At 55.6% G+C, this 228,087-nt stretch carries 215 protein-coding genes, 3 tRNA genes, 1 other RNA gene and 1 other annotated feature (1 of these 220 running past the window's edge); of the genes, 111 read left to right on the forward strand and 108 right to left on the reverse strand.

Annotated features, from left to right (window positions below; all coding sequences use genetic code 11):
- Both sirB1 and kdsA read left to right on the forward strand, forming a co-directional pair.
- Positions 1-75 carry the final stretch of an invasion regulator SirB1 gene (gene sirB1 / locus QOT07_RS10235; RefSeq protein ID WP_085116314.1) on the forward strand. Its footprint begins 735 nt before the window's first position, so 75 of the gene's 810 nt are visible here — the last part of the coding sequence; its start codon lies off the left edge, out of view; its stop codon occupies positions 73-75.
- A gap of 33 nt (positions 76-108) precedes the next feature.
- Complete coding sequence (kdsA, locus tag QOT07_RS10240) at positions 109-963, forward strand: 3-deoxy-8-phosphooctulonate synthase (RefSeq protein ID WP_207977810.1); 855 nt, start codon at positions 109-111, stop codon at positions 961-963.
- Positions 964-1,140: 177 nt separating this feature from the next.
- Here kdsA and dauA read toward each other — a convergent pair whose 3' ends face one another.
- On the reverse strand, positions 1,141-2,829 hold the full coding sequence (dauA, locus tag QOT07_RS10245) for a C4-dicarboxylic acid transporter DauA (RefSeq protein WP_283603047.1): 1,689 nt from the start codon (positions 2,827-2,829) through the stop codon (positions 1,141-1,143).
- Positions 2,830-3,059: 230 nt separating this feature from the next.
- Positions 3,060-3,545, reverse strand: a complete 486-nt coding sequence (locus QOT07_RS10250) for a heme-degrading domain-containing protein (RefSeq protein ID WP_099062349.1) — start codon at positions 3,543-3,545, stop codon at positions 3,060-3,062.
- A gap of 199 nt (positions 3,546-3,744) precedes the next feature.
- Between QOT07_RS10250 and QOT07_RS10255 the strand changes: the two genes are divergently transcribed.
- A complete protein-coding gene (locus tag QOT07_RS10255; protein ID WP_283603048.1) occupies positions 3,745-4,845 on the forward strand; it encodes a GGDEF domain-containing protein in 1,101 nt (366 codons plus the stop codon).
- A gap of 33 nt (positions 4,846-4,878) precedes the next feature.
- Here the strand turns inward: QOT07_RS10255 and mfd are convergent, their stop codons facing one another.
- On the reverse strand, positions 4,879-8,358 hold the full coding sequence (mfd, locus tag QOT07_RS10260) for a transcription-repair coupling factor (RefSeq protein WP_283603049.1): 3,480 nt from the start codon (positions 8,356-8,358) through the stop codon (positions 4,879-4,881).
- Positions 8,359-8,509: 151 nt separating this feature from the next.
- A complete protein-coding gene (locus QOT07_RS10265; RefSeq protein WP_099062346.1) occupies positions 8,510-9,493 on the reverse strand; it encodes a threo-3-hydroxy-L-aspartate ammonia-lyase in 984 nt (327 codons plus the stop codon).
- Between the two features lie 86 nt (positions 9,494-9,579).
- Here QOT07_RS10265 and QOT07_RS10270 point away from each other — a divergent pair, with 86 nt between their 5' ends.
- The 7 genes from QOT07_RS10270 to QOT07_RS10300 all read left to right on the forward strand — a co-directional run bounded on the left by QOT07_RS10270 (position 9,580) and on the right by QOT07_RS10300 (position 16,258).
- Positions 9,580-10,221 (forward strand): helix-turn-helix transcriptional regulator, encoded by a 642-nt coding sequence (locus QOT07_RS10270; protein ID WP_085116321.1) that lies wholly within the window; start codon positions 9,580-9,582, stop codon positions 10,219-10,221.
- Positions 10,222-10,338: 117 nt separating this feature from the next.
- Positions 10,339-11,541, forward strand: a complete 1,203-nt coding sequence (gene lolC, locus QOT07_RS10275; protein WP_085116322.1) for a lipoprotein-releasing ABC transporter permease subunit LolC — start codon at positions 10,339-10,341, stop codon at positions 11,539-11,541.
- A complete protein-coding gene (lolD, locus tag QOT07_RS10280) occupies positions 11,534-12,238 on the forward strand; it encodes a lipoprotein-releasing ABC transporter ATP-binding protein LolD (protein ID WP_085116323.1) in 705 nt (234 codons plus the stop codon). Before lolC ends, lolD begins: the two co-directional genes overlap by 8 nt.
- Positions 12,238-13,485 (forward strand): lipoprotein-releasing ABC transporter permease subunit LolE, encoded by a 1,248-nt coding sequence (gene lolE / locus QOT07_RS10285; RefSeq protein ID WP_283603051.1) that lies wholly within the window; start codon positions 12,238-12,240, stop codon positions 13,483-13,485. The genes lolD and lolE overlap by 1 nt, the downstream gene beginning before the upstream one ends.
- A 55-nt stretch (positions 13,486-13,540) precedes the next feature.
- A complete protein-coding gene (gene nagK / locus QOT07_RS10290; protein ID WP_283603052.1) occupies positions 13,541-14,458 on the forward strand; it encodes an N-acetylglucosamine kinase in 918 nt (305 codons plus the stop codon).
- 136 nt (positions 14,459-14,594) lie between these two features.
- Positions 14,595-15,431, forward strand: coding sequence for a Sir2 family NAD+-dependent deacetylase (gene cobB / locus QOT07_RS10295; protein ID WP_085116325.1), 837 nt, complete (start codon positions 14,595-14,597; stop codon positions 15,429-15,431).
- Positions 15,432-15,544: 113 nt separating this feature from the next.
- Positions 15,545-16,258 (forward strand): MurR/RpiR family transcriptional regulator, encoded by a 714-nt coding sequence (locus QOT07_RS10300; protein ID WP_261415878.1) that lies wholly within the window; start codon positions 15,545-15,547, stop codon positions 16,256-16,258.
- A 17-nt stretch (positions 16,259-16,275) separates the two neighbouring features.
- Here QOT07_RS10300 and QOT07_RS10305 read toward each other — a convergent pair whose 3' ends face one another.
- Positions 16,276-17,661, reverse strand: coding sequence for a family 4 glycosyl hydrolase (locus QOT07_RS10305; protein WP_283603053.1), 1,386 nt, complete (start codon positions 17,659-17,661; stop codon positions 16,276-16,278).
- Positions 17,662-17,686: 25 nt separating this feature from the next.
- Positions 17,687-19,246 carry a PTS transporter subunit EIIC gene (locus QOT07_RS10310; protein ID WP_283603054.1) on the reverse strand — a complete coding sequence of 520 codons (1,560 nt, stop codon included), beginning with the start codon at positions 19,244-19,246 and terminating at the stop codon, positions 17,687-17,689.
- Positions 19,247-19,614: 368 nt separating this feature from the next.
- Between QOT07_RS10310 and pepT the strand changes: the two genes are divergently transcribed.
- Both pepT and QOT07_RS10320 read left to right on the forward strand, forming a co-directional pair.
- Positions 19,615-20,844: a peptidase T gene (gene pepT, locus QOT07_RS10315; protein ID WP_219015972.1), complete on the forward strand. Its 1,230-nt coding sequence runs from the start codon at positions 19,615-19,617 to the stop codon at positions 20,842-20,844.
- An 85-nt stretch (positions 20,845-20,929) separates the two neighbouring features.
- Complete coding sequence (locus QOT07_RS10320) at positions 20,930-22,018, forward strand: malate/lactate/ureidoglycolate dehydrogenase (protein ID WP_099062337.1); 1,089 nt, start codon at positions 20,930-20,932, stop codon at positions 22,016-22,018.
- Positions 22,019-22,066: 48 nt separating this feature from the next.
- Here the strand turns inward: QOT07_RS10320 and QOT07_RS10325 are convergent, their stop codons facing one another.
- The 6 genes from QOT07_RS10325 to QOT07_RS10350 all read right to left on the reverse strand — a co-directional run bounded on the left by QOT07_RS10325 (position 22,067) and on the right by QOT07_RS10350 (position 29,523).
- Positions 22,067-23,188 (reverse strand): ribosomal protein uL16 3-hydroxylase, encoded by a 1,122-nt coding sequence (locus QOT07_RS10325; RefSeq protein WP_099064841.1) that lies wholly within the window; start codon positions 23,186-23,188, stop codon positions 22,067-22,069.
- An 84-nt stretch (positions 23,189-23,272) separates the two neighbouring features.
- The gene (gene phoQ, locus QOT07_RS10330; RefSeq protein WP_099064865.1) at positions 23,273-24,730 is read right to left on the reverse strand and encodes a two-component system sensor histidine kinase PhoQ; all 1,458 of its coding nucleotides are present in this window, start codon (positions 24,728-24,730) and stop codon (positions 23,273-23,275) included.
- Between the two features lie 5 nt (positions 24,731-24,735).
- A complete protein-coding gene (phoP, locus tag QOT07_RS10335) occupies positions 24,736-25,407 on the reverse strand; it encodes a two-component system response regulator PhoP (protein WP_020826469.1) in 672 nt (223 codons plus the stop codon).
- A 322-nt stretch (positions 25,408-25,729) separates the two neighbouring features.
- On the reverse strand, positions 25,730-27,010 hold the full coding sequence (locus QOT07_RS10340) for a c-type cytochrome (protein WP_283603055.1): 1,281 nt from the start codon (positions 27,008-27,010) through the stop codon (positions 25,730-25,732).
- Between the two features lie 18 nt (positions 27,011-27,028).
- Positions 27,029-28,807 carry a GMC family oxidoreductase gene (locus tag QOT07_RS10345; RefSeq protein WP_283603056.1) on the reverse strand — a complete coding sequence of 593 codons (1,779 nt, stop codon included), beginning with the start codon at positions 28,805-28,807 and terminating at the stop codon, positions 27,029-27,031.
- Positions 28,807-29,523, reverse strand: a complete 717-nt coding sequence (locus QOT07_RS10350; RefSeq protein ID WP_151415165.1) for a gluconate 2-dehydrogenase subunit 3 family protein — start codon at positions 29,521-29,523, stop codon at positions 28,807-28,809. Before QOT07_RS10350 ends, QOT07_RS10345 begins: the two co-directional genes overlap by 1 nt.
- 292 nt (positions 29,524-29,815) lie before the next feature.
- On the opposite strand from QOT07_RS10350, the gene pdxR reads away from it, so the two are divergent.
- The 3 genes from pdxR (at position 29,816) to QOT07_RS10365 (ending at position 32,643) form a co-directional block, all read left to right on the forward strand.
- Complete coding sequence (gene pdxR, locus QOT07_RS10355) at positions 29,816-31,327, forward strand: MocR-like pyridoxine biosynthesis transcription factor PdxR (protein WP_207977833.1); 1,512 nt, start codon at positions 29,816-29,818, stop codon at positions 31,325-31,327.
- Between the two features lie 141 nt (positions 31,328-31,468).
- Positions 31,469-31,921: a GNAT family N-acetyltransferase gene (locus QOT07_RS10360; RefSeq protein ID WP_085116335.1), complete on the forward strand. Its 453-nt coding sequence runs from the start codon at positions 31,469-31,471 to the stop codon at positions 31,919-31,921.
- Between the two features lie 20 nt (positions 31,922-31,941).
- Positions 31,942-32,643 (forward strand): GNAT family N-acetyltransferase, encoded by a 702-nt coding sequence (locus tag QOT07_RS10365; RefSeq protein ID WP_207977835.1) that lies wholly within the window; start codon positions 31,942-31,944, stop codon positions 32,641-32,643.
- A gap of 51 nt (positions 32,644-32,694) precedes the next feature.
- On the opposite strand, the gene purB is transcribed toward QOT07_RS10365, so the two are convergent.
- The 5 genes from purB to rluE all read right to left on the reverse strand — a co-directional run bounded on the left by purB (position 32,695) and on the right by rluE (position 37,023).
- On the reverse strand, positions 32,695-34,065 hold the full coding sequence (gene purB, locus QOT07_RS10370; RefSeq protein ID WP_207977838.1) for an adenylosuccinate lyase: 1,371 nt from the start codon (positions 34,063-34,065) through the stop codon (positions 32,695-32,697).
- Between the two features lie 22 nt (positions 34,066-34,087).
- On the reverse strand, positions 34,088-34,714 hold the full coding sequence (gene hflD / locus QOT07_RS10375) for a high frequency lysogenization protein HflD (protein ID WP_085116342.1): 627 nt from the start codon (positions 34,712-34,714) through the stop codon (positions 34,088-34,090).
- A gap of 2 nt (positions 34,715-34,716) precedes the next feature.
- Positions 34,717-35,820, reverse strand: a complete 1,104-nt coding sequence (gene mnmA, locus QOT07_RS10380) for a tRNA 2-thiouridine(34) synthase MnmA (protein WP_017892507.1) — start codon at positions 35,818-35,820, stop codon at positions 34,717-34,719.
- A 95-nt stretch (positions 35,821-35,915) separates the two neighbouring features.
- Positions 35,916-36,362, reverse strand: a complete 447-nt coding sequence (locus QOT07_RS10385; RefSeq protein ID WP_099064848.1) for an NUDIX hydrolase — start codon at positions 36,360-36,362, stop codon at positions 35,916-35,918.
- 34 nt (positions 36,363-36,396) lie between these two features.
- The gene (rluE, locus tag QOT07_RS10390) at positions 36,397-37,023 is read right to left on the reverse strand and encodes a 23S rRNA pseudouridine(2457) synthase RluE (protein WP_099064849.1); all 627 of its coding nucleotides are present in this window, start codon (positions 37,021-37,023) and stop codon (positions 36,397-36,399) included.
- 132 nt (positions 37,024-37,155) lie between these two features.
- On the opposite strand from rluE, the gene icd reads away from it, so the two are divergent.
- Positions 37,156-38,409, forward strand: a complete 1,254-nt coding sequence (gene icd, locus QOT07_RS10395) for an NADP-dependent isocitrate dehydrogenase (protein WP_283603058.1) — start codon at positions 37,156-37,158, stop codon at positions 38,407-38,409.
- 91 nt (positions 38,410-38,500) lie between these two features.
- Here icd and QOT07_RS10400 read toward each other — a convergent pair whose 3' ends face one another.
- The 4 genes from QOT07_RS10400 to QOT07_RS10415 all read right to left on the reverse strand — a co-directional run bounded on the left by QOT07_RS10400 (position 38,501) and on the right by QOT07_RS10415 (position 42,209).
- On the reverse strand, positions 38,501-39,622 hold the full coding sequence (locus QOT07_RS10400) for an AI-2E family transporter (protein ID WP_099064852.1): 1,122 nt from the start codon (positions 39,620-39,622) through the stop codon (positions 38,501-38,503).
- A 274-nt stretch (positions 39,623-39,896) separates the two neighbouring features.
- Entirely contained in the window at positions 39,897-40,115 is a 219-nt protein-coding gene (locus QOT07_RS10405; RefSeq protein WP_099064853.1) for a tautomerase family protein, read from the reverse strand.
- A 16-nt stretch (positions 40,116-40,131) separates the two neighbouring features.
- Positions 40,132-40,878: an SDR family NAD(P)-dependent oxidoreductase gene (locus QOT07_RS10410; protein WP_207977840.1), complete on the reverse strand. Its 747-nt coding sequence runs from the start codon at positions 40,876-40,878 to the stop codon at positions 40,132-40,134.
- A 107-nt stretch (positions 40,879-40,985) separates the two neighbouring features.
- Positions 40,986-42,209 (reverse strand): MFS transporter, encoded by a 1,224-nt coding sequence (locus QOT07_RS10415; protein ID WP_283603059.1) that lies wholly within the window; start codon positions 42,207-42,209, stop codon positions 40,986-40,988.
- A gap of 207 nt (positions 42,210-42,416) precedes the next feature.
- Here QOT07_RS10415 and QOT07_RS10420 point away from each other — a divergent pair, with 207 nt between their 5' ends.
- Positions 42,417-42,833, forward strand: coding sequence for a DUF2000 domain-containing protein (locus QOT07_RS10420; protein ID WP_099064856.1), 417 nt, complete (start codon positions 42,417-42,419; stop codon positions 42,831-42,833).
- A gap of 35 nt (positions 42,834-42,868) precedes the next feature.
- Here QOT07_RS10420 and aldA read toward each other — a convergent pair whose 3' ends face one another.
- Positions 42,869-44,308, reverse strand: a complete 1,440-nt coding sequence (gene aldA, locus QOT07_RS10425; protein ID WP_283603060.1) for an aldehyde dehydrogenase — start codon at positions 44,306-44,308, stop codon at positions 42,869-42,871.
- A gap of 303 nt (positions 44,309-44,611) precedes the next feature.
- Between aldA and rhaT the strand changes: the two genes are divergently transcribed.
- The gene (rhaT, locus tag QOT07_RS10430; protein WP_085116351.1) at positions 44,612-45,646 is read left to right on the forward strand and encodes an L-rhamnose/proton symporter RhaT; all 1,035 of its coding nucleotides are present in this window, start codon (positions 44,612-44,614) and stop codon (positions 45,644-45,646) included.
- Here the strand turns inward: rhaT and rhaR are convergent, their stop codons facing one another.
- Positions 45,647-46,516: an HTH-type transcriptional activator RhaR gene (gene rhaR / locus QOT07_RS10435; RefSeq protein ID WP_261415897.1), complete on the reverse strand. Its 870-nt coding sequence runs from the start codon at positions 46,514-46,516 to the stop codon at positions 45,647-45,649.
- A gap of 9 nt (positions 46,517-46,525) precedes the next feature.
- Positions 46,526-47,350, reverse strand: a complete 825-nt coding sequence (rhaS, locus tag QOT07_RS10440; protein WP_219015980.1) for an HTH-type transcriptional activator RhaS — start codon at positions 47,348-47,350, stop codon at positions 46,526-46,528.
- A gap of 288 nt (positions 47,351-47,638) precedes the next feature.
- Here rhaS and rhaB point away from each other — a divergent pair, with 288 nt between their 5' ends.
- The 4 genes from rhaB to rhaM are packed head-to-tail and all read left to right on the forward strand — an operon-like array spanning position 47,639 to position 51,521.
- A complete protein-coding gene (rhaB, locus tag QOT07_RS10445) occupies positions 47,639-49,111 on the forward strand; it encodes a rhamnulokinase (RefSeq protein ID WP_283603061.1) in 1,473 nt (490 codons plus the stop codon).
- Positions 49,108-50,364, forward strand: coding sequence for an L-rhamnose isomerase (locus tag QOT07_RS10450; RefSeq protein ID WP_283603062.1), 1,257 nt, complete (start codon positions 49,108-49,110; stop codon positions 50,362-50,364). The genes rhaB and QOT07_RS10450 overlap by 4 nt, the downstream gene beginning before the upstream one ends.
- 9 nt (positions 50,365-50,373) lie before the next feature.
- Positions 50,374-51,210 carry a rhamnulose-1-phosphate aldolase gene (gene rhaD, locus QOT07_RS10455; RefSeq protein WP_283603063.1) on the forward strand — a complete coding sequence of 279 codons (837 nt, stop codon included), beginning with the start codon at positions 50,374-50,376 and terminating at the stop codon, positions 51,208-51,210.
- Positions 51,207-51,521 carry an L-rhamnose mutarotase gene (gene rhaM, locus QOT07_RS10460; protein WP_261415901.1) on the forward strand — a complete coding sequence of 105 codons (315 nt, stop codon included), beginning with the start codon at positions 51,207-51,209 and terminating at the stop codon, positions 51,519-51,521. Before rhaD ends, rhaM begins: the two co-directional genes overlap by 4 nt.
- Before the next feature lie 35 nt (positions 51,522-51,556).
- Here the strand turns inward: rhaM and QOT07_RS10465 are convergent, their stop codons facing one another.
- Positions 51,557-51,907 (reverse strand): GFA family protein, encoded by a 351-nt coding sequence (locus tag QOT07_RS10465; RefSeq protein ID WP_261426806.1) that lies wholly within the window; start codon positions 51,905-51,907, stop codon positions 51,557-51,559.
- A 174-nt stretch (positions 51,908-52,081) separates the two neighbouring features.
- Between QOT07_RS10465 and QOT07_RS10470 the strand changes: the two genes are divergently transcribed.
- From QOT07_RS10470 to budC, 6 genes are all read left to right on the forward strand, one after another.
- On the forward strand, positions 52,082-52,291 hold the full coding sequence (locus tag QOT07_RS10470) for a hypothetical protein (protein WP_037422351.1): 210 nt from the start codon (positions 52,082-52,084) through the stop codon (positions 52,289-52,291).
- Positions 52,292-52,439: 148 nt separating this feature from the next.
- The gene (locus QOT07_RS10475; RefSeq protein WP_283603064.1) at positions 52,440-53,183 is read left to right on the forward strand and encodes a DUF3658 domain-containing protein; all 744 of its coding nucleotides are present in this window, start codon (positions 52,440-52,442) and stop codon (positions 53,181-53,183) included.
- Between the two features lie 126 nt (positions 53,184-53,309).
- Positions 53,310-53,954, forward strand: coding sequence for a Qnr family pentapeptide repeat protein (locus QOT07_RS10480; RefSeq protein WP_283603065.1), 645 nt, complete (start codon positions 53,310-53,312; stop codon positions 53,952-53,954).
- Between the two features lie 315 nt (positions 53,955-54,269).
- Entirely contained in the window at positions 54,270-54,482 is a 213-nt protein-coding gene (gene cspE, locus QOT07_RS10485) for a transcription antiterminator/RNA stability regulator CspE (RefSeq protein WP_012006483.1), read from the forward strand.
- 533 nt (positions 54,483-55,015) lie between these two features.
- A complete protein-coding gene (locus tag QOT07_RS10490) occupies positions 55,016-55,444 on the forward strand; it encodes a universal stress protein (RefSeq protein ID WP_219015986.1) in 429 nt (142 codons plus the stop codon).
- Positions 55,445-55,770: 326 nt separating this feature from the next.
- The gene (budC, locus tag QOT07_RS10495; RefSeq protein ID WP_207977865.1) at positions 55,771-56,526 is read left to right on the forward strand and encodes a meso-2,3-butanediol dehydrogenase; all 756 of its coding nucleotides are present in this window, start codon (positions 55,771-55,773) and stop codon (positions 56,524-56,526) included.
- A 47-nt stretch (positions 56,527-56,573) separates the two neighbouring features.
- Here budC and QOT07_RS10500 read toward each other — a convergent pair whose 3' ends face one another.
- Genes QOT07_RS10500 through puuD form a run of 4 tightly spaced genes read right to left on the reverse strand, consistent with a single transcriptional unit; the run spans position 56,574 to position 60,693 of the window.
- On the reverse strand, positions 56,574-57,854 hold the full coding sequence (locus tag QOT07_RS10500) for an NAD(P)/FAD-dependent oxidoreductase (protein ID WP_207977867.1): 1,281 nt from the start codon (positions 57,852-57,854) through the stop codon (positions 56,574-56,576).
- Positions 57,855-57,865: 11 nt separating this feature from the next.
- The gene (gene puuC, locus QOT07_RS10505) at positions 57,866-59,362 is read right to left on the reverse strand and encodes an aldehyde dehydrogenase PuuC (RefSeq protein ID WP_099065570.1); all 1,497 of its coding nucleotides are present in this window, start codon (positions 59,360-59,362) and stop codon (positions 57,866-57,868) included.
- A 15-nt stretch (positions 59,363-59,377) separates the two neighbouring features.
- Entirely contained in the window at positions 59,378-59,935 is a 558-nt protein-coding gene (puuR, locus tag QOT07_RS10510; RefSeq protein WP_085116363.1) for an HTH-type transcriptional regulator PuuR, read from the reverse strand.
- Positions 59,932-60,693, reverse strand: a complete 762-nt coding sequence (puuD, locus tag QOT07_RS10515; protein ID WP_085116364.1) for a gamma-glutamyl-gamma-aminobutyrate hydrolase — start codon at positions 60,691-60,693, stop codon at positions 59,932-59,934. Before puuD ends, puuR begins: the two co-directional genes overlap by 4 nt.
- Before the next feature lie 240 nt (positions 60,694-60,933).
- Between puuD and QOT07_RS10520 the strand changes: the two genes are divergently transcribed.
- The 5 genes from QOT07_RS10520 to QOT07_RS10540 all read left to right on the forward strand — a co-directional run bounded on the left by QOT07_RS10520 (position 60,934) and on the right by QOT07_RS10540 (position 66,646).
- Entirely contained in the window at positions 60,934-62,352 is a 1,419-nt protein-coding gene (locus tag QOT07_RS10520) for a glutamine synthetase family protein (protein ID WP_099065571.1), read from the forward strand.
- Positions 62,353-62,669: 317 nt separating this feature from the next.
- Positions 62,670-64,040 carry an APC family permease gene (locus tag QOT07_RS10525; RefSeq protein ID WP_283603069.1) on the forward strand — a complete coding sequence of 457 codons (1,371 nt, stop codon included), beginning with the start codon at positions 62,670-62,672 and terminating at the stop codon, positions 64,038-64,040.
- A gap of 91 nt (positions 64,041-64,131) precedes the next feature.
- Positions 64,132-65,025, forward strand: coding sequence for an aromatic amino acid DMT transporter YddG (gene yddG, locus QOT07_RS10530; protein ID WP_099065574.1), 894 nt, complete (start codon positions 64,132-64,134; stop codon positions 65,023-65,025).
- A gap of 73 nt (positions 65,026-65,098) precedes the next feature.
- Positions 65,099-65,371, forward strand: coding sequence for a hypothetical protein (locus QOT07_RS10535; protein WP_099065575.1), 273 nt, complete (start codon positions 65,099-65,101; stop codon positions 65,369-65,371).
- A gap of 393 nt (positions 65,372-65,764) precedes the next feature.
- The gene (locus QOT07_RS10540) at positions 65,765-66,646 is read left to right on the forward strand and encodes a nucleoside-specific channel-forming protein Tsx (protein WP_283603070.1); all 882 of its coding nucleotides are present in this window, start codon (positions 65,765-65,767) and stop codon (positions 66,644-66,646) included.
- 49 nt (positions 66,647-66,695) lie between these two features.
- Here QOT07_RS10540 and QOT07_RS10545 read toward each other — a convergent pair whose 3' ends face one another.
- Together QOT07_RS10545 and QOT07_RS10550 are read right to left on the reverse strand one after the other, a co-directional pair.
- Positions 66,696-68,033 carry an IS4 family transposase gene (locus QOT07_RS10545; protein ID WP_219017319.1) on the reverse strand — a complete coding sequence of 446 codons (1,338 nt, stop codon included), beginning with the start codon at positions 68,031-68,033 and terminating at the stop codon, positions 66,696-66,698.
- Between the two features lie 109 nt (positions 68,034-68,142).
- On the reverse strand, positions 68,143-68,322 hold the full coding sequence (locus QOT07_RS10550; protein ID WP_017892577.1) for a hypothetical protein: 180 nt from the start codon (positions 68,320-68,322) through the stop codon (positions 68,143-68,145).
- 460 nt (positions 68,323-68,782) lie between these two features.
- On the opposite strand from QOT07_RS10550, the gene QOT07_RS10555 reads away from it, so the two are divergent.
- Positions 68,783-69,244: an anti-virulence regulator CigR family protein gene (locus tag QOT07_RS10555; RefSeq protein WP_283603071.1), complete on the forward strand. Its 462-nt coding sequence runs from the start codon at positions 68,783-68,785 to the stop codon at positions 69,242-69,244.
- Positions 69,245-69,357: 113 nt separating this feature from the next.
- Positions 69,358-69,888 (forward strand): chorismate mutase, encoded by a 531-nt coding sequence (locus QOT07_RS10560; protein ID WP_112348325.1) that lies wholly within the window; start codon positions 69,358-69,360, stop codon positions 69,886-69,888.
- Here QOT07_RS10560 and QOT07_RS10565 read toward each other — a convergent pair whose 3' ends face one another.
- Together QOT07_RS10565 and hutG are read right to left on the reverse strand one after the other, a co-directional pair.
- Complete coding sequence (locus QOT07_RS10565; RefSeq protein WP_283603072.1) at positions 69,889-71,418, reverse strand: serine hydrolase domain-containing protein; 1,530 nt, start codon at positions 71,416-71,418, stop codon at positions 69,889-69,891.
- 266 nt (positions 71,419-71,684) lie between these two features.
- Positions 71,685-72,488: an N-formylglutamate deformylase gene (hutG, locus tag QOT07_RS10570; protein ID WP_283603073.1), complete on the reverse strand. Its 804-nt coding sequence runs from the start codon at positions 72,486-72,488 to the stop codon at positions 71,685-71,687.
- 107 nt (positions 72,489-72,595) lie between these two features.
- On the opposite strand from hutG, the gene QOT07_RS10575 reads away from it, so the two are divergent.
- Positions 72,596-73,726, forward strand: a complete 1,131-nt coding sequence (locus QOT07_RS10575) for an RNA-guided endonuclease InsQ/TnpB family protein (protein WP_283604340.1) — start codon at positions 72,596-72,598, stop codon at positions 73,724-73,726.
- A 48-nt stretch (positions 73,727-73,774) separates the two neighbouring features.
- On the opposite strand, the gene hutI is transcribed toward QOT07_RS10575, so the two are convergent.
- Both hutI and hutC read right to left on the reverse strand, forming a co-directional pair.
- Positions 73,775-74,998, reverse strand: coding sequence for an imidazolonepropionase (gene hutI / locus QOT07_RS10580; protein ID WP_207980073.1), 1,224 nt, complete (start codon positions 74,996-74,998; stop codon positions 73,775-73,777).
- Positions 74,999-75,156: 158 nt separating this feature from the next.
- Positions 75,157-75,912, reverse strand: a complete 756-nt coding sequence (gene hutC / locus QOT07_RS10585) for a histidine utilization transcriptional repressor HutC (protein ID WP_112348329.1) — start codon at positions 75,910-75,912, stop codon at positions 75,157-75,159.
- Between the two features lie 176 nt (positions 75,913-76,088).
- Here hutC and QOT07_RS10590 point away from each other — a divergent pair, with 176 nt between their 5' ends.
- The 3 genes from QOT07_RS10590 (at position 76,089) to QOT07_RS10600 (ending at position 79,091) form a co-directional block, all read left to right on the forward strand.
- On the forward strand, positions 76,089-77,459 hold the full coding sequence (locus tag QOT07_RS10590) for a formimidoylglutamate deiminase (RefSeq protein WP_261426796.1): 1,371 nt from the start codon (positions 76,089-76,091) through the stop codon (positions 77,457-77,459).
- On the forward strand, positions 77,459-78,022 hold the full coding sequence (locus QOT07_RS10595; RefSeq protein WP_283603074.1) for a HutD/Ves family protein: 564 nt from the start codon (positions 77,459-77,461) through the stop codon (positions 78,020-78,022). The genes QOT07_RS10590 and QOT07_RS10595 overlap by 1 nt, the downstream gene beginning before the upstream one ends.
- Positions 78,023-78,089: 67 nt before the next feature.
- Positions 78,090-79,091: a LacI family DNA-binding transcriptional regulator gene (locus QOT07_RS10600; protein ID WP_283603075.1), complete on the forward strand. Its 1,002-nt coding sequence runs from the start codon at positions 78,090-78,092 to the stop codon at positions 79,089-79,091.
- A gap of 130 nt (positions 79,092-79,221) precedes the next feature.
- On the opposite strand, the gene QOT07_RS10605 is transcribed toward QOT07_RS10600, so the two are convergent.
- The 8 genes from QOT07_RS10605 to QOT07_RS10640 form a co-directional block, all read right to left on the reverse strand.
- The gene (locus QOT07_RS10605) at positions 79,222-80,664 is read right to left on the reverse strand and encodes a glycoside hydrolase family 32 protein (protein WP_283603076.1); all 1,443 of its coding nucleotides are present in this window, start codon (positions 80,662-80,664) and stop codon (positions 79,222-79,224) included.
- Positions 80,661-81,920 carry an MFS transporter gene (locus QOT07_RS10610; protein ID WP_207980065.1) on the reverse strand — a complete coding sequence of 420 codons (1,260 nt, stop codon included), beginning with the start codon at positions 81,918-81,920 and terminating at the stop codon, positions 80,661-80,663. Before QOT07_RS10610 ends, QOT07_RS10605 begins: the two co-directional genes overlap by 4 nt.
- A 172-nt stretch (positions 81,921-82,092) precedes the next feature.
- A complete protein-coding gene (locus QOT07_RS10615) occupies positions 82,093-83,403 on the reverse strand; it encodes an MFS transporter (RefSeq protein WP_207980063.1) in 1,311 nt (436 codons plus the stop codon).
- Between the two features lie 170 nt (positions 83,404-83,573).
- Positions 83,574-85,220, reverse strand: a complete 1,647-nt coding sequence (locus QOT07_RS10620) for an HAL/PAL/TAL family ammonia-lyase (protein ID WP_283603077.1) — start codon at positions 85,218-85,220, stop codon at positions 83,574-83,576.
- Positions 85,221-85,271: 51 nt separating this feature from the next.
- The gene (locus QOT07_RS10625; RefSeq protein WP_261415930.1) at positions 85,272-86,612 is read right to left on the reverse strand and encodes an MFS transporter; all 1,341 of its coding nucleotides are present in this window, start codon (positions 86,610-86,612) and stop codon (positions 85,272-85,274) included.
- Between the two features lie 2 nt (positions 86,613-86,614).
- Positions 86,615-88,267: a thiourocanate hydratase gene (gene ertB, locus QOT07_RS10630; RefSeq protein WP_099065592.1), complete on the reverse strand. Its 1,653-nt coding sequence runs from the start codon at positions 88,265-88,267 to the stop codon at positions 86,615-86,617.
- Entirely contained in the window at positions 88,264-89,355 is a 1,092-nt protein-coding gene (gene ertC / locus QOT07_RS10635) for a thiohydantoin desulfurase (RefSeq protein WP_207980056.1), read from the reverse strand. The genes ertB and ertC overlap by 4 nt, the downstream gene beginning before the upstream one ends.
- A 214-nt stretch (positions 89,356-89,569) precedes the next feature.
- Positions 89,570-90,466 carry a LysR family transcriptional regulator gene (locus QOT07_RS10640; protein WP_099065594.1) on the reverse strand — a complete coding sequence of 299 codons (897 nt, stop codon included), beginning with the start codon at positions 90,464-90,466 and terminating at the stop codon, positions 89,570-89,572.
- 176 nt (positions 90,467-90,642) lie between these two features.
- Between QOT07_RS10640 and ertD the strand changes: the two genes are divergently transcribed.
- Positions 90,643-92,022, forward strand: coding sequence for a hydantoin-5-propionate amidohydrolase (ertD, locus tag QOT07_RS10645; protein ID WP_283603079.1), 1,380 nt, complete (start codon positions 90,643-90,645; stop codon positions 92,020-92,022).
- Positions 92,019-93,269, forward strand: a complete 1,251-nt coding sequence (gene ertE, locus QOT07_RS10650; RefSeq protein ID WP_283603080.1) for an N-carbamyl-l-glutamate amidohydrolase ErtE — start codon at positions 92,019-92,021, stop codon at positions 93,267-93,269. The genes ertD and ertE overlap by 4 nt, the downstream gene beginning before the upstream one ends.
- A 248-nt stretch (positions 93,270-93,517) precedes the next feature.
- Here ertE and pckA read toward each other — a convergent pair whose 3' ends face one another.
- Positions 93,518-95,137 (reverse strand): phosphoenolpyruvate carboxykinase (ATP), encoded by a 1,620-nt coding sequence (pckA, locus tag QOT07_RS10655; protein WP_283603081.1) that lies wholly within the window; start codon positions 95,135-95,137, stop codon positions 93,518-93,520.
- 490 nt (positions 95,138-95,627) lie between these two features.
- Between pckA and QOT07_RS10660 the strand changes: the two genes are divergently transcribed.
- Positions 95,628-96,971 carry a 2-hydroxycarboxylate transporter family protein gene (locus QOT07_RS10660; protein WP_099065598.1) on the forward strand — a complete coding sequence of 448 codons (1,344 nt, stop codon included), beginning with the start codon at positions 95,628-95,630 and terminating at the stop codon, positions 96,969-96,971.
- Positions 96,972-97,277: 306 nt separating this feature from the next.
- Positions 97,278-98,708 (forward strand): serralysin family metalloprotease, encoded by a 1,431-nt coding sequence (locus QOT07_RS10665; RefSeq protein ID WP_283603082.1) that lies wholly within the window; start codon positions 97,278-97,280, stop codon positions 98,706-98,708.
- A gap of 150 nt (positions 98,709-98,858) precedes the next feature.
- On the opposite strand, the gene QOT07_RS10670 is transcribed toward QOT07_RS10665, so the two are convergent.
- Positions 98,859-99,068 (reverse strand): hypothetical protein, encoded by a 210-nt coding sequence (locus QOT07_RS10670; protein WP_085116409.1) that lies wholly within the window; start codon positions 99,066-99,068, stop codon positions 98,859-98,861.
- A 168-nt stretch (positions 99,069-99,236) separates the two neighbouring features.
- Here QOT07_RS10670 and QOT07_RS10675 point away from each other — a divergent pair, with 168 nt between their 5' ends.
- Entirely contained in the window at positions 99,237-99,404 is a 168-nt protein-coding gene (locus QOT07_RS10675) for a hypothetical protein (RefSeq protein ID WP_198404512.1), read from the forward strand.
- A gap of 33 nt (positions 99,405-99,437) precedes the next feature.
- On the opposite strand, the gene QOT07_RS10680 is transcribed toward QOT07_RS10675, so the two are convergent.
- Together QOT07_RS10680 and yniD are read right to left on the reverse strand one after the other, a co-directional pair.
- On the reverse strand, positions 99,438-99,575 hold the full coding sequence (locus QOT07_RS10680) for a hypothetical protein (RefSeq protein ID WP_017892602.1): 138 nt from the start codon (positions 99,573-99,575) through the stop codon (positions 99,438-99,440).
- Between the two features lie 18 nt (positions 99,576-99,593).
- Positions 99,594-99,701, reverse strand: coding sequence for a small membrane protein YniD (yniD, locus tag QOT07_RS10685; protein ID WP_012144841.1), 108 nt, complete (start codon positions 99,699-99,701; stop codon positions 99,594-99,596).
- Positions 99,702-100,034: 333 nt separating this feature from the next.
- Here yniD and QOT07_RS10690 point away from each other — a divergent pair, with 333 nt between their 5' ends.
- Complete coding sequence (locus QOT07_RS10690; RefSeq protein WP_085116410.1) at positions 100,035-100,427, forward strand: ASCH domain-containing protein; 393 nt, start codon at positions 100,035-100,037, stop codon at positions 100,425-100,427.
- A gap of 4 nt (positions 100,428-100,431) precedes the next feature.
- Positions 100,432-101,031: a cysteine peptidase family C39 domain-containing protein gene (locus QOT07_RS10695; protein ID WP_198404513.1), complete on the forward strand. Its 600-nt coding sequence runs from the start codon at positions 100,432-100,434 to the stop codon at positions 101,029-101,031.
- 54 nt (positions 101,032-101,085) lie between these two features.
- Here the strand turns inward: QOT07_RS10695 and QOT07_RS10700 are convergent, their stop codons facing one another.
- The 10 genes from QOT07_RS10700 to yebS form a co-directional block, all read right to left on the reverse strand.
- Positions 101,086-101,325 carry a YebV family protein gene (locus QOT07_RS10700; RefSeq protein ID WP_085116412.1) on the reverse strand — a complete coding sequence of 80 codons (240 nt, stop codon included), beginning with the start codon at positions 101,323-101,325 and terminating at the stop codon, positions 101,086-101,088.
- Between the two features lie 136 nt (positions 101,326-101,461).
- Complete coding sequence (locus QOT07_RS10705) at positions 101,462-102,394, reverse strand: Csu type fimbrial protein (RefSeq protein WP_207980047.1); 933 nt, start codon at positions 102,392-102,394, stop codon at positions 101,462-101,464.
- An 18-nt stretch (positions 102,395-102,412) separates the two neighbouring features.
- Positions 102,413-104,887, reverse strand: coding sequence for a fimbria/pilus outer membrane usher protein (locus tag QOT07_RS10710; RefSeq protein ID WP_430523290.1), 2,475 nt, complete (start codon positions 104,885-104,887; stop codon positions 102,413-102,415).
- A 22-nt stretch (positions 104,888-104,909) separates the two neighbouring features.
- Entirely contained in the window at positions 104,910-105,674 is a 765-nt protein-coding gene (locus tag QOT07_RS10715; RefSeq protein WP_099065602.1) for a fimbrial biogenesis chaperone, read from the reverse strand.
- 26 nt (positions 105,675-105,700) lie between these two features.
- Positions 105,701-106,249, reverse strand: a complete 549-nt coding sequence (locus QOT07_RS10720; protein ID WP_261415938.1) for a Csu type fimbrial protein — start codon at positions 106,247-106,249, stop codon at positions 105,701-105,703.
- Between the two features lie 5 nt (positions 106,250-106,254).
- On the reverse strand, positions 106,255-106,758 hold the full coding sequence (locus tag QOT07_RS10725; RefSeq protein WP_099065604.1) for a Csu type fimbrial protein: 504 nt from the start codon (positions 106,756-106,758) through the stop codon (positions 106,255-106,257).
- Between the two features lie 2 nt (positions 106,759-106,760).
- Positions 106,761-107,300 carry a Csu type fimbrial protein gene (locus QOT07_RS10730; protein WP_207980044.1) on the reverse strand — a complete coding sequence of 180 codons (540 nt, stop codon included), beginning with the start codon at positions 107,298-107,300 and terminating at the stop codon, positions 106,761-106,763.
- A gap of 288 nt (positions 107,301-107,588) precedes the next feature.
- On the reverse strand, positions 107,589-109,025 hold the full coding sequence (gene rsmF / locus QOT07_RS10735) for a 16S rRNA (cytosine(1407)-C(5))-methyltransferase RsmF (protein ID WP_283603083.1): 1,437 nt from the start codon (positions 109,023-109,025) through the stop codon (positions 107,589-107,591).
- 102 nt (positions 109,026-109,127) lie between these two features.
- A complete protein-coding gene (locus QOT07_RS10740) occupies positions 109,128-111,758 on the reverse strand; it encodes a PqiB family protein (protein ID WP_283604343.1) in 2,631 nt (876 codons plus the stop codon).
- A complete protein-coding gene (gene yebS, locus QOT07_RS10745; RefSeq protein WP_099065611.1) occupies positions 111,727-112,974 on the reverse strand; it encodes a membrane integrity lipid transport subunit YebS in 1,248 nt (415 codons plus the stop codon). Before yebS ends, QOT07_RS10740 begins: the two co-directional genes overlap by 32 nt.
- Before the next feature lie 246 nt (positions 112,975-113,220).
- Between yebS and QOT07_RS10750 the strand changes: the two genes are divergently transcribed.
- The 4 genes from QOT07_RS10750 (at position 113,221) to htpX (ending at position 117,757) form a co-directional block, all read left to right on the forward strand.
- Positions 113,221-113,718: a GAF domain-containing protein gene (locus tag QOT07_RS10750; RefSeq protein WP_099065608.1), complete on the forward strand. Its 498-nt coding sequence runs from the start codon at positions 113,221-113,223 to the stop codon at positions 113,716-113,718.
- Between the two features lie 95 nt (positions 113,719-113,813).
- Entirely contained in the window at positions 113,814-114,524 is a 711-nt protein-coding gene (gene proQ / locus QOT07_RS10755) for an RNA chaperone ProQ (RefSeq protein ID WP_012144854.1), read from the forward strand.
- 19 nt (positions 114,525-114,543) lie between these two features.
- Positions 114,544-116,580, forward strand: coding sequence for a carboxy terminal-processing peptidase (prc, locus tag QOT07_RS10760; RefSeq protein WP_283603085.1), 2,037 nt, complete (start codon positions 114,544-114,546; stop codon positions 116,578-116,580).
- Between the two features lie 298 nt (positions 116,581-116,878).
- A complete protein-coding gene (gene htpX, locus QOT07_RS10765) occupies positions 116,879-117,757 on the forward strand; it encodes a protease HtpX (RefSeq protein WP_012144856.1) in 879 nt (292 codons plus the stop codon).
- Between the two features lie 40 nt (positions 117,758-117,797).
- On the opposite strand, the gene QOT07_RS10770 is transcribed toward htpX, so the two are convergent.
- The gene (locus tag QOT07_RS10770) at positions 117,798-119,135 is read right to left on the reverse strand and encodes an IS4 family transposase (RefSeq protein WP_219017319.1); all 1,338 of its coding nucleotides are present in this window, start codon (positions 119,133-119,135) and stop codon (positions 117,798-117,800) included.
- Between the two features lie 110 nt (positions 119,136-119,245).
- Positions 119,246-120,640, reverse strand: coding sequence for an MFS transporter (locus QOT07_RS10775; protein ID WP_283603086.1), 1,395 nt, complete (start codon positions 120,638-120,640; stop codon positions 119,246-119,248).
- Positions 120,641-120,870: 230 nt separating this feature from the next.
- On the opposite strand from QOT07_RS10775, the gene kdgR reads away from it, so the two are divergent.
- Positions 120,871-121,662 (forward strand): DNA-binding transcriptional regulator KdgR, encoded by a 792-nt coding sequence (kdgR, locus tag QOT07_RS10780; RefSeq protein WP_283603087.1) that lies wholly within the window; start codon positions 120,871-120,873, stop codon positions 121,660-121,662.
- Positions 121,663-121,732: 70 nt separating this feature from the next.
- On the opposite strand, the gene phnR is transcribed toward kdgR, so the two are convergent.
- Positions 121,733-122,452, reverse strand: coding sequence for a phosphonate utilization transcriptional regulator PhnR (phnR, locus tag QOT07_RS10785; RefSeq protein ID WP_283603088.1), 720 nt, complete (start codon positions 122,450-122,452; stop codon positions 121,733-121,735).
- 99 nt (positions 122,453-122,551) lie between these two features.
- Positions 122,552-123,682 (reverse strand): RNA-guided endonuclease InsQ/TnpB family protein, encoded by a 1,131-nt coding sequence (locus QOT07_RS10790; protein ID WP_283604346.1) that lies wholly within the window; start codon positions 123,680-123,682, stop codon positions 122,552-122,554.
- Between the two features lie 204 nt (positions 123,683-123,886).
- On the opposite strand from QOT07_RS10790, the gene phnW reads away from it, so the two are divergent.
- Complete coding sequence (gene phnW, locus QOT07_RS10795) at positions 123,887-124,990, forward strand: 2-aminoethylphosphonate--pyruvate transaminase (protein WP_283603089.1); 1,104 nt, start codon at positions 123,887-123,889, stop codon at positions 124,988-124,990.
- Between the two features lie 8 nt (positions 124,991-124,998).
- The gene (gene phnX, locus QOT07_RS10800; protein WP_283603090.1) at positions 124,999-125,808 is read left to right on the forward strand and encodes a phosphonoacetaldehyde hydrolase; all 810 of its coding nucleotides are present in this window, start codon (positions 124,999-125,001) and stop codon (positions 125,806-125,808) included.
- A gap of 63 nt (positions 125,809-125,871) precedes the next feature.
- Here phnX and QOT07_RS10805 read toward each other — a convergent pair whose 3' ends face one another.
- The 4 genes from QOT07_RS10805 to QOT07_RS10820 form a co-directional block, all read right to left on the reverse strand.
- A complete protein-coding gene (locus tag QOT07_RS10805; protein WP_198404508.1) occupies positions 125,872-127,263 on the reverse strand; it encodes an L-cystine transporter in 1,392 nt (463 codons plus the stop codon).
- Positions 127,264-127,447: 184 nt separating this feature from the next.
- Complete coding sequence (locus tag QOT07_RS10810) at positions 127,448-127,996, reverse strand: metal-dependent hydrolase (protein WP_283603091.1); 549 nt, start codon at positions 127,994-127,996, stop codon at positions 127,448-127,450.
- A 400-nt stretch (positions 127,997-128,396) separates the two neighbouring features.
- Entirely contained in the window at positions 128,397-129,062 is a 666-nt protein-coding gene (hxpB, locus tag QOT07_RS10815) for a hexitol phosphatase HxpB (RefSeq protein WP_099065518.1), read from the reverse strand.
- A 64-nt stretch (positions 129,063-129,126) separates the two neighbouring features.
- Complete coding sequence (locus tag QOT07_RS10820; RefSeq protein WP_283603092.1) at positions 129,127-130,407, reverse strand: HdeD family acid-resistance protein; 1,281 nt, start codon at positions 130,405-130,407, stop codon at positions 129,127-129,129.
- A 195-nt stretch (positions 130,408-130,602) separates the two neighbouring features.
- Between QOT07_RS10820 and QOT07_RS10825 the strand changes: the two genes are divergently transcribed.
- Positions 130,603-131,163 carry a YniB family protein gene (locus QOT07_RS10825; RefSeq protein WP_099065520.1) on the forward strand — a complete coding sequence of 187 codons (561 nt, stop codon included), beginning with the start codon at positions 130,603-130,605 and terminating at the stop codon, positions 131,161-131,163.
- 48 nt (positions 131,164-131,211) lie between these two features.
- Here the strand turns inward: QOT07_RS10825 and QOT07_RS10830 are convergent, their stop codons facing one another.
- Complete coding sequence (locus tag QOT07_RS10830) at positions 131,212-132,078, reverse strand: fructosamine kinase family protein (RefSeq protein WP_085116433.1); 867 nt, start codon at positions 132,076-132,078, stop codon at positions 131,212-131,214.
- Between the two features lie 264 nt (positions 132,079-132,342).
- Between QOT07_RS10830 and QOT07_RS10835 the strand changes: the two genes are divergently transcribed.
- The gene (locus QOT07_RS10835; protein ID WP_099065522.1) at positions 132,343-132,792 is read left to right on the forward strand and encodes a GNAT family N-acetyltransferase; all 450 of its coding nucleotides are present in this window, start codon (positions 132,343-132,345) and stop codon (positions 132,790-132,792) included.
- A gap of 38 nt (positions 132,793-132,830) precedes the next feature.
- Here the strand turns inward: QOT07_RS10835 and QOT07_RS10840 are convergent, their stop codons facing one another.
- From QOT07_RS10840 to ghoS, 5 genes are all read right to left on the reverse strand, one after another.
- Positions 132,831-133,691, reverse strand: a complete 861-nt coding sequence (locus tag QOT07_RS10840) for a metal ABC transporter permease (RefSeq protein WP_207980148.1) — start codon at positions 133,689-133,691, stop codon at positions 132,831-132,833.
- Positions 133,691-134,551, reverse strand: coding sequence for an iron/manganese ABC transporter permease subunit YfeC (yfeC, locus tag QOT07_RS10845; protein WP_085116436.1), 861 nt, complete (start codon positions 134,549-134,551; stop codon positions 133,691-133,693). The genes QOT07_RS10840 and yfeC overlap by 1 nt, the downstream gene beginning before the upstream one ends.
- A complete protein-coding gene (locus QOT07_RS10850; RefSeq protein WP_129934856.1) occupies positions 134,551-135,441 on the reverse strand; it encodes a manganese/iron ABC transporter ATP-binding protein in 891 nt (296 codons plus the stop codon). The genes yfeC and QOT07_RS10850 overlap by 1 nt, the downstream gene beginning before the upstream one ends.
- Positions 135,438-136,382: a metal ABC transporter substrate-binding protein gene (locus tag QOT07_RS10855; protein WP_261415947.1), complete on the reverse strand. Its 945-nt coding sequence runs from the start codon at positions 136,380-136,382 to the stop codon at positions 135,438-135,440. The genes QOT07_RS10850 and QOT07_RS10855 overlap by 4 nt, the downstream gene beginning before the upstream one ends.
- A 131-nt stretch (positions 136,383-136,513) precedes the next feature.
- Positions 136,514-136,813: a type V toxin-antitoxin system endoribonuclease antitoxin GhoS gene (gene ghoS / locus QOT07_RS10860; RefSeq protein WP_099065526.1), complete on the reverse strand. Its 300-nt coding sequence runs from the start codon at positions 136,811-136,813 to the stop codon at positions 136,514-136,516.
- A gap of 109 nt (positions 136,814-136,922) precedes the next feature.
- On the opposite strand from ghoS, the gene QOT07_RS10865 reads away from it, so the two are divergent.
- From QOT07_RS10865 to QOT07_RS10890, 6 genes are all read left to right on the forward strand, one after another.
- A complete protein-coding gene (locus QOT07_RS10865) occupies positions 136,923-137,588 on the forward strand; it encodes a transglycosylase SLT domain-containing protein (RefSeq protein WP_099065527.1) in 666 nt (221 codons plus the stop codon).
- A 308-nt stretch (positions 137,589-137,896) separates the two neighbouring features.
- Positions 137,897-138,622, forward strand: a complete 726-nt coding sequence (locus tag QOT07_RS10870) for a gluconate 2-dehydrogenase subunit 3 family protein (protein WP_099065528.1) — start codon at positions 137,897-137,899, stop codon at positions 138,620-138,622.
- Positions 138,623-138,624: 2 nt separating this feature from the next.
- Positions 138,625-140,406: a GMC family oxidoreductase gene (locus QOT07_RS10875; RefSeq protein WP_099065529.1), complete on the forward strand. Its 1,782-nt coding sequence runs from the start codon at positions 138,625-138,627 to the stop codon at positions 140,404-140,406.
- A 12-nt stretch (positions 140,407-140,418) separates the two neighbouring features.
- Complete coding sequence (locus QOT07_RS10880; protein ID WP_283603094.1) at positions 140,419-141,738, forward strand: c-type cytochrome; 1,320 nt, start codon at positions 140,419-140,421, stop codon at positions 141,736-141,738.
- A gap of 261 nt (positions 141,739-141,999) precedes the next feature.
- The gene (locus QOT07_RS10885) at positions 142,000-143,283 is read left to right on the forward strand and encodes an SLC5/6 family protein (RefSeq protein WP_283603095.1); all 1,284 of its coding nucleotides are present in this window, start codon (positions 142,000-142,002) and stop codon (positions 143,281-143,283) included.
- A 149-nt stretch (positions 143,284-143,432) separates the two neighbouring features.
- Positions 143,433-144,566, forward strand: a complete 1,134-nt coding sequence (locus QOT07_RS10890; RefSeq protein WP_099065532.1) for an ABC transporter substrate-binding protein — start codon at positions 143,433-143,435, stop codon at positions 144,564-144,566.
- A gap of 47 nt (positions 144,567-144,613) precedes the next feature.
- Here the strand turns inward: QOT07_RS10890 and QOT07_RS10895 are convergent, their stop codons facing one another.
- Entirely contained in the window at positions 144,614-145,303 is a 690-nt protein-coding gene (locus QOT07_RS10895; RefSeq protein WP_099065533.1) for a MarC family NAAT transporter, read from the reverse strand.
- Between the two features lie 116 nt (positions 145,304-145,419).
- On the reverse strand, positions 145,420-145,641 hold the full coding sequence (locus QOT07_RS10900; RefSeq protein WP_207980152.1) for a hypothetical protein: 222 nt from the start codon (positions 145,639-145,641) through the stop codon (positions 145,420-145,422).
- A 288-nt stretch (positions 145,642-145,929) separates the two neighbouring features.
- Between QOT07_RS10900 and QOT07_RS10905 the strand changes: the two genes are divergently transcribed.
- The 25 genes from QOT07_RS10905 (at position 145,930) to QOT07_RS11025 (ending at position 170,082) form a co-directional block, all read left to right on the forward strand.
- Complete coding sequence (locus QOT07_RS10905) at positions 145,930-146,556, forward strand: hypothetical protein (RefSeq protein WP_219016034.1); 627 nt, start codon at positions 145,930-145,932, stop codon at positions 146,554-146,556.
- A gap of 222 nt (positions 146,557-146,778) precedes the next feature.
- Positions 146,779-148,707, forward strand: a complete 1,929-nt coding sequence (gene thrS / locus QOT07_RS10910) for a threonine--tRNA ligase (protein ID WP_112347559.1) — start codon at positions 146,779-146,781, stop codon at positions 148,705-148,707.
- Between the two features lie 3 nt (positions 148,708-148,710).
- Positions 148,711-149,262, forward strand: a complete 552-nt coding sequence (gene infC / locus QOT07_RS10915; RefSeq protein ID WP_013812633.1) for a translation initiation factor IF-3 — start codon at positions 148,711-148,713, stop codon at positions 149,260-149,262.
- A 98-nt stretch (positions 149,263-149,360) separates the two neighbouring features.
- Complete coding sequence (rpmI, locus tag QOT07_RS10920) at positions 149,361-149,558, forward strand: 50S ribosomal protein L35 (protein ID WP_085116448.1); 198 nt, start codon at positions 149,361-149,363, stop codon at positions 149,556-149,558.
- Between the two features lie 43 nt (positions 149,559-149,601).
- Entirely contained in the window at positions 149,602-149,958 is a 357-nt protein-coding gene (gene rplT / locus QOT07_RS10925) for a 50S ribosomal protein L20 (protein ID WP_004943595.1), read from the forward strand.
- Positions 149,959-150,073: 115 nt separating this feature from the next.
- Positions 150,074-150,196, forward strand: a sequence feature (Phe leader region).
- The gene (gene pheM / locus QOT07_RS10930) at positions 150,078-150,122 is read left to right on the forward strand and encodes a pheST operon leader peptide PheM (RefSeq protein WP_106120997.1); all 45 of its coding nucleotides are present in this window, start codon (positions 150,078-150,080) and stop codon (positions 150,120-150,122) included. (Overlaps the previous feature by 45 nt.)
- A gap of 122 nt (positions 150,197-150,318) precedes the next feature.
- Positions 150,319-151,302, forward strand: a complete 984-nt coding sequence (pheS, locus tag QOT07_RS10935; RefSeq protein ID WP_085116449.1) for a phenylalanine--tRNA ligase subunit alpha — start codon at positions 150,319-150,321, stop codon at positions 151,300-151,302.
- Positions 151,303-151,316: 14 nt separating this feature from the next.
- The gene (pheT, locus tag QOT07_RS10940) at positions 151,317-153,704 is read left to right on the forward strand and encodes a phenylalanine--tRNA ligase subunit beta (protein ID WP_207977132.1); all 2,388 of its coding nucleotides are present in this window, start codon (positions 151,317-151,319) and stop codon (positions 153,702-153,704) included.
- A 4-nt stretch (positions 153,705-153,708) separates the two neighbouring features.
- The gene (gene ihfA / locus QOT07_RS10945) at positions 153,709-154,005 is read left to right on the forward strand and encodes an integration host factor subunit alpha (protein ID WP_004943604.1); all 297 of its coding nucleotides are present in this window, start codon (positions 153,709-153,711) and stop codon (positions 154,003-154,005) included.
- 5 nt (positions 154,006-154,010) lie between these two features.
- Positions 154,011-154,139, forward strand: a complete 129-nt coding sequence (locus QOT07_RS10950) for a hypothetical protein (RefSeq protein WP_255409048.1) — start codon at positions 154,011-154,013, stop codon at positions 154,137-154,139.
- Positions 154,140-154,589: 450 nt separating this feature from the next.
- On the forward strand, positions 154,590-155,030 hold the full coding sequence (locus tag QOT07_RS10955) for a DUF2502 domain-containing protein (protein ID WP_207977130.1): 441 nt from the start codon (positions 154,590-154,592) through the stop codon (positions 155,028-155,030).
- A gap of 175 nt (positions 155,031-155,205) precedes the next feature.
- Positions 155,206-156,213 (forward strand): vitamin B12 ABC transporter permease BtuC, encoded by a 1,008-nt coding sequence (gene btuC / locus QOT07_RS10960; protein WP_099065537.1) that lies wholly within the window; start codon positions 155,206-155,208, stop codon positions 156,211-156,213.
- Between the two features lie 41 nt (positions 156,214-156,254).
- The gene (locus tag QOT07_RS10965; protein WP_283603098.1) at positions 156,255-156,806 is read left to right on the forward strand and encodes a glutathione peroxidase; all 552 of its coding nucleotides are present in this window, start codon (positions 156,255-156,257) and stop codon (positions 156,804-156,806) included.
- 23 nt (positions 156,807-156,829) lie between these two features.
- Positions 156,830-157,585, forward strand: a complete 756-nt coding sequence (gene btuD / locus QOT07_RS10970; RefSeq protein WP_099065539.1) for a vitamin B12 ABC transporter ATP-binding protein BtuD — start codon at positions 156,830-156,832, stop codon at positions 157,583-157,585.
- Between the two features lie 400 nt (positions 157,586-157,985).
- Positions 157,986-159,140: a UDP-4-amino-4-deoxy-L-arabinose aminotransferase gene (gene arnB, locus QOT07_RS10975; RefSeq protein WP_099065540.1), complete on the forward strand. Its 1,155-nt coding sequence runs from the start codon at positions 157,986-157,988 to the stop codon at positions 159,138-159,140.
- Positions 159,127-160,107, forward strand: a complete 981-nt coding sequence (gene arnC, locus QOT07_RS10980; protein WP_099065541.1) for an undecaprenyl-phosphate 4-deoxy-4-formamido-L-arabinose transferase — start codon at positions 159,127-159,129, stop codon at positions 160,105-160,107. Before arnB ends, arnC begins: the two co-directional genes overlap by 14 nt.
- Positions 160,107-162,089, forward strand: coding sequence for a bifunctional UDP-4-amino-4-deoxy-L-arabinose formyltransferase/UDP-glucuronic acid oxidase ArnA (arnA, locus tag QOT07_RS10985; protein ID WP_283603099.1), 1,983 nt, complete (start codon positions 160,107-160,109; stop codon positions 162,087-162,089). The genes arnC and arnA overlap by 1 nt, the downstream gene beginning before the upstream one ends.
- A complete protein-coding gene (gene arnD, locus QOT07_RS10990) occupies positions 162,086-162,991 on the forward strand; it encodes a 4-deoxy-4-formamido-L-arabinose-phosphoundecaprenol deformylase (protein WP_283603101.1) in 906 nt (301 codons plus the stop codon). Before arnA ends, arnD begins: the two co-directional genes overlap by 4 nt.
- Entirely contained in the window at positions 162,988-164,655 is a 1,668-nt protein-coding gene (gene arnT, locus QOT07_RS10995; protein WP_283603102.1) for a lipid IV(A) 4-amino-4-deoxy-L-arabinosyltransferase, read from the forward strand. Before arnD ends, arnT begins: the two co-directional genes overlap by 4 nt.
- Entirely contained in the window at positions 164,652-164,999 is a 348-nt protein-coding gene (arnE, locus tag QOT07_RS11000) for a 4-amino-4-deoxy-L-arabinose-phosphoundecaprenol flippase subunit ArnE (protein ID WP_099065545.1), read from the forward strand. The genes arnT and arnE overlap by 4 nt, the downstream gene beginning before the upstream one ends.
- Complete coding sequence (gene arnF / locus QOT07_RS11005; RefSeq protein ID WP_112347550.1) at positions 164,996-165,388, forward strand: 4-amino-4-deoxy-L-arabinose-phosphoundecaprenol flippase subunit ArnF; 393 nt, start codon at positions 164,996-164,998, stop codon at positions 165,386-165,388. Before arnE ends, arnF begins: the two co-directional genes overlap by 4 nt.
- 172 nt (positions 165,389-165,560) lie before the next feature.
- Entirely contained in the window at positions 165,561-166,025 is a 465-nt protein-coding gene (locus tag QOT07_RS11010) for an NlpC/P60 family protein (RefSeq protein WP_099065547.1), read from the forward strand.
- 57 nt (positions 166,026-166,082) lie between these two features.
- Positions 166,083-167,096 (forward strand): lipoate--protein ligase, encoded by a 1,014-nt coding sequence (lplA, locus tag QOT07_RS11015; RefSeq protein WP_219016042.1) that lies wholly within the window; start codon positions 166,083-166,085, stop codon positions 167,094-167,096.
- 553 nt (positions 167,097-167,649) lie between these two features.
- Positions 167,650-168,387 (forward strand): EAL domain-containing protein, encoded by a 738-nt coding sequence (locus tag QOT07_RS11020; RefSeq protein ID WP_099065549.1) that lies wholly within the window; start codon positions 167,650-167,652, stop codon positions 168,385-168,387.
- A gap of 252 nt (positions 168,388-168,639) precedes the next feature.
- A complete protein-coding gene (locus QOT07_RS11025; protein ID WP_099065550.1) occupies positions 168,640-170,082 on the forward strand; it encodes a protein adenylyltransferase SelO in 1,443 nt (480 codons plus the stop codon).
- Between the two features lie 47 nt (positions 170,083-170,129).
- Here the strand turns inward: QOT07_RS11025 and QOT07_RS11030 are convergent, their stop codons facing one another.
- The 9 genes from QOT07_RS11030 to ppsR all read right to left on the reverse strand — a co-directional run bounded on the left by QOT07_RS11030 (position 170,130) and on the right by ppsR (position 179,022).
- Positions 170,130-170,915 (reverse strand): heme ABC transporter ATP-binding protein, encoded by a 786-nt coding sequence (locus tag QOT07_RS11030; RefSeq protein WP_283603103.1) that lies wholly within the window; start codon positions 170,913-170,915, stop codon positions 170,130-170,132.
- On the reverse strand, positions 170,908-171,912 hold the full coding sequence (locus QOT07_RS11035) for a FecCD family ABC transporter permease (protein ID WP_099065552.1): 1,005 nt from the start codon (positions 171,910-171,912) through the stop codon (positions 170,908-170,910). Before QOT07_RS11035 ends, QOT07_RS11030 begins: the two co-directional genes overlap by 8 nt.
- Entirely contained in the window at positions 171,912-172,742 is an 831-nt protein-coding gene (locus QOT07_RS11040; protein WP_283603105.1) for a heme/hemin ABC transporter substrate-binding protein, read from the reverse strand. The genes QOT07_RS11035 and QOT07_RS11040 overlap by 1 nt, the downstream gene beginning before the upstream one ends.
- On the reverse strand, positions 172,739-173,773 hold the full coding sequence (locus tag QOT07_RS11045) for a hemin-degrading factor (RefSeq protein ID WP_283603107.1): 1,035 nt from the start codon (positions 173,771-173,773) through the stop codon (positions 172,739-172,741). Before QOT07_RS11045 ends, QOT07_RS11040 begins: the two co-directional genes overlap by 4 nt.
- Before the next feature lie 63 nt (positions 173,774-173,836).
- Positions 173,837-175,918 carry a TonB-dependent hemoglobin/transferrin/lactoferrin family receptor gene (locus QOT07_RS11050; protein ID WP_283603108.1) on the reverse strand — a complete coding sequence of 694 codons (2,082 nt, stop codon included), beginning with the start codon at positions 175,916-175,918 and terminating at the stop codon, positions 173,837-173,839.
- 94 nt (positions 175,919-176,012) lie between these two features.
- The gene (hemP, locus tag QOT07_RS11055) at positions 176,013-176,204 is read right to left on the reverse strand and encodes a hemin uptake protein HemP (protein ID WP_369804786.1); all 192 of its coding nucleotides are present in this window, start codon (positions 176,202-176,204) and stop codon (positions 176,013-176,015) included.
- Positions 176,205-176,366: 162 nt separating this feature from the next.
- Positions 176,367-176,852 carry a glutathione peroxidase gene (locus QOT07_RS11060; protein WP_099065557.1) on the reverse strand — a complete coding sequence of 162 codons (486 nt, stop codon included), beginning with the start codon at positions 176,850-176,852 and terminating at the stop codon, positions 176,367-176,369.
- Between the two features lie 104 nt (positions 176,853-176,956).
- Positions 176,957-178,003: a 3-deoxy-7-phosphoheptulonate synthase gene (locus QOT07_RS11065; protein WP_135316322.1), complete on the reverse strand. Its 1,047-nt coding sequence runs from the start codon at positions 178,001-178,003 to the stop codon at positions 176,957-176,959.
- Between the two features lie 197 nt (positions 178,004-178,200).
- Positions 178,201-179,022: a posphoenolpyruvate synthetase regulatory kinase/phosphorylase PpsR gene (gene ppsR, locus QOT07_RS11070; RefSeq protein WP_085116558.1), complete on the reverse strand. Its 822-nt coding sequence runs from the start codon at positions 179,020-179,022 to the stop codon at positions 178,201-178,203.
- Between the two features lie 534 nt (positions 179,023-179,556).
- On the opposite strand from ppsR, the gene ppsA reads away from it, so the two are divergent.
- Positions 179,557-181,935: a phosphoenolpyruvate synthase gene (gene ppsA / locus QOT07_RS11075; RefSeq protein WP_099065558.1), complete on the forward strand. Its 2,379-nt coding sequence runs from the start codon at positions 179,557-179,559 to the stop codon at positions 181,933-181,935.
- 176 nt (positions 181,936-182,111) lie between these two features.
- Complete coding sequence (tnpA, locus tag QOT07_RS11080) at positions 182,112-182,549, forward strand: IS200/IS605 family transposase (RefSeq protein WP_283602402.1); 438 nt, start codon at positions 182,112-182,114, stop codon at positions 182,547-182,549.
- Positions 182,550-182,683: 134 nt separating this feature from the next.
- Here tnpA and rprA read toward each other — a convergent pair.
- Positions 182,684-182,794, reverse strand: an RNA gene (rprA, locus tag QOT07_RS11085) — antisense sRNA RprA.
- 248 nt (positions 182,795-183,042) lie between these two features.
- On the reverse strand, positions 183,043-184,143 hold the full coding sequence (gene ydiK / locus QOT07_RS11090; RefSeq protein WP_099065631.1) for an AI-2E family transporter YdiK: 1,101 nt from the start codon (positions 184,141-184,143) through the stop codon (positions 183,043-183,045).
- 252 nt (positions 184,144-184,395) lie between these two features.
- On the opposite strand from ydiK, the gene ydiJ reads away from it, so the two are divergent.
- Positions 184,396-187,452, forward strand: a complete 3,057-nt coding sequence (ydiJ, locus tag QOT07_RS11095) for a D-2-hydroxyglutarate dehydrogenase YdiJ (RefSeq protein ID WP_099065632.1) — start codon at positions 184,396-184,398, stop codon at positions 187,450-187,452.
- Positions 187,449-187,865: a 1,4-dihydroxy-2-naphthoyl-CoA hydrolase gene (menI, locus tag QOT07_RS11100; protein ID WP_085116562.1), complete on the forward strand. Its 417-nt coding sequence runs from the start codon at positions 187,449-187,451 to the stop codon at positions 187,863-187,865. The genes ydiJ and menI overlap by 4 nt, the downstream gene beginning before the upstream one ends.
- Before the next feature lie 54 nt (positions 187,866-187,919).
- Here menI and QOT07_RS11105 read toward each other — a convergent pair whose 3' ends face one another.
- On the reverse strand, positions 187,920-188,324 hold the full coding sequence (locus tag QOT07_RS11105) for a hypothetical protein (RefSeq protein ID WP_085116573.1): 405 nt from the start codon (positions 188,322-188,324) through the stop codon (positions 187,920-187,922).
- Between the two features lie 555 nt (positions 188,325-188,879).
- On the opposite strand from QOT07_RS11105, the gene sufA reads away from it, so the two are divergent.
- The 7 genes from sufA (at position 188,880) to QOT07_RS11140 (ending at position 195,842) form a co-directional block, all read left to right on the forward strand.
- Positions 188,880-189,251, forward strand: a complete 372-nt coding sequence (gene sufA, locus QOT07_RS11110; RefSeq protein ID WP_085116563.1) for a Fe-S cluster assembly scaffold SufA — start codon at positions 188,880-188,882, stop codon at positions 189,249-189,251.
- Between the two features lie 14 nt (positions 189,252-189,265).
- Complete coding sequence (sufB, locus tag QOT07_RS11115) at positions 189,266-190,762, forward strand: Fe-S cluster assembly protein SufB (protein ID WP_085116564.1); 1,497 nt, start codon at positions 189,266-189,268, stop codon at positions 190,760-190,762.
- Between the two features lie 42 nt (positions 190,763-190,804).
- Entirely contained in the window at positions 190,805-191,551 is a 747-nt protein-coding gene (sufC, locus tag QOT07_RS11120) for a Fe-S cluster assembly ATPase SufC (protein WP_099065633.1), read from the forward strand.
- Entirely contained in the window at positions 191,526-192,812 is a 1,287-nt protein-coding gene (gene sufD / locus QOT07_RS11125) for a Fe-S cluster assembly protein SufD (protein WP_283603109.1), read from the forward strand. Before sufC ends, sufD begins: the two co-directional genes overlap by 26 nt.
- Entirely contained in the window at positions 192,809-194,029 is a 1,221-nt protein-coding gene (gene sufS, locus QOT07_RS11130; protein WP_283603110.1) for a cysteine desulfurase SufS, read from the forward strand. The genes sufD and sufS overlap by 4 nt, the downstream gene beginning before the upstream one ends.
- 91 nt (positions 194,030-194,120) lie before the next feature.
- A complete protein-coding gene (sufE, locus tag QOT07_RS11135) occupies positions 194,121-194,534 on the forward strand; it encodes a cysteine desulfuration protein SufE (protein WP_099065636.1) in 414 nt (137 codons plus the stop codon).
- Positions 194,535-194,828: 294 nt separating this feature from the next.
- Entirely contained in the window at positions 194,829-195,842 is a 1,014-nt protein-coding gene (locus QOT07_RS11140) for a L,D-transpeptidase family protein (protein WP_099065637.1), read from the forward strand.
- Positions 195,843-195,985: 143 nt separating this feature from the next.
- On the opposite strand, the gene QOT07_RS11145 is transcribed toward QOT07_RS11140, so the two are convergent.
- The 7 genes from QOT07_RS11145 to QOT07_RS11175 all read right to left on the reverse strand — a co-directional run bounded on the left by QOT07_RS11145 (position 195,986) and on the right by QOT07_RS11175 (position 200,636).
- Positions 195,986-196,222 (reverse strand): major outer membrane lipoprotein, encoded by a 237-nt coding sequence (locus tag QOT07_RS11145; protein WP_005165631.1) that lies wholly within the window; start codon positions 196,220-196,222, stop codon positions 195,986-195,988.
- A gap of 308 nt (positions 196,223-196,530) precedes the next feature.
- Positions 196,531-197,943, reverse strand: coding sequence for a pyruvate kinase PykF (gene pykF, locus QOT07_RS11150; protein ID WP_207977099.1), 1,413 nt, complete (start codon positions 197,941-197,943; stop codon positions 196,531-196,533).
- Positions 197,944-198,346: 403 nt separating this feature from the next.
- Positions 198,347-198,652 carry a cupin domain-containing protein gene (locus tag QOT07_RS11155; protein WP_099065638.1) on the reverse strand — a complete coding sequence of 102 codons (306 nt, stop codon included), beginning with the start codon at positions 198,650-198,652 and terminating at the stop codon, positions 198,347-198,349.
- A gap of 141 nt (positions 198,653-198,793) precedes the next feature.
- Positions 198,794-198,870 (reverse strand) — tRNA-Val (locus QOT07_RS11160).
- A gap of 21 nt (positions 198,871-198,891) precedes the next feature.
- Positions 198,892-198,968: transfer RNA gene (locus QOT07_RS11165), tRNA-Val, on the reverse strand.
- A gap of 21 nt (positions 198,969-198,989) precedes the next feature.
- Positions 198,990-199,066: transfer RNA gene (locus QOT07_RS11170), tRNA-Val, on the reverse strand.
- A gap of 193 nt (positions 199,067-199,259) precedes the next feature.
- Positions 199,260-200,636, reverse strand: coding sequence for an MATE family efflux transporter (locus QOT07_RS11175; RefSeq protein WP_207977097.1), 1,377 nt, complete (start codon positions 200,634-200,636; stop codon positions 199,260-199,262).
- Between the two features lie 242 nt (positions 200,637-200,878).
- Between QOT07_RS11175 and QOT07_RS11180 the strand changes: the two genes are divergently transcribed.
- Positions 200,879-201,529, forward strand: a complete 651-nt coding sequence (locus QOT07_RS11180) for a riboflavin synthase subunit alpha (RefSeq protein ID WP_099065640.1) — start codon at positions 200,879-200,881, stop codon at positions 201,527-201,529.
- 29 nt (positions 201,530-201,558) lie between these two features.
- The gene (locus QOT07_RS11185) at positions 201,559-201,855 is read left to right on the forward strand and encodes an I78 family peptidase inhibitor (RefSeq protein ID WP_283603122.1); all 297 of its coding nucleotides are present in this window, start codon (positions 201,559-201,561) and stop codon (positions 201,853-201,855) included.
- A gap of 77 nt (positions 201,856-201,932) precedes the next feature.
- Here QOT07_RS11185 and cfa read toward each other — a convergent pair whose 3' ends face one another.
- Together cfa and punC are read right to left on the reverse strand one after the other, a co-directional pair.
- Positions 201,933-203,084: a cyclopropane fatty acyl phospholipid synthase gene (gene cfa / locus QOT07_RS11190; protein WP_207977095.1), complete on the reverse strand. Its 1,152-nt coding sequence runs from the start codon at positions 203,082-203,084 to the stop codon at positions 201,933-201,935.
- Positions 203,085-203,424: 340 nt separating this feature from the next.
- Positions 203,425-204,633 carry a purine nucleoside transporter PunC gene (gene punC / locus QOT07_RS11195; RefSeq protein WP_283603123.1) on the reverse strand — a complete coding sequence of 403 codons (1,209 nt, stop codon included), beginning with the start codon at positions 204,631-204,633 and terminating at the stop codon, positions 203,425-203,427.
- Positions 204,634-204,756: 123 nt separating this feature from the next.
- On the opposite strand from punC, the gene punR reads away from it, so the two are divergent.
- Positions 204,757-205,701: a DNA-binding transcriptional activator PunR gene (gene punR / locus QOT07_RS11200; RefSeq protein WP_099065643.1), complete on the forward strand. Its 945-nt coding sequence runs from the start codon at positions 204,757-204,759 to the stop codon at positions 205,699-205,701.
- Here the strand turns inward: punR and purR are convergent.
- Positions 205,698-206,723, reverse strand: coding sequence for an HTH-type transcriptional repressor PurR (gene purR, locus QOT07_RS11205; RefSeq protein ID WP_099065644.1), 1,026 nt, complete (start codon positions 206,721-206,723; stop codon positions 205,698-205,700). The two genes, punR and purR, sit on opposite strands and share 4 nt — an antisense overlap.
- 323 nt (positions 206,724-207,046) lie before the next feature.
- On the opposite strand from purR, the gene cydH reads away from it, so the two are divergent.
- Complete coding sequence (gene cydH, locus QOT07_RS11210; RefSeq protein WP_004943739.1) at positions 207,047-207,136, forward strand: cytochrome bd-I oxidase subunit CydH; 90 nt, start codon at positions 207,047-207,049, stop codon at positions 207,134-207,136.
- 56 nt (positions 207,137-207,192) lie between these two features.
- Here cydH and sodB read toward each other — a convergent pair whose 3' ends face one another.
- Together sodB and QOT07_RS11220 are read right to left on the reverse strand one after the other, a co-directional pair.
- A complete protein-coding gene (gene sodB, locus QOT07_RS11215) occupies positions 207,193-207,771 on the reverse strand; it encodes a superoxide dismutase [Fe] (protein ID WP_085116580.1) in 579 nt (192 codons plus the stop codon).
- A 192-nt stretch (positions 207,772-207,963) separates the two neighbouring features.
- A complete protein-coding gene (locus tag QOT07_RS11220; RefSeq protein ID WP_219016055.1) occupies positions 207,964-208,785 on the reverse strand; it encodes a C40 family peptidase in 822 nt (273 codons plus the stop codon).
- A 415-nt stretch (positions 208,786-209,200) separates the two neighbouring features.
- Here QOT07_RS11220 and QOT07_RS11225 point away from each other — a divergent pair, with 415 nt between their 5' ends.
- Positions 209,201-209,548, forward strand: a complete 348-nt coding sequence (locus tag QOT07_RS11225) for a Grx4 family monothiol glutaredoxin (RefSeq protein ID WP_099065646.1) — start codon at positions 209,201-209,203, stop codon at positions 209,546-209,548.
- Positions 209,549-209,620: 72 nt separating this feature from the next.
- Here the strand turns inward: QOT07_RS11225 and rnt are convergent, their stop codons facing one another.
- Positions 209,621-210,301 (reverse strand): ribonuclease T, encoded by a 681-nt coding sequence (gene rnt, locus QOT07_RS11230; protein ID WP_085116582.1) that lies wholly within the window; start codon positions 210,299-210,301, stop codon positions 209,621-209,623.
- 78 nt (positions 210,302-210,379) lie between these two features.
- On the reverse strand, positions 210,380-210,787 hold the full coding sequence (gloA, locus tag QOT07_RS11235) for a lactoylglutathione lyase (protein ID WP_099065734.1): 408 nt from the start codon (positions 210,785-210,787) through the stop codon (positions 210,380-210,382).
- A gap of 338 nt (positions 210,788-211,125) precedes the next feature.
- Here gloA and idi point away from each other — a divergent pair, with 338 nt between their 5' ends.
- On the forward strand, positions 211,126-211,665 hold the full coding sequence (gene idi / locus QOT07_RS11240; RefSeq protein WP_112347521.1) for an isopentenyl-diphosphate Delta-isomerase: 540 nt from the start codon (positions 211,126-211,128) through the stop codon (positions 211,663-211,665).
- A gap of 67 nt (positions 211,666-211,732) precedes the next feature.
- On the opposite strand, the gene nemA is transcribed toward idi, so the two are convergent.
- The 4 genes from nemA to QOT07_RS11260 form a co-directional block, all read right to left on the reverse strand.
- Positions 211,733-212,830: an alkene reductase gene (gene nemA, locus QOT07_RS11245; protein ID WP_283603126.1), complete on the reverse strand. Its 1,098-nt coding sequence runs from the start codon at positions 212,828-212,830 to the stop codon at positions 211,733-211,735.
- An 86-nt stretch (positions 212,831-212,916) separates the two neighbouring features.
- Positions 212,917-213,537: a TetR/AcrR family transcriptional regulator gene (locus QOT07_RS11250; protein WP_112347520.1), complete on the reverse strand. Its 621-nt coding sequence runs from the start codon at positions 213,535-213,537 to the stop codon at positions 212,917-212,919.
- Between the two features lie 103 nt (positions 213,538-213,640).
- Positions 213,641-215,278 carry a phosphoethanolamine transferase EptA gene (eptA, locus tag QOT07_RS11255; RefSeq protein WP_099065738.1) on the reverse strand — a complete coding sequence of 546 codons (1,638 nt, stop codon included), beginning with the start codon at positions 215,276-215,278 and terminating at the stop codon, positions 213,641-213,643.
- 147 nt (positions 215,279-215,425) lie between these two features.
- Positions 215,426-216,067 (reverse strand): NAD(P)-dependent oxidoreductase, encoded by a 642-nt coding sequence (locus QOT07_RS11260; RefSeq protein WP_112347518.1) that lies wholly within the window; start codon positions 216,065-216,067, stop codon positions 215,426-215,428.
- Between the two features lie 141 nt (positions 216,068-216,208).
- On the opposite strand from QOT07_RS11260, the gene QOT07_RS11265 reads away from it, so the two are divergent.
- The 3 genes from QOT07_RS11265 to QOT07_RS11275 all read left to right on the forward strand — a co-directional run bounded on the left by QOT07_RS11265 (position 216,209) and on the right by QOT07_RS11275 (position 218,395).
- Positions 216,209-217,138 carry a LysR substrate-binding domain-containing protein gene (locus QOT07_RS11265; protein ID WP_198642483.1) on the forward strand — a complete coding sequence of 310 codons (930 nt, stop codon included), beginning with the start codon at positions 216,209-216,211 and terminating at the stop codon, positions 217,136-217,138.
- Positions 217,139-217,159: 21 nt separating this feature from the next.
- On the forward strand, positions 217,160-217,399 hold the full coding sequence (locus QOT07_RS11270; RefSeq protein ID WP_099065741.1) for a DUF1289 domain-containing protein: 240 nt from the start codon (positions 217,160-217,162) through the stop codon (positions 217,397-217,399).
- A 99-nt stretch (positions 217,400-217,498) separates the two neighbouring features.
- On the forward strand, positions 217,499-218,395 hold the full coding sequence (locus QOT07_RS11275) for an aldo/keto reductase (RefSeq protein WP_099065742.1): 897 nt from the start codon (positions 217,499-217,501) through the stop codon (positions 218,393-218,395).
- 40 nt (positions 218,396-218,435) lie between these two features.
- Here QOT07_RS11275 and QOT07_RS11280 read toward each other — a convergent pair whose 3' ends face one another.
- Complete coding sequence (locus QOT07_RS11280) at positions 218,436-220,283, reverse strand: polyurethane esterase (RefSeq protein ID WP_283603128.1); 1,848 nt, start codon at positions 220,281-220,283, stop codon at positions 218,436-218,438.
- A 240-nt stretch (positions 220,284-220,523) separates the two neighbouring features.
- On the opposite strand from QOT07_RS11280, the gene sodC reads away from it, so the two are divergent.
- Positions 220,524-221,045, forward strand: coding sequence for a superoxide dismutase family protein (gene sodC / locus QOT07_RS11285; protein WP_153860629.1), 522 nt, complete (start codon positions 220,524-220,526; stop codon positions 221,043-221,045).
- 9 nt (positions 221,046-221,054) lie between these two features.
- Here sodC and QOT07_RS11290 read toward each other — a convergent pair whose 3' ends face one another.
- The 3 genes from QOT07_RS11290 to QOT07_RS11300 are packed head-to-tail and all read right to left on the reverse strand — an operon-like array spanning position 221,055 to position 224,195.
- Positions 221,055-223,088 (reverse strand): FUSC family protein, encoded by a 2,034-nt coding sequence (locus QOT07_RS11290; RefSeq protein WP_099061824.1) that lies wholly within the window; start codon positions 223,086-223,088, stop codon positions 221,055-221,057.
- Positions 223,089-223,097: 9 nt separating this feature from the next.
- The gene (locus tag QOT07_RS11295; protein ID WP_099061825.1) at positions 223,098-223,955 is read right to left on the reverse strand and encodes an efflux RND transporter periplasmic adaptor subunit; all 858 of its coding nucleotides are present in this window, start codon (positions 223,953-223,955) and stop codon (positions 223,098-223,100) included.
- A 3-nt stretch (positions 223,956-223,958) separates the two neighbouring features.
- Positions 223,959-224,195, reverse strand: a complete 237-nt coding sequence (locus tag QOT07_RS11300; protein ID WP_170925021.1) for a DUF1656 domain-containing protein — start codon at positions 224,193-224,195, stop codon at positions 223,959-223,961.
- A gap of 180 nt (positions 224,196-224,375) precedes the next feature.
- Between QOT07_RS11300 and slyA the strand changes: the two genes are divergently transcribed.
- Positions 224,376-224,810 carry a transcriptional regulator SlyA gene (gene slyA, locus QOT07_RS11305; RefSeq protein ID WP_099061826.1) on the forward strand — a complete coding sequence of 145 codons (435 nt, stop codon included), beginning with the start codon at positions 224,376-224,378 and terminating at the stop codon, positions 224,808-224,810.
- A gap of 87 nt (positions 224,811-224,897) precedes the next feature.
- On the opposite strand, the gene QOT07_RS11310 is transcribed toward slyA, so the two are convergent.
- Positions 224,898-225,362 carry an outer membrane lipoprotein gene (locus QOT07_RS11310; RefSeq protein ID WP_099062075.1) on the reverse strand — a complete coding sequence of 155 codons (465 nt, stop codon included), beginning with the start codon at positions 225,360-225,362 and terminating at the stop codon, positions 224,898-224,900.
- A 367-nt stretch (positions 225,363-225,729) separates the two neighbouring features.
- On the opposite strand from QOT07_RS11310, the gene anmK reads away from it, so the two are divergent.
- The 3 genes from anmK (at position 225,730) to pdxH (ending at position 227,940) form a co-directional block, all read left to right on the forward strand.
- Positions 225,730-226,851, forward strand: a complete 1,122-nt coding sequence (gene anmK, locus QOT07_RS11315) for an anhydro-N-acetylmuramic acid kinase (protein WP_112347510.1) — start codon at positions 225,730-225,732, stop codon at positions 226,849-226,851.
- 45 nt (positions 226,852-226,896) lie between these two features.
- A complete protein-coding gene (locus QOT07_RS11320; RefSeq protein WP_099061828.1) occupies positions 226,897-227,199 on the forward strand; it encodes an MliC family protein in 303 nt (100 codons plus the stop codon).
- A gap of 87 nt (positions 227,200-227,286) precedes the next feature.
- Positions 227,287-227,940 (forward strand): pyridoxamine 5'-phosphate oxidase, encoded by a 654-nt coding sequence (gene pdxH / locus QOT07_RS11325; RefSeq protein WP_099061829.1) that lies wholly within the window; start codon positions 227,287-227,289, stop codon positions 227,938-227,940.
- The last annotated feature ends 147 nt before the right edge of the window (positions 227,941-228,087 follow it).

Genomic DNA, 228,087 nt, shown 5'->3' on the forward strand with positions numbered 1-228,087 from the left:
CCTGAAGATCCGGTCAGCGAAGTGATCAAAGTACAGATCCACTCGATTGAACCGAAACAGGTCACGCTGCATTAATTCATTTGATTTAACATCAACAAAGGCGAAAGCATGAAACAGAAAGTGGTTAGCATTGGTGACATCAACGTAGCGAACGATCTGCCGTTTGTGCTGTTTGGCGGTATGAACGTGCTGGAATCGCGCGATCTGGCGATGCGCATTTGCGAACACTACGTCACCGTGACGCAAAAACTGGGCATCCCTTACGTTTTTAAAGCCTCTTTTGATAAAGCCAACCGTTCTTCTATCCACTCGTACCGCGGGCCGGGCCTGGAAGAGGGGATGAGGATCTTCGAAGAAATTAAAAAAACCTTCGGCGTGAAAACCATCACCGACGTGCATGAAGCCTCACAGGCGCAGCCGGTGTCCGAAGTGGTTGACGTGATCCAGCTGCCAGCGTTCCTGGCTCGCCAGACCGATCTGGTGGAAGCGATGGCGAAAACCGGTGCGGTAATTAACGTCAAGAAACCCCAATTCGTCAGCCCTGGCCAAATGGGCAATATCGTCGACAAGTTCAAGGAAGGCGGAAACGACAAGGTGATCCTGTGCGATCGCGGCAGCAACTTTGGTTACGATAACCTGGTCGTCGACATGCTCGGTATCAACGTGATGAAGAATGCTACTGGTGGCCATCCGGTGATCTTCGATGTGACCCATGCCCTGCAGACCCGTGATCCGTTTGGTGCTGCATCCGGCGGTCGTCGTGCGCAGGTTGCCGAACTGGCGCGTGCCGGTATGGCGGTAGGTCTGGCGGGGCTGTTTATCGAAGCACACCCAGAGCCGAACAGCGCCAAGTGTGATGGCCCGTCCGCATTGCCGCTGGACAAGCTGGAGCCGTTCCTGGTGCAGATGAAAGCCATTGACGATCTGGTGAAGAGCTTCCCAGAGCTGGATACCAGCAACTAAGTGCGATAAGTAAACTCTCAGACGGTTGATAAGGCCTGTTATTAGGGAGAGCGTGCCGATGGGGTCGTAGCAACTTTAGTTGCCGGAGCGCCCCACGGTGCGCTAGGCCCGAGTATCTCGGGCTTAAAGACGATTTGATGAATATATTAAAGCCCGACTTGTCGGGCTTTTGGTTTTTCAGGTGTTTAGCGCTGTCAGTGCCTCGGGGAGCGTTGCGTAAAAATGCAGTTTCCCCTCAATCGGTTGTACCCGTGCCCGCGCCAGCGTTTTCAACGGCTGGAACGGCATATCGGTGATCACCAGTTGCTTGCCTGGGGGCAGGGCTTCGATAAAGCGCTGCAGGGCATCCAGCCCCCCGGCGTCCAGCACCGGTACTGCATCCCACTGCAAAACAATCACGTCATAGCTTTCACTGCGCACCAGTAGCTCATTAAAAATGCGCTCGGCGGCGGCGAAGAATAACGGACCATTCACCCGCAGTACCAGACGGCCGTTTTCGGCGCTCAGCTCACTCAGGCGCGTCATGCGTGCAATGCGGCGCATAAACAGCAACGAAGCCAGCACGATGCCCACGGTAATGGCGATCACCATGTCGAACAGCACCGTCAGCGACAGGCACAGCAGCATCACCAGAATGTCGTCTTTCGGTGCCCGCCGCAGCAGGTAAACCACCTTGTGGGCTTCACTCATATTCCAGGCGACCATCAGCAGCAGCGACGCCATTGCCGCCAGCGGCAGCCAGGACAACCACGGCGCCAGCACCAGCAGCGCCAACAGCACCAGCAACGCATGGATAATGGCGGATACCGGCGAAGTAGCCCCGGCGCGCACGTTAGCCGCAGAACGCGCAATGGCGGCGGTGGCGGTAATGCCACCAAAGAACGGAGCGATGATATTGCCCGCGCCCTGGCCGATAAGCTCGGTATTGGAGTTGTGCTTCTTGCCGGTCATGCCATCCAGCACCACGGCACACAGCAGGGATTCAATCGCACCCAGCATGGCCATGGAGAACGCCGCCGGCAGCAGGGCGGAAATCGTCTGCCAACTCAGAACCATCGGCTTGCCGTCACCGGCCGGCAGGTCCCACGGCAGCATCAACTGCGGCAGAATGGGCGGGATGCCATGGCCCTGAGTGCCGTCGGCCAGCAGGTAACTGAAGCGAGAGCCGATGGTGGCCACCGGGTGGTCAAACATCGCCAGAATGCCCATCACCGCGGTGCCTGCCAGCAATGCGGGTAAATGACCCGGCACCCGCAGGCCAAGCTTCGGCCAGAATATCAGGATCAACAGGGTCACCGCGCCGATCAGCGTATCGCCGATGTCCAACGTAGGCAGCGCCTGCAGCAGGGCGTAGACCTTACCTACATAGTGTTCCGGCACTTCCGCCATTTGCAGACCGAAGAAATCCTTCACCTGCATGGTGGCGATGGTAATGGCAATACCGGAGGTGAAGCCCAGCGTCACCGACAGGGGAATATATTCAATCAACCGGCCGAAGCGAGCCAACCCCATGAGCACCAAAAACAGCCCGGAAAGCAGAGTCGCAATCAGCAGGCCAGACAGGCCAAACTGCTGCGAAACCGGATAGAGGATCACCACAAAGGCGGCGGTGGGTCCGGAAACGCTGTAGCGTGAGCCGCCGCTAATGGCGATGACAATCCCGGCGACTGCCGACGTGTACAAGCCATATTGAGGCGGGACGCCGCTGGCAATCGCCAGTGCCATTGCCAGGGGGATAGCGATAATACCGACGGTGACGCCGGCGATGGCGTCTTTTAGCAGGCGTTGCAGGGAATAAGGATCTCGCCAACAGGCGTCAATCAATGCGCTGAACGGCCGAATGCCGTTAATTTCATGCGTTTTCATCTAAGGTGTAAACCAAGTCTATAAAAGAGAACGGAATGGCGGGCCGGAGGCGGTCCGTCTCGAATAGCTGATAGACACCATACGCCTGTTGCGACGGTGATTCCTAGATATACATCAATGCGCTGCGGAAAATCAGAATCAGGCTCTTTCAAAAAGGCAGTAAATTCCAGGGGGTAGGCTGGCCGCGGCTCTGGCGGCCAGCCCGGATAGAATAGAGGGGCTTTTGCTGCTTAATGTACCGCTGGCAGGGATAAGCCGAGAAAACGGGCGAGGGTGCCAACCAGCAGATTATGGTCTTCCAGCTGTGGCGAGCCGGAAATACTGATGGTGCCGATGCAGCCAAGCCCGGTCAAATTAACCGGGAAGGCACCGCCGTGCGCTGAGTAGTCGCGTATGCTCAGGCCATAGCGTTCTTCCAGCGTCGATTGCCGCTGTTGCAGACGCAGGCCGATAGCATAAGAACTCTTGTGGAAGTGATTCACCACGTTGCGTTTACGTCGCACCCAGTCGGCAATATCGGGCGTGGTACCGGGCATGGCGTAATAAAACAGCGTTTGCCCCGCAAGCTGGATCTCAATGGCGATTGACAGGTGGCGCTGCTCTGCGGCGGATTTCAAGGCCACGCCCAGTTCCCAGGCGGTGTTATGGTCAAAATGACTGAAGGTCAACGCCGTTTCCTGTTTGGACAGCGCGTGCAAATCATCATCGATATTCATGCTTGTTCCTCCTCTCTAGGTGGCTAACAGACTATCCTGAACCGCTGAAGTGGGATAGATACCTTGGAAATAACATAGAACTGCTAATCTATTATTAAACTGGGTAATATATGCCATGCCGAAATGGATGAGACAGGGAGCCGTTCTCAAAATTCGTGACTAACTAGCCTGTCGACTCCCTGGAGCCTGCCAAATATTTATGACTTACGTTGCTTCCATTCCTGCCCTGTATAGCGACGCGTGCATTACCTACGCCACCCTGTCGGTCAGTTATTTTGCCCTCAGCAAAAACTCGCCCTTTTCCTATCAGTCGGAACGCTGGAAACGCCTGCTTTTTGGCCTGATGGCCGGGCTGGCGGTGTTGCTTTTGAACCAGAACCAACTGGAGTTGATCGGCAACGTGCATTACAGCTTTGCCATGATCCCGATGATATTGGTCACCTTCTATGGCGGCGCGATCAGCGGACTGGCGTGTTATCTGATGTTGTTGGCGTTGAGCGGTGGGTTTACCGTCGATAACCTGTTTATCGGTTCGATCATCATTCCCCTGCTGCTGTCGCGGGTCTGGCTGAGAAAGTCGAACCGGGTGTTTTATCTGGCTATCGGCTTGATTGCGCTATACCGCATCACGGTGGTCTGGTACCTGGTTGATATGCGGACGCTGTGGCTGGATGTGTTGCTGTATCAGGCTATCTCGGCCCTGTGCCTGGCCATTTGCTATCATGCGCTCAATTTCAAAGAGCGGCATATCCGCGCCTATTTCTCGATGCGCGATAAAGCCACCATTGACAGCCTGACCCAGATCAGTAACCGCGCCAGCGTTGATAACCGGTTGATGGCGCAATACGCAGAACGGCGTCCCTGCGGGCTAATGATCCTCGATCTGGATAATTTTAAGCGTATCAATGATACCTACGGTCATTTGGCCGGGGATCTGCTGTTGACTCAGGTCGGCCAACTGTTGAAAAACGGCGTGCGCAGCGAAGATTTTGTCGGTCGCTATGGGGGAGAGGAATTCATGGTGATTACCGCCAGCTACGATCCGGCGGTGATTGGTGGGGTGGCGGAACGGATCCGTCACAGCATAGAGGCAAGGGTATTTTCGCTGGATGCGGGCCGCGAGACGCGGATCACCATTTCTATCGGTACGTCACTGTATCTACCCGGTATGGCGATAGATAAAGCGATAGAGGTAACGGACGAAGCGCTGTATGACGCCAAACGTCGGGGGAAAAATCAGGTGGTCTGTAGCCGGTTGATGCAGTACTCACCGCTCGGCGACGGCTTTCGGCATCGATAGCCCCTCCTGACAATCTCAGAAGGGGGTTATGGCTCAGGCGGCCAGTGTATGCTCGCGGAATGCGGTCAACAGCTCCTCGGTAAACTTCAGGCGTTTCTGGCGATCGGTCAGATCCAGCATAAATTTCAGCTTGCTCGGCCCATCCAGGCGATAGACCTGCGGATTGCTTTGCAATAACCCAATCAAATAGCCTGGGTCGACCTTGTTTTTCTCGCCAAACTCAATAAACCCGCCGCGTTCATTGCCTTCGATGCGCTTTATCCCAAGCAGTTGGGCATGCTGACGCAGCGCCGCGCTTTGCAGCAGGTTACGCGCCGGATCCGGCAGCAGGCCGAAGCGGTCAATCAGTTCCACCTTCAGTTCTTCCAACTCACCGTCATTTTTCGCGCTGGCGATGCGCTTATAGAATGACAGCCGGGTGTTAACGTCCGGAATATAATCATCCGGCAGCAGGGCCGGCATACGCAGCTCCACTTCGGTCTGGTTACTGGTGAGATCTTCCAGCGACGGCTCGCGCCCGTGTTTCAACGCATCCACCGCACTTTCCAGCAGTTCCATATACAGTGAGAAGCCGACGGTCGTCATCTGGCCGCTTTGATCTTCACCGAGCAGTTCGCCCGCGCCGCGGATCTCCAGATCGTGAGTGGCCAGGGCAAAGCCGGCCCCCAGGTCTTCCAGTGATGCGATGGCCTCCAGCCGTTTATGGGCGTCGGTGCTCATGGCTTTCGGGTTCGGTGTCAGCAGATAGGCATAGGCCTGATGGTGCGAACGGCCGACGCGGCCACGTAGCTGGTGAAGCTGGGCCAGCCCGAAGCGATCGGCACGCTCAATGATAATGGTATTGGCGCTGGGAATGTCGATGCCGGTTTCGATAATGGTGGTGCAGACCAGCACGTTAAAACGCTGGTGGTGGAAATCGTTCATCACCCGTTCCAGGTCGCGTTCACGCATCTGGCCGTGGCCGATGGCAATACGGGCTTCCGGCACCAGCTCTGCCAGTTTTGCTGCGGCTTTTTCGATATTTTCCACGTCATTGTACAGGTAGTAAACCTGGCCGCCGCGCAGCACTTCACGCAGGATAGCTTCACGTACCACCAGGCTGTCGTACTCGCGCACGAAGGTTTTTACCGCCAGACGACGGGCCGGAGGCGTGGCGATAATCGACAGGTCACGCATGCCACTCATGGCCATATTCAACGTACGTGGGATAGGCGTAGCGGTCAGCGTCAGGATATCGACATCGGCGCGCATTGCCTTGATGCGTTCTTTGTGGCGTACGCCGAATCGGTGTTCTTCATCGACGATCAGCAGCCCCAGATCTTTCCAGCGCAGATCGCTCTGCAGCAGTTTGTGGGTGCCGATGATGATGTCCACTTTGCCTTCAACGGCATCGTCCATCACCTGTTGCTGCTCCTTGGCACTGCGGAAGCGCGACATCATCTCAATGCGGATCGGCCAGGTGGCAAAGCGATCGCGGAAGTTGTCGAAATGCTGCTGTGCCAGCAGGGTGGTGGGCACCAATACCGCAACCTGTTTGCCGTTTTCCACCGCCAGGAAGGCGGCGCGCATCGCCACTTCGGTTTTGCCGAAGCCGACGTCACCGCATACCAGACGGTCCATGGCCAATGGCTGGCACATGTCGCTCAGCACGGCGTTGATCGCCTGCTCCTGGTCCGGGGTGGTTTCAAACGGGAAGGCCTGGCAGAACAGTTGATACTGTTCGCGGTTATGTTTAAAGGCGAAACCGGTTTTGGCAGCGCGCTGGGCGTAGATATCCAGCAATTCTGCCGCCACGTCCCGTACCCGCTCGGCGGCTTTTTGCCGTGCGCGCGACCAGGCGTCACCGCCCAGTTTGTGCAACGGCGCGTTATCATCAGCGCCCCCGGCATAGCGGCTGATCAGATGCAGTGAAGAGACCGGGACGTAAAGTTTGTCTTCACCGGCATAGGACAGGATCAGATATTCGGCCTTGATACCACCGGCTTCCAGCGTGGTCAGGCCGACGTAACGCCCAACGCCGTGTTCCAGATGCACCACCGGCTGGCCTGGGTGCAGCTCAGCCAGGTTGCGGATCAGAACATCGGTATTAATGGTGCGGCGGTTGTCCTGCCGACGACGGCTGACGCGTTCACCGAGCAGATCGCTTTCGCAGATCAAGGCCCGGTTGCGCATGCCGTCGAGGAAACCACGTTCGGAGGCACCGACCATCATGTAGCGGCCCGCCGCCTCGGCCTGATCGAGATGCTGGATCAGCGAAGGGCGGAGCTTGATACGGCCGAGCAGGTCCTGCAGCGTTTCGCGGCGACCTTCACTTTCGACCGAGAAAATAACGCTGCCGTCAAAACTTTCAATAAAGTGGCGCAGGTTGTCCAGTGGCGCTTTCTGCTGGGCTTGCACCGCCAGATCCGGCAGTACGCGATAATCCAGATTGGTGTTACCGGCCTTGGCCGGCAGCTCTTCGGTTTTGAGCGCCATGCGCGGCCAGGCTTTCAGCTCGCCAAACAGCGCATCAACCCGCAGCCACAGGCTGTCCGGTGCCAGCAGTGGACGCATGGGATCGACACGGCGGCTCTCGTAACGCTGGTTAACGTCCTGCCAGAAGCGTTCGGCGGCGCTTTCCAGATTGCCGGTATTGACGATCAGCGTATTGTCCGGCAGGTAGCTGAACAGCGACGGCAGCGGTTGGTTAAAGAACAGCGGTTGCCAGTATTCGATACCGGCCGGCCAGGTGCTTTTGCTGACCTGCTGATAAATATGTTCGGCGTCGCGGCGCACCTCAAACTGCTCGCGCCATTGGCTACGAAACAGTTCGATGGCATTTTTATCCGTCGGGAATTCATGGGCCGGCAACAGGTTGATGGCGTCGACTTCGCTCAGCGTGCGCTGATTGTCGACATCAAAGGTGCGCAGGCTGTCGATCTCGTCGTCGAAGAAATCGATGCGGTAAGGTTCTTCGCTGCCCATCGGGAACAGATCGAGCAGTGCGCCACGGGTGGCGAATTCACCGTGCTCCATTACCTGATCGACGCTGCGGTAGCCGGCCTGCTCCAGTTGGGCGCGTAATTTGTCACGTGACAGGCGCTGGCCTTTTTTCATCACCAGCGCGTGGCCGTGCAGGAACTCGTGCGGGCAAACGCGCTGCATCAGGGTATTGACCGGCAGAATAATGACGCCGCGCACCATGGTCGGCAGGTGGTACAGGCTCGACAGGCGGGCGGAGATGATTTCCTGATGCGGCGAGAAACTGTCGTAGGGCAAAGTTTCCCAGTCGGACAGCGTGGTCACCATTTGATCGGTAAACTGCTGAATTTCGTCGCGCAGCCGCAGGGCATTCTGCATGTCCGGGGCGATCAGCATCACCGGCCCGTTATGACGTTCGACGATCTCGGCGCATTCCACGGCACAGGCCGAACCGGTCAGTTGCCCCAGTTGGCGCAAATCGCCCGCGCGCTCAGGCAGGGAATAACGGGAGGGTGACGATGCGGAACGGTTACGGTTATCGGAGATGCTCATTAAGGTATCTTTAATCAATGTGTTAAATTTCGCCCCGGCACAAATAACACCGCGCCTTTACCCGGTAATTCTAGCCCACTGGGCAGTAAACTGACACAGGTAAAAACGCGAAGCTACAGTCTGTCGGTGGATATTTAACCGTCTGGCGGCACTATTCTTGTGCCGCCATGGCGAGATAGTCGGTGATTTTATCGACGTCGAGGTTGCCGCCGCTGACGATCACCCCGACCTTTTTGCCACGCAGATCGAGCAGCGAGTTCATCGCCGCCGCCGCGGCCAGACAGCCGGTTGGCTCGACCACCATTTTCATTCTTTCCATAAAGAAGCGCATCTGCCGACACAGCTGTGGGTCGCTGACCGTCAAAATATCCTCGACGTACTGTTGAATGATCGGGAAAGTTAACGCACCCACCTGTTGAGTCTGTGCGCCGTCGGCGATGGTCTTGGGGACCGGGATCTGTACCGGCTGGCCGCTGCGGAATGCCTGCTGCACATCATTACCCGCCTGTGGCTCCACGCCGAATACCCGACAGCCCGGTGACCAGTGGTGTGCCGCCACCGCACTGCCGGCCAGCAAGCCACCGCCGCCGGTGCAGACCAGCAACACATCCAACGGCCCAACTTCCTCAATCAACTCTTTGGTGGCGGTCCCCTGGCCGGCAATCACCTGCGGATAATCATAGGGGGGCACCATCGTCAGGCCATGCTCGGCCGCCAGGCGCTGGGTAATGGCCTCCCGGTCTTCGCTGTGACGCTGATAAATCACCACGTTGGCACCGTAACCCCGCGTTGCCGCCAATTTGGTGGCTGGCGCGTCGTGCGGCATCACTATGGTTACGCTGACCCCTAACTCCCGCGCCGCCAGCGCCATGGCCTGTGCGTGGTTGCCGGAGGAGAAGGCAATCACCCCAGCCTTGCGTTGCGCCTCACTCAATTGAGCAATTGAATTGTACGCGCCGCGAAACTTGAAGGCGCCAACGCGCTGGAAATTCTCGCATTTAAAGAACAACTGTGCGCCGGTATGGCGATCGGCCTGCTGCGAGGTCATGACTGGCGTGCGGATGGCATGCCCGTTCAGGATTTCTGCGGCGATAGAGATATCGGCGGCGGTAATACAGTGGGGCGTTGAACTCATGGCGACCTCGCGTAGGTGAAAGGTTGATTGATAACACGAAGATTTTAATTTACTCTTTGTAAAGTTATTGTCAAATGGTTAACTCAATGAGCGATCTCAGGCAGGAAAATGCGCTGTTGCTGCGTGAAGCAGAAAAAATTGTTCAGGCACTGGGCACCATGTTTGCCCCCAGTTGCGAAGTGGTGCTGCACGATCTGACGCAGCCAGACCATGCTATCGTCGCCATCGCCAATAATCTGTCTAACCGCAGTATCGGCGACGCCGCCAGCGAAATGGGGCTGGAGCGTATTGCTTCGCCAGACTTCCCAGATGTGGTGCAAAACTATGCCAATGCCTTCCCGGACGGCCGCCCGGCCAAGAGCACGTCAATTGGCCTGCGCAACAGCCAGGGAGTCTATGTCGCCGCGATCTGCCTGAATCTGGACGTCTCGATCTTCAACAGCGCCACGGCTATCCTGCAACAATTGACCGCCGTAGTGCAGAGCACGCCACAGCCGGTCGCCGAAGGCGCACGTTCGCTGTCGGATATTGCCTCGGTGATCAATAACTTTGCCGCCTCGCATGCCAGCGCGCCACGCGCACTCTCTTCCGACCAGCGTTTTCAGGTGATCCAACTGTTAAAGCAACAGGGGTATCTGCAACTGCGCGGGGCAGCCACCATGGTAGCGGAAGCATTGGGTATTTCACGGGTGTCGGTTTACAACCTGTTAAAGCGTGACGCCGGGTGACGTGCTGCCGTTCGGGGGAGCGGCGGAATAAAAGGCGTCAGGGTGGTTCCCTAAACGGGGTATAGCCTTTATTATCCTTGATCACTTTGCTTAAGCTACGGCAACAAAACGGATTTCATGTATCAACCTGTCGCGTTATTCATTGGCCTGCGCTACATGCGCGGGCGGGCCTCAGACCGCTTCGGGCGGTTTGTTTCCTGGCTTTCCACCATCGGCATTACGCTGGGGGTGATGGCGTTGGTCACCGTATTGTCGGTGATGAACGGTTTCGAAAAGGATCTGGAAAACAATATTCTCGGCCTGATGCCGCAGGCGTTGATCACCAGTCCGCAAGGGTCGATCAACCCTCAGCAGGTCCCGGCATCGGTGGTGCAGGGCTTGCAGGGCGTCAGCCGCGTTGCGCCTTTGACCACCGGTGATGTGGTGCTGCAAAGCGCCCGCAGCGTGGCGGTGGGTGTGATGCTGGGGGTGAACCCCGACGAAGCCGATCCGCTGACGCCGTTCCTGGTGAACGTCAAGCAGCAACAGCTGCAGCCGGGCCAGTACAACATTATCATCGGCGAGCAGTTGGCCGGGCAGCTTGGCGTCAAGCGTGGCGATCCGCTGCGAGTGATGGTGCCGAGCGCCAGCCAGTTTACGCCGATGGGCCGTATTCCCATTCAACGTCTGTTTACCGTGGTTGGTACTTTCCACGCGAACAGTGAGGTTGACGGTACCCAGATGCTGGTCAATCAGCAGGACGCCTCGCGCCTGCTGCGTTACCCGGCTGGCAATATCACCGGGTGGCGTCTGTTCCTGCAGCAGCCGCTGACGGTCGATACCCTCAGCCAACAGAAATTGCCGCAGGGCACCGAATGGAAAGACTGGCGCGAACGTAAGGGCGAGCTGTTCCAGGCGGTGCGCATGGAGAAGAACATGATGGGGCTGTTGCTCAGCCTGATCGTGGCAGTGGCGGCATTTAACATTATTACCTCGCTCGGCCTGCTGGTGATGGAGAAGCAGGGCGAAGTGGCCATTCTGCAGACCCAGGGCCTGACGCGTCGGCAAATTATGTCGGTGTTTATGGTGCAGGGCGCCAGCGCCGGCATTATCGGTTCGTTGCTTGGCACGCTGCTTGGCGTGCTGCTGGCCACCAACCTGAATAACCTGATGCCTATCCTTGGCGCATTGATTGACGGCGCTTCGCTGCCGGTGGCGGTTGATCCGCTGCAGGTGACGATCATCGCCGTGGCGGCGATGGCGGTTTCCCTGTTGTCCACGCTTTACCCTTCATGGCGCGCTGCCGCCGTACAACCCGCTGAGGCTTTACGTTATGAGTAATCATCTTTTGTTGCAGTGTGAAAACCTGTGCAAGACCTATCAGGAAGGCAACCTGCATACCGACGTACTGCGCAATGTCAGCTTTGCCATGCAGCCGGGCGAGATGATGGCGATCCTCGGCAGTTCGGGTTCAGGGAAAAGTACGCTGTTGCACCTGTTGGGCGGGCTGGACTCACCGACGTCCGGCGAGGTGATTTACAAGGGCCAGTCGCTGAACACCCTGTCTTCGGCCGCCAAGGCCGAGCTGCGCAACCGCCAGTTGGGCTTTATCTACCAGTTCCACCACCTGTTACCGGACTTTACCGCGTTGGAAAACGCTGCTATGCCGCTGTTGATCGGCGGGATGAAACCGGCGCAGGCGCAGGAAAAAGCGATGGAAATGTTGACCGCGGTCGGCCTGGCCAAACGTAGCAAGCACCGGCCTTCAGAGTTGTCCGGCGGTGAACGTCAGCGCGTGGCGATTGCCCGTGCGCTGGTGAATAATCCGTCGCTGGTACTGGCGGATGAGCCAACCGGCAACCTGGATAAACGCACTGCCGACAGCATCTTTGATCTGCTCGGTGAACTGAATGTGCGTCAGGGTACCGCGTTCCTGGTGGTGACCCATGACCTGCAACTGGCCAAGCGACTCAGTCGCCAGTTGGAAATGGCCGACGGCCATCTGCAGGCCCAGTTGACCCTGTTGGGGGCTGAGTAATGGCGGGTGCGTCACTTTCCTTTCTGACGGCCCTGCGTTTCAGCCGCGGGCGTAAACGTGGCGGCATGGTGTCGTTGATCTCGGTGATTTCCACCATCGGTATTGCGCTGGGCGTGGCGGTGCTGATTGTCGGCCTGAGCGCCATGAACGGTTTTGAGCGCGAACTGAAGAACCGTATTTTGGCGGTGGTGCCGCACGGTGAAATCGAACCGGTGAAACAGCCGTTCAAAGACTGGTCGTCAATCTTGCAGCGGGTGGAGAAAGTGCCGGGTATCCTGGCCGCCGCCCCTTATATCAACTTTACCGGCCTGATGGAAAATGGCGCGCAGTTGCGTGCGGTCGGCGTCAAGGGGGTTGACCCGCAGCAGGAGAACCAGCTCAGTGCGTTACCGAAATACGTGCAGGGCAATGCCTGGGCCAATTTCAAAAGCGGTGAACAGCAGGTGATCCTCGGTAAGGGCGTTGCGGATGCATTGGGTGTCAAGCAGGGCAGCTATGTGACGGTGATGATCCCCAATAGCGATCCGCAAATGAAGCTGTTGCAGCCGAAGCGCATTCGTCTGCACGTGACCGGTATTCTGCAGCTTAGCGGCCAGCTCGATCACAGCCTGGCGATGGTGCCTTTGGCCGATGCCCAGCAATATCTGGATATGGGCGACAGCGTGACCGGTATCGCTATCAAGGTTAACGACGTGTTTGCCGCCAATAAACTGGTGCGTGACGCCGGTGAAGTCACCAACTCCTACGTCTATATCAAGAGCTGGATTGGCACCTACGGCTATATGTACCGCGATATCCAGATGATCCGCGCCATTATGTATCTGGCGATGGTGCTGGTGATTGGCGTTGCCTGTTTTAACATCGTCTCCACGCTGGTGATGGCGGTGAAGGACAAGAGCGGCGATATCGCCGTGCTGCGGACTTTGGGTGCCAAAGACGGGTTTATCCGCGCTATATTTATCTGGTACGGCCTGCTGGCCGGGCTGGTGGGCAGCGTCAGCGGTGTGGTGGTCGGGGTGATCGCCTCGCTGCAACTGACCAACATCATCAAAGGGTTGGAAAAACTGATGGGGCACTCATTCCTGTCGGGAGATATCTACTTCATCGACTTCCTGCCTTCCGAGCTGCACTGGCTGGACGTGGTGATAGTATTGGTGACCGCACTGGTGCTCAGCCTGTTGGCTAGCTGGTATCCGGCCAGGCGTGCCAGCCGTATCGATCCGGCGCGAGTGTTGAGCGGACAATAATCAAAATCAGGGGAGGCAGAGATGCCGCCCCATTTTTTTAGCCTGAGGGTGGGTTATGTACTACGGTTTCGATATGGGCGGCACCAAGATTGAGCTGGGCGTATTCGACGCAGACCTGCAGCGCATTTGGCAAAAAAGAGTGCCGACGCCGCGTGATGACTACCAGCAATTGCTGACGACGCTGTGCGATCTGACCTTTGAAGCGGATGCGTTCTGCGGCCAGCAGGGCATGGTGGGCATCGGCATTCCGGGGCTGCCTAACGATGATGACGGCACGGTGTTCACCGCCAACGTGCCTGCGGCCATGGGGCAGCGGTTGCCGCATGACCTGGCTGAACTGATTGGCCGCGAAGTGCGCATTGATAATGACGCCAACTGCTTTGCGCTGTCGGAAGCCTGGGACGAGGAGTTCCGTCACTATCCGACGGTGTTGGGCATCATTCTCGGCACCGGGGTTGGCGGCGGGTTAATCGTCGATGGCAAGGTGGTCTCCGGGCGTAACTATATCGCCGGTGAATTTGGTCATTTCCGCCTGCCGGTGGATGCGCTTGAGGTGCTGGGGCGTGATATACCTCGCGTTCCCTGTGGCTGCGGTCATCAGGGTTGCATCGAAAATTACATTTCCGGCCGCGGTTTTGAGTGGATGTACGCCCACTTTTACCAGCAGCACTTGCCTGCGCAGCAGATTATTGCGCATTATCAGTCGGGTGAGCCGCAGGCCGTGGCTCACGTCGAACGTTTTATGGACGTGCTGGCGATTTGCCTGGGTAACCTGCTGACCATCATCGATCCTCATCTGGTGGTGATTGGCGGTGGGTTGTCGAACTTTGAGGCGATCTACCAGGCGTTGCCACAGCGTTTACCGGCGCATCTGTTGCGCGTGGCCAAGTTGCCGCGGATTGAAAAAGCGCGCTACGGAGACGCTGGCGGGGTACGCGGGGCCGCGTTCCTCAATTTGGTACACCCAAAGTAATTGGCGTTGCGGCTAGGCGGCAAGTGCATGAGTCCTCAGGAGCTTACTCAGGTAAGTGACTGGGGTGAATGTACGCGGCCAACAACGTGGCAGCGTCAAGTAAGAAGGGTCAACAGGGAAAAGTAAGGAGAGAGTAATGCACACTCGCCATCGGCTGTGTCAGTTTCGCAAGAGTAAGCATGTGCTGCATCAGCGCTTTCGTTCGCGGATTTTTCATCGCGACACCATGGCGGCCGCCGAGCTGAAAAAGCCGTTTGTCGTGGTGTTGACCGGGGCCGGCATCTCGGCTGAGTCGGGCATCCGTACCTTCCGCGCCGCAGACGGGTTGTGGGAAGAGCACCGGGTGGAAGACGTCGCTACGCCGGAAGGCTACCAGCGTGACCCGCAACTGGTGCAGGCATTTTACAATGAGCGCCGCCGCCAGTTGCAGTCGCCGGACATTGCGCCTAACGCTGCACACCGTGCCTTGGCGGATCTTGAAGCCTGGCTGGGCGATAATTTCCTGCTGGTGACGCAGAATATCGATAACCTGCACGAACGTGCCGGGAGTTCGCGGGTGCTGCATATGCATGGCGAACTGCTGAAAGTGCGTTGCACCAGCTCGGGGCAGGTATTTGACTGGCCGGAGGATCTCAGCGTCGACGATCGCTGTCATTGCTGCCAATTCCCGGCACCGCTACGGCCACATATCGTGTGGTTCGGCGAAATGCCGCTGGGCATGGACGAAATTTATCAGGCGCTGGCCAAGGCCGACTTTTTTGTCGCCATTGGCACCTCGGGTCATGTTTATCCGGCCGCCGGTTTCGTACATGAAGCGCGACTGGGCGGGGCGCATACCATGGAGCTGAATCTGGAGCCCAGCCAGGTCGAGAGCCAGTTCGATGAAAAACACTATGGCCAGGCCAGTGCCGTGGTACCGCGATTTGTGCACAAATTCCTGGTAGGGAAAGTCGCAAGAGCCGATCAGCCATGAGTGCGGCCCCGGGGGACAAGCCTTTGCTCCCTGGGGTTATGCCTGGCGCTCCGCGAACTGCCCATCCAGAAAATACCCGCCTTCTTTCGTCATAATAGCGCCACGGGGTGACGGTGAATTTCAAACAGGTATTCAGCCAGACGGATCTGAGCAAAACGGATCTGGCTATTCTCAACTGCATTCTGGATAACCCTGACGCCTGCATCGACGAAGGCATCCGGGCGGTGTCTGCCCGTTGCTACAGCTCGCCGTCGACGCTGGTGCGGCTGGCCAAGAAGCTGGGCTTTCGCGGCTATCTGGAGCTGGTGTATTTTATCAAATTCAACCTGGCAATGGCGCCTGCCTATCTGGCCGAAAGACCGGCACCCGCAGCGTTCAGCCTGCAGCAACAGGCGCAGTTTCTTGACTTGCTCGACGGCGGCAAAATTCTGATCCACGGCAGCGGTTTCTCGCAACTGGTGGCGCAGTACATGTACAACAAGTTTATGACCCTGGGCATCGACAGTTATCTGTCGCTGTGGCCAGACTTCGATATTCTCGATCGGGAGACGCGTTTTCGTTTCAATATGGTGATCGTGATTTCAAAGTCGGGCAACAGCAGCTCGGCGCTGAGTTGGAGCGAGGCGGTGAAACGCAACAATATTCAGTTGGCGGCATTTTGCGGTGACGGTGACAGCCCGCTGGCCCAGCAGGCTGACATGAGCTTTATTTATGAAGATCGGCAGAAGTATGACCATGATATCTATTATCCCAATCCGTTCTTCGGCCACTGCTTGCTGGGCTTTGAAAACCTGATCAAGGCCTGGTTCGAACGGCGCAGCCGCTGAAGGCCGCGCCGCAGGGATTAATGCCAATGTTCAGCGTATTGCTGATGGGCCTGCAAGTACTCCTCCACCAGCGTTTTTGCCAGCGAGTAAGAGTTCACCAGCGGGTGCACCATCAACGCCTTGATGGCCTTTTTGCGGTTACCTTCCAGAATAGCTTCTACGGCCAGCCGTTCGTACTCTTTCACCCGGGCGATCAGGTTTTTTTGCGTGTCGGGAATATCGCGCATTTTCACCGGGTGAATACCTGCACTGCTTAGCTCGCAGCTGATTTCAATCACGTCTTCAGGATGCAGGAAGTCCAGCGTATCGTTGTTCTGCATTGATACCACCACGCGTTTTTGCTGGCCACTGTTCACCGCCTCCAGAATATCGATCGCCACGCCGGCGTAGCCACCACTGTCAGGTTGTTCGATAAACTGCTGTAGCGTCAGCATTTCTCGCTCTTTCACCTTACCCTGGCTGGACTCGCGCTGCATATACGAGTTTTCACGCGTCAGATAATGACGGAAGTAGAGGCTGAAGGCCTGACCCAGCTGGTTCGGGATGTCCAGCTCGGCCAAGTCTGCCAGCATCTGCCGGTTGATCTGCGCAATTTGCTCGCCGCGGGTTTCACCGGCGCTGACGATAGCGGCGATCGCTTGTTCACGGTAGTAGTAGTAATACAGATACTCGTTGAGCATCAGGTTGTCGGAGAGTTCGACCAGCTCTGGTGAGAAGTACTTCATACAGGTGTCGCGATACAGGCGTGGATCCGCCAGCAGCCGTTCAGTCACCGGTACGCCGTTGACCCGCGCATTGCGGAACCAGGACAGGTGATTCAACCCGAAGCAGTCAATGCTCAATTCGCTCTCGCGGCAACCCAACAGCTCGACCAGTTCGCGGATAAATTCGCTGGGCGCATCACAGATGCCGTACACCTGGCGTTTAAAGCCGGATTTGATGATCGCTTCGGTCACCATGCCGGAAGGATTGGTGAAGTTGAACAACACCGCGTTGGGAGACGACAGTTGTTCGATCAGTCGACAATAGTCGATAATTGCCGGTATTGAGCGCATTGCCATGGCGAAGCCGCCTGCGCCGGTGGTTTCCTGCCCCAGAACCTGATGGTCGAGCGCGATACGTTCATCATAAATGCGACCCTCCTCACCGCCGATGCGCAGGGTGGTGATGATATAGTCCGCGCCGCTCAGCGCCTGCTGTGGATCGCTGGTCAGGCTGAAGGTGATATCACCGCGGATGCGCTGGAATACCCCTTGAGCGATGGCGCCGTAAATAGCCAGTTTATGTTGATCGGTATCCATAAACACCACTTCGGTGACGCCGATGCGGTGGGCGTTATAGGCGATGGATTTGGCCAGGAACGGCGAGCGTACACCGCCGCCACCCAGAACGGTTAATTTCATTCGATATCTCCCAAATTAATAAGTGTCAGAGTGCTGCTAAATATTTTTCGACCTGATTTTTTACCTTGCCAACGGTGACGCCATAAATAACCTGCACCTCGCGTCTGTTTTTCACTACGCCTTTGGCTCCGGTGCTCTTTAATGCCGGTTCATCCACCAGTTGCATATCTTTTAATTCGACCCTGAGTCGGGTGAAGCAATTATCGACGGAAACAATATTGTCTTTGCCACCCAGTGCGCGAATAATAATTCCGCTCAATTCACTCGGTTGATTCTTGCTGTTCTGATACTCCTGCTTGGAATAAAGTTTGACCTCATCGTCATCCTCGCGGCCTGGCGTTTTTAAATTGAGTTTCAGTACCAGCGTTTTGAAGACCAGGTAATAGACTGCAAACTGGACCAGACCAATAACTACGTACAGCGGCCAGCGGGTGAGGGACACCGGTAGCGGCAGGTTATATACCAGGAACTCAATCAGGCCGCTGGCGCCCCAGGGCCGTACCTCGAACAGATTGCAGGCGACCTGTGACAGTGCGGTCAGTACCGCGTGGATCACCCACAGCAGTGGCGAGATAAACAGGAAGGTAAACTCGATGGGTTCGGTGATGCCAACCAGAATCGAGGTGGTGATGGCCGGGATCAGGATCGCCTTGGCCAGCATTTTCTTTTCCGGTTTGGCAGTGTGATAAAACGCCAGAGCCGCCCCGGACAGGCCGAAGATGGTCACCATGCCCTGTTGCGAGAAACGCAGGGCTTCATTCATCAGCGGCGAGATAGTGGGGTCACGCATATAGGCCAGGAAAATGGCCTGCGAGCCGGAGACGGTGTGGCCATCCTGCACGATCGAGCCGCCAATGCTGGTGAGCTGGAACGGGGACCAGATAAAGTGATGCAGCCCGGTGGGGATGAGGAATTTCTCGAAGAAGCCGTAGACGAACACCCCGAGCGAACCGGAGCTTTTCATAAAGCCGGTCAGCGAAATCAGGCCGTGCGAGATGGCCGGCCACAGGTAGCTGAAGGCGATGGCGTACAGCACAATCACCGGTGTCATGGCAATCAGCACCAGTTTGGAGCCGCCATAAACCGATAACACGCCATTCAGTTCGACGTTGCACAGGCGGTTATGCACCCAGGCAATGGTGATGCCGAGGATCAGGCCGAGAAATATGCCCATATCCACCACGGTGAATCCCAGCAGTTCGGTCTGTCCGGTGCCGTAGAATTCGCCGTTAATTTTTTGCGCCACGTGGCCGCTCAGCTGCAAATAAGAGGAGTTGGCACCGAGAAACATAATAAAACACATCACCGCCACCAATGCAGCTTCGCTCTTTTTATCCCTGGCCAGTCCATAGGTAATACCGATGCAGAATATCAGCCCCAGATTGCCAAATAGCGGCCAGAAGGTGTCGCCGATCATTTTACCAACATGAAAAACATTGGAGTTTTCATTAACCAACGTGGCGTTAGTGAGAATAGAACTTAATGCCAGGATCAGGCCAATCACCGGCAGGAAAAATATCGGCCCCATCATGGCTTTGGAAAATAGCTGCAGCTTGCTTAAGATATTATCAATAATACCTTTCATGGCAGTTCCTTTTTTATATTTTAATGGATAACGACGTTTTTGATAAAGCTCCCTGGATAACAAAAGAGAAAAGGCAAACTTTGCCTTGGTTCAGTTATAGGAGGAAAGATCCGGCGATGCAATTAACCGGCGGAATTAGGTACCGGTGGTCAGCGGCTGACAACCGGTACCCGTCGTGAAGCGGGTCACACAAAAGCGCAACCTGCTGCAGTTTGTGGGGCTGACTTCGGGGATGACGGCTTAATCAACTCGAGCAATCATCACGGGGTTTAATGATTTTCGTTAAATCTGGCTAAAAATGACCTGTCGCAATATTTGATCCGGATCGGTTCCGCATAATGAAACGCGATATTCTGAGGGCGGATACCATGGATAAACTACTAGATCGTTTTTTTAACTACGTCTCATTCGACACGCAATCCAAAGCGAACGTCAAACATGTGCCGAGCACCGACGGGCAAATGAAGCTGGCGCGTGCATTGCAGCAAGAAATGATTGAATTGGGGTTTGATCGGGTGTCGCTCAGCGAGCATGGCTGCGTGATGGGGACTTTGCCGGGGAACGTTGCCTGGTCTGTCCCGGCCATTGGGTTTATTGCCCACCTGGATACTTCACCGGATTTTACCGGTAAACACGTTAACCCGCAGATCGTCGAAAACTACCGCGGCGGCGATATTGCTCTGGGTATTGGTGATGAGGTGCTGTCACCCGTGATGTTCCCGATCCTGCACCAGATGCTGGGGCAGACGCTGATCACCACCGACGGCAAAACGTTGCTCGGCGCCGACGACAAAGCGGGTATTGCCGAAATTCTGACCGCGATGGTGCGGCTACAACAGAGCAAGATCCCCCACGGTGATATCCGCGTGGCCTTTACGCCGGATGAGGAAGTGGGCAAGGGCGCACGTTTTTTTGATGTTGCAGAGTTCAACGCCGAGTGGGCCTATACCGTGGACGGTGGCGGTGTCGGCGAACTGGAATGTGAAAACTTCAATGCGGCTTCGGTAACGGTGAAAATTGTCGGCAATAACGTGCACCCCGGCAGCGCCAAAGGCGTGATGGTGAACGCTCTGTCACTGGCGACACGCATTCAACAGGCGTTACCTGCGGATGAAACCCCGGAAACCACGACCGGTTATCAGGGTTTCTATCATCTAAGCAGCCTCAAGGGCAGCGTTGAGCGTGCCGAAATGCACTATATTGTGCGGGATTTCGAGCGTGAGGGGTTTGAAGCGCGTAAACGTCGGATGATTGAAGTCGCTCAGCAGATAGGTAAAGGCCTGCCGAGGGATTGCTATATCGAAGTGACGATCGAAGACAGTTATTACAATATGCGTGAACAGGTGGCGGAACATCCGCATGTGATTGCGCTGGCGCAGCAGGCGATGCGTGAATGTGATATTGAACCGATCATGAAGCCGATTCGCGGCGGTACCGACGGGGCTCAGTTGTCGTTCCGTGGCCTGCCGTGCCCGAATCTGTTTACCGGCGGTTATAACTATCATTGCAAGCATGAGTTTGTGTCGCTGGAAGGGATGGAGCAGGCGGTGGCCGTGATTATGCGCATCGCCGCGCTAACGGCAGAACGTACCCAATAGCCTCGATGGCGATGATCATAATGGCTTGCCGTAACAATGATTTGCTCCTAGTGTGGAAGCTATTTCCAGCACAAGGAGCCGTATCATGAGCACTGAACACCGTATCGATCGCCAATGCCTTGAGCAGTTTGTGCAGGCCATTTGGCGCCATGCCGGCAGTACGGATCGGGAGGCCGAATTAGTGGCCGAACATTTGGTTCAGGCCAATTTGGCCGGACACGATTCGCACGGCGTCGGCATGATCCCCAGCTATATGGCGTCGCTGGCGCAGGGGCATTTGCAACTGAATGTTCATGCCGAGGTGGTGCGCGACGCCGGTGCGGTACTGACGATTGACGGTGGTCAGGGTTTTGGCCAGGTGGTCGCCAGCGAGGCGATGGACAAAGGTATCGAGCGCGCCCGCCAACTGGGCCTGGCGGCGGTGGCGTTGAATAACTCGCACCATATTGGCCGCATTGGTCACTGGGCTGAACAGTGCGCGCGTGCCGGTTTTATCTCCATCCATTTCGTCAACGTGGTGGGGGATCCGATGGTGGCGCCTTTCGGCGGCAGCGATCGTCGTTTTGGCACTAACCCCTTCTGCGTCATTTTCCCCCGTGCAGATAAAAAACCGCTGCTGCTGGATTTCGCCACCAGCGGCATCGCTTTTGGCAAAACCCGCGTGGCCTACAACAAAGGCTTGAAAGTCGCGCCGGGCTATCTGATTGACGAACATGGGCAACCGACCAATGAACCCAAAGTGATGCACCAGTCGCCGTTTGGTTCGCTGCTGCCGTTCGGTGCGCACAAAGGCTACGCGCTGGCCACCCTGTGCGAAATTCTCGGCGGCGCGTTGTCCGGTGGGCGCACTACCCATAGTGCTACCCTGAAGTCCGACAGCGACGCCATTTTCAACTGCATGACCACCATTATCCTCAATCCAGAGGCCTTCGCCGCGCCTGAGATGCAGAACGAGGCAGAGGCGTTTATCGACTGGGTGAAGGCTTCCCCTTCGAGCGATGGCCGGCCGATTGAGGTGCCGGGGGAGTGGGAGGAGGCGAACCGCGAGGCGCGGTTGCAGCAGGGGATCCCGATAGATGCCAATACCTGGCAGCAGATTTGCGCGGCGGCGAAACAGGCAGGCATGCCGGACGATGAGCTGGACGGTTACCAGAGCAGGGCGCTGCGGGCATAAAAAAAGCCACTCGCCTAAGCGGGTGGCCTGATTAGAATCTTGTCAGCTTCAGTCTTTAAAATACCAGTAGCCGTTGTTGATCAGCGCGGTCAACAACGCCAGGAACGAAGGATCGTCCACCGCGTCACCCAATTGGGCGGCATTAACGCTGAAGTTCTGGCACATCGCATCGACAGCCTGCAGATGCTCGGTATCCATCAGTTCGCCGTTCACAAAACACTGGTCACCGACGCGCAATACGCGCAGGCCGCCCAGACGTTGTAAGGGTTCACCCTGTTGCAGCAGTTCGTAGATTTCTCCGGCCTGATAAGGTGGCTCTGGCGGTGCAGCGTCCAGCTCGTGGCGGGTCTGAGAGATAAACTCGCCGAACCACTGTTGGAAGTGTTCCGGTTGCTGAACCAAATCCAGCATCATCTGGCGCAGCGCGTCGACTTCCTGTGGCAGCACTTGCGCCGGATGTTCGCGCAGCTGAATGTCTGGATCGCTATAGCGTTTGCTGCCCAGCTCGCGCGCCAGCACGTGGTCGGCAAAACCACTGATCAGTTCACGACCGTTGGGAGCGCGGAAGCCTACGGAATAATTCAGTGCGTTTTCCAGCGCGTAACCTTCATGCGGGAAGCCCGGCGGAATATACAGAATATCGCCCGGTTCCATTTCTTCATCGATAATGGCGTCGAAAGGTTCAACCTGCAGCAGGTCAGGATGCGGGCAAAGCTGCTTCATCGGCACTTTGTCGCCCACACGCCAGCGACGGCGGCCGGTGCCCTGAATGATAAATACGTCGTACTGATCGAGGTGCGGACCTACGCCGCCGCCCGGGACCGAGAACGAAATCATCAGATCGTCCATCCGCCAGTCCGGCAGTTGGCGGAACGGGCGCATCAGCGCGCTGGAAGGCTCATGCCAGTGATCCACCGCCTGCACCAGCAGCGACCAGTTGTTCTCGCTCAGGTGGTCAAAGCTCTCAAAGGGACCGTGCGCAACCTGCCAGCGGCCGTCCTGGTGGCTGACCAAACGGCTATCCACTTCGTTTTCCATCGCCAGCCCAGCCAGCTCATCCGGGGAGATCGGATCGATAAAGTTTTTGAAGCCGCGCTTCAGAATCACCGGACGTTTTTGCCAATAACGTTGCAAAAAATCGTTCCAGTCCAGATCTAATTGATAATCCATGTTCTATTCCAGGATAGTGGAGTGAGCCTGAGAGCGATTATAACGGAAGTTTGGCCCCGTGGATCGGGGCCTTAACAACAGAATTTACTCGTTATGGTGGGAATCGTGCTGACGAGCGAAAGTGACCTGCATGCGGGCTCCGCCCAGTGGACTGTCGCTGATGGTAATGGAGCCGTCGTACTGCTCAATAATCTCCGCCGCTACCGACAATCCCAGGCCCTGGCCCGGGCGCAATGTGTCTACCCGTTGACCGCGCTGGAAGATCAGCTCGCGCTTGCTTTCCGGAATGCCCGGACCGTCGTCGTCGATAACGATAGTGAGGTATTTATCGGAGTGCAGAGAGGTGATTTCAACGAATTCCAGGCAGTATTTACAGGCGTTTTCCAGCACATTGCCCATCACTTCCATAAAGTCGTTCTTTTCCCCCATAAAGGTCACTTCCGGCGAAATATCCAGGGTGATCACCACGCCTTTACGCTGATAGACCTTGTTCAGTGCCACATTCAGGCTGTCCAGCAGGGCCGGTACCGAATGGATCTCACGTGTCAGCACCGTTTGTCCCGAATTGATGCTGGCGCGGTGCAGGTAGTAGCCGATTTGCTGGGAGATACGGCTGATCTGATCCAGCATGATCGGCTCGACCTCCTCGATGGTGGTTTGCTTGCCGGTACGCAGTGAGCGCAGGGTGGTTTGCAGCACCGCCAATGGCGTCTTCAGGCTGTGGGTCAGATCGGAAAGCGTGGTGCGATATTTGGTGTAGCGCTGGCGCTCGTTGCGCACCAGAATATTCAGATTGCGCACCAGTCCGCGTAGCTCGCTGGGGGGATTTTCGTCGAGCTGTTCTCGTTCACCGTTCTCCAGTTCGCCGACCTGACTCACCAGCGCCTTGATTGGCCGCAAACTCCAGTAGGCCGCCAGCCACAGCAAGGGGACCACCAACAGCAGGTTAGCCAGCAACACATAGCTGAACCATTCCCATACCACGTCAGAACGCTGCAGCTCCTGTGGAATGGTATCGACCACCACGATACTCAACGCGGGTAACCGTGGTGTCGCCGCGTAGGTGTTGACCGCTACCGAGTGGGTCAGCGCATTCTGGTCGTTGTCGTCATAGTCTTTGAGCTGATCCTGCGCCTTGGGGTTGTTACCCAGGACTTCGCTACTGATGCGGGTATCGGTGTCAATTTCGTAGAAACCTGACTCTTCCAGCCACTCTTTATTGATGCGTTTTTCCAGCTCCGGCACCTGGCGCTGGCTCCACAGCAGCTTGCCCTTATCATCGTAAATAAACACCAGGGTAGGGAAGTTGAGATCGATGTCGGGCGGAATAGCGATGGTGAGTTTGTTGTCTTTCCACTGGGCCAGGCTGAAGAACAGATTGCTTTCGCCACGCAGCAGGCGGAAGGCGGTTTTGTCGAAACTGACGATATACCCCACGACCGCGACCAGACCATAGGACAGCGACAGCGCCAGGATCACCCCGGCGGTAGCCATCAAAAAGCGGGCGCGTAGTGAAAACGGCTTTTTATCTTTGTTGAACATCATGTTCACTTCGCATCAAAACGATAGCCCTGGCCACGAACCGTGGTGATCACTTCCTGTGGGTATTCGGCCTGCAGCTTTTTACGCAAACGGCCCATCAGTACGTCAATGGTGTGGCTTTCGCGCAGTTCGGCATCCGGATACAGTTGCAGCATCAGCGAGTCTTTACTGACCACTTTGCCGGCGTTGCGGATTAAGGTTTCGATAATGGTGTATTCAAACGCCGTCAGTTTGATTTGCTGTTCGTTGACGCTCAGCTCGCGACGCGAAAGGTCGATCTGGAACGGCGGCAAGACGATCACCTGGGAAGCCAGGCCACTGTTACGGCGCATCAGCGCCTGCATGCGGGCAATCACTTCTTCCAAATGAAACGGCTTGGTGACGTAGTCGTCGGCACCGGCTTCCAGCACCGCCACCTTGTCCTGCCAGCTTTCGCGTGCGGTCAGCACCAGAATAGGCAATTTCATTTGGTGGGCACGCCAGCGGCGGATCAGGCTCAGGCCGTCTTCACCCGGCAGGCCGAGATCGACAATCGCGATGTCCGGCGCATGTTCCTGCAGGAAATAGTCGGCTTCCTTGGCATCTTCTGCTGCATCAACCTGGTGGCCCATTTCACGCATCTGTACGGAGAGGTGGTGGCGCAATAAACCGTTATCTTCAACAACCAGTACTCGCATGGCAGACTCCTGTAAATCGGCGGGTGAACATCCTGTCACCCACGCTGTAAAGGTAACACGCTCTTGGCGTGTGAGGGATAGCGTGCGACAACCTAGGCCATCTGATCGTTATATTGACGTTATGGTAGGTATAACCGGCTGTTACCGCAAGGGACGCAGAGCCTTGGCAGGAAATAGCGCTATCGATTTTCGGTGCGTGGTCATTATCGGCAACATCAAATAAACGCTGGATAAACAATGCGGAGGCAAAGTTAAACCAAACTTAAACGAGAGAGGCTGCGAGGTGGGGAGAGGGGCCCCCGATTCCGGGCCCCTGAAGTATTTAAGGTTGGGTCGGTTTACTGACGCTGTTTTTGCGGATTTCCTGTACCTGAGCGGCGGTGACCGCCGGTGCATCGTTGCCCCAGCTGCTGCGCACAAAAGTGGCGAGTTGAGCAATCTGCTCGTCGTCCAGACGCCAACCAAAGTCCGGCATGGTCAACCCGGTGGGCGCGCCGACGGTGACTGGCGTGCGGGAGCCGTTGAGGATAATACTGATCAGCGAGGACGGATCATCACTTAACAGCGCCGGGTTGTGCGCCAACTGTGGGAAGGTGTCGCGATAGCCCTGGCCGTCGCTGCGGTGACAGGCGGCGCAGTTATCCAGATAGGTTTGGGCACCCGGGCGGCTGACATCGCCGTTTAACAGCATTTTGGCCGCGCCACCGTCCTGCATCAGCGGCTTTTCCTTATTGCCGGCCGACAAGGATTGCAGATAAACCGCGATGGCACGTAAATCGGCATCGCTCAGGGACTGAGTACTGTCCTGTACCACGTCAACCATTGCACCGAAAGCGGCAAAACGGGGGCTATGGCCGGTTTTCAGGAAGCGGGTGATATCTTCCGTGCTCCATTTGCCCAGGCCAGTTACCGCATCCGCGCGCAGGTTGGTGGCATGCCAGCCTTCCAGTGTGCCACCACTCAGATAGGCGTCGTCACTCTGGTTGAGCGCTTTTTCCTGGAAGCCAATACCGCGCGGCGTATGGCAGGAGCCGCAGTGGCCCAGCCCCTGGACCAAATAGGCACCGCGGTTCCAGTCGAGGCTTTGTGTGGTATCCGGCCGATAGGCGCCGTCTTCGCGAAACGCCAGATTCCACATGGCCAGCGGCCAGCGCATATTCAGCGGCCAGGGAATGTCACTGTCTTTATTGGGCTGAGCCACAGGCTTAACTTGCCGGGTAAAATACAGGTACAGGTCGCGAACGTCCCCATCACTGATTTTGGCGAACGAGGGATAGGGCATCGCCGGGTAGAGCCGGGTCCCGTCGCGAGCGATACCTTTGCGCAAGGCGTCACTGAATTCCTGCAGACTGTATTCGCCGATGCCGGTTTGTTTATCCGGCGTAATGTTGGTGGAGTAGATGGCACCGACCGGAGTGGTCATTTTCAGACCGCCGGCAAAGGGTACGCCGCTGGGGCCGGTATGACAGGCGGCACAGTCACCGGCGCGCGCCAGGTATTCCCCGTGTTGCAGCCGGGCCGCCAATTGTGGGTCGTCAGTTGCCTGTACCGTGGTAGCACCCAGCATCAACAGCGCCAACAGCGAGGGAGTAAGTCCTTTCATGTGAAGCTCCTTATGCTATCAGGCCTGAACCAGAGGACCGGGGTTTTTCAGATACTGAGTGCGGATCGCCTCGGCCGAGTAGTAGGCGAGCGCGCCGACAATGCCGGTGGGGTTATAGGCCAGGTTCTGCGGAAAGGCGCAGGCACCGGTGACAAATACGTTTGGCACGTCCCAGCATTGCAGGTATTTATTCACCACGCTGGTGGCTGGGTTATCGCCGGTAATGGCACCGCCGGTGGTGTGGGTTGACTGATAAGGCCGCACGTCGTAATGATCGCCGGCTTTCATCACCGATACCGACATCTGTTTGGGCTTCATGACGTTGGCGATATCCACCATTTTGCTGGTGATGTGCTGGGTCATTTTGATCTCATTATCTTTCCAGTCAAACGTCATACGCAGCAGCGGCAGGCCGTAGCCGTCCTTGTAGGTAGGATCCAGATCCAGATAGCAATCGCGGTAAGGCATCACCGAGCCTTCGGAGCCGAGGCTCATGCTGTGCAAATAGTTATCCTTGATGCCCTGTTTCCAGCCGCTGCCCCAACCGGGTGTGCCCGGCGGCAGCGTCATTTGCTGCAACGGTCGGCCCCCGGTGCGGGTGGCGGAGATGTAAGCCCCACCGATGAATCCCAAGCCGCTATGATCGAAGTTCTCCCCGTTCATATCGTCGATCACCATACCGGCGGCGCCAGCACCGATAAACGGATTGAAGTGGGTATCCTTATCGTAAAACAGCGAAATACCGCTGTTCATCTGGTAGGCGTAATTCTTGCCGACCACGCCTTCCCCGGTCACCGGGTTATAAGGTTTACCGATGCCGGACAGTAGTAACAGGCGGACGTTATGCAACTGGAAGGCGCTGAGGATCACCAGATCGGCCGGTTGCTCCACCTCTTGTCCCTGGGCGTTGATATAGGTCACGCCGGTGGCTTTCTTGCCGCTGCTGTCCAGATTCACTTTGATCACCTGCGACTGGGTGCGTAGCTCAAAGTTTTTACGTTGGGTCAGCACCGGCAGGATGGTGCTCTGTGGTGACGCTTTGGAATACATAAAGCAGCCGAAGCGTTCGCAGTAGCCGCAGTAGTTGCAGGGACCGAGCTGGACGCCGTAGGGATTGGTGTAGGGGACGGAGCAGTTGGCGGCGGGCACGTTGAAGGGGTGATAACCCAGCGACTCGGCCGCGGTGCCAAACAGCGAACCGGAGTAAAGCGGCTTCAGCGACGGCGTGGGGTATTCGCTGTTACGTGGTCCCTCGAACGGATTGCCGCCCTTGATGATTTGCCCGCGCAGATTACCGGCTTTACCCGCCGTGCCGCAGACTTTTTCGAACTTGTCGAAGTAGGGTTCCAGCTCCTGATAGCTCAACGGGTAGTCCTGCAGCGTCATGCCTTCCGGGATCCACTTGGCACCGTATTTTTCGGTGAGGGTGGTGTGCAGCTTCAGGTCGGACGGCAAAGCGCGCCAATGCATGCCGTTCCAGTGCACACCGGCACCGCCGACGCCGTTGCCCGGCAAAAAGGAACCCAGTTGACGGTAGGGCACGGCAAATTCTGCCGGGGTGTGACGTACCGTGACCGTCTCGTTGGCCATCGGTTGCATCAGTTTCATGCGAATGCCATAGGTCAGTTCATCGGCAATGCGCGGATAGGTGAAGTCCGGATAAGTATCCCGCTGTTCACCGCGCTCCAGTGCCAACACGCTAAGCCCGCTTTCGGTTAACTCCATCCCCATGATGGCGCCGGTCCAGCCAAATCCGACGATGACCACGTCTACCGCTGGCTTCTTGATTGCGCTCATTATGCATTCCTTTTGCTTGAGATACTGACCGGCCCGAGGGGATAAGGCTGATTGGGGCGATTGGCCCAGTCGGTGTAATCCGCACGTGCGCCGGGGAAACCGATCATTTTCCATGACGCCAGCGTCTGGTTACCGCCATGCACCGGATCGGCCAGGTAACCCTCTTTGGTGTTGGTGAGCAACTGGTCGAAAAACGCCTTGCCGGGCAGGTCTTCGGAATCCAGTTGGCCGTGCTCCAGCGCAGCCAGCAGTTGTTCCTGCTCGGCGTGATCGAGATCGGCAAACCCTTTTTGGAACTGTTGCTGGCAGTGCGCATTGACTTCGCGGATGCCGATTCGGTAGGTTTCGCGTGGCGTCAGCTTGGACTGATAGCCCAGTTGCGGCGGGGAAGGAACGAATGGTGGGTGCATATACCATAAGCCGCCGTGGCCGTAGGGGGCTTCCATTTGCCTATCGATAAACACCGGCACGCCCTGATCGACTGCGCCTGGGCCGTTATCGTCAGTGGGGATCAGCCGATCGCAGGCCGCCAGCAGAAAACGCCATTCATCTGCGTTGAAATAGACCGGAACGTAGTGCTCCGATACGCCGGCAGCGGGGGCAGCCTTGGCATCCAGTGCCAGAATGCTGCTGCCGGCGGCGGCCAGCGGGATCAACGCCAGGGTTTTTTTGAGAAAGTTACGCCGGGGCGGCGAAGAGTTGTGCTGTTGTGACATAATTCCACCTTGAACATGCTTCACAATAAATGCCCGCGTTGGCAATACCGGCCAACGCCGCTGCTATCCAGCAGCGGTAAACAGGCGGGGACGGGTAATAAAGTAGACAACCACATTAGTAGCAAGCTACTGGTATGGTTGTATTAGTGTAGGGCTGGCGCTGTAAATCAAACAACGGATGATCTGTTTCAAAACATTTTGTTCACAACTAGATTGATTTAGATCAATTAACCAACATCTCCGTTACCGGTTTATTCTCCGGAGACACGGCGGACCTCTGATCCGGAGCAGCATGAAACACAGCAGTGACAGCCAACAGGGCGTTTCGACAGAGGCGATACAGGCAAGCTTTAATCAGCATTTACGACAGGGGATGACGCGTAAGGCTGCGCTGCACCTGACGATCAAACAGCAGGTGACGGCGGGCGAGCTGTGTTACCTGGCCAAACTGCCGCCCAGCCGGGTTCTGGCGGCTCAACTGGCTATTTCTCGCGATACCGTCGAACTGACCTATGGCCAGTTGGAAGCGGAGGGCTACATTGCCCGTGCCGTTGGGCGCGGCAGCTTCGTCAGTTACCAGCAAGACACCCTGATCGGTCGTGAACTGCTGGCGGTCGACCATACGGGTCATGCCCTGTTGGTGGAGCGGGAGCTGAGTGCACACGGCCGCTCCCTGCTGATTGCTGCCCATGCTCCACATACCCGCCGCAGCGGCTCATTGACCCCCTCAATGCCCGACTTGCGCTTGTTCCCTATCGATAGCTGGCTGCAACTGGAAAGGCAGGCGGTGCGCCAGGGAGCCGAACGCCTGCTGGGCTATGCCGATCCTCAGGGGCTGGTGGAGTTGAGAGAGGAAATTATCGAGTATCTGCGCCGGGAAAGGGGCGTTAAGGCCAGTGCTGAGCAGGTGATCGTGGTGACCAGTTCCCAGCAGGCGCTCTCGCTGTGTACCCAGGTGCTGTTTAATCCCGGTGACCGGGTGTTTGTTGAAGAGCCCGGGTATCAGGGCGCGAAAAAACTGGTTCAGTCGGCGGGCTTAATCGCTCAGCCGATTGGGGTGGATCAATTGGGTATGGATATCGATAAGTTGGTTCAGACCAAAGAGGGCGGGCGGGGCGTTTATATCACCCCTTCTCATCATTACCCTCTGGGATATTCGCTCAGCATTGAAAGAAGACTGAAGTTATTAGCGTGGGCGCAACGTGAAAAGGCCTGGATTATTGAAGATGATTACGATTCCGAGTTCAATTATAACGGGTTGACCACCGCATCATTACAGGGGCTGGATCAGTACCAACGTACGTTATATATCGGTACTTTTAGTAAAAGTCTGTTCCCGGGGTTACGCATTGGCTTTCTTATTGTTCCGCCGCAATTAATTCCACCTATGGTGGCGGCTAAACAATTCCAGGATGGTTATACTTCGGCACTGCCCCAGATGACGTTATTCAAATTTATCAATGACGATTTTTATGCCGAACATTTAAGAAATATGCGCAAGATATATCAGGCCCGACTGGAGATTTTACATGCGGCGGTGCATCAGTATCTTGCCCCCTGGACTCAACCGCGGTTGCCACAGGGGGGGCTGCAACTGGTTTGCCCGCTGGCGGACGCGGCAACCGAACGGCAGTTGATCCAGGCTGCTGCTGCGCAGGGGATGAAGGTCTATGGATTGATTGATTTTTATACCCATCCGCCGGGCGAAGGCGCGTTGGTATTCGGCTTTGCGGCCTATGCTCCGGACGAAATTGTAAAATTTATCAAAAAGTTATCATCGATTTTCAGCACGCTTCCAGAATAGATCTGAACAGAGTGAGTTCGTTGGAATTGGTCTGCCCGCTGTTGTTGATTGGTCTGTATTCAGTGGGCATTGGCCGGTGTATCCTGCTGGTATTCCGTTATTTCTCCTCTGGAAATAACAGCTTAAAACCAGAGAGGCATTATGCTCCCAGTACACAATGAAGTGACAATTCGTAAATTACAAAACGCTGATAAACCCCAGTGGTTAGATCTTTGGCAAGGGTATCTTCATTTTTATCGCGCGGATATTAAGCCGCAGGTCACCGATCACACCTTTGGACGTTTATGTGAGGATCCGCAGGTTTATGGCCTGGTGGCAGAAGATAAAGACGGCAATTTATTGGGATTAATGAACCTGATATTCCATCCTTCCACCTGGAGTTCGGTGGGTTATTGTTATATTGAAGATCTTTATGTTTCGCCAGCGGCGCGTGGCAAGAAGGTGTCCGAAAAGTTATTCGAGCAGGCCTATCAGTTGGCGGACGAAAAAGGCAGCGATCGGGTTTATTGGACGACGCAGGAATATAATGCTCCGGCCCGTTCCTTGTATGACAAAATAGGTCGAAGAACTTCGTTTGTTGTTTACGAACGTTAACGACAGGTAGTGGAGGCTGTATGGTGATCAATCAATTCGGTCAGCCGGTCGGCGAGTCATTAGCCGATTGGCGGGTAGTGAAACGCCCAACCGGCAAGACGCTCGACGGGCGATTTTGCCGCCTGAAACAGCTTGATGCGCAGCGGGATCATGGCGCTTTGTTCAGCGCTTTCCAGCAGGCGCCGGATGGCCGGGACTGGACCTATTTATCGATAGAGCGGCCGGACAGCCCGGCGGCGATGTTGCAGCATCTGACCACCCTGCAGGCGAATGCCACGCTGGTGAACCTGACGGTGTTTGACCGTGCAAGCCAGGCTCCGGTCGGGACGGTGGCCTACATGCGCATCGATGAAACTAACGGCGTGGCGGAGGTGGGTCATGTCAGTTGGTCACCGGCGATGAAGCAGCGCTCCAGCGCCAGCGAAGCGATTTATCTGATGCTGCGACACCTGTTTGAGGATTTGGGTTATCGCCGCTGTGAATGGAAGTGCGACAGCCATAACGCCCCCTCCAAACAGGCAGCGGCGAGATTCGGTTTCAAGTATGAAGGCACTTTCAGATATGCGTTGGTCACCAAGGGCCGCAGCCGGGACACCGACTGGTTTGCTATAACTGCCGACCGTTGGCCGACCATCAGGGCCGGGTTTGAGCAGTGGCTGGATCCCGACAACTTCGACGCACAAGGGCAGCAGAAAAAACGGCTGCAGGCGTTGATGGGGTAGATGTTAAAGAGGCGGCCATTTGGCCGCCTCTTTGTTTTAGCAGTATAGCGATTACTTCAGTTCATCGACCATGGTCGCGGCGCGGCCAATGTAATTAGCCGGGGTCATGGCTTTCAGACGAGTTTTCTCTTCTTCCGGCAATGCCAGTCCATCGATAAACGCCTGCATACCGGCAGCATCCACGCGCTTGCCGCGGGTCAGCTCTTTCAGCTTCTCGTAGGGTTTTTCGATGCCGTAACGGCGCATCACGGTCTGGATCGGCTCGGCCAACACTTCCCAGTTGTGATCCAGTTCGTCCAGCAGGTGTGCCTGGTTCACTTCCAGCTTGCTGATGCCTTTCATGGTCGCCTGGTAGGCGATCAACGCATAACCCAGGCCGACGCCCAGGTTACGCAGCACGGTGGAGTCGGTCAGGTCGCGCTGCCAGCGGGAAACCGGCAGTTTGCTGGCCAGGTGGCCCAGCACCGCGTTAGACAGGCCCAGATTGCCTTCCGAGTTTTCGAAGTCGATCGGGTTAACCTTGTGCGGCATGGTGGAAGAACCTATTTCACCGGCGATGGTCTTCTGCTTGAAATGATTCAGCGCGATGTAACCCCAAACGTCACGGTCGAAGTCGATCAGAATGGTGTTGAAACGCGCTACGCAGTCAAACAGCTCGGCGATATAGTCGTGCGGCTCGATCTGAGTGGTGTACGGGTTCCAGGTGATGCCCAGCGAGGTGACGAACTCTTCGCTGAAGACATGCCAGTCCACTTCTGGGTAAGCGACGATGTGGGCGTTATAGTTGCCGACCGCACCGTTGATTTTACCCATGATTTCTACGCGTTCAAACTGACGGAACTGACGTTCCATCCGGTAGGCCACGTTGGCGAACTCTTTACCGACGGTGGACGGGGTGGCAGGCTGGCCGTGGGTACGGGACAGCAGCGGAATGTCGCGGTATTCCAGCGCCAGACCCTTGATTGAATCGATGATTTTACGCCAGTACGGCAGCACCACATCCTGACGTGCCGTTTGCAGCATCAGCGCGTGCGACAGGTTGTTGATGTCTTCGGAGGTACAGGCAAAGTGGATAAACTCGGACACCGCCTGCAGGGCAGGGACCGCTTCCACTTTTTCCTTCAGGAAATACTCAACCGCTTTCACGTCGTGGTTGGTGGTGCGTTCGATAGTCTTGATACGCTGCGCGTCTTCTTCGCTGAACTCTGCGACGATCTTGTCGAGGAAAGCGTTTGCGTCGGCGTCAAAAGCCGGAACTTCCTTGATTTCTGCGCAGGCGGCCAGTTTTTGCAGCCAACGTACTTCAACCTGCACACGGAATTTCAGCAGACCGTACTCGCTGAAAATGGTGCGCAGTGCGCTGACTTTATCACCGTAGCGTCCATCAACGGGTGAAACGGCGGTCAGTGAGGATAATTCCATCGGTAGCAACTCCTGGGATCTATTAACAATGAGCAACGATATTTTGCGCCTGTTTAAACAGACGATTACGGGAAAACATTAACTGCAGGCGGCTGCCGCCAACCTGTTGCCACAGCACGGCGGCACGAATGCCGGCCAGCAATGTGGCGCGAACTTTGGCCTGCACCTGCGGATTTTGCAGGATTGCCGGTGAACCGGTCACCTGGATGCGCGGCCCGAGCGGGCTGACCACGTCGACATAAATGCCGGCCAGCGCGCTGATAATAGTGTCTGATTCCAGATCAAAATGCGCCAATTGACGCTCAAGCTGGCCGAGACGTTCGCCAAGCTGGTTCATCGCCTGCTTATTGGCATTGAGCTTACGCTCCAGCACCATCAGGCTGATGGTGTAGCGGGTCAGCTCGGCGGCCAGGCCCTTATTGTTGGCATTGAGGACGCCCATCAGCGTCTCAAGACCCATTTTCAGATTGCGTTCTTCACCGCCGAACACCGCCAGCGTGGAAGGGGGATCCATCTGCAGCAGGCTGCTCAGCGAGATATTCATGGCCTCGCGATCGCATTGGCCTTCGTGTGCCAACTGCTGAACCAGACGTGCGGTCTGGCTGATCCCGGCCATCGCCAGCGTAATGTCATAATAATTCTTCGCCACGATTACTCCTGTAAACGCTGTTCAATAATGCCGCCGCCGAGGCAGATTTCATCCTGATAGAACACGGCTGACTGGCCTGGGGTGACGGCGGCAACCGGCTCGTCGAAACGCACTTCGATGCGTTGTTCGTCAAGCGGGGTGACGGTGCAAGGAATATCCTGCTGGCGATAACGGGTTTTCACCGTACAGCGGAACGGCCCGCTCAGCGGCAGGCGATCAACCCAATGCAGTTGTTGCGCGATCAGCCCGACGGACATCAGACGCGGGTGCTCATGCCCCTGCGCGACCACCAGTACGTTGTTGGCGACGTCTTTGTCCACCACGTACCACGGATCTTCGCTGCTGTCTTTCATGCCGCCGATGCCCAGCCCTTTGCGTTGCCCCAGGGTGTGGTACATCAGACCTTGATGTTCACCGACGGTCTGACCGTCGACGCTAACAATTGGGCCCGGCTGTGCAGGCAGGTAACGGCCGAGGAAGTCGCGGAATTTGCGCTCACCGATAAAGCAGATGCCGGTGGAGTCTTTTTTCTTGGCGGTGACCAGTTCCAGCTGTTCGGCGATGCGGCGCACCTCCGGTTTTTCCAATTCACCGACCGGGAACAGGCTTTGTGCGACCTGCTCGTGGCTCAGGGTGTAGAGGAAGTAGCTCTGGTCTTTGTTACCGTCGACACCGCGCAGCAGACGGCTTTTGCCGTCCACGTCCTGACGGCGCACGTAGTGACCGGTGGCGATAAAGTCGGCCCCCAGATCTTCTGCGGCGAATTCCAGGAAGGCTTTGAATTTGATTTCTTTATTACACAGGATGTCCGGGTTCGGCGTGCGGCCGGCCTTGTACTCTTCAAGGAACAGCTCAAACACGTTGTCCCAGTACTCTGCCGCGAAATTCACCGTATGCAGTTCGATGCCGAGTTTGTCGCACACCGCCTGCGCATCGGCCAGATCGGTCGCTGCGGAGCAGTATTCTTCGTCATCGTCTTCTTCCCAGTTCTTCATAAACAGCCCAGCGACCTGATAGCCCTGTTGCTGTAACAGATAGGCAGTAACGGAAGAGTCGACGCCGCCGGACATACCGACGATTACTTTTTTCTGGCTGTTGTCTGACATGGGGATCTCGCGAACTTGAACACTAACCGTGCTGATAAAAAACAAGCGCAGGATTTTACCACGTCGGCCTCGTCGGCGCACGGCACTTATTCATCTCAAAATGGCCAGTTATAGCTGCTGACCAGTGATAGCGGGTAGCGCTCCGGCTGCTGATAACAACGTAGGCTTTCCGCTACCAGCGCGGAACGCAGGTTGGGTGCCTGTAAAATCTCGTCGGCGCTCAACCACAGGCAGCGGTCGATATCGCTGTCGTGCGGCTCGGTCGGCAACGGCTGTTCCAGCTCAATCACAAAGCAAAAACGCAGGAACGGCGTGTTGTCCGGCGCGATCCACTGGTGCAGCTTGAGGAATGACTGCGGCGTGGCGCGGATGCCGGTTTCTTCCCACAGTTCGCGTTCGGCGGCCTGCACCAGGGTTTCGTCGGCCTCAAGATGACCGGCCGGCTGGTTCCAGAGCGCCTTATGGTTGATAGTCTCTTCGACAATCAAGAACTTGCCGGCGGCGTGAACCACGCAGGCAACGGTAACGTGTGGTTTAAACATGGCGACCCCTTACAACGGCGGCTTGGCGGACTGATTACAGCGAATCAAGGGTTTTCCATTCACCGGGTTGCAGTTCTCCCAATGAAAGATTACCCATACTGTAGCGAATCAGCCGCAGGGTAGGAAAGCCGATATGTGCAGTCATGCGACGTACCTGACGGTTTCGCCCTTCGTACAGGGTGATTTTCAGCCAGGCCGTCGGGATTGATTTGCGCTCGCGGATCGGTGGATTGCGCGGCCACAGCCATTGTGGTTCGGCGACCAACTCCACGCCAGCCGGCAGGGTCGGGCCGTCTTTGAGCGTGACGCTGCTGCGCAAGGGAGCCAAATCGCTGTCCTGCGGTGCCCCCTCGACCTGCACGTAATACACCTTACCGGTACGCTTGCCCGGTTGGGTGAGCTGTGCCTGCAGTTTGCCGTCATTGGTTAACACCAATAATCCTTCGCTATCGCGATCCAGGCGTCCTGCGGCATAAACATCGGGAAAAGGAATGAATTCTTTCAGCGTGGTGCGGCCGGCCTCATCGGTAAATTGGGGTAACACATCGAAGGGCTTGTTGAATAACACCACGCGACGCGGCCCTTGTGCTACAGCGGGTTTGGCGGCATCAGGCGGGCTGAATCGTTTAACTTTGTGATTTCTAACAGGGAATTTTTTCATAACAGTTGAGATTACGGATGATAGGCGCATTATAACCGAATCCGTTTCGGATTGGCGCGGACAGAAAATTCCAGTAGTATCTACACGCATCTTACAAAGCATTAACAAAAATTGCGCTTGAAGGAGAGGTTGATGGAAAGCAAAGTAGTTGTTCCGGCAGAAGGTAAAAAGATTACGGTCGATGCCCAGGGTAAACTGGTTGTTCCGAATAACCCGATCATTCCGTTTATCGAAGGCGACGGCATTGGCGTTGACGTTACCCCTGCTATGATTCACGTGGTTGATGCAGCAGTGAAAAAGGCCTACCACGGCGAACGTAAAATCTCCTGGATGGAAATCTACACCGGTGAAAAATCCACTCACGTTTACGGGAAAGACGTGTGGCTGCCGGAAGAAACCCTGGATCTGATCCGTGACTACCGCGTTGCCATCAAAGGCCCGCTGACTACCCCAGTCGGTGGCGGTATTCGCTCCCTGAACGTGGCCCTGCGCCAGCAACTGGACCTGTACGTGTGTCTGCGTCCGGTGCGTTACTACCAGGGCACCCCAAGCCCGGTTAAACACCCAGAGCTGACCGACATGGTGATCTTCCGCGAAAACGCCGAAGACATCTATGCAGGTATCGAATGGAAAGCCGGTTCTGCTGAAGCAGACAAAGTGATCAAGTTCCTGCGCGACGAAATGGGCGTGAAGAAAATCCGCTTCCCAGAGCAATGCGGTATCGGCGTGAAGCCATGCTCTGAAGAAGGGACCAAACGTCTGGTTCGTGCAGCGATCGAATACGCTATCACCAACGACCGCGACTCTGTGACCCTGGTTCACAAAGGCAACATCATGAAGTTCACCGAAGGTGCCTTCAAGGATTGGGGCTACGAACTGGCGCGCGAAGAGTTCGGCGGTGAGCTGATCGACGGCGGTCCATGGCTGAAAATCAAGAACCCGAACACCGGTAAAGAGATCGTGGTTAAAGACGTGATCGCCGATGCCTTCCTGCAGCAAATCCTGCTGCGTCCGGCTGAATACGACGTGATCGCCTGTATGAACCTGAACGGTGACTACATCTCCGACGCCCTGGCCGCACAGGTTGGCGGTATCGGTATCGCACCTGGCGCCAACATCGGTGCCGACTGCGCCCTGTTCGAAGCCACCCACGGCACTGCACCTAAGTATGCCGGTCAGGATAAGGTGAACCCAGGTTCCATCATCCTGTCTGCAGAAATGATGCTGCGCCACATGGGTTGGTTCGAAGCGGCTGACCTGATTGTTAAAGGCACTGAAGGCGCAATCGCTGCCAAGACCGTGACCTATGACTTCGAACGCCTGATGGAAGGCGCTAAGCTGCTGAAATGTTCAGAGTTTGGCGACTCTATCGTTAAACACATGTAATGGTGTTTAAGCGTTGGAAATAAAAAACGGGAGCTTATGGCTCCCGTTTTTTATTTCCAGTTTAAATCCCCTGTTAACAGGGGATTTTTATTCAATCCGCCTTGGTGGCGTCCGGATGATTCTTGCCTTCCTCGATAAAATCTTCATCAATCTCATCGGTGGTTGCTGCGCTGTCGCGGCCGGAAAGAATATTCCAGCAGGCGATGAACAGGGCGGCGATTAGCGGGCCGATGACGAAGCCATTAATGCCGTAAATCTCCATGCCACCCAGGGTTGAAATCAGGATCAGATAATCCGGCATCTTGGTGTCTTTACCCACCAGCAGTGGACGAAGAATGTTGTCGACTAAACCGATGATCACCACGAAGAAGCCCACCAGGAACAGGCCTTTCCACAGCATACCCGTAGCGAAGAAATAGATGGCGGCGGGGACCCAGATAATGGCAGAACCGACGGCAGGGATGATCGACAGGAAGGCCATCAACGCGGCCCACAGCAGGCTGCCTTCAATGCCGGTGAAGTAAAACGCCAGGCCGCCGAGCGCGCCTTGCACTACCGCCACCACGACCGTGCCTTTTACCGTCGCGCGGGAAACGGCTGCGAACTTCACAAACAGATGATGTTTAACGTGTTCGGATAATGGCAGCGCCTGGAGCGTCAGATTAACCAGATAAGCGCCATCTTTCAGCAGGAAGAACAGCAGATAAAGCATCACGCCAAAGCCAACGGCAAAGTTGAACGTGCCTTTGCCGATCAGGAACACGCTACCGGCCAGGTATTGCCCACCCTGCAGAGCCACTTCCGAAAGTTTCTTTTGTATTTCAGCCGCGTTGTCGAGGTTGTGCTCTGTCAGGAAATGACGCGCCCAGTTGGGGAGTAACTGTAGGGTATCGGCCACAATGACCGGGAATTGGGTGTTATTGCCCTGTAATTTGGTGTAGACGACGTTAAGCTCAATCGCCAGTGAAGAAGCGATAATAGCCAAGGGGGTAAATACGATCAGACAGATCACTACCAGCGTCAAAAACGACACCAGGCCATTGCGGTCGCCCAAATACTGCTTAAGTTTTTGTTTCACCGGGTGGAAAATCACCGCCAGGATGATGGCCCACAACACTGACGAGTAATAGGGACCCAATACGTCCAGAAAAGCCGCGGTCACTATAAAAAGGATCAGAATAAAGAATCCCTTTGAAATACCCTTAGACATCATACCCGTCCCTCTGATGATAGATTTTGCCTGCCAATGCCGGTATTCACTGACACTGACACTTCTTGAAGAACAAACCCTATCATTACAAACGCGTAACAGGTAGCGGATTTTATGCGCGAACAATTAATAAAACTTATTAATAATGTTGTATTTTGTAGGGATATTTAAGCCGGGAAGTCGTACAAAATCCCCTGTACCTGACTCATCCAACCCCATTTTCAGGTTCGGGTTGGATGGTCGCGGCGAGGGGATTGAGGGGGAAAAACAGGGAGAGTTATCGCTTAACCTCACTTCTCTCCCTGGTTCGCAGGGCGGTGACGGTTTCGCCGCCGATGCCCCAGTTGTCGGTAGCAACTTCGTCAATCACCACGAAGGTGGCGTGGCGAGGCTTATTCAGCACGCGTTCCAGCAACTCGGTGACCCCTTCGATCAATTGGCGCTTGTGTTCCGCCGTGACCCCTTCGTCGGTGACTTTAATATTTACATAGGGCATTGCAGGTTCTCCTTGATTACCAGACGCCGGCAGTAGTGCCGCCGTCAACGGTGACGATAGTGCCGGTGACAAAGTTGGAATCGGTCAGGTACAGCACCGCATCGACAATATCCTGTGGCTGGCCAATGCGGTGGGTCGGTGCCATTTTTTTCATAAACGTCAGGCTTTCTTCATCCTGATGACTCATGGTCAGTGGGGTGGCGATAATGCCGGGGGCGACGGCGTTAACCATCACATTATGCGGTGCCATTTCCAATGCCAGCCCACGGGTGGCTTGATTTAGCCCGCCCTTGACCATAACCGGCAGCAGTGCAGGGACCTTGCTGATGGGCTGCATGGCGATGGCGGCAGTAATGGTGACAATATGCCCGGAGCCATGCGGCATCATGTGCCGAGCGGCGGCCTGTGAGGGATAAAAGAATCCTTTCAGGTTAGTGGCCAACATCGCGTCGACATCTTCCTCCGTATAGTCTGTCACCGGTTTGGACAGGAAAATCCCCGCGTTGTTGATCAGAATATCGACCTGGCCAAAGTTTTCTTCCGCTTGTTCGAACAGACGAGTTGCGGTTTCCGGCTGGGCAATATCACCGGGAACCAGCAGCAGGTTTTTAGGATTACCGAGCTGGTTTGCCGCCGCCTGCAAACGGTCCAGCGAGCGTGCATTCCCCACCACATTGTAACCGCGTGCCAGGTAAGCCTGTGCAATAGCGAAACCCAACCCGCTGGATGCGCCAGTAACAATAACCGTTTTTACTCTGTCCATTATCTGTTCTCTATAAAGTCATTATTGGTGTGGCTGAAACGATAATGCTTATGCGCGAAGAGAAAAATGGGCTCAGAGTCATTTGATTTTATACATGGTGTAATGAGTCATGCGCCGCCTGGTGGATTTTTGACCCTGGATGTCAGCGTTAACGCCAACAGGCTTCCCAGAACCGCAGCGGCCAACACCATAAAGGAGGGCGCTGTCCACCCGGCATAGGCCACCAGAGTGCTCAAGACAATCGGGCCGATCACCTGACCGAGATAAATGCCCTGCATCACTAACCCCAGACTCAGGGGAATCAACGTGGGCTGGGGTGCAGCCGCCGGTGTGGCAGCCAGAATGGTGGCGGGCAGCATGCCGCCGATACCGCTAAACAGTAAACACAGTGGAACCAGCATGGCATTCGGTGTGGCCGAAAGGAAGACGCTGGCTCCGGCAAGCCCCATCAGCATGCTGGCAATGGCGAGCAGGGTACGGGCTTGCAGGCCACGCGACAGCAATACACCGGCGAAGAGATTGCCGAGAATATTGACCGCAATCACCGCTGCGCTGACACCGCCGGCCGCGGCAAGTGTCAGTCCGATGCGCTGCATCAGGAATATCGGCAGAAAGGCCATCACGGCGAAAAACTGCAGGTTATAGGTGGTGAAGATCAGGGCCAGCAGCAGCGGTTGCCGGGCACGCAGGATGCTGGCCAGCGCCTGACGCAAATTCACCGTCGTGGCAGCAGCGGCGGTTGTCACGATGCGCGGCGTGGTGAACGGTAACAACAGCGCCGCCAGCAGGGTCAGAATGCCACCGGCGACCCAGCTCTGTTGCCAGTCGGCGAAATGCGGACCGAAGAACAGGGAGATCGCCATGCCCGCCGGCATAAAGGTGCTCCAGATGCTGAACACCAGATTACGTTGTTGCGGCGCCACCACCCGAGTGAGCACGGTCGGTGCAGCCACAACCACAATGACAAAGCCGATCCCTTCGATAACCCGGGTGACGATCAAGCCGGTGAAGTCGTGCTGAGTCGCCCCGGCGAAGCTGGCAATGCTGACGATCACCAAGCCCAGGCCCAACAAGCGACGATCGCCCCAGCGGCGCACCAGTTGCCCGGCGGCGATGCCCCCGAACACGCCGATAAATGGAAAGGCCGAAATAATCCAGCTCAGCGATTCCAGCGACCGGCCGAATTGGTGCTGCAGTTCCGGCAGGGCAATAGTCGCTTTACCCACGTGCAGCGCCACGGCAATACCGGCGAACAGCACATTGACGATTGCCGGCCACTGCGTGGCGGGGGCTGGCGCTGAGCCCACGGCGTCGAGCTTGGTCGCAGTCATGATTTTCTCCTGGGAGATAAAAATCAGACTATGCGTTATGCCGAAATTATCGACAGTTCAATTGTGGCTCTATTGGCTGTCAGAACCGCACATTTCGAGCTTTATTGCCGAGCCGCGCTATTACCCTGTAGCTGTGCTTGGCTGATCTACATCATTGAAACTTATTTAAGGGACGGGTAAAACACTTGCTTCACCAAGGAGAAGTGTATGTACAGCGACAACGAGAAGAAGTTTTATATCATCCTGAACCGCAACCATGAACCGGCAACCCTGTTCAATGCGTCCTGCCATTTGACGGCGGGGATTACCGATCTGATCGAACAGCGCGAATTTCATCATTATCCCAGCGCTATCGAAGGCGTAAGCGCCAATATGAGCCATTATCCGATCGTGATCCTGCAGGCAAAAAACAGCAGCCAGCTCAGTAATCTGGTCCTGAAATGCAAGGAAGAGGGCGTCCTGGCCAACTTCTTTACCACCACCATGCTGTCACATTCGGCAGAGCAACAAATCGCCGATACCGCCAACACCGAATATGAAAAGTTGGAGTTCGTGGCGGTAGCACTGTACGGGGATACCGAACAGCTCAAACCACTAACCAAAAAGTTCTCCGTTTACCGCTGAGGCCCCGTGATGGGGCCCCGCAATAGGCGCATTAATTACTGAAACTGCAGATAGGCCACCTGGGTTTGCAGGTATTCCTCCAGTCCGTGGCGGCCATCGGCACCGCCAATGCCGGATTTACGCCAGCCGGCATGGAAGCCTTGCATTGCTTCAAAGCTTTCACGGTTGACGTAGGTTTCGCCGAACTTTAATTGCTTAATCGCCATCATCGCCACGTTGAGGTCACGGGTGAAAATAGATGAGGTGAGACCGTATTCGCTGTCGTTGGCCATAGCCATCGCCTGGTCAAAGCTGTCGAAGCAACTGACCGGCAGCACCGGGCCGAAAATTTCCTGATGCATGATCTCCATCTCTTGTTGCACGTCACTCAGGATCGTCGGCGGGAAAAAGTAGCCGCTGCGGGCTTCGCGCTGGCCGCCCATCACCAGCGTCGCGCCCTGGCTGACCGCTCGCGCCACTTTATCTTCTACTCGCTGTAGCGCCTCGGCGCTGATCAACGGCCCCATATCCAGCCCGGCTTGTTGATTAGGATCGCCAAAGGTGACCTGACGGAAAGCCTCGGTCAACAGGGTCATAAACTGCGGATAAATGTCCCGCTGTACGTAAACGCGTTCGGTGCAGTTGCATACCTGGCCGCTGTTGATGACGCGTGAGCTGACGATGGCTTTGACGGCCAGACTGAGATCGGCGTCGGCCATCACAATCGCCGGGGCTTTGCCACCCAGTTCCAGCGACACCTTGGTGACGTTGTCCGCAGCGGCGTGCAGGGTGGCGACACCGGCACCGACGCTGCCGGTCAGGCTGACCATGCCCACTTTCGGATTGGCCGTCAGCGCCTGGCCCAGTTCCGGCCCGTAGCCGGTCACCAGGTTAAACACACCGGGCGGCAGGCCGATCTCATCTGCGATCTCGGCAAACAGCAACGCATTGCCTGGCGTCAGTTCGCTGGGTTTGATCACTATGGTATTGCCGGTCAGCAGCGCCGGTGCGGCCTTGCGCGCAATCAGGAAGAACGGGAAGTTCCACGGCAGGATGCCGACCACCACGCCGATGGCTTTTTTGAACAGGAAGATGTTTTCATTCGGTCGGTCGCTCTGGATGATCTCACCCTCATAGCGGCGCGCCCACTCGGCCATATAGTCGAGGTAGTCGGCGGTAAACAGCACTTCCACCTTGGCCAACTCGGGCGTTTTCCCGCCTTCGGCGACGATCAACCTCGTCAGTTCCGGCTCTCTGCCTCGCACGCCGGCGGCCAGCCGATGCAGCCATTGGCCGCGCTCAACTGCGGGTAGCGCTTCCCAGCCTGGCTGTGCGGCCTCGGCGGCGTCGATGGCCCGTCTGGCTTCGTCCGCGCCGCCTTGCGGGATTTGCATCATCACTTGTTCGGTGGCCGGGTTGATGACATCAATCCAGCGCCCAGTGTGGTGGGCAACAAATTCACCGTTTATATACATCCGTTTTTGGTTCTGGGTCATGGCAGGGCTCCACAGGATTATTATTAATGCCTTGTTATGGTAATGACCTTCATGTGTTAAAAACCTTTGCCTCACTGCCAGCTTCGCCGCCAGAATGGCATTCTGACCATCCTCTTCAGGTCGTTGCCTTCAACCCATGCAGCCTTGCGATGAAATTGTGATCCCGGTCAGCGTTATCCCTTGGATTTTGCCAGCTTCCGTCAGAACTGGCAGTCAGGCTAAGGTTGCGCGCCGGACAATATTCATAGACTCCTTCACGCCTGTTTTTTGTCCTCATCACAAGCAACGAAGGAATCAATAATAATGAATAACGCTGTCATGTTGGGAATCCTGTGGCATTTGGTGGGCGCTGCCAGCGCCGCCTGTTTTTATGCCCCGTTCAAAAAAGTCCGTCGCTGGTCGTGGGAAACCATGTGGTCGATCGGTGGCCTGATGTCGTGGTTGATCCTGCCCTGGGCGGTGAGCTATGTGCTGCTGCCGGACTTTTGGCGCTATTACAGTGCTTTCAGCTTGTCGACCCTGCTGCCGGTGTTCCTGTTTGGCGCCATGTGGGGCATTGGTAACGTCAATTACGGCCTGACCATGCGCTATCTGGGCATGTCGATGGGGATTGGCATCGCCATTGGCATCACGCTGGTGGTGGGCACCCTGATGACCCCGCTGTTGCAGGGGCGCTTTGTGGCGTTGTTCAGCTCCGCCGGTGGCAAGCTGACGCTGCTGGGCGTCGCCATTGCCCTGATTGGCGTGGTGATTGTTTCGTGGGCCGGGGTGCTGAAAGAGCGAGCGATGGGCATTCGCGCCGAAGAGTTTAATCTGCGCAAAGGGCTACTGTTGGCGGTGATGTGCGGCATTTTCTCCGCCGGTATGTCGTTTGCGATGGATGCCGCCAAACCCATGCACCAGGCTGCCGCGGATCTGGGGATTGATCCGCTGTACGTGGCGTTGCCGAGCTACGTGGTGATCATGGGGGGCGGGGCACTGGTTAACCTGGCCTACTGTTTTATTCGCCTGGCGGTCAAAGCGGATCTATCAGTCAAGGCTGATTTCTCGCAGGCCAAATCGCTGCTGGTGGCCAACGTACTGTTCTCATTGCTCGGCGGTACCATGTGGTACCTGCAATTCTTCTTTTATGCCTGGGGCCATGCCAACATTCCCGCGCAGTACGACTTTATCAGTTGGATGCTGCACATGAGCTTCTATGTGCTGTGTGGCGGTCTGGTGGGATTGTTGCTAAGAGAGTGGAAAAACGCCGGCCGTCGTCCGGTCAGCGTATTGTGCATCGGTTGCTTGACGATCATTCTGGCCGCTAACGTTGTTGGCTTGGGCATGGCGGGGTGATTAACGTTTTACCCCGGCGGCAGGGCGTTCGGCGCGTTTAAAACGCTGACGCCAGGCGCTGGGGGTGACGCCGGTTTCACGGGTAAACACCACCGAGAAATAGTTGCTGTCCTCAAAGCCGCAGCGGGCAGCCACTTCACCGATCAGTTCATCACTGCCGCGCAGCAGGGATTTTGCCCGGCAGAGTTGCAACTGGCGCAGATAGTGGCTGATGGTCATGCCGGTCTGCTGTCGAAAAAGTTGCTTAAGGCTGCGCTCTGCCAGTTGATGATGTCGGCAGAATGCCTCCAGCTCAAAATGTGCACCGCTGTCTCCCTGAACGGCTGCCATCAGCAAATCCAGCTGTTCGCCTTCCGGTAACTGGTCGTCTTGCCCGACGGCATAGCGATGACGACGCAGGATCAGCACCAGTTGCAGAAACAGCGCCTCGGTGAGCTGGATCGACAGCAGGTCGGTTTTACGACTTTCCAGTGCCAACTGCTGGATCACACTGCGTGCCAGTGCCATTCCCCGGGTGGTTAGCCGCCAGTGAGATTGATGCTGAGCCCGGTCCGGTGGCAGCAGTTCCGCCCAGCCAATCGCCAGTTGGAAGCGTTCCGGGCAGTAGAGAATATTGTCCAGTACCAGATCATTGACCGATTCATAGCTGTGGCAGTCGCGGTCGCGAATATAAAACATATCGCCACAGGTCACCCGCCACGGCTGATCGTTCAGTACGTGCATGCCGTTACCGCGCCAGACAATGACGATTTCGCTGAACTCATGCATGTGCGGCGGAAATGACGATTGGGGCGCACGATCGGCAACCGCCACCGGCATCAGTGCCGATGGCAGATAATCCTCTTTGGCCAACAGAAGTGGGCTTTTCACCGTGGCACCTCAGGTTAAGAAATCGTTCTGCCGTAGAGTACGGGGGGAATAGCCGAACTCACGTTTGAAAAGCGTGGAAAAGTGATTGCTGTCACCAAATCCGCATTGGTAGGCAATGTCGGTGATGCGGATTTCATCCTGACGCAGCATTTGCCGTGCCTGCAGCAGTCGCAGTCGGTTGAGGTAACGCTGCGGAGTATTGCCGGTCTGCTTTTTCATCTGGCGGTGCAGGGTGCGCAAGGGCAGGCAAAAACGCTCCGCCAACTCATCCCATTTGATTTCATCACTGTAGTGATCCGCCAGCCAGTCCAATAGCCGCCGCAAACGACCTTCCTGATCGTCAACGGTAGTGGCGATACAGCCCTGACGTAACAGCACCAGCAATTGCATAAACAGCAGCTCCTGCTGTGCCAAATGCTCCAGGTTGAATGCCACAGGGGTCTGCTCCAGCCGCTGAATAATAATTTGCACCTGTGCCAGCAATTTATTGTTGATACGCCAGTGCGGCTGCTGATCCTGTGCCAGCGGCAACAGTTGATCCAGCCCGGCGAGAAAGCGGAAGGCGTTAGGGCCACGGTACAACACGTTAGTCAGATGCAGATTATCGGTTTGCTCGTAGAGATGGCGATCGCAGTCGCGGATAAAACACACGCAGCCGCTGCACAGTGTTTGCGGCCGACCGTTCAGCACGTGGGTTCCTGCGCCCTGTTCCACAATCACAATTTCGTGAAAATCATGATGATGTTCAGGAAAGCTCGACTGGGGTTCCCGCGGTTCAATCGCGACCGGGTAGGGGCTTGAAGCGAAAAAATCACTGCCGTACAGCATCGCCATCTTTCGATCTCCGTTAACCAATTTGTAACAGATACTAAAGGAGGCGTCGGGCGGTCGCCTTTAATTTGCAACGTAAAAAGGCGTCACACTGCGTTCATTTATCAAGAATGGCGCGGAAAAATGCCAAAGTGCGCGCGGCATCACAGGCGGTAAAAAAAACAAAACGTGAGCTGTATCGCGTAAATCTTTGCCGTATTGCCAACCCGCCTGACCGGCTGGCAGTGGTGATAAGGTGTCGTTTGCCTGGGGTTTTAGACTGATGCCATCGATTCATCAGGAAGCCACCCCATGAGCACTCGCAATATTGTCTCCATCGATCTTGGTGCCTCCAGTGGCCGTGTGATGTTGGGCCGCTATCAGTCCGACGACCGGAGCATCAGCCTGCAGGAAGTCACCCGCTTTCGTAATCACCTGGTGTCGATCGACGGCCACGACTGTTGGGATATCGATGGACTGGAGCACGCCATTCGTCAGGGGCTGCAGCAGTTGGATCAGCAAGGCGTCACGCCGGACAGCATAGGGATCGACACCTGGGGTGTGGATTATCTGCTGTTGGATAGCAAAGGGCGGCGAGTCGGGCTGCCGGTTGCCTACCGTGATGGCCGCACCCACGGGCTGATGCAACAGGCACAGCATGAGATGGGCACCCAATGGCTGTATCAACGCACCGGCATCCAGTTTTTACCTTTCAATACCCTCTATCAGTTGCGCGCATTCAGCCAACGTCATCCCGAATTATTGGACCGTGTCGCTCATGCCTTGCTGATCCCGGATTACCTGCATTACCGGCTTACCGGGCAACTGAACTGGGAATATACCAACGCGACCACCAGTCAACTGCTGAATATTCACAGCGGCGACTGGGATCCTGAATTGCTGGCCTGGGCCGGTGCCAAAGCCGCCTGGTTCGGTCACCCGACAGCGCCGGGGAATACCGTCGGGCATTGGCGGATGGCCAGTGGGGCGCAGGTACCGGTGATTGCGGTAGCCACTCATGACACCGCCAGTGCAGTGCTGGCGACGCCGCTGCAGGATCAACACGCCGCCTACCTGAGTTCCGGTACCTGGTCGTTGATGGGCTTTGAGAGTCGGCACCCTTACACCGGTGCGGTAGCACAGGCGGCCAATATCACTAACGAGGGCGGCGTCGAAGGGCGTTACCGGGTGCTGAAGAACATTATGGGGCTGTGGCTGCTGCAGCGGGTGTGTGAGGAGTTGAATATCACGGATCTGTGCCAACTGGTCGAGCAGGCCGCGGCGCAGCCGGGCTGTCGATCGCTGATCAATCCCAACCATCCGCGCTTTATCAACCCGGCGGCGATGGTGGTTGAGATCCAGCAGGCCTGTATCGAGCAGGGCATGCCGATGCCGCATAGCCCGCCGGCGCTGGCGCGCTGTATTTTCGACAGCCTGGCGCTGCTTTACCGACAGGTGCTGGGCGAGTTGCAGGCCCTGCGCGGACAACCCTTCAGCCACTTGCATATCGTCGGCGGCGGTAGCCAGAACCCTTTGCTCAACCAGCTTTGTGCCGACGCCTGCGGGATCCCGCTGTCAACCGGGCCAGTCGAAGCCTCGACGTTGGGTAACATCGGCAGCCAATTGATCGCGCTGGGTGAGGTGGAGGATGTCGCTACCTTCCGGCAGTTGGTGGCCAACAACTTCCCGCAACAGATTTTTTCACCGCAGCCGTTCGGGGCCTTTACGGCCGGCTGGCTGCGGTTTCAGACGCTTAATCCCGCGATCAAGGAGCTTTGCTTATGACCCGACCTATTGAACAGGCGTTTGCGCTCGCCAAACAGCGTTTTGAGGATCTCGGCATCGACGTCGAGCAGGCGCTGACGCAGTTGGACAGCATTCCTATCTCAATGCACTGCTGGCAGGGCGATGACGTGCGCGGCTTTGAAAACCCGCAGGCGGCCCTGACCGGCGGCATTCAGGCCACCGGCAATTATCCGGGCCGGGCAACCAACGCCAAACAGCTGCGCGCCGATCTGGAACGCGCCATGTCGCTGATCCCGGGGCCAAAGCGGGTGAACCTGCATGCGATCTATCTGGAAAGCGAGGTGCCGGTGGAGCGTAACGCTATTGAACCGGCGCATTTTAGCCACTGGGTGGAATGGGCCAGAGCGCATCATCTGGGGCTGGATTTTAACCCGAGCTGTTTTTCACATCCCTTGAGCAGTGACGGCTTCACCCTGGCGCACGCCGATCCGGCGATTCGGCGCTTTTGGATCGAACACTGCCAGGCCAGCCGCCGTATTTCGGCCTATTTCGGCGAGCAGCTCGGCACGCCGTCGGTGATGAATATCTGGGTGCCGGACGGCATGAAAGATCTCACCGTCGATCGGATGGCACCACGGCAACGTCTGCTAAGCGCGCTGGATGAGGTGATCAGCCAACCGCTGGATCCCCGGCACCATATCGACGCGGTGGAAAGCAAACTGTTTGGCATTGGCGCAGAAAGCTACACCGTCGGCTCTAACGAGTTCTATCTGGGCTATGCCACCAGCCGCCAGGTGGCGCTGACGCTGGATGCCGGGCATTTCCATCCAACCGAAGTGATTTCCGACAAGATTTCCACCGCCATGCTGTTCGTGCCGCGCCTGTTGCTGCACGTCAGCCGCCCGGTGCGCTGGGACAGCGACCACGTGGTGTTGCTGGATGACGAAACCCAGGCTATCGCCCATGAAATTGTGCGCCACGGTCTGTTCGACAAGGTGCATATCGGCCTCGACTTCTTTGATGCATCCATTAACCGCATCGCTGCCTGGGTGATCGGTACGCGCAATGCCCGCAAGGCACTGCTACGCGCGTTGCTGGAACCGGTGGAATTGCTGCGCGGTCTGGAAAACGCCGGCGATTACACCGCCCGGCTGGCAATGCTGGAAGAGCAGAAATCGCTGCCGTGGCAGGCGGCCTGGGAAATGTATTGCCTGCGCCATGAGGTGCCTGCCGATGCCGGTTGGCTTGGCGAAGTTCGCCAGTACGAAAAACAAATTCTCAATCAACGTTAAGGGCGCCGTATGCAACAACTTCTTTCTTCATGGTTTGTTCAGGGCATGGTGAAAGCCACCTCGGATATGTGGCTGAAAGGCTGGGATGAACGTAACGGTGGCAACGTCAGCCTGCGGTTGCTGGACGAGGAGGTGCAGCCGTTCGCGGCGGATTTTTATCCGCAGCCGCGCCGCGTCGAACTGAGCCAACCGGCGGTGGAACTGGCCAACTGCTGGTTCCTGGTGACCGGTTCCGGCAAGTTTTTCCGCAATGTGCAGCTCGATCCGGCCGACAGCCTGGTATTGCTGCGGATTAGCGAAGATGGCCACGCCTACAGCATTTATTGGGGGCTGACCAATGGTGGTGTGCCAACGTCGGAGCTGGCATCACATTTCCAGTCACACTGCGTGCGTAAAACCCTGACCGAGGGGCGCGACCGGGTGATTATGCATTGTCATGCCACCAATCTGATTGCCCTGAGTTACGTGCTGGAGCTGGACTCGGCAAGCTTCACCCGTATGCTGTGGGAAGGCAGCACCGAGTGTCTGGTGGTGTTCCCCGACGGCGTGGGTATCGTGCCCTGGATGGTTCCGGGCACCGACGGGATCGGTGAGCACACCTCGCAGCAGATGTATTCACACTCGTTGGTACTGTGGCCGTTCCACGGTATTTTCGCCAGCGGCCCGTCATTGGACGAAGCTTTTGGCCTGATCGACACTGCTGAAAAATCGGCTCAGGTACTGGTGAAGGTGTTGTCGATGCAGGGGATGAAGCAAACCATCAGTAAAACGCAGTTGATCGCACTCGGTGAACGCTTTGAGGTGAAGCCCTGGGCGGCGGCGCTTAATGTGGTGCGTGAGCTATGATCCGCAAGGCCTTTGTGATGCAGGTCAATCCCGACGCGCATCAGGAGTATCAGCGTCGCCATGCGCCGATCTGGCCGGAGCTGGCGCAGACCTTAAAGCAACACGGCGCGCATCACTACAGTATCTTCCTTGATAGCGGCCGCAGCCTGCTGTTTGCCGTGGTTGATATTGAGTCGGAAGCACGCTGGCAGGCCGTCGCGGCGACCGAAGTATGCCAACGCTGGTGGCTGTCAATGCGTGAATTGATGCCCAGTCATGCCGATAACAGCCCTGTGAGTGAGGTGTTAACCGAGGTGTTTTATCTGGAATAGTTGGCAGGCGGGGGGATACCCCGCCTGATTTCCGTTCAGGCACTGGCACCGTCAAACGGATGGATCTTCAACGAATCCAGTGCCAGCTCCGGTACGCAGCGCAGGTTGACGGCGCACATTGCCGCGCCATCCGGGCCTTTACCGTAGGCGAAGGCCTCAGTGCCGCAGGTTTGGCAGAACTGGTGCTGAATGATGTGTTTGTTAAAGGTATAACCGCGCAGTAAGGTTTCACCGCTGTTCAGTACAAAGCTGTCGATCGGGAAGAACGCCAGCAACATGCCTTTACGGCGGCAGATTGAACAGTTGCAACTCAGGGCCTCATGGGGCAGATCGGCGTTTACCGTAAAGGTGACGGCGCCGCAGTGACAGCTTCCTTTAAAGGACATAATGGTTCACCTGCTGGAAAATTCAGATTGAGCAATTATAGTTCACTTATTCACCGGATTGATTTGGCTGGGGCATATATCAGCGTGGAGAATGTGGATTCTGTGGTTCGGCCCATTAGAAATACCTTTAAATTCTGTTAAGTTAGTCACTAGCGTAATCACAAGGAGAGAACGATGTTAGAGCAATACTACCCGGCCACGATGAGCTCCAAACCGATCACGGATGAGCAGCATAAAAGACTGGTGGCGGTGCAAGCGGCGCTGGAACTGATCAAGGCCACGCTGTCCGATACCAACGACGGTAACGGCGTGGATTTTCAGCTGAAAGCCGCTGAAAAACACATTGGCCCGATGGCTGACGCCATCCAGGAAGCGCTGAAATAATTCCCGCTTCCGATAATCAACCGCCCCAGGGCGGTTTTTTTGTGCCATTCAACCGGACAAATTAGGATTTTTTGTCTAGTGACAGCGGAAGAAAGTTGGCAAAATTCACCTCAGGATTATTTTAGGGAACAGGCGGAGGAGAGCGTTAATGAAGGATGTGCATATTGCCCTGTCGGGTGGCTGCGTGCGGTTGGCTTACCCGGGAGAGAACGTACTGGATTTCACCGATAATCTGTCATTTGGGCCGCTGTACGCACTGGATGACGATCGGGGTCTGCAGACCCGCTCCCGCTGGTTTCAAGATTTGCATCACTCTATTCACGCCCCCGAATGGGACTCTTCCTCCCAGCGCCTGACGGCGATGGAAAATCTGAGAATGCAGTTGTCCGCCGTCAGCGGGCAGATGACGCTGTGGATTAGCGACAATCCCGATGAGCAATTGACGTTGCGCGCGTTGTTGCCTTTGCTGGGGGAGCGTTCAGTGTTTATCGTCAACGTCACTGAACTTGCCGGAAGCGAAGCCACTGGCAGTTGTCCGATTGAAACGCTCGAATCCTTGTGGGTTCGTCGGTCCGAGCTGACGGCAGAAGACAAAGTGGCGCTCATTGCCGACTGGCACCGTCTGCTGAAGGAGAACGCCCCGGTGCGGATCTTTACGCAGGGTGAAGTGCAGGGGAAAACGCTGGATTTCCATGACCCACTGTTGCTGCAACATTGCCCGAGCGACTTTACCCAGGGTTCCCGGGTGGTGGGCAACGCGATGGTGAATTCGCCCCATGGAGTAGGCGACACCTTTCTGAATTTTCGTCTGTATGCGCTGATTGAACAGGGCGTATTGCAGGCGCAGACAGGTGGCGTGAACATGAACCGGCTCCAGGTACGACAGGCTTAACCCTGCTCGCCCGGCGTTGTGTTATTTGTGCGGTGACATGGAAAAAATCGGTCAAAGCATTTTTCTCCGGCCTGCAGTTCTGCTTATAATGCATCACTGACTGTACAAATAAACAGGTGTGTCGTGATGACGCTGGTGTTGAATGGTGAAAAGATTGCTCGTAACCGGTTTACCGGCGAGAAAATTGAAAGCGGCAGTTTTATCAACTGCGATTTTTCGGGCACTGACCTGACCGGTACCGAATTTATCGACTGTCAGTTTTACGATCGCGAAAGCCAGCAGGGGGGGAATTTCAGTCGCGCCTTGCTGAAGGATGCCAGTTTCAAAAACTGTGACCTGTCGATGGCGGACTTCAGAAACGCCAGTGCATTAGGTATCGAGATCCGTGAGTGCCGGGCGCAGGGGGCGGATTTTCGCGGCACCAGTTTTATGAATATGATCACGCCGCGCACCTGGTTTTGCAGCGCTTACATCACCAAAAGCAACCTGAGCTATGCCAACTTTTCGAAAGTGGTGCTGGAGAAGTGTGAGCTGTGGGAAAATCGTTGGAACAGCGCGCAGATCCTCGGCGCGACGTTTAGCGGCTCTGATCTGTCCGGTGGCGAGTTTTCCTCGTTTGACTGGCGTGCCGCCAACTTTACCCAATGTGACCTGACCAACTCGGAACTGGGTGAGCTGGACCTGCGCAGTACCGATCTGCAGGGCGTGAAACTGGACAGCTATCAGGTGTTTCAAATGATGGAACGGCTGGGAATTGCGGTTATCGGTTAAGCTTTTTGCACCATGGGGCCGTCAGGCCCTTACAGGGTGCGGCCAAGGGCGTTACGGCGGATAAATAATAAATGGTGTGTATAAATATTATAATAAATATTCCTTGCTTAAATAATTTCCTCGTGTATAAATAACGTCATCGGTTTGTAGTACAGACCTTATGAAAGCAGTTTTAGTAAAGCAGTTCTCAGTATTAGTGATATCCCATAGATACCTCTTCTTCCGCGAATTTCCTTCTCTAGTGCCCAAGTAAGTTTCCAATAAAAACAGACCTCAATCGCCTTATGGCGTCTCAAAAATATAAAGGAAATATCTATGTCTACTAAAATGACTGGTTTGGTAAAATGGTTTGATGCAGGTAAAGGTTTTGGCTTTATCTCTCCGGCAGACGGCAGCAAAGACGTGTTCGTGCACTTCTCTGCTATCCAGAGCAATGATTTCAAAACGCTTGATGAAGGTCAGCGCGTTGAATTCACTATCGAAAACGGTCAGAAGGGTCCTTCTGCCGGCAACGTAGTAGTTTTATAATTTATAGGTAGTGTTTTATTTCTTACGATAGCGAAGAAGGTGTAAACCGGAGCAGATAAGAAATAAAAGAATTACCTGAATAAACTCCGGGATTACCCGGAGTTTATCTAAATAGTTATATTCAGAATATTCCAATAGCAATAGTTATTGGCAACAGCAAAAAAGATTGGCGTCGTAATAATAATAACGGCAGTGATTCAGTCTATTTTTCTGTTGTGAAAAAGTTGTGCTTAGGCTGCGTAAGGTTGGAGTGTTGGACGGACGCTTACGCCATAACATGACAGTCGGGAAAGTGACCGACAAACATTGATGACCCTGGCCTGTGCCGGGGTTTTTTTATGCCCGCAGCCCAACGGACCCGAAACGAAACGGGCCTGTTGATAAGGGGCATCGTGCCATTAGAGGAACGATGGTGTCGATGAGCGATAATTTCACCTCTGAACTAAACTTAAATTGCCTAATAAATAGGCGGTCAGCGTCTGCTGGCAGGGAGCGTCATCCTGTTTACTGGCTCGAGGCGGAGGGCAGTTATCATGACTTATCAACATATCCTGGTCGCAACCGATCTTGGCGAAGATGCCGAGTTCCTGCTGGGCAAAGGCGCCAAACTGGCTGGGGCGCTGAATGCCCGATTATCTCTGATCTATATCGATATTCATCATACTGGCTATTACGCCGAACTGGGCGTGGGTGAATACAACTACACGGATCGCACTTTTTCTGAACGCGTGAAAAATATGCTCAATGCCATCAAAGACCACTCGTCTTATCCGGTTGAAGAGGTGATTATCGGGCGTGGCGATCTGATGGAGGAGCTGAATCGGGCGGCTAAGGACAAGGGTTGCGACCTGATCCTCTTCGGCCACCATCACGATATCTGGAGTCGGTGGGTATCGTCGGCGCGGCAGGCGATCAATCACCTGCAGGTCGATCTGCTGGTGGTTCCGATTGAGAAAAAATAAGCCAGCCCAGGGCCGCTATCATTCAGCGGCCCGATTTTTTAATAATCAATGCTTATCGGTAAGTGGCGGTATAGGGCCGTGACTGAACTTATTGATGGCTGATAGTACGGCCGATAAATAGTCACGCCAGAGGATTTTATCAATCTCATCAAATGGTTGGCCTAATTCCGATATTGATTGTTCTGACGCATTGAATTTACAGTGAATACCTCTTTTTGATTAGTAAACCGCACGTTTTGACTGTCCCTCTCCCCTCATGAGTTTTATCCTCGATTCAATCAGGATTTGTATGACTTATCAGAATACATTCACATGGAGGAGTTCTTATGCGTTTCGACAATAAAGTGGTCATCATCACCGGCGCAGGCAACGGGATGGGGGAAGCGGCAGCGCGCCGGTTTTCCGCTGAAGGCGCTACCGTGGTGCTGGCTGACTGGGCGAAAGAGGCGGTAGACAAAGTGGCGGCCTCACTGCCGAAAGGCAAGGCGCTGGCGGTGCATATCGACGTTTCTGACCACGTCGCGGTTGAGAAAATGATGAATGAAGTGGCGGAAAAATTGGGCCGCATCGACGTGCTGCTGAACAATGCCGGCGTGCACGTGGCGGGCAGCGTGCTGGAAACCAGCGTGGCTGACTGGCGTCGCATCGCCGGGGTAGACATCGACGGCGTGATCTTCTGTTCCAAATTCGCTATGCCCTATCTGCTGAAAACCAAAGGCTGCATCGTTAACACCGCTTCGGTCTCTGGCCTGGGAGGCGACTGGGGCGCAGCCTATTACTGTGCGGCGAAAGGGGCAGTGGTAAACCTGACACGTGCCATGGCGCTCGATCACGGCGGTGACGGCGTGCGGGTGAACTCGGTGTGCCCAAGCCTGGTGAAAACCAATATGACCAACGGCTGGCCGCAGGAAATTCGCGACAAGTTCAATGAGCGTATTGCGCTGGGGCGTGCGGCAGAGCCGGAAGAAGTGGCGGCGGTGATGGCGTTCCTGGCCAGTGACGACGCCAGCTTTATCAACGGTGCCAACATCCCGGTGGATGGTGGGGCGACCGCCTCAGACGGTCAGCCGAAGATTGTTTAAGCATTAATCCTCAGGCCCGGTGAAGTTAAACGCCGGGCCTGAGAGCTTTACACCCCAATCCGATCGCGCAGTTGGTAGTAGGCCGCGCCAATTGCGGTAAACGGAATTTGCAGGTTGCGACCGCCGAAGAACGGCAGGTGCGGTAGTTTGGCAAAGGCATCGAATCTTTCCGCATCGCCTCGCATTAATTCCGCAATCAGCTTGCCTGCCAGATGAGTACAGGTCACGCCGTGGCCGCTATAGCCCTGCATGTAATAGACGTTATTCTCCAGGCGGCCGAACTGTGGCATGCGCGACAGCGTCAGCAGGAAATTGCCGGTCCAGCGGTAGTCGATATTCACCCCTTTCAACTGCGGGAAGGTTTTCAGCAGTTTGGGGCGGATCAGGTTGTCGATATCGTCCGGGTCGCGCGCACCATACACCACGCCCCCACCGTACAGCAGGCGGTTATCACCGGTGATACGGTAATAATCCAGCAAATAGTTACAGTCTTCGACGCAGTAATTCTGCGGGATCAGCGACTGCGCCACTTCCGGTGCCAGCGGTTCGGTGGCCACCACCTGAGTGCCGCACGGCATGCTGCGCTTGGCCAGTCTTGGTTCCAGCTTATCACCCAGATAGGCGTTGCCGGCCACGATCACATAGCGTGCCTTCACCTGACCGCTGGCGGTGCTGACGATGGTCGGTTCGCCGTGACGGATATTAGTGACGGCCGACTGTTCGAAGATGCGCCCGCCCTGCAGGCGGATGGCTTCGGCTTCACCGAGGGCCAGATTCAAAGGATGAATATGCCCACCGCTGTGATCCAGCAGCGCACCGACATAGCGCTCACTGTTGACCTCCTGACGGATGCGCTCAGCATCCAGCAGTTCAAGCTGGGTATTGCCATAACGCTCCCAGTGCTGTTTTTGTTCGATCAGCGCGTGATATTGCCGGTTGTTCAGGGCGGCGAAGATGCCGCCGGGGCGATAGTCACATTCGATGGCGTACCTTTGGATACGGCTGCGAATGATCTCTGCACCCTCAAACATCATGCCACCGAGTATACGGGCGCTTTCCGCACCGTAGCGCTGTTCAATCACGTCGATGTCGCGGCTGTAGGAGTTCACCAGTTGGCCACCGTTGCGGCCACTGGCGCCAAAGCCGATGCGTGCGGACTCCAGCACCACTACGTTGTAACCGGCTTCCACCAGGAACAGCGCCGAAGACAGGCCGGTGTAGCCGCCGCCGACGATGCAGACGTCGCATTCGATGGAGTCATTCAACTGCGGGTAGGGCGCGTGGCTGTTGGCCGAGGCCGCATAATAGCTTTTTACGTGTTCAGTCATGATATCTGCCCTTATTCCAGCGAAATCCAGGTGGTTTTCAGTTCGGTGAATTTTTCCAGCGCGTGCAGCGATTTGTCGCGGCCGTTGCCGCTTTGCTTGTAACCGCCGAACGGGACCGTCATATCCCCGTCGTTGTAGTTATTGACGAACACCGTGCCGGCTTTTAACTGACGAGCTAACCGGTGAGCACGCGACAGGTCGCGAGTCCAGATGGCGGCGCCCAATCCGTAGTCGCTGTCGTTAGCCAACTGCATGGCCTGTTGTTCGCCGCTAAAACTGGTGACTGCCAGCACCGGGCCAAAAATTTCATCACGCGCCACGCTCATGGCATTATCTACCTGGGTCAGAATGGTCGGGCCCAGGTAGCCGACATGGCCGTTCTGTGGGTGCTCGCGGCCGTCCAGGAACAGCGCGGCACCCTGGCTCAGGCCCTGCTCGATATAGTCGGCCACTTTCTCGCAGTGGCCCTGGTCGATCAGCGTGCCCATCACCGTCGTCGGATCGAGCGGATCGCCCGGCGTGAAGGCTGCCGCATGCCGCTTCAGCGCCAGTAAGAATTCCTGCTGAATGCTCTCTTCCACCAACAGCCGGGTACCGGCGATGCACACCTGTCCCTGGTTATAGAAAATGCCGGCGGCGGCGCTCTGTGCGGCCTTGTCCAGATCCGGGCAGTCGGCAAAGATAATATTGGCGCTCTTGCCGCCGGCCTCCAGCCACACCCGTTTCATATTGGACTGGCCGGCGTAGATCATCAGTTGTTTGGCGACCTGGGTGGATCCGGTAAAGGTCAGGGCGTCGACGTCGTTGTGCAGCGCCAGCGCCTTACCGGCATCGTGACCGTAGCCGGGGACAATATTCAATACGCCGTCCGGCAGCCCGGCCAGTTGCGCCAGCTTGCCCAGATAGATTGCGGTTAACGGGGATTTTTCAGAAGGTTTCAGGATCACGCTGTTACCGGTGGCCAGCGCCGGGCCGAGCTTCCAGCAGGCCAATAACAGCGGGAAGTTCCAGGGTACGATGGCACCGACCACACCAATAGGTTCGCGTTCGATCAACGCCAGTGCATCGCCACCGGTGGGGGCAATTTCACCGTAAACCTTATCGACCGCTTCGGCATACCAGCGCAGGCAACGGATAGCGCCGGGCACGTCGTCGCGCAGGCTGTGGCGGATCGGTTTGCCGGTATCCAGCGTTTCCAGCAGCGCCAGCTCTTCATGGTGTTGTTCCATCAATTCTGCCAACTTCAGCAAAGTGGCCTTGCGCTGCGCCGGAGCCGCTCTGGACCAGTCGCCGCGCTCAAACACTTCACGCGCCGCACTGACCGCCAAATCGATGTCGACGCTGCTGCCCCGGGCCACCTGGGTCAACTCACGTTGCCCGGCGGGATCCTCCACGGCAAAGGTTTGGCCTTCTACGGCCTGCTGATAGCGGCCATTGATAAACAGTTGGTTCTCAATTTTCAGGGCTTGCGCCCGGTGTTGCCAATACTGCAGATGGTGGAAGTCCATACCTTGCTCCGTTGATCAGAATGTCGTCGGCGTATGGGCGCTGATAATCCGGCAAATCCGCGCCGACGTGTTGCTGAAACTGTGGGGAATGCCGGTGTTGATGGCGTAGCTTTGGCCAGCCAGCAGGTGATAAGCCTGCCCGTTGACCTGCAGTACCACTTCGCCTTCCAACAGGGTGCCGATCTCTTCCCCCTGATGCTTGATACGTTCGCCGGTGGTGGTACCCGGTTCATAGGTTTCGATCATCATCGCCAGGGTGCGATTGGGGTCGCCGTTGTGGATCAGTTTCATCGATACCCCCTGGCTGCCAATCTCGATCAGATCCTGGCTGTCGATAACAATCTGTGGTTCATCCGGAATTTCCGGCTCGGCGAAGAACGCCGACAGTGACAGCCCGTACACCGTCAGCAGCTTTTGCAAGGTACTGATGGCCGGACTGACCTTGTCCTGTTCGATGGTGCTGATGGCGCTGTGGGTTAATCCAGACAGTTCGGCCGCTCGGCGCTGCGACAATCCCAACTGCTGGCGGATTTGCGACAGACGTTTTCCCGGTGCCAAGCTGACATCGCTCATGGGCGTTTTTCCTTTTGATAGTTCCGGCAGGCGCTAATGAACCCCTCAAACAACAGGCGCGACAGGGCGTACTCTTCACTGTTCCATTCCGGGTGCCATTGCACACCCAGCGCAAAGGGCTGGTCGCGCAGACTGATTGCTTCCACCAATCCGTCGGCAGCGTGAGCCTCGATGCGTACGTCGGGGCCGAGGGTTTTTGCTCCCTGGCCATGCAGTGAGTTGACCCAGAATCGATTGCAATCCGGTATCAGCTGCGAGAGTAAGCCGCCTTCCTGAACGATGACCTCGTGGGCGGGGGCGTATTGTTGTTCCAGCGGCAGGTCGTGATCTTCACGGTGTTCGAGCAGTTCGGGCAGTTCAAACAGCCGACGGTGAAGGGTGCCCTGGCTGGCGACCACCATTTCCTGCATACCGCGGCAAATGGCGAAAAGGGGAATGCGCCTGTCGAGCGTGTGGCGGATCAACGCCAGGCTCAATTCATCTCGCCCAGGATCGGCGTCAGGCTCATCGCCGTTTTCACCATAAAGGTGCGGCTGCACATTACTGGGGCTGCCCGGCAGCAGAATACCGTCGAGGTGCTCCAGCAATTCTTCCAGCAGTTTCGGTTCCGCCAGCGCGTGTGGCAGGGCGATTGGCAACCCTCCTGCGGCCACGACGGCATTTAGGTACTTTTCTTGCAAGGTCTGAGTGAGATGCCCGTTTAACCTATACCTGCACATCACTACGCCGACCACTGGTCTGTTAAATATATTGCCCATGCTGTCCCCTTGGTATGTTCGAAATTATGAACGATAAGCTTCTCCACTGCCGTTTTCGTTCAATATTTTATAAATCTAGCAGCCAAATGGGCAATATTCAAACTCAAAGTAACACTTGCAAAACAATTTTGTTGCATCTATGTTTCATTGGTGGACATTATATTGAGCAAGATGGTCAAAAAACATCGACGGCAATAAGTGTGAGAACCACAGACAAAAAACATACATGGCGGGTGAATCATGCAGACCAACATAGTAGAAGTGGAAAACTTTGTTCAGCACCACGAAGAAAAGCGAAGTAGCGCGTTCCAACGTGAAGTGAAGAAGTACCTGGAGTGTTATCCATTAACTCAGCACGTTGACGTTCTGCTGACCGATCTTAACGGCAGCTTCCGTGGCAAGCGCATTCCGGTGGGCGGGCTGAGCAAGCTGGAGAAAGGCTGTTACTTCCCGGCATCGGTGTTTGCGATGGATATTCTCGGTAACGTGGTTGAAGAGGCCGGGCTGGGGCAGGAACTGGGTGAGCCGGATCATATCTGTGTACCGGTCTTGGGCACCCTGACACCGTCGGCGGCGGATCCGCAATATATCGGCCAGGTGCTGCTCACCATGCTGGATGAAGATGGTACTCCCTTTGACGTTGAACCGCGCAATGTGCTGAACCGAGTTTGGCAGCGTTTGCGTCAGCGCGGGCTATCCCCCGTAGTAGCGGTAGAGTTGGAGTTCTATCTCATCGATCGCCAACGCGATTCGGAAGGCTATTTGCAGCCGCCGTGCTCGCCGGGCACCCAGGAGCGCAACACCCAGAGTCAGGTGTACTCCGTCGATAACCTTAACCACTTTGCCGACGTGCTGAGTGAAATTGACGAACTGGCTCGCATGCAGGGCCTGCCGGCAGACGGGGCGGTGGCCGAAGCTTCGCCTGGCCAGTTTGAAGTCAACCTGCACCATACCGATAACGTTCTGCAAGCCTGCGACCATGCGTTGGCATTAAAACGGCTGATCCGCATGGTGGCGGAAAATCACAACATGCAGGCCACCTTTATGGCCAAGCCCTACGAGGAACACGCCGGCAGTGGCATGCATGTGCATATCAGCATGCTGGACAGGCAGGGCAACAACGTCCTAGCGGACGATGATGGCGAAGATTCCGTGCTGCTGAAACAGGCGTTGGCCGGGATGATTGCCCTGATGCCTTCTTCTATTGCGCTGCTGGCACCGAACGTCAATGCTTACCGCCGCTTCCAGCCGGGCATGTACGTGCCGACTCAGGCGTCCTGGGGCCATAACAACCGTACCGTGGCGCTGCGTATTCCCTGTGGCGATCGCGACAGCCATCGCGTGGAGTATCGCGTGGCCGGGGCCGACGCCAACCCCTACCTGGTGATGGCGACCATTCTGGCCGGCATCGTCTACGGTCTGGAAACCACGCTGCCGCTGCAAGAGCCGGTCACCGGCAACGGGCTGGAGCAGGAGGGGCTGCCGTTCCCGATCCGTCAGAGCGATGCGCTGTATGAATTTGAGCATCAGCCGGTGCTGAATGCGCTGCTGGGGGAAAGGTTCAGTCATGTTTACCTGGCCTGTAAAACGGATGAGCTGGTGCAATTTGAGCGCCTGATCACCGAAACCGAAATCGAGTGGATGCTGAAAAACGCCTAAACCCGCTCGAACTCATGATACCGCGCGCGTCTGGCGCATTCCGCCGGCTATCCTGTGGCCTGCGAAGCTACGCGCAGCGGTAAAGCATTTCTTCCACTTTGGCGTACAGGACGTCGGCGAGGAAAGAACCATGACAGCCTTAACTGTTTCTTCAGTTTGCGCGGGCATCAGCCCGTGCCGCAGTGAATACGGGCCATCCGTTGGCCGAGATTTTTTGTCTTTATCTTCGACTTCCCGCCGCCTGAGCAGCAGTATCCCCGCGGCCTCTCTGAATGACGTTAAACGGTTACCAGCAGAGGACAAAGAGGGGAAGAGTCATGACGATTAATGCGACTGACGGTGAGCAAGCGGCCAAGCCGCAACTGCGTAAAACCCTGAAACTGTGGCAAGTGGTGATGATGGGCCTGGCCTATCTGACACCGATGACGGTGTTCGACACCTTCGGGATTGTTTCCGGCCTGACTGACGGCCACGTACCCGCATCCTATCTGCTGGCGCTGGCCGGCGTGCTGTTTACCGCCATCAGCTACGGTAAGCTGGTGCGCCAGTTCCCGACCGCCGGTTCTGCCTACACCTATGCGCAAAAGGCGATTAATCCGCACGTTGGTTTTTTGGTGGGTTGGTCGTCGCTGCTCGACTACCTGTTCCTGCCGATGATCAATACCCTGTTGGCGAAAATCTATCTGACTGCGCTGTTCCCTGAAGTCCCGCCGTGGGTCTGGGTGGTGGGTTTTGTGATCATCATTACCGCCATCAACCTGAAAAGCGTCAATCTGGTGGCCAACTTCAATACCCTGTTCGTGCTGGCTCAGGTCGCGATCATCGTGGTGTTTATCTTCCTGGTAGTGCGTGGCCTGCACAGTGGGGAAGGCATGGGGACGGTGTGGAGCTTGCAACCGTTCGTCAGTGAAAATGCGCATTTGTTGCCGATTATCACCGGTGCCACCATTTTGTGTTTCTCGTTCCTCGGCTTTGACGCCGTTACCACGCTGTGTGAAGAAACGCCCGATGCCGCCAGGGTGATCCCGCGGGCCATCTTCCTGACGGCGCTGTATGGTGGGGTGATCTTCATCAGCGTGTCGTTCTTTATCCAACTGTTTTTCCCTACTATTCAACGTTTCCATCAGCCGGATGCGGCACTGCCGGAAATCGCGCTGTACGTGGGCGGCAAGCTGTTCCAGTCGATTTTCCTGTGCGTCACCTTTATCAACACCCTGGCGTCGGGCCTGGCGTCACATGCCAGCGTTTCACGGCTGTTGTATGTGATGGGGCGCGATAACGTGTTCCCGGAAAAATATTTCGGCTATATCCACCCGAAATGGCGTACGCCATCACTGAACGTGCTGCTGGTGGGGCTGGTGGCATTGTCCGCGCTGTCTTTCGATCTGGTCACCGCCACGGCGTTGATCAACTTTGGCGCGCTGGTGGCTTTCACCTTCGTTAATCTGTCGGTGATCAGCCATTTCTATATTCGTGAAGGACGCAACAAAAGCTGGAAAGACCGCTTTAACTATCTGTTCCTGCCGCTGGTGGGGGCGCTGACGGTCGGCGTGCTCTGGCTCAACCTGGAAAAAAGCTCGCTGACCATGGGGTTGATTTGGGCGGCGCTGGGCTTTGGTTACCTGGCTTATCTCACCCGGCGCTTCCGTCAGCCGCCACCGCAGCTGGAACGACAGCCACAGCAATAACTGAGTCAGGCGGGGTTTCCCGCCTTTCTTTTTTGTCCGTCGGACAGTAGAGTGAAAATACTGATAAAAAATAACCGATTGGATCATCTTTATGTCTTCACTCCCCGTTTCGTATAAAGCCACCTTGCTCGGTCTGTTGGCGATCCTGCTGTGGAGCAGCGTGGTCGGCCTGATCCGCAGCGTTAGCGAAGGACTGGGGCCCATCGGCGGGGCGGCGATGATCTACAGCGTCAGCGCGGTTTTTTTGCTGCTGGCACTACGCCTGCCAAACCTTCGACAGTTTCCGCGTGCCTATCTGATCCTCGGCAGCCTGCTGTTTGTCAGCTATGAAATTTGCCTGTCGCTGTCGCTGGGTTATGCCAATACCCGTCTGCAGGCGATTGAAGTGGGGATGATCAATTATCTCTGGCCCTGTTTTACCGTGCTGATGGCGCTGGCGTTCAACGGCCAAAAGGCCAAATGGTGGTTGCTGCCCGGGCTGCTGCTGTCGTTGTTCGGCATTGGCTGGATCATGAGCGGCGAGGGGGGTTGGTCACCGGCGCAAATGCTGGCGAACGTGCACAGTAATCCGCTGAGTTATTCGCTGGCTTTCGCCGGGGCGGTGATTTGGGCCGTGTATTGCAATCTGACCAAGAAAATTGCCCAGGGCCATAACGGCGTGGTGCTGTTTATTACGCTGACCGCCGTCGCGCTGTGGATCAAATATGCCTTCAGCAGCGAAAGCGGCATGCAGTTCACCCTGCCGGTGACCCTGACGTTGCTGTGTGCCGGCATGGCGATGGGGGTGGGATACGCGGCCTGGAACGTGGGTATTCTGCACGGCAATATGACGCTGCTGGCGACGGTATCTTACTTTACCCCGGTGTTATCGGCGGTGTTTGCCGCGCTGGTGCTGGATACCGCATTGAACGCCAGTTTCTGGCAGGGCGTGGTGATGGTGACCCTGGGATCGTTAATCTGTTGGCGGGCAACCCGAGGAAACTAACGGAAATTATCCGCCGGTTGCTCAATGTTGAACTAGAATCTAACTAGCGATCTTGCATGAAGGAACATAAAAAATGAGAGACGATATCCAATTCATTCAGCAACCTGTGATTGATGATGCAAGTTATATGCGCGGTGATACGGTGCGCCTGACCACCGCCAATCTGCGCCACGAATACCAGCTTGATGTCAGTATTCTGCGCCGGGAAGACAAGCTGATTTATGGTTCGGTGATCGCCGCCGCACCCAAGGTGGATATTCCACCCAAAGAGTGGGAAATCGAACCGGGTCAAGAAGTGGTCTTCCGTAAGGAAAATATCGCCAAAGCGATCCCCTCGATTAGCTGAGTCTCAGCCAGGGTTTTCGAACCTCCGTTTCCCTCAGTCACATTTCCAACAAATGCCGGTGCTAAAAACGCCGGCATTTTCATTTCTGCGACAGACCTGGTTACTTTTTTGTATTGCGCACAATTGGCACAAAAACTGCTTTAAAAATCACCGGGCATGACAAAAATCACAGCGATCGTGAATTTGCATGAAACATAATTTGACAAATGTGAACGCAATCGATTACCTATTCGCAAAATGCATAACTGGATCACAGATTCTTACACCCAGTGATTTCTATAATGCGCGCGTCGCCCGAGAAGTTTGTAAGCGGAGGCAACGCCAGGTGTCGTCAGACTCATTGTCATCTTTTCTAACGGGCAGGAAATGGCCCTTTAAGCATGTGGTAATAAAATGAAAAAAATAGCTCTCGCAGCAGGTATCCTGATCGCAGCGTCTTACAGTGCATCTTCAATGGCTGATAGCAAAGACAGCCAATACGTCTCGGATTGGTGGCACCAGAGCGTTAACGTGGTGGGCAGCTACCACACCCGTTTCGGACCTCAGTTGAACAACGATGTTTACCTGGAGTACGAAGCCTTCGCCAAAAAAGATTGGTTTGATTTCTATGGTTATGTCGATGTGCCTAAATTCTTCGGCGTCGGCAACACCCCGGACCGCGGCATCTGGGATAAAGGCTCACCGATGTTTATGGAGATCGAACCTCGCTTCTCGATCGACAAACTGACCAACACCGACCTGAGCTTCGGTCCATTCAAAGAATGGTACTTCGCCAACAACTACATCTATGACCTGGGCCACGACACCGACGGCCGCCAGAACACCTGGTACATGGGTCTGGGCACCGATATCGAGACCGGCCTGCCAATGAGCCTGTCGATGAACATCTATGCCAAATACCAGTGGGAAAACTACCAGGCTGCCAATGAGAACAGCTGGGACGGTTACCGCTTCAAGGTGAAATACTTTGTGCCGCTGACCCAATTGTGGGGCGGCAATCTGAGCTACATCGGCTTTACCAACTTTGACTTTGGTTCCGATCTGGGCAAAGACAGCAACTGGACCGACGGCACCGGCAAACAGGTTCGCACCAGCAACTCGATCGCTTCCAGCCATATTCTGGCGCTGAACTACGATCACTGGCACTACTCCTTCGTGGCACGTTATTTCCATAACGGCGGCCAATGGCAGGACGGGGCGGATATCGGTACCCCACAGGGTCCAATTAAATCTACCGGCTGGGGTTACTACCTGGTGGCGGGTTATAACTTCTGATTTTCCGTGGTATCAGAATCAGAAAACCCCGCTTTAGCGGCAATGCCGTTCACTTAAGTGGTGAGGCATAACGATTCACCGGATAACGGGTTTTTGATATCTTAACCGCCCTCGGCCTTGATGGTCGGGGGCGTTTTGTTATGAACATCGCCTCCAAACTCCCCCTCAGGTGCATCAGCCGTTTCGGTATCGTTCCGGGGGATACCGTATTACCCAGCACTATCAGTTCCGTCGCTATTACCCCAAAAGCAAATTTAAAACTCATCTCCGACGGCGCTCTTTTATACTGTTTTGCCGTCAGCGCCGCTTCCCGCCTGATAAGGTTGTAAGCCAGCAGCAACCCCCACACTTCCTGATGCAGCAACTCCACTTTGCGGCTTCTCAGCACCATCGCATTACTCTGCAGGCTGCTTTTGATATTGCGAAAACCCACTTCGATTTCCCATCGGGAATGATAAAGCTCCGCCACCGCTTTGGCCGGATAACGATCCGCCGGCAATGAAGTCAGCACGGTTTTCTCCACACCGCCGATATCGTAACTGACCGCCCGGGCATACCAGGACTCAGGAAGGGCCGGGTTTTGCTTTCGAGCCTGCGCAGAGACTTTCATTTTTAGCAGACGGTCGCCCGCTCCGTAGCTTTCCTGCACGTCTGCGACCATCCCTTTGCGGGCAGGCAGTAGCCAGTGGCGATTTTCGCCGCCATGGTTCACCCCTGTTAGTAAATCCGCACTAAAAAATAGCTTATCAAACAGGGTGATGGAGTTATCCGGTAACGCCTTAATCAGGTCATGCGCCAACCGGGTCTCGCTACACCGGTAAGGCCCGGTGACCGCATCCAGCAGAACATGACTGCTCAGGTTCATCAACGCCACCAGACGCATCACCGGAAAAGGACTCTGTCGGTCTGTAGAGGTGTTACTGGAACCAAAATGCGCACGAAGTTCCGGTTCATCGGGCGTACGCAGTTGTGCACCGTCGACGGCAAAGAGCTGCAATCCTCTCCAGTCATCTTTGGGATAGCGTTCAGTCCCCCAGGTTCGTGCTGTCTGGCGAAACAGCCATTCAACAGGGGCAGCACCGACACGCTGGCGTGCCTGTGTAATGGCGCTGCGTGCCAGAAGCTGCGTGCCGGCTTCGCCATCGGCACTGAGGTTAAGGCGGCGGACAATATCGGTAATGGGCTCATTACGAAAGAAGGCCATACAAACGACCATCCAGACCACCATGTCCCCGGGCAGGCGGCGGCGTCTGACGGTGGCATGGGTAGACAGAGAAAGGCAATGCTGGAGCCATTCAACAGGAAGATGTTCAGCAAAAATCTGCGCAGAAGGTGGCGGTAACAAAGGCTGGTCGCTAAAACTGAGCAGGTCATCGAGAAGTGGCATAAGAAAACGGCTCCCTGTAATGGAAGCCGTTATATTGCCGCAGATTAAGGATCGGTCAACCGATCCTTAACTGATCGGCATTGCGCTTTAGCGGGGTTTTTTTTCGTCATCACTGCGCTTGTTCGCCGGGTAAATGCCGCACCGGCATAAATAATCGTCCTTTGATTACGTGGCATTCATTATCAATCCAACTGATGATTTGTTCACGACTCACGCCTTCGGATTGCGCGTAGCGGTGAAGATCGCCATTAAAGTGCTGCGTGATGTATTCCATGAGGGTCATTTGCATGTCTTTTGCTCCTGAACGCCCACCCGTTGCCAACTGGCCACCGCGGGAGGTTGAGGTTTCTCAGACGCCGAATTTAAAGTATTGGCAACCAAATCTCAACAAAAAGCACTGTATTGGTGCATCTGATGTCGATTTATCGGTAAAAAGAATCCCGCACGGAACGGCGGGAAGTATTCAGTACTATCACACGGAGTGATAAAAAATGATTTGAGGTGCAACGAAAAAGAGCTCGCTAACTCTTTTTTGTGACTTAGCCAAACTACGGCAAGGCTTATTTCGCTGCAAGAAAAATCTGGGTTTTAAATTCGGTTTTATCGAATAGTTTTGCGCTGGAATAATATTTGACTCTCTGGCCAGCCTGCTGTCGCTATAGGTGATCAAACTCTCAGAGTTTTCCGCATGCTTTATGTGGGGAATTACGCCTATAGTGAAGCTAATAACCCCTGCAGGAAATGACATTATGAGCAAACGTCGTACTACTCTCACAGTGCTGGCGCTGATTGCTTCGTTGGGCCTGTCATCCGCACCGGCGCTGGCCGATAAAGGCGGCAATGGTAATGGTAATGGCAACAGCGGCAATCATGGTAATAACGGCAATAGCGGCAAGCATGGCAATAAAGCCAAAGGTAATGATGGCGACCAGGGGCTGGTTTCCGTCAGTATTTCCCGCGAGCACGCACGTTCCCTGGCACGAAACTATGGCCTGACCGGTTACGGCTCTTTGCCACCGGGCATTGCTAAAAATCTGGCTCGGGGCAAGCCGTTGCCTCCGGGCATCGCCAAGAAGATGGTGCCGTCATCGATGCTGCGCGATCTGCCTTACTATCCGGGTTACGAATGGCGTATTGCCGGTGACGACCTGGTGCTGGTGGCTCTGAGCACCGCCCTGGTGGCCTCGGTGATCAACGGCGTATTTAATTAATATTCCGCCATTCCATTTCAAGGCCTCGCTTCGGCGAGGCTTTTTATTTGCCTGAAGCAGGGGGAACGTGGTGAACTCTGCCCCTGGTTTTTCGGTTGGATAAGGAAAGGGCGATGTTGAGGATGTTATTGATTGCCTGCTGTCTGGTCAGCTTTTCTGCGCTGGCGGACGGCGGTGCGGCGCTGGGTGAACTGGTCAATCAGCGGTTGGCTTATATGAAGGACGTTGCCGGTTACAAGGCGCAGCAGCATCTGCCGATCGAGGATTTGGCTCAGGAGGCCAGGGTGTTGGCCAGCACGCAAGCAGAGGCGGAGCGGTTGGGGTTGGATCCGCTTTCGGTGCGGCCCTTTATCCTGGCGCAAATGGATGCCGCCAAGGCGATTCAGTACCGCTATCGTGCAGACTGGCTGGCGCAGCCGGAAAGTGGCTGGCAGCCACGCCCGTTGGATAGCGTACGACCGCAGATTGCCGAACTCAGCAGCCGTATCTTGCAACGGCTGGCGCAGCAGCTGAAAACCGGTCCATTGACCGAGGCGGCAGGTGGCAGCTTTATTGATGCCATCACTCAGGCCAACCTCAGCGATGCCGATAAGCAGCGGCTGTTTACCGCCTTACTGGCCGTTCGGGCCGGCAAGGCGGGGTGATCAACCGGCACCGCTGCGCTGAAAGGTCAGCACCCGGCTGCGATTGGCGATCAAGTCCACGCTGTAACCGCGAAAATACAGGCAAAAGCGTTTTTGCCACGGGCCATCACGGCTTTCGACCAGCATGCGGCCCTGGCCCAATGAGCTGATCGTTCCTGTCTGCGCCGCCGGGCCCACCCCAATGTGCACCTGGTCGCCACAAATCTCGAAGGCGGTACGGTATTGCGGGTGATACCACAGGCCCTGCACGTGCTTCAGGCATTCGCGATTAGCCGTGACCGGCAGGAAACTGCGGGCTACATGGCACACTTCGCCTTCAACCGCTTCACCGGTCCATTTCAGCCGCATGGGCATATGGGCGGAAAGCGAGACCGCATAGCCGTCATCGCCCAGATACAGCGGTTCATCGCTGCCCAGATAGGCGACGTTACCGTCCTTCACTTCCAGCCAGTAGGGCTCTGCTACCGTGGTGTAAATGCCATCGGGAATGGCGTTGCTGCGTTGCGGCAGTGCCTCATCCAGCAAGGCGGCCATCACCTGCAGCGCGATACCGAAGCTGTCGCAGTCCTCCCGGTTGGCTACCAGCGCCACACCGGCCTGTCGATCGGGGGCCAGCAGGAAATAGGTTTTGTAACCGGCGTGCGAACCACCGTGTCCCAGCAGGCGCTGTTTACCCAGTGGGGTTTGCGCCAGTCCCAGCCCGTAAGCGCTGAGTTGGCCCTGATTGAGATGGCGAGGTGCGCTCAGCTGTGCCAGTACACCGCGCCCCGGACCCTGGTCGGCCAGCAGCGTCTGTAGCCAGCGGGTGAGGGCATTGGCGCTGCCGGTCAGGCTGCCGGAGGCGGAAAGATGCAGGCCGGCGCTGGCCAGTTGCCAACCCTGCTTTGAACGCCAGTAACCGGGCGTTAGCCCCGGCACTACGTCAAACCAGCTCTCTGGCGCCCGCAGTTGCACTTGCAGCGGTTGGGCGATGTGTTGCTGCACCAGTTGGTCGAAGTCATACCCCTTGGCCTGCAGGGCCGCTTCAACCAAGCGGTAGCCACTATTGGTATAAGTGATTTCGCTGCCGGCCGGATAGTTCAGTCCGCCCAGCCCCTGAAGGAACTGCATCACCGGTTGCGCCTCGCTGCGGGTATGCACCGAGATGCCCAGCAGCCCGAGGGTTTCCCGCACGTCAGGCAGTCCGCTGGTCATATCCAGCGCCTGACCGACGGTGACGTCCGCCAGCGGGGGATGCAGCTCCGGCAGCAAGTCGCCAAGGCGATCGTCCAGGCTCAGGGCGTTGTCGGTGGCATTCAGCGCCAGCGCAGCAAATATATGTTTGGTGACCGACGCGTAACGCACCACGCTGTCGGCGGTAAAAGGGGTGTTTTGTGCCAGATCGGCCAGGCCGGCGCTGGCCACTGCCCGGATTTGCGCGGCGTCGAACAGGGTAATCGCTCCACCGGGTTCGCCGTCGGACTGCCAGTCAGCCAGCAACCGCTCGGCGACTGCCTGTGCGGCGCGCCAGTTTAGCGGGGTTTCAGACATACTATGCCTCCAGAGTGAGTTTTCGATTTGTGACTCAGCGGACTTTTCGCCAGATTGTCGCGCACCGCGAAATCCGTGGGCCGCTGTTTTGTGCGCTGTTCCGACCAGATTAGGGGATTTTCAGTCAAAACTGCGATGCAGGACGCAAATCGAAACGACGGCGAGCAGGGATACCAAAGGTCTGTCACTAAATCAGGAAGTTAGCTACGGGGGATAAAGGGCGGATGCAGGGTGACAGTGTCACCCCTCATCAGGCTGGAAAAGGCTTAACGCGGCTGGCCGCCCCAGGAAAGCAGGCTGTCGATCATTTGTTTCAGCAGGCGCTGCAGAGCGGCTGCACGCTGTGGCTCAAAGGCAAACGGGTAGCTTTCGGACATGTAGTTCACCTGCGCCAATTCCAGTTGGATCGCATGCTGTTGCTCGTCTGGCTGGCCGTAAGCGCGGGTGATGTAACCACCCTTGAAGCGACCGTTAAGCACGTGGGTGAACTGCTGTTGTTGTTCGCAGCAGGCCACCAGGCGATCGCTCAGCGCTGGGGCGCAGCTTTCACCGCCGTTGGTGCCCAGATTAAGGTCCGGTAGCTTGCCATCGAACAAACGTGGGATCACCGAGGCGATAGAGTGGGCATCAAACAGCAGTGCGTAGCCGTGTTTCGCCTTTAACCGCGCCAGTTCGTCCTGCAACTGCTGGTGATACGGCTGCCAGATCTGCTGCAGATAACCGGCTCGCTCCTGGTCCGAAGGCGCCTTGCCCGGCAGAAAGCTTGGGCGGCCGTCAAACAGTACGTCCGGAAACAGGCCGGTGGTGGCAGTGGTGTACAGCGGTTTATCGTCCGCCGGGCGGTTCAGGTCGATAACAAACCGCGAGTAATTGCCGACCAGTACGCTGGCACCCATCGCACGGGCAAACTCGTATAACTGCGGGATATGCCAGTCGGTGTCAGGCAGCGGTTGGGCATCTTCGGTTAAACCGGCCTCGATCGCCGGAGTGAGTCGGGTACCGGCGTGGGGAATGCTGATCAGCAGCGGCAGGCTACCGGCGTGGAAATCAAAAGGGTCGCGAACAGTCATCAGAGTGCCTCCGGGAAACCTCGGCCTTCAGGCCGGGGAGGAAAGGAGGCGGTTTTCGAGCTAACTTCTTTTTGTCTTTTCACGATGGCTCCTGTAATTTTGTACATATGAAATGCGCATACAAATACCGATTCTATCCAACAGCCGATCAGGTTGAGCTTTTGGCTCAAACGTTCGGCTGTGTGCGTTTTGTCTATAATTCAATCCTTCGCTGGCGTACTGATGCTTACTATGAGCGCCAGGAGAAGATCGGCTATCTGCAAGCTAATGCGCGGTTAACCGCGCTTAAAAAAGAGCCTGAATGCGCATGGCTCAATGACGTTTCCTGCGTCCCCTTGCAACAATCGCTACGCCACCAACAGACGGCCTTTTCTCACTTTTTTGCAGGTCGGGCTAAATATCCAGCATTCAAAAGCAAACGCCACAAACAGGTCGCTGAATTGACCGCCAGCGCGTTTAAATATCGTGATGGCAAGCTGCATATGGCTAAGAGCAAAGCCCCATTGGACGTGCGCTGGAGCCGTGAACTCCCATCCGTGCCGTCAACCGTCACTATTTCCAAAGATGCAGCCGGACGATATTTCGTTTCCTGTCTGTGCGAGTTTGAACCTGTATCACTGCCCATTTCCGCTAAAACCGTGGGCATTGATGTGGGCTTAAAGGATTTGTTCGTTACTGACACTGGATTTAAACAAGGCAATCCCCGCCATACCGCTAAATACGCGGCTCGCCTGGCGCGACTTCAGCGCCGTTTAAGCAAAAAAGCGAAAGGTTCGAAAAACCGCGCTAAAGCCCGCTTGAAGGTGACCCGACTCCACGCGAAAATTGCCGATTGCCGCAGGGATAACTTGCACAAGTTGTCCCGCAAACTGATTAACGATAACCAAGTTGTTTGCGTTGAATCCCTGAAAGTGAAGAACATGATCCGCAACCCTAAGCTGTCGAAAGCGATAGCCGATGCAAGCTGGGGCGAGTTTGTGCGCCAGCTCGCATACAAGGCTGAATGGGGCGGGCGTTCACTGGTCGCCATTGCCCCGTTTTTCCCGTCCTCAAAGCGTTGTAGTTGTTGCGGCTTCACGATGAAAAAATTGCCTCTTGATGTTCGTAAATGGAATTGTCCGGAATGCCAGACAAGCCATGACCGTGACATTAATGCGGCACGGAATATAAAAGCTGCCGGGCTGGCAGCGTTAGCCCACGGAGAGCCTGTAAATCCTGAATCGCATCAAGCGGCTTAGGTTCGACTCAGTGAAGTGGGAATCCTCGCCCTTTAGGGCGGGGGGCAGTCAATGACGTATGTCTCCTCGGAAAATCACCGTGCAGGGCAGTTGTCCACCCAGCCAATAAGCCAGTTCAGCCGGTCGCGACAGCGGCCAGTGAATAAAGTCAGCCACCTTGCCGGTTTCCAGCGTACCGTGGCTCGCCTGCAGGCCCAGCGCTTTGGCCGCGTGTGTCGTAACCCCCGCCAGGGCTTCTTCCGGCGTCAGGCGGAACAGCGTGCAGGCCATGTTGATCATCAGGCGCAGCGACAGCGCCGGTGAGGTGCCTGGGTTGGCGTCGCTGGCAATCGCCATCGCCACCCCGTGTTTGCGGAACAAATCAACCGGCGGGCATTGGGTTTCGCGCAGCAGGTAATAAGCGCCCGGCAGCAGGACCGCGACGGTACCGGCATCGCCCATCGCCCGCGCATCCTGTTCGGTGGCGTATTCGAGGTGATCGGCAGACAGCGCATGATGCTGCGCGGCCAATTCGCTGCCACCCAGCGCGGAAAGTTGTTCGGCGTGCAGCTTAACCGGCAGGCCGGCGGCTTCGGCGGCGGCGAACACTCGTGCCACCTGGGCCGGTGAGAACGCCAGATGTTCACAGAAGGCGTCAACCGCGTCCGCCAGTCCGGCGGCGGCAGCCTGAGGAATAATGGTGTTACACACCAAATCGATATAGTCGTCGGCACGGTTGGCGTATTCCGGCGGCAGCGCGTGCGCCGCCAGACAGGTGGTTTTCACCTCTACCGGCAGCAGTTCGCCCAATCGGCGCGCCACGCGCAGCATTTTCAGTTCACTTTCCGGCGTCAGGCCGTAACCGGATTTGATCTCCACGCAGGTCACGCCTTCCGCCAGCAGCGGCCGTAGTCGGAACAGTGCCTGCTCCAGCAGTTGCTCTTCTTCGGCGTCACGGGTGGCCTTGACCGTGGAAATGATGCCGCCGCCCTGAGCGGCGATCTCGGCATAGCTGACGCCGTTCAGGCGCTGTTCGAATTCTCCACTGCGGTTGCCACCGAACACCAGGTGGGTATGGCAGTCGACAAAGCCCGGCGTAATGATGCCACCGTCGAATTTCACCTTTTCATCCGCGATCAACGTCGCAGGCAGCGCATCGTATTCACCCAGCCAGACAATTTTGCCGTCACGCACGGCGATCGCCCCGTTGCTGAGGGTGTGATACTTGCCGTCGCGCATGGTGACGATGTCGGCCCCGTGCCACAGGCTGTCGCAATGAATCTCAGAGGTCATGGCTTTTCTCCGCCGGAGCCTTGGCTCCCACATGGTTGTATATACAATTAAAAACAACCTAGCGCATTCATCGAGTTGTCACAAGAGGCGGGATAAAAATTTGTTATCGGAATGTGATCGTTGTGGAAGGGCGGGTGCAAAAGAGCACCCGCGGGGGATCAGACGTCGTTGGTGAAACGGCCAAACAGCTGATAGCGGCTGCCGGGATACAGCAGGCGCGCCGAGGTCACCACGGTTTTGCCAGACCAGGTGCGGCGGTGGATCAGCAGGCCCGGTTCGTGGTCTTCCAGCTGCAACAGCTCGCGCTCATGATGAGTCGGCACCACGGCTTCCACAATGTGCTCACCGGCGGTCAGCGGTGCGGCCTGGGTCAGGTAGATATAGGGCGTGACGCGGTCAAAATCCTGCTTCATGTAATCGGGTGCGATCAGGGGGTTCACGCAGCGGTCTTCCACCTGCACCGGCAGGTCGTTTTCATAATGCACGATCTGCGAATAGAACAGCTGTTGGCCGGGTTGAATACCTAACGCCAGCGCTTCTTCTTCACTGGCCGGGCGGGCTTTTAACTGCAGGATCTTGCTGCTGTGGCGATGGCCACGGGCGGCGATTTCGTCGGCGATGTTATGCACTTCCAGCAGCGCGGTGTGCGCCTTGGCTTCGGCGACGAAGGTGCCCACGCCCTGCATGCGGATCAGGAAGCCTTCGGTGGTCAGTTCACGCAGTGCGCGGTTGATGGTCATGCGGCTAACGCCAAGCTCGGCCACCAGTTCGCTTTCCGAGGGGACACGTTGGTGCGGCAACCAATGGCCCGCACGGATTTGGTTTACGATCGCCTGCTTGACCCGTTGATAAATCGGGGCGGGGGTATCGCTCATTGCAGCAGCCAGTTGCAGCACGGTCTGTTGATCAACCAAGACGTTAACCTCGTCAAATAAAAAAATAATAACACCAGTTTACTGTTGGTGTCGGCGTATGTATATGTATATACAACTAAGGGCCGGTTCGCCACAGCAATGCGATGGGCCAGTGCATTTTCGGATGCGCGATTATCGCGCGTTATTAGCCGTTACACTAACAGTGGAATACTGCCATGCCTGCTTATTTTGCCTCACGTGCTCTGCTCCCCGAAGGCTGGGCGCATAACGTTCGCCTGGACGTCAATGCGCAAGGCCACCTGACCCAGGTGACTGCCGATGCCGATCCCGAAGGCTGCACCCGACTGCACGGCGACGTAGTGCCGGGCATGCCGAACCTACATTCTCACGCCTTTCAGCGTGCGATGGCCGGGCTGGCGGAGGTGGCGGGCAACCCGCAGGACAGTTTCTGGACCTGGCGCGATCTGATGTACCGCCTGGTACAACGGCTGACGCCGGAGCAGGTCGAGGTGATCGCCCGCCAACTGTATATCGAAATGCTGAAAGGCGGATATACCCAGGTGGCAGAATTCCACTACCTGCATCACGGTGCCGACGGCAACCCCTATGCCGATCGCGGTGAAATGACCGGCCGACTCAGCCAGGCGGCGGCGCAGGCGGGGATCGGTATGACGCTGTTGCCGGTGTTGTACAGCTACGCCGGGTTTGGCGGTCAGCCTGCGCAGGCGGGGCAAAAACGTTTTATTCAGGATGCGGATCGCTACCTGGAGCAGCAGCAGGTGATTGCGCGTCAGTTGGCGGACCAGCCGTTGCAGAATCAGGGGTTGTGTTTCCACTCACTGCGTGCGGTGGAACTGAGCCAGATGCAACAGATCCTGGCGGCGTCGGACAGCACGCTGCCGGTGCATATTCATATCGCCGAGCAGCAGAAAGAGGTCAACGACTGTCTGGCCTGGAGTGGGCGTCGGCCGGTGGCCTGGCTGTATGAGCATCTGCCGGTGGATAGCCGCTGGTGTCTGGTGCACGCCACCCATCTTGACCGTGACGAGCTGGAACAGTTGGCACGCAGCAAGGCGGTGGCGGGTCTGTGCCTGACCACCGAAGCCAATCTGGGCGACGGCATCTTCCCCGGCGACGCCTATTTGCAGCATCAGGGTCGTTGGGGCATCGGTTCCGACAGCCATGTGTCGCTCAACGTGGTGGAGGAGCTGCGCTGGTTCGAATACGGTCAACGGCTGCGCGATCAGCGCCGTAACCGCCTGACCACGCCGGAACAACCGGCGGTGGCGGATGTGCTCTACCTGCAGGCCTTGCAGGGTGGGGCGCAGGCCTGTGGTGCCCCTATCGGCCGTTTGCAAAGCGGTTACCGTGCCGACTGGCTGGTGCTGGACGGCGACGATCCTTACCTGGCTGCCGCGCCGGACGCTTCCATTCTGAATCGCTGGTTGTTCGCCGGCGGCAAGGAACAAATTCGCGACGTGTTTGTTGGCGGGCGTCAGGTGATCGATCAGGGTCGCCACGCCTTGCAACAACAGAGCAGCGCAGAGTTCCTTCAGGTGCTGAAAACCTTCCAGCAGGAGGCATAATGAGCCTGACGCGTTTTGATTTTGCTTCGCTGCCGGTCACGCCGTGGCGCAATGGCGGTGGGGAAACCCGAGAGATTGTCAGCTGGCCGCTGGGGGTTCAGGATTTTGACTGGCGCGCCAGCATCGCCACCATTGCGCAGGACGGCCCGTTTTCGGCATTCAGCGGTATCGATCGTTCGATCACCCTGCTGGAAGGCGACGGCGTACGCCTGTTCAGCGCAGGGCAAATTGATCATCATCTGTCGCAGGTCGGCGAGCCGTTCGCCTTCTCCGGCGATGTGGCGCTGCAGGCGACCTTGCTGGGGGGCAGCAGCCAGGACTTCAACATCATGACCCGGCGCGGACGCTGGGCGGCCAGAGTGCAGCGCGTAACGGCGGTGACCCGGCTGCCGGTGCAACATGCGGGCGTTTTGTACGTGTTGCAGGGACGTTGGGCTGTGGCGGACGGCGTCAGCCTGGCAGCAGGTGAAGGCGGCTGGTGGGCGGCAGGTGAGCACTCCGGTTCACTGACGCCGCTGACGGAGGATAGCGTTATTCTGTGGGCCGACATCACACCCGGTTAAGCCGGGCTAGAGTCCGACGCTAAGTTGTGGGATTATTTGGTTTTCTATCCCACACAAAGAAGGGCGCATGGCCTCGCTGAAAGACGTTGCAAAACTTGCCGGGGTATCGCTCATGACGGTATCCCGCGCCATCAACGAGCCCGATAAGCTGCGGCCGGAAACCTACCAACGCGTCAAACTGGCGATTGACCAACTGGAGTACGTGCCCGATCTCGCGGCGCGGCGAATTCGTGGTGACAGCAGTCGGGTGCAAACGCTCGGCGTGCTGGCGCTGGATACCGCAACCACGCCCTTCTCGGTAGACATGATCCTGTCGATTGAAAAAACCGCGCGTGAACACGGCTGGAACAGCTTTGTGGTCAATCTGTTCGCCGACGACAGCGCGGAGCACACCATCGATCTGCTGCTGGCACACCGGCCGGACGGGGTGATTTTCACCACCATGGGGCTGCGGCAGGTGACACTGCCGACCAAATTGCTGGATAAAAAACTGGTGTTGGCCAACTGCGTCAGTCCGGAAAACGCGGTGGCGAGTTATATCCCGGATGATGAGCAGGGCCAGTACGATGCCATGCGAGCACTGATCGCCAAAGGGTATCGCGCGCCGCTGTGCATTCACCTGCCGGAAACCACCCTGGCGGCCGGGCTGCGCCGCCGTGGGCTGGAGCGAGCCTGGCTTGAAGCGGGGGGCGACGTTGGCCAGTTACGGCAATACCATCTTGATTTGACCGATGGCGACGAGCATTACCGTGACAGCGTAGAACTGCTGGAACGGCACTTTTCGCCTGGGCAGCGCGACTGTGATGTGGTGGTGTGCGGCAACGATCGGGTGGCGTTTATGGTGTATCAGGTGCTGCTGGCGCAGGGTTGGAAGATCCCTCAGCAGGTGGGGGTTTTGGGCTATGACAATATGGTCGGCATCGGTCAACTGTTTCTGCCGCCGCTGACCACGGTGCAATTGCCGCATTACGAGCTGGGGCGGCAGGCGGCTCTGCATCTGATTAATCAGCTGGAACACCGGGAGACGCGAAAGGTGGCCTGCCCGTTGTTGCTGCGCGAATCTCTGTAATCCATTAGGGCTCATAACCACGCGCGGATAATCAATGGAGGCCGGTAGGGGTCGAACACGTTCGACCCGATTTACCCCTTGATGGTGCGATTGGGCGCAGCATGCGGCGCCCCTACCATTAACCGGGCGGTCAGTCCCAGATACTCTCCAACGCCCAGGCCTGGGATGCAGCAAACTGCGCCTGTCCACTTTCGGCAAACAGGCTAATGCCGAGTTGGCCGTCCGCCGGGTAGATACGGCTGGTCAGACAGGCCACGCCCTGATTGACGAACACTTCCAGCGATGAGCGGTCGATAAAGACGCGCAGCGACAACTCGTCACCTTCCGGCAGGGGGACGCTGCGACAGCCGCACAGGCCCGCATCCTCACTGAAACGTTCCAACACCAAACGGTGGGCTTGATTGTCGACGTACAGCCGTGCCGCGTTGCCGATAGCAATGCCATAGCGTTCGGCATCGCTGTCGGTCAGTTTTAGCGTCAACGCCAGTTCTTGCACCTCGGCGTCCAGCATTTGCCGTTGGTTGCGCAAGCTGACCGCAGCAAACGAATGTGGCTGAGCGCGCAACGCCGTCAGCTCGCGCGCCGGGTTCATCAGCAGGTTGCCCTCGGCCCCCAGCGTCAATTCGCGCGGCAGAGTGAGTGCGCCGGCCCAACCCTGCGCTTTGCTCGGCATCGGGGATTCCCACATGTCCATCCAGGCGAACAGCATGCGGCGGCCATCGGCGGCGGTGAAGGTTTGCGGCGCATAGAAATCGTGCCCGCTGTCCAGTTCGCAGAAGGGTTGAGTGACGCTGAAGTCCTCGCCCGGCTGCCAGTGACCGAGCAAATAACCGCTCTGGAAGCGGTTGCGATGACGGTAACCCTGGGCCGCCAGCCCCTGCGGCGAGAACAGCAGCACCTGTTTTTCCCCCAGCGGGAAGAAGTCCGGGCACTCCCACATATAGCCCTGATGCAGCGTCTGTGCACCGCTCAGCACGCGGTCGAACTGCCAATCGCGCAGGTCGTCGGAGCGGTAAAGCCGCGCCTGTCCCAGCCCGTTTTCCTTGGCACCGACCACCATCCACCAACTGTCAGCGGTGCGCCAGACTTTTGGATCGCGAAAATGCTGGATGCCTTCCGGCGGCAATAGTACCGGCCCGTGTTTAACAAAATGGATCCCGTCTTCGCTGGTGGCCAGACACTGCACCTCGCGCACCTGATCGTCGTCTCCTTCCTTGCCCAGCCAGACGTGGCCGGTGTAGAGCAGCGTCAGCACGCCGTTATCATCCACCGCGCAGCCGGAGAAGCAGCCGTCTTTGTCATCGTCGTCGCCGGGGGCCAGGGCGATCGGCTGGTGTTGCCAGTGCGCCAGATCGCGGCTGGTGGCGTGACCCCAGTGCATCGGCCCCCAGTTCTGATCATAGGGGTGGTGCTGGTAAAACGCGTGATAGACGCCGTTAATACAGACCAGGCCGTTGGGATCGTTGATCCAGCCTGCGGCCGGTGCCAGATGAAAGCGCGGGTAGTAGTGATCCTGACGCTGAGCGCGCAGGGCTTCGACCGCATGATCGGCTTGAGCTAAGGCATTTTTCATTGGGTGGGCTCACTTGATTTTAACGTGGATTGAAATTGAGGCGCACTGGCGACAGTCTCGCCGCGCAGCAGGAAGCAGGAAATCAGCGTGGTAGCGGCCACCGCACAGCCCATCAGCAAATAGGTGTCGGCAAAGCCGATGCGGTCGTAGCCATAGCCGGCCAGCGGTGCCAGAAAACCGGCGACGATCTGGCTGATAAACTGGAATCCCACCAGATACAGCGTAGAGGACAGGCGGCTGTCGAAACGAGTGGTGATGTACTTGAACATCGCCACCAGCAGGATAGGCAGTTCTACGGCGTGCAGCAGTTTCATGGCGGAAATCATCAGTGCGCCGCTGGCAAAGCCGGAACCGAACATGCGCAGCGCCATTACGCTGCTGGCCAGCAGCAGGCTCTGTTTAATCCCGAGCCGGTTAACCAGGAAGGGGGCCAGGAACATGCCGCCGGCTTCCAGAAACACCTGTAGCGAGTTGAGGAAACCGTACATGCGGTTGCCTTCCTCGTGGGTGGCGAACTGCGAGGCGAAATATACCGGGAACTGCTGGTCGAACACGCCGTAGATGCTGGTGCCGAGCACGAACACTACCAGCGCCCAGAACCCCGGCAGACGCAGCAGCGCCAGGGCGTCCTGCAGCTTCAGATTCTCCGGCTTGCCGTACTCCAGCCCGGCCATGGCGTTGGGTTTCAGCTCGCGCACCTGCCACAGCAACAGCAGGAACACCGCCGCCGAGGCTGAGGCGATCCAGAAGTTGATATTGGGGTTGATATTGTAGTTAAAACCGGCGAAGAAGGTGGCGCTGGCCCAGCCTAATGAACCCCACATGCGCGCCCGGCCGAATTCGAAGCCAACGATGCGGCTGACTCGTTCGGTATAGGATTCCAGCGCGCCAATCCCGGCATTGAACGCCAGGCTGACAAACACGCCGCCTACCAGTGCGCCAACCACCAGGTTGCTCTGCAGCAGCGGGGCGTAGACGTAGATAAAGAACGGGCCGGTCAGCAACAGCAGTACGCCGACAAACAGCAGCAGGTGCTTACGCAGCCCAAGCTTGTCCTGAATAAAGCCGTACAGCGGTTGGGCGCACAACGCCATAATCGACATCGCCGAGAAGATCAGCCCGGTTTCTGTCCCTTTCAGGCCGATTTTCTGGTTCAGCCAGATGGAGATCAGTGAAAAGCTGGACGACCAGGTAAAGAAGAAGAAAAACAACAGGCCGCTGAGGAGCACATAATATTTTTTTGTTTCGCGGTTCATGTGGAATGCCCTGATGGATGAAATTGCCCTTATTGTTAACGTTAACTTTGGGCCGGATAAAGCCATCAAAGCGAGGGATTGCGATGTTAATCACAAAAGTTAACGTTAACATTTTGTGGGTGTGATCAAAATCACCGAAGAGGAAAAGGGCGCACAGGGCGCCCGACAGGAATTAACGTTGGTTAAGCGAACGCAGATGATCGTCACGCCGCAGGGTCATCAGTGCGAACAGGCTGACCACCGAGGTGGCCACCACGTAGTAGGCTGGGATATCGAGGTTGCCGGTCTGTTTGATCAGGCCGGTGATGATTAACCCCGCTGAGCCGGAAAACACCGCATTGGACAGCGAATAGGCCAGCCCCAGGCCGGTATAACGTACCTGGGTGGGGAACATTTCTGCCAGCATTGCCGGGCCAGGCCCGGCCAGCAAGCCGACCACCGCCCCGGCGATCATCACCGCGATGCCTTTGGCCAGCAGTGAGCTTTGCGGGTCTTGCAGCAGGTGCAGCAGCGGGAAGGTAAACAGGATCACCGCCACTACTGCCGTCAGCATTACCGTTTTGCGCCCCAGTTTATCGCTGAGAATACCGGCGGGCAGAATGGTCAGGGCGAAGCCGACGTTGGCCAATACCGTGGCCACCAGTGCCTGCTGGAAGGTGGCGTGCAGTGAGGTTTGCAGGTAAGAGGGCATCACCACCAGGAAGGTGTAACCGGCGGCGGACCAGCCCATCATGCGGCCAATGCCGAGGATAATGGTTTTTGCTACGCTGCTCAGCTTCACCACCGGTGGTTGCGTGGTTGAGCCGCGGGTCTGCTGTGCCTGGGTAAAGGTCGGCGTTTCCTGCAATTTCAGCCGCAGCCACAGTGCCACTACCCCCATTGGCAACGCCAGCAGGAAGGGAATACGCCAGCCCCAGTCGTGTAGCTGTTCCGGCGTCAATAGCGCGGCCAGCAAGGCCACCAGCCCGGCACCGGCCAGCAGCCCGAACGCCACCGTCAGTGACTGCCAGGCACCAAACAGGCCACGTTTGCCCTTGGGAGCGAACTCGGTCATCAGCGACACCGCGCCGCCAAATTCACCGCCGGCAAACAGCCCCTGAAACATGCGTAGCAGGGTCAACAGCAGCGGGGCGGCAACGCCGATAGAGGCGTAGGTCGGCATCACGCCGATCAGCGCGGTAGCCACGGTCATCAGCAGCAATACGGCGATCAACGTCGGTCGACGCCCAATGCGGTCGCCGATGCGGCCGAAAATTACCGCACCGATCGGGCGGCAGAAAAAGGCCAGCGCAAAGGCGGCATAGGTGAGGATCAGACTGGTGATTTCACTTTCACCCTGCAGGGTGAAAAAATTGGCGGCGATCACGGTAGCGAGAAAACCGTACACGCCGAATTCATACCACTCAATAAAGTTGCCGACCGATCCGGCCAGCAACGCCTGACGCGACTGGCGTGCGTCAATAACCGTCGTTTGTGTGCTCATCCCCATTCCCGTGTGTTTGAATTATTGTCAGTCAGTTCTAAATTCTTATGACAAAACAATCAATTATTTTCAGCGGGAACTGTGAGTGGGGGCTTTAGCTTCAGTACCTATCCCTTCCCCCTAACCCTCTCCCAAAGGAGAGGGGACAATATCGCCAGTATTAGGGGTAATTACCGGCCGTACTGGCGCAGCACCTGCTCAGCGGCGGCGAAGTCGGGGGCCAGTGGGCGATCGATTTCGATAAACGGCACCTGTTGGCGTATCGCCGCGTAGAGTTTGGCCGTAGGAGCAGAGAGCGTAAAACCGTTATGCCGCTGCTGGCGCAGGTCCACCGCCTGGGCGTCGTGCACCAGCAGGATGCCCAGCAGTTGATAAGCGTTATCCACCTGCTGCTGAACACGCTCAACCACCGCCGGGGCGTTAGTGGCGATGTCTTCGATATCGCCGGCGACCGGGAAGTAATCGAGTGAGACCGGCATCGCCAGCTCTTTATTGCGCATTGCCAGCATCATCACCGGTTTTTCCATCGCGCCAAAGGCATGCACGGTGTGATCGGTGCCGAGGAAACGGCTCAGGCCGGTAAACGCCGGGTTATTCAGTTTGACCACCTGTTGGGCGCTGGCCAGCGAGTTGTGCGCCAGTGCCAGTCCCAACTGCTCGAAGGCCAGCACCCACGGCAATGGCTCGAAGTTAGCGCTCGGCAGCACCGCGCCCTGCAGGTTGCCTTCACTCACGTAGCCGACCGCCTCCTGTGGACGCTGTGACGGTGCCGTGACGTTCAGCGCCACCCCTGGGTTGTCGTCGGAACTGTTTAACTGCACCAGTAATTGATCGTAGGCCTGCCGGTAGCTGCGCTGAAGTTCCGCCAGCAGATAGACGCCGGAGCGGAAGCTGAGCGGATCCTGCAGCGGGCGGCTGTCGTCGTGCTGCCACAGGCTGGAACCGACCAACAGTTCACGCAGGTTTTTGCCCATCGCCGCCACTTCCGGATAGGGACGTAGCGCCAGGGTATTGGCCAGAAATGGCGATACGTTGCCGTTTAGTGCCTGCAAACTCAGGGCATAGGTCAGGGTGTTGACCTGCATCAGATGGGCCAGTGAATCCAGCGCCAGTGCGCCACTGGCGGCGGAATAGGCATTGGAACTGAGGATCGCCAGTGCGTCCTTGGCATAGGGAGTAATGGCCGGCGTTTGGCTGCTTTGCAGCGCCGCGCTGGCGGCGACTTTGTTGCCCTGGTAATAGACCTCGCCTTCGCCGAGCATCGCCAGCCCGATGTGGCTGATCACCGTGATATCGCCTTCACCCACCGAACCGTCCGCCGGGATCACCGGGGTAATCCCTTTGTTGAGAAAGGCGACATAGGCGTCGACAATCGCCGGTTGAACGCCCCCGCCCCCGTTCAGCAGGCCATTAAGTCGGGTGACCAGGGTGGCCCGTGCCACGCGAATACTCATTGGTTCACCGATGCCGCCGGAATGGGCATGCAGCAGACCGACGTTAAATTTTTTCGATGCGTCGATCACTTCCTGCGTCAGTTTGCCATGCACGTCGACCATCGGCCGATCCTTGTTCAACCCGACGCCGACCGTCAGCCCATAAATTTTCAAACCGTTCTGTGCCGCCTCGATCAGCACCTTATGTGACATTGTCACGCGTTTGATGGCGGCAGGGGCGACGGCCACCGCTTCGCCATCGGCGACGTTGGCAATCATCTGCGGGGTAATGGAGTGGCCGTCGAGCGTGACGGTAGCCAACCCAAGCTGGCTATAACCGAGCGTCAGCGCGGCCAGCAGCGATAAAATGAGTTTTCCTGGCATGATAAGTGAACCCTTGTTATTGATTATTATGATGTTGTTATTGCTTTATGTTCAGGGCTGCCGCGCCGGATGGCGGGCGATAAAATACAGGGTGATCAATGCCAGCAGGCTGGCGATCATCACATACCAGGCCGGGGCAAAACGGGTGCCGGTATTCTGGGTCAGCCAGGTGAGGATCGCCGGAGCAAAGCCGCCGAACACCGTCACCGCCAGGTTGTAGGACACCGACATGCCGCTGGCCCGCACCTGGGTAGGGAACAGATCGGACAGTGCCGCAGGGGCCACGCCGACGAACAGCGACACCAGGATGCAAAACAGCGTCTGCACCAGGATCAACATCGCGGTGGTGTGGTAGGCATCGAGCAACAACAACAGCGGGTAGCTGGCCACCAGTAACAGCAGTGCCCCGACCTGCAGGATTTTCAGGGTGCCGATCCGGTCAGACCAGGCCCCGGCCGCCACGCAGCACACCACCATAAAGCAGTTGCCGATCAGCGCCGCCAGAAACGCCTGGTGGCTCTCGAAGTGCATCACTCGCTGAACATAAATCGGCATGTAGATGATCAGCGCATAGATGCTTACCGCCCACAGAATCGACAGCCCGGTACCGAGCAGCACCGCGCGGCGATGGGTGCGGAACAGCAAGCGCAGCGGCATTTCCGGCGTGCGGGGTTCCCGCTGCTGGCGCGCCTGCTCTTCGGCGAACAGCGGCGTTTCTTCCAGCGTTTTACGCATCCACAGGCCAATCGGTGCGATCGACAGGCCGATGATGAACGGAATACGCCAGCCCCAGTCACCGATCTGCTCGTGGCTGAGCGTCAGCGTAACCGCGGTTGCCACCAGCGCGCCGAGGATATTGGAGATCCCCATGCTGGCCTGCAGCCATGAAGCGTATTGGCCTTTCTGATGCGCCGGGGCGTGCTCGATCAAAAATGCCGCCGCGCCGCCCACTTCGCCACCGGCGGAAAAGCCCTGCAACACCCGGCCACACAGGATCAGCAGCGGCGCACCGATGCCGATGGCGCTGTACGGCGGCGCAAAGGCAATGATTGCAGTACCGACTGCCATGGTCATGATGGTCAACGTCAGGGCCGCCTTGCGGCCGACCCGGTCACCGTAAGCGCCGATCACCAATGCGCCAAGCGGACGAATAACAAAGCCGAGCCCAAAAGCCAGGAAGGCTTCAAACAGCTGGGTGCCTGCATCGTTCTGATGGAAGAAGTTCTGCGCGATATACACCGCGAAGAAGGCGTACACCGAGAAGTCATACCATTCCAGCGCGTTGCCGATGGAGGCTGCGGCAATCGCCTTGCGGCCGCTGTTTTTACGCGGTGTGGCGGCATCGGCGGCCAGCAGAGGGGCGATGGGCGGAAGCGTGCTTTTATTGATCATTATTATTCTCCGCGAGGCAGTGAGATATATGGCAAGGATTTGTCAGCGATCTCATCCAGTGACTCCTGATAACCGGCATCGGCGTAACGCATCACGCCGGTGGTGGTGTCATTGGTCATCGACAGTTGCAGACGTTGTGCTGCAGCGTCACTGCCATCGGCGATGGTGGTGAGGCCGGAACTGGTCATATAGCCGCTGTAACCGCCGCCGCCGGAGTGGATCGCCACCAGATCGGCCATTGAGGCGCAGTTGACCAGTGCGTTGAGCAGCGGCCAGTCGGCGATCGCATCAGAGCCATCCTTCATTTTCTCGGTCATGATATTCGGATGGGTCATCGCCCCGGCATCGAGGTGATCGCGGGTGAAGGCGATGGGGCCGGACAGGCGTCCGTCTGCCACCATGCGGTTGACCTCCAGTGCCAGTTCGGTACGTTCGCCGTGACCGAGCCAGGCGATGCGCGCCGGTAAGCCTTCAAAGGGCACATGCTGGCGAGCCAGGGTGATCCAGTTGCTGACGATGCGGTTGTCGGCAAAGCGCTCGAGCAAGTAGTCATCGATGACCCGAATATCGTCGCTGTTGTTGGACAGGGCGATCCAGCGGAATGGGCCGATGGCGCGGCAGAACAGCGGCCGCAGAAAGGCTTCGGTGAAAATCGGGATCTCGAAGGCACGCTCAACGCCGCCCTGATGAGCGTGGGTGCGGATCAGATTGCCGTTGTCGAACACCACCGCCCCGCGATCCATAAAGCCGATCATCGCCTGTACGTGCTGAACGATGGAGCGGCGGCTGGCGTCCATCAGCGCATTGATATCGTCCTCGCGCTGTTTGGCCACCTGTTCCGGGCTGTAACCGGCGGGAACGTAGCCGTACACCAGATCGTGTGCGGCAGTCTGATCGGTGACGATGTCCGGGATCACGCCGCGCGCCAGGATGGCCGGGTAGACTTCGGCGGCGTTACCGAGCAGGGCGACCGAAAGGGCTTCTTTGCGCTGTTGCGCGGCGGCTATCATCATCAGCGCCTGGTCGAGATCGGCCGCCTGGTGTTGCAGAAAACCGTTTTTCAACCGTTTGTCGATGCTGGCCTGATTAACCTCGATGGTCAGGATCGCGGCGTTGGCCAGGGTGCCTGCCAGCGGCTGTGCGCCGCCCATGCCACCCAGCCCGGCGGTGAGGATAAAGCGTCCGCGTAGATCGTTGTCGAAATGGCGCTCGGCGATGCGCGAGAAGATTTCATAGGTACCCTGGATCACCCCCTGCGAACCGATATATTGCCAGTCACCGGCGGTCAGGCCGCCCCAGCAGATCAGGTTTTCTTTTTCCCAGCGGTAAAAGTTCTCCGCCTTCGCCCATTGGCCGACCATATTACAGTTGGCCATGATCACCAGCGGAGCGTTGGCGTGAGTTTGCAGCAGGCCAATTGGCTTGCCGGACTGTACCAGCAGGGTCTGGTCTTCACGCATGGTTTTTAACGCGTGGACAATGGCATCGTGTGACGGCCAGTCGCGCGCGGCTCGGCCCAGCGCGGCGTACACTACCAGCTCATCCGGGTTTTCACCGACTGCCAGCACGTTTTCCAGCAGGCGCAGCAGCGCCTCTTGCCGCCAGCCCAGGCAGCGCAGCGTGCTACCTGAAGTCACTTCAAAGGTTCTTTTCATGCGGCATCTCCTGACGGCAGATAGCTGCGCAGATCGATACCCAGCGTTTTCTCAACCGGGGGATAGACCGCCGGATCGGTCACCGACGACGAAAGGGGGAACTGGGAGTGATGCATATGGAAAATCACCACTTCCATGCCTGGCCTCAATTGCCCGGCGCTGATCGGGTTACCGGCGCTGTCCAGCGTGGTGATCACGTCCGGGTAGCTGGCGATGCGCTCGCCGTGGGCGTCCTCTACCGCCATGTGTTCGTTCATGACGTGGATGCGGCGCAGTGCATTACCCTCACCGAGAGTCACGATGCCGACGTCAAACGCCTCTTCGGTATAGCGCAGACTGTTGGTTGTTACCACGCCGCTGCCAATAATCTGGCCACCGGTATGACGACAGATGGCATCGACCACGCCGTTGCCTCGCGCTGCCAGGATGCTTTCACCCAATGAGATTGCCAGGCTGATGCCCCCCAGTGCGGCGTGTTGGCGCACGTAGGCCGCCGGTATCGGGTTACGGCAACTGGCGATAAACCCGCCGGACATGTCGGCCGCTTTGCGCAGCACCGGCGACACCTTGGCGGTGGCCCCTTTCACTACCAGCTCGATATAGGCGTTATTGGCTCGGTTACCGCCGACGGCGGCCTGGATCATCGGTTGCGGGCTGGAAGCCAGACCGAGGGAGCCCATATCGCCGGTTGGGTGGGCGCGCAGATCGCCGACCGCATCGACCACCTTGCAACCGAGTACGGCGGCGGGCAGCCAACCATTGAGGGTACTGGACATGCCGTTCTGGCCGACGATCAGTCCGGCGATCGGGGCCCCCAGTTCCTGCTGCACCAGTTGCACCGCCTTGACGTAGTCGACGCCAAGCATCTGCCAGTCGGTCAGGCCGCCGGGGGCACCAATTGCCGCCGCGGTGGCTAACCAGGCGTCATCGGCCAATTCGTCGAGGCTGACCAGTTCCGGGCGACCTATGGTCACCGCCAGTCGCCCCAGCTCCAGGCCGTGGGCAACCCAACCACCGCCGCCGCAAGCAAATACCGAACCGCCTTTTACCGCGGCTTCCACATCATTAAGTGTTAAAACACGCCCCATGGTCTGTGCTCCTGAAAGTATCGGTGAGATTGCGCTTGAATGAATAATCTATGAATAATTGCGCTACCGGAATTCGATACTAGGGGGCGGTTAACTAAAATGTCGCATTACTTTTTATCACCTGCGTATAACAAAATGTTAACCCATGGGACAGGTGAATGAGTTATGCCGCTATCACTCGGGAAAGCGGCAGGAAGGGAAGCGCTTAAAGGGCTTAGCGTGACCAGTGGATCTGCACCGACTCCAGGGTGGCGATAAACGCCTGGGCCAGGCGTGACAGGGGTTCGTACATGCCATGTACGATGCTGATCGGGGTTTTGGCGGTGGGTTCTATCGGCCGGAAAACCACCTTGGTCCACACCGGGCCGTTGGCGGTAATTTCGTCGATCAGCGCGATGCCTACCCCGGCCTGTACCAGCGCACAGGCTACGTGGATCTGCTGTACCTCAACGGTAGGGCGCAGGAGCATATTGGCGTCATCCAGCAGCTTGCGCACCAGTTGGCCGATAGGGATCTCGCTGCCGTAACCGATAAACGGCTGGTCGATCAAATCTTCGATGCTAATCACATTTTTGGCGGTCAGCGGGTGAGTGGCGGGCAGTGCCACCACCAGTCGGTTTTCGTATAGCTGGCGTGAATGGACGTTGGGATGGCCTTCATGCAGAAAGGCTACACCCAATTCGACCTGCTGCGTCAGTACCGCCTGCAGCAAGACGTCCGGGATCATGGTGTGCAGGATCACCCGTGCCTCGGGCAACTGGGCGTGGAACCTGGCGATAGCGCTGGGGATCAGGCCCTGGCCCAGGCTTGGGCTGCAGGCGATGCGCAGGTGACCCATGCGATTTTGGATCAGATCTTCCGCCACTTCGTTGACCCGTTGCACTCCCTGATACACCGAGTTGACCTCGACAAACAGGTGACGCGCCTCCGGTGTCGGGTACAGGCGGCCCTTGATGCGTTCAAACAACGTCAGGCCCAAGCGCTGTTCGGTATAGGCAATCAGCCGTGAGACCGCCGGTTGGGAAACATGCAGTAGCTTGGCGGCACCGCTGATCGAACCGGTCAGCATGATGGCGCGGAACACTTCGATTTGCTTGAGGTTTAAACGCACACCCCCTCCACAATGGTTAACATTTTGTTATGCATGAGTGATAAACAAGCATAAGACAGAATAGACAGCCTCACCCTACACTGGCCTCGGTATCGGCACAACAGGCCGATTGATAAGTTGAGAAGCGTGCATTTTTATGCAGTTCTCGGGCGTATTGGAATAAGGGGTGAGGCGCTATGAATTTGAGTCAACGGCCAGAGCTGGTGGTCAAGGGTAACCTGGTGGATGCCGAGCGGGTGACGCCTGACGGCTGGCTGGCGATCGCCGGCGGTAAAATCATTGGCAGCGGCAGCGGGCAGGCACCTGAGGCCGAACAGGTGATCGACGCCCATGGCAAGTGGATCCTGCCGGGGGTGATTGACGGTCAGGTGCATTCGGGCAGCCAGGCCAATCAGGAAGGCCTGGGCTGGGCATCGCGGGCGGCGGCGGCGGGGGGCGTCACGGTGATGGTCGATATGCCCTATGACGATCCGGAGCCGGTGGCAAGCCGTGCCCTGCTGGAGGCCAAAATTGCCGAGGTAGAGCGTGATTGCCATGTCGACGTGGCGCTGTTTGGCACCCTGAACCCCACCTACGGGTTTGACGCCGCCGCCGGGCTGATTGAAGGTGGAGTCTGCGCCTTCAAGTTCTCCACTTTTGAAGCCACGCCGGGCCGTTTCCCTCGGGTAGATGAAGATGACCTGATGCACGCCTTCCAACTGATTGCGCCGACCGGGCTGGCCTGTGCGGTGCATAACCAAATGCAGGAGCTGACGCGCAAGAATATCCAACGGATGACCGAGGCGGGTGACACCGGCTGGGATGCCTTTATGCGTGCCCACACGCCGTTGATCGAGAATCTGGCGACGGCGCTGATCTATGAGATGGGGGCGGAAAGCGGCGCGCGCGCCCACGCCGTACACGTTTCCACCTCGCGGGGTTTCGAACTCTACCGGATGTATCAGCAAGCGGGCTATCCGGTCAGCATTGAGACCTGCGTGCAGTACCTGATGCTGAACCACGAACAGCACACGCGTCAGTTTGGTGCCAAGACCAAGCACTACCCGCCGATCCGCCCGCAAGCGGAAACCGAACTGCTGTGGAGCCATATTGCGCAGGGTAACTGTACTTTTGTTTCTTCCGATCACGTCAGCTGGGGGCTGGAACGTAAAGGGGAGGCCAACGTATTCAAAAATGCCTCCGGCGGACCGGGGCTGGAGACGCTATTACCGGCGCTGTGGACCGGCTGTGAACAGCATGGCATTGCGCCGACCACCGTAGCGCAACTGCTGTGCCGCAACCCGGCGCGCCATTTCCTGCTCGACGATCGTAAAGGTGGCTTCGATATCGGTATGGATGCTGACTTCGTTATTTTGAAGCCTGAACATTACCGCTTCGATCCGGCCAACAGTCTGTCGGCGGTGAAGTGGAGCGCCTTTGAGGGCATGGAATTCAGCGTACGGGTGGAAACCACTTATTGCCGCGGTCAGGCGGTGTTTGCCGATGGCCATATTGTCAATTCGCCGGGGACGGGCCAGTTTTTGCGCCCGCATGCTGCCAAAGGAGAGAGTCAATGACCGAATTAATCAATAGCGAGCGCTTGTGGGCCCGGGTCAATCACCTGGCGCAGATGACACTGCCGGAGGTGCCCTGGACGCGCCGTGCCTTTACGCCATTGTTCAGTGAGGCGCGTCTCTGGCTGGCGGAACAAATGAAACAGGCCGGGTTGACGGTGACGCTGGACGAGGGCGGCAATCTGATTGGGCGCCGCGCCGGGCTACGTAAGGATTTGGCGCCGATCGTCACCGGTTCGCATTGCGATACCGTGGTTGGCGGCGGCCGCTATGACGGCATTATCGGCGTACTGGCGGGGATTGAGATCGCCCATTGCCTGCACCAGCAGGCGATAGCTTTGCAGCACCCATTTGAGGTGATCGACTTTCTGTCCGAGGAACCGAGCGATTACGGGATTTCCTGCGTGGGCAGCCGGGCGCTAAGTGGTGAGTTGGACAGCGGTATGCTGGCGGCGAAGAACGCGCAGGGGGAAACGCTGGCGGCAGCGATGAGGCGAATCGGCGCTCATCCGGAAAAACTGACCCAGCCGCTGCGCTTGCCTGGCGGCACCGCCGCCTATGTCGAGTTGCACATCGAGCAGGGACCGGTGCTGGAGCGCCAGCAATTGCCGATTGGCGTGGTGACGCACATTGTCGGCATTCGCCGGGTCCTGGTGACGGTGATTGGCCAGCCGGATCACTCCGGGACCACGCCAATGGATATTCGTCGTGATGCGCTGGTGGGCGCGGCACAGGTGATCGAACAGGCGCATGCGGCAGCCTCGCAGCAGAGCGGTAATCCGCACTATGTGGTGGCGACCGTGGGCCGTATTGCCATGACGCCCAACGTGCCTAATGCGGTGCCGGGCCGGGTGGAGCTGATGCTTGAGGTGCGTAGCGACAGTCAGCAGGTGTTGGATAGCTTCCCTGAGTTACTGCTGGAAAGTTGTCAGCCACGTTTGCAGAGCCTGGGTTTGCAGGCGGAGTTGCAACATGTCAGCCGGGCACGGCCCACGGCCTGTGCGGAAACGGTGATGCAGGCGATCGACGGTGCTGCGCAGTCGCTCGGGCTGGCCAGCCGTCGGCTACCGAGCGGTGCCGGGCATGATGCGGTCTATATGGCAGCCACCGGGCCGGTGGGGATGGTGTTTATTCCCTGTCTGAATGGGCGCAGTCATTGCCCAGAGGAGTCGATTACCGAACAGCAGTTGGCCGATGGAGCCAGGGTGCTGGCGCAGGCGCTGATCAATCTGGATACGCAACTGGCGTAAAAAAGGGGCCGACGGGCCCCTTGAGGTTGATGGCTAAATTGTCTTTTAGACCGAGATACTCGGGCCTAGCGCACCGAGGGGCCATTATGGGACACGTCCGTGTGTCCCACCCTACGGGCCGACGAAGTCGTTCCAATTTGCTCCCGGCAAATTGGTCGGCAGCCAAGGCTGCTACGACCCCTCCGGCACGCTCTCCCTAATAACAAGCTTTGTCAGACGTCTAAAGACACCATTGTGCCTTTGCAGTCTTAAAGCTTGGGACCGGCGCTGACCAGCTTTTCGCCGGCTGGCGTCACGGTGTATTTTGCGAAGTTATCGATAAAGCGTTGCGCCAGATCCTGCGCCTTCTCCTGCCACAAGGATTCGTCGGCGTAGGTTTTGCGCGGGTCGAGGATCGAAGGATCAACTCCCGGCAGTGCCGTCGGGACCGCCAGGCCAAAGATTGGCAGGGTGAAGGTCTCGGCGTGCTCAATCTCACCGTTCAGAATAGCATCGATGATGCCACGCGTATCCTTGATGGAAATACGCTTGCCGCTGCCGTTCCAACCGGTATTCACCAGATAGGCCTGAGCGCCAGCCGCCTCCATGCGTTTCACCAGCACTTCGGCGTATTGCGTCGGATGCAGCGTCAGGAACGCGGCGCCGAAACAGGCGGAGAAGGTTGGGGTTGGCGTGGTGATGCCGCGCTCGGTACCAGCCAGCTTGGCGGTAAAACCAGACAGGAAGTGGTACTGGGTTTGTTCCGGCGTCAGGCGTGACACCGGCGGCAGCACCCCGAAGGCATCCGCAGTCAGGAAGATGATTTTCTTCGCGTGACCGGCTTTGGACACCGGTTTGACGATGTTCTCGATATGCTCAATCGGGTAGGAGACGCGGGTGTTTTCAGTCTTGCTGGCGTCATCGAAATCGATGCTGCCATCGGCCAGCACCTGCACGTTTTCCAGCAGTGCGTCACGGCGGATCGCCTGATAAATCTCCGGCTCGGCCTGTTGCGACAGCTTGATGGTCTTGGCGTAGCAGCCGCCTTCAAAGTTGAACACGCCGTCATGGTCCCAGCCGTGTTCGTCATCACCGATCAATTGACGCTTGGGATCGGTGGAGAGGGTGGTTTTACCGGTACCGGACAGGCCAAAGAACACCGCCACATCACCTTGTTCGCCGACGTTGGCCGAACAATGCATCGAGGCGATCCCCTGCAGCGGCAACAGGTAGTTCATGATTGAGAACAGGCCCTTCTTCATTTCGCCGCCGTACCAGGTTCCGCCGATCAACTGAATACGTTCGGTCAGGTTAAAGGCGACGAAGTTCTCTGAATGCAGCCCCTGCTGTTGCCAGTCCGGGTTGGTGCATTTGGCTCCGTTCATCACTACGAAGTCCGGTTCGAAATTCTGCAGTTCTTCATCCGTCGGGCGGATAAACATATTTTTGACAAAGTGCGCCTGCCAGGCCACCTCGGTGATGAAACGGACCTTCAGGCGGGTGTCGGCATTGGCGCCGCAGAAGGCGTCCACCACAAACAGACGCTTGCCGGAAAGCTGGTTACCCACCAGGGTTTTCAGATGCTGCCACACTTCCGGCGACAGTGGCTGGTTGTCGTTTTTGCCGGTGCCGTTATCGGACCACCAGACGGTATCGCGCGTGGTGTCGCCACGGACAATGTATTTATCTTTCGGCGAACGACCGGTGAATTCACCGGTATCGACGTTGACCGCACCAAGCTGGGTCAGCGTACCGCGCTCCAGTGCCGGCAGGTCGGCACGGGTTTCTTCGGTAAACAGTTGTTCATAGCTTGGGTTATGGACGATTTCGGTAGCCTGATGGATGCCGTAACGGGCCAGCGTTTGTGGGGTAATCGCGATTGAAGACATATCCTACTTCCTTATTAGTGCTATGCCTGTCGGCTTTCAGAGCACCCTATTGTCGGCAACAACCTGAAAGCCATGGGGCATATATTATTGCCTGTTTTCTGCACGGTGCCGCGTGCAGGAGCAGGCTCGGGTACAGCTGACCGGATTCAGCTAATTACCGCTCCGGTTCTCATTAGTAAACGCACGGATTTTTACTTCCATCTATAGCATAGCAGCGAATTTACGCCTGATTATTTTAATTACAAAACGCTGACGATAATTAATTAAAACCAACATCAGTGGAGGCTCACAATATTGGATTAATAAGGCGTAATTTGATTACGTATTTTTATTTTTTATCATATCGTCTGGGCTGTCTACTATTTTAATCATTATAAAAAATCAAAGTCTCCATCGTGTCTATGATAATAATTTGTTTTAACTCTTTAAATTATTTCATATGGCGTTAGACGATCCGCTCCACACTGAACACTTGTCAGCAGGGTGAATAATGAAACAGATAAATGCAGAAATTGCCTGTGAGAAAGATGCGTTGCAGCCTGATCCTTCAGGATTAATTAACCAAATCCGGCAAATGAATATCGGTGCCGTGCCGGTGGCGTTGTTTATCACTATTTGTGCCATTGTTGCCGTTTCGGCTTATGCCAACTTCTTGCCAAAGAATATGATCGGTGGCTTGGCGGTGATTATGACGCTGGGTTTTGCACTGGCGCATTTAGGCAAAAGCATTCCGGTGCTGCGTGATATCGGCGGTCCGGCCATTCTGTGCCTGATGGTGCCTTCGGTGTTGGTCTACTTTAATTTCTTCCAGCCGAACGTGATGGGGACCGTCCATCTGCTGATGAAAGACGCCAACCTGCTGTACTTTGTTATCGCCAGTCTGGTGGTCGGCAGCATTCTCGGCATGAACCGGGTGATCCTGATCCAGGGCATGATCCGCATGTTTGTGCCGCTGGTGATCGGTACGGTGACCGCGGTAGCGACCGGGCTGCTGGTGGGCAAGCTGTTTGGCTTCACCTTTTACCATACCTTCTTCTTTATCATTGTGCCGATTATCGGTGGCGGTATCGGCGAGGGCATATTGCCGCTGTCGCTGGCTTATTCTGCCATTCTGGGATCGACGCCGGACGTGTACGTGGCACAACTGGCCCCGGCGGCGGTACTGGGTAATATCTTCGCTATTGTGGCGGCAGGCGTGTTGGCGCGTTTGGGGATGAAGCGCAAGGCGCTGAGCGGTGACGGCATGTTGATCCGTTCGGCAGAGGAAAACGCGGTGTTTGCCATCAAGGAAACCAACGGCAACGTCGATTTTCAACTGATGGGCGGTGGGCTGTTGGTGATCTGCGCCTTCTTTATCGTCGGCGGTCTGTTCGAACACATCGTGCATATTCCCGGCCCGGTGCTGATGATTCTGTTTGCGGTACTGTGCAAATACTGTCGGGTGATCCCAACTTCAATGGAAACCGGTGCTCACAGTTTTTATAAATTCGTTTCAACCGCGCTGGTGTGGCCGTTGATGATTGGTCTGGGCATGTTGTATGTGCCGCTGGAAAGCGTGGTGGCGGTCTTCTCGGTGGGCTATGTGGTGGTTTGCGGTTCGGTGGTGTTGTCGATGGGACTGGTGAGTTTCCTGATTGCGCCTTACCTGAAAATGTACCCGGTAGAAGCGGCGATCGTCACCTGCTGCCACAGTGGGTTAGGCGGAACCGGCGACGTGGCGATCCTCTCCGCCTCCAACCGTATGGGGTTGATGCCGTTTGCGCAAATCGCCACGCGTATCGGCGGTGCGTCCACCGTCATTGGTGCCACATTGTTGTTGGGTTGGTTAATCTGAGTCCAGACTGAATTATGGATACCGGGGTGGATTGCCCCGGTTTTTTTATTTGTGTTACTGAAAATAATAAGCAGCCAAATGGAGAGGGAATAGTCGAGATTATTTTTCCTCAGATAATTCTGTATTTTAAACCAAAGCGTCTATTCTTTTATTTAAGGGATTATCGTTCTCATCAAGAGTACTCATGGAGGGTGCCAACCGCATTACCGATATCCCCGTATTTATTCAGCACCGGACCCGGGCCATTAAGGCCATCCGTCAGTGATGTCGTCGACACACTGAAATGACAAATATGGAGATATTGGTATGTCATCAAGCAATCAACAGGCTAACGCCTCCGCCGAAGCTATCAGCGTATTGGCCCTGCAGGGCGCTTATAAACCCGATAGCGATCCGTTGCTGAACGTGATTCATCCCTCAAAAAGTTTTGAAAATGCCGGGCTGGAACTGATCCGTGGCGACCGAAGCTGGCATGATAAAGGCGTGACCGATACCCCGGTTAACCTGAGTTACAGTTTTTGGGAACAGGCACCGGGCAATATGTCGAGTATGGCGATCGGCGGATTCAGCAGCTTTAATCAACAGCAGCGTGAACAGGCGAAACTTTCACTGCAATCCTGGTCAGACGTCGCCAATATCACCTTTACCGAGACCAGTAACACCCAAAACGCCAATATCAAATTTGGCCTGTTTGATGTCAGCTCTCGCGGCTCTTATGCCTTTGCGTATAACCCGGACTCTTCTGCGTCGGTGGCGGGGCAAACCTGGTATAACGCCACAAGTAATGTCTTTGCCAAAAACCTGATCCACGAAAACGAATATGGCCGCCAGACGCTAACCCATGAAATTGGCCATGCGCTGGGGTTGCAGCATCCGGGGGATTACAATGCCGCACCGGGTGTGAGTATTACTTACAACCAGGATGCGACTTATTTCGAAGACAGTCGCGCCCACAGCGTGATGAGCTATTTCAGCGAGAGCAGCACTGGCCAGGATTTCCAGGGCGCTTACTCTTCCGCGCCGTTGTTAAATGACATTACCGCCATCCAGCATTTCTATGGTGCCAATATGACCACCCGCAGCGGTGATACGATCTACGGTTTTAACTCCAACACCGATCGCGATTTCCTCACCGCTACCGGAGCACAGGATAAAATTGTGTTTAGCGCCTGGGACGCTGGCGGTACGGACACTTTTGATTTCTCGGGTTTTAGCCAGAACCAACGTATTAACCTCAATGAGCAATCTTTCTCTGACGTGGGAGGACTGAAGGGTAACGTTTCGATTGCTGCCGGCGTGACCATCGAAAACGCTTTTGGCGGTGCCGGAAACGATGTGATCATCGGCAACGACACCAATAATATTTTGATGGGCGGCGCGGGGGACGACATTTTGTACGGCGGTGGTGAGTCGGATCATTTGTTTGGTAATGAGGGCAAAGACACCTTCGTTTATTTCGCTGCCAACGAGTCACGCGCTGATGCACCGGACTGGATCGTGGATTTTGTTAGCGGCGAGGACAAGATAGATCTGTCGTTGTTTAACACCGGTGGCAGCAAGGGTATCGAATTTGTCAGCCAGTTCAGCGGCAAGGCCGGTGAGGCAATGCTGAGCTACGACGCGCAGGCACAGGTCAGCGATTTAGCCATCAATCTGGGCGGTGGGTTTGACGCCAGTGATTTTCTGGTGAAAGTGGTGGGTCAACCACTGGAAACCAGTGATTTCGTGCTGGCCTGAGGACAGATGGCAATAAAAATTCGGCATTTTGAGGAAAAACCCGACAATTCCTATTAATTTCGTCATGTTAGCCTGACATAGTAGCGCACAGAAGGCCGGGCTTGCATACCTCGGGCTTCTGCCGAATCGCCAACCCTTCCGGTTGGCGATTCATTTTCCATCTTTCAGCATGTTGATCGCTGCGCCAATCAGGATCCGGCGTTCAATGTCATGACAGTCTGCCAGTTGTTGCGCCAGATGCTTTGCCAGCGTTTCTACCGATAAAACCTCGCCGCGATGGCGCAACTGCATCACGCTGTCGCCGATCAAGCGTGCCACTTCATCCCACACGGGTTTTATCTCCTGCTCCGAGAACATCATCGCTTACCTCGGCTGGGTGATTTTTGGTCAATGTAGCAGTTGAGCCAGGGGTTCGCCACCGCGCCGATCGCACAATATTAAATCAGGAAGCATAAAAAATAAGCCATCAGTGTTTCTTCTGGTTTTTTCGCCCAATACTGACCTTGTTAAATTACTGGAGGGCGAATAATGAAACTGGTCGATCAACTGGCTGTGTACCATCGCCGAAGCCAAGGGGCCGAAGTGCCGCATTGGCTGTGTCGTTTTTGGTTGCCACAAGGGGAGGCGCGGATCGCCTATCTGCGCGAGCTGTTGGAGCCGGAGGTCAAACAACCCGCAGAGCGGGAACCTGGATAATAGGGTGCCAGCCAGTGTCCGGCCGGGCTGGCTTTACTCGAGAATATCCTCGATCTCTTCCAGTACCTGATGACCCAGTTCGGTGGTAATCATTAAAATGCCGCAGACTAAAATAACCAGCGCAAGCAGCAGTAAGGCGATTTGTACGCCGTTGCCATTACGTTTTGCCATTCGTATTGCTCCCTGCCATTAACCAAAGACTATCGCTGCCCAGCGTAATAACAGCAGGGCGAGACAGATCAGCAGCAGGATCAAAAACATCTTCCAGTGCTTGGTGCGCATGCGTTTTGTTGCCAATGTGACCTCCTGTGGTGCTTATTAGCTGAAATACCAGCCGACGATAACAAAGATAACAATCGCCGCCACCGCCAGCACTTTTAACAAGTCGCTGAAAGTGTCATCGGAGTCTTTGTCGTCATTCTTCATTTTGTTGCCGCCTGGCCAATAGCCATGGAGTGAATTGCGTCCACAGTATGCCTGTTGTGCCGACGCAGGCACAGGGATTTACCCGAAACAGCCTATAAAAGATAGGGGAATAGGCCACAGTGGCGTGAATACGGCAGGTGGAGGCCGCAGGGAATACGTTGTACTATTCTGTCTGCACAATGATTCATTCAATAAGGTATGGCAATGGCGAGCGAAATTCCGAAGAAATACGAAAACACCGAGCGTTGGGCATTCGGCAACACCGAGCAGCAGGCCGATGACGTGGTCAAGCTGATCCTCAACGGGACCAAGACGGCAACCTGTGCCAATCTCGATGGCGAAGGCATCCCACTGGCCGGCGACGTGTTTGTGGTGGTGGACGGTAAAGGTGACCCGGTGTGTGCGGTAGAACTGACGTCGGTAGAGATGAAAACCTACGATCAGGTTGATGAAGCCCATGCTTTTGCCGAAGGGGAAGGTGACCGTTCTCTGGCCTATTGGCGTAAAGAGTTGCAGAGCTTCTTTGAAGAGTACGAGTTGTTCTCACCGGATATGACGCTGGTGCTGATGAATTTCAAAGTGGCAGAGACTTTCTGATTTGATGTCCTCTGTCCCTTACGTCTGCCAATGGGCGACGCCCGAGTTGGCGGCCGATCTGATTGCCGGGCGTGTGACGCTGGCGGATGATGTTAACTGGGCGCGCAGCGGCGCGCGCGATCGGGCGGAATACATCGAATGGGCTAACCACGTCTGTGGCATGGCCTGTCTGAGAATGGTACTTAGCCATCGAGATGGTGAGGCGCCCTCGCTGCTGGAGTTGGCGCGCCGTAGTCTGCCGTACGGTGCTTACGTTCGTGAAGGCGAGCGTATCAAGGGGCTGATTTACGCGCCCTTTGTCGACTATGTGCGTGAGCAGTTTGCGCTGGAATCTGAGGTGAGGGTCGGTATCGAGCCGGAAGACTTGCCACTGGTGTTGTCGCAACGGCGTTATTTTATCGCTTCGGTACATCCCGGCATTCGCCAGCCCGAGCAGACGCCACCCCAGCGTGGCGGTCATCTGGTGTTGGTGACCGCCGCTGAGGCCGATCGCGTAACCTTCCATAACCCTTCGGGTGACAGCCCGGCCACGCGCCAACAGGTGACTTTACCGCTGAGCAGCTTTGGCCGTTTCTTCGCCGGTCGCGGTATTGCTATCACATAAAAAAACGCGCCGTGTTCCTGAGGGGACACCGCGCGTTCTTCAGTTTGTCGTCGTTCATTCCAATCGCATCACCCAGGCATCGCTCTGCCGATCGTAATGTTGCTTGTACAACAGCGATTGCTTGCCATCGAGTATCGCCGGAATGCTGGTGTGCTCATCCCAACCGTCTAACTGCATGCACAGGTCGGGATCCGACTTGCAAGGGATCGCCAGCGTGCTGGCCTGCTCGGACGAGGAGGATAAATGCGCGTCATCGACCTCGAAACTGCCTATTTTCACCACGGTTTTGCCCATTGGAACTCCTGCTTGATCTGCTGGTATGAGGTGTGACCAGTTGAGGTCGTCATCATTAGCATAGTCAAATGAGCAAAAAATGCCACATAAAAAATACAAGCTGGCAACATCGACGATCCGTGACTAGCGCAGGGGCTTAATACTCCACCACAAAACTGATGTTGTCCTGGTAGGTTCCCACCGGCACTTCGGTTTGCGCCGGGTTGATCTGAGCCAGGTACGGGATACTTTGTGCCAGCCCGGTACCGGCGCCTGCTTGTTTGTTGGTGCTGTTCCACACCGTGGTACTGTTGGGCAGGTAGATTTGATACTGCATATAGTTGCTGGTGCCGTTTTTCATTCGCCGCCAGCCGGTGACCGGGTTATTGCCGTCGGTAAAGTAGGTGTTGTAACCCTCGGTTTTGGTGCAGGTGAGGGTAATGCTTTGGTTCACCGGGTTAAACTGCCCGACCAGCGCCATGCTGCCAAAGTTGACGTTCTGCGCGGTGCCGAACAGGCAGTCTTTGGTAAGGATCAGGTTAATCGTCACGGTACTGGGTTTATTGGTGCCATCCCACCAAATGCACAATCCGATCAAACCCAGCCCGCAGATATGGTAGTTCCACACCAGGTTGACCGTGTCGGTATAGGTGCCGGAGCGGACGTTGGCCCCGGCGGTGGTTTTGATGTACAGCGGAAAGTTGACGTTGGGGGAGATCAGGATCAGCGTCAACAGGTTCAATGAGCTGTAATCGATGGTTTGCCCGACGGTATAGGGATACTGGTAATTCGCATCGGGATAAATCAGATAGGGGATTTTATCGCCGGAACCGTCGGTGTTGGCCAGCGCCATGGTATTGGTGGTCGAGTTTATTTTTACCGTCACGGTATTTTGCGTCAACAGCGATAGTCCCAAGCCACTGCAGTTGAGTCCGGCGGTACCCTGGGCGCTGAGTGAGCCATTATAAACGGCAAATGTGCTGCTGCCTGGCAGGGTGACGCTGCCGTTGGTGGTGGTGCAGTCGGCCAGCGCTTGTCGGCCGGTGAACAGCAGCAGCGCCAGTAATAACGCTTTGGATCCACTAATCATCTTTTTCTCCATCATGAGTTACTGGCACACAATTGGTCCGATGCTTTGGATGCCCTGGGTTTTGGTCAGGCTAAATTGCGCCTGGCAGGGGGCGCTACCGTCTGCCGGAATGACGCTCAGCCGGTTTTGCAATTGCACCGGATCCACATAGACCATGCCATCCCAGCCAACATAGCTTTGCTGATTGCTGCCGACGATGGCCACCTCGCTGCCGTTGGCCAGCGGTTTGCCCTGGGTATCGACCAGTTTGACGTCGGCGGCGGAAATCTGCTGGATAGGGAAATCGACCAAGAACCCGCTGTGATCGCGGATCGCCACGGTTTTCTCCACGGTGGGAACCGCCACGTCCGCCGGCAGATTAAGCGGGTCGATTTGGAATTTGGCGTGGTAATAGGAGGTGACGGTGGGCACCAGCAGATAGCCTTTGGCGTTGGTCACGCCGATTAACTGATTTTCATAACGCACCGGAATATCCGGGTAGCCTTCGGTAGAGATCAGGGCGAAGGCGTCGTTAATGGTATTGGTAGCGTACAGATCGCCTTGCATTGCCACCAGAGAACCGCTCACTTCCCCCCAGCGGGTATAATCATCGCTGTTGCCGTACATCCCGCCGCGGGCCTCGAGCAGACGGGTGCGCCAGGTGATATCGGCCTGACTATAGCTGTCGCTGCTCTGTCCATCCGCGTAGGCCAGGTTCCAGCCCAAACCGCCGTCGGTCGGTGCCGCGCGGCTGTAGCTGACGCGTTGGTTCCAGCGATTGTTGTTGTCGCGAGAGGCGCTGACGCTGGCGGTCCCCCAGGTGTCGAAGGGAATGGACAGTTGCAGTTGGGCACTGTAGCCGCTGCTGCCGATTTCGCGGTTCACCGACGCATACAGGCTGGTATTGCGCCACAGCGAAATGCTGTAGGAGAAGTTGACCAGGCGAGTGCGCTGACCAATGGCGTCACGGACATCAAAATAGCCGGCGCCAATGCTACCGAACCGGTTCAGGCCGATACTGCCAGTCAGTTGATCGGTACGGCGGCTCAGACGATAGTCGCTTTTATACACCGAAATATCCCCGAAACCGGCGCTGCGCAGGATGCGCTGGGCATTCAGGCTGTAATAGCGGTTGCTGTAGGTGTAGCCGATGCTGCTCTGATCGCCATGATTGGTGCTGTACTGATAGACCGGCTGCGGATCGGGCTGAGGGATAGGTTGACCGGTCAGCGGATCGTAGTAGTTGGGCTGTTGCGAAGGCTGATAATCATTAAAAGCGTTATCGCTGGCCTGGCTGTAGCTGTAAGAGGCGTTGAATACCCCCCACTGGCCAACACGAATATTGGCCCCGGCGCCGCCCACCGCTAGCTCAGCGGCACCTTCGGCACGTCCTTCCAGGGTTAACCAATCCGTGACGCCGTAACGTCCGCTGCCACTGGCCACCCACTGGCCGTAATCGGCAGAGCTGATGCCATAATTGCGCCGCAGGGCACCGGAAGACAGGCTGAAGTCGCTCATGCCAGCCTGCAACAGATTACTGGCGACATAAAACGGCACCACGGTACTGACTTGTCGGCCCAGTGCATCGGTGGTGACGACGGTGGCTTGCCCGGCACCGTTGATGTAAGGCACGGTATCCAGGGTGAAAGGGCCGGGGTTAACGCTGGTACTGCTGTTTTTATAGCTGTTGATATACAGATCAACACTGCTGGGTAGCGCTGCCTGGCCGGAGAACTGCGGCAGCGGGTAGGTGATCAGATCGGGCCGGGAGGCAAAATTACGCGCCAGCTGGACGCCGCCGATACGCACCGAGCTGCTCCAGGTCAGCGCGCCTGTAGCGAGATCGCCCGCGGTATAGCTGAGCAGGCGGTCGTCATCATTGTAGCGCCATTGGCTGTCATAGCGGATATAGCGGTTGTCCTGGTCACTGTTGGCGGAGGTGTTAAAGCTGCCGCGGAAAATACCGGTGTTGGACACCACGCCAAAGCCGTCGAACAGCCGCTGTTCGGTCCAGGCAGAAAGATAGCCCGGCTGACCGTTGGCGCTGCTTTGACTGGCGTAAAGATCGTAATTGAACAGCAGACCGAGGCTGCTCTGTGCCGGCAGGCGATCCAACGGGTTCTGAGCGTTGAATTTCTGCTTGGGTAGCCAGTCATTGGGGACGTTGATCATCAACTGCTGGGTTTCACCACTGTAGGTGACGTCCACTTTATCTAATTGGTCGACCGCAATTTCTTTCGCCTGTTTATCCGCTACCGGCAGACCGGCGTCGAGCAATTGCTGAGGTGTGAGGTAATAGTGGCCGCCACGGTAAGTCACCGGCACCACTTTTCCGGTCTGGCGGCCATTGACCACCGGCTCCAGATACAACGTGGTATCCGGCATACTGATGGCGCTGGGCGGCGGCGGTAAATCATCGGCGTAGGAATAGGGTAGCCACGGCGTGGCCACTGCGCACAGTACGGCGAATGCTAACGGCTTCAGACCGAATCCGTTACGCCTGGGTGACGGCATGCTGGTTAACGGCACATGTTGCTCAGTAAGCAGTCAGGGTGATCGGCTGCTTGTTGTCGTTGACCTTGGCCTGCAGTTGACCGCTGCTGAAACTGCCAGAAGCCGGTACCGCAAAGCGCATCTGCGAACCGGGCAACACGTAACCCATCAGGCCGGCATTGAGCGTTTTCCCCTGCATTGTGACTTTGGAGATACGCGCATGCACGATGCCCTGGTTACGTACCTCCAGCCAGCGCTGACTGCTTTGCTGCAACAGTCGGTAGCTGAGCTGCGGTTGGTTGGCGGAGGCGTAATCACGCGGTTTTTCTGAATCCTGTTTGGTCCAGACGCCTTTGCCGCTGACAAACAACGGCACCGAATAACGCATCTGGAATTTCAGCCCCATCTGAGCCCCATCGGGGGTAGATTGACTGCCTGAATCTTTCACCGGGACTTCATCAATCAGAATGCGGTAAGCGCGTTCCTGGCCGGCGGGGGGTGGGGTTTGTTTAACCAACCGGATTAATTGGCGTTTACCTGGCGCAATCGAGGCGACTGGCGGGCTGGCGATCACTTCACTTTGGTTGCTGTAATCGTCTTTACCGGCGGTCTGTTTCCAGCCGAGCACGCGCACTTGCATATAGACCGGTTTGCTGTCGCGGTTTTCCAGCCACAGCGCCGTTGCGGGTTGTTGATCTTCAATCACCGGATCGATAGGCCAAATCAGAATAGAGGCGGCGGCCAGCGCCTGTTGTTGGCCGACAATCAACAGCGCTGCCGTCAGTGACAGTCGTAAAGGTATGCGCATGGCTAAATCCTTGTTTATTCAAAATACTAATAAGTGACCGTCAGTAAGACCGTATCGCTGTAAGTGCCACTGGTGGGCAGGGTACTGGTCGAGAACAAACGGGCATAAACTTTTATTTCCTGAGTACTGCCGGTCGCGGCGACAATCTCGGTGGTGCCACCGTTACTGCCATCACCCCAAATGGTGGAATAGTTGCTGTCCTGGTAAAGCTGATAAATCAGGGTCTCGGGGGTCAGGGTATTTTTTAGTTTGCGTCCGGCGGAGATAGAACCGGTGACGTTATTGCCGATACCCAGCGCCAGCGTAACGCTCAGACCCGGATTGCAACGAAACAGCACTGAACCGGCCCCGGCGCTGGAAACGATGCTGATATTGCTGGCTAACGAAGAGATCTGACCAAAGTTGAGGCTGCCGAAGGTGGTGACATCGCTGCTGCCACTCCCCAGGATGCAGCCTTTCACCACCGTCGCGTTGACGGTCAGTGCCTGGGTCTTTTGCTGATCGTTGACGCCCGTGTCGCCCAGTACCGGCGGCGCCATCATCCAGAGCAATAAACCACCGCTTAAAATACGCATTGCCATTACCAATTGATGGTGACCTGCACGGTGTCGGTGTAGCTGCCGATCGGCGGGGTGGATTGCACCGGGATCATGCCGTACACCGGTAACCAGTTATCCTGGCCGTTGGCGGTTTGCGACACCCCGGTCAGGTTATCCCAGATGGTGCTGTGGGCGCTGCTGGTATACAGGTTGTAGTTCACCTGTTGTCCGGCAGCGCTTTTCAGGTAACGGGCAGCGGTGTTGCCGCTTTGCCCACCGTTAAGCAGGACGTTGTAGCTGGTGCCGTTGTTGCATTTGATGCGAATGGCGCCGGCATTTTGTTGCCCGGCGACGCTGACGCTGGTACTGAGGAAATAGACCGTACCGAAGTTAAGCGAACCGAAGCTGACATTGCCCCCCGAGCTGCTGCCGGCTTCGCAAGCCTTCAACAAGGTGGCGCTGACGCCAATGGTGGCCGTTTTGCTATCAGCATTCACCGCCAGGCTTAACGCCAGCAAGCCACAGCCCAAAACAACCTGCCGCACTGTTACCAGGTTACCGTCATCGTCACGGTATCGTTATAGGTATCAGGATCGGGTGTGGTGGCGGCGGCCGGGACACGACCGTAGACAATCAACGGAACCGCTGCGCCGGTGCCGGTGCCGGTCAATGCATTGGCACCGCTGGCCCAGGCGGTAGCGCGGGCCTGATCCTGGTAAAGGTTGTACTTGATCAAGGCACCTGCGGTGCTGGCCATTTGGCGCTGGTTACCGGCCGCCACGTGCAGACCGTCGTTCAGCGCCACGGTGTAGTCAGTACCTGTGGTACAGGTCAGCGACAGGGTACCTGCGCCGCCGGAACCGGTTGCGCTGGCGTCGATAATGTTGGACAGCGAAGAGTAGGTGCCGAAGCTAATGGCACCAAAGTCGTTGACGCTGCCGGCGCTGTTTCCGCCGCCCACCACGCAACCTGCGCCGATGGTCAGGGTTACCCCCAGGTTACCCTGAATAGTCCCTGCCGCGTTGGCGGCACCACTTGCACACAGCAAGGTGGCTGCCGAGGTCAATGCCATCAGAATTTTTTTCATATCTTTTTCCTTGCCGTGTAAAGGTGAGCCCCAAAAAACGCCATCCAGAAAAGGATAAACGCATTAATTTATTTACAGTTTAATTAATAGAATAAGAAGTCAGAAATGTCTTGGTAGGGGGCCGAAAATTTTCTTTATTTTTGAAAGATGTCGCTATCTTCCAAACAGAAGAGGGGATAATGCCGAGAGAGTAAAATGATTAGAATAATAATATTCGCCTGTCGGAATATTATTAGCGAAATTAACTGGCCGGAATTTTCCGGCCAGTTCCAACCCATGCGGATTGATTTACTGATGAAAATCCAACGTGCCATCGCGAACCAGTTCGCGCGGCAGGTTGTTTTTTATCCGGCTGCCGATGCGTTTGGCGATGCCTAACGGCTGTTGCTGATAGGTGACAATGCATTCATCGGTCAGCGGCGGCGGCTCTGGGTACAGGTCGCGACCGTGGAACCACTCTTGCGCTAATGCGGCGTCCAGCTCAAAACGCTGTTTGCCCTCGGCAACTGCCAGCGCGATAACCGCTTCGTGCTGCCAGCGGTAGCCCTTGGTGAAACGCTCGGCCAGTTTTATCCCGATACGCGAGAAACGCACCTTGTTGACCAGCGCTTCCAGCTCGGCAGGGAACAGCCAGATCTCTTTATCGCGTGCCCACAGGCGACTGGTTTCATCCCAGGCCAGTCCAGAGGCCGCTGCGGCCTGAGCGATCTCGGCGGAATCCTTGCCGGAAAGCGGGGTAAACGGGAATTTGCCCAACTTATAGCTTGGCTTCGCCAACGCGGTGACGGAGTGGTGCTTGCGCAACCGCGCCACAAAGAAGCCTTCGCTGTCGTAGATCTGTGGGAAGACGTGCAGGAAACCTTCAGCGGTTAACGCCCGCTCTGCGCCCGGGAACAGTTCACCCAGAGGTTCAATGCTTACCGCGTCGCCGTAGGTCGCCAGCAGCCCGTTGACGATCTGCTGGTTTTCCTGCGCGTTGAGCGTGCAGGTGGAGTAGACCATGACGCCACCCGGAGCCAGAGCATGGAAGGCGCTGTCGATCAGTTCACGCTGGGTGTCGGCGATGGCGGCTACGCTTGCCGGAGACCAGTTGCTCATGGCGTCCGGATCTTTACGCACCACGCCTTCACCGGAACAGGGGGCATCCAGCAAAATGGCGTCGAAGCTTTCCGGCAACGCCGCGCCGAACACCCGGCCGTCGAAGTGGGTCAGCGCCACGTTTTTCACGCCGCAGCGGCTGATGTTGGCGTGCAACACCTTGACCCGACTGGCGGAGTATTCATTGGCGACAATACCGCCCTGGTTGTTCATCAACGCCGCAATTTGGGTGGTTTTGGAGCCCGGCGCAGCGGCAACGTCCAGCACCCGGCGCGGCATTTCAGTCTCGGCGAACAGCGCACTGACTGGCAGCATCGAGCTGGCTTCCTGAATGTAAAACAGGCCGCTCAGGTGTTCTGCCGCGCTGCCCAGCCGCAGCTCTTCGTCCTTACGTTCGATCCAAAAGCCTTCCGCACACCAGGGGATCGGTTCCAATTGCCAGTCATAGTCCTGCACCAGCTCTTGAAAATCGGCAACGCTGATCTTCAGGGTATTGACCCGCAGGCTACGGCGCAGCGGGCGTTGGCAGGCAGCAATGAAATCGTCCATCGACAGGTCGGCGGGCATGATGGCGCGCGTCGCATCGAGAAAGGCGGGCGGCAAAAAAACGGAGGCAGGTTTGGCCACGGGGTGAGCTCTCTGGCAGCTATCAAAATAAGGGCGGGAGTTTACCACAAAGCGAGAAACAGTAGGGGCCCAGCATTGCTGAGCCCCTGAGGAGAGAAGAATTTACTCTTTAGGGATGGCGGTACCCCATTCTCGCCAGTCTTTTGGCTCTTCCGCATTCAGCATAAAGTGCTTGTGCGGCGTCGCCTTCGGTGCCAGCGGAATATTCGGTGGGGTGGCAAAAGCAATGCCGCCACGAATGAACTGCTGGAAGGTCCCGCTCTTGATCACACCGCCGGTCAGACCGAACTGCAGATTGTAGCCGGAAGCCAGCCAGAACACGCTGTTGTTACGCACCAGATATTGGTACTTCTTGCTGATGCGCAGCGCGACGTGGATGCGATCGGACATGGCGCCCAGATAGAAGCCGGTGACGGTGCCCACTTCCACACCGCGGAACAGCACCGGGGTGCCAATTTGCAGCGAGCCGGTTTCGGCGGCGTCGAGGATCACGCTCAGGCCGTCCTGATAGCGCGAGTCGGTAATAGTGGCTTCTTGCAGTTCAAAGTTGCGCAGCTCACGCCCACGACCCGGTTCCACATTAATGTATGGCTGCAACAGGGTGTCCAGGTTACTGACCCCGGCGGCGGAAATCTCCGGCGATACGATGGAGAAACGGCTGCCCAGACGCGCGAAGGTTTGCACGTATTCCGGGTACAGCACCGCCTTGACCAACACTTCATTACGCTCTGGCGCCAATTTGAGCGAATCCACCTGGCCGATATCGATGCCGAGATAACGCAGCGGCATGCCTGGCGACACTTTACTGGCGTCGTAGGTTTTCAGGGTTATCTGGCTACCCACCGCGCGGGCGGCGGTTTCTGTGGCGTACAGCATGCGTTTGGCGCCTTTGCTCAGCGTCACGCCCTGCAAATTATCGAAACTGATGGCCCCCTTCAGCGCCCGGTTAAGCGGTGAAGCCTGTACCGTCAGGCCGCTGCCGTTCAATTGCACCTTGGCACCGCCTTCGGCCCAGAAGATGCTTTCGTTGGTCAGCAGCTTGCGGTATTCCGGGCTGATATAGACATCCACTTCAAATTCGTTGGCCTTCGGACGAACGTTAACAATTTCGCCCACCTGGAATTTACGGTACAGCACCACCGAACCGGCCTGAACATCCGGCAGGCTGACGGCGTTCAGCGTCAGGGTTGGCGTTGGGCTGTTGCCGATAATACCGGCCTCGGCTTTTTCACTGTTGCTATACAGCGGATACTGGCCGACAGGTTCCCCCTTGCTGCCGGGGATAATACGCACGCCGCCGTCCAGCCACTCCTGTGCACTGGCCCCCAGCACTTCCATGCCGTCGAGGCCCAGTTTGACGTCGACCCGGCTGTTGACCACGAACTTGCTGTCTTTGTGCAGCAGGCGGCGATATTGCGCATCGATGGCGGCGGTAAAGACCACGCCGTTGTCCGTCAGGGCACGGCTCATTACCTGGCCGACTTTAACGCCATGCACCACCAACGGCTGACCGACGTCAATACCGTAACTTTGTGGCGCGTTCAGCGTCACGGTCAGCACGCCAGGTTGCTGCAACAGAGTCTCACTGCTATCCAGCACGTTGAAATGCTGTTGCGGTTCGCCGTCACCCGGCACCAGCTCCAGCGTATTGCCGGTGAGCAGTTGGCTGAGTTTGGCGTCGTTAAGGCTCAGGCGTGGGCTACGCATGACAATTCGCGTGCCGCTACGCATTAAATCTACCACCGACGGATCGATGGTCAGCTCACCGGTGACCTTGCTGTCCTGTTGTAGCGTCAGCTTGGTCAGGGTACCGACCTGCAGTCCCTGATAAATCAGCGGGGTGCGGTTTTCACTCAGGTTATTGCCGCTCGGCAAGTCCAGCGTAATGTTCACGCCGCGTTGGCTGTGTGCCAGATCCGGATACAGGGTATAGCTTTGATCGGCCTTGGCCTGCTGGCCCTCGAGCGGTGAGTCAAAAGCAATGGCGCCGTTGACCAACGCGGCCAGGCTTTCCATCTGCACCGAGGCACCCGCCAGGCTAAAATCACCCTTGAAGCCGGAGACGTTCCAAAAACGGCTGTTGCCCTTCACCAGATTGGCAAAGCGGCGGTCGATCAGTACGTCAATAGTGACGCCTTTATTGCCTTCGGCGATGGTGTAGTCATACACCTTGCCAACAGGGATCTTACGGTAATACACCAGCGAGCCGGTGTTGAGTGCGCCGAGATCGTCAGCATGCAGATGAATCATCAGTTCACCGGTATTCAGCCGGTACTTGGGCTGGGTATCGAGCGCGGTGAAGTGGGTTTTCGGCTGCCCGGTGCCCGGCATCATGCCGATGTAGTTGCCGCCCACCAGGGCATCCAGGCCAGATACGCCCGCCAACGAGGCTTTTGGCGTCACCAGCCAAAACTGGGTGCCGTCGCGCAGGGAGTCTTCCAGGTCGCTCTTGATGCTGACTTCAACCACAATGCTGCGCAGATCCTTGCTCAGGCTGATGCTCTGTACGGTACCGACTTCTACCCCCTGATAACGCACCGGGGTACGTCCGGCGACAATGCCCGCCGCGGACTGGAAATCAATGGTCACCGTGGTGCCGCGTTCCTGGAAATTGTTATAGACCAGCCACCCTGCGATCAGCAGGGCAATAAACGGCAGTAACCAGAATGGCGAAATACGGCGCTTGTTTCTGACCCGCGCTTCAGTCGGTGTATTCGGCGTTTCCTGTTGCATGTGCATCCCAAATCAATCGGCTATCCAGCCACTCTACGGCAAGAATAGTTAAAATAACCGCAGACCCAAAGTAAAAGGCTGCCGGCCCCATAGTAAAAGATAACAATTGGTCGCGATTCACCAGTGACATCATTAAGGCAATCACAAACAGATCGAGCATTGACCAACGGCCAATCCAGGTGACCAGACGCAGCAGGCGAATTCGCGTTTTCAGGCTGTGCGAGGTCTTGAAATGAATGCTGAACAGGAGGGTGATCAGCACAATGACCTTGGTAAAGGGCACCAGTACGCTGGCAATGAACACGATGGCGGCGATCGGCGCATTGCCGGAGGTCGCCAGCGAGACCACGCCAGAGAAGATGGTGTCTTCCATTCGTGCGCCGTTGGCGTAAATAATGGAGATCGGCATCAGGTTGGCCGGGATCAGCAAAATCATCGCCGCAATCAGCGCCGCCCAGGTTTTTTGCAGGCTGTAGGGCTGTCGGTGACACATCGGAATATGGCAACGCGGACAGCGGCCACGTTCATCTGGGTAGCCGGTAAAGTGGCACGACAGGCAGATATGCAGCGCTGTCGGTGGGCCTTCTGGTTGTTCCTGCGGATAATAGCGCTCCCACAATTGTTCCAGATTGACGTGGATCAGCGTCAGGATGCTGAGCAGGGTGAGCGACAGGTAGGCGATCAGCGCACTGCCGGCCTGAATATCCGCATATTCTTTAACTTTGATGGTCGCCACCGCCATGCCGATCAGGTAAATATCGAGCATGACCCACTCTTTCAATCGATCCAGCATCAGCAGCACCGGGCGCAGGTTCATGCCCAGCGCATGGCCGAAACGCAGGTAAAGCAGCGACAGCGCCAGCGTCAGTGGGGCGCCAATAGTGCAAAACGCCACCATGCTGGCGGTGAGAGGATCCCCCTGGTGGCTCATCTGCCAGATGCCTTCCAGCAGGCTGGCGTCAATGCGCACCCCCAGCAAGCGGATGCTGATCAGCGGCTCGCTGAAAGCGAAGGGCATCAGCAACAGCATGGTGACCGCCATGGCGGTCAGGCGAGTCATCGACCAGTCACGGCCACTCACGATCTTGGCATCGCAGCGCGGGCAGTAGGCCGCCTGCTTACCGCTCAGGGGCGGCAACACAAACAGCAGGTCGCATTCGCAACAGCGTTGGTGACGTGCTTTGGATAGCGGACCGGTGATCGCGTGTATTTTCATCATGACAAAAGCTGCCCCAGAGCTCGCCGTATTCGATTAGCGTAGCTGAAAAATAAATCTGTCTGTACCTTATAAGGCCAAGCACCGGACGGCAAAACAGGGTTTCCGACCGGCAAACATACCTCGCCCGGTAGGGTTTTGTGAAGCAACAGATGATTAACCTTGTGGCTATACGCATTTAATGCTTATTTTATAGGGCTTAAGACTCGGGCTAGTGGCCATCTTCACTGTATTAATGGTTAACAAATGACAAAAGAACAATTCTACGCGGAATTAAAACGTGATTTATGCGCGCTGCTTGACGGCGAAACCCACTTTATCGCCGCGTTGTCCAACGCCAGTGCGTTGATCAACGAGCGTCTTGACGACGTCAACTGGGCCGGCTTCTATCTGATGGATGGAGCACAATTGGTGCTGGGTCCGTTCCAGGGAAAAATCGCCTGCGTGCGTATTCCGGTCGGCAAGGGAGTGTGTGGTACCGCAGTGGCAGAGAATCGCGTGCAGCGCGTTGGCGATGTCCATGAGTTCCCCGGTCATATCGCCTGTGACGCGGCCAGTAATGCAGAAATTGTGCTGCCGCTCAATGTTGGCGGTCAGATTATCGGCGTTCTCGATATCGACAGCACAGTTTATCAACGTTTCGACGAACAGGACGAAAGGGGCCTGGAAGCAGTGGTGGCGGGGCTTTGCGCGCAGCTGGAACAGTGTGATAGTGCGAAATATGTCACTGTGGCAGCAAGTTGATCTACGGTTAACGTGGCATTTACCGATGGCGTCATTATAATGACGCCTGTTCATGCCTGCGCTGGTTGGCAAACCCGTTGTAATCAGGAAATTTCATGGAAAATCAACCTAAGTTGAACTCTAGTAAAGAAGTCATTGCTTTTCTTGCCGAGCGTTTTCCGCTCTGCTTTAGCGCCGAGGGCGAAGCTCGCCCGTTGAAAATCGGTATTTTTCAGGATCTGGTCGAGCGTGTTCAGGGGGAAGAAAACCTAAGCAAAACGCAATTGCGTTCTGCACTGCGCCTGTACACCTCAAGCTGGCGTTACCTGTACGGTGTCAAAGTTGGCGCCCAGCGCGTCGATTTGGACGGTAACCCGTGCGGTGAGCTGGAACAGCAGCATGTCGATCATGCCCGTCAACAGCTTGAAGAAGCAAAAGCGCGAGTTCAGGCACAGCGTGCCGAGCAAAACGCCAAAAAACGTGAAGCTGCCGGTGAATCAGCCGCTGCGGAACCTCGTCGTCCACGTCCAGCCGGTAAAAAACCTGCTGCACGTCGCGAAGGCGGAGCCGCACCGGAAAACCGCAAGCCGCGCCCACAAACTCGCCCACAGCCCGCTCGCCAACCTCGTGAAGTCAAAGAGGAAAGCCAGCAGCGTCGTGTGCCAGTCACGGATATCTCTAAACTGCAAATTGGCCAAGAAATCAAAGTCAGAGCAGGCCAGAGTGCGATGGATGCAACCGTACTTGAAATCGCCAAAGATGGCGTACGTGTGCAGCTCTCTTCCGGTCTGGCGATGATTGTGCGCGCAGAACACTTGCAGTTCTGATACGGAGGCCAACCAAGGCATGAACAAATTTGTCAGATTAACAGCAGTCGCGGGTCTGTTGTGGGCGGGTGTCAGTTACGGAGCGGAACCAGCCAACATCCGCATCGATCAACTGCCTCAGCTTCAGCAGGAACCGCAACATGCAACGGTGAGTGAGCGCGTAACTTCGCGCTTCACTCGCTCTCATTACCGTCAGTTTGCCCTCGACGCGGACTTTTCAGGCAAGATCTTCGATCGCTACCTGAATATGTTGGACTACAGCCATAACGTGCTGCTGGCCTCCGACGTGGCGCAATTCGCCAACAAGCGCAATCAGCTGGGCGAAGAGCTGAAAAGCGGTAAGCTGGATACGCCATACGCGCTGTACAATCTGGCGCAGAAACGCCGTTTTGAGCGTTATACCTATGCATTGTCGCTGCTGGAAAAGCCAATGAGCTTCACCGGCAACGACACTATCGATCTCGACCGCAGCAAAGCGCCGTGGCCGAAAGACAAGACCGAACTGGACGCGCTGTGGAACGCTAAAGTCAAATATGACGAGCTGAACCTCAAGCTGACCGGCAAGACCGACAAGGAAATCCGTGAAACGCTGACCAAACGCTATCAGTTCGCCATCAAGCGCCTGACACAAAGCAACAGCGAAGACGTTTTCCAGCTGGCGATGAATGCCTTTGCGCATGAAATCGACCCGCATACCAACTATCTCTCCCCACGTAACACCGAACAGTTCAATACCGAGATGAGCCTGTCACTGGAAGGTATCGGTGCGGTGTTGCAGATGGATGACGATTACACCCTGATCAACTCCATGGTGCCAGGTGGCCCGGCGGCGAAGAGCAAGGCGATCACCGTGGGTGACCGTATTGTCGGCGTTGGCCAGGCGGGCAAACCTGTGGTCGATGTGATCGGCTGGCGTCTGGACGACGTGGTTTCCCTGATTAAAGGGCCGAAGGGCAGCAAGGTGCGCCTGGAAATCCTGCCGGCCGGCAAGGGCACCAAAACCCGGGTGGTCACATTGACCCGCGAGCGTATCCGTCTGGAAGACCGCGCGGTGAAAATGACCATCAAGACCGTCGGTAAAGAGAAAGTCGCGGTGATGGACATCCCGGGCTTCTACGTTGGCCTGACCGATGATGTGAAAGTGCAGTTGCAGAAGATGGCCAAGCAGAACGTCAAGAGCCTGATCATCGATCTGCGCACTAACGGCGGCGGCGCACTGACCGAAGCGGTATCGCTGTCCGGCCTGTTCATTCCTAGCGGCCCGGTAGTGCAGGTGCGTGATAACAACGGCAAAGTACGCGAAGACGCGGACACCGACGGCGTGACCTATTACAAGGGACCGCTGGTGGTACTGGTTGACCGTTTCAGCGCCTCGGCTTCCGAGATCTTTGCCGCTGCGATGCAAGACTATGGTCGTGCACTGATTGTCGGTGAACCGACCTTCGGGAAAGGCACCGTGCAGCAGTATCGCTCGCTGAACCGCATTTACGATCAGATGCTGCGTCCGGAGTGGCCGGCGTTGGGCTCGGTGCAATACACCATTCAGAAGTTCTACCGTGTTAATGGCGGCAGTACCCAACGTAAGGGTGTTACCCCGGATATCCTGATGCCAAGCGGTGTCGATCCGGCGGAAACCGGTGAAGCGTTTGAAGATAACGCCATGCCGTGGGACAGCATCAATGCGGCGACCTACACCAAAACCGGTGATCTGAAGCCGTTCGATCCTGAGCTGTTGAAAGACCATGAGCAGCGTATCGCCAAGGATCCGGAGTTCCAGTACATCGCGCAGGATATTGCTCATTACAAGGCGCTGAAGGACAAGCGTAACATCGTCTCACTCAACCTTGCCCAGCGCGAGAAAGAGAACCACGACGATGACGCTACCCGTCTGCAACGCGTTAATGATCGCCTGCAGCGCGCCGGTAAGAAGCCGCTGAAGGCACTGGACGATTTGCCGAAGGATTACCAGGAGCCAGACCCATACCTGGATGAAACCGTGCACATCGCCCTGGATCTGGCGCACCTTGAACAGGCGCAGCCGGCGGCGGCGAAATAACGCAGCCGAATATCAGTAAATATCAGTAAATGAAAAACGCACCCTAGGGTGCGTTTTTTAATGGGCGCTCCGGAGGAAGTTGAATAATCCACACCGTTAATTTTACGCAAAAAATACCCACCGTTTTGCGCAACAATCGTTTACAATTTGAAAAGTATTGCTTGAGCGCCGTTTTTGTAAAGTTTCGTATTTTTAGTAGGTTAATGGCGTGCAACTCTTGAAACTGTGACGAATGCCCATACCATCTAGGGTATCCGAGGCAGCGTTTTGTTAACATTTATGAGGAAGTAAACATTTTATGATGCGTATAGCTCTGTTCCTGCTCACCAACCTGGCGGTGATGTTGGTTTTCGGGCTGGTGCTCAGCCTGACAGGAATCCAATCCAGTAGCGTTCAGGGCCTGATGATCATGGCCGGTCTGTTCGGCTTCGGCGGTTCGTTTGTCTCATTGCTGATGTCCAAATGGATGGCGCTGCGCTCCGTAGGCGGGGAAGTGATTGAACAGCCGCGTAACGAGACCGAAAACTGGCTGCTGGAAACGGTCCGCCGTCAGTCGCAGCAGGCAGGCATTGCCATGCCGCAGGTGGCTATTTATCACGCACCAGACATTAACGCCTTCGCCACCGGTGCGCGCCGTAATGCGTCGCTGGTCGCCGTCAGCACCGGTTTGCTGCAAAGCATGAGCCGTGACGAAGCGGAAGCGGTTATTGCCCACGAAATCAGCCACGTTGCCAACGGCGACATGGTCACCATGACGCTGATTCAGGGCATCGTGAACACCTTCGTGATCTTTATCTCGCGGCTGATCGCACAGGCGGCCGCCGGCTTCCTGGGCAACCGTGACGGCGAAGGGGAAGGCAACGGCAACCCGATGATTTATTTCGGCGTGTCGATGGTACTGGAGCTGGTCTTCGGCATCCTGGCCAGCATTATCACCATGTGGTTCTCGCGTCACCGTGAGTTCTATGCCGACGCAGGTTCCGCCAAACTGGTGGGTCGCGAGAAGATGATTGCTGCGTTGCAACGGCTGAAAACCAGCTATGAACCGCAGGAAGCGGGCAACATGATGGCGTTCTGCATCAACGGCAAATCCAAGTCGTTCAGCGAACTGTTCATGTCGCACCCGCCGCTCGATAAACGTATCGAAGCGCTGCGCTCAGGTCAGTATCTGAAGTAACCCTGAGAACGTTAAAAACCCCGGCTCGCCGCAATGCCGTTCACTTAAGTGGTGAGGCATAACGATTCACCGGATAACGGGTTTTTGATATCTTAACCGCCCTCGGCCTTGATGGTCGGGGGCGTTTTGTTATGAACATCGCCTCCAAACTCCCCCTCAGGTGCATCAGCCGTTTCGGTATCGTTCCGGGGGATACCGTATTACCCAGCACTATCAGTTCCGTCGCTATTACCCCAAAAGCAAATTTAAAACTCATCTCCGACGGCGCTCTTTTATATTGTTTTGCCGTCAGCGCCGCTTCCCGCCTGATAAGGTTGTAAGCCAGCAGCAACCCCCACACTTCCTGATGCAGCAACTCCACTTTGCGGCTTCTCAGCACCATCGCATTACTCTGCAGGCTGCTTTTGATATTGCGAAAACCCACTTCGATTTCCCATCGGGAATGATAAAGCTCCGCCACCGCTTTGGCCGGATAACGATCCGCCGGCAATGAAGTCAGCACGGTTTTCTCCACACCGCCGATATCGTAACTGACCGCCCGGGCATACCAGGACTCAGGAAGGGCCGGGTTTTGCTTTCGAGCCTGCGCAGAGACTTTCATTTTTAGCAGACGGTCGCCCGCTCCGTAGCTTTCCTGCACGTCTGCGACCATCCCTTTGCGGGCAGGCAGTAGCCAGTGGCGATTTTCGCCGCCATGGTTCACCCCTGTCAGTAAATCCGCACTAAAAAATAGCTTATCAAACAGGGTGATGGAGTTATCCGGTAACGCCTTAATCAGGTCATGTGCCAACCGGGTCTCGCTACACCGGTAAGGCCCGGTGACCGCATCCAGCAGAACATGACTGCTCAGGTTCATCAACGCCACCAGACGCATCACCGGAAAAGGACTCTGTCGGTCTGTAGAGGTGTTACTGGAACCAAAATGCGCACGAAGTTCCGGTTCATCGGGCGTACGCAGTTGTGCACCGTCGACGGCAAAGAGCTGCAATCCTCTCCAGTCATCTTTGGGATAGCGTTCAGTCCCCCAGGTTCGTGCTGTCTGGCGAAACAGCCATTCAACAGGGGCAGCACCGACACGCTGGCGTGCCTGTGTAATGGCGCTGCGTGCCAGAAGCTGCGTGCCGGCTTCGCCATCGGCACTGAGGTTAAGGCGGCGGACAATATCGGTAATGGGCTCATTACGAAAGAAGGCCATACAAACGACCATCCAGACCACCATGTCCCCGGGCAGGCGGCGGCGTCTGACGGTGGCATGGGTAGACAGAGAAAGGCAATGCTGGAGCCATTCAACAGGAAGATGTTCAGCAAAAATCTGCGCAGAAGGTGGCGGTAACAAAGGCTGGTCGCTAAAACTGAGCAGGTCATCGAGAAGTGGCATAAGAAAACGGCTCCCTGTAATGGAAGCCGTTATATTGCCGCAGATTAAGGATCGGTCAACCGATCCTTAACTGATCGGCATTGCGGCTTGCCGGGGTTTTTTTATGTCTGCTATTTGGCGGGGCGGCTGCTTTCTACCTGTTGTTCCCGTGGTTGGGTAATGCGCAGGCTGCTGACCACCGCTGCCAGCGTGGCAAAACTGCCGGCCAGGATCAGCGAGGCGTGGGTGCCGGAGGTGGGGAACAGGTTGAACATCAATGCCACCAAGGCGGCACCGGAGGTTTGTCCCAACAGCCGTGCGGTACCCAGCATGCCGCTGGCACCCCCGCTACGGTTACGCGGGGCAGCGGAAATAATAGTGTGGTTATTCGGTGACTGGAACAAGCCAAAGCCCGCGCCGCACAGCACCATGCGCCAGATGATATCCAGATCCGACGGGTTATGCGGCAGCAGCGCCAGCAGGAACAGCCCCAGTGCAAATACCGCCAGGCCGATACAGCCCAACAAACCGGCATGGATGCGCTCCACCAGTCGTCCTGCCAGCGGCGCCATGACGATAATCGCCAAAGGCCAGGGGGTCAGCAGCAAGCCGGTGGCGACCTCATCACGGCCCAGCGTGCTTTGCAGGAAGAACGGCAGCGACACCATGGCCAGCATCTGCGCGGCGAATGAACAAACGGAGGTGCCCATCGACAGGGCGAAAATCGGGATGCGCAGCAGGTCTACCGGCAGCAATGGGAACTCCTGACGCAACTGGCGACGGACAAAGAAGAAGCCAATCACCAGCAGCGCAGCGATTTCGCCGAAAATCAGCGTCAGGCTTTGGCCCTGAGCGAAGCCGCTGATGGCGGTGATCAACAGTCCGAAGGTCAGGGCGTTCATCACGGCGCTGGTCGGATCAAAGCGTTGATTGGAGCTTTTCTGGCTATTGCCGGGCAGGTACTTCATTCCCAATAACAATGCGACGATACCAATCGGCAGATTGATGGCGAACAGCCATTGCCAGGAAGCGACTGACAGGATCGCCGCCGCTACCGTGGGGCCGGCGGCCGAGGAAAAGGCGACAATCAGCGAGTTAATGCCCATGCCGCGGCCGAGAAAACGCTGCGGATAGATAATGCGGATCAGGGCGGTGTTAACGCTCATGATGGCGGCTGCGCCAAAGCCTTGCAGCACGCGGGCGATGGTCAGCGTTGTCAACGAGTCGGACAGGGCGCAGAACAGCGAGGTAATGCTGAATACCAACAGGCCGGCCTGATAGATACGGCGATAGCCAATCAGGTCGCCCAGCGAGGCCAGTGACAGCAACGAAATGGTGATGGCCAACTGGTAGGCGTTAACCACCCAGATGGAACTGGCCGGGCTGGCGTTCAGATCGCGGGCGATGGTCGGCAGGGCCACGTTGGCAATCGCGCCGTCCAGCACTGAAACGGTAATGCCCAGGGCAATGGCGAGGATTGCCCCATAGCGTTGCGGGACGGGCAGGCCGTCAGTACAAGAACGCATGTTGATCTCGAAGGTATTAATCCGGGGGAGTATTAACATGCTAATCATATTCGTCTGCGATTGCATCCACAGTTTCCCGCGCAATTGTAATAACCGATGAGAACACCGCGCCCAATACGTTCTTCAGGCATTTATCCCCGGGGCAGATTGCGTGGCCTTTGAGGTACCGCGTATACTGAAACCCTTGTTCAAATTTCTTAAAACAGAAAATGCCAGGTGGGATATTGACTATGGTTAACGCAGATCCAAATAAACAACCGGATGCGGTTTCGTCCGTGCTGAAAGTATTCGGTATCTTGCAGGCGCTGGGCGAGGAACGCGAGATCGGCATTACTGAGCTTTCCCAACGGGTGATGATGTCCAAAAGCACCGTCTACCGTTTTTTGCAGACCATGAAGTCATTGGGCTATGTGTCGCAGGAAGGCGAGTCGGAAAAATATGCGCTCACGCTCAAGCTGTTTGAACTGGGTGCCAAGTCGCTGCAGAGCGTCGATCTGATCCGCAGCGCTGATATCCAAATGCGCGAACTGTCGAATCACACCCGTGAAGCCATACACCTCGGGGCGCTGGATGAAGACAGCATTGTCTATATCCATAAAATTGATGCCATGTATAACCTGCGCATGTATTCGCGCATCGGTCGTCGCAACCCGCTGCACAGCACTGCGATCGGTAAAGTGCTGCTGGCCTGGCGTGACCGGGCTGAAGTGGAAAAAATCCTGTCGCAAATTGAGTTTACCCGCAGCACCCCGAACACCCTGACCGACGCCGCGGCGCTGTTATCGCTGTTGGATCAGGTGCGTGAGCAGGGCGTGGGTGAAGATATAGAGGAGCAGGAGGAAGGGCTGCGCTGTATCGCGGTGCCGGTGTTTGACCGTTTCGGCATGGTGACCGCCGGCCTGAGCATTTCATTCCCCTCCATTCGTTATTCTGAAGACGCCAGAGCGGATTACGTCAAACGTCTGCATGCCGCCGCGCGCAACATTTCTGAGCAAATGGGTTACCACCACTATCCATTCTGATCCCATTTTTCGCCATTAAAAGGCGTTGCCAGACACGGGCAGCGCCTTTTTTTGGTCTATACCAAGAGATTTACAACGTATCCACTTCAATGCGCAGGCTGTCGTGGCGCCAGTACTCGATATCAAAGTCGAGAATGTGACCATGCTGATCGTAATTCAGCCGGCGCAGCAGCAGTGCAGGCAAGCCAACCATGGCACCCAGAGCACTAGCGGCGTGGTAGGGCAAGGCGGTTGGGTAAAACGACAGGTGCATTTTGCGGTAGATCAGCGCGTAGTGTTGCTGATAAATCTCGGTCAGGCTGCCGTTGAGATCCTGCTTGAGCAGGTCCGGCACCCGTTGTGGCAGGCAGTGGTTTTCGCAGTAGCAAATCGCCCGCCCGTCGGCATGGCGTACGCGGCGCAGCAGATAGATTTGATCAAACGGCTCCAGGGCCAGCGGCTGTATCACGTCGAGCGGCACCGTGGTTTTTTCAGCGGATAACAATTCGGTACGCGGCGTGCGTCCCTGCTCCAGACACAATCGGTGAAAGTTGGTGTTCTGTGTTGGATCCAGCCACAGCCGTTCCGGTGTCACAAACCAGCCCCGGCGGTCGGCGCGATAAATGGCACCGGTGGCTTCCAGCTGTGCCAGGCTTTCACGGACCGTCACGCGGGTGGTGGAAAAAATGGCGCACAGCTCACGCTCAGAAGGCAGCTTGTCACCCACCTGTAGCGCACCCTGGCTGATGCGCGCCTGTAACTGATCCTTGATTTGCAGGTAGTGGGGCATCTCGCCCTGATGTGGTTTCATCTCATCTCGCTATGGCATTTCGGCACGCGCCCATTATACATGCGCAGTTGACTGCTCCCCGCCCTAAAGGGCGAGGATTCCCACTTCACTGAGTCGAACCTAAGCCGCTTGATGCGATTCAGGATTTACAGGCTCTCCGTGGGCTAACGCTGCCAGCCCGGCAGCTTTTATATTCCGTGCCGCATTAATGTCACGGTCATGGCTTGTCTGGCATTCCGGACAATTCCATTTACGAACATCAAGAGGCAATTTTTTCATGGTGAAGCCGCAACAACTGCAACGCTTTGAGGACGGGAAAAACGGGGCAATGGCGACCAGTGAACGCCCGCCCCATTCAGCCTTGTATGCGAGCTGGCGCACAAACTCGCCCCAGCTTGCATCGGCTATCGCTTTCGACAGCTTAGGGTTGCGGATCATGTTCTTCACTTTCAGGGATTCAACGCAAACAACTTGGTTATCGTTAATCAGTTTGCGGGACAACTTGTGCAAGTTATCCCTGCGGCAATCGGCAATTTTCGCGTGGAGTCGGGTCACCTTCAAGCGGGCTTTAGCGCGGTTTTTCGAACCTTTCGCTTTTTTGCTTAAACGGCGCTGAAGTCGCGCCAGGCGAGCCGCGTATTTAGCGGTATGGCGGGGATTGCCTTGTTTAAATCCAGTGTCAGTAACGAACAAATCCTTTAAGCCCACATCAATGCCCACGGTTTTAGCGGAAATGGGCAGTGATACAGGTTCAAACTCGCACAGACAGGAAACGAAATATCGTCCGGCTGCATCTTTGGAAATAGTGACGGTTGACGGCACGGATGGGAGTTCACGGCTCCAGCGCACGTCCAATGGGGCTTTGCTCTTAGCCATATGCAGCTTGCCATCACGATATTTAAACGCGCTGGTGGTCAATTCAGCGACCTGTTTGTGGCGTTTGCTTTTGAATGCTGGATATTTAGCCCGACCTGCAAAAAAGTGAGAAAAGGCCGTCTGTTGGTGGCGTAGCGATTGTTGCAAGGGGACACAGGAAACGTCATTGAGCCATGCGCATTCAGGCTCTTTTTTAAGCGCGGTTAACCGCGCATTAGCTTGCAGATAGCCGATCTTCTCCTGGCGCTCATAGTAAGCATCAGTACGCCAGCGAAGGATTGAATTATAGACAAAACGCACACAGCCGAACGTTTGAGCCAAAAGCTCAACCTGATCGGCTGTTGGATAGAATCGGTATTTGTATGCGCATTTCATATGTACAAAATTACAGGAGCCATCGTGAAAAGACAAAAAGAAGTTAGCTCGAAAAGCGCCTCCTTTCCTCCCCGGCCTGAAGGCCGAGGTTTCCCGGAGGCACTCTGATGAATTTTTTGTTTCAGCTGCGGTTGTCGTTTGACCCGAAGGCAAATTTACCGCCACTATACTCGCTATCTGGTATAGACCAAATGGGTGACTGAAATGTCTGAACATAATTACCTGCTGTTAACCCCCGGCCCGCTGACCACCTCAAAAACGGTGAAAGAGGCGATGCTGTTCGATAGCTGTACCTGGGATGAAGACTACAACCTGGGCGTGGTACAGAGTATTCGTCAGAAACTGGTGACACTGGCGACTCAATCGACGGGTTATACCTCGGTGCTGTTGCAGGGCAGCGGCAGTTTTGCGGTAGAGGCGGTGTTGGGCACGGTGATGGGGCCGCAGGACAAACTGCTGATCGTCAATAACGGCGCTTACGGCGCTCGTATGGTCGAAATGGCCAGACTGATGGACCTCAACCACCACGAGTTTCACTGTGGTGAAGTGAATGAACCGGATGTGGAGGCCATGGAAGCGGTGCTGAAAGGCGATGCACAGATTAGCCATATCGCCATGGTGCACTGCGAAACCACCACCGGGATGCTTAATCCGTTGGAGCGGGTTTCGGGCCTGGCAGCGCGAAACGGTAAAACCCTGATCGTGGATGCGATGAGCAGCTTCGGTGGCATTCCGCTGGATGTCGATGCGCTGGGCATTGATTACCTGATCAGCTCTGCCAATAAATGCATTCAGGGCGTGCCGGGTTTCGCCTTTGTGATTGCCCGCCGTAGCGAGCTGGAAAAGTGCGCCGGACGGTCGCGTTCGCTCTCGCTGGATCTATACACCCAGTGGCGCTGCATGGAAGATAATGCCGGTAAATGGCGTTTTACTTCGCCGACTCACACCTTGCTGGCCTTTGCGCAGGCGCTGCGTGAACTGGAGCAGGAAGGGGGAATTGATGCCCGTAACATCCGTTACCGCGCTAACCAGCAACGCCTGGTGGCGGGAATGCGTGAACTGGGATTCGAGACTTTGCTGGAAGATGAGTTGCACTCGCCGATCATTACCGCGTTCTATTCTCCGAAGGCCGAAACTTATCGCTTTACCGAGTTTTATCAGCGTCTCAAGCAGCAGGGCTTTGTTATTTATCCAGGCAAAGTTTCACAGAGCGACTGCTTCCGCATTGGCAATATCGGCGAGATTTATCCGCCGGATATCGAAGGTTTGCTGACCGCGGTCAGGCAGGCGATGTATTGGGATCTCTAAGGATGAGCATGAAGCAGATTAACGCAGTGATACTCGATTGGGCCGGCACCACGGTGGATTTTGGTTCCTTTGCACCGACACAGATCTTTGTTGAAGCCTTTAAGCAGACCTTTGATATCGACATTAGCCTGGCGGAGGCGCGCATTCCGATGGGGTTGGGTAAGTGGCAGCACATCGAAGCGCTGGGTAAGCTGCCAGAGGTGGATGCGCGCTGGCGGCAGCGCCTTGGCCGCTCGATGAATCGGCAGGATATCGATGCGCTGTACCAGGCCTTTATGCCGTTGCAGATTGCCAAGGTGGTTGATTTCGCCGAGCCTATCGAGGGGGTTCCGCAGGTCATAGCGGCGTTGCGCGAGCAGGGCATCAAGATAGGCTCCTGTTCCGGGTACCCGCGTGCGGTCATGGAGGTGTTGGCCCCGGCCGCGGCGCTGCGTGGTTATGCGCCGGATCATTGGGTGGCGACCGACGACCTGAGCGTGGGCGGCCGTCCCGGCCCGTGGATGGCGTTGCAGAACGTGATTGCATTGGGTGTCGATGCGGTAGCGCACTGCGTTAAAGTGGATGACGCGGTGCCGGGCATAAGCGAAGGGTTGAATGCCGGTATGTGGAGTATCGGGCTGGCGCTATCCGGCAACGAATTTGGTGCTACCTGGCAGGAATACCAGCAGATGAGCACCGCGGAGATTGAGCGACGGCGGGCGCTGGCGACGAACAAACTGTATGCCGCCGGAGCACACTACGTAATTGATACGCTGATGCAACTGCCGGGAGTGATTGATGAAATCAATCAGCGGCTGGCGTCAGGCGAACGGCCATAACCTTTTCCAGACATAAAAAAACCGGGGCCAAGTGCTGCCCCGGTTTTTTATTGCCGACGAAATTTACTGGTGAGCCAGTTCCACTTCGTCTTCGCTGTCCATAATGGACTTGTCGGTCTGCTTCATCAGTTGGCTGGTGACGGTACCAGCGGTCATGGAGCCACTGACGTTCAGCGCGGTACGGCCCATGTCGATCAGCGGTTCAACCGAAATCAGCAGGGCGACCAGCGTGACCGGCAGGCCCAGTGCGGGCAGCACAATCAGCGCGGCGAAGGTAGCGCCGCCACCCACGCCGGCAACACCGGCGGAGCTGATGGTGACGATACCCACCAGCGTGGCGATCCATACCGGATCCAGCGGGTTGATACCGACGGTAGGGGCAACCATTACCGCCAACATGGCCGGATACAGGCCCGCACAGCCATTCTGGCCGATAGTCGCGCCGAAAGACGCCGAGAAGCTGGCGATAGATTCCGGGATGCCCAGACGACGGGTTTGTGCTTCCACATTCAGCGGGATGCTGGCGGCGCTGGAGCGGCTGGTGAAGGCAAAGGTGATCACCGGCCAAACTTTGCGGAAGAATTTCGCCGGGTTAACGCCGGTGAAGGCCAACAGCACTGCGTGCACGCCAAACATGATGGCCAGGCCCAGATAAGAGGCCACCACAAAGCTACCGAGTTTAACGATGTCGTGGATGTTGGAACCGGCTACCACTTTGGTCATTAACGCCAGTACGCCGTACGGGGTCAGCTTCATGACCAGACGCACCAGCTTCATCACCCAGGCTTGCAGGGTGTCGATGGCTACCAGTACGCGTTGGCCTTTCTCTTTATCGTCTTTCAGCAACTGTAGTGAAGCCACACCCAGGAAGGCGGCAAAAATCACCACGCTAATGATCGAGGTTGGGCTGGCACCGGTCAGATCGGCAAACGGATTTTTCGGCACGAACGACAGTACCAGTTGCGGTACGGTCAGATCTGCCACTTTACTGACGTAGTTGCTCTGAATGGCCACCATGCGCGCGCTTTCCTGCGTGCCCTGTACCAGACCCTCTGCGGTCAGGCCAAACAGGTTGGTCACCAGAACGCCCACCAGCGCGGCAATCAGCGTGGTGAACAGCAGGGTACCGATGGTCAGGAAGCTTATTTTGCCCAATGAAGAGGCGTTATGCAGCTTGGCGACCGCGCTCAGGATCGAGGCGAAGACCAGCGGCATGACAATCATTTGCAGCAGTTGTACATAGCCGTTACCGACAATGTTGAACCAGCTGATGGATTCTTTCAGTACCGGGTTGTCCGAGCCGTAAACCAGTTGCAGTGCCAGACCGAACACCACACCCATCACCAGACCAACCAGTACTTTTTTCGCCAGGCTCCATTGCTTGTGGCGGGTTTGCGCCAACAGCAAAAGGAGGGCGACAAAAATCACCACGTTAATAACCAGCGGAAGATTCATCCCCAATGTCTCCAATTATTTTTTCTTATATAAAAATGGCTATGCACCAAGGCGTAGCGATACTAAATATCGTAACAGTTTGCGTAACGGCTCACTTATATCCAAATGGAATTTAATATAACTTTGTGCGCGAATTTGTTTAATTAATCTTCTGAATGAGGATTAAATGGCCGTTTTTTTGTGATCACAGTCTGATATTTTTTATTTGTTCAAAATATGCCTGCACTGGAAGGGTGCAACCGCCTTGCCAATAGATGGCGAAAGCCACCAGACACAGGCACAGGGCGCGCTCGAGTTGATTGCCTTTTTGGGAATTGAGCAGTGGCAGGCGAAAACGCCAGCGGCAGGGCCAAAGCAAGGGCACGCCGGCCGGAGTGAGCATATCCGCCAACAGGTGGCTGAAGTAACCGATAATCATGGCGTGCAACACGTCGGGCGGGATCGGCCAACTGCGCGGCACGTCAAGCTGGAAAAGCGCCATGCCGCCAGCGATCGCCAGCAGGCTATGGGTAAAACCACGGTGGCCGAAGGCACGCGAGATCGGGATGGCAATCCAGCGCAGGCGCTGACCCAGCACCGATTTGGGGTGATCGATATCGGGCAGCAGTGAGGTCAGCAGCGCGGCGGGGATAATATGCCACCAGTCGCCGGTAGCAAGCGATGGTGTCACCTCGGCCTTCTTGGCGAAAATCGCGCAAGCGACAGAGAAAATAAGATGTCCTTCCGCGGTCATACTGCTGTTCCGACTGATAAACTGTTAATTTATCCAGTATATGGGAAAATTCCCAGTGGTGGAAGCAGTTACCCTGTAACCAATTGTTTATTTTATCCCGTTTTACAACGGCTTGTTATCTTAAGGGGTTAAGGGTTGTGCGTTTTTGAACTGACGCGAGGATTGAATGGAACGAAAACGCCGGGCGACCGGATTAGGCTGCGTGGCAGTGACAACCTGTACCGATCGCCCGGCGCTTTCTTAGGGTCCCAGCATAGAGAGCGTGGTACGGTAATTCAATATAAATGAAATAATGTTTTATTTATATTGTGGTGTAGCGCCAGGTTTTGAAATCAGGCGGTGGCAGGGGGTTAGCGCGGGGATGAATAACGGCACCGGGAGCGGACCGATGCCGTGCAGATTACGCCAGGTGGTCCGGGGTAAGCTGTTCCAGTGTCTCGAGCTTATGGTCGGCCAATGCCCAGCGCTGATCATCGCGATATTCGTGCGCCGGGATAACAATTGAACGCATTCTGGCGGCCTTGGTGGCAATCATGCCGTTGAACGAGTCTTCCAGGGTGATACAACGCAGCGGATCGCTGCCCAGGCGTTCGGCGGCGATCAAATACACCTCCGGGTGCGGCTTGCTGTAGGGCAGGTACTCGGCGGAAACCAGTTGATCAAAATAACCCTCGAGACCAAACATCTGCAGCACCTGTTGTTGCATGTGCAGCGGCGAGGCGGAAGCCAGGCCGATATTCAGATCCAGGCTGCGGCACAGCTCCAGCGCCTGGTGTACGCCCGGCAGCAGTGGCTGCTTCTCGCGTACCAGTTCGATGGCGCGTTCGATAATTCGCGCAGAGACTTCTTCTTGTGAAACCCCTTGCCACGGCATGGCCTGGTACCACATTTTCACCACCAGATCGATACGCAGACCCAGAGTATCCGGTAGCTTGTGGCGATCGGACAAGTCCAATCCCAGTGCGCCAAAGATATCCAGTTCCGCCTGTAGCCACAGGGGTTCTGAATCGATCAATAAACCGTCCATATCAAAAATAGCGGTTTCAATGCGTTGCGAATAGGCCATTAGCGGTTAACTCCTGCCGACGCCGGTGAATGTGCCCGCTACTTTATCATCGCCGACGCCGAGACTAAAACTTTTGCCTGCGTGGCGAGGCTTTGCCAAAGCGCAGGATACGCCACACCTCTCGCAGTTTTAGCCACCAGCGTTGGTGTTGGCGTTCGGTGACCTGCTGCAACATACGTGCATAATCCAGCACCAGCCCCGGCGTCCAGGTCATGCTTTCACCACGACTGCGCAGCACCGCCAGCATCCACAGATTGGGATCGAGCACCAGCAACAGAAATCGACGCCACAGATGCTTATCGCCCAGTACGCCTTCCAGCGCGCTGTCGAGCGCCCGAATAACCGTGGTTGAACAGTTGCGCCGGGTCAGGTTGTAGGTGCTGTCCTGCTGATAATCTTGCCAGAAAGCGCGCAGTGCCGTTGGGTTATAGTGATGGAACTGGATTTTTTTGTCCGGTGGGCACCAGGCGGCAACCTCTTGCTGCAGGCCGGGCAGAAAGCGCCCGTCGACGTTGTTTTGCTCACCGGAATGCAGCAACTGGCGGAAATCCTGCGCCGAGTGGCTGATATCGTTAAGCGGGTAGTGGCTGATATACACATCGGGTGCCAGCGCCAAAGCGGCGTGACCGGTGGATATATTGCCACCGCCATCCACCGCGGCGATGTAGCGATCGACAATGTAGCGGCGGCGCGCGTCTTTTGCCGAGCCGATTGGCGTCCAGACATAGACGGTGAGTGGAAGGGTTTCATTGATCCGAGGCGGCGCAGTGGGGGCCTGGTTCTGATTTAGCGCAAAACTCTCCAACTGCCGGGCGATACGCAGCAGCGCCCAGCCGGAAAGCAGGATCATCACGCCGAGGCAAAAGGGTACCGTCATTCGGTGGGGGGCGGGCCAGCCGACAAAAATCATCAGCGAAAGCAGAATTTCGCCGCAGCCCGCCAGGGCTACCGGTTTCCAGCGGCTGTGCTGGATCACCGTGGAGGAGGCGATTCGCACCGCGCCATCCAACAACAGCGCGCTGCCAAACACCAGCGTGGCGACGATATTATCGTCTGCGGGCACGTCCAGCATCAAGAAGGCCATAAACAAGAAGCCCAGCCCTTTCAGCAGTACCGGCCGGCTGGCGGATGAGCCAATCACCAGCGCGGCAGAGATTGCCACCAGCCCCTCCAGCGCCAGCATCACCGCCAATGCATCTAACGCCAGTACCGAACGGCCATCCTGCAATATGTCGAACAACATCAGTGCGCCAACGGCGATCCACAGCCAGCCGAACAGCATCAGCAGGCGGCGCTGACCGTGCAGTGCCTGTGGGCCCAACAATAAGATAATCAGCCGGATCATGGTGGCCCCTGTCTAAACGGATTGATTTAACTATATAACTATTTAATGGTAACGCGCGGATGCCGTTAAGCTGTTGATTTCGGATAAACCCGGCTACGCTTGTAGCACAGCAAGGCTGAAGAAAACGGTGGGCGAGTTTCAGTAACTACAGGTAGACTTAGCCCATTACGGTTACGTCGCTTACAAGGGGAACACATGACGTATCAACAGGCTGGGCGCATCGCCATTATCAAACGTATTCTTGGCTGGGTGGTTTTCATCCCGGCGTTGCTGTCGACGCTGATCTCAATGTTGATGTTTGTTTATCAACACAGTGAAAAAACCAAAGGCATTAATGCGGTAATGCTGGATTTTGTCCACGTGATGGTCGATATGGTGCGCTTCAATACGCCGTTCCTGAATATCTTTTGGTATAACTCGCCGGTTCCTGACATAGAAAAAAGCTTGTTCAGTGGCGCTAATTTCATGTTTATCGTTATTTATATTCTGATTTTTGTCGGGCTGGCACTGCAGGCTTCAGGTGCGCGTATGTCACGTCAGGTGAAGTTTATCCGCGAAGGCCTGGAGGACCAGATGATCCTCGAGCAGGCCAAGGGCAGCGAAGGACATACCCGTGCGCAGTTGGAAGAACGTATTACGCTGCCGCACCACACCATCTTCTTGCAATACTTCCCGCTGTACATTTTGCCGGTGGTGATTGCCGTGATCGCCTGGTTTGTGATCAAACTGCTTGGTCAACTGGCCGGCACGGCTTGAGGTGATATGAGGTCAGGTAAAGGCGCTGGATTCAGCGCCTTTATTTTATCAGGACTCGGGGTGGAGCAGAATTTCTACCGCGCGCTGGGCGCGGACCAAATGCTGGCCGCCAAACAGATTGCTGCGGTTGAGCAGGTAATACAGTTGATACAGCGGCTGACGTTCGATAAACCCACTCTCCAGGGGCCAGACGCTCTGGTAGCCGTCATAAATCTGCGGCGGCAGTTCCGGATACAGCGGCAGCATCGCCAGATCGCACTCTCTGTCTCCCCAATAACAGGCCGGGTCAAACAGTAAGGGGCCATTGGCGGTTAGAGCGCAGTTGGCCGGCCACAAATCGCCATGCAGCAGTGAAGGCTGCGGCTGATGGTGCTGCAGGCGCAGATAAACCGCGTCAACAATCTCGTCAATATCCCCGAAGGTCATGCCTTTCTCCGCCGCCATCTGCAACTGCCAGCCAATGCGCTGCTCGGCAAAAAACTCTGACCAGCGGCGCTGCCAGGCATTGGGTTGCGGGGTGGTGGACAGATCGTTGTCGAAGTCGAGACCGAACTGCGGTTGTTCACTCCACTGATGCAGATGGGCCAGTTGTTGGCCAAGACAGTAGGCGCCATGGGCGTCAAAGGGTTTCAGGGGTTGGTATTCCAGCAGCAGGAAGCTGTAGTCGCGATCGCTGCCGACGCCGTACACCTGAGGCACCCGCACGGTTTTACTGCGTGCGAGCAATTCCAACTGGTCGGCCTCGGCGGTAAAGATGGGCAACAGCTCACGGGCATCGCATTTGACAAACACCTGGTTGTCACCGTAACTCACACGCCATGCCGGGTGAATATCGCCCCCGGGCAGTTCGGTTCTTTCGCGGATTTCTGCGCTGCCAAGATGTTCACTTAACAGACGGCTAACGGCTTGCCACATGGTACACCCCCTCTGTGTTGCCTGCGAATTCATTAGGTTAGCGTCTTTAGCCTGAAGAAAACACGACCTGGCGCACAGCTGGCACCAACAACTGGCGATTTTCTCGCCACCCGCGTTTGCTCAAAGTATATACGCTATTGATTAATTTAAGCACTGTGCATGTTGCAACTTGCCGACGTGAGGGCGATGTTTATCAGGCCAGCTATGGCTGAGGCGAAAGGGTGTTTTTTTGATGTCTTTTATTATCAATGAGATGAGAAATTAATGGAGCAAAACCAGCAGTGGCAACGCGGTGAATACCGGATCAACAGCGATAAAAGTGAATTAAATATCGCCTTTACCCACGCTTTTTTGACCACCTCGACCTGGGCGAGTGGTATTTCGCTGGCGACGGTACAGCTGGCCATCGATAACAGCCTGTGTTTTGGCCTGTATCACCAGCAACAGCAGGTTGGTTTTGCACGTCTGGTCACGGATTACACCACCTTCGGCTACCTGTGTGATGTGTTTGTCTCTCCGGATTACCAGCGGCAGGGGCTGGCGCGTTGGTTGATGGATTGCACGCTGGAGCATCCGGTGTTGCAACGGTTGCGGCGAATTATGTTGGTGACCGGCACTGCGCCGTGGCTGTATCAGAAGGTGGGCTATGAAGCGGTGAATCGCGAGGACTTTGTCTGGCACATTGTCCGGCCAGATATCTACCAGCAGCAGTAACACCAGGCGGCGGTGCTAATTGGGCACCGCCACCGGTTTCAAGGCTTCGCGTTGAGCAAGCCCTCTTCGTGACGTTGTAACGGTCTGAATTTGCTGTACAGCAGGGCGACCACAAACAGCATCGCCTGGACGATCACAATGCAGGGGCCGGTGGCTCCGTCGATGTGGAAGCTGATTAAGGTGCCGAGCACGCAGGAGAATACCGATACCACCGTGGCGACTATCAGCATGCGATCAAAGCTGCGGCACAGCATAAAGGCAATAATGCCCGGTGCGATCAGCATCGCAATCACCAGGATCACCCCCACCGCCTGCAGCGAGGCGACAATGGTCAGCGCCAGCAGGCACAGCAGCCCGTAGTGCAAAAGCTTCACCGGCAAGCCAATCACCCTGGCATGGTTGGGATCGAAACAGTAAAGCATTAAATCTTTGCGTTTCAGCAACACCACCAGCAGGGTAATGCCGGCCATCAGCAGCGTTTGTTTCAGCTCGGCGTCGGTAATGCCCAGCATATTGCCGAACAGAATGTGGCTCAGGTGCTGGTCGGTATCGACGCGTGAAAACAACACCAGCCCGAAGGCGAACATGCCTGAGAACACGATACCCATCACCGTATCCTCTTTCACCCGGCTGTTTTCCTTCAGGTAACCGGTGGCGACCGCACAGAAAATACCGGAGAAAAATGCGCCGATCACCACCGGGATGCCGAGCACGAACGCCAGCACGATGCCGGGCAGCACCGCATGCGAGATGGCATCCCCCATCAGCGACCAGCCTTTGAGTACCAGATAACACGACAACACCGCACACACCACGCCAGTGACGATAGCGGCCAGGATCGCCCGCTGCATAAACGGGTAGGCGAAGGGTTCGCTGAGCAGTTGATACAGAGTTTCCATCAGTGGCCTCCGGTCTGTTCACGTGCCACACGGCGTTTGGATGCCAGCAGACCGTGTTTGGGGGCAAAGAAAAAGGCTGCCAGGAACACCAGCGTCTGCAGGGTCACGATCACCCCACCGGTTGCGCCGTCGAGGAAGAAACTCAGGTAGGCACCGAAACCGCTGGTCAGCGCGCCGATCACGATAGCGATTATTACCAGCCGACTGAAGCGGTCGGTCAGCAGATAGGCAGTTGCCCCCGGCGTGATGACCATGGCGATCACCAAAATCGCGCCGACTGTTTGTAATGCCGCCACGGTGCAGGCGCTGAGCAGGGTGAAGAACAGGATCTTCAACCGCAGCGGCGACAGGCCGATCGACACCGCGTGGTTTTCGTCAAAGAACACCGCCAGCAGGTCTTTCCACACCAGGCACAGGATCAGCAGTGAAACGCCGATGATAATCTCGACCTGCAACACGTCTTCGTCGGCGATGCCGAGAATATTGCCGAAGATAATCGACTGTACGTTAACCGAGGTCGGGTTGAGCGAAACGATCAGCAGACCGACGGCAAAGAAGGTGGAAAAGATAAAGCCGATAATCGCGTCTTCGCGCAGGCGGGTGACGTGGCGTACCAGCGTCATGGCCAGCGCGGCCAGCATACCGGTGAAGAATGCCCCGGCGGCGTAGGGCAGACCCAGCGCATAGGCTCCGGCGACACCGGGCACCACCGAGTGCGACAGTGCGTCACCCATCAGCGACCAGCCTTTCAGCATCAGGTAGGCGGAAAGAAACGCGCAGGCGGCACCAACGATGGCACTGACCCAAATGGCTTTGACCATGTAGTTGTAACTGAAGGGTTGCAGCAGAATGTCCAGCATCAGGGTTGTTTCTCCTTTGGCTGGCTTTGCGCAGGCGGATCGCTCTTGGTATGGCCATAGAACACCGCCGGGCGCTCGTCATCGGTCAACACCGTCACGGTGCGCGGATCGTTGTCGTCGTGCAGGTCTGGGCCGGACAGGTTGATATGGCGCAGTACGCCGCCGAACGCCTGTTCCAGGTTGCTCTGGGTAAAGGTAGTTTCGGTCGGTCCTGCGGCCAGCACCGTGCGGTTAATCAGGATCACCCGATCGCAAAACTCCGGCACGCTGCCCAGGTTATGGGTGGAGACCAGGATCAGGTGGCCTTCATCGCGCAGCGCACGCAGCAGGTCGATAATGGCGTTCTCGGTTTTGACGTCGACGCCGGTAAAGGGTTCGTCCAGCAGCAGGACCGTGCCTTGTTGTGCCAGTGCGCGCGCCAGAAAAACGCGTTTTTTCTGGCCTCCGGAAAGCTCACCAATCTGGCGAGAGCGCAGTTCGCTCAGACCCACGCGCTCCAGCGCCTTATCGACCCGCAGTCGGTCTTCCTTTGAAGGGATGCGCAGGAAGTTCATCTTGCCATAGCGGCCCATCATCACCACGTCTTCCACCAATACCGGGAAATTCCAGTCAACCTCTTCGGTTTGCGGGACGTAGGCGATGACGTTTTTCTTTAGTGCTTGCGCGACCGGCTGCTCGTTGAGCTGTACGCGGCCGGTGGTGGGCCTGACCAGTCCCATGATGCTTTTGAACAGGGTCGACTTGCCGCTGCCATTGACGCCAACCAGCGCGCAGATGGCACCACCGCTCAGGGTAAAGCTGGCGTTGTGGATCGCGGTATGGCCGTTATTGTAGGTCACGGTAACGTCGTCCACGCTCAATTCAGGGCGGACAAAAACCTCAGTGGTCATTGATCAAATCCTTTGGCAATGGTTTGTACGGTGACATTGAGCAGGTCGATATAAGTCGGTACCGGGCCGTCCTGAGTGGACAGCGAATCGACATACAGCACACCGCCGTATTTTGCACCGGTCTCTTTCGCCACCTGTTTGGCCGGCTTGTCGGAAATGGTGCTTTCGCTGAAGACCACCGGAATATGGTGGGCGCGCACGGCGTCGATTACCCGGCGGACCTGCTGCGGTGACCCTTGTTCATCGGCGTTGATCGGCCACAGGTACACTTCTTTCAACTGATAGTCTTTGGCCAGATAGCTGAAGGCGCCTTCACTGGTCACCAGCCAACGCTGGGCTTCAGGAATGCGTGCCAGACGTTCGCGCAGTGGCGCGTCCAACGCGGCAATTTTGGCAGCATAGGCTTTGGCATTGCGGTTATAGGTTTCTGCGTTGGCCGGATCGTGCTGCACCAGCGCTTTACGGATATTTTCGATATACACCAGTGCATTGCTGGCGGACATCCAGGCATGTGGGTTAGGGTTGCCGTTATACGGTCCTTCGCGGATCGGCAGTGGGGTGATGCCTTCGGTGACGACCGCAGCGGGCACCTGTTTGATGTTCTCGAAGAAGCGCTGGAACCAACGTTCCAGATTCATGCCGTTCCACAGGATCAGGTCGGCATGTTGTGCCTTGACGATATCGCGCGGCGTTGGCTGGTAATCGTGGATTTCCGCGCCCGGTTTGGTGATTGACTCCACCACGGCGGCGTCACCGGCCACGTTTTGGGCGATATCCTGAATGATGGTAAAGGTGGTTACCACGCGCAGCTTTTTTTCCGCCAAGGCGCCATGGCTGGCGAGACCAGCGGTCAATAACAGACACAGCAGGGCGACAGGGCGGAAAAAGCCCCGGGGCTTAATCAGGGACAGGCGGGGAAAAGCGCGTTGTTTCATAAACATGGTGACATCTCCTGGCTCAAATGAAAATGATTATCAATATCAATTAGAGCAAAGTCAAGCGTCACCTGCCGGCAGACTGCCGGTTATTTACTCAGTGGGAAAAATAATACCGCCCGGTGAGTTATAGCATTTTATGTATCAGCATGTAACCGCTTAAGGTAGTCGTCGTAGGTGACAATATCGACCTCGGGTGTTTTCCCCAGAGCCACCTCCGCCAGCTTCTGTGCCAGGAGCAGTACATCCTGTTGATCCAATGGGGTTATCAACGCAAAGCTGTTGCTGCCCAGCTCATGCGGAACGCCATTTTCGTCGGTCACCGACGTGACAAATCCCTGAAGGGTTAATTGTCCTGTCAGCTTGGCCAAATCAGCTAATCCTTCTTCCTGATAGCGAAAAGTCACCACAAAACACGTCGTTGCAGATTGACTCATAAATCACCTCTTGGTATACGAGTAGCTTGAGATTAGACCAAAAAAAGCGTACAGGCGTCCTTACAAGTTGTATATGCTACGCAACTCATTGAAAGGAGTGAGGGATTCTGTGAAAACAAAAATAGGTTGCCTGACGGCAATTTTGCTTTTGTCGGGTTGTGCCAAAGACCCACAAACAGCAAACAATATTTCAGGCAGTGGCACATCGCGTGGCGGTTGGTTAAAGACCCCCCCGCAGGCTCCAGTTAACCGTACGGGGACACCGGTAGCCTATAACGATTACATTCGTCAGGCCGCTAACAGCTATGGCGTAGACGAAACGCTGATTAAAGCGATTATTCAGGTGGAGTCCGGGTTTAATCCGAACGCCGTAAGCACTTCGAACGCAGTCGGGTTAATGCAGTTAAAACCTTCAACCGCCGGGCGTGACGCCTATCGTCTGAAAGGAAGAAGCGGGCAGCCAAGCTCGCGTGAGTTGAAGGATCCGGCGGTTAATATTGATCTGGGAACGGCCTATATCAATATTCTTCAAAGCCAGCAGCTAGCCGGGATCAACGATCCACAAACATTACGTTACGCAACTATCGTTTCTTATGTGAATGGGGCAGGCGCCATGCTGCGCACCTTCTCATCAGACAAGCGCGTGGCGGTGAACCGCATCAACCAGATGAGTCCGGATGAGTTCTATCAACACATTCAGAAAAAGCATCCGGCTCCACAGGCACCACGCTATTTATGGAAGGTGACCACTGCCTACCAGGCGATGTCACCTTAGTTCAGATTTGTTAGTCAAACCGGCCGCCAAAACGGCCGGTTTTTTTATGGCTAGACGGTAAAATCGCGACATATCTCCCATTTCTCGTTATTTCCCATCCTGTTACCTGAAAAACCGCACGAATAGTTAATTTTACATTAACCATCAATTATTTACGTTCATTCAATAAGTTACCGGTAACATTGTGGCGCTTGCTCACATTCTGAGCTTCAATAAACATACAAATAAGTAACAATTTATGTTTAAAACCCGCATCGACCGCAAGGTTGAGGTTAAATAGTTGTGATTATCTTTGGATGGAATGTGACATGTCGGACGATAAAACTAACAATTCACGGCGCGATTTCCTGTTGAAATCGATGACTTTAATTCCCGCAGCGGTGATTGGCGGCAGCGGCGTTAGCGCGCTGACGGCCTCAATACCGGCGGTTGCGGCAACGGATACCCCAAAACAAAACGACTACCAGCCTACGTTCTTCACCCCGGAGGAGTGGGCCTTCGTCAAGGCGGCGACGGCACGGCTGATCCCGGCCGACGATCGCGGTCCTGGCGCGCTGGAAGCCGGTGTACCGGAGTTTATCGATCGTCAGATGAATACCCCGTACGCCACCGGTTCGATCTGGTATATGCAGGGGCCGTTTAACCCGGATGTACCGAAAGAAATGGGTTACCAACTGCCGCTGGTACCGAAACAGATCTACAACCTGGGCATCGCGGACGCCGATGCCTACTGCAAGAAAACCGCCGGTAAACCCTTTGCCGAACTGGACGCTGCACAGCAGGACGCGCTGCTGCAGAAATTTGAATCCGGTGAAGCGGAATTCGCGCAGTTGCCTGCCAAACTGTTCTTCTCCTACCTGCTGCAAAACACCCGCGAAGGTTTCTTCAGCGATCCGATCCATGGTGGTAATAAAGACATGGTCGGCTGGAAACTGATTAATTTTCCGGGCGCACGCGCCGACTTTATGGACTGGGTTGAGCGAGGGGAACGTTATCCCTTACCTCCGGTTTCAATTCGTGGGGAGAGGGGGTAACAATGGCAACGGTAATGAAAAAAGTAGACGCGGTGATCGTCGGCTTCGGTTGGGTGGGCGCAATTATGGCCAAAGAGCTGACCGAAGCGGGGCTGAACGTGGTGGCGCTGGAGCGCGGCCCGATGCGCGATACCTATCCGGATGGTTCCTATCCGCAGGTGATCGACGAACTGACCTATAACATCCGCCGCAAGCTGTTCCAGGACCTGTCGAAAAGCACCGTGACCATTCGTCACAATACCAGCCAGGCTGCGGTGCCTTACCGTCAGTTGGCGGCGTTCCTGCCGGGTACCGGCGTGGGTGGCGCAGGCCTGCACTGGTCTGGTGTGCATTTCCGCATCGATCCTATCGAGCTGCGTATGCGTAGCCATTACGAAGAGCGTTATGGCAAAAGCTTTATCCCGAAGGACATGACCATCCAGGACTTCGGTGTCACCTACGACGAGCTGGAGCCGTTCTTCGACAAGGCCGAGAAAGTGTTCGGAACCTCCGGCACCGCCTGGACCGTCAAGGGGCAGAAGATGGCGCCGAAGGGCGGAAACCCCTTCGCTGCTGACCGTTCCGACAACTTCCCGTTGCCGGCGCAGAAGAATACGTTCTCTGCGCAAATGTTCGAGAAAGCGGCGCGGGACGTGGGCTATCACCCGTATAACCTGCCTTCCGCCAACACCTCGGATTCCTATACCAACCCGTATGGCGCGCAGATGGGGCCGTGCAACTTCTGCGGTTTCTGCAGTGGCTACGCCTGCTACATGTATTCCAAAGCCTCGCCGAACGTCAATATTCTGCCGGCATTGCGCATGGAGAAACGCTTCGAACTGCGCACCAACGCCAACGTGTTGAAAGTGAACCTGACCGCCGACAAGTCTCGTGCGACCGGGGTGAACTACATTGACGCGCAGGGCCGTGAAATCGAACAGCCGGCGGAGTTGGTGATCCTGGGGGCGTTCCAGTTCCACAACGTGCATCTGATGCTGCTGTCCGGCATCGGTAAACCTTACGATCCGGTGACCGGCGAAGGTGTGGTAGGTCGTAACTTCGCTTACCAAAATCTGACCACCATCAAGGCGTTCTTCGACAAAGACGTCTTCACCAACCCGTTTATCGGCGCGGGTGGTAACGGGGTCGGGGTCGACGATTTCAACGCCGACAACTTTGACCATGCCAAAGCAGGCTTCGTTGGCGGTTCGCCGTTCTGGGTCAACCAGGCGGGCACCAAACCGATCTCCGGCTTGCCAACCCCTCCGGGCACTCCGGCCTGGGGCAGCAAGTGGAAAGCGGCAGTAGCGGACGCCTACACCCATCATCTGTCGATGGACGCCCACGGCGCGCATCAGTCGTATCGCAGCAACTATCTGGACCTCGATCCCAACTACAAGAACGTGTTCGGCCAGCCGCTGCTGCGCATGACGTTCGACTGGCAGGAAAACGACGTCAAGATGTCGCAATTTATGTACGACAAAATGGCGCCGATCGCCAAGGCCATGAACCCGAAACTGATTGCTGGCAGCCCTAAAAACGCCGACAGCCATTTCGATACCACCAGCTACCAAACCACCCATATGAACGGCGGTGCGGTGATGGGGGAAGATCCCAAGACCAGTGCGGTGAACCGCTATCTGCAAAGCTGGGACGTGCATAACGTGTTCTCGATCGGGGCATCGGCCTTCCCGCAAGGGCTGGGTTACAACCCGACCGGCACCGTGGCCGCGTTGGCTTACTGGTCTGCCCGTGCTATTCGCGAGCAGTATCTGAAAAACCCAGGCCCTTTGGTGCAGGCATAAGGACGGCGACTGATGAAAGCATTTGTTCCCGCACTGGTTCTCAGTGCACTGAGTTTTTCCGTTTGGGCGCAGGACGCCACGGTCAGCAACGAGCTGATCAAACGCGGCGAATATCTGGCGCGCGCCGGCGACTGCGTGGCCTGCCACACTAACGGCAAAAGCGGTAAAGAATTTGCCGGTGGCCTGGCGATGGAAACGCCGATCGGCACCATTTACTCCACCAATATTTCGCCGGACAAGAAAACCGGTATCGGTGATTACAGCTTCGAGGACTTCGACAACGCGGTGCGCAAGGGTGTCGCCAAAAACGGCAGCACCCTGTACCCGGCGATGCCCTATCCGTCGTTCGCGCTGGTGAAAGAGGACGACATGCGTGCCATGTATGCCTATTTCATGCACGGCGTTCCGGCGGTGGAGCAGGCCAATAAGGATTCCGACATTCCCTGGCCGCTGTCGATGCGCTGGCCGCTGAGTCTCTGGCGCGGCATGTTTGCGCCGTCGCCGGCGGATTTTGTGGCTGACGCCAAGGCCGATCCGGTGATCGAACGTGGTCGCTATCTGGTGGAAGGGCTGGGCCACTGCGGTGCCTGCCATACGCCACGCAGCATCACCATGCAGGAAAAAGCGCTGAGCAATAACGACGGTGACAACTACCTGGCCGGCAGCAATGCGCCGATCGACGGTTGGGTCGCCTCCAGCCTGCGCGGTGACAACAAGGACGGGTTGGGCACCTGGAGTGAGGCCGAACTGACCGAGTTCCTGAAAACCGGCCGTAACGATAAGTCGATCGTGTTTGGCGGTATGAGCGACGTGGTTGAGCATAGCCTGCAGTATCTCAGCGATGAGGATCTGACGGCGATCTCGCGTTACCTGAAAACGCTGCCGCCGAAAGACGGCAAGCAACAGCCAGCACCGGTAGAAGACAGCGTAGCCAAGGATCTATGGCGCGGTGACGACAGCAAGCCCGGAGCGGCTCTGTACGTCGATAACTGCGCGGCCTGCCACCGTACCGATGGTGTGGGCTACAAACGCGCCTTCCCGGCGCTGAAGGGCAATCCGGTGGTGCAGACCGAAGATGCGACCTCGTTGATCCACATCGTATTGACCGGTAACACGACGCCGGCGGTGAAAGGGGCGGTATCCAACATCACCATGCCACCGTTCGGCTGGCGTCTGAACGACCAGCAGGTGGCTGAAGTGGTTAACTTCATTCGCTCAAGCTGGGGTAACAGCGCCAAGCCGGTCAGCGCCTCGGACGTGGCCAGCGTGCGAAAAGACCAGAAGGACATGGGTAGCGCTGCGGTGCCGGAACATCCGGACGCGAACAAGTAAGTCATCCTCCCGGGGCCTCGTCAGAGGCCCCAGATTTTTGTGCTGCCAACGCCGATTTTCACCGCAATCATTGTTCGCGAAGTAGCCACTCAGCCAGTGAAAGATAGACCCGGGCAGCGTTTTTAATTATCCTTTGCCGTCCTTTTACCAGGCATAAGAATGAAAATCTGAGTTAATCCACTGATTATTATTAAAAATTCGCGGAGAAGGATATCCCGTTAGGCGCAATCGTTGTCGCTGCAGATTAAGGTAAGCTTTCCTATGAGTACGATTTCTCCCGATTCAGGCACGCTGGTTTCCGCCCAGCCGGGCAAATGGAACAAGACTGACACCGTCTGGATGTTCGGTCTCTACGCCACTGCGGTGGGGGCAGGTACGTTGTTTCTGCCGATCAACGCCGGCTTAAACGGCCCACTGGTGCTGCTGTTGATGGCACTGTTTGCCTTCCCACTGACTTATTTACCGCACCGTGCCCTGAGCCGCTTTGTGCTTTCCGGCTCCAGCCGCGACGGCAATATTCATGATGTGGTGGTCGAGCACTTTGGCGTGCTGGCCGGCAAAATTATCATGGTGCTGTACCTGATGGCGTTCTTCCCGATCGTGCTGGTGTACAGCATTTCGATCACCAACGCGCTGGACAGCTTCCTGACTCATCAGTTTCACCTGACGCCGCAGCCGCGCATCTGGCTGAGCCTGGCGGTGGTGGTGGTGCTGAATCTGGTCCTGCTGCGCGGTAAAGATGCCATCGTTTCGGCGATGGGCATGCTGGTGTTCCCGCTGTTGGTATTTTTGATGGGCATCTCGCTGTACCTGATGCCGACCTGGCAAACCGCCAACTTCGTCAGTGGCCTCGCCAACACTCAGTTCAGCAGCCTGGACCTGTGGCATTCGTTGTGGCTGGCCGTGCCGGTGATGGTGTTTTCGTTTAGCCATGCACCGATCATTTCGTCCTTCGCCTCGACCCAAAAAAGCCTGTATGGCGAGCTGGCTGAACGCCGCTGCGCGCGTATCATGCGCTACAGCTATGTGTTGATCTGCGTTACCGTGTTGTTCTTTGTCTTCAGCTGCGTGCTGAGCCTGTCCCACGAAGAGATGCAGCAGGCGAAAGATCAAAACATTACCGTGCTGACTACGCTGGCGAACAAATTTTCCAACCCGCTGATCGCCTATTTGGGGCCGATGATGGCGATGCTGGCAATGGCCAAGTCCTACCTGGGCACCTCCCTCGGGGTGACCGAAGGGGCGACCAGCCTGATTGACGGCCTGACGCGAGCCGTTGGCAAACCGTTAAGCTCGCGTATTACGCACCGTATTTCCGCCGTGTTGTTGTTCCTGCTGACCTGGGCGGCAACGGTCTGGAACCCAAGTGCACTGCATATTATTGAAACCATCAGCGGCCCGCTGATCGCGGCGATCCTGTTTATTTTGCCGATGTATGCGGTACGTGCCGTGCCTGCCATGCGTCGCTACCGTGCGCTGAGCAACGTCTTTGTGCTGGTGATGGGCCTGATTGCGTTGTCGGCGCTGATTTACGGCCTGATTTAACCTGTGCGGCACGCCGAAATTGGCGTGCCGCCTTGCTGCTGTTCACATCTCTTTTCAATTAAGCGAAAACTCGCCCGGCGTTCTCTTTGATAATGGGAGCAATTCTCATTATTATTTCCGGATTAATTTCCAACGCTAAGGAGTTTTACGTGCACCGTCGAATAACCCTGCTGGCTTTGGCCTGCGCCTGTGGTTTGTCTACCCAGGCGATGGCAACCACTTATCCACTGACCCTGACCGATACCGCCGGACAGACGGTGACGATTAAACAAGAGCCGAAACGCATCGTGGTGCAGGACGGGCGCGATATTCTGACGCTGGCCTTGCTGGACCGTGCCGATCCCTTTACCCGGCTGGTGGCGTGGAACAACCTGCTGAAGAAAAGCGATGGCGAAACCTGGAAAATCTTGCAGAGCAAATGGCCTGAAGCGAACAACATTATCGATATGGGGTTCAGTGACAAGGGCGAGATCAACCTCGAAAGCGTGATCGCCAAACATCCCGACCTGATGGTGGCGCAACTGCGCTCCAAACCCTCACTGAGCCAAACTGGCGTACTCGACAAGTTACAAGCGTTGAATATTCCGGTGCTGTTTATCGACACCATGCTCAAGCCGGTGGAAAACACCCCGAAAAGCATTAGCTTGCTGGGGGAAACCCTGAACCGTGAGAGTGAAGCGAAACAGTACACCGATTTTTATCAGCAGCACTATCAGAGCATCCTCGATAAAACCAAAACGGTAGAGCCAAAGCCCCTGGTGTTTATTGAAGCCAAAGCCGGCCTGAATGGGCTTGAGTCTTGCTGCTTCACCCATGCACACGTGGGTTGGGGTGGGATGATTGAGGCGATAGGGGCACGCAATGTCGGTTCTGCACTGTTGCCGGGCGCGACCGGTGACGTCTCGCTGGAAAAAGTGATCAGCATGAAGCCGGACGCCTATATTGTTTCCGGTTCTCAATGGGCCAGCAAAACCAACGCTGCGGTGCCCTTTGGCTATGGTGTGACGCAACAGCAGGTGGATGACGCGTTCAATCGCATGAAGCAGCGCCCGGGCTTTGCTCAGGTCTCGGCGGTGAAAGATGGCCGCTTCTACGGCATTTACCACAATTTCTACAACCACCCGTACAATATTGTCGGGCTGGAGTATTTGGCGAAATTTATCTATCCAAATCAGTTCAAGGATTTGGACCCGGCGAAAACCTACAGTGAGATCCTCAGTCGTTTTACCGAAGTACCGGAAGGTAAGGGGATTTTGGGCGCGCAGGCCCCGGCAGGTAAATAAATAGTGAAGTGGGCGCGATTCATTCATTATCGCGCCCGTTTAATCGGTCAGGCAACGGCTGGCGTATAGGTCGAGATGATCTCCAGGATGCCGTTGATAATAAACTGTACGCCCATACACACCAGCAGGAAGCCCATCAGGCGTGAGATGGCCTCAATGCCGCTTTGACCCACCAAACGCATGATTGCACCGGAGCTGCGCAGGCAGGCCCACAAAATCAGGGCGACCGTGAGGAAGATGGCGACCGGTGCGACCAGCAGCACCCAGTGTGCAAATCCCAGCGTATTTTCTTTAACGCTCGAGGCCGAGCTGATGATCATCGCAATGGTACCGGGGCCGGCGGTGCTGGGCATCGCCAGTGGCACAAAGGCGATATTGGCCGAGGTTTTCTTACGCAACTCATTGCTTTTGCTTTCAACCTCGGGAGCCTCATCCGCACTTTGCTGCGGGAACAGCATACGAAAGCCGATAAACGCCACAATCAACCCACCGGCGATCCGTAAACCGGGAATCGAGATACCGAAGGTGTTCATCACCAACTGGCCGGCATAGAACGCCACCGTCATGATGAAGAACACGTAAACCGATGCCATCAACGATTGCTGGTTGCGTTCTTCGCGGGTCATATTGCCCGACAGCCCGAGCAACAGCGCGACGGTGGTCAGCGGGTTGGCCAGTGGCAGCAGCAGTACCAAGCCCAGACCGATGGCCTGGATCAACTGCAGAATACTTGTCATAACGCAAACTCCCTGTTTTCAGTCAAAAGCGCGGCGCAGCTTATTGCCTGGCTTGCCCTGCAAGTCGCGGCAGCAATATGAGACTAAAGGTTAAAATAAAATGGTTTTGTGCAACATCAACCCGGAATGCCTGGGGGGGTAAGGTCAGGAACGGCGTCAACGTCGGCATCATCGTCGCTCACGCAATCGTTGGTAATCTCCGGCGTATCCTCACATTCCATAGGCGGCTCATTCACCGCGATAGCTCGGGGGTGACGATCCTCCCCCAGGTGGAGCAAGGCAAAAATAACCGTCAGCACCACGCAGGCACCCACCAGTAACTTCAATAACCGATTCATGATACGGGGTACTGTCTCAACTCTGCCGTTAATGGCATCAGAATAGCGGGAGTGGGGGATGTTCGCCATAGCTGATTTTTGAGTGAAAAATGCATCGGAAGCTCGTTGAACCAACGTCAGCAATCTTTTTTCCTGCGCTTACCTTGGTAGTTTTGCCTGAGATTTTTGTTTTTTATGGCGCTTTGGCGCTGTGCCAGCCCCGAGAAGGGCCTATTTCGCATTAATTGCCACGATCCCCATAGACAGAGGCCTACCATAGGCGCGCTTTAAATAATAACGAGTATGACTATGAAACATGATCTGCAAATTATACTGGGGAAAGTAAGTCGTTTTCTGCTTTATAGCCTGTTACTGGCCGGCCTGATGGGGCTGATCTTTATCGATGTGCATTGGCTGCATAACTTTGTCTACGAAACCTCTTTAACTGAAATAGCCCAGGAGCTGATGCTTGCCACTATCTCATCCTGCTTTTTCATTGCGGCATGTCGGCAACCCACTTACCGACCGGCGTGGATGTTGGTCAGCGGGTTTTTCCTGTGCATGCTGATTCGTGAGATGGATTTTGCTTTCGATATGCTCTGGCATGGCGCCTGGATGTGGTTTGCCCTGGCGGTTACGCTGATTTGTCTGGGGTATGCGTCACGTCATGTCGCTGCCACCATACAGGGCCTGGTGCATTTTGTGACGCACCCGAGCTACGGCATGATGTGTGCTGGTCTGCTGTGCATTTTGGTGTTCTCGCGCCTGTTTGGCATGAATTTACTGTGGCAGACATTGATGCTCGATGGTTACAACCGGGTGGTGAAGAATATGGTTGAAGAGGGGTGTGAACTCCTGGGGTATACCTTCTGCCTGATTGCCACCCTGAGTTACCTGAAAGGCACTTTATCGTCATGCAAGGTAGATATTCGATAAGCGGGTTTGAATTGCAGTTTATTTATCCGAAACATTTTTAGTGATAGTATCCACTTAGCCAAATATGGCTGTGAAGGTATGCTTTTCATTCTGTGTACCAGGTTAGGTATCAATCTGGCAATTGTGGGCGAGATCTGAAACCTAACTGACTAAATCCCAATCCAATTTTCGTACTGCATGTGATCTGTCGTGTGGGTCACCACTGTAGATAAGGAATTATTAATGCCTGTTATTACTCTTCCTGATGGAAGTCAGCGTCATTTCGAAAACCCTGTTTCCCCCCTCGATGTTGCCCTTGATATCGGCCCTGGTCTGGCGAAAGCCTGTATTGCCGGCCGTGTGAACGGCGAATTGGTTGATGCCGGCGATCTGATCGAATCAGATGCGCAATTGGCGATCATCACCATCAAGGACGCCGAAGGCCTGGAAATCATGCGCCACTCTTGTGCGCACCTGTTGGGCCATGCGATCAAACAACTGTGGCCAGACACCAAAATGGCCATCGGCCCAGTGATCGACAACGGTTTCTACTATGACGTTGATATTGACCGTACCCTGACGCAGGAAGACTTGGATCTGCTGGAAAAGCGGATGCACGAGTTGGCCGACAAAGATTACGATGTCATCAAGAAAAAGGTGAGCTGGCAAGAAGCTCGCGATACCTTTGCTGCGCGTGGTGAAAACTACAAAGTGGCGATTCTGGATGAAAACATCAGCCATGACGACCGTCCTGGCCTGTATCACCATGAAGAATATGTCGACATGTGCCGCGGTCCGCACGTACCGAACATGCGTTTCTGTCATCACTTCAAACTGCAGAAAACGTCGGGCGCTTACTGGCGTGGCGACAGCAAGAACAAAATGCTGCAGCGTATCTACGGTACTGCCTGGGCAGACAAGAAACAGCTGAATGCCTACCTGCAGCGTCTGGAAGAGGCCGCCAAGCGCGACCACCGCAAGATCGGCAAGCAGCTCGACCTGTACCATATGCAGGAAGAAGCGCCGGGCATGGTGTTCTGGCACAACGACGGCTGGACTATTTTCCGCGAGCTGGAAGCCTTTGTGCGCATGAAGCTCAAAGAGTACCAGTATCAGGAAGTGAAAGGGCCATTTATGATGGACCGTGTGCTGTGGGAAAAAACCGGCCACTGGGAAAACTATAAAGACGCCATGTTCACTACCTCGTCGGAAAACCGCGAGTATTGCATCAAGCCAATGAACTGCCCGGGTCACGTGCAGATCTTCAACCAGGGCCTGAAGTCTTATCGCGATTTACCGCTGCGTATGGGGGAGTTCGGCAGTTGCCACCGTAACGAGCCTTCGGGTTCTCTGCATGGCCTGATGCGCGTGCGTGGTTTCACTCAGGATGACGCCCATATCTTCTGTACTGAAGAGCAGGTGCGTGCTGAAGTGAACGAATGCATCAGAATGGTCTATGATGTGTACGGCACCTTTGGCTTCGACAAGATTGCGGTGAAACTGTCCACCCGTCCTGAGAAGCGCATTGGTACTGACGATATGTGGACCCGTGCGGAAGAGGATCTGGCTGCGGCGCTGACTGAAAACGGGATTCCGTTTGAATATCAGCCGGGTGAGGGTGCCTTCTACGGACCAAAAATTGAATTTACTCTGCATGATTGTTTGGATCGTGCATGGCAATGTGGTACCGTGCAGCTCGATTTCTTCTTACCGGGCCGTTTAGGCGCATCGTATGTTGGCGAAAACAACGATCGCGTGGTCCCTGTAATGATTCACCGTGCTATTTTGGGCTCCATGGAGCGTTTCATCGGTATCCTTACCGAAGAATACGCAGGGTTCTACCCAACCTGGATTGCTCCGGTACAGGTGGTGGTGATGAATATCACCGACAGCCAGTCTGATTATGTCCAACAATTGACCAAAAAATTGCAGGACGCAGGTATTCGCGTTAAAGCGGACTTGAGAAATGAGAAGATTGGCTTTAAAATTCGCGAACATACTTTACGACGGGTTCCATACATGTTGGTGTGCGGTGATAAAGAGGTCGAATCAGGCAAAGTTGCCGTTCGTACCCGCCGTGGCAAAGACCTGGGAAGCCTGGACGTAAACGAAGTCGTAGACAAGCTGCTAAAAGAGATTCGCAGCCGTAGTCTTCATCAACTGGAGGAATAAAGTATTAAAGGCGGAAAACGAGTTCAACCGGCGCGTCCTAATCGCATTAACAGAGAAATTCGCGCGCAAGAAGTTCGCCTAACCGGCGTCGATGGCGAGCAGATTGGTATTGTCAGTCTGAATGAAGCTCTTGAAAAAGCTGAGGAAGCGGGTGTTGATTTAGTAGAAATCAGCCCAAATGCCGAACCGCCAGTTTGTCGAATCATGGATTACGGCAAATTCCTCTACGAGAAGAGCAAGTCGACAAAAGAACAGAAGAAGAAGCAAAAAGTTATTCAGGTCAAGGAAATCAAATTCCGTCCTGGTACCGATGATGGCGACTATCAGGTCAAACTACGCAACCTGATTCGCTTTCTGGAAGATGGCGATAAAGCCAAAATCACCCTGCGTTTCCGTGGGCGTGAGATGGCGCACCAACAGATCGGTATGGAAGTGCTTAACCGCGTCCGTAAAGACCTGTGTGAAGATTCTGATCTGGCCATTGTCGAATCCTTCCCTACGAGGATCGAAGGCCGTCAGATGATCATGGTGCTCGCACCGAAGAAGAGGCAGTAAGGCTTCCAAGTAATAGAACCCACGCAGCGCTTGCGTTGTGTGGGCTTTATTCGCCTCACTGATTCGTTGTTTAACAATGCGAAGTGGATTTAATTAAAATGCCAAAGATTAAAACTGTACGTGGTGCAGCCAAGCGCTTCAAAAAAACCGGCAGCGGTGGTTTTAAGCGCAAGCATGCTAACCTGCGTCATATTCTGACCAAAAAAGCAACCAAGCGTAAACGTCACCTGCGTCCGAAAGGCATGGTGTCACAAAACGATCTTGGCCTGGTTATTGCGTGCCTTCCGTACGCATAAGCCATTTTTTTTGAATCTAGAATAAGACTTTAGGAGAGAGCATATGGCTCGCGTAAAACGTGGTGTAATTGCACGCGCACGTCACAAGAAAATTTTAAAACAAGCGAAAGGTTACTACGGTGCCCGTTCGCGCGTTTATCGTGTTGCCTTCCAGGCAGTAATCAAAGCAGGTCAGTATGCTTACCGTGACCGTCGTCAACGTAAGCGTCAGTTCCGTCAGCTGTGGATTGCACGTATCAACGCAGCTGCTCGTGTGAACGGCCTGTCTTACAGCAAATTCATTAACGGCTTGAAAAAAGCTTCTATTGAAATTGACCGTAAGATCCTGGCTGACATCGCAGTCTTCGACAAAGTGGCCTTTGGCGCACTGGTCGAGAAAGCGAAAGCAGCACTGGCGTAAGTCAGTTATTAAAGAGGGAGCTTGCTCCCTCTTTAATCTTTGTTTTCAGCTACGAATATTGACTTTTATTGGCCGCCGCCGTATCACTGGTGGACAATCATCGACAAGGTAACGCAATCATGAACGCTGCTATTTTTCGTTTCTTTTTTTACTTTAGCGCCTGAACTCAGGAGGCTTTGCGCGTAAGAAAAGAAACGAAAAGTAGCGCCTAAGCCTCCCCTGTGGAGGCTTTTTTGTTTTTGGCCATCTCCAGTCATTGCCGGGCTATAACTTAAAATGCTTTGGAGATGCGCTGAAGGCGTGTTCGAATAATAGATAACAATTACTTAGAGCCATATCGGCCAGAGGAAGAGGAAAGCAATGCCACATCTCGCAGAGCTGGTTGCCAATGCCAAGGCAGCCGTAGAAGATGCCCAGGATGTTGCCGCGTTAGATTTGGTACGCGTCGAATATTTAGGCAAGAAAGGCCATTTTACCTTGCAGATGCAATCGCTGCGTGAAGTGCCGGCGGAAGATCGCCCGGCAGCCGGAGCGGTGATCAACCAGGCAAAACAGGCGGTGCAGGATGCGCTGAACGCGCGTAAGAACACGCTGGAGTCTGCCGCGCTGAATGAGCGTCTGGCCGCGGAAACCATCGACGTTTCCCTGCCGGGCCGTCGTATGGAAAACGGTGGGCTGCATCCGGTGACCCGCACCATCGACCGTATCGAAGCCTTCTTCGGCGAACTGGGTTTCTCCGTAGAGACCGGGCCTGAGATTGAAGACGACTATCATAACTTCGATGCGCTGAATATTCCGGGCCACCACCCGGCGCGCGCCGATCACGATACCTTCTGGTTCGACGCCACGCGTTTGCTGCGCACCCAGACTTCTGGCGTGCAGATCCGCACCATGAAGAACCAGCAGCCGCCAATCCGTATTATTGCGCCTGGCCGCGTTTACCGTAACGACTACGATCAGACGCACACCCCAATGTTCCATCAGATGGAAGGCCTGATTGTCGACAAAGACATCAGCTTCACCAACCTGAAGGGCACGCTGCATGATTTCCTGAATAACTTCTTTGAAGAAGATTTGCAGGTTCGTTTCCGTCCTTCTTACTTCCCGTTTACCGAACCTTCCGCTGAAGTGGATGTGATGGGCAAAAACGGCAAGTGGCTGGAAGTGCTGGGCTGCGGCATGGTTCACCCGAACGTGCTGCGCAATGTGGGTATCGATCCGGAAATTTACTCCGGCTTCGCTTTCGGTATGGGTATGGAGCGTCTGACGATGCTGCGTTACGGCGTCACCGACCTGCGTGCATTCTTCGAAAACGATCTGCGTTTCCTCAAACAGTTTAAGTAAGGCGGGAATATCACATGAAATTCAGTGAACTCTGGTTGCGCGAGTGGGTAAACCCGGCCATCAGCAGCGAAGCATTATCCGATCAAATCACCATGGCCGGCCTGGAAGTGGACGGGGTGGAACCGGTAGCGGGTGCCTTTAACGGCGTAGTTGTGGGCCATGTGGTTGAGTGCGGCCAGCACCCGAATGCCGACAAACTGCGTGTGACCAAGATCAACGTGGGCGGCGATCGCCTGCTGGATATCGTCTGTGGTGCACCAAACTGCCGCACCGGTCTGAAGGTCGCGGTTGCTACCGTCGGCGCAGTGCTGCCAGGCGATTTCAAAATCAAAGCGGCGAAACTGCGCGGTGAGCCTTCAGAAGGGATGCTTTGCTCGTTCTCCGAGCTGGGTATTTCTGATGATCACGACGGTATCATTGAGCTGCCGGAAGACGCGCCGATTGGCACCGATATCCGTGAATATCTGAAGCTGGATGACAACGCGATCGAAATCAGCGTAACGCCGAACCGTGCCGACTGCCTGGGCATTATCGGCGTGGCGCGCGATGTTGGGGTATTGAATCAGGTTGCCCTGACCGAGCCGGACATGAGCCCGGTGGCGGCCACCATTAATGATACGCTGCCGATCCGCGTCGACGCGCCTCAGGCGTGCCCACGTTACCTTGGTCGCGTAGTGAAAGGCATCGACGTCAAGGCGGCCAGCCCGCTGTGGATGCGTGAGAAGCTGCGTCGCTGCGGCATCCGTTCCATTGATGCAGTAGTGGATGTTACCAACTACGTGCTGTTGGAACTGGGCCAGCCGATGCATGCTTTCGACCTGAACCGCATCGAAGGCGGTATCGTGGTGCGTATGGCGAGCGAAGGTGAAACCCTGACGCTGCTGGACGGCAACGAAGCCAAATTGAATGCTGATACCTTAGTGATTGCCGATCACCAGAAAGCTTTGGCGATGGGCGGTATCTTCGGTGGCGAACACTCCGGTGTGAATGAATCCACCCAGGACGTGCTGTTGGAATGTGCTTTCTTCAGCCCGCTGGCGATTACCGGCCGTGCACGCCGTCAAGGTCTGCATACGGATGCTTCCCACCGTTACGAGCGCGGTGTTGATCCTGCGCTGCAGTATAAAGCCATGGAGCGTGCGACTCGCCTGCTGATTGATATCTGTGGCGGTCAGGCCGGCCCGGTTATTGATGTGACCGCCGAAAGTGAGTTGCCAAAGCGTGCCACTATTACTTTGCGTCGTGAAAAGCTGGATCGCCTGATTGGCCACGTGGTGCCAAGCGAGCAGGTCAGCGACATTCTGCGTCGTCTGGGCTGCCAGGTCACCGAGCAGGGCGATAACTGGCTGGCGGTTGCGCCGAGCTGGCGTTTCGATATGGAAATCGAAGAAGACCTGGTGGAAGAAGTGGCGCGTGTTTACGGCTACAACAACATTCCTGATGTGCCGGTCCGTGCTGATCTGATCATGACCAAGCATCGCGAAGCGGATCTGACGCTGAAGCGTGTGAAAACCATGCTGGTCGATCACGGTTACCAGGAAGCCATCACCTACAGTTTCGTTGATCCTAAGGTACAGGCCTTGCTGCACCCGGGTGAAGAAGTGCTGATCCTGCCAAGTCCAATCTCGGTAGAGATGTCTGCGATGCGTCTGTCGCTGTGGACCGGCTTGTTGTCCGCCGTGGTTTATAACCAGAATCGTCAGCAGACTCGTCTGCGCCTGTTTGAAAGCGGCCTGCGCTTTGTCCCTGATACTGCGGCAAATCTGGGTATCCGTCAGGACGTCATGCTGGCAGGGGTGATTGCGGGCCATACGCATGAAGAACATTGGGATCTGGCGCGTAAGCCAGTCGACTTCTATGATTTAAAAGGGGATCTGGAGTCTGTCCTGGAACTGACCGGTAAATTATCCGAAATTCAGTTCAAGGCAGAGGCTAATCCGGCCTTGCACCCAGGGCAAAGCGCAGCCATTTATTTCCAGGGCCAACGTGTCGGTTTCATCGGTGTGGTTCATCCGGAACTTGAGCGTAAACTGGATCTTAACGGCCGCACAGTGGTGTTCGAACTGGAGTGGGACAAGGTCGCAAGCCGCGCCGTGCCTCAGGCGCGGGAGATTTCTCGCTTCCCGGCAAACCGTCGCGATATCGCTGTTGTGGTGGCTGAAAACGTCCCCGCAGAAGATATTTTGGCAGAGTGTAAGAAAGTTGGCGCAAATCAGGTAGTTGGCGTAAACTTGTTTGATGTGTACCGTGGCAAGGGCGTGGCAGAGGGTTATAAGAGCCTGGCTATCAGTCTGGTATTGCAGGATACCGCTCGTACACTGGAAGAAGAGGAGATAGCCGTTACCGTTGCAAAATGTGTAGAGGCTCTAAAACAGCGATTCCAAGCATCCTTGAGGGATTGAACCTATGGCGCTTACTAAAGCTGAAATGTCAGAACACCTGTTTGAAAAGCTTGGGCTTAGCAAACGGGATGCCAAAGACCTGGTAGAACTGTTTTTCGAAGAGGTTCGTCGTGCTCTTGAAAACGGTGAGCAGGTTAAACTGTCAGGTTTTGGCAATTTTGATTTGCGTGACAAGAACCAACGTCCGGGGCGTAACCCGAAGACCGGCGAGGACATTCCGATTACGGCGCGCCGCGTGGTCACTTTCCGTCCAGGGCAAAAGCTGAAAAGTCGGGTAGAGAACGCAAGCCCGAAAGAGTAAGTTGCATGAAACCAAAAAAGGCCGCTTTTGCGGCCTTTTTCTTTTTAACGTTAGAGGTAAATTTCGGTTTATTCTTAAACGGCGGAAGAATAGATAATTCACTCAATAATATTGATGCCTGTAATGCACATTAAAATAATCTATTTCTTACGGATTATTCTTATGGCTATTGATTTTCTGACGGCGATAAAAATAAAACAGAGGCCGAGGCCCCTGTTGACTAATAATGATTGTAGTAGTGGCCCTGTCCGCCACCGCCACGGTGACCACCACCGTGAGGCCCGAAGCAGCAGGCGCTGAGCGCCACGGACAGTAGGGTGACGGTCAAAAAAAGTCCAATGCGTTTAATCATAATAGTATCTCTCTGATGGGTTGCAGATTAATTATAAAGACCAACAAGGCTTGCGGTATGTCAGCGATTCGTTAACGGTTGTTAGCGGCTATTTTATTCAAGCAATAAAAATAGAATGTATGGAATGTGTAAGAGAGATGAAAACGATCTGAAAATAGGCATTAGTGAGATAGGCGCAAAATAAACACACTGATATAACCCCCTCAGCGAGAAAATAAAGTAGGAGCGAAAAATGAAAAAGATCCTGTTGCTGGTGTGTTTACCGCTGCTGCTGCCAGTAGCGGCGCAGGCGGATGTCTCGATTGATATCAACGTGCCGGGTGTTGCGGTGCATCTGGGGGATCAGGACCGGCGGGGTTATTATTGGGATGGCTATGACTGGCGTCCGCCGCAGTGGTGGCATGAGCACCAGGGGCGCGGCAAGGGTGAACGCAATAATCGTGGCATGTACTGGGATGGTGGTCGTTGGCAATCTTCCCCACCGCGGGGTAACGAACACGGTGGCCCGGATCGCGGCGGCAATCCGTTCCACGGTGAGCGCGATAATCGTAACGACGGCAACCATCATGACAACGGCGGCCGCGACAATGGCCGTGACCATGATAAGGGACGCGGCAATGACAATGGTCAGGGTAAACCCTATCCGCAAAAGGGTAACGACCAGCGTCGATAATTGATTCAACGGCGGCTGGTTTTGCCATCACTTACGGGTGACTGGCAAGATCAGCTGCTGTTTTCCCGCGATTCTCCTGATGCAATGCTTTCCCTTCGGGCGTTAACCCCCTAATATTCGACCCAGACGTCAATATTCGGCCGCTGATCACGGCCCGCAGGGGATCTCCACGCCTATGCCAGCCAGCCAAACCTTTACCTTATTGCTGCACAAACAACGTCATCGCGATAAACGGCATCTGCTGTTGTTAACGCTGGGCGTTGCCGTGGCATTTGTTTTCAGCCTCAGCGCGGGCGACATTTGGCTTTGGCCATCACAGTGGTCGAGTGAAGCGGCGCAGCTGTTTGTCTGGCAATTACGCCTGCCACGTGCGCTGGCGGTAATGTTGGTGGGGGCCAGCCTGGCGGTGGCCGGGGCAGTGATGCAGGCATTGTTTGAAAATCCGTTGGCCGAACCGGGCTTGCTGGGTGTGGCAAACGGGGCCGGGGTGGCGTTGGTGCTAACGGTACTGCTGGGCAACGGCCTGCTGCCGGTGGCGCTGATGAGCCTGAGCGCCATTGCGGGCGCATTGCTCATGACCTTCCTGCTGCTGAGTTTTGCCCGCCGTAAGCGCCTGACCAATGCACGTCTACTGTTGGTAGGGGTTGCCTTGGGCATCGTGTGCAGCGCGGTAATGACCTGGGCGGTGTACTTCAGTTCCAGCCTGGATCTGCGCCAACTGATGTACTGGATGATGGGCGGTTTTGGCGGGGTTGACTGGCGGCAAAAATGGCTGGTACTGGCGCTGTTACCGGTATTGCTGTGGCTGTGTTGTCAGGGCAAGGCGCTAAACTTTATGGCATTGGGCGAGGTACAGGCGCGTCAGCTTGGGCTTTCACTGCATCTGTGGCGTAATCTCCTGGTGCTGGCGATCGGCTGGCTGGTGGGGGTGAGTGTGGCCCTGGCGGGGGTGATCGGCTTTGTCGGGCTGGTGATTCCGCATATGCTGCGCCTCAGTGGCCTGACGAATCAGCGTTATTTATTGCCCGGCTGTGCACTGGCCGGCGCCGGTGTGTTGCTGGCGGCCGATGTGGTGGCGCGTATTACACTATTGTCGGCTGAGTTACCCATTGGGGTGGTCACCGCCACGCTGGGGGCACCGCTATTTATCTGGTTACTGACCCGGGTAAAAAGCGTAAGGTAGTTTCTCTGTTCACCTGCAAGTAAAACAAGAGGATAAGCTCCATGACTCAAGCGATTTATGACATTCCGCTGGACACTATCGAGAACCAAGCCACCACGCTGGGCAAATATAAAGGCAGCGTGTTGCTGGTGGTGAATGTGGCTTCGGAGTGCGGTCTGACCAAGCAATATGAAGGGCTGGAAGCCTTATACGAAACCTACCGTGGCCAAGGGTTTGAAGTGCTGGGCTTTCCGTCCAACGAATTCCTCGGGCAGGAGCCGGGCAGCAACGAGGAGATCCTGGCGTTTTGCCGCGGTACCTTTGGCGTTGAATTCCCGATGTTTGCCAAGCTTGAAGTGAACAGCGAGAACCGCCATCCGTTATATCAGGCGTTGATTGCCGCCGAGCCGCAAGCCGTGGCCCCGCAGGGCAGTGAGTTCCTGACGCGCATGAGCAGCAAGGGCCGGGCACCGAAGCAAACCGGCGACATTCTGTGGAACTTTGAAAAATTCCTGATCGGCCGTGATGGCAAGGTGATCCAACGTTTCTCTCCGGACACCACGCCGGAAGATCCTGCACTGGTGGCCGCCGTCAAACAGGCGTTGGCCGAATAATAAACAAGGAGCGGTGATCCATAATGCTGCAACTCAGTCAGGTTGGGGTAGAAGGGCGTCTGGCCCCATTTTCAGCACAGGTCGATGCTGGGTTGCAGTTTCACCTTATTGGTCCGAACGGTGCCGGTAAAAGTACACTGTTGGCGCGGCTGGCGGGCATATTGCCCGGTACGGGAGAGATCCTGCTGGCCGGGCAGCCGTTGGGGGGTTACCAGGGCAATGAACTGGCGCTGCGCCGTGCCTATCTCTGCCAGCAACAGCCGCCGGTGGCGCTGATGCCGGTTTTCCAGTATCTGGAGCTGCACCGGCCTGCAGGGGCCACTGAGCAGGCGCTGGAGAGCACCATTGTGTATTTGTGCCAGCGCTTGAAACTGACGGACAAGCTGTCGCGTATGCTGACGCAGTTGTCCGGCGGTGAATGGCAACGGGTACGGCTGGCGGCGGTATTGCTGCAGGTTTGGCCGACGGTCAACCCCCATAGCCAACTGTTGCTGCTGGATGAACCGACCAATAGCCTGGATGTGGCGCAGAAGGTGGCGCTGGATCGGCTGTTGCGAGAGTTTTGTCAGAGTGGACGTAGCGCATTGGTTTGCGCGCACGACCTAAACCATACCTTACAGCAGGCCGATAGGGTTTGGTTACTGCATGCCGGGCGGCTGGTTGCGCAGGGAACCACCAGGGAAGTGATGGAGCCGGTACTGCTTTCACAGATTTATGACGTGGATTTTCACCTGCAGGCGGTGGGCGACCAGCGCTGGATTATGACCAAAACGGCATGATGGGTTAGTGCATTGAAAATGCACTATAAACGAAAATTAAACGGACCTGATATAAATAGCCGGGTAAGTACCGGCTTTATTTCCTACCTTTCCTCAAAATCCTCCTATCAATCTTGAAAACCGTCGCTGACGTGCTACGCTAATTTAGTTCAAACATAATAAGTAAATAATTACATATAACTATAACTAATTGATTCTATAATCAATTTAATTTAATGATGATGGCCCCCGCAGATCAGGCAGTTAGCTGATAATTAATCGCACCTTAAGGTTTAGTTAAGCTTGCGGCCGTACATTGGCAGTTAATCCATCAGGAACGATTCTCTCTGGCGTTTAATATTCGTTAAATAAAAGAGATCTACAGTGTCATTAAAGAAATTTGATACGTTTGGGGTTAACTATGGATCAATTTTTACCTTTCTCACGCCCGGCGATTGGCGATGAAGAAATCGCGGCGGTAGAAAAGGTATTGCGCTCAGGTTGGATCACCACCGGGCCGCAAAATCAGCAGTTGGAAAGTGAGTTCTGCGCCACCTTCGGTTGTAAACACGCCATTGCCGTCTGTTCCGCTACTGCGGGTATGCATATTACCCTGATGGCACTGAACATTGGCCCGGGTGACGAAGTGATCACCCCTTCACAAACCTGGGTTTCTACCCTCAACATGATCGAATTGCTTGGCGCAACGCCGGTGATGATTGACGTTGACCGTGATACGTTGATGGTCAGCGCCAGCGATGTTGAAGCCGCTATCACTGCCAAAACCAAAGCCATTGTCCCGGTGCATTATGCTGGCGCACCGCTGCAGATGGATGCATTGCGTGAAGTGGCTACACGTCACAACCTTCCCCTGATTGAAGATGCTGCTCATGCGGTAGGCTCCCGTTACAACGGTGAGTGGGTGGGCGCGCGCGGCACGGCAATTTTCTCATTCCACGCGATTAAAAACCTGACCTGTGCCGAAGGCGGCCTGATTGCTACCGACGACGACGAACTGGCCGATCGCCTGCGTTGTCTGAAGTTCCATGGCCTGGCCGTTGATGCCTTTGACCGCCAGCAACTGGGGCGTAAGCCGCAGGCCGAAGTGGTGGAGCCAGGCTACAAATACAATCTCTCCGATATCCATGCGGCCATCGCCGTGGTGCAACTGGGCCGTCTGCCGCAGCTTAACGCTCGCCGCAAGGTGCTGGCTGAGCGTTACCTCCGCGCTCTGGAAGGGTCACCTTTCCTGCCGCTGGGGCTGCCTGATTACCCGCACGACCATGCCTGGCATCTGTTTATGGTACGCGTCGACGCCGAACGCTGTGGCATCGATCGTGACCAACTGATGGAGCGCCTGAAAGAAGTGGGCATCGGTACCGGCCTGCATTTCCGCGCCGCCCATACCCAGAAATATTACCGTGAGCGCTATCCGCAGTTGTCCTTGCCCAATACCGAATGGAACTCGGCGCGCCTGTGCACCTTGCCGCTGTTCCCTGATATGACCGACGCCGATGTTGATCGCGTGGTTAAAGCCTTGTCTTCTGTTGTGGAGTCGCTACGTGTCTCGCGTTGAACCGATAAAAAAAGTTTCGGTGGTGATCCCGGTATACAACGAGCAGGAAAGTTTGCCTGCCTTACTTGAACGTACCACCGCCGCCTGTAAAAAACTGACCCAAGCTTATGAAATTATCCTGGTCGATGACGGCAGCAGCGACAATTCTGCCGATATGCTGACCGCCGCCGCCGAACAGCCGGGTAGTTGTGTGATTGCCGTGTTGCTGAACCGCAATTATGGCCAGCACTCGGCAATCATGGCGGGCTTCAATCAGGTGAGCGGCGATCTGGTGATTACGCTGGATGCCGATTTACAAAACCCGCCGGAAGAGATCCCCCGTCTGGTCCAGGTGGCGGAAGAGGGTTATGACGTGGTGGGTACCGTACGTGCCAATCGTCAGGACTCCTGGTTCCGTAAAAGCGCCTCGCGCATCATTAATATGATGATCCAACGCGCCACCGGTAAATCGATGGGGGATTACGGCTGCATGTTGCGCGCCTACCGTCGTCACATTATTGAGGCGATGCTGAACTGCCACGAGCGCAGCACCTTTATTCCGATCCTGGCGAATACCTTCGCCCGCCGCACCACTGAAATTGACGTGCTGCACGCCGAACGTGAGTTTGGTGATTCCAAATACAGCCTGATGAAGCTGATTAATCTGATGTATGACCTGATCACCTGCCTGACCACGACGCCGTTGCGTTTGCTCAGCGTGGTGGGCAGCGTGGTGGCGCTTTCCGGCTTTGTGCTGGCGGTGCTGTTGATCGCCCTGCGTTTGATTATGGGGCCTGAATGGTCGGGCGGCGGGGTGTTCACCCTGTTTGCCGTGTTATTCACTTTTATCGGTGCCCAGTTTGTCGGCATGGGCCTGTTGGGAGAGTACATCGGTCGCATCTACACCGACGTGCGTGCTCGTCCCCGTTATTTTGTTCAGAAAGTGGTCGGTGAACAACCGAATCACAATACTCAGGAAGAAGAATAATGAAAGCTATCGTATTTGCTTACCATGATATTGGCTGCGCGGGTCTGAAAGCGCTGACTGACGCGGGCTATGATGTTCAGGCGGTATTCACGCATACCGACGATCCTGGTGAGAACAACTTTTTCTCCTCTGTGGCCCGCCTGGGTGCAGAATTGGAGTTACCGGTCTATGCGCCGGAAGACGTTAACCATCCGCTGTGGATCGAGCGTATTCGCCAGATGCAGCCGGACGTTATCTTCTCATTCTATTACCGTAACCTGCTGAGCGAAGAGCTGCTGTCTCTGGCACCGAAAGGCGGCTTTAACCTGCATGGCTCACTGCTGCCGCGCTACCGTGGTCGTGCACCGGTGAACTGGGCGCTGGTAAATGGCGAAACCGAAACCGGTGCTACGCTGCATAAAATGGTCAAACGCCCGGATGCCGGCGATATTGTTGGCCAGCAAAAAGTGGCGATTGCCGCAGACGATACCGCGCTGACGCTGCACAAAAAAGTGCTGGAAGCGGCGCAGGTGTTGCTGAAGCAGGAACTGCCAAAGCTGAAAAACGGCACCGCCTCTTTCACGGCGCAAAACGAAGTCGATGCCAGCTATTTTGGTCGTCGTACCGCGGCTGACGGTGAAATCCTGTGGCATAAATCCGCGCAGGAAATTAACAACCTGATCCGCGCAGTGACCGAACCTTACCCTGGGGCTTTCAGCTACCTGGGTCAGCGTAAACTGATCGTCTGGCGCGCTCGTGTGCTGGATACCCAGCATGACAAGCAGCCGGGTACCGTGCTCAGCACTTCTCCGCTGATCATTGCCTGTGGTGAAGGTGCACTGGAAATTGTTGCCGGCCAAAACGATGTAGGCCTGTATGTGCAAGGCAGCCGTCTGGCGCAGGAAATGGGCATCGTTACCGATGTCCGTTTGGCCGCTAAACCTAACGCAGTGATGAAACGCAGAACCTGCGTACTGATCCTCGGTGTGAATGGCTTTATCGGTAACCACCTGACCGAACGCCTGCTGCGCGATGATCGTTACGATATCTACGGTCTGGATATTGGCTCTGATGCCATCAGCCGTTTCCTGGGTAACCCGCGCTTCCACTTTGTGGAAGGGGATATCAGCATTCACTCCGAGTGGATCGAGTATCACATCAAGAAATGCGACGTGATCCTGCCGCTGGTGGCTATTGCCACGCCGATCGAATACACCCGCAACCCACTGCGCGTGTTCGAGCTGGATTTCGAAGAAAACCTGAAAATCGTTCGCGACTGTGTGAAATACAACAAGCGCATTATCTTCCCGTCCACTTCTGAAGTGTACGGCATGTGTGATGACAAGGAGTTCGACGAAGATCACTCACGCCTGATCGTCGGGCCGATCAACAAACAGCGCTGGATTTACTCGGTGTCCAAGCAGTTGCTGGACCGGGTGATCTGGGCCTACGGTGCCAAGGAAGGGCTGAAGTTTACCCTGTTCCGTCCGTTTAACTGGATGGGCCCACGTCTGGATAACCTGGACGCCGCGCGTATCGGTTCTTCCCGTGCCATCACCCAGCTGATCCTCAACCTGGTGGAAGGCTCGCCGATCAAACTGATGGACGGTGGGGCGCAAAAACGCTGCTTTACCGATATCAACGACGGTATCGAGGCGCTGTTCCGCATTATCGAAAACCGTGACGGCCTGTGCGATGGCCAGATCGTCAACATCGGTAACCCGACCAACGAGGCCAGCATCCGTGAACTGGCGGAAATGCTGCTCGAAAGCTTCAATAACCATCCGCTGCGCGATCGCTTCCCGCCGTTTGCCGGCTTTAAGGATGTTGAAAGCAGTAGCTACTACGGCAAAGGTTATCAGGACGTCGAGCACCGTACGCCAAGCATCAAGAATGCCCGCCGCCTGCTGGATTGGCAGCCGACCATCGCGATGCAGCAAACCGTTGCCGACACGCTGGATTACTTCCTGCGCACTACCGTTCAGGAAGGCGATGGTGCATGAAGAAAGTCGGTCTGCGAGTTGATGTAGATACCTTCAGCGGTACCCGGGAAGGGGTGCCGCAGTTGCTGGAGCTGTTTGACAAGTACAATATTCAGGCCAGTTTCTTCTTCAGCGTAGGACCGGACAATATGGGGCGCCATCTGTGGCGCCTTTTGCGTCCGAAATTCCTGTGGAAAATGCTGCGCTCGAATGCCGCATCGCTGTATGGCTGGGATATTCTGCTGGCCGGCACCGCCTGGCCGGGGCGCAATATTTCCCGCACTCTGGGGCCGTTGATGAAGCTCACTGCGCAGGCCGGGCATGAGGTAGGGCTGCACGCCTGGGATCATCAGGGGTGGCAGGCCAAGGTCAGCCGGTGGTCTGAGGCGCAGCTGACGCAACAGGTTCAGCTTGGGGTGGATGCGTTGTCAGCCAGTACCGGCCAGCCGGTCAAATGCTCGGCGGTTGCCGGTTGGCGTGCCGATACGCGGGTGTTGGAGGTGAAGCAGCGTTTTGGTTTTCACTACAACAGCGACTGTCGTGGTACCCATCCTTTCCGTCCGCTGTTAAGCGATGGTCGTCTGGGCACCGTGCAGATCCCGGTCACGTTACCCACCTTTGATGAGGTGATTGGCAGTGAGGTCAGTATGGCTGACTTCAACGATTACATTCTGCGGGCGATTGAAAACGATCGCGGCGTGCCGGTGTACACCATTCACACAGAAGTGGAAGGGATGTCACAGGCCGCTATGTTTGAACAGTTACTGCAACGTGCGCAACGGCAGGGCATAGAATTCTGCCCGTTAAGCGCTTTGTTGCCTCAAGATTTGGCGTCATTGCCATTGGGCCGCGTCGAGCGTGCTCCTTTCCCTGGCCGCGAAGGTTGGCTGGGTTGTCAAACCGATGTGAAGGACGATTCATGAAGGCGCTAAAAGGATCCTGGGCCATCTTGTTGGCCATTTTTTTTGCTCTGGTTTACCTGATCCCACTTAACGGTCGCCTGCTGTGGCAACCGGACGAAACTCGCTACGCCGAGATTAGCCGAGAAATGCTGCAACGCGGCGACTGGGTGGTGCCGAACTTGCTTGGCCTGCGCTATTTCGAAAAACCGGTCGCCGGTTATTGGATCAACAACATCAGCCAATGGCTGTTTGGTGATACCAACTTTGCGGTGCGCTTTGGTTCGGTATTCAGCACCGGCATGACGGCGCTGCTGGTGTTTGCACTGGCGATGCTGATGTGGCGCAATGCCAACCGTGCCTGCCTGGCGGTGCTGATTTTCCTGTCGATGGTGCTGGTGTTCAGCATCGGCACCTACAGCGTATTGGACCCGATGATCTCGTTGTGGTTGGCCGCTGCGATGGTCAGCTATTACCTGACGCTGAAAGCCACCACGGCCAAAGGCAAACTGGGCGGCTACGTGCTGTTGGGGCTGGCCTGCGGTATGGGCTTTATGACCAAGGGATTTCTGGCGCTGGCGGTGCCGGTGATTGCGGTGATCCCGATTGTTATTCAGCAGCGACGCATCAAGGACCTGCTGATCTACGGCCCGGTAGCGATCCTGGTGGCGGTGCTGCTGAGTTTGCCGTGGGCGCTCGCCATCGCACAACGTGAGCCGGATTTCTGGAACTACTTCTTCTGGGTGGAGCACATTCAACGTTTCGCCGAGGATAATGCACAACACAAAGAGCCGTTCTGGTATTACATCCCGATTCTGATGGCGGCGGTATTGCCATGGTTGGCACTGTTGCCGGGCGCATTGGTGAAGGGCTGGCGTGAGCGCGTGCAACGGCCGGAGTTATTTTTCCTGCTGAGTTGGGTGGTGATGCCACTGATCTTCTTTAGCATTGCCAAGGGTAAGCTACCGACTTATATCTTGCCGTGCATGGCACCGTTGGCATTGCTGATGGCGGTTTACGCCGAGGATTATGCGACGGCGCTGCGCAGCAAGGTATTCAAGGTTAACGCAGTATTAAATGGCCTGTTTGGTCTGATCGGCGTGGTGGCACTGTTGGTTATTGGCGCAGGGTTGCTACCAAAGGTGCACTTGTTTAGCTCGCAGGAATGGCCGAAAATTGTTATCGGTATTATCGCCTTTGCCGGCTGGTTGTTGTTTGCCGTGGTCTCGGTGCGTAATCATGGGCAGCGTTGGCGCTGGGCGGCGGCTTGTCCGTTGTTGCTGTGTTTGCTGATCGGTTACGCTATCCCACAACAGGTGACCGACTCCAAACTGCCGCAAAACTTTATTCGGGTGAATATGGCCGAGTTAAATCACAGTCGCTATGTGCTGACCGACAGCGTGGGTGTCGCCGCAGGGTTGGCCTGGGAATTGAAACGCAGCGACGTATTGATGTTTAACCAGAAGGGGGAAGTGTCCTATGGTTTGGACTATCCGGATGCTCGTAGCCATTTCATCAGCGACGGCGATTTCCCGCAGTGGCTGGCCCAGGCACGCAAACAGGGGGATGTCTCACTGGTATTGCAGTTGTCGCGTGGCGAAAGTATCGATCAGCAGGACTTGCCGGCAGCGGATAAGGTGCAAGTGATGAACCGTCTGGTCTTGTTCTGGTACTCTCAGCAGCCATGATTATCGGCTATTTGTTGGTGATTGTGGTCAGCCTGCTCACCTGTGGTGGGCAGCTGTGCCAGAAACAGGCGGCCCAGAGCTGGCAGTTACCCCCCGACGTCAGACGTGGGGTAACGCTGCGTTGGTTGGCGCTGGCCGTATTGCTGTTGGGGCTGGGCATGGCGGTGTGGCTCAATGTGCTGCAGCGTTTGCCTCTTAGCCTGGCATACCCGACGCTCAGCATAAATTTTGTGCTGGTGACGCTCGCTGCCCGTTGGCTGTTTAAAGAACCCACTACCGCACGTCACTGGTGTGGAGTGGCTTCGATCATGCTGGGGATCCTGTTGATGAGTATCAATCCATGAGAGGTTACGCCTGGGGCGCGGCCAGCGTGCTGTTGGTCACGTTGGCGCAGTTACTGATGAAGTGGGGCATGGCCCAGATCCCATTGATGTCGTTTGCCGACGTCACGCTTAACCTGTTTATCCAGTACTGGTTGCCCTTACTGACGGTCAGCGGCGGTATTTTCGGCTACGCGTTGTCCATGCTGTGCTGGTTCTTCGCGCTGCACCATTTACCACTTAACCGGGCTTATCCGTTGCTGAGCGTGAGTTATGCGCTGGTGTACCTGGCGGCGGTGATCCTGCCCTGGTTTAACGAATCCGCCACGTTGCTGAAAACGTTGGGTACGCTGTTTATCCTGTTTGGCGTGTGGCTGATTAACAGTCAGGCCAAGGTAAAAACGCCCGAATAGTGCAAAAACCGGCGTCAATTCGATTATCTCCTTCAGCACGCTTGCCTTTTTCCCCCGCTGGGGGATAAATTAGCCCAAAATAGCGCTCACCTTACTTGGTGCCGGTTTTGCCTCGCAGGCGGTAAGCTTACCGGACGGCATGATGCGGCAATCTGTTCAATGAAGGGATATTATGCGGATGCGTATTTGGTTTTTATTAGCCAGTTTAATTCTTGCCGGTTGCAGCAGCCATGCGCCACCGCCAAGCGGCCGATTGTCGGACTCTATCGTGGTTGTCGCACAATTAAATGAGCAACTGCGTCAATGGTACGGTGCTCCCTATCGCTATGGCGGCTTGGATCGCGGCGGCGTCGACTGTTCCGGATTCGTTTATCGCACCTTCAGCGATCGTTTCGATATGCAATTGCCACGTTCCACGGAGGCGCAAACCTCGCTGGGGACTAAAGTGTCGCGCGATGAGTTAATGCCCGGCGACCTGGTGTTTTTCAAAACCGGTGGCGGTGAGAACGGTTTGCATGTGGGCATTTATGACACCAACGATCAGTTTATCCACGCCTCAACCAGCCGTGGGGTGATGCGTTCTTCACTGAATAACGTCTACTGGAAGAAGGTCTATTGGCAGGCGCGCCGCATTTAGTCTTAACCCTTTGATTTGGTGTATCATGGCGGCATCACGTCCTTAACGGTGACCGCCATGAATAACTTACGCCTACTGATTTCCGATTCCTACGATCCCTGGTTCAATCTGGCTGTGGAAGAGTGTATTTTCCGCGAAATGACCACGCAGAAAATTCTGTTCTTATGGCGTAATGCCGAAACCGTGGTGATTGGCCAGTCACAAAACCCGTGGAAAGAGTGCAACACCCGCCGGATGGAGCAGGACGGTATTCGCCTGGCGCGGCGCAGCAGCGGCGGTGGGGCGGTATTTCACGATCTCGGTAATACCTGTTTTACCTTTATGGCGGGCAAACCCGGTTACGATAAAACCGTCTCCACCGGCATCATTCTGCAAGCGCTGGCTCAACTGGGCATTACGGCCACCGCATCGGGACGCAATGATCTGGTGATTGATACCGCAGAGGGCGTGCGTAAAATTTCCGGCTCGGCCTACCGTGAAACCCAGGATCGAGGATTCCACCATGGCACACTATTGTTGAACGCCGATCTCAACCGTCTGGCGGATTACCTTAATCCGGACCCAAAAAAGTTGCAGGCCAAGGGCATTACTTCGGTGCGGTCGCGGGTTGCCAATCTGGCGGAGTTTAAACCCGATATCAGCCACCAACAGGTGTGCGACGCGGTGACTCAGGCGTTCTTTGAGCACTATGGTGAAACCGCCAAAGCGGAAATCATTTCTCCGGATGTTTACCCGGATCTGCCGGATTTTGCCACTCAGTTCGCCAAACAAAGCAGCTGGGAATGGAATTTCGGTAAGGCACCGGCATTCAGTCATTTGCTGAATGAGCGGTTTGTCTGGGGTGGGGTGGATATCTTCTTTGACGTAGAGAAGGGCTTGATCTGTCGGGCACAGATTTTCACCGACAGTCTCAGTCCGGCGCCGTTGCAACGGTTGGCCGAGATGCTGGTGGGTTGTGCCTATCGCAGTGAGACGCTGGCTAATTGCTGCGACACCTTGATTGCGCAGTTCCCAGAACAGGCCGCTGAATTAACCGAACTACGGCAATGGCTGCTTGAAACGATCAAATAACGTTCGGATCCTGAATGTTCCGGGATGAGGTGACTCATCCCTTTTTTATGCCACGAGTTTGCTCCTTCTTTCCTGACGTTATCCTTTTGTGTAAAAAATGCAGTGAAAACACCGAGGTAGCATAACTTCCCCAAAAAGCAAGGTGAGCATTTTTTTACTGATTCAATGCAAAGAATAACGCGAAGAATTGATGCGTTATTAAATTTAATCAGTTGAGACCACTTCATCGTACATGAGTTCGGGGTGAGGATTTGATATTTATCATCCAATAGGAATTTCTTTAATTAAAACAATGGCGATAAGTCAAATTTTCAGAATTACCCTATTCCATAAGCTAAATATGACTTAAATTCATGCCTGGCACTCTATTTTTTGCCTTAAGCCAAATCGTTTTTGACGCTGCGTTCTGTCTGGTCAATATAGCTTTAATCTATCAATTAAATGATAAATTATCACTGGCTGCATTGATATTTCCGATTAATCCCACAGGGATTGATCGATAAAATATATTGATATACGATGAGATGTTCGCCATTCAGCCTATGGCACTGAAATGAAAATCCAATTCGAAGCTGACTTTATTAGTAGCTATGTTTTTCAACCTGTTTACTCAATGGAGGGCAGGCTGTTGGCGGTGGAAATTTTGAACCGTTTTAATAGTCTGGACGGTGATTTGGCGATGCCGGCTGACATTGGGATCAATTTATTGACCCCCGAGCAAAGGATTGAGTTATTTAATGAGCAATTGAGTTTGGCAGAACAGAACGCCGCCTGGTTTGTCGAGAATGGCGTGCTGTTGACCCTTAATGTTGAAGAATCCCTGGTCGATTTGATTCTCTCTGACGCTCAATTGTGTGAGCGCATCAGACAGTGGTCATTTATTGCCTTTGAAATCAGCGAAGGTTTTCCGAATCTTTCAGCAGGAAAAAACAATGCAAAGATCCGTCAGCTTAGCGAGATGTTCTCACTGTGGCTGGATGACTTTGGTTCCGGCCAGGCGACCCTGACCGCATTGTATGATGGATTATTCGACTACGTGAAAATCGATAAGCGTTTTTACTGGCAGTTGTTTAACCATCAGGGTTATGACGTAGTGTTCGACTCGCTATTAAAGAATATCAATCTGCTGTGCAAGGGGGTGATCGTCGAAGGAATAGAGAAGGAGGAATATTTTAATAAGCTCAGACACGCCGGCGTTTTTGGTCTGCAAGGTTTTTTATGGCCCAGCGTTGGTGTGGATAATCTGGCGGTGTTACGGGTAACGCCCGATGAGTTCAATAACAATAATTGACAGTACTTACTACACACAATGGGGCCAATAATGGACTGGATGATGTTTGCTGTGATTCCTGCGCTGTTATTCATCATGATTTTCTCGCTGATAAAGTATTTTATCTATCAGCGCAAAAGGGCTTTTAAGCCATATCGGCATAAACGTTGAATCATGCGCATCTGTCCTGGTTTCAGGCAGATGCGTTCTCCCTGCATTTCCTCTGTGTTAATCGCCACGCCCAAGCTCTACACTAGGTGGAACGGAGGGCCTATGCCGCAGTTTGAAAACGCTTACCACCAACAGTTAACCGGTTTTTATACCGAATTGAACCCCACGCCGCTGCAGGGCACCCGGCTGCTGTATCACAGCGAGCCGCTGGCCCGAGAACTGGGGTTGGACGAAAGCTGGTTTACCCAGGATAAAACCCCGATTTGGGCGGGTGAAACGCTGCTGCCGGGCATGCGCCCGCTGGCCCAGGTGTACAGTGGCCACCAGTTCGGCGTCTGGGCCGGGCAATTGGGTGACGGTCGCGGCATTCTGCTGGGTGAACAACGACTGGCCGATGGCCGCAGCATGGACTGGCACCTGAAAGGCGCAGGCCTGACGCCGTATTCGCGTATGGGCGACGGCCGTGCGGTCCTGCGCTCGGTGATCCGCGAGTTCCTGGCCTCCGAGGCACTGCATCATCTGGGTATTCCAACTACGCGCGCGCTGACCATCGTCACCAGTGAGCAACCTGTCTACCGTGAACAACCGGAGCGCGGTGCAATGCTATTGCGCGTAGCGGAAAGCCACGTGCGCTTCGGCCATTTTGAACATTTTTACTACCGTAAGCAGCCGGAACAGGTTCAGCAGTTGGCCGATTTTGTTATTGCCCGCCACTGGCCGCAGTTTCAAGATCAGAGTGATGGCTATCTGCAGTGGTTTACCGACGTGGTTGAACGCACCGCGCGGTTGATTGCTCATTGGCAGACCGTTGGTTTTGCTCATGGCGTAATGAACACCGATAACATGTCGATCCTGGGTATTACCATCGACTACGGCCCGTACGGTTTCCTCGACGACTACAAACCCGACTACATCTGCAACCATTCGGATCACCAGGGGCGTTACGCCTATGATAATCAGCCGGCGGTGGCGCTGTGGAACCTCCACCGGCTGGCGCAGACCCTGTCCGGGCTGATGAGTACCGAACAGCTGCAGAACGCGCTGGCGGCCTATGAACCGGCCCTGATGCAGGCTTATGGCGAACAGATGCGTGCCAAGCTCGGTTTCTTCACTCAGTCTTCGCAAGATAACAGCCTGCTGACCGGGTTGTTGAGCCTGATGGCGCAAGAGGGACGAGACTACAGCCGCACCTTCCGTCTGCTGAGCCAGACGGAGCAGCAACAGGCGCAGTCACCGTTGCGGGATGAATTTATTGATCGCGCCGCGTTTGACGGCTGGTACCAGCAGTACCGTCAGCGCTTGCAGCAAGAGCAGGTGAGTGATGCCGAACGGCAACAGGCGATGAAGGCGGTGAACCCGAAGCTGATCCTGCGCAACTATCTGGCGCAACAGGCGATTGAAAGCGCCGAACAGGATGATGTCAGTAAGCTGGCTCGCCTGCATCAGGCATTGCTGACGCCGTTTGCCGACAAACCGGAGTATGACGATCTCGCCGCGTTGCCGCCGGATTGGGGCAAACATCTGGAGATCTCCTGTTCGAGCTGATAGGTGATAGAAGATGACGGGTGCGGCCTGCCGCACCCGCTATAGTTCTATTGACGCAAATACACCTGCGGCAGCGCCACTTCCGGGTGGTGAACCACTCCCAGATCCGCCTGATACCAACGGGTGAGAATATCCGCCTGCAACACTTCCTGCGGCGTGCCCGTAGCGACCAATTGCCCCTGATGCAGCAATAAAATACGGTCCGCGTACAGTGCGGCCAGATTGAGATCGTGCAATACACAGCACACCGCAATTGGCTGTTGCCGCGTCAGCGTGCGCAGCAGCCTCAGCGTATGTTGCTGGTGGTAAAGATCCAGCGCCGAGGTCGGTTCGTCGAGAAACAGCCAGGCCGGAGTGGGCTGCGGTTGCCAAAGCTGTGCCAGCACGCGGGCAAGCTGTACCCGTTGTTGTTCGCCACCGGAAAGTTGCCGATAATCGCGCTGGGCCAATTCGAGACAGTCGGTTTGCGCCATCACTTGCTGCATCGCCTGCTGTGCGTCGCGCTTACCGTGGGGCGCGCGACCCATACTGACCACTTCCTCGACGGTAAAGGGAAAGGCCAGATCGCTGTGCTGGCGCATTACCGCGCGCACTTTCGCCAACTGTTGCGGCTGCCACTGTTCCAGCGGTCGGCCAAGCAACTGGCATTCACCACAGCCCGGCTGAAGATAACCGGTTAACAGACGCAGTAACGTCGACTTGCCCGCGCCGTTCGGCCCGATAATTGCCACCATTTCGCCGCTGGCGATACTGAGTGACACGTCACTGATCAGCCGACGTGAACCCAGGCTGTAGCGTAATTGCTGCGCCGTCAGGCTTGATGAGTTATCCACCCATGCGCTCCCGCTGGCGCATCACCAGCCATAAAAAGTAAGGCCCGCCGATCAGGCTGGTCATCAAGCCGACCGGCATTTCTGCCGGTGCCACCAGGGTGCGCGCCAGCGTATCGCTGACCAACAGCAGACAGGCGCCACCGAGTGCAGAGCAGGGCAGCAGCCAGCGATGGTCGCCACCGAGGCGCATACGTACCAGATGTGGCACCACCAGCCCGATAAAACCAATCACGCCGCTCATCGCCACTGCCGCACCAATCAACAATGCGCTTAACAGCAGCAGTTGCAGCTTGGCCCGCTGAACATTCACCCCCAGGTAGTGCGCCTCTTCATCGCCCAGTTGCAGCAGGTTCAGGCGGCGCGCCTGTAATAGCGTCAGCAGGGTGGCCGGCAGGATCAGCGAGGCGGAAACCACCAACGTTGGCCACTGGGATTGGCTCAGACTGCCCATCATCCACAGTGAAAACTGGCGCAGTTGCTGGTCGCTACTGAGATAAGACAACACGCCAATCGCCGCCATGCACAGGGCGTTGATGGCGATACCTGCCAGCAACAGGCGTGACAGGCTGCCGTGACCGCTGCGGCTGATGCCGTAGATCAACAGCGATACCAACATGCTGCCGAGGAACGCCGCCAGCATATGGCCATACAAAGCGATCACCGGTGGCAGGGCCAGTGGCATAACGATAATCAGCGCAACAAACAGCGCGCCGCCGCTGCTGATACCCAGCAGGCTGGGATCGGCCAATGGGTTACGAAACAACCCTTGCATCACGGCACCAGACACCGCCAACGCACAGCCTATCACCACCGCCAGCAGTACGCGCGGCAGGCGGATGTTCAGCCAAATATGCCAGGCTGTGTCGCTAAAGGGCTGTTGCCACAGGGTGCGGAACGACAGTGTCAGCGCACCCAGATTGGCGGCGCCCAGCGCCAACAACATCAGCAGCACCAGCAGACCGGTGATTGCCAGACGGGGGGAGGTGCGACTGCGCATTACTTTTGCTCCGCCGCATGACGCAGTGCGGCCAGCGCGGCCGGAGTTTCCAGCCCAAAGCCCAGCAACGCCATATCGTCAACCACCAGTACGCGCTGCTGTTTGCCCGCCGGGGTGAGTGCGATACCCGGCAATTTCCACAGCTGCTGCGGGCCGCCGAGAGTTTTCATGCCGTCAGTAGTGATCAACAGCAGGTCGGGCGCGCTGGCGATCACGCCTTCCTGCGACAGTGGGCGATAGCGGCTGAACCCTTGCATGGCATTCTTCAGACCCGCCGCGGTAATGATCGCATCGGCGGCGGTATGTTGCCCGGCGGCCATCGGTGTAAGACCGCCGTGACTCATGACGAACAATACCCTGACCGGCAGCGCATCGGTTTTCACTGCCGCCAGTTGCTGCTGGTAGCGGGTGCTTAACTGCTTCCCCTGGTCGACTCGCTGTAACGCATTGGCGATCACGCCGATTTTTTCCGGCACGCTCTGCAAGGTAGTATCGCCGGGAATGCGCACCACTTTAACGCCGCTTTCTTCCAGCTGTTTGAGCACCAGCGCCGGTTCGGCCAACTCGGTGGTCAGCACCAACGTGGGTTTCAGCGCCAGAATACCTTCGGCATTGAGCTGGCGCATGTAACCGACATCCGGCAACTTTTTAACCGCTTGCGGCTGCAGGCTGGTGCTGTCTCGTGCTATCACTTCATCGCCCGCGCCCAGAGCGAAGGCAATTTCGGTGACGTCACCGCCTATCGAGACAATACGTTCCGCCGCCGCAGCGGTGAACGGCAACGCCAGCGTTATGCAAAACGCCAGACGACGGGTCAATGAGGGTTTCATGCGGCAATGTCCTTGGGTTCAAGCGCGGCGACCTGCTCACGCCACTGGGTTTGTTCCGGCTGCCCTTCGGTGCGTTGGCCATAGAGCTGGGCGATCTGTGTGCCGTCGGCGGCGAACAGTTCCAGGCTGGTGACAAAGCCGTCTTTGGTCGGCTTGCGGGTGATCCAGCTTTCGGCGATCGCGTCTTCGATCAGGTGCAGGGTGAAACGGCGGTTAAACACGTTGATCCAGCCTTCCTGCGGCATCAGACGTTCAATCTGGCCGGTGAAGATCTGCACGCAGCCGCGGTTGCCGACAAAAATCATGATCTCGTTCTGCAGGCCCATCGCGGCGTTAAGCAATTGGTTCAGGGCGCTGTTATCGACCCGATAGGCCAAATCGTTACCGACGGCGCGGAAGGCTTGCTGACGCGTCAGTTTATTGCGGCCCAGCAACTGGAAGAACTGGTGAACGTCGGTCATTGCACGCCATTCCTGGTCGATCTTGTCGGCATCCGGCGATGTAGTATTGACCGTGGCGTCTGCCGGTTGCAGCGCCAGCTCTGGGTTTTCTGCGTTCAGGTGGCGTTCAACCAGCGCCATCCAGGCCGGCAGATCGGTTTCATCGGTGGTGTACACCTTATGCAGTGCGTCACCCTGATGATCGAAGAACTGAATGCTGTGACGTACGCCGCGCTTATTGGTTTCGCTCATGGCGAAAGCGCTGGCCCACTGATTGAGGAACAGGCGCAGATCCAGCTCACGCGGATTGAGGATCAGCCCGGCGTGGCCGTTCAGGTGCTGGTTGCGGTAACGGCCCATTTGCTCGTGCACCGCGTAGCTGTTGCGGGTGATGGATTTGGTCACGCCAACCTGCTCAAGTTCGGTCAGCAGGGTACGGGCGTCTGCCTGCAGGCGACGGGTATCCTGACCGACGCGGGCATGGGTCAGTTCCGCTTCGCTGACGCCAAGCAGCTCAGCCAGATCGCGCGCATATTTGCCCGGGTTATCGATTTTTGCCTGTTGGTAGCGTGCGTATAGGGTATTGCTCATAGGGTGTTCTCCTGCGTGAGGTTCAATCGACGGGCAATCAGCTTGCCCGCCGGATTCAAAACGTTACCACTGATAGCTGACCAGCAGTTTGGCATTACGCCCATCCTGCGGAATGCCCTGTGGCGAGTAGTATTCTTTATCAAAGGCGTTGCCAAGCACCACCGTGGTGGTGACGCCTTGCAGGCGCTCACGGCCTTTAAAGCTGAGGTAGAAATCGTTGACGCCATAGCCGCCTTGCTCCGCCGTGCCGGTCTCCACACGGGAGGCGCGTTGTGCCAGCGTGGCAACCCAGCCGGTCGACAGGCCTGTTTCACCCAAGGGAACGTCCAGTGTGCTGGTCATGGTGTCCGGATTGATGCTGTTTAACCATTCACCGCTGCTTTCGTTCTTGCCGCGAGTCCGGTTGTACGCCAGGTCCCAACCAAAAATAGCGGTTTTGTAGCTCAACGTGGCGTCCCAGCCCCATATTTTTGCGCGATCGATATTGGTCGAGAAAGTGGTGCAACTGATGCAATAGGGACCACGAGGGCCACGGCCCAGCTCCATGGTGACATCCGTGGTGATGTAGTCCCTGGCTTTGGTATCGAAGTAACTGGCTTTGAATTGCAGGCTGTCATCAGCCAGCAACAGGTCGTCAAAACGCAGCCCGAAGCCGTATTCCTGGGTGGCATTGGTTTCCGGCTTCAGATTCGGGTTAGGCACCCAGTTGTTGGTAATGGTGGTGGGCCCCATGGGGATAGAGAAGTGCTTGGAGTCGTTGTACATCTCGCCCATGGTAGGCGCGCGGAAAGCCTGGGAATAAGAGCCGAACAGCATCAACCAGTCGGTTGGCGTAATGCTGACGGCACCGCGCGACGACCATTTGTCGGCGTCAACATCGGCATAGCCATCGCTGGAGCCCTTGTAGTTATCGTAACGCGTCCCGGCAAGCAGGGTGACTGGCAGGTCGCGCAGGGTAATTTCATCCTGCAACCAGCCCGAAGCAAAATTGATTTTCGCCTGTGGGAAGCTTTCGGTCGCACCACCCGGTGTCTGTTCTTGCTTGTAAGCTTCGCTGCCATAGGTAAACAGGTGAGAAGCGAAGGTATCGGCAAACAATCGGGTGCGGTTTTCCAATTTGGCACCACGGGTGGTCTGCTTGCGTGCTTCGTCTTCGCTACCGTTGGTGTGGGCGTTGATCTCTACTTCAGAGTAATAGACTTTGGCTTCGGCATCGAGCCAGTCCTGCCCCACAGGGTTCAGTTTGTAGCTGAGCTGGCCGTCGCGCTGGATGGTTGAGCGGTCAGTCATCAGGTTGCCACTGCTGCTGGCTGATTCCTGTGGGTTCTTCGGCTCCTGAGCTCGGTTATTGTAGTAACGCAGATCACCGCTCAACGATTGATTTTCATCGAGAGCCCAGGTGCCCTTGGCCAGCAGATTACTGATGGTTTCATCGTTGGGTGCATCAAAGCCGTTGCCCTGGCGCAGATTGCCGACGTTGCGGGTACCAAATGATAGCAGACCGTCGAGATTGTCTGTCCTGCCGTAGGCGCTGGCGCCCATACCCAGGCTGTGATCGCCGCTGCCGGCGGTGCCGTAAACCCGGTAGCCGCTATTATGGCCGGGTAACAGCAGATCGGCGGCATCCACGGTTTCATAGGCGATTACACCACCCAGTGCGCCACTGCCGTACAACAGGGCAGAAGGGCCGCGCACCACTTCAATGCGTTTCACCAGAGCCGGATCGAGGAAGGTAGCACCAAGGTGCCCGGTGTCGGTGCCCTGGCGGATGCCATCGACCAGCGTTAGCACGCCATTTTTACCGTAGCCACGCATGAAAACATCCTGTCCATTGCTGCGGCCGGTACCATTGACGGTAATGCCTGGCACACGGCGTAGCATATCGGCGGCGCTGGTGGCGGTTTGGCTTTCAGGCGTATGGCCCTCGATCACCGTAACCATCATCGGTGCTTCAAAGCTGCTGCGAGCGTTGCCGGTGGCGGCGACGGTCAGGGTTTCGTCGCTGGTTTTATCCTTTTTTACCGGCGTCGTCGTTGAAGAAACAGGGGTACTGCTGGTTTGTGCAAAAGTCACCGTCGGCAGAGCACAGGCAATCGCCAGACTCAATGCGGATAAACGCAGCCGGGTGGAATAGGTCAGAGGCATGTCGCAACTCTCCGTATGTTTTAAACATATCAATAGATTTGCTGGCTGCCTGGATCAAAAACGATCGGGGTGGCTGGCGTTGAGGGGGAAGGCGTTATTTGGTCAGGATCAATTTCCCGGCTTTGGTCTGCCGCAGCTGATAGCGCTGGCCCTGATGGATGATGATTGCCACGCCGTCGGCATCAAGCAGCTGCGCGCTGTCATAGCAAGGAGGCGAAACCAGGCCGCTTTCAGCGGGGTGAGCTGCTTGGGCAGGCGGGGTGCGGTTATAATTATCCATCGTCATGTGTTTATAAAACAGACCGTTAAATAGTAATTAATATCAAAGTGAGAATCATTATCATGTGAACGAAAGGTTACATCAAGGAAAATTTTCTTACCGACGGAAGCTTTTTGCAGGAAGGTGATGTGAGACGGGCTGAGACGACTCAGCCCGTAAAAATCGGGGTTATTTCAGCAGGGTTTCGATGCGGTCAAACAGACGTTCGGGTTTGGTGATGGGCGCGTAGCGTTTCACCCGCTGGCCGTCGGCGGTCAGCAAGAACTTGGTGAAGTTCCATTTGATACGTTGACTGCCCAGCACGCCGGGTGCCAGACGTTTTAATTCGTTGAACAGGGGATGCGCGCCCGGGCCATTAACTTCAACCTTGCTGAACAGCGGGAAGCTGACACCATAGTTCAGCGTGCAAAAGTTGGCGATCTCCAGTGGATCGCCGGGTTCTTGTGCACCGAACTGATTGCAGGGGAAACCCAACACCATCAGGCCGCGATCGCGATAATACTGCCACAGATTTTCCAACCCGTGGTACTGAGGTGTAAACCCGCATTTGCTGGCGGTGTTGACCACCAGGTAAGCCCGGGCAGGGAAGTCGCCCAGGGTTTTGTGCTCCCCTTGCAGTGTGACGCAGGGGATAGATAACAGTGAGTGGATCATGCCTTGGCTCCAAATCCGTTCCATGGGGAACTGCGAGAATTGCTACCAGTATAGATGAGTGAGTGGCGGGCAGAAAAGCCGGGGCGGGCGCCCCGGCCATGGGATCAGAAGCGGGTGTCCACCGCATCGGCCAGCATCGCCAGCAGTTGTTCGCTGTCGGACCAGCTCAGGCAAGGATCGGTGATGGACTGACCATAGGTCAGCGGCTGACCGGCAACGATTTTCTGGGTGCCTTCCACCAGGAAACTTTCTGCCATTACACCGGCGACGGCGACGGAACCGGCGCGGATTTGCTGGCAGACATTTTCGGCTACTTCCAACTGGCGACGATGCAATTTCTGGCAGTTACCGTGGCTGAAGTCGATCACCAGCTGCTCCGGCAAATCGAATTCGCGCAGGCTGTCGCAGGCGGCGACCACATCGGTAGCGTGGTAGTTTGGCGTCTTGCCGCCACGCATGATGATATGGCCATAAGGGTTGCCGCTGGTCTGATAGATTGTCATCTGCCCGTGTTTGTCCGGTGACAGGAACATATGTCCGGCCCGTGCCGCACGGATGGCGTCAATCGCGATACGGGTGTTGCCGTCAGTGCCGTTCTTGAAGCCCACCGGGCAGGAAAGCGCGGAGGCCATTTCACGGTGGATCTGGCTTTCGGTAGTGCGTGCGCCAATCGCGCCCCAACTGATTAAGTCGGCAATGTACTGACCAACCACCATGTCGAGGAACTCGGTGGCAGTTGGCAGGCCGAGCTGGTTCACTTCCAGCAGCAGCCGACGCGCCATTTCGATGCCCCGATTGACCTGGAAGGTGCCATCCAGTGCCGGATCGGAGATCAGGCCTTTCCAGCCGACCACGGTGCGCGGTTTTTCAAAATAGGTGCGCATCACGATTTCCAGGCGATCCTGGTAACGAATGCGCAGCGCATTCAGACGGCCGGCATAGTCGACGGCGGCGTCCAGATCGTGGATAGAGCAAGGGCCGATCACCACCAGCAGGCGACGGTCTTCGCCGGTCAGGATCTTCTCAATTCGCTGCCGTGAGGCAGTCACGTTGTCCGCGATTTCCGCCGAGATTGGCAACTTCTCCGCCAGTTCTTGCGGCGTGACGAGGCTGTCGATGCGCGCGGTCCGCAGTTCATCTGTTTTGTGCATGATTTTCTCTAAAGACTTTTCTTCGCTGCGGCAGGAGTGCCGGGAAGTGATGGCGATCACAATAACGTAAAAACCGATGAATTCAACCGGAGAAACTGTGTTCTGTTGATCAAAACCGCTAAAAAAAGCACAAAAAACGTGGCCCGTGGGGAAATAAACAACAGATGGCAGGGCGCTTCTTTCCCGCCATCTTATCATCAGAACATACGGCGGCTCATGCCCAGAATATCCAGGATTTTGGTCGAGATCTCTTCCACCGAATAATTGGTGGTGTTCAGATAACGGATCTGGTTTTTACGAAACAGCGCCTCGACTTCTGCAAGCTCCATCCGGCACTGGCGAATTGAGGCATAACGGCTGTTTTCTCGACGTTCTTCGCGGATGGCGGCCAAGCGTTCCGGGTCGATGGTCAGGCCGAAAAGCTTGTGCTGAAACGGCTTCAGCGCCACGGGAAGGTGCAAATTGTCCATATCGTCGGCGGTAAACGGGTAGTTGGCTGCGCGGATACCGAACTGCATCGCCAGATACAGGCTGGTGGGGGTCTTGCCGCAGCGCGAAACGCCGAGCAAAATCACCTGCGCCTGATCGAGATTACGCAGCGAAATACCGTCATCATGCGCTAACGTGTAGTCAATGGCGGCGATACGGGCGTCATATTTGCCGAGGTTGCTGGCGGTCAATCCGTGGGTACGGTTAGGCACCGGGGTCGGTTCCACTTCCAGTTCACCCTGTAACGGGCCGACCAGCGCCTGCACGATATCCTGGCAGAAACCTTCGCTCTGGGTAATGACATTGCGCACTTCCGGCGAAATGATCGAGTAAAACACCAGCGGCCGCACGCCGGTCTCACGATAAATATCGTTAATTTGCTGACAAACCCCGCGGGCCCGCGCTTCGGTTTCCACAAAGGGCAGCGTAAAGGTGGTGGCCTTTACCGGAAATTGCGACAACACCGCGTGGCCCAAAACCTCGGCGGTGATCGCCGTACCGTCCGAAATATAAAAAACGCTTCTTTCCACCCTGGGCTCCTTACCTGAAACGGTGACGTCATTATCACGTTTGCCTGTCCTTATCATGGGCTGCAGATTTACCTGCGGTAAAGGGGCGGGCGAAAAAATTGTGATAATGCAGGCAGAGTCGATGATCAATTGCGGCGGTCAGAGTATAACCGACCGTCATGAAAATACCGGGCTAAAACGCTATTTTAATTTTTATGAAAAATGCGGATTTATTGCTAATGAGGAATTATTCGGCAGGGTGGTGATATTTTCACCAAAGACAGGATAAATTACAGGGTTTTTTAAAGCTGAAGTTTAAAAAATACTTAATTTGTTGAGATTTAAGCTATTAGTGCGAAAGGGAACGATTCCAGCTAGGTTTCCCGTTTCAGGAAGTTTTCCTAAAATCCACTTTCTTCGCCGGGTTGATCGATTCACCTTTCCATTTCTTATGGATCATTGTGCTAGTCTGATTCGGCACCGTTTTAGCGGCGCTGAGAAAGCAAGCGAATTAAATCCGTCTATACCCTACTGATAGCAATAAGGATTGTCTCGATGTCCAACAATGGCCCAGACTTGCGTAATGTGCTTTGGTACAACCAGCTCGGCATGCACGACGTTGACCGTGTCGGCGGCAAAAATGCCTCCCTCGGTGAAATGATCACCAATCTTTCCGATTTGGGCGTTGCCGTGCCAAACGGTTTTGCCACCACCGCGCAGGCGTTTAACGATTTCCTCGAGCAAAGCGGTGTTAACCAGCGCATCTATCAGTTACTGGATCAAACTGACGTTGACGACATTGCTCAATTGACCAAGGCTGGCGCGCAAATTCGCCAATGGGTCATCGACACGCCGTTCCATGCGGAATTCGAGCGTGAAATTAACCTGGCTTACCAGCAACTGGCCGATGGCGAGCCGGAAGCGTCATTCGCCGTGCGTTCGTCTGCCACCGCAGAAGACATGCCGGATGCTTCCTTTGCCGGTCAGCAGGAAACCTTCCTTAACGTGCAGGGTATCGACGCCGTTATGGTAGCGATCAAGCACGTGTTTGCCTCACTGTTTAACGACCGTGCCATCTCCTACCGCGTGCATCAGGGTTACGATCACCGCGGCGTGGCGTTGTCGGCCGGTGTGCAGCGTATGGTGCGTTCTGACCTCGCGTCTTCGGGTGTGATGTTCACCATCGATACCGAATCCGGTTTTGACCAGGTGGTGTTTATCACTTCCGCCTTCGGCTTGGGTGAAATGGTGGTGCAGGGCGCGGTCAACCCTGACGAGTTTTATGTGCATAAACCGACGCTGCTGAGAGGCAACCCGGCTATCGTACGTCGCAACCTGGGGTCGAAGAAAATCCGCATGGTGTATGCGCCATCGCAGGATCACGGCAAGCAGGTACAAATTGAAGATGTGCCAGAGCAGCAACGCAATCGTTTCTCTCTGACCGACGAAGAAGTGCAGGGGCTGGCACACCAGGCGATCCTGATCGAAAAACACTACGGTCGTCCGATGGACATCGAGTGGGCAAAAGACGGTCATACCGGCAAATTGCTGATCGTACAGGCCCGTCCGGAAACCGTGCGCTCTAACGAGCAAACCATGGAGCGCTATCAGCTTAACGCCACCAGCCCGGTGCTGGTGGAAGGGCGTGCCATCGGCCATCGCATTGGCGCAGGCCCGGTGAAGGTCATCCATAACATCAGCGAGATGGATCGTATTCAGCCGGGCGATGTGCTGGTGACTGACATGACCGACCCGGATTGGGAACCGATCATGAAGAAAGCCGCGGCGATCGTCACCAACCGTGGCGGCCGTACTTGCCACGCAGCGATCATCGCGCGTGAACTGGGTATTCCGGCGGTGGTGGGCTGCGGTAACGCGACCGATCTGCTGAAAGAAGGCCAGCAGGTCACCGTTTCTTGTGCAGAAGGTGATACCGGCTTCGTTTACAGCGATATCCTCGATTTCAACGTGCAGAGCTCCGAAGTAACCGAGCTGCCGGATCTGCCGCTGAAAATCATGATGAACGTCGGTAACCCTGACCGTGCCTTCGATTTCGCGCGTTTGCCGAATGAAGGTGTGGGCCTGGCCCGTCTGGAATTTATCATCAACCGTATGATTGGCGTGCACCCGAAGGCGTTGCTGGAGTTTGATCAGCAAACCCCAGAGCTGCAAACGGAAATCAAGGCGTTGATGCAGGGCTATGACCATCCGGTCGAGTTCTATGTTGGCCGTCTGACAGAAGGGATCGCTACGCTGGGTGCGGCGTTCTGGCCGAAGCGGGTGATCGTGCGCCTGTCCGACTTCAAGTCCAATGAGTATGCCAACCTGGTCGGTGGCGAGAAGTATGAACCGCACGAAGAGAATCCAATGCTGGGCTTCCGTGGCGCCGGTCGCTATGTGTCTGACAACTTCCGTGATTGTTTCGCGATGGAATGTGACGCGGTAAAACGCGTACGTAACGAAATGGGCCTGACCAACGTCGAAATCATGGTGCCGTTTGTTCGCACGGTGGAACAGGCGGAAGCGGTGGTTGCCGAGTTGGCACGCCAGGGCCTGAAGCGCGGCGAGAACGGCCTGAAAGTGATCATGATGTGCGAGATCCCGTCCAATGCGTTGTTGGCGGATCAGTTCCTCGAACACTTTGATGGCTTCTCTATCGGCTCCAACGACATGACCCAGTTAACCCTGGGGCTGGATCGTGACTCGGGCGTGGTGTCTGAGCTGTTTGATGAGCGTAACGAAGCGGTGAAAATTCTGCTGTCGATGGCGATTCAGGCGGCCAAGCGCCAGGGTAAATACGTCGGCATTTGCGGTCAGGGTCCGTCCGACCATGAAGACTTTGCCGAATGGCTGATGGATCAGGGCATAGACAGCCTGTCGCTCAACCCGGACACCGTAGTGCAAACCTGGGTTAATCTGTCGAAGAGAAAGTAATTCTCGGGTAACGAATTAACCACGGATCTTAAAGCCGTAACTCAGGTTACGGCTTTTTTATTTCTAACTGAATACCACGTCCTATGGACGTGGTTATCGACTTTTTGGCTCTGCCAGTAATGCTACTCATGGGAAAATCCGAATCCGTTATCCCCATAACTGATAAGGATTTAACCATGAGTAGGTTCGAAAAAGCATCGCATGTGCTCTGGCATTGTCAATACCATATAGTTTGGACGCCCAAGTGCCGATTTCGAATACTGAAAAACAATGTAGGGAAAGAGGTTTACAGGCAAATAAGAATATTAAGTGAACAACTCCATGTAGAAATAGTGGAGTTAAATGTTCAGTTAGATCATGTTCATTTACTGATAAAGATCCCGCCGAAACTGTCAGTATCAGAAGTGATGGGCCACCTTAAAGGCCGAACAGCTATCCGTTTGTTTAATAAATTCCCCTACTTGAGGAAGCACAAGTTGTGGGGAAATCACTTTTGGGCGAAGGGCTACTGTGTGGACACCGTAGGTGTAAACGCAGAGATGATCCGCAAGTACGTAAAGTACCAAGAGAAACACGAGCAAGAAGAAAACCAGCTGAGTTTACATGGAATGTGAAGTGAGGACCCTTAGGGTTCGAGCTTAGTACGCCCCTATGGGGCGCCCAAGCAATGCCGCCTTCTACGAAGGCGGATTTTTACTTCTGAATGTAAATAGAATTGGCGCTGGGAATAATAATGGTCAAAAAAAGAATAAAAAAAAGCCCATCATAGAAGACGGGCAAAGACTACACACAGCAATTCACATGTATGGCATTACATTGTTTGGAAATCTTGCTTTAAATCAGGTATTTGAAGCAATAGATGGCAATAATACTAAATATTTAAGCGTCGCCAGTCATTAAGAATCGTCCTAATCAAGTTCCGTATTAGAATTTATTCTAAAGGGAACTCAATTTTATCTGTCTCTAAAAAGATGCATTTACTCAGTATGTTTAATTAATGTTCATAGGGGACGTCACAGCGGCGAGTTTGATAATCGTGGCGGGAGAATTCAAAAAACAAAATGGAGCAGGAGGTTCCTGCCCGGCAGCCCGGACAGGAACGGGGGATTACATCTGTTCCAGTTCTTTGGCGACGTCTTCCAGATCGGTGGTCGGCTCGGGGGCTTCGTTCATCCAGGCGGTGAGCAAACGATAAGACACCGCCAGGACCACCGGGCCGATAAACAAGCCAATCATGCCGAAGGCCAGCAGGCCACCGATAACGCCGGACAGGATCAGGATCATCGGCAGATCGGCGCCCATGCGGATCAGCACTGGCCGCAGCACGTTATCCAGCGTGGCCACCACGCAGCTCCAGACCAGCAACACGGTGCCCCAGGTGGTATCGCCACTCCAGTACAGCCAGATAATGGCTGGCACCAGCACCAATAACGGCCCCAATTGCGCCACGCAGCAGATAAAGATCAGTACCGTCAGCAGGGTGGCAGCGGGAATGCCGGTTACGGCCAGGCCAATACCGCCCAGTACCGATTGCACCAGCGCGGTGACTACCACACCCAGCGCCACGGCGCGGATCGCCTGACCGCCGAGCACCACCGCCGCGTCGCCTCTTTCGGCACCCAGGCGGGTGGCAAAGTGACGAATGCCCAGAGCCACTTGCTCACCGCGTGCATACAGCAACACGCTAAATAACAGCATCAGCGTGCAATGCAACAGCAGGCGGCCAATATGTGCGGCCTGTGCTACAAACCAGGTGGCGGTCTGGCCGAAGTAAGGCTGTACCTTCGCCACCAGTGCGGTTCCGCCGGCGTTCACCAGCGTATGATAGCTGGTGTAGATCTTGTCGCCGATCATCGGGATCGATTGCAGCCAGGCCAGATCGGGAATATGCAGTTTGCCAGGCGTACTGGCCCAGGCAACGATTGGCGCGCTGTTGTCCACTACGCTGCTGACCAGAAGAGAGATTGGCAGGATGAACAGCAGGATCAGCAGCAACGTCATCACGATCACCGCCAGCGAACGCCGTCCCCACAGTATTCTTTGCAGTTTAATCAGCAGCGGCCAGGTGGCGATGACCACCATGCCGGCCCAGGCAAAGCCGAGTATAAAAGGTTGAACGACCCAAAAACAGGCGACGATCATAATGACGATAAACATCACGCCAAAAATGAGCCGTGGCAAATCATATCGGGATTTCGGGATTGTCATGAATGGGTTCTCATTCTGGTAAGTTAACTCCTTGGGGCCGTTTAATCATGGTGCATGTTAGTGAAAAACGACAGGGCGGCACACCTTTTGTTGCGGGCCATACTGCGGCAGGGCAATTGCAATAATCTGCATGCCTTCACTAAACGAGTATGTTAGTTTTTATCCCTAATAAAAAACAGGGTGGGCCTGAATAAAGGCCTGATTCAGCGTTCATCAGCGCATAAAAATTAGACAGACAGGGTCAAAAATCGAATGATCCCACAAATTTCTCAGGCACCCGGCCTCGTTCAACGGGTGCTCGACTTTTTGGAAGCGTTAAAGCAAAACGGATTCAACGGTGATATCGCCACCAGCTACGCCGACCGGCTGACGATGGCCACCGACAACAGTATCTATCAGTTGCTGCCTGACGCGGTAGTGTTTCCCCGTTCCACCGCCGATGTGGCGCTGATAGCTCGCCTGGCAGCCGAAGAGCGTTTCACTGCGCTGACCTTCAGCCCGCGCGGCGGCGGTACCGGCACCAACGGTCAGTCGCTCAATACCGGTATCGTGGTGGATATGTCGCGCCACATGAACCGCATTCTTGAAATCAACGTCGAGCAGGGCTGGGTCAAGGTTGAGGCCGGGGTGATCAAGGACCAGCTAAACCAGTATCTGCGGCCGTTCGGTTATTTCTTCTCGCCGGAACTGTCCACCAGTAACCGCGCCACGCTTGGCGGTATGATCAACACCGACGCCTCCGGTCAGGGTTCGCTGGTGTACGGCAAAACCTCGGATCACGTGTTGGGCCTGCGGGCGGTGCTGCTGGGCGGCGATATGATTGACACCCGCGCCATGCCGACACCGCTGGCGGAAACGATTGCCTGCGAAGAGACCGTTGAAGGGCGTATCTATAACCAGGTGCTCAACAGCTGTCGCGATCAGCGCGGGTTGATCCTGGAAAAATTCCCCAAGCTTAATCGCTTCCTGACTGGCTACGATCTGCGCCATGTGTTCAGCGATGATATGCAAACCTTCGATCTGACGCGCATTTTGACCGGCGCCGAAGGGACGCTGGCGTTTATCACCGAAGCGCGGCTGGATATCACGCCGCTGCCGAAGGTGCGCCGACTGGTGAATGTCAAATACGACTCCTTTGATTCCGCCCTGCGCAACGCCCCCTTTATGGTGGAAGCCAAGGCACTGTCGGTCGAGACCATTGACTCCAAGGTATTGAACCTGGCGCGTGAAGACATCGTCTGGCATTCGGTCAATGAACTGATCACCAACGTGCCGGATAAAGAGATGCTGGGTCTGAACATCGTCGAGTTTGCCGGCGATGACAAGGAACTGATCGACCAACAGATGGAGAGCCTGTGTCTGCGGCTGGATGAGTTGATCTCCGGGCAACAGGGTGGGGTGATCGGCTATCAGATCTGTGGCGATCTGGTCGGCATCGAAAGAATTTATAACATGCGTAAAAAAGCGGTCGGGTTATTGGGTAATGCCAAAGGGCGTGCCAAACCGATCCCGTTTGCTGAAGATACCTGCGTGCCGCCGCAGCATCTGGCTGATTACATTGTCGAGTTCCGCCAACTGCTGGACAGCCATAACCTCAGCTACGGCATGTTTGGCCATGTGGATGCCGGCGTCTTGCACGTGCGTCCGGCGCTCGATATGTGCGATCCCCAACAGGAAGTGCTGATGAAGCAGCTTTCTGACCAGGTGGTGGCGCTGACCGCCAAGTATGGCGGCTTGCTGTGGGGGGAACATGGCAAAGGGTTCCGCGCCGAATACAGCCCGGAGTTCTTCGGTGAGCAACTGTACCAGGAACTGCGCCGTATCAAGGCGGTGTTCGATCCGAACAACCGGCTCAACCCCGGTAAAATCTGCCCGCCGTTAGGCGTCGATGCGCCGATGATGAAAGTGGACGCCGCCAAACGCGGTACGCTCGATCGTCGGATCCCGGTCGAAGTGCGCACCTCGTTCCGCGGAGCCATGGAATGTAACGGCAACGGCTTGTGCTTCAATTTTGATGTGCGCAGCCCAATGTGCCCGTCGATGAAGATCACCGGCAACCGCATTCACTCGCCAAAAGGCCGGGCGGCGCTGGTGCGTGAATGGCTGCGCCTGCTGTCCGAGCAGGGCGTCGATCCGCTGGTGCTGGAAAAGCAATTGCCGCAGCAGCGCCTCAGCTTCCGTACCCTGATCGAGAAAACCCGCAATAGCTGGTATGCCGGTAAAGGCGAATATGATTTCTCGCACGAGGTGAAAGAGGCGATGTCCGGCTGCCTGGCCTGTAAAGCCTGCTCCACCCAGTGTCCGATTAAAATTGACGTGCCGGGCTTCCGTTCACGTTTCCTGCAGCTTTACCACACCCGCTATCTGCGGCCGGCGCGTGACTATATGGTCGCCGGCGTGGAGAGTTACACCCCGCTGATGGCGAAAGCGCCGAAGGTGTTCAACTTCTTCTTCCGCCAGCCCTGGGTGCGTGAACTGAGCCGCAGCAGTATCGGCATGGTCGATTTGCCGATGCTCTCCAGCCCGACGTTGCGCCAACAGCTTTCCGGTCACGGCGCGTTAACCATGACGCTGGAACAGCTGGAAGCGTTGAGCTCGGAACAGCGTGAACAGCATGTGTTGATCGTGCAGGATCCCTTTACCAGCTATTACGATGCCAAAGTGGTGGCGGACTTTGTACGGCTGGTGGAAAAGTTAGGTTACCGCCCGGTGCTGCTGCCGTTCTCACCCAACGGCAAGGCGCAGCATATCAAAGGCTTCCTGACGCGTTTTGCCCGTACTGCGCGCAAGACCGCCGATTTTCTCAACCGGGTGGCCAAGCTCGGCATGCCGCTGGTGGGGGTCGATCCCGCCCTGGTGCTGTGTTACCGCGATGAATATAACGAGATCCTCGGGGAAACTCGTGGCGACTTCCAGGTGCAGTTGGTACACGAATGGTTGCAGCAACTGCTGGCCGAGCGTGCGGAACAGCCGGCGACCGGTGAAGCCTGGTACCTGTTTGGCCACTGTACCGAGACCACGGCGTTGCCGACCAGCGGCCAACATTGGACGTCGATCTTTGCACGCTTTGGCGCCAGGCTGGAAAATGTCAGCGTCGGTTGCTGCGGCATGGCGGGGACTTACGGCCATGAAGTGAAGAACCTGCAGAATTCGCTCGGCATTTATGAGCTATCATGGCACCAGGCGCTGCAACGTTTGCCGCGGCAACGTTGCCTGGCAACCGGCTATTCCTGCCGCAGCCAGGTCAAACGCATTGAGGGTAACGGTGTACGACACCCATTACAGGCACTTCTGGAGATGATTGAGTGAAACTGTGGAAAAGAGAAACAACGCTGGAACAATTAAACCAGGCCGGTGAAGGCTGCATGGTCAGCCATGTCGGGATCCGCTTTACCCGGCTGGAAGAAGATTACCTCGAGGCGACCATGCCGGTCGACCAGCGCACCCGGCAGCCGTTTGGCCTGCTGCACGGCGGGGCATCGGTTGTGCTGGCGGAGTCGATGGGATCAATGGCCGGTTACCTGTGCTGTGAAGGCGAGCAGAAAGTGGTGGGGTTGGAAATCAACGCCAACCATTTGCGAGCCGCATTTGAAGGCGAAGTCCGCGGCGTGTGTCGTGCGCTGCATATTGGCCGCCGTCATCAGGTTTGGCAGATCGAAATCTTCGATTCACGCGATCGTCTGTGCTGCACCTCACGCCTGACTACCGCCGTCATCGATTAAGCGTTTTACCCCGCAGGCAGCTCTGTCTGCGGGTATTTTTGTCGTTCAACCGGGTTACAGCTGAAAAGGCACCCGCTTGACGAAGTCCTTCTGGAAGGCATTGGCCTTCTCCCAGGTGCCTTCCATCGCATATTTCTGACAAATCAAGGTCAGGGTATGGCGGGCAAAATGATAGCTCTGAACCCGGAACAACTGGCAGCGCTGTGGATTATTGATTTCCACGATCAGCCGATTATGCAGTTTGCTCAGCGCATGCAGGTAGCTTTCATCATCGCCATTCTCCAGACACAGGTTAGCCATGTTCAGGCTGACGTTGTTATAGCGTTTCAGGTGATTGACGTTGCACTCCGGCCGTCGAAGCGATGCTTCCGCCATGTAGAAATCTACCGTGGCGTCGCGCACGCTGAATTTGTAGTCATCAATTTTGCCCAGCAGCCACGCATTCATCGAGATATTCATTTACCCGCGCTCAATGTGAATTGAATGATAATCATTATCATATTTATTGACGCGTTGGTGATCAATCATTCTGTTGAAATATTTATTGCCGGCAGGGGATGGATTGGGGCAGGGACAACCCAATATAGCCAGTAACGACTAAACTTTAATCAGAGGTTGCCGTTTCTGTTGGCTCAGTCGGGTGAGCGGAATGGCGTGAAATGCGCCTTATTGCCGATAAACGCATTTTTAAGACAGACAAAATGCAGAAATAGGTATTTTCTATGAATGTTTAAATCGACAGAAAAAGTCCGGCCCTGTAAAGCGTTCGAGCCAATGGGCAAGCGTAATGGTGATACAGGATGTGCAGTAAATTCATAAGGATAAAATGATTCCATTTCCGACCGGCAGCGTCTGACGCGCTGACTGTCCCGCGCGCTTGCCGCATGCCGAAGTGAAAATCCGGGCTTTTCGCGGATACCCCTGTAAAACAAACGGTTGAAGTGATAATCGTTATCACTAACATAGTAGCAACCCAGATTGGCTGTGGTAAAACACGAGTGTGAGGTAGGCCATATGCAAACGGAAAATGTCGGCACTTTTTCTCTGGACGAAAATGTCTGGCAAGGCATTTTGCTCAGTGACAATGCCGTACAACAAATCAGTAAATTAATGCAGCAGGATCCACAGGTGAAAGGGCTGCAACTCGGGGTGAAGCAATCAGGCTGCGCCGGGTTTGCCTATGTGTTGGATCTCACCCGTGCGCCTGCCGACGACGACCTGCTGTTTGAGCGCGATGGCGCCAGGCTGTATGTGCCGTTGAAAGCCATGCCGTTTATCGATGGCACCACGGTGGATTTTGTCCGTGAAGGGCTGAATCAGATCTTCAAATTTAATAACCCTAAAGCTCAGCATGCCTGCGGGTGCGGCGAGAGTTTTGGCGTTTGAGCGATGCAATCAACATGACACGAAGCAATGTAGAAATGCCTAATGAAGTGCAGGCTTGGGTCAGCGAAGGTCGCTACAAAGAAGGTTTTTTTACCCAGTTGGCTACCGATGAGTTAGCGATGGGCATCAACGAAGACGTGGTGCGCGCTATCTCGGCCAAGCGTAATGAACCTGAGTGGATGCTGGAGTTCCGCCTCGAGGCCTACCGTGCCTGGCTGCAAATGGAAGAGCCGCACTGGCTGAAAGCGAACTACGACCGCCTGAACTATCAGGATTACAGCTATTACTCGGCGCCGTCCTGCGGCAGCTGCGATGACGCCTGCGGCTCACAGCCCGGCGCAGAACAGCAACCTGGTGCACCGACGGACAACAACTACCTGACCAGCGAGGTTGAACTGGCGTTTAACCAGCTCGGCGTCCCGGTGCGTGAAGGCAGCGAAGTGGCGGTAGACGCCATCTTTGACTCGGTCTCGGTGTCGACCACTTACCGGGAAAAGCTGGCGGAGAGCGGGGTGATTTTCTGCTCGTTCGGTGAAGCGATCCATGAATACCCGGATCTGGTGCGTAAATACCTCGGCCGCGTGGTGCCTTCTAACGACAACTTCTTTGCTGCATTGAATGCGGCGGTGGCCTCCGACGGGACCTTCGTCTACGTGCCGAAGGGCGTGCGCTGTCCGATGGAGCTGTCGACCTATTTCCGCATCAACGCCGCCAAAACCGGCCAGTTCGAGCGCACTATTCTGATCGCCGATGAAGGCAGCTATGTCAGCTACATCGAAGGCTGCTCGGCCCCGGTGCGCGACAGCTATCAGCTGCATGCGGCGGTGGTGGAAGTGATCCTGCACAAAGACGCCGAAGTGAAATATTCGACGGTGCAGAACTGGTTCTCCGGCGGCGACAGCAAGGGCGGTATCCTCAACTTTGTTACCAAGCGTGCGCTGTGTGAAGGCGCGGGCTCGAAAATGTCCTGGACCCAGTCGGAAACCGGCTCGGCGATCACCTGGAAATACCCGAGTGTGATCCTGCAGGGCGACAACTCTATCGGTGAGTTCTTCTCGGTGGCGCTGACCAGTGGTCATCAGCAGGCGGACACCGGCACCAAGATGATCCACATCGGCAAGAACACCCGTTCGACCATCATCGCCAAAGGCATTTCTGCCGGGCACAGTGAGAATACCTACCGCGGTCTGGTGAAGATCCTGCCTGGGGCGGAAAACGCGCGTAACTTTACGCAGTGTGACTCGATGCTGATTGGGCCGGATAGCGGCGCCCACACCTTCCCGTATGTTGAAGCGCGTAACAACAGCGCGCAGCTGGAACACGAGGCTACCACCTCAAAAATTGGTGATGACCAGCTGTTTTATTGTCTGCAGCGCGGCATCAGTGAAGACAATGCCATTTCGATGATCGTCAACGGATTCTGTAAGGACGTGTTCTCAGAGCTGCCGCTGGAGTTCGCCGTTGAGGCACAGAAGTTATTAGCCATCAGCCTGGAACACAGCGTGGGCTAAATGCCGGATTTACAGCGCGACAGCGCGACCTAAGGACACTGCATGTTAAGTATCAAGAATTTAAAAGTCAGCGCGGAAGGCAACGAGATCCTCAAGGGCCTGGATCTGGAGATCAAACCGGGTGAAGTGCATGCCATCATGGGGCCGAACGGCTCGGGCAAGAGCACGCTTTCAGCCACCCTGGCCGGGCGCGAAGAGTACGAAGTGACCGCGGGCGAAGTCACCTTCAAAGGCAAGGACCTGCTCGAACTGGCCCCGGAAGATCGTGCCGGTGAAGGGGTGTTCCTGGCGTTCCAGTATCCGGTGGAGATCCCCGGCGTCAGCAACCATTTCTTCCTGCAGACCTCGGTCAACGCGGTACGTAAATACCGTGAGCAAGAACCGCTTGATCGCTTCGATTTCGCTGATTTTATCGAAGAGAAAATTGAACTGCTGAACATGCCGCCCGATCTGCTGACCCGTTCGGTTAACGTTGGCTTCTCCGGCGGTGAAAAAAAGCGCAATGACATCCTGCAGATGGCCGCGCTGGAGCCGGACCTGTGCATTCTGGATGAAACCGACTCCGGTCTGGATATCGATGCGCTGAAGATCGTCGCCAATGGGGTTAACTCACTGCGGGACGGCAAGCGCTCGTTCATTATCGTCACGCACTACCAGCGTATCCTGGATTACATCAAACCGGATTACGTCCATGTTCTTTCCCAGGGCCGCATCGTTAAATCCGGCGATTTCTCCCTGGTGAAACAGTTGGAGGAGCAGGGCTATGGCTGGCTTACCGACGAACAATAATTCACGCGCGCTGCAGCAGCTTTACAGCCTGTTTGAAGCCCGCGGCGGTGAGCATTCCGCCCATGCGCTGGCTCACTGGCAACAGGCTTTACGCCTGGGCTGGCCGACCCGCAAGCATGAAAACTGGAAATACACCCCGTTGGAAGGCTTGCTGGAACAACAGTTCCTGGAACCGCAGCCGGAGCCGGTCACGGCCGCTCAGCGGGATGCACTGGCGCTGGATATTGACGCTTACCGGTTGGTGTTTATCGACGGACGCTTCTGCGCGGCGTTGAGTGACAGCGAACTGGGCGATTACCAGTTTGACGTGGCGCCTTACGGGACGCTACAGGCGCTGCCGGAACCGATCCAGGCCGAAATCTTCCTGCATCTGACTGAGAGTCTGGCGCAAGAAACCAGCTTTATCCGCGTTGCGGCCGGCAAGATTGCGCAGCGGCCGTTGTATCTGCTGCATATCAGCAGTGGACGCGGTGCTGAAGGTGAAGTGAATACTGTTCATCACCGTCATCACCTTGAAATTGCGCGCAATGCCCAGGCTGAGGTGATCGAACATTATGTCAGCCTGAACGATGCCGCACATTTCACCGGGGCACGCCTGACCGCCAACGTGGGCGACAATGCTCAACTGCATCACTGCAAACTGGCGTTTGAAAGTCAGCCGAGTTACCACTTCGCCCATAACGATCTGGTGATTGGCCGCGATGCGCGGGTCAAGAGCGACAGCTTCCTGCTTGGCGCGGGGCTGACGCGACATAACACCAGCGCGCAGCTCAACGGTGAAGGCTCCAACCTGACGATCAACAGCCTGGTGCTGCCGGTCGGAAAAGAAATCTGCGATACCCGCACTTACCTGGAGCATAACAAGGGTTACTGCGAGAGCCGTCAACTGCACAAAGTGGTGGTTAGCGATCGCGCCAAAGCGGTGTTTAACGGCATGATCAAGGTGGCCAAACACGCGATTAAAACCGATGGCCAGATGACCAACCACAACCTGCTGTTGGGCAAGGTGGCGGAAGTGGACACCAAGCCACAACTGGAAATCTACGCCGATGACGTGAAGTGCAGCCACGGCGCTACCGTTGGGCGCATTGATGAAGAGCAGCTGTTTTATCTGCAATCGCGTGGCATCGACAAGCATGCGGCGCAGCAGATGATTATCTTTGCCTTTGCCGCTGAACTGACCGAGGGCATCGGCAACGAGACCATCCGCGAATCGGTGCTGGCGCGTATTGCAAGGCGCCTGCCGGGGGAGGCAGCATGAGTTTTCCGATTGAACGGGTACGCAGTGACTTTCCGCTGTTGGCGCGTGAGGTCAATAGCCAGCCGCTGGCATACCTCGACAGTGCTGCCAGCGCGCAGAAACCGCAGGCAGTTATCGATCGCGAGCTGGACTTTTACCGTCATGGCTACGCGGCGGTACACCGTGGCATCCACACCCTGAGCGCCGAAGCGACGCAGGAAATGGAAGCGGTGCGTGAAAAGGTAGCGGCGTTTATCAATGCCGGTTCGGCCGAAGAGATTGTGTTCGTCAAGGGCACCACCGAAGGCATCAACCTGGTGGCCAACAGTTTTGGCCGCCATTTCCTGCAGCCCGGTGACAGCATTATCATCACCGAGATGGAGCACCATGCCAATATCGTGCCCTGGCAGATGCTGGCGCAGGAACGCGGGCTGAACCTGCGCGTCTGGCCGCTACAGCCAGACGGTACACTGGATTTGGCCCAGTTGCCTGGGCTGATCGACTCGTCCACCAAACTGCTGGCCCTGACCCAGGTATCCAACGTGCTGGGCACGGTGAACCCGGTGCAGGAAATTACGGCGCAGGCGAAAGCCGCCGGTCTGAAAGTGCTGATCGACGGCGCCCAGGCGGTAATGCACCAGCGGGTGGATGTTCAGGCGCTGGATTGCGATTTCTACGTGTTCTCCGGTCATAAGCTGTATGGGCCTTCCGGCATCGGTATTCTTTACGGTCGTCAGGCGCTGTTGCAGCAAATGCCACCCTGGGAAGGGGGCGGCTCGATGATCCAACAGGTCAGCCTGACTCACGGCACCACCTACGCCGCGCCGCCATGGCGCTTTGAGGCGGGGTCGCCCAACACTGCCGGTATGATGGGGTTGGGGGCAGCAATCGACTATGTGAATGCGCTGGGGCTGGAGGCGATTGGTGATTACGAGCAGTCACTGATGCATTACGCGCTGGAAGCGTTGCAACAGGTACCCCGGCTTAAAATCTACGGTCCGACCGAGCGCGCGGGCGTGATCGCCTTTAACCTGGGTGAGCACCACGCGTATGATGTCGGCAGTTTCCTGGATCAGTACGGCATTGCTATTCGCACCGGCCACCATTGCGCGATGCCGCTGATGGCGTTCTATAATGTGCCGAGCATGTGCCGCGCTTCATTGGCGTTATATAACACGCGCGATGAAGTAGACCGGCTGGTGGCCGGGTTGCAGCGCATCCAAAAACTGCTGGGATAAGACTGGGGGTTAATCCCTCCGGGTGAATAAATACCTGTAGTCAGTGATATGGGGTCGGCATGCCGGCCCCTGAATGATTGAAAGGATCCTCATGGCGAACTTGCCGGACAAAGAAAAGTTAGTACGTAATTTCTCCCGTTGCCTGAACTGGGAAGACAAGTATCTGTATGTCATCGAACTGGGCGCCAAGCTGCCGGCGCTTGACGATAGCGAACGCCAGGCGGGCAATCTGATTTCCGGCTGTCAGAGCCAGGTGTGGATTGTGATGCGACTGGACGAGCAAGGGCAGGTCGAGTTTCACGGCGACAGCGATGCGGCGATCGTCAAAGGACTGCTGGCCGTGGTGTTTATTCTTTATCACCAAATGACGCCACAGCAGATTATCGAATTGGATGTTCGTCCCTTCTTTGCCGAATTGGCGTTGAGCCAACACCTGACGCCTTCGCGTTCGCAAGGGTTAGAGGCGATGATCCGCGCTATCCGCAGTCAGGCTGCCAAGCTCTGACATAGTGGTATGACTCATTGATACGGTGCTGGTATTGGCTGTGTCAATGAGTCTTTACAAAGCCCGGCAGGCCTCGCCATCCGCTCTGCAAATCAGTGACATATCAGCAGCTTACCCCTTGACGTTGCATTGACAAATCTATAAAGCGATTACGTTATAACATGTTGATTTTTAGAGGACTTATTGCCTTTAACGTCAGCATTGCTAGTATTAATCAGGTCTTGTCTGATTTACCCGCCGCCAAGTGCCCGTTAGCCTTGTGGCCGAACCGTAATAAGCATAATAGGGATGATAATGAAACGTGCGTTGAGTTTAATGGGCATGCTATTTGCCACCGTACTGACTGGCACCCAAGCCGCCAGTGCGAGCGAATATCCGCTGCCGCCGCCGGACAGCCGTCTGATTGGCGAGAATACCACCCATACCGTTCCAAACGATGGGCGTCCGCTGGAGGCCATTGCCGCCGACTATCAAATCGGTCTGTTGGGCATGCTTGAAGCCAACCCTGGCACAGACCCGTTCCTGCCCAAGCCAGGTTCGGTATTAACTATTCCGACCCAAATGCTGCTGCCGGACACCAAGCGTGAAGGTATCGTGGTCAACCTGGCTGAACTGCGCCTGTACTATTACCCGAAAGGCGAGAACAAGGTGATCGTTTATCCTATCGGTATCGGCCAGACCGGGATGCACACTCCGCTGCAGGTCACTTCCGTCAGCCAAAAAATCCCGAACCCGACCTGGACGCCAACGGCCAATATCCGTAAACGCTACCTGGAAAAAGGGGTGAAACTGCCAGGGGTGGTGCCGGCCGGTCCTGAAAACCCAATGGGCCTGTTCGCCATGCGTCTGGCCATGGGGCACGGTGAATATCTGATCCACGGTACTAACGCCAACTTTGGTATCGGTATGCGCGTCAGTTCCGGCTGTATCCGCCTGCGTCCAACGGATATCGAGGCACTGTTCAATATGGTACCGCGCGGGACTCGCGTGCAGGTGATTAACGATCCGGTAAAAATCTCTGTTGAGCCGGACGGTAAGCGCTACGTAGAGGTGCATCAGCCACTGTCTAGAGTGGAGAGTGACGATCCGCAGACCATGCCGATCACCTTGTCGAAAGCCGAGAAAGCTTTTGTGGGTGATGCGCAGACCGATAAGGCGGTGTTCGACAGTGCGGTTGTACGCCGCTCTGGCATGCCGGTGCTGGTTAACCTGGGGCAGAGCCCGTCTGAAGTCAGTTTAACGCCTGTAGCCCCGCAGGAAGCGAATAAAGGCCTATTCAAGAGCGCACCTATCAGCTCGGTGAATTAAAAACGGTCGTAATGGGTAATTCTGAGGGGTTCAGCGTGCTGAGCCCTTTTTTTTCGCCTGGTGGCAAGGGGGAGAAGTAGGGGGGATTTGCAGACAAAAAAAACGGCGCACAGTGTGCGCCGTTTTCATTAACCGAAGCAAACTTACTTTTTGTAAGCGTGTGCTTGGTTGTCCAGGCGCTGGTTAGCACGTGCTGCGTCGTCTTTAGCTGCTTGAACGTCAGAACGGATTGCGTTCACGTCGTTGCTCAGCTGGTCAACTTTAGCGTTCAGAGTCTGAACGTCAGAAGACAGTTGATCGATTTTAGCATTGCTTGAACAGCCTGCCAGCATAGTGGAAGCCAGGATTACCGCGCCCAGTACCAGTTTAGTACGATTCATTATAACACCCTCTAGATTGAGTTAATCTCCATGTAGCGTTACAAGTATTACACAAACTTTTTTCGAAAGAGAATAATTTTTTTGGATTGGAGTGCTTTATTTTGATCGTTCGCTCAAACTTGCATCTTCTTTTGAAAAATAGTTAAAAAATGTAGGGAAAACAGCCGGATTCCATGGGACAACTCCGATTTGTAATTAGCTAAATAATGAGCAATCCACGGTTGCGTTTTTGAGAAAACAGTTTACTAGTGTTAAAAAAAACGCCGCTAAGCGGCGTTTTTGTCAAAATAATTATGTCACGTTTTATATTAAAGCACGTGAACCGAGGCAGTATTGGTTGTGCCGCTTGGTACCAGAGCACCAGAAACCATCACCACAACGTCGCCTTTTTGTGCCAAACCACTGGCCAGTGCCGCTTCTTTTCCGATGCGATAGAAGTCGTCGGTAGAGGCAATTTCCTTGACCATCTGTGGGATCACGCCCTTGGTCAGGATCAGCTGATGAGCGGTAGTTTCGTTGGTGGTCAGCGCCAGGATCACCGCGTTAGGGAAATATTTACGCACAGACTTGGCTGACTTGCCGCCGCTGGTGGCAACCACGATCAGTGGCGCATCCAGTTTCTCTGCGGTTTCAACCGCACCACGGCATACGGCTTCGGTGATGCGCAACTTGCGGTTGTCATGCAGGCTGTCGATACGGCTTGGCATCACGCGATCGGTGCGCTCACAGATGGTCGCCATGATAGTAACGGCTTCCAGCGGGTATTTGCCCTTGGCGCTCTCGCCAGACAGCATGACGGCGTCGGTACCGTCCAGAATGGCGTTAGCCACGTCGCCGGCTTCTGCACGAGTAGGGCGCGGGTTCTTGATCATGGAATCGAGCATTTGGGTGGCGGTGATCACCACTTTACGTGCACGGTTACATTTTTCGATCATCATCTTCTGAGCGAAGATCACTTCTTCTACCGGGATTTCAACGCCCAGATCGCCACGAGCAACCATGATGCCGTCAGAAGCTTCGAGGATCTCGTCGAAGTTGTTCAGACCTTCCTGGTTTTCGATTTTGGAGATGATTTGGATCTGTGCGCCGCCGTGGGCTTTCAGGTGCTCACGAATTTCCAGCACGTCAGAACGCTTGCGGATGAAGGAAGCGGCAACGAAGTCCACACCCTGTTCGCAGCCGAAAATCAGGTCGCGTTTGTCTTTTTCAGCCAGTGCAGGCAGTTGAATGGAAACACCCGGCAGGTTAACGCCTTTGTTTTCGCCCAGGTCGCCGCTGTTCAGCACTTTACAAACCACTTCGCTTTCGGTGACGTTGGTGACTTCCATGCCGATCAGGCCGTCATCTACCAATACGGTGTTACCGATTTTCAGGTCAGCGCTAAAGCCAGCGTAGGTTACTGCAACACGTTCGTTGTTGCCGATAACGCTCTGATCGGTGGTGAAAGTGAAGGTCTGGCCGGCAACCAGCGCAGCGTCTTTGCCGCCTTCCAGTTTCATGGTGCGGATTTCCGGGCCTTTGGTATCCAGCAGGATACCGGCGTTCTGACCGGTTTTCGCCATCACGGCGCGCATGTTCTTGATGCGGTTGCCGTGCTCTTGGTAATCGCCGTGGGAGAAGTTAAGGCGCATTACGTTCATGCCTGCATTCAGCAGGTTGGTCAGCATTTCTTCCGATTCGGTTTTTGGACCGATGGTACAAACAATTTTGGTCTTTTTCATGACGGATTTTTCTACAAGTTGTGATGGATAATAAAACGAATAAAACCAGCGGTCAGGCCACTGATAAGGGATTTGAGTCGCGCCTGGTGATGCAAAACACAGTTAAGGATAGGTGACCAGAGTCGAAATGGGGCGGAAAAATTCAGCCCGCGCCGGGATGCGGGGATGCTGCGCAACGTGATGAGATGAAAATGTGTTGTTATTGCGTTTTCGCAGATCAAGGGCTGAAACCATTCAACTGAAAGACGTTGCGCATTATAAAGGCTAAGCGGCGGGAAACAAAATAAAAAACCGATGCAAAACCTCGGTTCCGTCAAATCAGCAGCAAATAGGGCGCAAATGCAAACCCGCAGCGGGTGTTTGTTGCGCAAATAACCTTTTTATGAATGCGTGTATTGCGCGGTCAGTTTGTGGTGACGATTTCCCACAGCGTACCAGCCGTCAGACAGAAACAGCCGCTGGCGGTGTTAGCGGGGATCGCGATGGTTTCACCGGCGACCACCACCTGGCTGTCGTTACCTACGGTGAATTCAAACTCACCGGAGACCACTTGCGTTTGCAGAGCATAATCGCGCTTTTGCAACTGGCCAAAGGTACCGGCGTCAAACTTCACTTCCGTGGCACGGGCACCGTTGCTCATGACGCCTTGTCGGCGGATGAGGCCGTTGTCGAGTTTCTCAAACGGGGTCTCTGCGGTAAATGTCAGCATGGGATCGGTCCTGATAAGATATTCGCCTTGATGATACCTGATACGGCTTGCGGTGACAGGAGCAAAGCTACGGGATCGGACTGGCGAGTTAACGGTAGAGAAAGTGTGAGTCGATAGGGTGGTGCTGAGGAAACAATGATTTGGTGCGTCCGAGTGGACTCGAACCACCGACCCCCACCATGTCAAGGTGGTGCTCTAACCAACTGAGCTACGGACGCACTGCACTGCTTTTAGAAATTTGGTGCGTCCGAGTGGACTCGAACCACCGACCCCCACCATGTCAAGGTGGTGCTCTAACCAACTGAGCTACGGACGCACTGTACTGCTGTTAGGAATTTGGTGCGTCCGAGTGGACTCGAACCACCGACCCCCACCATGTCAAGGTGGTGCTCTAACCAACTGAGCTACGGACGCATCTTTTCCTGTCTGTCATGGCTGACAGCGGGGACGAATATTAACGAGCTACCCGCGTGCTGGCAAGGAGAAAAACGTAATTTTATCCGGTATTTCACGCGATTGCTGCGCTTGTGTGCAGTGCGGTGGTTTTTTCTGCAAACAAGGGTGATGAAGTTGTCGACCGGGTTAACTTCCCGGTCGACAACAACAGTTAGCGGGCAGAACGCTGCAGGATCAGCGCCGCCGGCTGTTTTTGCAGCCAACGCATGCGCATGGCCATCATGATGGCGGCGAAAGTCAGGCCAATGATAAAGCCAATCCAGAATCCGCTTGGCCCCATCGCCGGTACCACGACGTCGGTCAGCGCCAGCAGATAACCGCTCGGCAGACCCAGGATCCAATAAGCGACAAAGGTGATGAAGAAGATCGAGCGGGTATCTTTATAGCCACGCAGAATACCGCTGCCGATCACCTGAATAGAATCGGATATCTGGTAAATGGCCGCCAACAACATCAGGTGCGATGCCATGGCAACCACCGCCGGGCTGTCGTTATACAGCAGGGCGATTTGTTCCCGGAAGGTGGCGGTAAACAGCGCAGTGCAACAGGCCATGGCGATGCCGACGGCAATAGCTGCGTAGGCGGCAATTCGCGCCCCTTCGACCGAGCCTTCGCCCAACCGATAGCCGACGCGGATAGTCGCGCTGACGCCCAGTGACAATGGCAAGACGAACATCAGTGCGCTGAAGTTAAGTGCAATCTGGTGCCCGGCCACGGAAACAATGCCCAGCGGCGAAACCAGCAGGGCGACGACGGCGAACAGCGTGACTTCAAAGAACAGCGCCAGCGCCACCGGCAGGCCAATGCCGAACAGACGTTTCATTGCTGGCCAGTCGGGGCCTTTGCTGCTGCCTTCATGCGGCAGAATATCGCGCTGTGACGGGGCGCGTTTAACATACCAGCGCATCGCCAGGAACATAAACCAGTAGACGCTGCCGGTTGCCACGCCGCAACCGACGCCGCCCAACTCTGGCATGCCGAACTTGCCGTAGATAAAGATATAGTTAATCGGGATATTCACCAGCAGGCCGAGAAAACCAATCACCATGCCCGGTTTGGTTTTCGATAGCCCTTCACACTGACCACGCAGCACCTGGAAGAACAGATAGCCCGGAGCACCCCACATGATGGCATGCAAATACCCCACGGCTTTATCCGCCAGCTGCGGGTCGATATTGTGCATCATGTCGATGACGAACTTGCTGTTATACAGCACGACAATCACCAGCAGTGAGACGATGGCCGCCAGCCAAAAGCCCTGACGAACCTGATGAGCAATGCGATCGCGTCGGCCTGCACCATTAAGCTGTGCGATCACCGGCGTTAGCGCCAGCAGCAGGCCGTGGCCGAATAGAATAGCCGGCAGCCAGATCGAGGTACCGACGGCAACCGCCGCCATATCCGTGGCGCTGTAGGCGCCGGCCATAATGGTATCTACCACGCCCATTGCGGTTTGTGATATTTGCGCGATGATTACCGGGATAGCGAGGGCCAATAAACTACGCGCTTCAATTAAGTACTTCTGCACGCATACACCTTTTCTATTTATTTATGATGGAGGGATGGGTCGTCGCGAAAGGACAACAATTAAAAATAGCGGAATTTTGTCAAAAAGATTGTACCCGCTCGGCGTGGTTAAGCAAATGCTGTGATGAAATAGTTATTAAATGCGCAGGCGCAGATTTTTTGTCGCCCGAGGTTTGGTTTTCCTCGCCAACTGGGGCAAACTGCCTCAAGCGCTTTAAACATTTTCAGAAAGAAGAGGCTCACATGTTCACGGGTATCGTACAGGGCACCGCGCCGCTGGTTGCCATTGATGAAAAATCCAACTTCCGCACTCACGTCATCGACATGCCCACTGAACTGCTGCCTGGGCTCGAGCTTGGCGCATCGGTCTCTCATAATGGCTGCTGCCTGACCGTCACAGCGGTTGAGGGCAACCGCGTCAGCTTTGATTTGATCAAAGAAACGCTGCGCCTGACCAACCTCGGCGAGCTGGCGTTGGGGGACGTGGTCAATATCGAAAGAGCGGCCAAGTTTAATGATGAAATTGGCGGCCACCTGATGTCCGGCCATATTATCTGCACCGCAGAGGTTGCCAAGATTTATACCTCTGAGAATAATCGTCAGGTGTGGCTGCGCATGCCGGACGCGGAACTGATGAAATACGTTCTGCACAAAGGCTTCATTGGCATCGATGGTATTAGTCTGACCATCGGTGAGGTGGTGAATAACCGGTTTTGCGTGCATTTGATCCCGGAAACGTTGGAGCGCACCACACTGGGCAAAAAACGCCTGGGTGATAAGGTGAATATTGAGATCGATCCACAAACGCAGGCGGTGGTAGACACCGTTGAGCGGGTGTTGGCGAGCCGTGAAGCGGCAATGGCGGCGGCGAGTGCGCTGGCGCAGAAGATCTGAAGAACGACAAACTACAGAGGAGCAATCGCGTGAAGTTTTATGGGAAAACGTTGATGTTAACGGCGCTGTTGGCGCTGAGTGCTTGTAGCAGCTCGCCGGAACAGGGTACTGCCAACCCGGCGGTAGATGCAGAGAATGACACCTGCGGTGCGGCGCAATATCAGAGCTATGTCGGTAAACCGATGTCAGCGCTGGAAGGCGTGCAGATTGAATCGCAAGTGCGCGCGATTCCGTATAACTCTGCGGTCACGATGGACTTCAATCTGAGTCGTCTGAATTTCCTCGGCGATAGCGATGATAAGATCATTCGCGTGTATTGCGGCTAATATACCCGCGCTGATCAATGCATAAAAAGAACCCCGGTTAGTGCAAGCTAGCCGGGGTTCTTTATGCTGAGTGATTATTAACGCGTGACGCGAATACCGCCATCAACGCCTTTCGGGCTGAATACCACCTGCCAAAGCTGAATATCACGTGCGCGAAACGCTCCGGCGCAGGCGTTCAGATAATAGCTGAACATGCGTTCGAAACGATCCGAATAACGTTGGGCGAGTTGTGGCCAAGCCTGTTTGAAGCGTTCGTACCAGGCCATCAGGGTGCGATCATAATCGGCGCCAATATTATGCCAATCTTCCATCACAAAACGCCCCTCACTGGCCTGGGCAATATGTGAGATCGACGGCAGACAGCCATTCGGGAAGATATATTTATTGATCCACGGGTCAACATTCATATCTGTCCGATTCGAGCCAATGGTGTGCAGCAGGAACAGGCCGTCCGGTTTTAAATTACGCTCCACCACTTTGAAGTAGGTGGGGTAGTTTTTCGGACCAACGTGCTCGAACATGCCGACAGAAACAATACGGTCAAACTGCAGGTCTAAATCGCGGTAGTCTTGCAAGCGGATTTCGACGTCCAGCCCGGCGCAGTTTTCCTGTGCCAGTTTTTGCTGTTCGGCAGAAATAGTTACGCCCACTACCGAAACACCGTAATTTTTCGCCGCATAGGCAGAAAGCCCGCCCCAGCCACAGCCAATATCCAGCAAGTTCATGCCCGGCTGCAGCTGCAGTTTGTCGCAAATCATCCGCAGCTTGGCTTCTTGCGCTTCTTCCAGCGTGGTGGCTTCTTTCCAGTAAGCGCAAGAATATTGCATATAAGGGTCGAGCATCTGCGTAAACAGATCGTTTCCCAGATCGTAATGTTCTTTACCGACTATCCAGGCGCGTTTCTTCGATTGCAAATTGGTGAGTCGCGCGGCGGCAATACGCAGGGTATCTTTTAGATGGCGGGGGAGTTTCTTTTCCAGACCGGCACGGACTACGTGTTGAAAGAATATATCCAGCCGTTCACATTCCCACCAGCCGTCCATATAGCTTTCGCCCAAGCCAAGGGAGCCTTCCTGCAGCACGCGTTTAAAAAAATCGGGATTTTTAACCTGAATATCGAATGGGCGCGAGCCGTTAACTTCAATACCGGCCATGCTGAGCATTTCATGGGCGATGCGATACCATTGGTTATCCTGAATGCTCAGATCTTCTATACACGATGAACTCATAGCTTCTCCATCACCTTCTTCTGACTTATGACCCGCCAAAAAATAGCTTAGACAAATTCTGCGGGTGCATACGTTTACCTACGGTAAAAAGTCCCGTGGCGTCTGATATCCGACTATGAACAGAGGAAAATTTTAAGAAGGTTCCTGCGCAAGAAACGCGGGAAAGACAATCCTTAAAAAAGTGTGACGCCATACGCGTACACAACAGCAATTTGTGATAAAGAAATTATAAAAGTGTTATTTTAAAAGGTCGTTTTGAGTATAGGCTTGCCGAGGCGCTTACTCAACTGTAAATCGCACTCGGCAAAAATATTCTTTAAGTGATTATTAATGCATACAATTATGACGCAGAGTTAGCATGTTCCTGCCTTGCAGCCTGCTGATCATCGATCACTTTTCCCCGTTGCAGCATATAGCCCAATGCGGCCAACACCACCGTAGAAACCATCACCGTTACCGTTGCCAACAGCGGTTGGCCGATAAAAGCCGACACCAGCATACTGGCGACAAAACACAGGCCCAACTGCAGGGTGTTTTGCAAGGCTGCGGCTTTGCCGGTGCCTTCCGGGAACGGGGTTAACGCATTTGCCACTACGATTGGGTAGGTGGCACCGTTGACCAGCGCCATCACGCAGAACGGGATCAGCAGCGTGGTGAGCGTTGGCTCGGTCAGCGTGGCAACCAGATATAACGCCACCATACTGATGCCATAAGCTACCAGTAGCCACGGTAGCAAGGTGTTGCCATTCATGCGATTTAACGCGGTGCGACAGCCGTAACCCCCTAATAAGAATGCCAGGGTCTGCGGCACATAGCTCAGGCCGATATCATTTGGGCTGTAGCCCATATCACCAAGAATAAAGGGTGAACCGGTCAGCCAGGCGAAGAAGCCGGCGGAGCAGGCGGCAAAGATGGTGACGTTGCCGCTGAAGGCCGGGGACTTAAGCAGTTGCAAGAAGGTCAGGGTGTTTTTCTTCTCGGCAGAAGGCTCGGCCTTGGCGCTTTCTTTCAACAGCAGCGTTGGCAGCAACAAAATCACCGTGATGCCCAGCAGCACGGCGAAAATGGCACGCCAGCCCATGTGGTTCAACAACCAGGCACCGACCAGGGGGGCCAGTGCAGGCGAAAGTGCGACCAGTGGCATAATGGTGGCGAAGACTCGGTTAGCCTTGCCTTCACGGTAACGGTCAATCACCAGGGCTTGCCAGGTGACGGCGGCAGAACACACGCCAATCGCCTGGATAAAACGCAGTGACCACAGTTGAACGGCATTCTGTACCCACAGCATACCGAGGCAACCCAGGGCAAACAGCGCCAGGCCAATCAGCAACACCGGTTTACGGCCGAGGTGATCGGACAGTGGGCCCCAGAGCAGTTGAGCAAAGGCAAAGCCGGCCAGGAAGATACTGAGGCTGGCACTGATCGCCCCGGCGGAAATCTGCAGGTCTTGCTGCATCACGCCAAAGGCGGGCAAGTACATGTCGGTGGCCAGATAACCCAGCATACTCAGGCCGGCAAGGTAGAACATAAAACCAAAGGAATTTCGCATGGTATTTCTCGTTAATATTTTAATGTCGCAGGTTTTTAGCGCCGGCAAGTGTATCCGGCTGGATCTCTGCTTGTGAAACGGTAATATTTGCGAGGTGCTGTTAAAAAAATTGAAGGCAAGGTTATGTGGTCTGAATATTCACTCGATGTAGTAGACGCGGTCGCCCGCACCGGCAGCTTCAGCGCAGCGGCGCAGGAATTGCACCGTGTACCCTCGGCGATAAGTTATACCGTGCGACAACTGGAGCAATGGCTGGCGGTACCGCTGTTTGAGCGCCGTCATCGCGACGTGGAGCTGACCCCGGCCGGCGTGTTGTTTGTTCAGGATGCGCGCATTGTCATCAAAAAAATGCTCGACACCCGTCGACAGTGTCAGCAGGTGGCTAACGGCTGGCGTGGCCAGTTGAAAATTGCCGTGGACATCATTGTTAAACCTCAGCGCTGTCGCCAACTGGTGCTGGATTTTTACCGCCATTTCCCCGACGTTGAACTGATGGTGCAACCGGAGGTGTTTAACGGTGTGTGGGATGCGCTGGTGGATGGGCGTGCCGATATGGCGATTGGGGCGACGCGGGCAGTGCCGGTCGGCGGCGGGTATGCTTTTCGCGATATGGGGGATATGCGCTGGTTGTGCGTGGTCAGCCCGCAGCATCCGCTGGCGGCGCTGGAAGGGCTGCTGAACGACGATCAGCTTCGGCCTTTCCCATCGCTGTGTCTGGAAGATACCTCACGCAACCTGCCCAAACGAGTCACCTGGACGCTGGACAACCAACGGCGGTTGGTGGCGCCGGACTGGGCCTCGGCGTTGGATTGCCTGTGTGCAGGCCTGTGCGTCGGCATGATGCCTGCGCATCAGGCATTGCCGTTGGTGCAGCGCGGGGAACTGGTGGCGTTGCAGTTGCAACAGCCGTTTCCGGCCAGCCCTTGTTGCCTGACCTGGCAGCAGAATACGCCATCACCGGCGATGGCCTGGCTGTTGGACTACCTGGGGGACAGTGAAACCTTGAATCAGGAATGGTTAAGCGAAGTGACGCCGGAAACCGCAGAGGCTTCCGGCGCTAACGACTAGCGGCGGTAATCGATGAAAGGGCCGTCAGCGACCGAGCGGCGCTCAACCAGCTTGGGATGCACTTCAATCACCTGCGACTCTTCGCGCTTGCTGATGATACGGTCCAGCAACATGGTGAATGCCATCTCACCCAAACGCTCTTTCGGTTGATGAATGGTGGTCAGCGCCGGGGTGAAATAGCGGGCGTTACGTACGTTATCGTAGCCAATCACCGAGATGTCCTGCGGTACGCGCAGCCCAAGTTCATCGGCGGCGCAGATCGCACCCATCGCCATGATATCGCCACCGCAGAATACCGCGGTCGGGCGATGCTTCTGCGACAATATCTGGTGCATGGCCTTGTAGCCGGATTCTGGCTCAAAGTCACCCTGGACAATCCATTCGTCGCGAACTTCGATATTGGCTTCTTCCATGGCCTTTAAAAAGCCCTGATGGCGGCCGCCACCGGTATTACGCGCCAACTGACCCGGAATGGCGCCGATATCACGGTGGCCGCGCTCGATCAGATAACGCCCGGCCAAATAGCCACCTTCGAAGGCATTATCGATAATGGTATCGGTAAAATCACCGCGCGCGGTACCCCAGTCCATCACCATCATTGGGATGTTGCGATAGTCTTCCAGCATGCCGAGCAATTGGTCCGGGTATTCCGAACACATGACCAGCAGACCATCGACGCGTTTTTGTGCCAACATCGCCAGATAGGCACGCTGTTTGTCCAGATTGTTGTGCGAGTTACACAGGATCAGCGTATAGCCTTTGCTGTAGCAACTGTTTTCCACCGCCTCGATCACTTCGGCAAAGTAGGGGGCTTCGCTGGAGGTCGCCAGCAAACCAATCGATTTGGTGTGATTGACCTTCAGGCTACGCGCCACGGCGCTGGGTGAATAGTGCAGCTCTTTAATCGCGGCAGCCACGGCCGTTTTTGTCTCTTCGGCGACGAAACGAGTCTTATTGATGACGTGCGAAACGGTGGTGGTGGAAACGCCAGCGCGTTTGGCCACATCTTTAATCGTTGCCATGTAAAGAATGACTCCTGAACTCACATGTTGCAGCATGTAAGTGTGATGTTAATCGTTTGCCTGCGTAGATCCTTCTCCAAAGAAGCGAAAACTGAGTTTTTAGTGTGTTGAAGTCGTCAGCGCTTGGTCAGGAGGGGCATTTTGCCGGTACACAGTTGTGAACTGCGAATTTTGTCCCATATTGAACAAAAGGGGAAGAGGTAATCGATATAATAAACCGGGAAATGATAACAAGATTTTATTGGCTAACTGTGTGAAAATGGTTTGACGCATTAATTGTGTGCCTTTTACCCTTGGGAAACCCAATCTGAAAAGGAGTTGTAATGGATACCGATCTGAAAATGTCACTGTTCACCACCGTCTGTGCGCTGGCCGTGATTATTGCTTTCAGCTTCACCGCTGCTTTGAACTGATCCCCTTAAGTAAAACAGGCGCAGCCCGCTGCGCCTGATTGCTCTTTCCCTCAGCTTTACGCCAGGTTTTTCTCCACAAATGCCCAGTTAACCAGCGCCCAGAAGTTTTCCAGGTAGGCCGGCCGCGCATTGCGGTAATCGATGTAGTAGGCGTGTTCCCAAACGTCGACGGTCAGCAGCGGTTTATCTTCACCGGTCAACGGTGTAGCCGCGTTCGAGGTGTTAACAATAGCCAGTGAACCATCCGGCTTTTTCACCAGCCAGGTCCAGCCTGCGCCAAAGTTTTTCACTGCGGCATCGCTAAATTGTTCCCTGAAGGCAGCGAAAGAACCAAAAGCCTGATTGATCGCCGTTGCCAGTTTGCCCTGAGGCTCACCGCCGCCTTGTGGCGACAAACAATGCCAATAGAAGCTGTGGTTCCACACCTGTGCAGCATTGTTGAAGATGCCGCCGTCTGAGGCCTTAATGATCGCTTCCAGCGATAGTCCTTCAAACTTGCTGCCTTTCAACAGATTGTTCAGGTTAACCACGTAGGCGTTGTGGTGCTTGCCATAGTGGTATTCCAGGGTTTCTGCGGAAATGTGCGGCTCGAGGGCATTTTTTTCATAGGGTAATGCGGGCAGTTCAAACGACATTGCTTTCTCCTTTTACAGTGCCAACCTGAATCAGAACAACCAACAACAGATTGACCTGCTTTTATTGTGGGTATTTAGCTTAGCAATTTTCGCGCTGAAATACAGGGGGAATGGCAAAGGATTAGTTGCAGCATCGAGAGTTTGGGGAAACGCTCAGGGGAGAGCGGCTGGCAGGGCCAGCCGCAAAGGCAATTATCGAATGGTTTTCGGTGTCACTACCCGACGTGCGCCAATGTAGTGGTTTTGCCAGTAATCGTTGTCGAGCTGGCTGATGCGGATTTCTTCACCGGTACGCGGTGACTGAATGAATTTACCGTTGCCCAGATAAACCCCAACATGGTCTGCCACGCCGCGGTTGTTAATCCGGAAGAACACCAGGTCGCCGCTTTCCAATTCATTTTTCTTGATCGGCGCGGCGTCGCGCAGGTGGTACATCTCGTTGGCGGTACGTGGCATTTTGATTTTCACCACGTCTTTATAGGCGTAATAAATCAGGCCGCTGCAGTCAAAACCGGTTCTCGGTGAGGTGCCGCCCCAACGATAGGGCTTACCCATCTGATCCATCAGCTTGGCCATCGCGGTTTGCTTGGCATGCTGGTAGCGTTTCTTGTGCGCCGGGGTAAGTTTCAGCGGCTTCTCGTCACGAACCAATTTGGCGGTGGCCATACCGGCTTCGCGGTGGCGGCCATAGCCTTTTTTGTAACCCTTTTTCGGCGGGGTCACTTTAATCTTGGCGACTTTATGAGTTTTGTTTTTCGATTTGGCGCTAACAATCTTTTTAGCGGTTTTTTCTGTTTTGGTTTTGGAAACCTTGGCAGTTTTCTGTGGGGTGGTGACTTTTACTTTTTTGCTGCTGGCTTTAACCGCTTTCTTTTTCTTGCGGTCATCCGGTCGGGCTTCGTTTACGTGGCTCTTACGCTGCTCGGCGGCAACACGAGACTGCGGCGCAGCATGCGCCAGATTAAAGAATAGCTGTGTAAACAACAGCACAAAAAGCGTAAGAATTAAACGCATGTCGACGTTACCAACCTTGGCCCCGGAACAGATATCGAAAGAATGACAGTATTCCCGAATTTCGCCATATAAAACAGCGAAGAACTCATAAATGATAATCCATATTGTGAGAAAACGTTAATAGCATTTTTTCTGCTGAAAAATCAAACTGTTGGTGTATAAAAAATCAACAATGACCGTCACTGGATTTATTAAACGTCGTGTTTTGATGAAAAAATATATTAGTGAAATAGCCAGATTAAAAATGTTATTCTGCGCATATGTTTTGACCGGAAAGGCCTTGCCGGCGAGACGCGACTGACAACCAAGGAATGCCCCTGCAAAAGATGGCGTTTTCTTGCGACTGTTCCAGCCGCTACAATAGCCAGTGTGATGCATGTTGTAGCCATGAGATTTGGCTTGAGGAAGCAATATAATGACGACGACGATTGAAAAAATTCAGCACCAGATCACTGAGAACCCAATTCTGCTGTATATGAAAGGTTCACCGAAATTGCCAAACTGCGGTTTCTCAGCGCAAGCTGTGCAGGCGCTGTCTGCCTGTGGCGAACGTTTTGCTTACGTTGATATTCTGCAGAACCCGGACATCCGCTCCGAGTTGCCGAAATACGCTAACTGGCCGACGTTCCCACAGCTGTGGATAGACGGTGAGCTGGTTGGCGGCTGTGATATCATCATGGAAATGTATCAGCGCGGCGAATTGCAGCAGCTGATCAAAGAAACGGCAGAGAAATACAAACAGCAGGAAGACCAGCAGCCTTAATCGGCTCGGTTCTATTGTTGGAAGTCATCGGGCGGTGCCAGCTAATACTGGGCCGCCCGATTTTTTTGTATCTTAGTCGGTATTACTGGCCGCCAATGGCCAGCCACCAAGGCGTTTCCAGCGGTTAACCAGTTCGCAGAACAACTGAGCGGTTTGCTCGGTATCATACAGCGCCGAATGCGCCTGGGCGCTATCGAACGGGATATCGGCGGCAATGCAGGCTTTGGCCAGCACCGTCTGCCCCAGCACCAGCCCACTCAACGCCGCGGTATCAAAGGTGGCGAAGGGGTGGAAAGGGTTGCGTTTCAGGCTGGCGCGCTCTGCGGCAGCCATCAGGAAGCTGTGATCGAAATTGGCGTTATGCGCCACAATGATCCCCCGGTTACAGCCACGATCCTTAATCCCCTTGCGCACCGCTTTAAAAATAGCGTGCAGGGCATCGTGTTCACTGACCGCACCGCGTAGCGGATTACTCGGGTCGATACCGTTAAAGGCCAACGCTTCCGGCTGTAGGTTGGCGCCTTCAAAAGGCTCCACATGAAAATGCAGGGTTTCGTCCTGTTGTAACCAGCCGTCTTCATCCATTTTTAACGTAACGGCGGCAATTTCCAGCAGTGCGTCAGTCTTGGCATTAAATCCGGCGGTTTCTATATCTATTACTACAGGGTAAAACCCACGAAAACGGCCACTCAGGGCGTTAAGATCACTTTTTTCGGCCATCAGTTTCTTATCTTCATCGAATACAGCGCGCATTATGGCAAATTTTGCGCCCGGTTGCAGGCGGTTATCACGCGGAAAAAACAGGGGCGCAGAAAGCGCCCCTGATTGACCTTAGTGGCCGAGGCCATGGCCGGCGTGTTTGTTCTCGATCAGTTCGATTTTATAACCGTCCGGATCTTCAACAAAGGCGATAACCGTGGTGCCGCCCTTGACCGGACCGGCTTCGCGGGAGACCTTGCCACCGGCGTTACGGATGCTGTCACAGGTGGCGGCAACATCGTCAACCCCCAGCGCCAGGTGGCCGAACGCGGTGCCCATTTCGTAACTGTCGGTGCCCCAGTTATAGGTCAGTTCAATCACTGCACCTTCGCTTTCATCGGTATAGCCTACAAACGCCAGCGAGTACTTGTATTCCGGGTTCTCGCTGGTGCGCAGCAAGCGCATGCCTAATACCTTGGTATAGAAGTCGATGGAGCGCTGCAGGTCACCGACGCGGATCATGGTATGGAGTAAGCGCATAATTCCTCTGATTGGATGTGCCGTTGCCAATGGCGGATGGATTGAAGCGAAATCCAGTATAGCGTTGCCGCATAAGGGATTTCAATGTATGCCAAGGCAGGGCGCACAATACTATAGTGACGTTGTCACTCAATGGTCGGGTAAGACAGCAGCAACCGCACACTTTGTCGCCGTGCACAGTTTGGAAATAGGTACTATAACCCCTGCAAGGAACAGCGCGTCACGATAACGATATAGAGCCCGGATTGGACTGGGTTAATGTATAAATTTGGATCGGATTAATATGACGGTTTATTTTTTCAGTGCGGGGACATCGCGTTTGCCGAAGGAGTCGCTTAATGGATGAAATGCTCATTCTGGTGGATGCCGATGATAACTCCATTGGTTCGCAAACCAAAACGCTGGTACATCAGCAGGGGTTGTTGCACCGGGCGTTTTCAATTTTTATCTTTGATAGCCAGGGCCGCCTGCTGTTGCAACAGCGTGCTTTCAGTAAGTATCACTCGGCCGGACTATGGACCAACAGTTGCTGTGGCCACCCGCGCTGGGGAGAGGTAACGCTTGCCGCGGCTCAGCGCCGATTGCAGGAAGAGATGGGGTTTAGCAGTGAGTTGCAGCAGGTTTCCAGCTTCACCTATCACGCTGCGGTGCCCGGCGATTTAATTGAGCACGAGTTCGATCATATCTACGTCGGTTTATTTGACGGCGAACCGCAGGCGGCGCCTGAAGAAGCACACAGCTGGTTGTGGATGGATATTCAGCAATTAACGGATGATATAACGCGCAACCCGGAAAAGTTTACCGTTTGGTTTCGCACGATAATGAATAATCTTGATGCCAATGAAATACAGCGTTGGGCGAGGTTGGCTGTGAAGTAACTGACCGATAACCCAGACGGCAAAAAGCCCGCAGGTATAGGTACACCGGCGGGCTTTTGTATTTTACTTACAGCGTTGGGTAGTCGGTATAGCCTTCAGCACCGCCGCCGTAGAAAGTTTCCGGCTTAGGTTCGTTCAGTTCAGCATTTTGTTTGAAGCGTTCAACCAGATCCGGGTTGGCGATATAGCTGCGGCCAAAGGCCACGGCATCGATAAAGCCTTTATTGATCAACTCTTCCGCTTTTTCGGCGGTGTAAGCGCCAGCCCCGACAATCACCCCTTTAAAGTGGGCGCGTACCGAATCACGGAAGGCGTCGGAATAAGGCTTGCCACCGGCCCAGTCAGGTTCGGAAATATGCAGGAAAGCGATGTTGCGCTTGTTCAGTTCTTCCACCAGATACAGCGCGGCATCTTCCTGATCTTCACCGTTGTCCAGGCCGTTGAACGGGCCCAGTGGGGAAATACGGATGCCAATGTGTTCTGAGCCCCATTCCGCGATGGTGGCGTCAACCACTTCCAGCGTCAGGCGCGTGCGGTTTTCGATGCTGCCGCCATATTGGTCGGTGCGCTGGTTAGACGCCGGAGCCATAAACTGGTGCAGCAGATAGCCGTGTGCGGCGTGCAGTTCGACAAAATCGAAACCGGCCTCACGTGCGTTGGCGGTTGCCTGACGGAAATCATTAATGATGCCTGGGATCTCTTCGGTTTCCAGTGCACGTGGGGTAGAGGTAGGTACTCGTACCCAGGCACCGGTTTCGTCACGTACGGTGGTGCGGGTGTCGGCGTTGATCGCAGATGGGGCGACCGGTGCCTGTTGGCCCGGTTGCAGGCTGTTGTGGGAGATACGCCCCACGTGCCACAGTTGAACGGCGATATGGCCGTTTTTATCATGTACAGCCTGAGTGATCTTTTTCCACGCGGCGATCTGTTCTGGGGTATGCAGCCCCGGTGCGCCGGCATAACCTTTCGCCTGGAAAGAAATCTGAGTGGCTTCGGTGACGATCAGACCCGCGCTGGCGCGTTGGGCATAATACGCACCCATCAACGGAGTAGGGATATCGCCCGGTTCAATGCTGCGCAGGCGCGTCAGAGGGGCCATAAACACGCGATTTGGCAGCGTTACAGCGCCAACCTTCAACGGGGAGAACAACTTTTCAATCTTCATAGTGAATCCTATATTAATAGACCGGTCGACTAGTAACGAATGTAGAACTGCCCAACAGGGTAATTCTTGATAAACCAAAGTGTTTTTTAGCGCTGCGCCGGGCGCAACAACAGTTCAATACTTTCCAGCGCGCTGGTCAGTGGGGCGACCGAGTGGCGGATTTTGGCTCGCAGTGAAGCGCCAAGCCACAGTGAATACAGCGTTTCTGCGGTAGCCGCCGGGCTCATGGCTATCGACAATGACCCTTCGCGGATACCGCGTTCAATCGTATCCTGCAGGTGACCAATCACCCGGGCACTGCCGGTTTCCAGTGCATGACGCATGGGTTCCGACAGGTCGCTCACCTCGGCCGATAGCTTGACCGCCAGGCAGGCGTTATGGCATTCGCTGCGGCAGTGGTAGCTGATCGCCTGAGCGTAATAACTCAACAACTGGTGGCGTGCATCACTTTTATCGTCGGTAAACAGCTGTTGCATTGCCGCATCATAGTGCTCGAAATAACGCTGTAGCATCGCTTCGCCAAACACTTCTTTTGAACGGAAGTAGTGGTAGAACGAGCCTTTCGGCACGCCCGCCGTGCTCAGCAATTCGCTCAACCCCATGCCGGTAAAACCAAGGCGCAGGCTGAGGGTCTCGCCGGTAGCGAGCAAATGTTCACGAGTATCTGTAGGGCAATGCGCATGTTTAGTCATAATGGGTGTCAGCATAATAGACCGATTGGTCTAGGTCAATAGCAATAAAAAAACCGGCAGTGAAATGCCGGTTATAATGATGCTTATTTTGCCCTAACAGAGGCGGGAAGTTAAGCCCTCAGGCTGCACCCCGGCAGCGTTGCAGAATATCCAACTGGGGTTGATATTCACGGGTCTGCACGTTCAGCATGCCAAGCAGGGTGTGGAACAGGTTGTCTTGCGAGACATCCTCCTTTTCCGCCATGTTACTCAGGCACTGGCGATCCACCTTGAAGTTGCGCTCATAGTCCGCAGACATCCACATCAGGAAAGGAACGTGGGTCTGCTGGCTTGGGGCAAACACGTAAGGCGTGCCGTGCAGATACATGCCATTTTCACCCAGCGATTCACCGTGGTCGGAAAGATACACCAGCGCGGTGTTGAACTTGTCGCTGTGCTGTTGCAACAGCTTGATGGTGTCGTCCAGCATGGCATCGGTATACAACAGTGAATTGTCATAGGTATTCACCAACTGCTCGTGAGTGCAATCCTGGATCTGATTACTGTTGCAGGTCGGCGAGAATTTCTGAAATTCCGGCGTGCTGCGGCGGTAATAGGCCGGCCCGTGGCTGCCCATCTGGTGCAGTACTATCACGCCGTCGTCTTTCAGGCCGTTGATATAGTCGTTCAGTTTATACAGCAGCACGTTATCCATGCAGACGTCGCCGTCGCAATCCTGCGGTAGTTTCAACTTGGTCATGTCCACGTGCGGCACGCGATCGCAGGCACCTTTGCATCCGCCATCGTTTTCACGCCACAACACATTGACACCGGCATGCGCCATTACGTCGAGCATGCCTTCCTGATGAGTCGCCTGGGTGGCATCGTAATCTTTGCGCGGCATGTTGGAGAACATGCAAGGCACAGAAATGGCGGTTTCGGTGCCGCAGGAGCTGGCATTTTTAAAGTACACCACGTCGTCCTGCTTCAGCCGTGGGTTGGTTTCACGCCCATAGCCACCCAAAGAGAAGTTCTCGGCGCGCGCCGTTTCCCCCACCACCAGGATCACCAGGGTTTTCTTTTGTTGCGCAGTAATCAGTGGCCCTTTGTGTGCATCTTCACCGATTTTCACCAGCGGCAGATTACGGGTGAAGTAACGCTGCTGGGTAAATTTGATGGTGCCGGAAACGAAGTTCGACGGCGTCAGCATTTTCACCACGCTTTTGTTATTGCGGATCAGCGAGGCGTAATCCTTATAAAACAGCGCGGCGATAATCAGGATCACCACCACCGAGAGCATTACGTTGGCGGCGCGCAGCCCGACCATGTACCACCATGGACGAGTTTTGCGGATGTCGACAAAGCAAACCAATACTGCAGGCAGAATACCGAGCAGGGTCAGCCACAGCCCCATGCGCGGCGTTAACAGCGCCGTCGCTTCCTGGGGATTGGTCTCGAAGGCGTTCTGCATCATGTTGCCATCAATCACCACGCCGTAACTGAACATGAAGTAGTTGGCGGCCGCGCTGCCGAGCAGGAAGAAAATCATCAGCGGTTTGCGCAGGAACGGCACGGTCAGCACGCTGAAAATAATATTCAGCGCACAGAAAATCACCACCGGCATGGTGGCGGCGAAAATCACGCTATGGACGTTATCGAAGGTGATATACGACCAGGCTTTATGAAGGAATAACGCGTTCTGGAACAGAGTGAAGAATAAGGCACTGGCGAGGATAAAACCCAGGCTGTTGCACTGTAAGCGTTGACGTAACGACATTGCCAAATCTGAATCCTGATATTGTGTAATGCGCTGAAATTTACAGGATGAAACTTAAGAAAACCTTAGAGATTCAGAATCGTTGCGGGGGCGTTTAATTTTGGTTTAGGTTAGAGGCGCCAGACCGGGTGGTCTGGCGCGGGGGGCTTAGTAGGCGGCGGTAAATTGCGCTTTAATAAACTGCGGCTTTTCGATCTCATCGAGGATAGCAACCGACAGGTCTTCTACCGAGATGCTGGCCGGAGCCTGGCCGTTCATCAACAATTGGGTGGTGCCGAGACGGAACTGACCGGTGCGTTTGCCGGGTTCCAGCAGTGCAGCTGGGGACAAATAGGTCCAGTCGAGTTGAGATTCATTGCGCAGCTTGTTGCGTAAATCACGCACGGCCTGCGCGCCTGGGCGAATATTTTCCGGGAACTGCGGGGTATCTACCAGTTCCACGCCCGGCGCCACTTCCAGGCTGCCGGCACCGCCAACCACCAGCAGGCGTTTGACGCCGGATTTTTTCACCGCGTCCAGGATTTGCTGCGAGCCACGGGTGGTTTTTTCATACAAATTCTCTTCTGCCCAACCCGGGTTAAAGGTGCTGATCACCGCGTCCTGACCGGTCAGCTGTTTCGCCAGCCATTCGGTATCGGCGACGTCACCCAGTGCGACGGTCAGGTTGGCATTGTCCGGCAAGTCTTTTGGCTGACGAGCAATCGCCGTGACCTGTAAGCCACGGGCCAGTGCTTCATCCACCACGCGGCGGCCAACAAAACCGGTTGCTCCAATAATGGCTACTTTCATCTGTTTGCTCCTGTCAGGAATAGGTTCAGTGTTTTGTCTCAGGCCTGGTTGACCTGAGCGGCTATATACACTGTAGTACTTAACAATAGAGCTGATTAGTGCCATATTCATGCTTTCTTGATTAAGTAAAACTTCATAATCGTGGATAAACTGAATCGAATGGCGGTATTCGCTACCGTGGTGGCAGAAGGTTCCTTTGCCGGAGCGGCCCGGCGGCTGGGCATGACGCCGTCGGCGGTCAGCCAGCATATGCGGTCGCTGGAAAAATCGCTCGGCGTGCCGTTGTTGCACCGTTCGACACGGCGGTTGGCGCTGACCGAAGCAGGATCGGCGTTCTATCCTGGCTGTGAGGCGATGCTGTTTCAGGCGCAGCAGGCCGAACAGCGGCTGGCGGAGCTGCGTGACACTCTGGTGGGGGAATTGCGTATCGCCACAACCATTGGTATTGGTGGCCGCCCGCTGGCGGAGGCGATGGCACCGCTGCTGCAGGCCCATCCCAAGTTGACGCTGCGGGTACTGGCGGACGACCGGATTATCGATATGATCGAACATCGGATCGACATTGCGCTGCGGGTCAACCGCCAACTGGCCGACGCCAATATGATCGCCCATCCGCTGGCCGAATGGCCAATGGTGCTGTGTGCCGCACCACGCTATCTCAGCCAACATGGGGTGCCGGAGACGCCGCAGGACCTGGTGCAGCACCGGTGGATCTCGGGGGCTTTCAGCGGCGCACATCTGGATTTACATCATCAGGGCGGGCAACAGTTAAAGTTGCGCCTGGCGGAAGGGCAAATCGTCAGCGACAGTATGAACGTGATGCGCGCCTTTACCCGCAGCGGACTGGGGATCTCGATTCAACCTCTGTATGAAATTGAAGATGAACTGCAGCGCGGCGAACTGATCCAACTGATGCCTGAATGGCGACCGGCACCTCTGCGGCTGCATGCGATGACGCTCGAACGGGCAATGCCAGAGAAAAATCGTCAGGCGTTGCGTTATTTACGCGACTATTTTCACCGTCATGCCGAAAAGTCACTTGCCAGCGGCGCCGATGGCGTCTTCAATTAGGAAAAGAACGCAGGAGGACGTGTGGCGCAGCAGCTCGAGTTTTTTGACATCCCCAGCCCGTGTCGCGGCATTTGTCAGGCCGACGATCGCGGTTTTTGCCGTGGCTGCCTGCGCAGCCGCGAGGAACGCTTTGGCTGGATGCAAATGAGCGATGCGCAAAAACGAGACGTGATACGTTTGTGTCACCAGCGTTTCCTGCGCCTGCAACGAGCCAATAAACAGCCCGACGAACCCTTGCCGGAACAACCCTCGCTGTTCTAAGTCATTTCTGATCTGCCGCACGTAAGCGCGGCTTTTCGCTTCCCACCGCGTTATCCGCTTGTGTATGCTGGCATTAAACAATGTCTTGAGGTTTCAACAATGGTAAACCGTATACAACTCGCGCCGCAGGGGCCTGAATTTTCCCGCATGATTTGCGGATACTGGCGTTTGATGGAGTGGGGGATGTCGCCGCAGCAGCTGCTGGCGTTCATTGAGCAGCATATTGAGCTGGGTGTGACCACCGCCGACCATGCGGACATTTACGGCGGCTATGCCTGCGAACAAGCCTTTGGTGAAGCGATGCGCCTGAAGCCTTCGCTGCGCCAGTCGATGGAGCTGGTGTCCAAATGCGGCATCGCCACCACCGCCAAACCGGGTAATCCGATCGGCCATTACATTACCGATCGCGAACATATCGTTTACAGCGCGGAACGTTCGCTGGCGCATCTGCATACCGATTATCTTGACCTGCTGTTGATCCACCGTCCGGATCCGTTAATGGATGCCGATGAGGTGGCCGAGGCTTTTGTGGCGCTGCATAAAAGCGGCAAGGTACGACACTTCGGCGTCTCCAACTTCACCACCACGCAGTTCACCCTGTTGCAGTCACGCCTGCCGTTCTCACTGGTGACCAATCAGCTTGAGATCTCGCCAATTCATCAGCCGGCCATTCTGGACGGCACCCTGGATCAGTGCCAGCAATTGCGTATCAAGCCGATGGCCTGGTCCTGTCTGGGGGGCGGTCGCCTGTTCAACGATGCCGAGTTCCAGCCGCTGCGCGATGAGCTGCAGGCGGTGGCGCAAGAAATCGGTGCCGAGACGATTGAACAGGTGGTGTATGCCTGGGTGATGCGTTTGCCGTCGGCACCGTTGCCGATCATTGGCTCCGGTAAGATTGAACGCGTGCGTTCGGCGCTGAAGGCGCAGCAATTGACGCTGAACCGCCAACAGTGGTTCCGTATCCGTAAAGCCGCGCTGGGTTACGACGTGCCTTAATCGCCTTAAGAAGCCGGGCAGCCTGGGCTGCCCGGTTTTTTTACGCCAGCACCACCTGGCCGTCAGACAGACTGCTCAGCCCCTGACCGACCAGCGTGACCGTATTGCCGCCAAAGTTAAACACCAGATTGTCGTTCACTTCAGAAACAAAATCGCGGAAGTTACCGCCCGCGCTGCTGCCATCGGTCCCGATAAACACCAGCTTGTCCTGCGCCTGATAGCCGTAAATCTGGTCCTGACCAAAGTCGCCACTGAACAGGAAGGTGTTGCTGCCGCCCTGACTGTGCATAACGTCGTTACCGGCACCGCCGACAAAGACATCATTACCTTTGCCACCGAACAGTTGGTCATTGCCCTCCAGACCGAACAGCCAGGAACCGGAAGCCTTGGCGGTCAGGGTGTCATCGGCAGCACTGCCGTTGGCCGAACTGGCATAGGCGGTCAACCCTTTGTCGGATCGCAATCCGCTGTCGGTCACCTGGTGCTCAACGTCTTTGGTAAAAATCAGCAGTGCTGATTCTTTGCTTTTCAGCGTATTAATCGAACTTGCCAGAGTGATGCCGCCTTTGGCATCGCGCAGGTAGAGCATATTACCGTCGTAGGCGACCTCGCTATTTTTCAATGCATGCTGCAGATCCAGGGTGTTATTGCCTTCGCCGCCGGAAATAATATTAAAACCGCCGCTGTCACGGAAAGTGTCATTGCCGGCACGGCCTTCAAGATAATCATTACCGGCACCGCCCTTGATTAAATCATTGCCGTCGCTACCTACAATAAAGGTTGGGCCGCTGTGGTGCTCGGCGTTGCGATTGAGATCCTCAACCCAGGTATTGCCGCGAGTCACATCGGAGAGGTTGGAGACAATCACCGTCGAGTCTTTACTGGTCAGCGAGTAAAACTCTGAATTTAATACTCGCATCAAGCCGTCCTGATAAAAGAACGGCAGGTGGGATAGCCAGGTCGGAATATTCAGGATCGAGAAGGGCAGAATATTCCAGGCATCAGAGGCGTAATGGTCGTTGAAATTAACGATATTATTGGTGGCGGACTCCTGCGGCGCATCATGCACCGCTAAGGAGGCCAACGTCAGGTTTGCGCCGTCCAGTGCGCGGAATACCGGGTCGTTTTCATAGCCGATATTAATCACCTTGCCGCCGGTCTCGTATTGCGTGGGGGATGCGAATGCCACATAGCTGGATTGCGCATAGAAACCACCCCAGTTGTCGTCGCTGAGTGCCGCCATGCTGTTCACCGCCAGCCCACCGAGACTGTGTCCGCTGATGGTCACGTCATCGCCGCTCAGCCCGTTTGACTGGGCGAATTTAGCGACGTCGCCCAGCAGGGTACCAAAGGCCTTCAGGCTGTAGTTATCGGAATAACCGGCAGGGCCAAATCCTGCCAACAAGTCATTGATCAGATCGCCGATGGTATCGGTAATCAGGGATTCCCGCGGCCCGCTGGTACCACGAAAAGCAATGCCAATGCCGGTGAGGTTGCCTTCGCTGTCATATTTCCCCAGTACTTCAGCCTGGGCGGTGGTATAGCCCAGAGTTTCGCCATAATAGGTACCACGGGCATCGGTTTTACCCTGGTAGCCTAATTGGTCAGCGCCAATTAATGACCAACCGGCGTTATTGACCGCTTCCAGCGCCGCATTTTCCGAGTCGGGGTTCCAGGGAATACCGGGTAATCCGCCCTGTGATTGCGTGCTGCCAATCAGCGCTGTCACCAACGTCAGGGGTAAGCCCAGACCGAATCCGGTATTGTGGTAGCCCTCATCAAATCCATTGTCGATATTGTGATAGGCGTAAGTAGAAATTGCCAAGGCGTCACTAAACAATACTTTGGACTTCGCATCATCGAGATCTTGATAATTAAAGATTCCCATATCAGTTCCTTATGAATTCGCTGCATTGCCGGGTTGATCTTTGAATAGCTGTTGCAGCTTGTGTCGGTAGGTAAGGTATACCGAACGGCAGCTGGTCAGAGGACCGACATCGGTAGAATTATTATTAGTATGAATTATTCAGAATGCGAATTTGATCGGCAAAATTGTGTGCGTTTTGAGCGGTGGCTTACAGCTTCCCCTATACTTGAATGCTCACAGTGAGTTCAGGGAGATTAATTAATGAAACATTATTGGTATGCGGCCTTCGGCCTGATGGCCTGCGGAGCCGCTCAGGCGGCAACGGTGGATGTTGACATGAATCTGGTGACCGGACAGGGAATAGGTCAGGAAATTGGCAAAGTGACAATCAGTGAAACGCCTTACGGCCTGCTGTTTACGCCACAGCTCAAAGCGTTACCGGCCGGGGTGCACGGTTTTCACGTTCATGAGAACGGCAGTTGCGAGCCGGGAATGAAAGAGGGCAAGGCGGTTGCGGCATTGGCGGCGGGCGGCCATTTTGATCCGCAAAAAACCGGTAAACACCTTGGCCCCTATGCCGATGGCCATTTGGGAGACCTGCCGGCAATTTACGTAACGGATGACGGCATGGCCAGCGATCCGGTGTTGGCACCGCGGCTGAAAAAAATCAGCGAAATAACCGGTAAGGCGCTGATGGTGCATGCCGGCGGTGATAACCATTCCGACCAGCCTAAACCTCTGGGCGGCGGAGGGGAGCGTTTCGCCTGCGGTGTCATTAAATGATAAAGCCGGTTAGCGTGAGGCGGGGACCGCTGCTGTACTGTCAGGCGGGGTGATCGCCTGCTGTAACTGTTGCAACGAACAGTAAAGTCGCCAAATTAAGCCGGCAAGATCGCGCGCCGCCTGTTCCGGGTGGTGCGCCAGTGCACGACTCATGCGTTGCAGTTCCTGCAAGCTGGCGTCCAGTGAACTGTGCTGTACGCCTTTCTCCGTCATAATGCCCCGCAAGCAGTGAATACAAACATCCCGCACCGCCGAGAGCGGATCGGAGCGGGTCTGCCAGTCGCGCAATTGCCAAACGATATGGCTGCAGTTGAGCAGCACCACGCCCCAGCGCAATAACCAACTGCGTGCCTCTTGATCCTTGCTTTGATTCAATTGGCTGATACGGTGATAAATCAGCGATTCGAACCGACTCTCGCTCTGCTGCGGCTTTTTGCTCAGTTGATCGATAAAGTCGCGTCGCAGGGCGCGGATAATGCGCCGGCTTTTGCGTTTGTCCGAACTGGGCCGCAAGATTTGGAACGCCATACCGGCCAACAGGACGCCGACAATTTTGCCAAGGCTATCATTGATAAACGACTGATAATCGTAACTCGGTGGATTGGTGACGGACAGAAACGAGCCCATAAACACGATCAGTTGCCCCCAAAGCGCGGCATAGGGGGGATTCTGCAGCTTGAGCATCTGCATGGTCACCAGCACCGGGAACAGGAAGGCGCAGAACAGCCACAAATCATCTATCTGGATCATCAGGCCAAACTTCACCATAAAACAGACGATCGAAAGCAGCGTCACCGCCTTCAGCAAAGTCGTGATGCTGTTGATCGGCGAAGGCGTGGAGGAATAGAGCACGCAACTGATGGCGACCAGCGTCAAAGCGGAGCTCCCGGCTTCCCATTGGGTGTTAATCCAGTAAGCACAGCCGAGGACAATGCACAAAAAGGTGCGTAACCCGTTATAGGCGGCTTCGTAGCTATCTGTGTGACGTGCCAGAGAGGTCACATGCGGCGGTTGGATATCGCTGACCGGGGTAGCGTTTTCCAGCCGCAGCAGCCAGCGACTGCAATTCAGATACAGCCAGCAGAAATGCCGTAGCCGCAACCAGAAGGCGCGGTGGCGGTAGTCGGCAGGATCTTGCGGGGCGATTTGCTGCAGAATACGGGCCAGCCGATATTTATCGGTATCAGGACTGCGCAGCTCGTTCAGCAGTTGATCTAGCACGCTCGCCAGATTGGCCGGGCGATCCGGCCAGTTTAACAGCATGCGGCGCAGGCTGGAGATCACGCTGGTAATGCGCAACTGCTGATGCAGCATATAATTGAGCAGGTTATTTTGCCTACGCAGCCGATAGTGGCTCCAGAAGGCCTGAATACGCAGCAGGTTCATGGTCAGGATCTGGCCGATGACCCCTTCGTGCGACGTACGCATCTGCACGGTAATTTCCGGTTGCCACAGCATGGCGGCATGCTCCAGCAACCGCAGGTGCATGCGCCGCAGTGAGGTCAGCAGGGCTTCACCGTCCGAGGTGCTGGGCAGGATCATCATCATCAGACCACCGCACAGAATACCGGTGATCACTTCGCAAACGCGCGCCTGGGCGATATCAAAGATTTGCTGGGTGTCGGTCACGTTGACCGTGCTGAAGGCGATGATGGCGGCGGTATAGCCCGCCAGCGCAAAGGCGTAGGAGACATTGTTCTGATAATGATTGGAAATGTAGGTGCACAGGCCAATCCAGGCGGCAATAAACAGGGTGAACAACCAGGGATCGTTCAGGCAATGGCCGGCAATCGCCACCGAGGCGGCGGCTCCGACCAGACTACCGAAAACACGCCCGATGCTTTTACTGATCACGCCGCCGACGGTAGGAAAACTGACCACCGCCGCCGAGGTTAGCGCCCAGTAGGGTTCGTCAAGATTGAGAACAAAAGCCACCCACAGTGACAGGCACATCGCCAGCGAATTGCGCAGTGCATAGCGCCATTGCCCGCCGGTGGCTTTCCCCCAGGGCGTGCGGTTCCATTCCAAAAAAGGCAGATTCACTGGTTAGCCTTACTGATGAATGGAGATGGTGCAGGTGGTGCCAGCCACCAAGGGCAAATCGGCGGGCACGTTCAGCAGTTTTATCCGCACCGGTACGCGTTGCGCCAGACGTACCCAGGGCACGTTGGGCTTTACGTCCATTAATAAATCACTGCTGCTGTCGACGCTTTGATCGTAAATGGCTCGGCCAATGCTCTCCACTTCACCCTGGAGCGGGATGTTGCCATTATATAAAACGATATCCGCCTGATTGCCTTCTTTTATATGTTTTAGCTTGGTTTCCTCAAAATAACCGAGTACATAAAAAGAGTGCACGTCAACCAGTGCGACCAGTGGGGTTCCGGCACTGGCATAGTTTCCAACCCGTGCCTGTAAATTGGTGATATAGCCGTCGGTAGGGGCGAAAATTTTAGTTTTACTTAAATTCCATTTGGCCTGTTCCAGATTAGCTTGCGCGGCTTTATACGAAGCTTTCATTGCCTGGGCCGCTAAATTTGACTCGTCCATGTCTTCGGCAGAAATAACATTTTTCGGCAGGCCGCGACGGCGTGCCGCCTCATGGTCGGCCTTGGCCATATCTGACTGCGCTTTTGCCAGCGCGGCCTCAGCATTGTCGAGTGCAATCTGGTATGGAACCGGGTCGATCGTAAAAATCAGACTTCCCGCAGGTATGAACTGATTGTCATGAACGGTTATTTTCTCTAATCTTCCAGATACTTCTGGCGTGATATTGACGAGTTCTGCGCGCACCTTTCCGTCACGGGTCCACGGGGATTGCATATAATAATTCCATAGCCACCAACCGGCACAGATGGCAATGGCGCAGACGATTACCGTAGAAAAATATTTTAAAGTTTTATGCGTCATCAGTTACCAACTCGCTAAAAGCCACAGGGAGCCGCTGACGGCAATGACGAAAATAGACAAATCCATCAGCATGGGATGCCAAATTTCGCCGGAATAAATCCAGTCTCGCAGCAGGTGGTGTACCAGTAACCATAAAACCAGGCCAAGCAACACAGCCTTAAATATGGGTGGAAAATAAAGCGAGGCGCCCAGCACCAAATCGGGTAGCGGGGACGAGGCATGAAGCCATGAAGTATTCACATTAACAATCCCGATGAGTGAATATGTTGAGTCTTTGCATAGAGAATAAACAATAACAGATCAAAATGGTGGCTATTTCCACAATATACATTATATACATTTGTGTTTTTAATGCTTGTTACTCAAAATAGTCTAAGCTCTGGGAGGGTATGTTAGCATGCTAATTATAAGGAGGGGTAAGTGGAGTCAACATTAGGTTCAGATTTAGCACGATTAGTTCGTGTATGGCGCGCGCTCATTGATCATCGGCTCAAGCCGTTGGCGCTCACGCAAACACACTGGGTAACCTTGCACAGTATCAATCGTTTGCCGCCGGAGCAGTCGCAGATCCAACTGGCCAAGGCGATCGGCATTGAGCAACCGTCATTGGTTCGTACGCTGGACCAACTGGAAGAGAAGGGGTTGATTACTCGCCACACCTGCGCCAATGACCGGCGTGCGAAGCGTATCAAACTGACCGAAGCGGCCGACCCGATTATCCGGGAAGTGGACAGCGTCATCAGTTCTACGCGAGGTGAAATTTTGAGCGGAATTACCACCGATGAAGTGCATTTGCTGGTGGGTTTGATTGGCAAGTTGGAACAAAACATCACTGAACTGCAAAATAAACAATAATAATTTCTTCTTTTTTCGATTTGATTTCACAGCATCGGAAATGAAACCGGAGGCCTAAAGCCTCCGGTTTTACCTGCTAGATTCAGCTTACAGCGGGGATACGGTAATGGTATCGCCAGTGCGAGCCATACGAACGCGTTGCCCTGGGCTGAACTTGGTGTCGCCTGCCTTCTGAACCACCACGATGTTCTCTTTCTGGTCGGTCTTGATTTCCAGCTCATAGCCTGTAGTACGACCGGCTGCTTCACCGATACTGTTACCGGCAACGCCACCCGCTACCGCACCGGCTGCCGTTGCCAGGCTACGGCCTGTGCCGCCGCCAACGGTGTTACCGAGGAAACCACCCAGCACGGCACCGCCGATGGCGCCAATGGTGTTCGATGTTTCACTACCCTGGATCTTGACCGGGCGCACAGAAACCAGCGTGCCATAAGTCACGGTTTGCACCTGTTTGGCCTGCGAAGCGGAATAAACGTCGCCGGACATGGAATCATTGGCACACCCTGCCAGCGTAACTGCGGCGATGGCAACGACGAGAAGACGCTTGATCATATAAAACTCCTGTTGGTAGTAGTCCATAACCTGGGGAACCTTTCCAGGCCAGATTCATAAAAATGATAGACAAAGTATGGCCTAAACGCACGCACATCACCATGACCCGCTACTGCACGCAGCTTAACTTTGCTCTGTTCAACCAATATTAAACGGTGGTTTAGCTTTATAACAGCGTCGAAAGAAAATACGTTGCGGGTTGAACCACTGTTTAACCGTAGTTATCAATATGTGGCTCTGGCAGGAAACAGGCACATTGCTCACAGAGGTGAAAAAATACAACATAATTCATGGCGTTAATGTGGCAATTCTGGTTTATTTGTCAGGTCAAAATTTTGCTTCCCCGTAAAGGGTAAAGGATGTCGCTATGAAGTCAGGCCGCTATATAGGTGTTATGTCTGGCACCAGTCTGGATGGCGTCGACGTGGTGCTCGCTGCGATCGATGGACGTATGGTTGCGCAACAGGCCAGTTACAGCCATCCGATGCCGATCCAACTGAAGCAGGATATTCTCGGGATGTGTCAGGGCCAGCAGACCACGCTTTCTGCGGTGGGACGGCTGGATGCACAGCTTGGCACGCTGTTTGGCGAGGCCGTACTGGGCTTGCTGAAGCAAACCGGTGTGGCGGCGCACGACATCACTGCCATCGGTTGTCATGGGCAGACGGTCTGGCACGAACCGGAGGGGGATGCGCGTTTCTCTATGCAGCTGGGTGACAATAATCGCATTGCCGCGTTGACCAATATCACCACCGTTGGTGATTTTCGCCGACGTGACATGGCCTACGGCGGCCAGGGGGCTCCGTTAGTGCCTGCCTTTCATCAGGCGCTGCTGGCGCATCCGGTAGAGCGTCGTATGGTGCTGAATATCGGCGGCATCGCCAATCTGTCGATGTTATTGCCGGGGGCTGCGGTGCGCGGCTTCGATACCGGGCCGGGCAATATGTTGATGGATGCCTGGATATGGCGTCATCACTCACAGCCTTACGATAAGGACGGCGCTTGGGCGATGGAAGGGCGGGTTTGCTTACCGCTGTTGCAACAGATGTTGGCCGATCCTTACTTCGCGCTGCCGGCACCGAAAAGCACCGGGCGAGAATATTTCAATGCAGCCTGGCTGGAGCGTCAGTTAGCGGGTTTGGCGGCGATAAGCCCGGTTGATGTGCAAACCACGCTGACAGAACTGACGGCAATCACCATTTGCGAACAGGTCCAGTTGGCGGGCGGCTGCGAACGTGTGCTGGTCTGTGGCGGTGGGGCGCGTAATAGCTTGTTGATGGCACGGATGTCTGCGCTATTGCCGGGTACCGAAGTGTGCCTGACAGATGATTTCGGCATCAGCGGTGATGATATGGAGGCTTTGGCCTTTGCCTGGCTGGCGTTTCGCACCTTGTCCGGGCAGCCCGGTAACCTGCCTTCGGTCACCGGCGCCAGCCGTGAGACCCTGCTGGGTGGGATTTATCCGGTTTTGCCTTTAGGGGGCCGCTAGCTCTGTTAGGATAGAAATCGATGGATTTCCCTAAGGAGCAACAGCATGAAAAAAATCATCATTGCCGCTGGCGTACTGGCACTGGCTGGCTGCAGCTACGTTCTGCCGCAAAACAGCCAGACCTTGCATTACCAGTGCGGCACCACGCCGTTAACGGTGTCACTGGACGGTAACGAGAGCACCGTCAGCATGTTGATGGACGGTGAGCAACTGAAGCTGAAACAGGTGCTGGCCATGTCCGGTGCAAAATACAGCGACGGTAAATATACCTTTTGGTCGAAGGGCCAAAACGCCTATCTTGAGCGCAATGGCAAAGTGATCATGAGCGATTGTACGTTGACGAATTGATCAGGCCGGTGCGGCGTCAGAGCGATTGAGATCCTGACGCCGCTGGCGCAGAATAGAATCACGATTTTTCAGTTGGTTGATAACCGAATGATTGAAAATAATGAATTTGATGTTGCGGACCTGCGCCGCGAATACACCCGTGGCGGCCTGCGCCGTAACGACCTGTCCGCCAATCCGCTGGAACTGTTCGAACATTGGCTGAAACAGGCCTGTGACGCCCGCCTGGCCGATCCGACCGCCATGTGTGTGGCGACGGTGGACGAAAACGGCCAGCCCTACCAGCGTATTGTGTTGCTCAAGCATTTTGATGATAAAGGGCTGGTGTTCTACACCAACCTGGGGAGTCGCAAAGCTCAGCAACTGGCGAATAACCCGCACATCAGCCTGCTGTTCCCGTGGCACATGCTCGACCGTCAGGTGATTTTCCTCGGTAAAGCGGAGCGCTTGTCCACGTTCGAAGTGATGAAATACTTCGCCAGCCGACCGAAAGACAGCCAGATCGGTGCCTGGGTGTCGCAGCAGTCATCGCGTATTTCAGCGCGTGGCGTGCTGGAGAGCAAATTCCTCGAACTGAAGCAAAAATTCCAACAGGGCGAAGTGCCACTGCCGAGTTTCTGGGGTGGATTCCGGGTTAATTTCGATTCCGTCGAGTTCTGGCAGGGCGGTGCCAACCGTCTGCATGACCGTTTCCTGTATCAGCGGGACGGGAATGACTGGAAAATTGACCGACTGGCACCCTGAACAGCGAAAATCCCCCTTAAGCGCTGGTACTGATGCCGCTGGCGCTTTATTCTATATCCCCTTCATACTTGAAGCTGCATCTGTGTTGGCGGCGTCCGCGCACCCCAGTCACTTAGTTGACTAAGCTCCTGGGGATTTACGGTCTGG

Origin of the sequence: Serratia proteamaculans, assembly GCF_949794035.1 — a bacterium.
Taxonomy (GTDB): Bacteria; Pseudomonadota; Gammaproteobacteria; order Enterobacterales; family Enterobacteriaceae; genus Serratia; species Serratia proteamaculans.

What these genes read in the sequence shown, in the direction of transcription:
- QOT07_RS10680 (WP_017892602.1), bottom strand. Translation starts at nt 99,575, where the DNA reads ATGGCAAAACGTAATGGCAACGGCGTACAAATCGCCTTACTGCTGCTT.
- QOT07_RS11180 (WP_099065640.1), top strand. Translation starts at nt 200,879, where the DNA reads ATGTTCACGGGTATCGTACAGGGCACCGCGCCGCTGGTTGCCATTGAT.
- sufA (WP_085116563.1), top strand. Translation starts at nt 188,880, where the DNA reads ATGCAAACGGAAAATGTCGGCACTTTTTCTCTGGACGAAAATGTCTGG.
- rhaD (WP_283603063.1), top strand. Translation starts at nt 50,374, where the DNA reads ATGCAACAACTTCTTTCTTCATGGTTTGTTCAGGGCATGGTGAAAGCC.
- sufB (WP_085116564.1), top strand. Translation starts at nt 189,266, where the DNA reads ATGACACGAAGCAATGTAGAAATGCCTAATGAAGTGCAGGCTTGGGTC.
- QOT07_RS10895 (WP_099065533.1), bottom strand. Translation starts at nt 145,303, where the DNA reads ATGACAAGTATTCTGCAGTTGATCCAGGCCATCGGTCTGGGCTTGGTA.
- pckA (WP_283603081.1), bottom strand. Translation starts at nt 95,137, where the DNA reads ATGTCTTCAATCGCGATTACCCCACAAACGCTGGCCCGTTACGGCATC.
- yebS (WP_099065611.1), bottom strand. Translation starts at nt 112,974, where the DNA reads ATGAAAATACACGCGATCACCGGTCCGCTATCCAAAGCACGTCACCAA.
- QOT07_RS10490 (WP_219015986.1), top strand. Translation starts at nt 55,016, where the DNA reads ATGACTTATCAACATATCCTGGTCGCAACCGATCTTGGCGAAGATGCC.
- QOT07_RS10255 (WP_283603048.1), top strand. Translation starts at nt 3,745, where the DNA reads ATGACTTACGTTGCTTCCATTCCTGCCCTGTATAGCGACGCGTGCATT.
- QOT07_RS10670 (WP_085116409.1), bottom strand. Translation starts at nt 99,068, where the DNA reads ATGATGTTCTCGGAGCAGGAGATAAAACCCGTGTGGGATGAAGTGGCA.
- QOT07_RS10565 (WP_283603072.1), bottom strand. Translation starts at nt 71,418, where the DNA reads ATGTCTGAAACCCCGCTAAACTGGCGCGCCGCACAGGCAGTCGCCGAG.
- rluE (WP_099064849.1), bottom strand. Translation starts at nt 37,023, where the DNA reads ATGAAAAAATTCCCTGTTAGAAATCACAAAGTTAAACGATTCAGCCCG.
- QOT07_RS10550 (WP_017892577.1), bottom strand. Translation starts at nt 68,322, where the DNA reads ATGCAAATGACCCTCATGGAATACATCACGCAGCACTTTAATGGCGAT.
- sufC (WP_099065633.1), top strand. Translation starts at nt 190,805, where the DNA reads ATGTTAAGTATCAAGAATTTAAAAGTCAGCGCGGAAGGCAACGAGATC.
- QOT07_RS10690 (WP_085116410.1), top strand. Translation starts at nt 100,035, where the DNA reads ATGGCGAGCGAAATTCCGAAGAAATACGAAAACACCGAGCGTTGGGCA.
- QOT07_RS10900 (WP_207980152.1), bottom strand. Translation starts at nt 145,641, where the DNA reads ATGAATCGGTTATTGAAGTTACTGGTGGGTGCCTGCGTGGTGCTGACG.
- QOT07_RS10325 (WP_099064841.1), bottom strand. Translation starts at nt 23,188, where the DNA reads ATGGATTATCAATTAGATCTGGACTGGAACGATTTTTTGCAACGTTAT.
- lolC (WP_085116322.1), top strand. Translation starts at nt 10,339, where the DNA reads ATGTATCAACCTGTCGCGTTATTCATTGGCCTGCGCTACATGCGCGGG.
- QOT07_RS10830 (WP_085116433.1), bottom strand. Translation starts at nt 132,078, where the DNA reads ATGTGGCAAGCCGTTAGCCGTCTGTTAAGTGAACATCTTGGCAGCGCA.
- QOT07_RS10855 (WP_261415947.1), bottom strand. Translation starts at nt 136,382, where the DNA reads ATGTTTATGAAACAACGCGCTTTTCCCCGCCTGTCCCTGATTAAGCCC.
- QOT07_RS11065 (WP_135316322.1), bottom strand. Translation starts at nt 178,003, where the DNA reads ATGCACAAAACAGATGAACTGCGGACCGCGCGCATCGACAGCCTCGTC.
- QOT07_RS11155 (WP_099065638.1), bottom strand. Translation starts at nt 198,652, where the DNA reads ATGCTGACATTTACCGCAGAGACCCCGTTTGAGAAACTCGACAACGGC.
- QOT07_RS10750 (WP_099065608.1), top strand. Translation starts at nt 113,221, where the DNA reads ATGACAAAAGAACAATTCTACGCGGAATTAAAACGTGATTTATGCGCG.
- QOT07_RS10620 (WP_283603077.1), bottom strand. Translation starts at nt 85,220, where the DNA reads ATGCCAGGAAAACTCATTTTATCGCTGCTGGCCGCGCTGACGCTCGGT.
- idi (WP_112347521.1), top strand. Translation starts at nt 211,126, where the DNA reads ATGGATGAAATGCTCATTCTGGTGGATGCCGATGATAACTCCATTGGT.
- QOT07_RS11145 (WP_005165631.1), bottom strand. Translation starts at nt 196,222, where the DNA reads ATGAATCGTACTAAACTGGTACTGGGCGCGGTAATCCTGGCTTCCACT.
- sufD (WP_283603109.1), top strand. Translation starts at nt 191,526, where the DNA reads ATGGCTGGCTTACCGACGAACAATAATTCACGCGCGCTGCAGCAGCTT.
- icd (WP_283603058.1), top strand. Translation starts at nt 37,156, where the DNA reads ATGGAAAGCAAAGTAGTTGTTCCGGCAGAAGGTAAAAAGATTACGGTC.
- QOT07_RS10475 (WP_283603064.1), top strand. Translation starts at nt 52,440, where the DNA reads ATGAAGGATGTGCATATTGCCCTGTCGGGTGGCTGCGTGCGGTTGGCT.
- QOT07_RS10350 (WP_151415165.1), bottom strand. Translation starts at nt 29,523, where the DNA reads ATGTCACAACAGCACAACTCTTCGCCGCCCCGGCGTAACTTTCTCAAA.
- QOT07_RS10470 (WP_037422351.1), top strand. Translation starts at nt 52,082, where the DNA reads ATGTTAGAGCAATACTACCCGGCCACGATGAGCTCCAAACCGATCACG.
- QOT07_RS10595 (WP_283603074.1), top strand. Translation starts at nt 77,459, where the DNA reads ATGAGCCTGACGCGTTTTGATTTTGCTTCGCTGCCGGTCACGCCGTGG.
- QOT07_RS10450 (WP_283603062.1), top strand. Translation starts at nt 49,108, where the DNA reads ATGACCCGACCTATTGAACAGGCGTTTGCGCTCGCCAAACAGCGTTTT.
- QOT07_RS10250 (WP_099062349.1), bottom strand. Translation starts at nt 3,545, where the DNA reads ATGAATATCGATGATGATTTGCACGCGCTGTCCAAACAGGAAACGGCG.
- puuD (WP_085116364.1), bottom strand. Translation starts at nt 60,693, where the DNA reads ATGGGCAATATATTTAACAGACCAGTGGTCGGCGTAGTGATGTGCAGG.
- QOT07_RS10540 (WP_283603070.1), top strand. Translation starts at nt 65,765, where the DNA reads ATGAAAAAAATAGCTCTCGCAGCAGGTATCCTGATCGCAGCGTCTTAC.
- phnX (WP_283603090.1), top strand. Translation starts at nt 124,999, where the DNA reads ATGAAGCAGATTAACGCAGTGATACTCGATTGGGCCGGCACCACGGTG.
- arnT (WP_283603102.1), top strand. Translation starts at nt 162,988, where the DNA reads ATGAAGGCGCTAAAAGGATCCTGGGCCATCTTGTTGGCCATTTTTTTT.
- QOT07_RS10835 (WP_099065522.1), top strand. Translation starts at nt 132,343, where the DNA reads ATGGAGCAAAACCAGCAGTGGCAACGCGGTGAATACCGGATCAACAGC.
- thrS (WP_112347559.1), top strand. Translation starts at nt 146,779, where the DNA reads ATGCCTGTTATTACTCTTCCTGATGGAAGTCAGCGTCATTTCGAAAAC.
- QOT07_RS11105 (WP_085116573.1), bottom strand. Translation starts at nt 188,324, where the DNA reads ATGAATATCTCGATGAATGCGTGGCTGCTGGGCAAAATTGATGACTAC.
- QOT07_RS10875 (WP_099065529.1), top strand. Translation starts at nt 138,625, where the DNA reads ATGGCAACGGTAATGAAAAAAGTAGACGCGGTGATCGTCGGCTTCGGT.
- pdxR (WP_207977833.1), top strand. Translation starts at nt 29,816, where the DNA reads ATGAAACACAGCAGTGACAGCCAACAGGGCGTTTCGACAGAGGCGATA.
- proQ (WP_012144854.1), top strand. Translation starts at nt 113,814, where the DNA reads ATGGAAAATCAACCTAAGTTGAACTCTAGTAAAGAAGTCATTGCTTTT.
- ertE (WP_283603080.1), top strand. Translation starts at nt 92,019, where the DNA reads ATGACCGAATTAATCAATAGCGAGCGCTTGTGGGCCCGGGTCAATCAC.
- QOT07_RS10885 (WP_283603095.1), top strand. Translation starts at nt 142,000, where the DNA reads ATGAGTACGATTTCTCCCGATTCAGGCACGCTGGTTTCCGCCCAGCCG.
- QOT07_RS10625 (WP_261415930.1), bottom strand. Translation starts at nt 86,612, where the DNA reads ATGATCAATAAAAGCACGCTTCCGCCCATCGCCCCTCTGCTGGCCGCC.
- yfeC (WP_085116436.1), bottom strand. Translation starts at nt 134,551, where the DNA reads ATGCTGGACATTCTGCTGCAACCCTTCAGTTACAACTACATGGTCAAA.
- QOT07_RS10660 (WP_099065598.1), top strand. Translation starts at nt 95,628, where the DNA reads ATGAAACAGATAAATGCAGAAATTGCCTGTGAGAAAGATGCGTTGCAG.
- QOT07_RS10790 (WP_283604346.1), bottom strand. Translation starts at nt 123,682, where the DNA reads ATGAAATGCGCATACAAATACCGATTCTATCCAACAGCCGATCAGGTT.
- QOT07_RS11045 (WP_283603107.1), bottom strand. Translation starts at nt 173,773, where the DNA reads ATGAGCAATACCCTATACGCACGCTACCAACAGGCAAAAATCGATAAC.
- QOT07_RS10850 (WP_129934856.1), bottom strand. Translation starts at nt 135,441, where the DNA reads ATGACCACTGAGGTTTTTGTCCGCCCTGAATTGAGCGTGGACGACGTT.
- phoQ (WP_099064865.1), bottom strand. Translation starts at nt 24,730, where the DNA reads ATGTTCAACAAAGATAAAAAGCCGTTTTCACTACGCGCCCGCTTTTTG.
- rhaM (WP_261415901.1), top strand. Translation starts at nt 51,207, where the DNA reads ATGATCCGCAAGGCCTTTGTGATGCAGGTCAATCCCGACGCGCATCAG.
- QOT07_RS10955 (WP_207977130.1), top strand. Translation starts at nt 154,590, where the DNA reads ATGAAAAAGATCCTGTTGCTGGTGTGTTTACCGCTGCTGCTGCCAGTA.
- QOT07_RS10825 (WP_099065520.1), top strand. Translation starts at nt 130,603, where the DNA reads ATGACGTATCAACAGGCTGGGCGCATCGCCATTATCAAACGTATTCTT.
- sufS (WP_283603110.1), top strand. Translation starts at nt 192,809, where the DNA reads ATGAGTTTTCCGATTGAACGGGTACGCAGTGACTTTCCGCTGTTGGCG.
- phoP (WP_020826469.1), bottom strand. Translation starts at nt 25,407, where the DNA reads ATGCGAGTACTGGTTGTTGAAGATAACGGTTTATTGCGCCACCACCTC.
- QOT07_RS10465 (WP_261426806.1), bottom strand. Translation starts at nt 51,907, where the DNA reads ATGTCCTTTAAAGGAAGCTGTCACTGCGGCGCCGTCACCTTTACGGTA.
- QOT07_RS11225 (WP_099065646.1), top strand. Translation starts at nt 209,201, where the DNA reads ATGACGACGACGATTGAAAAAATTCAGCACCAGATCACTGAGAACCCA.
- gloA (WP_099065734.1), bottom strand. Translation starts at nt 210,787, where the DNA reads ATGCGCTTACTCCATACCATGATCCGCGTCGGTGACCTGCAGCGCTCC.
- QOT07_RS10575 (WP_283604340.1), top strand. Translation starts at nt 72,596, where the DNA reads ATGAAATGCGCATACAAATACCGATTCTATCCAACAGCCGATCAGGTT.
- cydH (WP_004943739.1), top strand. Translation starts at nt 207,047, where the DNA reads ATGGATACCGATCTGAAAATGTCACTGTTCACCACCGTCTGTGCGCTG.
- QOT07_RS11040 (WP_283603105.1), bottom strand. Translation starts at nt 172,742, where the DNA reads ATGAAACCCTCATTGACCCGTCGTCTGGCGTTTTGCATAACGCTGGCG.
- eptA (WP_099065738.1), bottom strand. Translation starts at nt 215,278, where the DNA reads ATGTCGTTACGTCAACGCTTACAGTGCAACAGCCTGGGTTTTATCCTC.
- QOT07_RS10545 (WP_219017319.1), bottom strand. Translation starts at nt 68,033, where the DNA reads ATGCCACTTCTCGATGACCTGCTCAGTTTTAGCGACCAGCCTTTGTTA.
- rhaT (WP_085116351.1), top strand. Translation starts at nt 44,612, where the DNA reads ATGAATAACGCTGTCATGTTGGGAATCCTGTGGCATTTGGTGGGCGCT.
- ydiK (WP_099065631.1), bottom strand. Translation starts at nt 184,143, where the DNA reads ATGACAATCCCGAAATCCCGATATGATTTGCCACGGCTCATTTTTGGC.
- QOT07_RS10340 (WP_283603055.1), bottom strand. Translation starts at nt 27,010, where the DNA reads ATGAAAGGACTTACTCCCTCGCTGTTGGCGCTGTTGATGCTGGGTGCT.
- kdgR (WP_283603087.1), top strand. Translation starts at nt 120,871, where the DNA reads ATGGTTAACGCAGATCCAAATAAACAACCGGATGCGGTTTCGTCCGTG.
- QOT07_RS10265 (WP_099062346.1), bottom strand. Translation starts at nt 9,493, where the DNA reads ATGAGTTCAACGCCCCACTGTATTACCGCCGCCGATATCTCTATCGCC.
- QOT07_RS10385 (WP_099064848.1), bottom strand. Translation starts at nt 36,362, where the DNA reads ATGTTTAAACCACACGTTACCGTTGCCTGCGTGGTTCACGCCGCCGGC.
- QOT07_RS10270 (WP_085116321.1), top strand. Translation starts at nt 9,580, where the DNA reads ATGAGCGATCTCAGGCAGGAAAATGCGCTGTTGCTGCGTGAAGCAGAA.
- prc (WP_283603085.1), top strand. Translation starts at nt 114,544, where the DNA reads ATGAACAAATTTGTCAGATTAACAGCAGTCGCGGGTCTGTTGTGGGCG.
- aldA (WP_283603060.1), bottom strand. Translation starts at nt 44,308, where the DNA reads ATGACCCAGAACCAAAAACGGATGTATATAAACGGTGAATTTGTTGCC.
- pdxH (WP_099061829.1), top strand. Translation starts at nt 227,287, where the DNA reads ATGATTGAAAATAATGAATTTGATGTTGCGGACCTGCGCCGCGAATAC.
- ydiJ (WP_099065632.1), top strand. Translation starts at nt 184,396, where the DNA reads ATGATCCCACAAATTTCTCAGGCACCCGGCCTCGTTCAACGGGTGCTC.
- btuD (WP_099065539.1), top strand. Translation starts at nt 156,830, where the DNA reads ATGCTGCAACTCAGTCAGGTTGGGGTAGAAGGGCGTCTGGCCCCATTT.
- QOT07_RS10560 (WP_112348325.1), top strand. Translation starts at nt 69,358, where the DNA reads ATGTTGAGGATGTTATTGATTGCCTGCTGTCTGGTCAGCTTTTCTGCG.
- rpmI (WP_085116448.1), top strand. Translation starts at nt 149,361, where the DNA reads ATGCCAAAGATTAAAACTGTACGTGGTGCAGCCAAGCGCTTCAAAAAA.
- QOT07_RS11140 (WP_099065637.1), top strand. Translation starts at nt 194,829, where the DNA reads ATGAAACGTGCGTTGAGTTTAATGGGCATGCTATTTGCCACCGTACTG.
- cfa (WP_207977095.1), bottom strand. Translation starts at nt 203,084, where the DNA reads ATGAGTTCATCGTGTATAGAAGATCTGAGCATTCAGGATAACCAATGG.
- lolD (WP_085116323.1), top strand. Translation starts at nt 11,534, where the DNA reads ATGAGTAATCATCTTTTGTTGCAGTGTGAAAACCTGTGCAAGACCTAT.
- QOT07_RS10880 (WP_283603094.1), top strand. Translation starts at nt 140,419, where the DNA reads ATGAAAGCATTTGTTCCCGCACTGGTTCTCAGTGCACTGAGTTTTTCC.
- QOT07_RS10345 (WP_283603056.1), bottom strand. Translation starts at nt 28,807, where the DNA reads ATGAGCGCAATCAAGAAGCCAGCGGTAGACGTGGTCATCGTCGGATTT.
- QOT07_RS11320 (WP_099061828.1), top strand. Translation starts at nt 226,897, where the DNA reads ATGAAAAAAATCATCATTGCCGCTGGCGTACTGGCACTGGCTGGCTGC.
- rnt (WP_085116582.1), bottom strand. Translation starts at nt 210,301, where the DNA reads ATGCGCGCTGTATTCGATGAAGATAAGAAACTGATGGCCGAAAAAAGT.
- htpX (WP_012144856.1), top strand. Translation starts at nt 116,879, where the DNA reads ATGATGCGTATAGCTCTGTTCCTGCTCACCAACCTGGCGGTGATGTTG.
- arnA (WP_283603099.1), top strand. Translation starts at nt 160,107, where the DNA reads ATGAAAGCTATCGTATTTGCTTACCATGATATTGGCTGCGCGGGTCTG.
- QOT07_RS10740 (WP_283604343.1), bottom strand. Translation starts at nt 111,758, where the DNA reads ATGCAACAGGAAACGCCGAATACACCGACTGAAGCGCGGGTCAGAAAC.
- tnpA (WP_283602402.1), top strand. Translation starts at nt 182,112, where the DNA reads ATGAGTAGGTTCGAAAAAGCATCGCATGTGCTCTGGCATTGTCAATAC.
- QOT07_RS11310 (WP_099062075.1), bottom strand. Translation starts at nt 225,362, where the DNA reads ATGATCAAGCGTCTTCTCGTCGTTGCCATCGCCGCAGTTACGCTGGCA.
- QOT07_RS11050 (WP_283603108.1), bottom strand. Translation starts at nt 175,918, where the DNA reads ATGCCTCTGACCTATTCCACCCGGCTGCGTTTATCCGCATTGAGTCTG.
- mfd (WP_283603049.1), bottom strand. Translation starts at nt 8,358, where the DNA reads ATGAGCATCTCCGATAACCGTAACCGTTCCGCATCGTCACCCTCCCGT.
- QOT07_RS10840 (WP_207980148.1), bottom strand. Translation starts at nt 133,691, where the DNA reads ATGGAAACTCTGTATCAACTGCTCAGCGAACCCTTCGCCTACCCGTTT.
- arnD (WP_283603101.1), top strand. Translation starts at nt 162,086, where the DNA reads ATGAAGAAAGTCGGTCTGCGAGTTGATGTAGATACCTTCAGCGGTACC.
- sufE (WP_099065636.1), top strand. Translation starts at nt 194,121, where the DNA reads ATGGCGAACTTGCCGGACAAAGAAAAGTTAGTACGTAATTTCTCCCGT.
- QOT07_RS10310 (WP_283603054.1), bottom strand. Translation starts at nt 19,246, where the DNA reads ATGAAAGGTATTATTGATAATATCTTAAGCAAGCTGCAGCTATTTTCC.
- pheT (WP_207977132.1), top strand. Translation starts at nt 151,317, where the DNA reads ATGAAATTCAGTGAACTCTGGTTGCGCGAGTGGGTAAACCCGGCCATC.
- QOT07_RS10775 (WP_283603086.1), bottom strand. Translation starts at nt 120,640, where the DNA reads ATGCGTTCTTGTACTGACGGCCTGCCCGTCCCGCAACGCTATGGGGCA.
- QOT07_RS10710 (WP_430523290.1), bottom strand. Translation starts at nt 104,887, where the DNA reads ATGCCGTCACCCAGGCGTAACGGATTCGGTCTGAAGCCGTTAGCATTC.
- QOT07_RS10590 (WP_261426796.1), top strand. Translation starts at nt 76,089, where the DNA reads ATGCCTGCTTATTTTGCCTCACGTGCTCTGCTCCCCGAAGGCTGGGCG.
- ertB (WP_099065592.1), bottom strand. Translation starts at nt 88,267, where the DNA reads ATGAAAAGAACCTTTGAAGTGACTTCAGGTAGCACGCTGCGCTGCCTG.
- rhaB (WP_283603061.1), top strand. Translation starts at nt 47,639, where the DNA reads ATGAGCACTCGCAATATTGTCTCCATCGATCTTGGTGCCTCCAGTGGC.
- QOT07_RS10770 (WP_219017319.1), bottom strand. Translation starts at nt 119,135, where the DNA reads ATGCCACTTCTCGATGACCTGCTCAGTTTTAGCGACCAGCCTTTGTTA.
- QOT07_RS10600 (WP_283603075.1), top strand. Translation starts at nt 78,090, where the DNA reads ATGGCCTCGCTGAAAGACGTTGCAAAACTTGCCGGGGTATCGCTCATG.
- lolE (WP_283603051.1), top strand. Translation starts at nt 12,238, where the DNA reads ATGGCGGGTGCGTCACTTTCCTTTCTGACGGCCCTGCGTTTCAGCCGC.
- punC (WP_283603123.1), bottom strand. Translation starts at nt 204,633, where the DNA reads ATGCGAAATTCCTTTGGTTTTATGTTCTACCTTGCCGGCCTGAGTATG.
- QOT07_RS11275 (WP_099065742.1), top strand. Translation starts at nt 217,499, where the DNA reads ATGGTAAACCGTATACAACTCGCGCCGCAGGGGCCTGAATTTTCCCGC.
- QOT07_RS10700 (WP_085116412.1), bottom strand. Translation starts at nt 101,325, where the DNA reads ATGGGCAAAACCGTGGTGAAAATAGGCAGTTTCGAGGTCGATGACGCG.
- QOT07_RS10520 (WP_099065571.1), top strand. Translation starts at nt 60,934, where the DNA reads ATGCAGACCAACATAGTAGAAGTGGAAAACTTTGTTCAGCACCACGAA.
- QOT07_RS10605 (WP_283603076.1), bottom strand. Translation starts at nt 80,664, where the DNA reads ATGAAAAATGCCTTAGCTCAAGCCGATCATGCGGTCGAAGCCCTGCGC.
- QOT07_RS10905 (WP_219016034.1), top strand. Translation starts at nt 145,930, where the DNA reads ATGAAACATGATCTGCAAATTATACTGGGGAAAGTAAGTCGTTTTCTG.
- cobB (WP_085116325.1), top strand. Translation starts at nt 14,595, where the DNA reads ATGCACACTCGCCATCGGCTGTGTCAGTTTCGCAAGAGTAAGCATGTG.
- QOT07_RS10695 (WP_198404513.1), top strand. Translation starts at nt 100,432, where the DNA reads ATGTCCTCTGTCCCTTACGTCTGCCAATGGGCGACGCCCGAGTTGGCG.
- arnF (WP_112347550.1), top strand. Translation starts at nt 164,996, where the DNA reads ATGAGAGGTTACGCCTGGGGCGCGGCCAGCGTGCTGTTGGTCACGTTG.
- QOT07_RS10610 (WP_207980065.1), bottom strand. Translation starts at nt 81,920, where the DNA reads ATGAACCGCGAAACAAAAAAATATTATGTGCTCCTCAGCGGCCTGTTG.
- puuC (WP_099065570.1), bottom strand. Translation starts at nt 59,362, where the DNA reads ATGGACTTCCACCATCTGCAGTATTGGCAACACCGGGCGCAAGCCCTG.
- nagK (WP_283603052.1), top strand. Translation starts at nt 13,541, where the DNA reads ATGTACTACGGTTTCGATATGGGCGGCACCAAGATTGAGCTGGGCGTA.
- budC (WP_207977865.1), top strand. Translation starts at nt 55,771, where the DNA reads ATGCGTTTCGACAATAAAGTGGTCATCATCACCGGCGCAGGCAACGGG.
- QOT07_RS10615 (WP_207980063.1), bottom strand. Translation starts at nt 83,403, where the DNA reads ATGAGCACACAAACGACGGTTATTGACGCACGCCAGTCGCGTCAGGCG.
- QOT07_RS10320 (WP_099062337.1), top strand. Translation starts at nt 20,930, where the DNA reads ATGAGCACTGAACACCGTATCGATCGCCAATGCCTTGAGCAGTTTGTG.
- ghoS (WP_099065526.1), bottom strand. Translation starts at nt 136,813, where the DNA reads ATGAGTCAATCTGCAACGACGTGTTTTGTGGTGACTTTTCGCTATCAG.
- QOT07_RS10405 (WP_099064853.1), bottom strand. Translation starts at nt 40,115, where the DNA reads ATGCCCTATGTAAATATTAAAGTCACCGACGAAGGGGTCACGGCGGAA.
- btuC (WP_099065537.1), top strand. Translation starts at nt 155,206, where the DNA reads ATGCCAGCCAGCCAAACCTTTACCTTATTGCTGCACAAACAACGTCAT.
- punR (WP_099065643.1), top strand. Translation starts at nt 204,757, where the DNA reads ATGTGGTCTGAATATTCACTCGATGTAGTAGACGCGGTCGCCCGCACC.
- QOT07_RS10410 (WP_207977840.1), bottom strand. Translation starts at nt 40,878, where the DNA reads ATGGACAGAGTAAAAACGGTTATTGTTACTGGCGCATCCAGCGGGTTG.
- hutG (WP_283603073.1), bottom strand. Translation starts at nt 72,488, where the DNA reads ATGACTGTTCGCGACCCTTTTGATTTCCACGCCGGTAGCCTGCCGCTG.
- QOT07_RS11020 (WP_099065549.1), top strand. Translation starts at nt 167,650, where the DNA reads ATGAAAATCCAATTCGAAGCTGACTTTATTAGTAGCTATGTTTTTCAA.
- QOT07_RS10420 (WP_099064856.1), top strand. Translation starts at nt 42,417, where the DNA reads ATGTACAGCGACAACGAGAAGAAGTTTTATATCATCCTGAACCGCAAC.
- QOT07_RS10555 (WP_283603071.1), top strand. Translation starts at nt 68,783, where the DNA reads ATGAGCAAACGTCGTACTACTCTCACAGTGCTGGCGCTGATTGCTTCG.
- QOT07_RS11010 (WP_099065547.1), top strand. Translation starts at nt 165,561, where the DNA reads ATGCGGATGCGTATTTGGTTTTTATTAGCCAGTTTAATTCTTGCCGGT.
- ppsA (WP_099065558.1), top strand. Translation starts at nt 179,557, where the DNA reads ATGTCCAACAATGGCCCAGACTTGCGTAATGTGCTTTGGTACAACCAG.
- sodB (WP_085116580.1), bottom strand. Translation starts at nt 207,771, where the DNA reads ATGTCGTTTGAACTGCCCGCATTACCCTATGAAAAAAATGCCCTCGAG.
- arnB (WP_099065540.1), top strand. Translation starts at nt 157,986, where the DNA reads ATGGATCAATTTTTACCTTTCTCACGCCCGGCGATTGGCGATGAAGAA.
- QOT07_RS10500 (WP_207977867.1), bottom strand. Translation starts at nt 57,854, where the DNA reads ATGACTGAACACGTAAAAAGCTATTATGCGGCCTCGGCCAACAGCCAC.
- rplT (WP_004943595.1), top strand. Translation starts at nt 149,602, where the DNA reads ATGGCTCGCGTAAAACGTGGTGTAATTGCACGCGCACGTCACAAGAAA.
- ihfA (WP_004943604.1), top strand. Translation starts at nt 153,709, where the DNA reads ATGGCGCTTACTAAAGCTGAAATGTCAGAACACCTGTTTGAAAAGCTT.
- QOT07_RS10810 (WP_283603091.1), bottom strand. Translation starts at nt 127,996, where the DNA reads ATGACCGCGGAAGGACATCTTATTTTCTCTGTCGCTTGCGCGATTTTC.
- sodC (WP_153860629.1), top strand. Translation starts at nt 220,524, where the DNA reads ATGAAACATTATTGGTATGCGGCCTTCGGCCTGATGGCCTGCGGAGCC.
- hutI (WP_207980073.1), bottom strand. Translation starts at nt 74,998, where the DNA reads ATGACCTCTGAGATTCATTGCGACAGCCTGTGGCACGGGGCCGACATC.
- QOT07_RS10950 (WP_255409048.1), top strand. Translation starts at nt 154,011, where the DNA reads ATGAAACCAAAAAAGGCCGCTTTTGCGGCCTTTTTCTTTTTAACGTTA.
- puuR (WP_085116363.1), bottom strand. Translation starts at nt 59,935, where the DNA reads ATGAGCGATGTCAGCTTGGCACCGGGAAAACGTCTGTCGCAAATCCGC.
- QOT07_RS10965 (WP_283603098.1), top strand. Translation starts at nt 156,255, where the DNA reads ATGACTCAAGCGATTTATGACATTCCGCTGGACACTATCGAGAACCAA.
- pepT (WP_219015972.1), top strand. Translation starts at nt 19,615, where the DNA reads ATGGATAAACTACTAGATCGTTTTTTTAACTACGTCTCATTCGACACG.
- pheS (WP_085116449.1), top strand. Translation starts at nt 150,319, where the DNA reads ATGCCACATCTCGCAGAGCTGGTTGCCAATGCCAAGGCAGCCGTAGAA.
- QOT07_RS10400 (WP_099064852.1), bottom strand. Translation starts at nt 39,622, where the DNA reads ATGATGTCTAAGGGTATTTCAAAGGGATTCTTTATTCTGATCCTTTTT.
- purB (WP_207977838.1), bottom strand. Translation starts at nt 34,065, where the DNA reads ATGGAATTATCCTCACTGACCGCCGTTTCACCCGTTGATGGACGCTAC.
- QOT07_RS10715 (WP_099065602.1), bottom strand. Translation starts at nt 105,674, where the DNA reads ATGCGCATACCTTTACGACTGTCACTGACGGCAGCGCTGTTGATTGTC.
- QOT07_RS11260 (WP_112347518.1), bottom strand. Translation starts at nt 216,067, where the DNA reads ATGAAAGTAGCCATTATTGGAGCAACCGGTTTTGTTGGCCGCCGCGTG.
- yddG (WP_099065574.1), top strand. Translation starts at nt 64,132, where the DNA reads ATGTCTTCACTCCCCGTTTCGTATAAAGCCACCTTGCTCGGTCTGTTG.
- QOT07_RS10665 (WP_283603082.1), top strand. Translation starts at nt 97,278, where the DNA reads ATGTCATCAAGCAATCAACAGGCTAACGCCTCCGCCGAAGCTATCAGC.
- QOT07_RS10870 (WP_099065528.1), top strand. Translation starts at nt 137,897, where the DNA reads ATGTCGGACGATAAAACTAACAATTCACGGCGCGATTTCCTGTTGAAA.
- QOT07_RS10360 (WP_085116335.1), top strand. Translation starts at nt 31,469, where the DNA reads ATGCTCCCAGTACACAATGAAGTGACAATTCGTAAATTACAAAACGCT.
- arnE (WP_099065545.1), top strand. Translation starts at nt 164,652, where the DNA reads ATGATTATCGGCTATTTGTTGGTGATTGTGGTCAGCCTGCTCACCTGT.
- QOT07_RS10480 (WP_283603065.1), top strand. Translation starts at nt 53,310, where the DNA reads ATGACGCTGGTGTTGAATGGTGAAAAGATTGCTCGTAACCGGTTTACC.
- QOT07_RS10730 (WP_207980044.1), bottom strand. Translation starts at nt 107,300, where the DNA reads ATGAAAAAAATTCTGATGGCATTGACCTCGGCAGCCACCTTGCTGTGT.
- QOT07_RS10820 (WP_283603092.1), bottom strand. Translation starts at nt 130,407, where the DNA reads ATGATCCGGCTGATTATCTTATTGTTGGGCCCACAGGCACTGCACGGT.
- QOT07_RS10805 (WP_198404508.1), bottom strand. Translation starts at nt 127,263, where the DNA reads ATGAATCTTCCGCTGGTTATTAACGTGGTGATTTTTGTCGCCCTCCTT.
- QOT07_RS11220 (WP_219016055.1), bottom strand. Translation starts at nt 208,785, where the DNA reads ATGCGTTTAATTCTTACGCTTTTTGTGCTGTTGTTTACACAGCTATTC.
- QOT07_RS10535 (WP_099065575.1), top strand. Translation starts at nt 65,099, where the DNA reads ATGAGAGACGATATCCAATTCATTCAGCAACCTGTGATTGATGATGCA.
- lplA (WP_219016042.1), top strand. Translation starts at nt 166,083, where the DNA reads ATGAATAACTTACGCCTACTGATTTCCGATTCCTACGATCCCTGGTTC.
- QOT07_RS10365 (WP_207977835.1), top strand. Translation starts at nt 31,942, where the DNA reads ATGGTGATCAATCAATTCGGTCAGCCGGTCGGCGAGTCATTAGCCGAT.
- QOT07_RS11025 (WP_099065550.1), top strand. Translation starts at nt 168,640, where the DNA reads ATGCCGCAGTTTGAAAACGCTTACCACCAACAGTTAACCGGTTTTTAT.
- phnR (WP_283603088.1), bottom strand. Translation starts at nt 122,452, where the DNA reads ATGAAACCACATCAGGGCGAGATGCCCCACTACCTGCAAATCAAGGAT.
- QOT07_RS10305 (WP_283603053.1), bottom strand. Translation starts at nt 17,661, where the DNA reads ATGAAATTAACCGTTCTGGGTGGCGGCGGTGTACGCTCGCCGTTCCTG.
- nemA (WP_283603126.1), bottom strand. Translation starts at nt 212,830, where the DNA reads ATGAAGATTGAAAAGTTGTTCTCCCCGTTGAAGGTTGGCGCTGTAACG.
- QOT07_RS11295 (WP_099061825.1), bottom strand. Translation starts at nt 223,955, where the DNA reads ATGACGCATAAAACTTTAAAATATTTTTCTACGGTAATCGTCTGCGCC.
- mnmA (WP_017892507.1), bottom strand. Translation starts at nt 35,820, where the DNA reads ATGTCAGACAACAGCCAGAAAAAAGTAATCGTCGGTATGTCCGGCGGC.
- kdsA (WP_207977810.1), top strand. Translation starts at nt 109, where the DNA reads ATGAAACAGAAAGTGGTTAGCATTGGTGACATCAACGTAGCGAACGAT.
- hxpB (WP_099065518.1), bottom strand. Translation starts at nt 129,062, where the DNA reads ATGGCCTATTCGCAACGCATTGAAACCGCTATTTTTGATATGGACGGT.
- anmK (WP_112347510.1), top strand. Translation starts at nt 225,730, where the DNA reads ATGAAGTCAGGCCGCTATATAGGTGTTATGTCTGGCACCAGTCTGGAT.
- pykF (WP_207977099.1), bottom strand. Translation starts at nt 197,943, where the DNA reads ATGAAAAAGACCAAAATTGTTTGTACCATCGGTCCAAAAACCGAATCG.
- QOT07_RS10720 (WP_261415938.1), bottom strand. Translation starts at nt 106,249, where the DNA reads ATGCGTATTTTAAGCGGTGGTTTATTGCTCTGGATGATGGCGCCGCCG.
- purR (WP_099065644.1), bottom strand. Translation starts at nt 206,723, where the DNA reads ATGGCAACGATTAAAGATGTGGCCAAACGCGCTGGCGTTTCCACCACC.
- dauA (WP_283603047.1), bottom strand. Translation starts at nt 2,829, where the DNA reads ATGAAAACGCATGAAATTAACGGCATTCGGCCGTTCAGCGCATTGATT.
- QOT07_RS10705 (WP_207980047.1), bottom strand. Translation starts at nt 102,394, where the DNA reads ATGATTAGTGGATCCAAAGCGTTATTACTGGCGCTGCTGCTGTTCACC.
- QOT07_RS11250 (WP_112347520.1), bottom strand. Translation starts at nt 213,537, where the DNA reads ATGCTGACACCCATTATGACTAAACATGCGCATTGCCCTACAGATACT.
- cspE (WP_012006483.1), top strand. Translation starts at nt 54,270, where the DNA reads ATGTCTACTAAAATGACTGGTTTGGTAAAATGGTTTGATGCAGGTAAA.
- rhaS (WP_219015980.1), bottom strand. Translation starts at nt 47,350, where the DNA reads ATGGCGATGCTGTACGGCAGTGATTTTTTCGCTTCAAGCCCCTACCCG.
- hemP (WP_369804786.1), bottom strand. Translation starts at nt 176,204, where the DNA reads ATGACGATGGATAATTATAACCGCACCCCGCCTGCCCAAGCAGCTCAC.
- QOT07_RS10675 (WP_198404512.1), top strand. Translation starts at nt 99,237, where the DNA reads ATGAAACTGGTCGATCAACTGGCTGTGTACCATCGCCGAAGCCAAGGG.
- QOT07_RS10415 (WP_283603059.1), bottom strand. Translation starts at nt 42,209, where the DNA reads ATGACTGCGACCAAGCTCGACGCCGTGGGCTCAGCGCCAGCCCCCGCC.
- QOT07_RS11280 (WP_283603128.1), bottom strand. Translation starts at nt 220,283, where the DNA reads ATGGGAATCTTTAATTATCAAGATCTCGATGATGCGAAGTCCAAAGTA.
- QOT07_RS11060 (WP_099065557.1), bottom strand. Translation starts at nt 176,852, where the DNA reads ATGATCCACTCACTGTTATCTATCCCCTGCGTCACACTGCAAGGGGAG.
- phnW (WP_283603089.1), top strand. Translation starts at nt 123,887, where the DNA reads ATGTCTGAACATAATTACCTGCTGTTAACCCCCGGCCCGCTGACCACC.
- ertD (WP_283603079.1), top strand. Translation starts at nt 90,643, where the DNA reads ATGAATTTGAGTCAACGGCCAGAGCTGGTGGTCAAGGGTAACCTGGTG.
- QOT07_RS10525 (WP_283603069.1), top strand. Translation starts at nt 62,670, where the DNA reads ATGACGATTAATGCGACTGACGGTGAGCAAGCGGCCAAGCCGCAACTG.
- QOT07_RS11035 (WP_099065552.1), bottom strand. Translation starts at nt 171,912, where the DNA reads ATGCGCAGTCGCACCTCCCCCCGTCTGGCAATCACCGGTCTGCTGGTG.
- ertC (WP_207980056.1), bottom strand. Translation starts at nt 89,355, where the DNA reads ATGGGGCGTGTTTTAACACTTAATGATGTGGAAGCCGCGGTAAAAGGC.